Origin of the sequence: Staphylococcus condimenti, from assembly GCF_001618885.1 — a bacterium.
In the GTDB taxonomy this organism is placed as follows: Bacteria; Bacillota; Bacilli; order Staphylococcales; family Staphylococcaceae; genus Staphylococcus; species Staphylococcus condimenti.
In genome coordinates this window covers 2,132,555-2,363,240 of record NZ_CP015114.1, presented here as the reverse complement: position 1 = coordinate 2,363,240, position 230,686 = coordinate 2,132,555, and the positions used below count along the sequence as shown (strand labels likewise).

General features: G+C 34.7%; 217 protein-coding genes, 2 pseudogenes and 1 riboswitch (2 of these 220 cut by a window edge). Of the genes and pseudogenes, 66 read left to right on the top strand and 153 right to left on the bottom strand.

The genetic code is table 11. The features are described from left to right. The 4 genes in view from ureE to A4G25_RS11195 are tightly spaced (at most 12 nt apart) and all read left to right on the top strand, a layout consistent with a single transcriptional unit that may run on beyond the window. Positions 1–265, top strand: the 3' portion of a protein-coding gene (gene ureE, locus A4G25_RS11210; RefSeq protein WP_047132226.1) for an urease accessory protein UreE. The gene continues 188 nt to the left of window position 1, outside the view; only the last 265 of its 453 coding nucleotides appear in the window; its start codon lies beyond the left edge, outside the window; it ends in the stop codon at positions 263–265. After that, positions 258–947 (top strand): urease accessory protein UreF, encoded by a 690-nt coding sequence (locus A4G25_RS11205; protein WP_047132227.1) that lies wholly within the window; start codon positions 258–260, stop codon positions 945–947. Before ureE ends, A4G25_RS11205 begins: the two co-directional genes overlap by 8 nt. 12 nt (positions 948–959) lie before the next feature. Beyond that, positions 960–1,574 (top strand): urease accessory protein UreG, encoded by a 615-nt coding sequence (ureG, locus tag A4G25_RS11200; protein ID WP_063164641.1) that lies wholly within the window; start codon positions 960–962, stop codon positions 1,572–1,574. Next, positions 1,574–2,413, top strand: coding sequence for an urease accessory protein UreD (locus A4G25_RS11195; protein ID WP_047131760.1), 840 nt, complete (start codon positions 1,574–1,576; stop codon positions 2,411–2,413). Before ureG ends, A4G25_RS11195 begins: the two co-directional genes overlap by 1 nt. A 164-nt stretch (positions 2,414–2,577) precedes the next feature. Here the strand turns inward: A4G25_RS11195 and A4G25_RS11190 are convergent, their stop codons facing one another. From A4G25_RS11190 to A4G25_RS11180, 3 genes are all read right to left on the bottom strand, one after another. Beyond that, a complete protein-coding gene (locus A4G25_RS11190) occupies positions 2,578–2,934 on the bottom strand; it encodes a transcriptional regulator, SarA/Rot family (protein WP_047131759.1) in 357 nt (118 codons plus the stop codon). 346 nt (positions 2,935–3,280) lie between these two features. Beyond that, complete coding sequence (locus tag A4G25_RS11185) at positions 3,281–3,646, bottom strand: DoxX family protein (protein ID WP_047131758.1); 366 nt, start codon at positions 3,644–3,646, stop codon at positions 3,281–3,283. Between the two features lie 18 nt (positions 3,647–3,664). After that, positions 3,665–4,714, bottom strand: a complete 1,050-nt coding sequence (locus A4G25_RS11180; protein ID WP_047131757.1) for an LLM class flavin-dependent oxidoreductase — start codon at positions 4,712–4,714, stop codon at positions 3,665–3,667. 644 nt (positions 4,715–5,358) lie between these two features. Between A4G25_RS11180 and A4G25_RS11175 the strand changes: the two genes are divergently transcribed. Then, positions 5,359–6,144 carry a CHAP domain-containing protein gene (locus tag A4G25_RS11175; RefSeq protein WP_047131756.1) on the top strand — a complete coding sequence of 262 codons (786 nt, stop codon included), beginning with the start codon at positions 5,359–5,361 and terminating at the stop codon, positions 6,142–6,144. A gap of 172 nt (positions 6,145–6,316) precedes the next feature. Here A4G25_RS11175 and A4G25_RS11170 read toward each other — a convergent pair whose 3' ends face one another. The 3 genes from A4G25_RS11170 to A4G25_RS11160 all read right to left on the bottom strand — a co-directional run bounded on the left by A4G25_RS11170 (position 6,317) and on the right by A4G25_RS11160 (position 9,592). Beyond that, positions 6,317–6,820: a membrane protein gene (locus A4G25_RS11170; protein WP_047131755.1), complete on the bottom strand. Its 504-nt coding sequence runs from the start codon at positions 6,818–6,820 to the stop codon at positions 6,317–6,319. 261 nt (positions 6,821–7,081) lie between these two features. Then, positions 7,082–8,500, bottom strand: a complete 1,419-nt coding sequence (gene nhaC / locus A4G25_RS11165) for a Na+/H+ antiporter NhaC (RefSeq protein WP_047131754.1) — start codon at positions 8,498–8,500, stop codon at positions 7,082–7,084. A gap of 21 nt (positions 8,501–8,521) precedes the next feature. Then, on the bottom strand, positions 8,522–9,592 hold the full coding sequence (locus A4G25_RS11160; RefSeq protein ID WP_047131753.1) for an NAD/NADP-dependent octopine/nopaline dehydrogenase family protein: 1,071 nt from the start codon (positions 9,590–9,592) through the stop codon (positions 8,522–8,524). A 443-nt stretch (positions 9,593–10,035) separates the two neighbouring features. On the opposite strand from A4G25_RS11160, the gene A4G25_RS11155 reads away from it, so the two are divergent. The 4 genes from A4G25_RS11155 to A4G25_RS11140 all read left to right on the top strand — a co-directional run bounded on the left by A4G25_RS11155 (position 10,036) and on the right by A4G25_RS11140 (position 12,168). Further along, the gene (locus A4G25_RS11155) at positions 10,036–10,416 is read left to right on the top strand and encodes a DUF4870 domain-containing protein (RefSeq protein ID WP_047131752.1); all 381 of its coding nucleotides are present in this window, start codon (positions 10,036–10,038) and stop codon (positions 10,414–10,416) included. A 124-nt stretch (positions 10,417–10,540) separates the two neighbouring features. Then, positions 10,541–10,873 (top strand): DMT family transporter, encoded by a 333-nt coding sequence (locus A4G25_RS11150; RefSeq protein WP_047131751.1) that lies wholly within the window; start codon positions 10,541–10,543, stop codon positions 10,871–10,873. Next, positions 10,873–11,187 carry a DMT family transporter gene (locus A4G25_RS11145; protein ID WP_047131750.1) on the top strand — a complete coding sequence of 105 codons (315 nt, stop codon included), beginning with the start codon at positions 10,873–10,875 and terminating at the stop codon, positions 11,185–11,187. The genes A4G25_RS11150 and A4G25_RS11145 overlap by 1 nt, the downstream gene beginning before the upstream one ends. A gap of 81 nt (positions 11,188–11,268) precedes the next feature. Further along, positions 11,269–12,168, top strand: coding sequence for an NAD(P)-dependent oxidoreductase (locus tag A4G25_RS11140; protein ID WP_047131749.1), 900 nt, complete (start codon positions 11,269–11,271; stop codon positions 12,166–12,168). A gap of 62 nt (positions 12,169–12,230) precedes the next feature. On the opposite strand, the gene A4G25_RS11135 is transcribed toward A4G25_RS11140, so the two are convergent. The 8 genes from A4G25_RS11135 to A4G25_RS11100 form a co-directional block, all read right to left on the bottom strand. Beyond that, entirely contained in the window at positions 12,231–13,355 is a 1,125-nt protein-coding gene (locus tag A4G25_RS11135; protein ID WP_063164640.1) for an FAD-dependent monooxygenase, read from the bottom strand. A 107-nt stretch (positions 13,356–13,462) separates the two neighbouring features. Next, a complete protein-coding gene (locus tag A4G25_RS11130) occupies positions 13,463–14,239 on the bottom strand; it encodes an N-acetylglucosaminidase (RefSeq protein ID WP_047131451.1) in 777 nt (258 codons plus the stop codon). Between the two features lie 21 nt (positions 14,240–14,260). Next, positions 14,261–14,512, bottom strand: a complete 252-nt coding sequence (locus A4G25_RS11125) for a hypothetical protein (RefSeq protein WP_047131452.1) — start codon at positions 14,510–14,512, stop codon at positions 14,261–14,263. Between the two features lie 123 nt (positions 14,513–14,635). Then, positions 14,636–15,106: a helical membrane plugin domain-containing protein gene (locus A4G25_RS11120; RefSeq protein WP_047131453.1), complete on the bottom strand. Its 471-nt coding sequence runs from the start codon at positions 15,104–15,106 to the stop codon at positions 14,636–14,638. Next, positions 15,099–18,059 (bottom strand): formate dehydrogenase subunit alpha, encoded by a 2,961-nt coding sequence (gene fdhF / locus A4G25_RS11115; RefSeq protein WP_047131454.1) that lies wholly within the window; start codon positions 18,057–18,059, stop codon positions 15,099–15,101. Before fdhF ends, A4G25_RS11120 begins: the two co-directional genes overlap by 8 nt. A 585-nt stretch (positions 18,060–18,644) precedes the next feature. After that, positions 18,645–18,944: a hypothetical protein gene (locus A4G25_RS11110; RefSeq protein ID WP_232011950.1), complete on the bottom strand. Its 300-nt coding sequence runs from the start codon at positions 18,942–18,944 to the stop codon at positions 18,645–18,647. 132 nt (positions 18,945–19,076) lie between these two features. Further along, the gene (locus tag A4G25_RS11105; protein WP_103163117.1) at positions 19,077–20,003 is read right to left on the bottom strand and encodes an LCP family glycopolymer transferase; all 927 of its coding nucleotides are present in this window, start codon (positions 20,001–20,003) and stop codon (positions 19,077–19,079) included. Between the two features lie 119 nt (positions 20,004–20,122). Continuing rightward, positions 20,123–20,932, bottom strand: coding sequence for an inositol monophosphatase family protein (locus A4G25_RS11100; protein WP_232011949.1), 810 nt, complete (start codon positions 20,930–20,932; stop codon positions 20,123–20,125). Positions 20,933–21,330: 398 nt separating this feature from the next. On the opposite strand from A4G25_RS11100, the gene A4G25_RS11095 reads away from it, so the two are divergent. Continuing rightward, entirely contained in the window at positions 21,331–22,029 is a 699-nt protein-coding gene (locus A4G25_RS11095; RefSeq protein WP_047131457.1) for a helix-turn-helix transcriptional regulator, read from the top strand. Between the two features lie 58 nt (positions 22,030–22,087). Here A4G25_RS11095 and A4G25_RS11090 read toward each other — a convergent pair whose 3' ends face one another. Continuing rightward, positions 22,088–22,804, bottom strand: coding sequence for a CPBP family intramembrane glutamic endopeptidase (locus tag A4G25_RS11090; protein WP_047131458.1), 717 nt, complete (start codon positions 22,802–22,804; stop codon positions 22,088–22,090). Between the two features lie 104 nt (positions 22,805–22,908). On the opposite strand from A4G25_RS11090, the gene A4G25_RS11085 reads away from it, so the two are divergent. Together A4G25_RS11085 and A4G25_RS11080 are read left to right on the top strand one after the other, a co-directional pair. Beyond that, on the top strand, positions 22,909–23,256 hold the full coding sequence (locus tag A4G25_RS11085; protein WP_047131459.1) for a hypothetical protein: 348 nt from the start codon (positions 22,909–22,911) through the stop codon (positions 23,254–23,256). A gap of 286 nt (positions 23,257–23,542) precedes the next feature. Then, positions 23,543–24,415: a MurR/RpiR family transcriptional regulator gene (locus A4G25_RS11080; protein WP_047131460.1), complete on the top strand. Its 873-nt coding sequence runs from the start codon at positions 23,543–23,545 to the stop codon at positions 24,413–24,415. A gap of 46 nt (positions 24,416–24,461) precedes the next feature. Here A4G25_RS11080 and A4G25_RS11075 read toward each other — a convergent pair whose 3' ends face one another. Further along, positions 24,462–25,853 (bottom strand): amino acid permease, encoded by a 1,392-nt coding sequence (locus tag A4G25_RS11075; protein ID WP_047131461.1) that lies wholly within the window; start codon positions 25,851–25,853, stop codon positions 24,462–24,464. A gap of 715 nt (positions 25,854–26,568) precedes the next feature. On the opposite strand from A4G25_RS11075, the gene A4G25_RS11070 reads away from it, so the two are divergent. From A4G25_RS11070 to A4G25_RS11060, 3 genes are all read left to right on the top strand, one after another. After that, positions 26,569–27,390 carry a formate/nitrite transporter family protein gene (locus A4G25_RS11070; protein WP_047131462.1) on the top strand — a complete coding sequence of 274 codons (822 nt, stop codon included), beginning with the start codon at positions 26,569–26,571 and terminating at the stop codon, positions 27,388–27,390. Between the two features lie 66 nt (positions 27,391–27,456). After that, a complete protein-coding gene (locus A4G25_RS11065; RefSeq protein ID WP_047131463.1) occupies positions 27,457–27,810 on the top strand; it encodes a hypothetical protein in 354 nt (117 codons plus the stop codon). Then, entirely contained in the window at positions 27,807–27,989 is a 183-nt protein-coding gene (locus A4G25_RS11060; RefSeq protein ID WP_047131464.1) for a hypothetical protein, read from the top strand. The genes A4G25_RS11065 and A4G25_RS11060 overlap by 4 nt, the downstream gene beginning before the upstream one ends. Before the next feature lie 55 nt (positions 27,990–28,044). Here A4G25_RS11060 and A4G25_RS11055 read toward each other — a convergent pair whose 3' ends face one another. Further along, positions 28,045–28,227, bottom strand: a complete 183-nt coding sequence (locus tag A4G25_RS11055) for a hypothetical protein (RefSeq protein ID WP_047131465.1) — start codon at positions 28,225–28,227, stop codon at positions 28,045–28,047. 12 nt (positions 28,228–28,239) lie between these two features. Then, positions 28,240–28,875 carry an HAD family hydrolase gene (locus tag A4G25_RS11050; RefSeq protein WP_047131466.1) on the bottom strand — a complete coding sequence of 212 codons (636 nt, stop codon included), beginning with the start codon at positions 28,873–28,875 and terminating at the stop codon, positions 28,240–28,242. 223 nt (positions 28,876–29,098) lie between these two features. On the opposite strand from A4G25_RS11050, the gene A4G25_RS11045 reads away from it, so the two are divergent. Then, positions 29,099–29,635 carry a hypothetical protein gene (locus A4G25_RS11045; RefSeq protein WP_047131467.1) on the top strand — a complete coding sequence of 179 codons (537 nt, stop codon included), beginning with the start codon at positions 29,099–29,101 and terminating at the stop codon, positions 29,633–29,635. A gap of 133 nt (positions 29,636–29,768) precedes the next feature. On the opposite strand, the gene A4G25_RS11040 is transcribed toward A4G25_RS11045, so the two are convergent. Continuing rightward, entirely contained in the window at positions 29,769–30,044 is a 276-nt protein-coding gene (locus A4G25_RS11040) for a GNAT family N-acetyltransferase (RefSeq protein ID WP_047131468.1), read from the bottom strand. Positions 30,045–30,227: 183 nt separating this feature from the next. Here A4G25_RS11040 and A4G25_RS11035 point away from each other — a divergent pair, with 183 nt between their 5' ends. Together A4G25_RS11035 and glpT are read left to right on the top strand one after the other, a co-directional pair. Continuing rightward, on the top strand, positions 30,228–30,611 hold the full coding sequence (locus A4G25_RS11035) for a (4Fe-4S)-binding protein (RefSeq protein WP_047131469.1): 384 nt from the start codon (positions 30,228–30,230) through the stop codon (positions 30,609–30,611). 507 nt (positions 30,612–31,118) lie between these two features. After that, the gene (gene glpT / locus A4G25_RS11030) at positions 31,119–32,474 is read left to right on the top strand and encodes a glycerol-3-phosphate transporter (RefSeq protein ID WP_047131470.1); all 1,356 of its coding nucleotides are present in this window, start codon (positions 31,119–31,121) and stop codon (positions 32,472–32,474) included. 58 nt (positions 32,475–32,532) lie between these two features. On the opposite strand, the gene A4G25_RS11025 is transcribed toward glpT, so the two are convergent. From A4G25_RS11025 to A4G25_RS10985, 9 genes are all read right to left on the bottom strand, one after another. After that, positions 32,533–33,054: an SRPBCC family protein gene (locus A4G25_RS11025; RefSeq protein ID WP_047131471.1), complete on the bottom strand. Its 522-nt coding sequence runs from the start codon at positions 33,052–33,054 to the stop codon at positions 32,533–32,535. A gap of 158 nt (positions 33,055–33,212) precedes the next feature. After that, positions 33,213–34,526 carry a Na+/H+ antiporter NhaC family protein gene (locus A4G25_RS11020; RefSeq protein WP_047131472.1) on the bottom strand — a complete coding sequence of 438 codons (1,314 nt, stop codon included), beginning with the start codon at positions 34,524–34,526 and terminating at the stop codon, positions 33,213–33,215. Between the two features lie 76 nt (positions 34,527–34,602). Continuing rightward, positions 34,603–34,701: riboswitch (SAM riboswitch) on the bottom strand. Positions 34,702–34,790: 89 nt separating this feature from the next. Then, positions 34,791–35,402: a flavin reductase family protein gene (locus A4G25_RS11015; RefSeq protein ID WP_047131473.1), complete on the bottom strand. Its 612-nt coding sequence runs from the start codon at positions 35,400–35,402 to the stop codon at positions 34,791–34,793. Between the two features lie 181 nt (positions 35,403–35,583). Continuing rightward, positions 35,584–36,465: an SDR family oxidoreductase gene (locus tag A4G25_RS11010; protein WP_047131474.1), complete on the bottom strand. Its 882-nt coding sequence runs from the start codon at positions 36,463–36,465 to the stop codon at positions 35,584–35,586. Between the two features lie 69 nt (positions 36,466–36,534). Further along, positions 36,535–37,650 (bottom strand): amidohydrolase, encoded by a 1,116-nt coding sequence (locus A4G25_RS11005; RefSeq protein ID WP_047131475.1) that lies wholly within the window; start codon positions 37,648–37,650, stop codon positions 36,535–36,537. Then, positions 37,628–38,821 (bottom strand): SulP family inorganic anion transporter, encoded by a 1,194-nt coding sequence (locus A4G25_RS11000; protein ID WP_047131476.1) that lies wholly within the window; start codon positions 38,819–38,821, stop codon positions 37,628–37,630. Before A4G25_RS11000 ends, A4G25_RS11005 begins: the two co-directional genes overlap by 23 nt. A 147-nt stretch (positions 38,822–38,968) precedes the next feature. After that, complete coding sequence (hutI, locus tag A4G25_RS10995) at positions 38,969–40,231, bottom strand: imidazolonepropionase (RefSeq protein ID WP_047131477.1); 1,263 nt, start codon at positions 40,229–40,231, stop codon at positions 38,969–38,971. Further along, positions 40,224–41,912 (bottom strand): urocanate hydratase, encoded by a 1,689-nt coding sequence (hutU, locus tag A4G25_RS10990; RefSeq protein WP_047131478.1) that lies wholly within the window; start codon positions 41,910–41,912, stop codon positions 40,224–40,226. The genes hutI and hutU overlap by 8 nt, the downstream gene beginning before the upstream one ends. A gap of 30 nt (positions 41,913–41,942) precedes the next feature. Continuing rightward, the gene (locus tag A4G25_RS10985) at positions 41,943–43,268 is read right to left on the bottom strand and encodes a YjiH family protein (protein ID WP_232011962.1); all 1,326 of its coding nucleotides are present in this window, start codon (positions 43,266–43,268) and stop codon (positions 41,943–41,945) included. A gap of 601 nt (positions 43,269–43,869) precedes the next feature. Between A4G25_RS10985 and A4G25_RS10980 the strand changes: the two genes are divergently transcribed. Further along, entirely contained in the window at positions 43,870–44,745 is an 876-nt protein-coding gene (locus tag A4G25_RS10980) for a LysR family transcriptional regulator (RefSeq protein ID WP_047131480.1), read from the top strand. 93 nt (positions 44,746–44,838) lie between these two features. On the opposite strand, the gene hutG is transcribed toward A4G25_RS10980, so the two are convergent. Continuing rightward, positions 44,839–45,768 (bottom strand): formimidoylglutamase, encoded by a 930-nt coding sequence (gene hutG / locus A4G25_RS10975; protein WP_047131481.1) that lies wholly within the window; start codon positions 45,766–45,768, stop codon positions 44,839–44,841. Positions 45,769–46,162: 394 nt separating this feature from the next. Here hutG and sdpC point away from each other — a divergent pair, with 394 nt between their 5' ends. After that, positions 46,163–47,236, top strand: coding sequence for a peptidoglycan release complex CPBP-like subunit SdpC (gene sdpC / locus A4G25_RS10970; RefSeq protein WP_047131482.1), 1,074 nt, complete (start codon positions 46,163–46,165; stop codon positions 47,234–47,236). 55 nt (positions 47,237–47,291) lie between these two features. On the opposite strand, the gene A4G25_RS10965 is transcribed toward sdpC, so the two are convergent. From A4G25_RS10965 to A4G25_RS10920, 10 genes are all read right to left on the bottom strand, one after another. Further along, the gene (locus A4G25_RS10965; protein WP_174531724.1) at positions 47,292–47,978 is read right to left on the bottom strand and encodes a ribose 5-phosphate isomerase A; all 687 of its coding nucleotides are present in this window, start codon (positions 47,976–47,978) and stop codon (positions 47,292–47,294) included. 23 nt (positions 47,979–48,001) lie between these two features. After that, complete coding sequence (locus tag A4G25_RS10960; protein WP_047131632.1) at positions 48,002–49,018, bottom strand: aldose epimerase family protein; 1,017 nt, start codon at positions 49,016–49,018, stop codon at positions 48,002–48,004. Between the two features lie 38 nt (positions 49,019–49,056). Beyond that, entirely contained in the window at positions 49,057–49,383 is a 327-nt protein-coding gene (locus A4G25_RS10955) for a YnfA family protein (RefSeq protein WP_015901076.1), read from the bottom strand. A gap of 125 nt (positions 49,384–49,508) precedes the next feature. Then, on the bottom strand, positions 49,509–50,738 hold the full coding sequence (locus tag A4G25_RS10950) for an ABC transporter permease (protein WP_047131484.1): 1,230 nt from the start codon (positions 50,736–50,738) through the stop codon (positions 49,509–49,511). Further along, positions 50,731–51,630 carry an ABC transporter ATP-binding protein gene (locus A4G25_RS10945; protein ID WP_047131485.1) on the bottom strand — a complete coding sequence of 300 codons (900 nt, stop codon included), beginning with the start codon at positions 51,628–51,630 and terminating at the stop codon, positions 50,731–50,733. Before A4G25_RS10945 ends, A4G25_RS10950 begins: the two co-directional genes overlap by 8 nt. A gap of 122 nt (positions 51,631–51,752) precedes the next feature. Next, positions 51,753–52,475: a DUF3169 family protein gene (locus tag A4G25_RS10940; RefSeq protein WP_047131486.1), complete on the bottom strand. Its 723-nt coding sequence runs from the start codon at positions 52,473–52,475 to the stop codon at positions 51,753–51,755. Continuing rightward, positions 52,468–52,674: a helix-turn-helix transcriptional regulator gene (locus A4G25_RS10935; RefSeq protein WP_047131487.1), complete on the bottom strand. Its 207-nt coding sequence runs from the start codon at positions 52,672–52,674 to the stop codon at positions 52,468–52,470. Before A4G25_RS10935 ends, A4G25_RS10940 begins: the two co-directional genes overlap by 8 nt. A 135-nt stretch (positions 52,675–52,809) precedes the next feature. Beyond that, positions 52,810–53,427: a DUF805 domain-containing protein gene (locus tag A4G25_RS10930; RefSeq protein ID WP_052766736.1), complete on the bottom strand. Its 618-nt coding sequence runs from the start codon at positions 53,425–53,427 to the stop codon at positions 52,810–52,812. 44 nt (positions 53,428–53,471) lie between these two features. Further along, positions 53,472–53,957, bottom strand: a complete 486-nt coding sequence (locus A4G25_RS10925; RefSeq protein ID WP_047131634.1) for a DUF805 domain-containing protein — start codon at positions 53,955–53,957, stop codon at positions 53,472–53,474. Then, positions 53,942–54,511: a DUF805 domain-containing protein gene (locus A4G25_RS10920; RefSeq protein ID WP_047131488.1), complete on the bottom strand. Its 570-nt coding sequence runs from the start codon at positions 54,509–54,511 to the stop codon at positions 53,942–53,944. Before A4G25_RS10920 ends, A4G25_RS10925 begins: the two co-directional genes overlap by 16 nt. A 302-nt stretch (positions 54,512–54,813) precedes the next feature. Between A4G25_RS10920 and A4G25_RS10915 the strand changes: the two genes are divergently transcribed. Continuing rightward, positions 54,814–55,428, top strand: a complete 615-nt coding sequence (locus A4G25_RS10915; protein ID WP_047131489.1) for a DNA-3-methyladenine glycosylase — start codon at positions 54,814–54,816, stop codon at positions 55,426–55,428. A gap of 103 nt (positions 55,429–55,531) precedes the next feature. Here A4G25_RS10915 and nrdG read toward each other — a convergent pair whose 3' ends face one another. The 5 genes from nrdG to corA all read right to left on the bottom strand — a co-directional run bounded on the left by nrdG (position 55,532) and on the right by corA (position 60,989). Next, positions 55,532–56,056, bottom strand: a complete 525-nt coding sequence (gene nrdG, locus A4G25_RS10910; protein ID WP_047131490.1) for an anaerobic ribonucleoside-triphosphate reductase activating protein — start codon at positions 56,054–56,056, stop codon at positions 55,532–55,534. Further along, the gene (gene nrdD, locus A4G25_RS10905) at positions 56,056–57,909 is read right to left on the bottom strand and encodes an anaerobic ribonucleoside-triphosphate reductase (protein ID WP_047131491.1); all 1,854 of its coding nucleotides are present in this window, start codon (positions 57,907–57,909) and stop codon (positions 56,056–56,058) included. Before nrdD ends, nrdG begins: the two co-directional genes overlap by 1 nt. Before the next feature lie 185 nt (positions 57,910–58,094). Next, positions 58,095–58,583, bottom strand: a complete 489-nt coding sequence (locus A4G25_RS10900) for a hypothetical protein (RefSeq protein ID WP_047131492.1) — start codon at positions 58,581–58,583, stop codon at positions 58,095–58,097. Positions 58,584–58,902: 319 nt separating this feature from the next. Further along, positions 58,903–59,943, bottom strand: coding sequence for a type 2 isopentenyl-diphosphate Delta-isomerase (gene fni / locus A4G25_RS10895; RefSeq protein WP_047131635.1), 1,041 nt, complete (start codon positions 59,941–59,943; stop codon positions 58,903–58,905). Between the two features lie 98 nt (positions 59,944–60,041). Further along, a complete protein-coding gene (gene corA, locus A4G25_RS10890; protein ID WP_047131493.1) occupies positions 60,042–60,989 on the bottom strand; it encodes a magnesium/cobalt transporter CorA in 948 nt (315 codons plus the stop codon). A gap of 109 nt (positions 60,990–61,098) precedes the next feature. Here corA and A4G25_RS10885 point away from each other — a divergent pair, with 109 nt between their 5' ends. Genes A4G25_RS10885 through A4G25_RS10875 form a run of 3 tightly spaced genes read left to right on the top strand, consistent with a single transcriptional unit; the run spans position 61,099 to position 62,704 of the window. Next, on the top strand, positions 61,099–61,581 hold the full coding sequence (locus A4G25_RS10885) for a thioesterase family protein (protein ID WP_047131494.1): 483 nt from the start codon (positions 61,099–61,101) through the stop codon (positions 61,579–61,581). Next, the gene (locus A4G25_RS10880) at positions 61,578–62,018 is read left to right on the top strand and encodes a hypothetical protein (protein WP_052766737.1); all 441 of its coding nucleotides are present in this window, start codon (positions 61,578–61,580) and stop codon (positions 62,016–62,018) included. Before A4G25_RS10885 ends, A4G25_RS10880 begins: the two co-directional genes overlap by 4 nt. A 47-nt stretch (positions 62,019–62,065) precedes the next feature. Further along, complete coding sequence (locus A4G25_RS10875) at positions 62,066–62,704, top strand: hypothetical protein (RefSeq protein ID WP_047131495.1); 639 nt, start codon at positions 62,066–62,068, stop codon at positions 62,702–62,704. Positions 62,705–62,856: 152 nt separating this feature from the next. Here the strand turns inward: A4G25_RS10875 and A4G25_RS10870 are convergent, their stop codons facing one another. After that, positions 62,857–64,770 (bottom strand): DHA2 family efflux MFS transporter permease subunit, encoded by a 1,914-nt coding sequence (locus A4G25_RS10870; protein WP_047131496.1) that lies wholly within the window; start codon positions 64,768–64,770, stop codon positions 62,857–62,859. Positions 64,771–64,782: 12 nt separating this feature from the next. Further along, positions 64,783–65,430: an HlyD family secretion protein gene (locus A4G25_RS10865; protein WP_047131497.1), complete on the bottom strand. Its 648-nt coding sequence runs from the start codon at positions 65,428–65,430 to the stop codon at positions 64,783–64,785. A gap of 127 nt (positions 65,431–65,557) precedes the next feature. On the opposite strand from A4G25_RS10865, the gene A4G25_RS10860 reads away from it, so the two are divergent. Beyond that, positions 65,558–66,130, top strand: a complete 573-nt coding sequence (locus tag A4G25_RS10860) for a TetR/AcrR family transcriptional regulator (protein WP_047131498.1) — start codon at positions 65,558–65,560, stop codon at positions 66,128–66,130. 131 nt (positions 66,131–66,261) lie between these two features. Continuing rightward, positions 66,262–68,763, top strand: a complete 2,502-nt coding sequence (locus A4G25_RS10855; RefSeq protein WP_047131499.1) for an MMPL family transporter — start codon at positions 66,262–66,264, stop codon at positions 68,761–68,763. Between the two features lie 67 nt (positions 68,764–68,830). Here the strand turns inward: A4G25_RS10855 and A4G25_RS10850 are convergent, their stop codons facing one another. The 3 genes from A4G25_RS10850 to A4G25_RS10840 form a co-directional block, all read right to left on the bottom strand. After that, positions 68,831–70,051, bottom strand: coding sequence for a putative multidrug effflux MFS transporter TcaB (locus A4G25_RS10850; RefSeq protein WP_047131500.1), 1,221 nt, complete (start codon positions 70,049–70,051; stop codon positions 68,831–68,833). Between the two features lie 189 nt (positions 70,052–70,240). Then, entirely contained in the window at positions 70,241–71,608 is a 1,368-nt protein-coding gene (locus A4G25_RS10845; protein ID WP_047131501.1) for a TcaA second domain-containing protein, read from the bottom strand. A 336-nt stretch (positions 71,609–71,944) separates the two neighbouring features. After that, on the bottom strand, positions 71,945–72,406 hold the full coding sequence (locus A4G25_RS10840) for a MarR family transcriptional regulator TcaR (RefSeq protein ID WP_047131502.1): 462 nt from the start codon (positions 72,404–72,406) through the stop codon (positions 71,945–71,947). Positions 72,407–72,806: 400 nt separating this feature from the next. Here A4G25_RS10840 and A4G25_RS10835 point away from each other — a divergent pair, with 400 nt between their 5' ends. Further along, positions 72,807–73,556 carry a YdcF family protein gene (locus A4G25_RS10835; RefSeq protein WP_232011948.1) on the top strand — a complete coding sequence of 250 codons (750 nt, stop codon included), beginning with the start codon at positions 72,807–72,809 and terminating at the stop codon, positions 73,554–73,556. Between the two features lie 89 nt (positions 73,557–73,645). Here the strand turns inward: A4G25_RS10835 and A4G25_RS10830 are convergent, their stop codons facing one another. Then, on the bottom strand, positions 73,646–74,335 hold the full coding sequence (locus tag A4G25_RS10830) for an ABC transporter ATP-binding protein (RefSeq protein WP_047131503.1): 690 nt from the start codon (positions 74,333–74,335) through the stop codon (positions 73,646–73,648). After that, the gene (locus A4G25_RS10825) at positions 74,335–75,393 is read right to left on the bottom strand and encodes an ABC transporter permease (RefSeq protein WP_047131504.1); all 1,059 of its coding nucleotides are present in this window, start codon (positions 75,391–75,393) and stop codon (positions 74,335–74,337) included. The genes A4G25_RS10830 and A4G25_RS10825 overlap by 1 nt, the downstream gene beginning before the upstream one ends. A 163-nt stretch (positions 75,394–75,556) precedes the next feature. Here A4G25_RS10825 and A4G25_RS10820 point away from each other — a divergent pair, with 163 nt between their 5' ends. Next, positions 75,557–76,231, top strand: a complete 675-nt coding sequence (locus tag A4G25_RS10820) for a response regulator transcription factor (RefSeq protein ID WP_047131505.1) — start codon at positions 75,557–75,559, stop codon at positions 76,229–76,231. Further along, a complete protein-coding gene (locus tag A4G25_RS10815; RefSeq protein ID WP_047131506.1) occupies positions 76,224–77,603 on the top strand; it encodes a sensor histidine kinase in 1,380 nt (459 codons plus the stop codon). Before A4G25_RS10820 ends, A4G25_RS10815 begins: the two co-directional genes overlap by 8 nt. Before the next feature lie 47 nt (positions 77,604–77,650). On the opposite strand, the gene mqo is transcribed toward A4G25_RS10815, so the two are convergent. Further along, a complete protein-coding gene (mqo, locus tag A4G25_RS10810; protein ID WP_047131507.1) occupies positions 77,651–79,132 on the bottom strand; it encodes a malate dehydrogenase (quinone) in 1,482 nt (493 codons plus the stop codon). Between the two features lie 339 nt (positions 79,133–79,471). On the opposite strand from mqo, the gene A4G25_RS10805 reads away from it, so the two are divergent. Continuing rightward, positions 79,472–80,644, top strand: coding sequence for a glycosyltransferase (locus A4G25_RS10805; RefSeq protein WP_047131508.1), 1,173 nt, complete (start codon positions 79,472–79,474; stop codon positions 80,642–80,644). A 100-nt stretch (positions 80,645–80,744) separates the two neighbouring features. Here A4G25_RS10805 and A4G25_RS10800 read toward each other — a convergent pair whose 3' ends face one another. Further along, entirely contained in the window at positions 80,745–82,346 is a 1,602-nt protein-coding gene (locus A4G25_RS10800) for an L-lactate permease (RefSeq protein WP_047131509.1), read from the bottom strand. Between the two features lie 401 nt (positions 82,347–82,747). On the opposite strand from A4G25_RS10800, the gene A4G25_RS10795 reads away from it, so the two are divergent. Beyond that, positions 82,748–84,469, top strand: coding sequence for a CDP-glycerol glycerophosphotransferase family protein (locus A4G25_RS10795; protein WP_047131510.1), 1,722 nt, complete (start codon positions 82,748–82,750; stop codon positions 84,467–84,469). 58 nt (positions 84,470–84,527) lie between these two features. On the opposite strand, the gene A4G25_RS10790 is transcribed toward A4G25_RS10795, so the two are convergent. Next, on the bottom strand, positions 84,528–85,316 hold the full coding sequence (locus A4G25_RS10790; RefSeq protein ID WP_047131511.1) for a hypothetical protein: 789 nt from the start codon (positions 85,314–85,316) through the stop codon (positions 84,528–84,530). Positions 85,317–85,532: 216 nt separating this feature from the next. Here A4G25_RS10790 and A4G25_RS10785 point away from each other — a divergent pair, with 216 nt between their 5' ends. Together A4G25_RS10785 and glcP are read left to right on the top strand one after the other, a co-directional pair. Beyond that, the gene (locus tag A4G25_RS10785) at positions 85,533–86,528 is read left to right on the top strand and encodes an NADPH:quinone oxidoreductase family protein (RefSeq protein ID WP_047131512.1); all 996 of its coding nucleotides are present in this window, start codon (positions 85,533–85,535) and stop codon (positions 86,526–86,528) included. Positions 86,529–86,724: 196 nt separating this feature from the next. Next, positions 86,725–88,089, top strand: coding sequence for a glucose transporter GlcP (glcP, locus tag A4G25_RS10780; RefSeq protein WP_047131513.1), 1,365 nt, complete (start codon positions 86,725–86,727; stop codon positions 88,087–88,089). Between the two features lie 115 nt (positions 88,090–88,204). On the opposite strand, the gene A4G25_RS10775 is transcribed toward glcP, so the two are convergent. From A4G25_RS10775 to A4G25_RS10765, 3 genes are all read right to left on the bottom strand, one after another. Further along, positions 88,205–89,242, bottom strand: a complete 1,038-nt coding sequence (locus A4G25_RS10775; RefSeq protein WP_047131514.1) for an NAD(P)/FAD-dependent oxidoreductase — start codon at positions 89,240–89,242, stop codon at positions 88,205–88,207. 148 nt (positions 89,243–89,390) lie between these two features. Continuing rightward, positions 89,391–89,828 carry a DUF2871 domain-containing protein gene (locus A4G25_RS10770; RefSeq protein ID WP_047131515.1) on the bottom strand — a complete coding sequence of 146 codons (438 nt, stop codon included), beginning with the start codon at positions 89,826–89,828 and terminating at the stop codon, positions 89,391–89,393. Between the two features lie 93 nt (positions 89,829–89,921). Continuing rightward, positions 89,922–90,356 carry a MarR family winged helix-turn-helix transcriptional regulator gene (locus tag A4G25_RS10765; protein ID WP_052766739.1) on the bottom strand — a complete coding sequence of 145 codons (435 nt, stop codon included), beginning with the start codon at positions 90,354–90,356 and terminating at the stop codon, positions 89,922–89,924. 158 nt (positions 90,357–90,514) lie between these two features. Between A4G25_RS10765 and A4G25_RS10760 the strand changes: the two genes are divergently transcribed. Continuing rightward, complete coding sequence (locus A4G25_RS10760; protein ID WP_047131516.1) at positions 90,515–91,450, top strand: magnesium transporter CorA family protein; 936 nt, start codon at positions 90,515–90,517, stop codon at positions 91,448–91,450. Positions 91,451–91,502: 52 nt separating this feature from the next. Here the strand turns inward: A4G25_RS10760 and A4G25_RS10755 are convergent, their stop codons facing one another. After that, positions 91,503–92,063 (bottom strand): LOG family protein, encoded by a 561-nt coding sequence (locus tag A4G25_RS10755; protein ID WP_047131517.1) that lies wholly within the window; start codon positions 92,061–92,063, stop codon positions 91,503–91,505. A gap of 127 nt (positions 92,064–92,190) precedes the next feature. Between A4G25_RS10755 and A4G25_RS10750 the strand changes: the two genes are divergently transcribed. After that, positions 92,191–92,541: a DUF4889 domain-containing protein gene (locus tag A4G25_RS10750; RefSeq protein WP_047131518.1), complete on the top strand. Its 351-nt coding sequence runs from the start codon at positions 92,191–92,193 to the stop codon at positions 92,539–92,541. 163 nt (positions 92,542–92,704) lie between these two features. Here A4G25_RS10750 and A4G25_RS10745 read toward each other — a convergent pair whose 3' ends face one another. The 4 genes and pseudogenes from A4G25_RS10745 to A4G25_RS10735 form a co-directional block, all read right to left on the bottom strand. Continuing rightward, positions 92,705–93,982, bottom strand: a complete 1,278-nt coding sequence (locus A4G25_RS10745) for a cation:dicarboxylate symporter family transporter (RefSeq protein WP_047131519.1) — start codon at positions 93,980–93,982, stop codon at positions 92,705–92,707. 181 nt (positions 93,983–94,163) lie between these two features. Further along, entirely contained in the window at positions 94,164–94,547 is a 384-nt protein-coding gene (locus A4G25_RS13355; RefSeq protein WP_335339493.1) for an EamA family transporter, read from the bottom strand. A gap of 132 nt (positions 94,548–94,679) precedes the next feature. Further along, positions 94,680–95,066 (bottom strand): annotated as a pseudogene (locus A4G25_RS13350) (DMT family transporter); the annotation flags it as partial. Positions 95,067–95,285: 219 nt separating this feature from the next. Continuing rightward, positions 95,286–95,645: a DUF3139 domain-containing protein gene (locus tag A4G25_RS10735; protein WP_047131520.1), complete on the bottom strand. Its 360-nt coding sequence runs from the start codon at positions 95,643–95,645 to the stop codon at positions 95,286–95,288. 367 nt (positions 95,646–96,012) lie between these two features. On the opposite strand from A4G25_RS10735, the gene A4G25_RS10730 reads away from it, so the two are divergent. After that, entirely contained in the window at positions 96,013–96,450 is a 438-nt protein-coding gene (locus tag A4G25_RS10730; protein ID WP_047131521.1) for a MarR family winged helix-turn-helix transcriptional regulator, read from the top strand. Between the two features lie 155 nt (positions 96,451–96,605). Then, positions 96,606–97,010, top strand: coding sequence for an Hsp20/alpha crystallin family protein (locus tag A4G25_RS10725; protein WP_047131522.1), 405 nt, complete (start codon positions 96,606–96,608; stop codon positions 97,008–97,010). Positions 97,011–97,093: 83 nt separating this feature from the next. On the opposite strand, the gene A4G25_RS10720 is transcribed toward A4G25_RS10725, so the two are convergent. Both A4G25_RS10720 and A4G25_RS10715 read right to left on the bottom strand, forming a co-directional pair. Beyond that, on the bottom strand, positions 97,094–98,368 hold the full coding sequence (locus A4G25_RS10720) for a hydroxymethylglutaryl-CoA reductase, degradative (RefSeq protein WP_047131523.1): 1,275 nt from the start codon (positions 98,366–98,368) through the stop codon (positions 97,094–97,096). Between the two features lie 6 nt (positions 98,369–98,374). After that, on the bottom strand, positions 98,375–99,526 hold the full coding sequence (locus A4G25_RS10715) for a thiolase family protein (protein ID WP_047131524.1): 1,152 nt from the start codon (positions 99,524–99,526) through the stop codon (positions 98,375–98,377). A gap of 112 nt (positions 99,527–99,638) precedes the next feature. Here A4G25_RS10715 and A4G25_RS10710 point away from each other — a divergent pair, with 112 nt between their 5' ends. Continuing rightward, on the top strand, positions 99,639–100,808 hold the full coding sequence (locus tag A4G25_RS10710) for a hydroxymethylglutaryl-CoA synthase (protein WP_047131525.1): 1,170 nt from the start codon (positions 99,639–99,641) through the stop codon (positions 100,806–100,808). Between the two features lie 229 nt (positions 100,809–101,037). On the opposite strand, the gene A4G25_RS10705 is transcribed toward A4G25_RS10710, so the two are convergent. The 24 genes from A4G25_RS10705 to A4G25_RS10590 all read right to left on the bottom strand — a co-directional run bounded on the left by A4G25_RS10705 (position 101,038) and on the right by A4G25_RS10590 (position 125,681). Further along, entirely contained in the window at positions 101,038–102,204 is a 1,167-nt protein-coding gene (locus A4G25_RS10705) for a nitrate/nitrite transporter (RefSeq protein ID WP_047131526.1), read from the bottom strand. 286 nt (positions 102,205–102,490) lie between these two features. Further along, a complete protein-coding gene (nreC, locus tag A4G25_RS10700) occupies positions 102,491–103,144 on the bottom strand; it encodes a nitrate respiration regulation response regulator NreC (RefSeq protein WP_047131527.1) in 654 nt (217 codons plus the stop codon). 11 nt (positions 103,145–103,155) lie between these two features. Next, a complete protein-coding gene (gene nreB, locus A4G25_RS10695; protein ID WP_047131528.1) occupies positions 103,156–104,205 on the bottom strand; it encodes a nitrate respiration regulation sensor histidine kinase NreB in 1,050 nt (349 codons plus the stop codon). Then, entirely contained in the window at positions 104,189–104,650 is a 462-nt protein-coding gene (gene nreA, locus A4G25_RS10690) for a nitrate respiration regulation accessory nitrate sensor NreA (protein WP_047131529.1), read from the bottom strand. The genes nreB and nreA overlap by 17 nt, the downstream gene beginning before the upstream one ends. Positions 104,651–104,671: 21 nt before the next feature. After that, the gene (gene narI, locus A4G25_RS10685) at positions 104,672–105,355 is read right to left on the bottom strand and encodes a respiratory nitrate reductase subunit gamma (RefSeq protein ID WP_047131530.1); all 684 of its coding nucleotides are present in this window, start codon (positions 105,353–105,355) and stop codon (positions 104,672–104,674) included. After that, positions 105,348–105,923, bottom strand: coding sequence for a nitrate reductase molybdenum cofactor assembly chaperone (gene narJ, locus A4G25_RS10680; RefSeq protein WP_047131531.1), 576 nt, complete (start codon positions 105,921–105,923; stop codon positions 105,348–105,350). Before narJ ends, narI begins: the two co-directional genes overlap by 8 nt. Further along, positions 105,916–107,493 (bottom strand): nitrate reductase subunit beta, encoded by a 1,578-nt coding sequence (gene narH, locus A4G25_RS10675; RefSeq protein ID WP_047131532.1) that lies wholly within the window; start codon positions 107,491–107,493, stop codon positions 105,916–105,918. Before narH ends, narJ begins: the two co-directional genes overlap by 8 nt. After that, complete coding sequence (locus A4G25_RS10670) at positions 107,483–111,157, bottom strand: nitrate reductase subunit alpha (RefSeq protein ID WP_047131533.1); 3,675 nt, start codon at positions 111,155–111,157, stop codon at positions 107,483–107,485. The genes narH and A4G25_RS10670 overlap by 11 nt, the downstream gene beginning before the upstream one ends. 295 nt (positions 111,158–111,452) lie before the next feature. Further along, a complete protein-coding gene (gene cobA / locus A4G25_RS10665) occupies positions 111,453–112,406 on the bottom strand; it encodes a uroporphyrinogen-III C-methyltransferase (RefSeq protein WP_047131534.1) in 954 nt (317 codons plus the stop codon). Further along, positions 112,397–112,711 carry a nitrite reductase small subunit NirD gene (gene nirD, locus A4G25_RS10660; RefSeq protein ID WP_047131535.1) on the bottom strand — a complete coding sequence of 105 codons (315 nt, stop codon included), beginning with the start codon at positions 112,709–112,711 and terminating at the stop codon, positions 112,397–112,399. Before nirD ends, cobA begins: the two co-directional genes overlap by 10 nt. A gap of 2 nt (positions 112,712–112,713) precedes the next feature. After that, on the bottom strand, positions 112,714–115,119 hold the full coding sequence (gene nirB, locus A4G25_RS10655; protein WP_047131536.1) for a nitrite reductase large subunit NirB: 2,406 nt from the start codon (positions 115,117–115,119) through the stop codon (positions 112,714–112,716). Continuing rightward, on the bottom strand, positions 115,101–115,577 hold the full coding sequence (locus A4G25_RS10650; protein ID WP_047131537.1) for a precorrin-2 dehydrogenase/sirohydrochlorin ferrochelatase family protein: 477 nt from the start codon (positions 115,575–115,577) through the stop codon (positions 115,101–115,103). The genes nirB and A4G25_RS10650 overlap by 19 nt, the downstream gene beginning before the upstream one ends. Further along, positions 115,577–116,299 (bottom strand): sirohydrochlorin chelatase, encoded by a 723-nt coding sequence (locus tag A4G25_RS10645; RefSeq protein WP_047131538.1) that lies wholly within the window; start codon positions 116,297–116,299, stop codon positions 115,577–115,579. Before A4G25_RS10645 ends, A4G25_RS10650 begins: the two co-directional genes overlap by 1 nt. A gap of 127 nt (positions 116,300–116,426) precedes the next feature. Further along, positions 116,427–117,257: a formate/nitrite transporter family protein gene (locus A4G25_RS10640; protein WP_047131539.1), complete on the bottom strand. Its 831-nt coding sequence runs from the start codon at positions 117,255–117,257 to the stop codon at positions 116,427–116,429. A 213-nt stretch (positions 117,258–117,470) separates the two neighbouring features. Next, entirely contained in the window at positions 117,471–117,659 is a 189-nt protein-coding gene (locus A4G25_RS10635; RefSeq protein ID WP_047131540.1) for a hypothetical protein, read from the bottom strand. 108 nt (positions 117,660–117,767) lie between these two features. Further along, positions 117,768–118,238, bottom strand: coding sequence for an SRPBCC family protein (locus tag A4G25_RS10630; protein WP_047131541.1), 471 nt, complete (start codon positions 118,236–118,238; stop codon positions 117,768–117,770). A 140-nt stretch (positions 118,239–118,378) separates the two neighbouring features. Further along, on the bottom strand, positions 118,379–118,894 hold the full coding sequence (locus A4G25_RS10625; protein WP_047131542.1) for a YceI family protein: 516 nt from the start codon (positions 118,892–118,894) through the stop codon (positions 118,379–118,381). 123 nt (positions 118,895–119,017) lie between these two features. After that, on the bottom strand, positions 119,018–119,932 hold the full coding sequence (locus A4G25_RS10620) for a CobW family GTP-binding protein (RefSeq protein WP_047131543.1): 915 nt from the start codon (positions 119,930–119,932) through the stop codon (positions 119,018–119,020). A gap of 24 nt (positions 119,933–119,956) precedes the next feature. After that, the gene (locus A4G25_RS10615) at positions 119,957–121,288 is read right to left on the bottom strand and encodes a nucleoside recognition domain-containing protein (RefSeq protein ID WP_082107849.1); all 1,332 of its coding nucleotides are present in this window, start codon (positions 121,286–121,288) and stop codon (positions 119,957–119,959) included. After that, positions 121,282–122,400, bottom strand: a complete 1,119-nt coding sequence (locus tag A4G25_RS10610) for an NAD(P)/FAD-dependent oxidoreductase (protein WP_047131545.1) — start codon at positions 122,398–122,400, stop codon at positions 121,282–121,284. The genes A4G25_RS10615 and A4G25_RS10610 overlap by 7 nt, the downstream gene beginning before the upstream one ends. Before the next feature lie 232 nt (positions 122,401–122,632). Continuing rightward, complete coding sequence (locus tag A4G25_RS10605) at positions 122,633–123,232, bottom strand: DsbA family protein (RefSeq protein WP_047131639.1); 600 nt, start codon at positions 123,230–123,232, stop codon at positions 122,633–122,635. Between the two features lie 208 nt (positions 123,233–123,440). Further along, positions 123,441–124,178, bottom strand: coding sequence for an amino acid ABC transporter ATP-binding protein (locus tag A4G25_RS10600; protein WP_047131546.1), 738 nt, complete (start codon positions 124,176–124,178; stop codon positions 123,441–123,443). Beyond that, entirely contained in the window at positions 124,175–124,909 is a 735-nt protein-coding gene (locus A4G25_RS10595) for an amino acid ABC transporter permease (protein WP_047131547.1), read from the bottom strand. The genes A4G25_RS10600 and A4G25_RS10595 overlap by 4 nt, the downstream gene beginning before the upstream one ends. Next, entirely contained in the window at positions 124,893–125,681 is a 789-nt protein-coding gene (locus A4G25_RS10590) for an amino acid ABC transporter substrate-binding protein (RefSeq protein ID WP_047131548.1), read from the bottom strand. Before A4G25_RS10590 ends, A4G25_RS10595 begins: the two co-directional genes overlap by 17 nt. Positions 125,682–125,924: 243 nt before the next feature. Between A4G25_RS10590 and A4G25_RS13020 the strand changes: the two genes are divergently transcribed. Then, positions 125,925–126,035, top strand: a complete 111-nt coding sequence (locus tag A4G25_RS13020; RefSeq protein ID WP_103163156.1) for a putative metal homeostasis protein — start codon at positions 125,925–125,927, stop codon at positions 126,033–126,035. Positions 126,036–126,302: 267 nt separating this feature from the next. Here A4G25_RS13020 and A4G25_RS10585 read toward each other — a convergent pair whose 3' ends face one another. Next, positions 126,303–126,989 carry a 2,3-diphosphoglycerate-dependent phosphoglycerate mutase gene (locus A4G25_RS10585; protein WP_047131549.1) on the bottom strand — a complete coding sequence of 229 codons (687 nt, stop codon included), beginning with the start codon at positions 126,987–126,989 and terminating at the stop codon, positions 126,303–126,305. A gap of 282 nt (positions 126,990–127,271) precedes the next feature. Here A4G25_RS10585 and A4G25_RS10580 point away from each other — a divergent pair, with 282 nt between their 5' ends. Next, positions 127,272–127,640, top strand: coding sequence for an aggregation-promoting factor C-terminal-like domain-containing protein (locus A4G25_RS10580; RefSeq protein ID WP_015901155.1), 369 nt, complete (start codon positions 127,272–127,274; stop codon positions 127,638–127,640). Between the two features lie 142 nt (positions 127,641–127,782). Here A4G25_RS10580 and A4G25_RS10575 read toward each other — a convergent pair whose 3' ends face one another. Together A4G25_RS10575 and A4G25_RS10570 are read right to left on the bottom strand one after the other, a co-directional pair. After that, complete coding sequence (locus tag A4G25_RS10575) at positions 127,783–128,673, bottom strand: cation diffusion facilitator family transporter (RefSeq protein ID WP_047131550.1); 891 nt, start codon at positions 128,671–128,673, stop codon at positions 127,783–127,785. 172 nt (positions 128,674–128,845) lie between these two features. Beyond that, positions 128,846–129,229: a GtrA family protein gene (locus A4G25_RS10570; RefSeq protein WP_047131551.1), complete on the bottom strand. Its 384-nt coding sequence runs from the start codon at positions 129,227–129,229 to the stop codon at positions 128,846–128,848. Between the two features lie 679 nt (positions 129,230–129,908). Here A4G25_RS10570 and A4G25_RS10565 point away from each other — a divergent pair. The 3 genes from A4G25_RS10565 to A4G25_RS10555 all read left to right on the top strand — a co-directional run bounded on the left by A4G25_RS10565 (position 129,909) and on the right by A4G25_RS10555 (position 133,489). Further along, a complete protein-coding gene (locus A4G25_RS10565) occupies positions 129,909–131,105 on the top strand; it encodes a putative multidrug effflux MFS transporter TcaB (RefSeq protein ID WP_047131552.1) in 1,197 nt (398 codons plus the stop codon). A gap of 112 nt (positions 131,106–131,217) precedes the next feature. Further along, positions 131,218–131,835, top strand: a complete 618-nt coding sequence (locus A4G25_RS10560) for a C39 family peptidase (protein WP_047131553.1) — start codon at positions 131,218–131,220, stop codon at positions 131,833–131,835. 256 nt (positions 131,836–132,091) lie between these two features. Next, positions 132,092–133,489: an amino acid permease gene (locus tag A4G25_RS10555; RefSeq protein WP_047131554.1), complete on the top strand. Its 1,398-nt coding sequence runs from the start codon at positions 132,092–132,094 to the stop codon at positions 133,487–133,489. A gap of 56 nt (positions 133,490–133,545) precedes the next feature. On the opposite strand, the gene A4G25_RS10550 is transcribed toward A4G25_RS10555, so the two are convergent. Both A4G25_RS10550 and A4G25_RS10545 read right to left on the bottom strand, forming a co-directional pair. Beyond that, entirely contained in the window at positions 133,546–134,448 is a 903-nt protein-coding gene (locus A4G25_RS10550) for a 5'-nucleotidase, lipoprotein e(P4) family (RefSeq protein WP_047131555.1), read from the bottom strand. 165 nt (positions 134,449–134,613) lie between these two features. Next, positions 134,614–136,443: an APC family permease gene (locus tag A4G25_RS10545; protein ID WP_103163148.1), complete on the bottom strand. Its 1,830-nt coding sequence runs from the start codon at positions 136,441–136,443 to the stop codon at positions 134,614–134,616. 297 nt (positions 136,444–136,740) lie between these two features. On the opposite strand from A4G25_RS10545, the gene A4G25_RS10540 reads away from it, so the two are divergent. Continuing rightward, positions 136,741–138,282: a serine hydrolase domain-containing protein gene (locus A4G25_RS10540; RefSeq protein WP_047131556.1), complete on the top strand. Its 1,542-nt coding sequence runs from the start codon at positions 136,741–136,743 to the stop codon at positions 138,280–138,282. A gap of 88 nt (positions 138,283–138,370) precedes the next feature. Here the strand turns inward: A4G25_RS10540 and A4G25_RS13015 are convergent, their stop codons facing one another. Together A4G25_RS13015 and A4G25_RS10535 are read right to left on the bottom strand one after the other, a co-directional pair. Continuing rightward, entirely contained in the window at positions 138,371–138,541 is a 171-nt protein-coding gene (locus A4G25_RS13015) for a hypothetical protein (protein ID WP_156483165.1), read from the bottom strand. 177 nt (positions 138,542–138,718) lie between these two features. After that, a complete protein-coding gene (locus tag A4G25_RS10535; protein WP_047131557.1) occupies positions 138,719–140,113 on the bottom strand; it encodes an MFS transporter in 1,395 nt (464 codons plus the stop codon). A 244-nt stretch (positions 140,114–140,357) separates the two neighbouring features. On the opposite strand from A4G25_RS10535, the gene A4G25_RS10530 reads away from it, so the two are divergent. The 7 genes from A4G25_RS10530 to A4G25_RS10500 all read left to right on the top strand — a co-directional run bounded on the left by A4G25_RS10530 (position 140,358) and on the right by A4G25_RS10500 (position 145,892). After that, entirely contained in the window at positions 140,358–142,139 is a 1,782-nt protein-coding gene (locus tag A4G25_RS10530; protein WP_047131558.1) for a sensor histidine kinase, read from the top strand. Then, complete coding sequence (locus A4G25_RS10525) at positions 142,120–142,920, top strand: response regulator transcription factor LytR (RefSeq protein ID WP_047131559.1); 801 nt, start codon at positions 142,120–142,122, stop codon at positions 142,918–142,920. Before A4G25_RS10530 ends, A4G25_RS10525 begins: the two co-directional genes overlap by 20 nt. Before the next feature lie 238 nt (positions 142,921–143,158). Next, positions 143,159–143,620, top strand: a complete 462-nt coding sequence (lrgA, locus tag A4G25_RS10520) for an antiholin-like murein hydrolase modulator LrgA (RefSeq protein WP_047131560.1) — start codon at positions 143,159–143,161, stop codon at positions 143,618–143,620. Then, positions 143,617–144,318, top strand: coding sequence for an antiholin-like protein LrgB (gene lrgB / locus A4G25_RS10515; protein WP_047131561.1), 702 nt, complete (start codon positions 143,617–143,619; stop codon positions 144,316–144,318). Before lrgA ends, lrgB begins: the two co-directional genes overlap by 4 nt. 280 nt (positions 144,319–144,598) lie before the next feature. Continuing rightward, complete coding sequence (locus A4G25_RS10510) at positions 144,599–144,958, top strand: DUF3147 family protein (protein WP_047131562.1); 360 nt, start codon at positions 144,599–144,601, stop codon at positions 144,956–144,958. 18 nt (positions 144,959–144,976) lie between these two features. Further along, entirely contained in the window at positions 144,977–145,339 is a 363-nt protein-coding gene (locus tag A4G25_RS10505; RefSeq protein ID WP_047131563.1) for a DUF3147 family protein, read from the top strand. 1 nt (position 145,340) lies between these two features. Beyond that, positions 145,341–145,892 (top strand): TetR/AcrR family transcriptional regulator, encoded by a 552-nt coding sequence (locus tag A4G25_RS10500; RefSeq protein ID WP_047131564.1) that lies wholly within the window; start codon positions 145,341–145,343, stop codon positions 145,890–145,892. 85 nt (positions 145,893–145,977) lie between these two features. Here the strand turns inward: A4G25_RS10500 and A4G25_RS10495 are convergent, their stop codons facing one another. From A4G25_RS10495 to A4G25_RS10470, 6 genes are all read right to left on the bottom strand, one after another. After that, complete coding sequence (locus tag A4G25_RS10495) at positions 145,978–146,748, bottom strand: alpha/beta hydrolase (protein ID WP_047131565.1); 771 nt, start codon at positions 146,746–146,748, stop codon at positions 145,978–145,980. 84 nt (positions 146,749–146,832) lie between these two features. Further along, a complete protein-coding gene (locus tag A4G25_RS10490) occupies positions 146,833–147,516 on the bottom strand; it encodes an ABC transporter permease (RefSeq protein ID WP_047131566.1) in 684 nt (227 codons plus the stop codon). Beyond that, a complete protein-coding gene (locus A4G25_RS10485) occupies positions 147,516–148,457 on the bottom strand; it encodes an osmoprotectant ABC transporter substrate-binding protein (protein ID WP_047131567.1) in 942 nt (313 codons plus the stop codon). Before A4G25_RS10485 ends, A4G25_RS10490 begins: the two co-directional genes overlap by 1 nt. 17 nt (positions 148,458–148,474) lie before the next feature. Then, positions 148,475–149,110, bottom strand: coding sequence for an ABC transporter permease (locus tag A4G25_RS10480; protein ID WP_047131568.1), 636 nt, complete (start codon positions 149,108–149,110; stop codon positions 148,475–148,477). After that, positions 149,110–150,360, bottom strand: a complete 1,251-nt coding sequence (locus A4G25_RS10475) for a betaine/proline/choline family ABC transporter ATP-binding protein (protein ID WP_047131569.1) — start codon at positions 150,358–150,360, stop codon at positions 149,110–149,112. Before A4G25_RS10475 ends, A4G25_RS10480 begins: the two co-directional genes overlap by 1 nt. 770 nt (positions 150,361–151,130) lie before the next feature. Then, a complete protein-coding gene (locus A4G25_RS10470) occupies positions 151,131–151,727 on the bottom strand; it encodes a YdeI/OmpD-associated family protein (protein ID WP_047131570.1) in 597 nt (198 codons plus the stop codon). A 507-nt stretch (positions 151,728–152,234) separates the two neighbouring features. Between A4G25_RS10470 and A4G25_RS10465 the strand changes: the two genes are divergently transcribed. Continuing rightward, positions 152,235–153,893, top strand: coding sequence for an APC family permease (locus A4G25_RS10465; RefSeq protein ID WP_047131571.1), 1,659 nt, complete (start codon positions 152,235–152,237; stop codon positions 153,891–153,893). 105 nt (positions 153,894–153,998) lie between these two features. Further along, entirely contained in the window at positions 153,999–155,363 is a 1,365-nt protein-coding gene (locus tag A4G25_RS10460) for a carboxylesterase family protein (RefSeq protein WP_047131572.1), read from the top strand. Positions 155,364–155,405: 42 nt separating this feature from the next. Here the strand turns inward: A4G25_RS10460 and A4G25_RS10455 are convergent, their stop codons facing one another. The 6 genes from A4G25_RS10455 to A4G25_RS10430 form a co-directional block, all read right to left on the bottom strand. After that, positions 155,406–156,599 carry an MFS transporter gene (locus A4G25_RS10455; protein ID WP_047131573.1) on the bottom strand — a complete coding sequence of 398 codons (1,194 nt, stop codon included), beginning with the start codon at positions 156,597–156,599 and terminating at the stop codon, positions 155,406–155,408. Positions 156,600–156,781: 182 nt separating this feature from the next. Then, the gene (locus A4G25_RS10450; RefSeq protein WP_047131574.1) at positions 156,782–157,555 is read right to left on the bottom strand and encodes an ABC transporter permease; all 774 of its coding nucleotides are present in this window, start codon (positions 157,553–157,555) and stop codon (positions 156,782–156,784) included. Further along, positions 157,552–158,223, bottom strand: a complete 672-nt coding sequence (locus A4G25_RS10445; RefSeq protein ID WP_103163147.1) for an ABC transporter ATP-binding protein — start codon at positions 158,221–158,223, stop codon at positions 157,552–157,554. The genes A4G25_RS10450 and A4G25_RS10445 overlap by 4 nt, the downstream gene beginning before the upstream one ends. 132 nt (positions 158,224–158,355) lie before the next feature. Next, entirely contained in the window at positions 158,356–159,096 is a 741-nt protein-coding gene (locus tag A4G25_RS10440) for a CPBP family intramembrane glutamic endopeptidase (protein ID WP_047131575.1), read from the bottom strand. 141 nt (positions 159,097–159,237) lie between these two features. Then, positions 159,238–160,023, bottom strand: a complete 786-nt coding sequence (locus A4G25_RS10435) for a CPBP family intramembrane glutamic endopeptidase (RefSeq protein WP_047131576.1) — start codon at positions 160,021–160,023, stop codon at positions 159,238–159,240. A 196-nt stretch (positions 160,024–160,219) separates the two neighbouring features. Next, positions 160,220–160,684: a DUF1307 domain-containing protein gene (locus A4G25_RS10430; protein WP_047131577.1), complete on the bottom strand. Its 465-nt coding sequence runs from the start codon at positions 160,682–160,684 to the stop codon at positions 160,220–160,222. A 338-nt stretch (positions 160,685–161,022) separates the two neighbouring features. Here A4G25_RS10430 and ppx point away from each other — a divergent pair, with 338 nt between their 5' ends. Both ppx and A4G25_RS10420 read left to right on the top strand, forming a co-directional pair. Continuing rightward, on the top strand, positions 161,023–162,555 hold the full coding sequence (gene ppx / locus A4G25_RS10425) for an exopolyphosphatase (protein WP_047131642.1): 1,533 nt from the start codon (positions 161,023–161,025) through the stop codon (positions 162,553–162,555). Positions 162,556–162,768: 213 nt separating this feature from the next. After that, positions 162,769–164,827 (top strand): annotated as a pseudogene (locus A4G25_RS10420) (RNA degradosome polyphosphate kinase); the annotation flags it as partial. A 237-nt stretch (positions 164,828–165,064) separates the two neighbouring features. Here the strand turns inward: A4G25_RS10420 and A4G25_RS10415 are convergent. From A4G25_RS10415 to A4G25_RS10395, 5 genes are all read right to left on the bottom strand, one after another. Next, positions 165,065–166,297, bottom strand: coding sequence for an acetylornithine deacetylase (locus tag A4G25_RS10415; protein WP_047131579.1), 1,233 nt, complete (start codon positions 166,295–166,297; stop codon positions 165,065–165,067). A 67-nt stretch (positions 166,298–166,364) separates the two neighbouring features. Continuing rightward, positions 166,365–167,186 carry a hypothetical protein gene (locus tag A4G25_RS10410; protein ID WP_047131580.1) on the bottom strand — a complete coding sequence of 274 codons (822 nt, stop codon included), beginning with the start codon at positions 167,184–167,186 and terminating at the stop codon, positions 166,365–166,367. A gap of 73 nt (positions 167,187–167,259) precedes the next feature. Further along, the gene (locus A4G25_RS10405) at positions 167,260–168,621 is read right to left on the bottom strand and encodes a gluconate:H+ symporter (RefSeq protein WP_047131581.1); all 1,362 of its coding nucleotides are present in this window, start codon (positions 168,619–168,621) and stop codon (positions 167,260–167,262) included. Between the two features lie 125 nt (positions 168,622–168,746). Next, on the bottom strand, positions 168,747–170,282 hold the full coding sequence (gntK, locus tag A4G25_RS10400) for a gluconokinase (protein WP_047131582.1): 1,536 nt from the start codon (positions 170,280–170,282) through the stop codon (positions 168,747–168,749). 26 nt (positions 170,283–170,308) lie between these two features. After that, positions 170,309–170,989 carry a GntR family transcriptional regulator gene (locus tag A4G25_RS10395; protein WP_047131583.1) on the bottom strand — a complete coding sequence of 227 codons (681 nt, stop codon included), beginning with the start codon at positions 170,987–170,989 and terminating at the stop codon, positions 170,309–170,311. A gap of 130 nt (positions 170,990–171,119) precedes the next feature. Here A4G25_RS10395 and A4G25_RS10390 point away from each other — a divergent pair, with 130 nt between their 5' ends. Then, on the top strand, positions 171,120–171,722 hold the full coding sequence (locus tag A4G25_RS10390; RefSeq protein ID WP_047131584.1) for an FMN-binding negative transcriptional regulator: 603 nt from the start codon (positions 171,120–171,122) through the stop codon (positions 171,720–171,722). Positions 171,723–171,839: 117 nt separating this feature from the next. Here the strand turns inward: A4G25_RS10390 and A4G25_RS10385 are convergent, their stop codons facing one another. The 3 genes from A4G25_RS10385 to A4G25_RS10375 all read right to left on the bottom strand — a co-directional run bounded on the left by A4G25_RS10385 (position 171,840) and on the right by A4G25_RS10375 (position 176,148). Then, entirely contained in the window at positions 171,840–172,448 is a 609-nt protein-coding gene (locus A4G25_RS10385) for an SA1002 family membrane protein (protein WP_047131585.1), read from the bottom strand. Between the two features lie 176 nt (positions 172,449–172,624). After that, positions 172,625–174,733 (bottom strand): AAA family ATPase, encoded by a 2,109-nt coding sequence (locus A4G25_RS10380; protein WP_047131586.1) that lies wholly within the window; start codon positions 174,731–174,733, stop codon positions 172,625–172,627. A 716-nt stretch (positions 174,734–175,449) separates the two neighbouring features. After that, positions 175,450–176,148 carry a GTP pyrophosphokinase gene (locus tag A4G25_RS10375; RefSeq protein WP_047131587.1) on the bottom strand — a complete coding sequence of 233 codons (699 nt, stop codon included), beginning with the start codon at positions 176,146–176,148 and terminating at the stop codon, positions 175,450–175,452. Between the two features lie 278 nt (positions 176,149–176,426). Between A4G25_RS10375 and A4G25_RS10370 the strand changes: the two genes are divergently transcribed. Further along, the gene (locus A4G25_RS10370) at positions 176,427–177,626 is read left to right on the top strand and encodes a GTP-binding protein (protein WP_047131588.1); all 1,200 of its coding nucleotides are present in this window, start codon (positions 176,427–176,429) and stop codon (positions 177,624–177,626) included. Positions 177,627–177,851: 225 nt separating this feature from the next. Here the strand turns inward: A4G25_RS10370 and A4G25_RS10365 are convergent, their stop codons facing one another. The 5 genes from A4G25_RS10365 to A4G25_RS10345 all read right to left on the bottom strand — a co-directional run bounded on the left by A4G25_RS10365 (position 177,852) and on the right by A4G25_RS10345 (position 182,944). Next, positions 177,852–178,265, bottom strand: a complete 414-nt coding sequence (locus A4G25_RS10365) for a DUF2188 domain-containing protein (protein WP_047131589.1) — start codon at positions 178,263–178,265, stop codon at positions 177,852–177,854. Between the two features lie 84 nt (positions 178,266–178,349). Further along, positions 178,350–180,251: an FUSC family protein gene (locus A4G25_RS10360; RefSeq protein WP_070704985.1), complete on the bottom strand. Its 1,902-nt coding sequence runs from the start codon at positions 180,249–180,251 to the stop codon at positions 178,350–178,352. Between the two features lie 147 nt (positions 180,252–180,398). Then, positions 180,399–181,106 (bottom strand): acetolactate decarboxylase, encoded by a 708-nt coding sequence (gene budA, locus A4G25_RS10355; protein WP_047131590.1) that lies wholly within the window; start codon positions 181,104–181,106, stop codon positions 180,399–180,401. A gap of 113 nt (positions 181,107–181,219) precedes the next feature. Beyond that, positions 181,220–181,522 carry a putative quinol monooxygenase gene (locus A4G25_RS10350; RefSeq protein WP_047131591.1) on the bottom strand — a complete coding sequence of 101 codons (303 nt, stop codon included), beginning with the start codon at positions 181,520–181,522 and terminating at the stop codon, positions 181,220–181,222. 147 nt (positions 181,523–181,669) lie between these two features. Beyond that, positions 181,670–182,944 (bottom strand): pyruvate MFS transporter, encoded by a 1,275-nt coding sequence (locus A4G25_RS10345; RefSeq protein ID WP_047131592.1) that lies wholly within the window; start codon positions 182,942–182,944, stop codon positions 181,670–181,672. Between the two features lie 525 nt (positions 182,945–183,469). Here A4G25_RS10345 and uptA point away from each other — a divergent pair. Next, a complete protein-coding gene (gene uptA / locus A4G25_RS10340; protein WP_047131593.1) occupies positions 183,470–184,090 on the top strand; it encodes an undecaprenyl phosphate transporter UptA in 621 nt (206 codons plus the stop codon). Positions 184,091–184,145: 55 nt separating this feature from the next. On the opposite strand, the gene A4G25_RS10335 is transcribed toward uptA, so the two are convergent. Both A4G25_RS10335 and A4G25_RS10330 read right to left on the bottom strand, forming a co-directional pair. Continuing rightward, positions 184,146–184,805, bottom strand: coding sequence for an ABC-2 transporter permease (locus tag A4G25_RS10335; protein WP_047131594.1), 660 nt, complete (start codon positions 184,803–184,805; stop codon positions 184,146–184,148). Next, on the bottom strand, positions 184,802–185,650 hold the full coding sequence (locus A4G25_RS10330; protein WP_047131595.1) for an ABC transporter ATP-binding protein: 849 nt from the start codon (positions 185,648–185,650) through the stop codon (positions 184,802–184,804). Before A4G25_RS10330 ends, A4G25_RS10335 begins: the two co-directional genes overlap by 4 nt. A 228-nt stretch (positions 185,651–185,878) precedes the next feature. Between A4G25_RS10330 and A4G25_RS10325 the strand changes: the two genes are divergently transcribed. Continuing rightward, on the top strand, positions 185,879–187,831 hold the full coding sequence (locus A4G25_RS10325; protein WP_047131596.1) for a fructose-bisphosphatase class III: 1,953 nt from the start codon (positions 185,879–185,881) through the stop codon (positions 187,829–187,831). Positions 187,832–187,890: 59 nt separating this feature from the next. Here the strand turns inward: A4G25_RS10325 and A4G25_RS10320 are convergent, their stop codons facing one another. After that, positions 187,891–190,899: a glycoside hydrolase family 2 TIM barrel-domain containing protein gene (locus A4G25_RS10320; RefSeq protein ID WP_047131597.1), complete on the bottom strand. Its 3,009-nt coding sequence runs from the start codon at positions 190,897–190,899 to the stop codon at positions 187,891–187,893. A 91-nt stretch (positions 190,900–190,990) separates the two neighbouring features. Here A4G25_RS10320 and A4G25_RS10315 point away from each other — a divergent pair, with 91 nt between their 5' ends. Continuing rightward, entirely contained in the window at positions 190,991–191,836 is an 846-nt protein-coding gene (locus A4G25_RS10315; protein WP_082107850.1) for an AraC family transcriptional regulator, read from the top strand. 15 nt (positions 191,837–191,851) lie between these two features. On the opposite strand, the gene melB is transcribed toward A4G25_RS10315, so the two are convergent. The 4 genes from melB to A4G25_RS10295 form a co-directional block, all read right to left on the bottom strand. Further along, entirely contained in the window at positions 191,852–193,285 is a 1,434-nt protein-coding gene (gene melB, locus A4G25_RS10310) for a melibiose:sodium transporter MelB (RefSeq protein WP_047131598.1), read from the bottom strand. Between the two features lie 423 nt (positions 193,286–193,708). After that, on the bottom strand, positions 193,709–194,602 hold the full coding sequence (locus tag A4G25_RS10305; RefSeq protein WP_047131599.1) for a VOC family protein: 894 nt from the start codon (positions 194,600–194,602) through the stop codon (positions 193,709–193,711). Positions 194,603–194,669: 67 nt separating this feature from the next. After that, positions 194,670–195,104 (bottom strand): MarR family winged helix-turn-helix transcriptional regulator, encoded by a 435-nt coding sequence (locus A4G25_RS10300; protein WP_047131600.1) that lies wholly within the window; start codon positions 195,102–195,104, stop codon positions 194,670–194,672. Positions 195,105–195,264: 160 nt separating this feature from the next. Next, positions 195,265–196,290 carry a metal ABC transporter solute-binding protein, Zn/Mn family gene (locus tag A4G25_RS10295; protein ID WP_047131645.1) on the bottom strand — a complete coding sequence of 342 codons (1,026 nt, stop codon included), beginning with the start codon at positions 196,288–196,290 and terminating at the stop codon, positions 195,265–195,267. Between the two features lie 291 nt (positions 196,291–196,581). Between A4G25_RS10295 and A4G25_RS10290 the strand changes: the two genes are divergently transcribed. Further along, a complete protein-coding gene (locus tag A4G25_RS10290; RefSeq protein WP_047131601.1) occupies positions 196,582–196,863 on the top strand; it encodes a GNAT family N-acetyltransferase in 282 nt (93 codons plus the stop codon). Between the two features lie 54 nt (positions 196,864–196,917). Here A4G25_RS10290 and A4G25_RS10285 read toward each other — a convergent pair whose 3' ends face one another. The 11 genes from A4G25_RS10285 to A4G25_RS10245 form a co-directional block, all read right to left on the bottom strand. Then, positions 196,918–198,705 carry an ABC transporter ATP-binding protein gene (locus tag A4G25_RS10285; RefSeq protein WP_047131602.1) on the bottom strand — a complete coding sequence of 596 codons (1,788 nt, stop codon included), beginning with the start codon at positions 198,703–198,705 and terminating at the stop codon, positions 196,918–196,920. Beyond that, positions 198,689–200,485: an ABC transporter transmembrane domain-containing protein gene (locus A4G25_RS10280; protein WP_047131603.1), complete on the bottom strand. Its 1,797-nt coding sequence runs from the start codon at positions 200,483–200,485 to the stop codon at positions 198,689–198,691. The genes A4G25_RS10285 and A4G25_RS10280 overlap by 17 nt, the downstream gene beginning before the upstream one ends. A gap of 51 nt (positions 200,486–200,536) precedes the next feature. Next, on the bottom strand, positions 200,537–201,529 hold the full coding sequence (locus tag A4G25_RS10275; RefSeq protein WP_047131604.1) for a D-2-hydroxyacid dehydrogenase: 993 nt from the start codon (positions 201,527–201,529) through the stop codon (positions 200,537–200,539). 191 nt (positions 201,530–201,720) lie between these two features. Beyond that, positions 201,721–202,392, bottom strand: coding sequence for an NAD(P)H-dependent oxidoreductase (locus tag A4G25_RS10270; RefSeq protein WP_047131646.1), 672 nt, complete (start codon positions 202,390–202,392; stop codon positions 201,721–201,723). Positions 202,393–202,589: 197 nt separating this feature from the next. Next, complete coding sequence (locus tag A4G25_RS10265; protein WP_047131605.1) at positions 202,590–203,699, bottom strand: RNA-guided endonuclease InsQ/TnpB family protein; 1,110 nt, start codon at positions 203,697–203,699, stop codon at positions 202,590–202,592. A 48-nt stretch (positions 203,700–203,747) separates the two neighbouring features. Beyond that, the gene (locus tag A4G25_RS13010) at positions 203,748–203,912 is read right to left on the bottom strand and encodes a hypothetical protein (RefSeq protein WP_156483164.1); all 165 of its coding nucleotides are present in this window, start codon (positions 203,910–203,912) and stop codon (positions 203,748–203,750) included. A 163-nt stretch (positions 203,913–204,075) separates the two neighbouring features. Continuing rightward, positions 204,076–204,612 carry an NAD(P)H-dependent oxidoreductase gene (locus A4G25_RS10260; RefSeq protein WP_047131606.1) on the bottom strand — a complete coding sequence of 179 codons (537 nt, stop codon included), beginning with the start codon at positions 204,610–204,612 and terminating at the stop codon, positions 204,076–204,078. 82 nt (positions 204,613–204,694) lie between these two features. Next, positions 204,695–204,871, bottom strand: a complete 177-nt coding sequence (locus tag A4G25_RS13110) for a hypothetical protein (RefSeq protein ID WP_165380003.1) — start codon at positions 204,869–204,871, stop codon at positions 204,695–204,697. Between the two features lie 178 nt (positions 204,872–205,049). Continuing rightward, positions 205,050–205,940 (bottom strand): L-serine ammonia-lyase, iron-sulfur-dependent, subunit alpha, encoded by an 891-nt coding sequence (gene sdaAA / locus A4G25_RS10255; protein ID WP_047131607.1) that lies wholly within the window; start codon positions 205,938–205,940, stop codon positions 205,050–205,052. Between the two features lie 13 nt (positions 205,941–205,953). Beyond that, positions 205,954–206,631: an L-serine ammonia-lyase, iron-sulfur-dependent subunit beta gene (gene sdaAB, locus A4G25_RS10250; RefSeq protein ID WP_047131608.1), complete on the bottom strand. Its 678-nt coding sequence runs from the start codon at positions 206,629–206,631 to the stop codon at positions 205,954–205,956. Between the two features lie 47 nt (positions 206,632–206,678). Continuing rightward, positions 206,679–207,719 carry a PTS sugar transporter subunit IIC gene (locus A4G25_RS10245; protein ID WP_047131609.1) on the bottom strand — a complete coding sequence of 347 codons (1,041 nt, stop codon included), beginning with the start codon at positions 207,717–207,719 and terminating at the stop codon, positions 206,679–206,681. A 761-nt stretch (positions 207,720–208,480) separates the two neighbouring features. On the opposite strand from A4G25_RS10245, the gene A4G25_RS10240 reads away from it, so the two are divergent. Further along, complete coding sequence (locus tag A4G25_RS10240; RefSeq protein WP_047131610.1) at positions 208,481–209,038, top strand: hypothetical protein; 558 nt, start codon at positions 208,481–208,483, stop codon at positions 209,036–209,038. A gap of 141 nt (positions 209,039–209,179) precedes the next feature. On the opposite strand, the gene A4G25_RS10235 is transcribed toward A4G25_RS10240, so the two are convergent. Next, positions 209,180–210,196 (bottom strand): LacI family DNA-binding transcriptional regulator, encoded by a 1,017-nt coding sequence (locus tag A4G25_RS10235; RefSeq protein WP_047131611.1) that lies wholly within the window; start codon positions 210,194–210,196, stop codon positions 209,180–209,182. A 70-nt stretch (positions 210,197–210,266) separates the two neighbouring features. Next, positions 210,267–211,031: an alpha/beta hydrolase gene (locus A4G25_RS10230; RefSeq protein ID WP_047131612.1), complete on the bottom strand. Its 765-nt coding sequence runs from the start codon at positions 211,029–211,031 to the stop codon at positions 210,267–210,269. A 273-nt stretch (positions 211,032–211,304) separates the two neighbouring features. On the opposite strand from A4G25_RS10230, the gene A4G25_RS10225 reads away from it, so the two are divergent. Further along, on the top strand, positions 211,305–212,315 hold the full coding sequence (locus tag A4G25_RS10225; RefSeq protein ID WP_047131613.1) for a HoxN/HupN/NixA family nickel/cobalt transporter: 1,011 nt from the start codon (positions 211,305–211,307) through the stop codon (positions 212,313–212,315). 43 nt (positions 212,316–212,358) lie between these two features. Here A4G25_RS10225 and A4G25_RS10220 read toward each other — a convergent pair whose 3' ends face one another. The 4 genes from A4G25_RS10220 to A4G25_RS10205 all read right to left on the bottom strand — a co-directional run bounded on the left by A4G25_RS10220 (position 212,359) and on the right by A4G25_RS10205 (position 214,515). Continuing rightward, positions 212,359–212,685: a branched-chain amino acid transporter permease gene (locus A4G25_RS10220; protein ID WP_047131614.1), complete on the bottom strand. Its 327-nt coding sequence runs from the start codon at positions 212,683–212,685 to the stop codon at positions 212,359–212,361. A gap of 1 nt (position 212,686) precedes the next feature. After that, complete coding sequence (locus A4G25_RS10215) at positions 212,687–213,397, bottom strand: AzlC family ABC transporter permease (RefSeq protein WP_047131615.1); 711 nt, start codon at positions 213,395–213,397, stop codon at positions 212,687–212,689. Positions 213,398–213,478: 81 nt separating this feature from the next. Continuing rightward, on the bottom strand, positions 213,479–213,874 hold the full coding sequence (locus A4G25_RS10210) for an acyl-CoA thioesterase (protein WP_047131616.1): 396 nt from the start codon (positions 213,872–213,874) through the stop codon (positions 213,479–213,481). Positions 213,875–213,951: 77 nt separating this feature from the next. Further along, a complete protein-coding gene (locus A4G25_RS10205) occupies positions 213,952–214,515 on the bottom strand; it encodes a GNAT family N-acetyltransferase (protein ID WP_047131617.1) in 564 nt (187 codons plus the stop codon). A gap of 123 nt (positions 214,516–214,638) precedes the next feature. On the opposite strand from A4G25_RS10205, the gene A4G25_RS10200 reads away from it, so the two are divergent. Beyond that, on the top strand, positions 214,639–215,385 hold the full coding sequence (locus tag A4G25_RS10200; RefSeq protein ID WP_047131618.1) for an amidohydrolase family protein: 747 nt from the start codon (positions 214,639–214,641) through the stop codon (positions 215,383–215,385). A 92-nt stretch (positions 215,386–215,477) separates the two neighbouring features. On the opposite strand, the gene A4G25_RS10195 is transcribed toward A4G25_RS10200, so the two are convergent. The 7 genes from A4G25_RS10195 to A4G25_RS10165 form a co-directional block, all read right to left on the bottom strand. Beyond that, positions 215,478–217,220 carry a pyruvate oxidase gene (locus tag A4G25_RS10195; RefSeq protein WP_047131619.1) on the bottom strand — a complete coding sequence of 581 codons (1,743 nt, stop codon included), beginning with the start codon at positions 217,218–217,220 and terminating at the stop codon, positions 215,478–215,480. Positions 217,221–217,331: 111 nt separating this feature from the next. Continuing rightward, a complete protein-coding gene (locus tag A4G25_RS10190; protein WP_047131620.1) occupies positions 217,332–218,018 on the bottom strand; it encodes an LrgB family protein in 687 nt (228 codons plus the stop codon). After that, positions 218,015–218,401 carry a CidA/LrgA family protein gene (locus A4G25_RS10185; protein WP_070704979.1) on the bottom strand — a complete coding sequence of 129 codons (387 nt, stop codon included), beginning with the start codon at positions 218,399–218,401 and terminating at the stop codon, positions 218,015–218,017. Before A4G25_RS10185 ends, A4G25_RS10190 begins: the two co-directional genes overlap by 4 nt. Positions 218,402–218,702: 301 nt before the next feature. Next, positions 218,703–219,590 (bottom strand): cidABC operon transcriptional activator CidR, encoded by an 888-nt coding sequence (gene cidR, locus A4G25_RS10180; protein ID WP_047131622.1) that lies wholly within the window; start codon positions 219,588–219,590, stop codon positions 218,703–218,705. Positions 219,591–219,720: 130 nt separating this feature from the next. After that, positions 219,721–220,896 (bottom strand): ABC transporter permease, encoded by a 1,176-nt coding sequence (locus A4G25_RS10175; protein WP_047131623.1) that lies wholly within the window; start codon positions 220,894–220,896, stop codon positions 219,721–219,723. Then, positions 220,893–221,573, bottom strand: a complete 681-nt coding sequence (locus A4G25_RS10170; RefSeq protein ID WP_047131624.1) for an ABC transporter ATP-binding protein — start codon at positions 221,571–221,573, stop codon at positions 220,893–220,895. Before A4G25_RS10170 ends, A4G25_RS10175 begins: the two co-directional genes overlap by 4 nt. Continuing rightward, positions 221,570–222,664 carry an efflux RND transporter periplasmic adaptor subunit gene (locus A4G25_RS10165; RefSeq protein ID WP_047131625.1) on the bottom strand — a complete coding sequence of 365 codons (1,095 nt, stop codon included), beginning with the start codon at positions 222,662–222,664 and terminating at the stop codon, positions 221,570–221,572. The genes A4G25_RS10170 and A4G25_RS10165 overlap by 4 nt, the downstream gene beginning before the upstream one ends. Before the next feature lie 245 nt (positions 222,665–222,909). Between A4G25_RS10165 and A4G25_RS10160 the strand changes: the two genes are divergently transcribed. Together A4G25_RS10160 and A4G25_RS10155 are read left to right on the top strand one after the other, a co-directional pair. After that, a complete protein-coding gene (locus A4G25_RS10160) occupies positions 222,910–223,521 on the top strand; it encodes a YIP1 family protein (protein ID WP_047131626.1) in 612 nt (203 codons plus the stop codon). A gap of 105 nt (positions 223,522–223,626) precedes the next feature. Further along, positions 223,627–224,448, top strand: a complete 822-nt coding sequence (locus tag A4G25_RS10155; protein WP_047131627.1) for an alpha/beta hydrolase — start codon at positions 223,627–223,629, stop codon at positions 224,446–224,448. Between the two features lie 39 nt (positions 224,449–224,487). Here A4G25_RS10155 and A4G25_RS10150 read toward each other — a convergent pair whose 3' ends face one another. After that, the gene (locus A4G25_RS10150) at positions 224,488–225,000 is read right to left on the bottom strand and encodes a methylated-DNA--[protein]-cysteine S-methyltransferase (protein WP_174531723.1); all 513 of its coding nucleotides are present in this window, start codon (positions 224,998–225,000) and stop codon (positions 224,488–224,490) included. Between the two features lie 135 nt (positions 225,001–225,135). Next, positions 225,136–230,686: the 3' portion of an Ig-like domain-containing protein gene (locus tag A4G25_RS10145; protein ID WP_052766741.1), read on the bottom strand. Its footprint extends 1,934 nt past the window's final position; 5,551 of the gene's 7,485 nt are visible here — the last part of the coding sequence; its start codon lies beyond the right edge, outside the window; its stop codon occupies positions 225,136–225,138.

Here is a 230,686-nt window from a genome sequence, read left to right as displayed (position 1 = left end):
ATATCAGGACGACCATAATATGATTGTTGTAGATGTAAATTCAGAAGATATCTTAGTGATACAACCTCGTACATTAAAGGAAATGGGAGATATTGCGCATCAACTCGGCAACCGTCACTTACCAGCGCAATTTACTGAAAATGAAATGCTTGTTCAATACGATTACCTCGTTGAAGATTTATTAAAATCTCTAGGCATCCCTTATACACGTGAAGATCGTAAAGTAAATAAAGCATTCAGACATATCGGACATTCACATGATTGATCATCAAGCTTTACGGTTGTTTCAATTCTGCGACTCTCAATTTCCTACGGGGGCTTTCAGCCATTCTTTTGGCTTAGAAACTTATATCCAACGCGGTACTGTACATGATGAAGAAAGTTTTAAAGAATGGTTGAGACTCTTTTTAAGTGAACAATTAACGTATGCAGATGGGCTAGCTATCCGTCTTGTATACGAAGCATTAAATCAAAGTGATTCTGAAAAAATCTTACACTTAGACCGCATGTTATTTGTTCAGAACATGCCAAGAGAAACACGTACAGGTACCAAACAAATGGGTACACGGATGGTCAAACTTGCCAATGAGTTATATGATAGCGAGTGGATACAATGGTATGAAGCACAATATCAAGAAAAAAATGCGAAATTACATCCTGCTATTTGTTTTACAATGCTCGGTCATTTTCTTGGCATTGATATAGAAATGATAATAGATTACTATCTCTATCAAAATGTTTCAGCGTTGACTCAAAATGCAGTAAGAGCAATACCACTTGGACAAACTGCCGGGCAACGTGTAGTGACTGATATGATTACTTTCATGAAAACAACGCGTGATCATATTTTTGAACTTGCAGAATCAGAATTCGGTATTACTGCACCAGGTTTAGAAATGAATCAAATGGAACATGAAAATGTAAACGTCAGAATATTTATTTCATAGGAGGAATTAATTATGTCTAATCCAGTGAAAATCGGAATCGGCGGTCCTGTTGGAGCAGGCAAAACCGAACTTGTCGAAAAACTTGTAAGTCACCTTTCAAAAGATATGAGTATCGGTGTCATTACAAATGATATTTATACTAAAGAAGATGAAAAAATCTTAGTCAATTCAGGCGTATTACCCGCTGATCGAATTATCGGTGTAGAAACAGGCGGTTGCCCGCATACTGCCATCCGTGAAGATGCTTCTATGAATTTTGCAGCTATTGATGAATTAATGGAACGTCATGGCGATTTAGATTTAATCTTTATTGAATCAGGCGGAGACAACTTGGCAGCGACTTTCAGTCCAGAGTTAGTTGACTTCTCTATTTATATTATTGATGTGGCTCAAGGTGAAAAAATTCCACGTAAAGGCGGCCAAGGTATGATTAAATCTGACTTCTTTATTATAAATAAAACAGATTTAGCACCTTATGTCGGCGCATCTTTAGACCAAATGGCTGAAGATACAAATACTTTTCGTGGTAAACGTCCTTTTACATTCACAAACTTAAAAACTGAAGATGGTTTAGATAATGTGATTGAATGGATTGAACGTGATGTACTGCTTAAAGGATTAGCTTAATGAGTAAATCTCAAGAATGGACAGGACAACTTAACTTGTCTGTCTTTCATGATGGCGAACGTTCAGTTGCACGTGATATCTTCTTTGAAAAAGCATTGAAAGTCATCCGCCCTATTTATTTAAATGGGTCGGATATTCCGACTTTCTATATTGTGAATGTTGGCGGTGGTTATTTAGATGGCGACCGTTATAAATTAGATTTTCGTGTACAAGAAAATGCATCTGTCACATTGACTTCTCAAGGCGCTACAAAAATCTATAAAACATTAAAAGATCATGTTGAGCAATATCAAAACTTTCACATTGAAGATAATGCATATCTAGAATATGTCGGTGATCCGATTATTGCATATAAAGATGCTAAATTTTATCAACACAATCAATATCATTTAGCTAAAACCGCTTCAATGTTTTACACTGACATCTTAACACCAGGTTATTCTCCAGATGAACGTCATTTCACTTATAATTATCTTCACTTGTTAAATGAGATTTATGTAGATGATGAATTGGTCGTATTTGATAATATGCTCTTAAATCCTAATAAAAATAAAGTCGATGCATTAGGTTATATGGAAGGCTATACGCATTTAGGTTCTTGCTATTTCATTCATCCTGACATCACAAAACAGACAATCGACGAATTATATGAAGTAATGAAACCTTTCATGACAGAAAATGATTGCAGAATCGGTATTACCGAGCTTGCAACGCATGGATTAGCCATTCGTATCTTAGCACATCAAACAGATATTATTGAGTCAATTTTAAAAGAAGTACAAAGCAACGCCGTCAATCAATTTTATAATCGCGATGTAAACTTTTTAAGAAAATACTGAAAGTAAAAAGCTGTTCAGCACATAAACAAATATGCTGAACAGCTTTTAATTTTTTCCTTCGATCATATGTGACAACCCCCATCACTTTATCGAAAGGATTTGCGCTCACTCAAAACTTTCCTTTATCTATTTTATTTAATTCGCTTAACCACTTGTTACTTAAATCAAAAAATCTTACTGATGGCATTACATAAGTTTTCAATTTCTTGTCTTTGTTCTGCATCAACAACTAAAATTACAGTTCTTTCATCATTTTTATTTCTTTTTTTGCTTAATAATCCGCGCTCTTTCAATTTTTGAATTGCTTTAGAAATAAAATAAGGCTTAAGATGTGATAATTGGATAATTTCTTTAACGTTAAATTCAGAGCGTTCTTTTTCACTATTTTGAATGTAGTTCAGGATAAATAATTCTTCAAAAGAAATCTGCTGTTCACTTTTGATATGTGCTGTGATTTCTCTCACCTTTTGCGCTACCGTCACAAATTTTGGTAAATCATTAATAACAATCTTATTTTCCATTTTGGAATTCACTCCTTCATGATGTAGGTTCAAGATGTTAGGTGAATTAATCGGGAATTTTGAAATGAGTTTTGCTTATGTAAATCATTCTATAACATTTTTCTATAATAATCCATTTATTTTTAAAATTTAATAAATCATAGCGCTAATTTTCCATTTAAATGAAATCAGTTCTCACTTCTGTAAGTTGATACCCTCTATATATTTTAAGACGCAAGCATTTAATTCAACCTTCCTATTAGCATAATCAAATATTAAAAACTCTAAAATAAAAGCTTCCTTTAATAAACAAAAAAACGATGATATACCTCAAAGGGTATACCATCGTTAACTACAATTTCATATATTATTTTTTGCAACCTGGTAAAGTGATTGTATCAAGTGTAGAAAGACCTGCAAGTTTTAATAAATCTAATGCATGTTGCGCACCTGCTTTTCCATCTCCAGCTTCATAGTGTTTGTAAGCTGCTACACCTAAAACACCAAATGTTATTAGTGAAGCAATACGTGTCATTTTTTTATTGCCGAAGCTTAAAAGATATAATAGACCGCTTGTCGCTTCTAAAGTTCCCGCTACTGTAACCATTTTACTTGGTAAACCAAAATGATTTTCAAATGCATCTTTCATTTGCGGATCACCTTTTAATTTTGGTTCTGATGCTTGTAATAATTCTTTTCCTAATTTAATGTTGTTCAAATAACGTAATAACATATTGGTATGCTCCTTTAATTAATTATTGAAATAATCTTCTATTATAGGCTTTACCCTTTTTCCGTAAAGTTTAATAGCTTTCATTATACGTTCGTGAGGCATTGATCCGACAGGCATATGCAGCATGAAACGATTTATCTCTAATTCTTCAATGACTTTAATCATTTTTTGTGCTACGGTTTCTGGACTTCCGACAAACATTGCACCTTCATCGCTGATTTCTCTTTGGAAATGGGCTTTTGTATACGGCGGCCAATTACGTTCTTTCGCAATAATTTCATGATGTACTTTTGTAGGCTCATAAAATTCACGTTGTGCTTGCTCATCTGTATCTGCAATATAGCCCCATGAATGAACGGCAACTGGCATATCTGTTAAATTATAACCTCTTGATTCAGCTACTGCTCTATAAATTGCAATGTTACGTTTAAAACGCTTGGGGTTACCGCCGATAATTGCATAAGTAATCGGTAATCCATATTCTGCAGCTCTAATGGAAGATTCCGGTGTACCTCCAGTTGCCAGCCAAATTGGAATTTCCTCTTGCACTGCACGAGGATACACACCTAAACCTTTGATAGCAGGACGTAATGTACCTTCCCATGTTACTACTTCATGTTGATTGATTTCTTTCAGCAACTCTAGTTTTTCTACAAACAAGCGGTCATAATCATCTAAGTTGTAACCAAATAAAGGGAAAGATTCAATAAATGAACCACGTCCTACCATTATTTCGGCACGTCCATTAGATACTGCATCTAATGTTGCAAAGCGTTCATATACACGTACTGGATCATCTGAAGATAAAACAGTTACAGCTGAACTTAACTTTATACGTTGTGTTAAAGAAGCGGCTGCGGCTAAAACTGTTACCGGATCAGACACTGCATAATCTGAACGATGATGTTCTCCTAGACCATAGACATCAAGCCCAACTTCATCAGCAAGTGTTATTTCTTCTACTATATGACGAATTCTTTTATCAGCTGATAACTTTTCTTCAACTCCGCTTTCTGTGTGTATGTCATTTGTATCAGCAAATGAAGTCATTCCAATTTCTATTTTCATAGATTTTACCTCACTAGGTATAATTTTTATACTCGTATCATAACCTTTTTCTCAAAGTAAGTCAACGCTTTAGTTTCTTCACTAAAAATTACGTGTTTCTTCTATAATATAGTTAAAATTATTTGCAATAAATCCATCTACAAAATAAATGCAGTTTCTTTTTAACTAATGCGTTTAAACTTTCAAACCTGTTTAACTGCTGTTATAACAAAAATGTTAGCTGAATGTGACTCAATTTAGTATCTAACTACTGTTAAATCACATATTTAAATGAGTTCAAAATTAGATTAAATGCTATTTAAAAATACAAAATCAATATTTTTAATTTTTCTGTCAAATTACAACGTTGTAACATTAGTGATATTTACAATGAATTAATATTGTTAAAAAGTCCATAAAATCAACATTTGCGCCTTATATGTCAAAAAACATGGTTATTACATACAAGTAGTTAATTATTAGAACTAAATTACAAAACGATAACAACGCACACAAACCCAAATTTTTTTGGTAAAGTAAGTCTTGTCGTTAAGAGAAAGAAAAAAAACGCAGTTATAGAAAATTTAAAGTAATGTAAATTAAGACACGAGACTTATTATTAAAATAAAACAATTAGCTTATTATCTTTAGGAGGATATTTTATTATGAATAAAATCGCTACAACTACAATCGCTACATTAGGAACAGGAATTGCAGCTTTAACTTTATCTCACCACGATGCAGATGCAGCAGAAAACAATAATGGATACAACCCTAACGATCCTTATTCTTACAGCTATTCTTATACGATAGATCAACAAGGTAACTACCACTACACTTGGGAAGGTAACTGGAACAAAGATAACCGTTTCAATAATGATTACTCAACTTACGCTCAATACAACAACGGTTACAGCAACTATAACAACAACACAAACTACAATAACTATAGCAATTACAACACATCAAACAACAACTACAGCAACTACACTAGCTACAACAATGCTGGTTCTACACCACGTACTGGCGGAATGGGTGCTACTTACTCAACATCAGATAACAATGTTAAAGTATCAACAACTTCTGCTCCAAAAACTAGCTCAAACACTATGGCTAGCCGTACTTCAAGTGGTGCTAACTACTACACTGCTGGTCAATGTACTTACTACGCATTTGATCGCGCTGGCGGTAAAGTAGGTTCAACTTGGGGCAACGCTAATAACTGGGCTAACGCAGCAGCAGCAGCTGGTTACACAGTAAACAACAACCCTTCAGCAGGTGCTATCATGCAAACTAGCCAAGGTGCTTATGGTCACGTTGCATACGTTGAAAGTGTTAACGGTAATGGTTCAATCACTGTATCAGAAATGAACTACGGTCATGGTCCTGGTGTTGTAACTTCACGTACTATCTCAGCTAGCCAAGCTGCTGGATACAACTTCATTCACTAATTATAATTAATGCTTAAACAACTGGTACTTATTGTATCAGTTGTTTTTTTATTTGTTTAAAAGATCTCTTTAGCTATCTTTCACTAGTTGTTACAACAACAAAATAAGCCGACAATTCATTTTGATACGAACTGTCGACTTATCATACTTTTACTTTTATACGTTTTGTTCTTTACATCCAAAATGCTACCATTACCCAATAAGCAAATGCCAATATATAAAGTAATGGGAAACTTTCGGAAACAGGTCTTTTCAACTGTCTATACAAGACATAACCGCCTAATCCTATGGCTAAAGCTGTTGTAAGTACCATTCTTACAATTAGCATTTCCATTGATGCATTAAGACCAAATTGTGGACTTCTTGTAAGTACTGCACCAATCGAAGCAAGGACAATTAAAATAGTATAAACAATTGTATCCTTCGATTTATTGGCTTGAGATAAAGTCCAAAATATCAATAATCCGAAAATCGTTGTCACAAGTATTTCATGTGCTAAAAATTCCGACATAGTAGAATCAACTCTATATTGCAAAATCGCTACGAAATACAATATAAAGCTGATTACTAAATAGATAATAGAAGGATATTTTAAAGTTAAATTATCTAAATTGAAGTATCGATGAATTCCTAGACACAATAGTAATATCGCTACAATTATTACTACATATAACACGGAATCACCTCATTCATATTATATTATTAACCGTATCAGCGTTTAACTAAACATTCTTTACAATGTTGTTTCTGATTGAATGACTGGAAAATGCAATTCATCCTTCATTGATAACTACAATTGTATTACCATCATTATTTAGTTATACCCATTTCACTTATAATTATTTATAAATATCAACACTAAAAAGCACTTATAAAATCGACATGCCGACTTTATAAGTGCTTTTTGTTTTTAAGTTATTTTGGTAGATTATACCGATTAACCATGTTGTGTGTAATGTGTTTCGTCTGGCGACTTCACTTTTTTTACAGTCCAACCTGTAAATGCATAGAATAAAGCAAATACGATACATAAATAACATGGCACTGTCCAAATAAAGTAAGAATAAACATCTACACCAAGCTGTTGAGTATAATAAATACCTGATGTGCCCCATGGAATCAATGGAATAATCATTGTACCAGAATCTTCTAATGTACGTGAAAGGTTGGTTCTTGATAAGTGCATTTCATCATACATATCATAGAGCAGCATTCCTACTACAATAATAACAACTGAAGCCACGCCCGCAGCAAGCACCATAATTAATCCTGAAACAATTGTGACTAAGATCAATGTACCTGGTGAAGTGACTTTATCTTTAATTGTATCCAACAACACTGTCAGACATCCTGACTTTTCAACGATACCTGCAAAGGCATACCCGCAAAAAATTGTAACAATGACTTGCGTCATACTCATCATGCCGCCTTGTGCAAGCAATGTTGATGCCTTTTCATTCAAATGTATTTGATGTGTGATCATTTCTGGTTTAAATCCATCAAAAGCTGCTTTAAAGCCATCAGCCAGTTTGAAATGATGATTAAAATATCCTACCAATATTGCAGCAACACTTGATACTAACATTGCTGGTACAGTAGAAAAGCGGAATAACAAACAAGTAATAATTACTAATGCAGGTATCCAAACAGATATGTTTAAATGATATACGCCTTCAATTTGATGCAATAATGCATTAATTTGGCTTTTGTCTGCACCTGATTTATGTTTAAGACCTGCAAAGAACCATACGACTATCCCGACAAGTGATGCTGGTATGGTAGTCCAAAGCATTGCTTTAATATGTGAAAATATATTAACATTAGTCACCATTGCAGCAAGGTTTGTTGTATCTGATAATGGTGATAATTTATCTCCGAAAACCGCCCCAGCAATGATTGCACCAGCTGCCATCCCTGCATCAATATTTAATTGATGTGCAATTGCAATTAATGCAATCCCTGCTGTAGACGCAGATCCCCATGCTGTTCCTGTCGCCATAGATGTAATCGCTGAAATAATGAATGCTGAGACTAGGAAGTAATTCGGGTTAAGTAATTTTAATCCATAATATATTAATGCAGGCACAGTCCCTGAATACATCCATGTTCCTACGATAATGCCTACACATAAAATTATGTAGATGGTCGGCATAGCTGTGCCTAGCCTCGCTGTAATACCTTCTTCTAAATCTTTCCAACGCAATCCTACACGCCATGCAATCACAGAAGCATAAGCAGCTGATAAAATGAGAAGCGGTTGTACAGGTATACCAAATACAACAAACCCTACAATAACTAAAATCATCATGACAATAATTGTAGAGGCCGCTTCTAAAAATGATGGTTTTCGCTTCATATCCATTCCCCCTGTTCAATTTTAATCTAAACCGACTTTTTCACGTCCTAAATCATCGATTGTTAAACCTTCTTCAAAGAAATCACGTTCCAAAATAGTCGAAGCAATCACAATAATCGCATCAATATTTGGCGTTTCTACCCCAATTTCACGCCCAAGACTTGACCATAAAACTAATCCATACGCAATATCTTCTGTTAAATAACGGTTTTTAACTTTATTAGGTCCAGGAATTTGTGAGAATACTGGACTTTCATTAAACAATCGATTAAGCGGTTCATCTTCATCATTGCGTTCTAAGTAACCACGTTGAATACGTGCTTCTTTAGCTGTTTGTAATTCAAAACCTAATCTACGTCCTAAAGAAAGGCGTTCTAACTCAACAGCATGTAATAAGCGCACTGTATGTTTAGTAATACCTTCTTTATATAATGAGAAGTCTCCAGAATAATCAATTCGACCCACATTTAACAAAGTTGGACCTGGGTGTACTTCAGGGTTACCATTTTCAAGATTGGTTTTCCATAAGTTTTCTTCTTTAACAATGTTAGGATAAATCTTTTCTACTTTTTCAAAATCATCACTGAGCTGATCTTGATAAAAAGAAGTAAAGTAAAGCTTTTGTACATTAAGCGATAAATCTACGACTGCGTTATCAAAATCAACTCGTGTTCCGTATGTTAAAGTATTCAATTCAGCAAAATGAGGTCGTATATCTATATGCTCATCTTCTAACACATTTACAAAACGTGCTGAGCCCATAGCTGCTGCCATATTGAATAAAATAATTTGGTTTTCATTCACAAACGGCGCCATAATATGTGCATAATATTCAATGAAAGTGGATGGAATAATCACTTGAATAATTTCAGCGTCTGAAATCACTTCTTCAATATCATCACTGACATTTGTGAAGTTCACAAAGTTTTCTTCTCCCTCATTGTTAAAATGGAAACCACCTTGTTCTATGGCTTTATCAAATTTTTCAATAGATGCATTTCGGCAATATAATTTAACATCATGTCCTTGATTTGTCATATCTACAGCTGATGTCACTGCCCCATTACCTGAACCTACAATTGCGATCTTCATAGCTTAACCTTCTTTCTTTAAATTATCATGAGTATAAGAGACCGCTATAAGCTTTATTGCAAAGGATAAAGATATAGACGGTCTCTCACTTAAAATGAAACTTATGTACTTATTTATATAACCTTGATGTCGAAATTAGAAACTGTTATCAGTTAATAGAGTGTGTATGTAAACGCTTACCTAACTGTCACGACAGTTTTCCTCATTTATATAAATAGCATGTTATACGTATCGTAACATGACTAAGCAAATAATAAAATATAATTTTGTTACCTAATACTAATTTTTTCAAATTTATAATTTGAAAGTTATTACATACTTTAAGGGTGCTTCTTTATCTTCATTATCAGACAATATATTTGTAAAAATTGTATGAATTGGATATCTTTATTTCTCATTTATTGATATATTTAACTCAACAAATGGATATAGGAGGTCCACTTATGGATAATAATCCAGAATTTGAGCCTGTTTATGATGAAGTTGAAAAATATGAACAGTTTCCTACACAAGATGAAAGGTTATTCGCAAGCTTAATCTATATTTTAAGTTTTTTCACCTCAATCATAGGACCGTTAATTATTTGGTTAATTAAAGGCTCCGAGTCAGAATTTGTAAACAAAACTGGAAAAGATTACTTTAACTTTGTTATTTCTTATACAATTTGGTTTATCATTTCTGGCATCTTAATGTTAGTGTTAGTCGGCTTTATCACATTCATTGTATTAGCTATCATGCAATTTATTTTTAGTATTATTGCAGCGGTAAAAGCATATAATGGCGAAAAATATTTAATCCCGCTATCTATCCCATTTCTTAAATAAGACAGTTAAGACGAAGCCTTTAGTGCTTCGTTTTTTCATTTTCAAAATTCATTTATTGTAAGTATCATTTAAATTTGAGAGAATATATAATGTTGACAAATTAATATTGATAGGAGGCAGAAAAGTGCGCTGGTTAAAAGTTATTTTAGCTGGAATCGTAGAAATCGTTTGGGTGACTTGTATTAAAAATGCCGACTCAATTCTCAGTTGGAGTATCACTCTCTTAATGATTGCGCTCAGTTTCGCGCTTGTAATTTCAGCATGTAAAACCTTGCCAGTCGGTACGGCTTATGCCATCTTCGTAGGGATTGGTACTGTAGGTACTGTCATTATAGATATGGTCTTTTATAGTGACCCTTTCAGTTTTACGAAGTTATTTCTCCTCGCCTTATTATTGATTGGTATTTTGGGATTGAAACTTTCTACAGATAACGAAGAAAGCGAGGGAACATCCTAATGGCATGGATATATTTACTAATTGCCGGATGCTTTGAAATATTAGGCGTAGTGTTATTAAATGAACTTAACCGTACAGGCAAGAAAATTTTTATTTTATATTTAGGTATTGCCTTTATATTCAGTTTCAGTATTCTTTCACTTTCGATGAGAGATATCCCAATGGGAACAGCATATGCTATTTGGACCGGAATAGGTACAGGCGGCGGTACGTTGATAAGTATGATTTTTTATAATGAATCAAAAAACATTTGGCGTATCATTTGTATTGGTTTAATTGTTGTATCAGCAGTTGGACTGAAGCTTATCACTTAATACAAAGAAAGTGTTTTCATTGTTTCTATAACATCCTTTTAATATACTTGATATAAGAAGTCAGAAAAGGAGTGTTTTTAAATGGCAAAGGTATTTATCGCAGGTCCTATCCCCCAAATCGGATTGGACATCTTAGAAAAGCATCAAATCGAAATTGATATGTATGACGGTCCTGGAGTAGTGGATCAAGATACATTAAAAGAACGTGTTAAAGATGCCGACGCTTTAATTAGCATCCTTTCTACTAATGTAGATATTGATACTGCCAAAGAAAAAGGTATTTATGTTACAAATACACCAGATGTTTCAACACGTTCAACAGCTGAACTTACATTCACACTTGTACTTGCAGTTGCACGTCGCATCCCAGAAGGTGATCAATTGTCTCGTACGAAAGGCTTCGATGGTTGGGCACCATTATTCTTTAGAGGCCGTGAAGTTTCAGGCAAAGTCATCGGTATTGTTGGATTAGGCGCTATCGGTTCTGCAGTAGCAAAACGTGCCAAAGCGTTTGATATGGATGTTTTATATACTGGTCCTCATCGTAAGGAAGAAAAAGAACGCGAACTAGGTGTTAAATATGTAGACTTAGATACGATGTTGGAAAAAGCAGATTTTATTACTATTAATGCTGCTTATAAACCAGAATTACATCACATGTTTGATACTGAGCAATTCAAGAAAATGAAAGATACAGCTTATCTTGTCAATGCGGCTAGAGGTCCGATTGTTAATGAACAAGCACTTGCAGATGCATTAAAAAATAAAGATATCGAAGGTGCAGCACTCGATGTTTATGAATTTGAACCTAAAATCAATGATGATTTGAAATCATTAGATAACGTAGTTATAACACCGCATATCGGAAATGCTACTTTTGAAGCACGCGACGCAATGGCTAAAATTGTTGCTGATAATACTGTAGATGTCATTAAAGAAGATAAAGCTCCAAAATATATTGTTAATGGCGTTGAAAAATAAATTTCTTTTTAAAAACAAAAATCCAGAACATTCATGATTGAGTGTTCTGGATTTTTTATACTTTATTTTTCTTTAGTTTTATAAATAAACTTCACTTGACTACTGATAAGTTTTGAAGGTAATCGCTTCATTAATGTATTTCGTAGTCCAACTAATAAACCATTAGCTAATTGTGCTTGTTTGCCGATTTTTCTAGACTTTTTAATCACTTTCGCTGTATGTTTAACACGCAATTGGTCATATCGATCTAATGCTTCTCTGAAATCATATGCTTTTAAGCAATTTGCCAACACGATTGCATCTTCCATTGCTTGACCTGCACCCTGTCCCAGATTAGGCGTTGTCGCATGTGCTGCATCTCCTAATAATACAGTACGACCATATACAAAAGCTTTTAATGGCGTTAAATCATAAATGTCGTGATGTAAGATTCCTGTTTCGCTTGTTTGATCAAATATGCGACGTACTTCATTTGGATAATGATTATAATATGCTTGAATATATGGTTTAGTAAAATCATTGAACTTTGGATCACCCTGTTTTGCGTTCACTGATATAAACCAATACGCTTTGTTATCTAACATCGGAACAATACCGACACGGCCTTTTGGTCCCCAAAATTCTTTTGCCGTATTCGGATCTGATAATCGTATATCTTCTACCATACCTCTAAATACTGTATAACCTTGATAATTCACAGTTGATTTAGGATCAAGCTCTTGCCGAATGATGGAATGGAGTCCGTCTGCGCCTATACATAAATCAAAATCTGACTGCGCTCCATTTTCTTCTGTCAAAGTAACTTTAGAACTATTTTGTTCAATACGGATGATTTTGTGATTTGTGTGAATAGCCGCTTCTGGTACATAGGATTTAATAATGTCAATTAATGTCTGACGCGGTAATGTCAAATTGATAGTACCTTTTTTCAGATACGCTTTATTCAAAACTTTTCCATGGTCATCTAAAAATTCCAGTTCATTAATTACTTGTCCTGCATTTTTAATGCCTTTAGCCAAGTCATGGTTTCCAAGTTTATCTATCACATTACCGCCTATACCGATACCAGCGCCGACTTCTTCAATTTTATTATGCTGTTCAAATACATGTATTTCATTATCATTTTCATGTAACAGTGCAGCAGCTGTTAAACCGCCGATGCCGCCACCTACGATTGCTATTTTCATATCCTAACACCTCATTTTCACATTATCTTTATTCTATCATATTCCCTCTTTGTTCAATCAATACTGTACTCACATAAAAAAGAGGGTTGCCCCCTCTTATATAGTTATTACTTATAATAATTTTTACGAATGTGGTCTTTTTTAATACCGTACTTCTCATAATAATGATCCATTGCTCTTGCTATTTTACTATCCCAATCGATATCACTCGCATATTGATGCTGACCTGGATTTTTAGGATTCCAACGCATTTGATAAAGTGTTAATTGTTCTTTATCAAAATACTCCTTTCTGACAAAAGAAGCCCCTCCTAATATCGCTTTATCAGGTGAAGTCCATTTTTGTTGCTTCGCATAGCTATGACCATGTTTCATGGCATCTTCGTCAAACGCTCCGATACCGAAGAAATTATAATAACGTTTACCTTTATACGGAATGCCTTTTGCTAAATCAGATTGTCCATTGCCTGTTTCAACTAAAGCATGACTAATTAAATAAATCACATTAACATCATATTTATCTTGCGCCTTTAAAAAAGCCTCACCTTGTTTTTCGAAAATACCTTTGTCTTTCAAAATTTTATTAACTTCTTTTTCATCCATCGGCACTTTCTCAGAGATATCCATATAGTTGATATTGTGATTTTGTTTTTTAACCGTCATTGCATTTTTTACATCTTCTTTAGATGCATTGATGAAACGACCATTGTCTTCTTTAGTATTCAACATACCTTCGCCTGTCTGTAATTTCACAGCATCATCAAAAGTATGTGTTTGATCATGTTTAAATAAATTAGTTTCATTGATAATCATTAGAATCGCAAATATCGCTACAATAACGCTGATTAAAATGATTAAAAACCTTCTCTTAAATGTACGGCTCATTTCCTGTACCTCTCAATTTATTTATTTTAACAAGAAGTATGCCAATATAATTACACCAATTACAATCACAAATGAAATGTTTACAATTATCTTCATTCCTGTTCTATCTCTAAATAAAACATTAAACATCATTAAACTAATCGTAATTGCGACTGCGAACATTGTAATTGCTAAAACGAGTTTCATCATAATTAAAAGTATAAAACCTAAAACTACAAAAATATTAGATATAATGGCTAGTGCTTTTAATATATTAGGGTTGATTGCCCTCACCCTCTTTCTTTCAAAAATCTAATCATTAATAATCGATCTTCTTATTAAATTTTATCATACTATGTAAAAAAAGAGCTGATCCTCTTTCAAAAGATAAGATCAGCTCTAAAAGGTCGACACATTTTATTCTTCGCGTGACATACCTTTTAAGATATTTAAGAAATAAGTAATACTTTTGTTCGCATCTTCGTCTTTCAATAAACCGACTAAGCTGCCGACTGTTGTACGTTGGTTCGGGCTTGCTTGATTTGCATTTTCCAAACCTTTATTTACTTTTTCAAGCATATCTTGTAAGTTAGGTACATTTAATTTACCTATCATAAATACTAATGGAGCTAAGTTGTTCAATACACCTGTATATTGTTCTTTTCTTAACTCTTTCGTAAATTTACCAGTAATGAATCCGCGGCTTTCTACTGCACCGATAGAAGCATCTAAAATCTTAGCATCATCAAGTACTTTCATTAAACGGATTGCTTTGATAATCACGTCTTTGTTTTCTGCAATCGCATCTGTTACTTCTGCAATATCATCTGCTTTTTGCTTTTCCGGCGGGATTTCCATTCGTTTAATTTTTCTAATGTTTTCAGCCATCGTTTCTCACCTGATTTCCTGGGAATACGTAGTCTGGACGTGCCCATTTTTTCTGAACTTGTACACTGTATTGCGGATTACGTTCAGTATCTACACGGAAGTTAGCAGGGTTCAATGGTGATCTGCCTCGGCGTGTAATTACTTCCATACGACAAGATGTACGTTTATATGATGGTGTATCTGTATCTTTATCAACATCACTGTTAGTCAACATGTTGACTGCGCCTAATGTACCATCTTGTTCCGCATCATTGTTCAACGGAATATAGATTTCATTACCTTTAACACGGTCTGTTACGTGAACCATTAATTTAACTTCACCTGTAGATGAAATCAATTTAACTTCTCCGCCTTCATGAACGCCACGACGTTCAGCAAGTTCTGGAGAAATTTCCACATATACGTTAGGTACTTTGTATTTAATACCAGGAACGTGGTATGTCATGTTACCTTCATGGAAGTGTTCTAATAAACGACCATTGTTAACATGCAAGTCATATTCTTCGTCTTGTTTGAAGAAGTTATCGAATGTCAATGGATATAATTTCGCACGTTTATTAGGGAAGTTGAATCCGCCAAGGTACAAGATTGGTTCATCTGTACCATCTGGAGCAACCGGCCATTGTAATGATTTGAAACCTTCTAGGCGTTCATAAGTTACACCAGCAAATGTTGGTGTTAAGCTTGCCATTTCATCCATGATTTCGCTTGGATGTGAATAATTCCAGTCAAAGCCCATTTTGTTAGCAATCATTTGCATGATTTGCCAGTCAGGTTTTGATTCGCCAAGTGGTTCCATAACTTGATACAAGCGTTGGATACGACGTTCAGTATTTGCAAATGTACCTTCTTTTTCAAGTGAAGGACTTGCAGGTAATACAACGTTCGCAAAGCGTGCTGTTTGTGTTAAGAATGCATCTTGTACAACTAAGAAGTCAACTTTTTCTAAAGCTGCTTGTACGAAGTTGATGTTAGCATCTACGATACCAGTATCTTCACCGTAAATGTACATTGCAGAAATTTCATCGTTATGAATACCTTCCATCATTTGATGGTTGTCACGACCTGCTTTCGGTGGTAATTCTACGCCGTAAGCTTTTTCGAATTTCGCACGAACTTCGTCATCTTCGACACCTTGGTAACCAGGGAATTTATCTGGCATACTACCAGCATCACTACAACCTTGTACGTTGTTGTGTCCACGTAATGGATAAGCACCGCAACCAGGTTTTCTATAGTTACCTGTAACAAGCAATAAGTTAGAGATTGCTGTACTAGTATCACTACCGATGTCTTGTTGAGTAACACCCATTGCCCAACAGATACTTACGCCTTCTGCTGCAACAACGTTATGTGCAAATTCAATAAGATCTTCTTTTGGAATACCAGTTGTTTCTTCAGCAAATTCCATAGTGAATGGTGCTAATGATTTATAGTAATCATCGAAATAGTCAACCCATTCATCAATAAATGCTTTATCATGCATATCATTATCAATGATGTATTTAGTTACTGCTGACATCCATGCTAAGTCAGTACCTGGTTTAGGTTGATAGAAGAAGTCAGCACGTTCTGCCATTTCGTGACGACGGATATCAAATACTACAAGTTTATTACCGTATAATTTGTGTCCGCGTTTAATTTTAGAAGCGATAACTGGATGCGCTTCAGCTGTGTTAGTACCAACCAAGACAACCATGTCTGAATGCATAAGGTCATCACTTGAACCTGAGTCACCGCCGTGACCAACAGTTCTGAATAAACCTTTTGTAGCTGGTGCTTGGCAATAACGTGAACAGTTATCCACGTTGTTAGTACCAATTACTTGTCTTGCAAGTTTTTGCATTAAATATGATTCTTCAATAGTACCTTTAGAAGAAGCGATGAATGATAATGCATCTGCGCCTTTTTCCTCTTTGATACGACGGAAGTTTTCGCTGATAACATTTAATGCTTCATCCCATTCTACTTCTACGAACTCGTCACCTTTACGAACAAGCGGTCTTGTTAGACGCTCTTCAGAGTTGACGAAGTCCCAACCGAATTTACCTTTAATACAAGTTGAAACGCGGTTCGCAGGTGAATCATGTTGAGGTTGAACTTTAAGGATTTCACGACCTTTAGTCCAAACATCAAAAGTACATCCCACACCACAGTATGTACATACTGTTTTCGTTTTAGACATATATTCGTTACGCATAGCAGATTCGCCATTTGATACGCCCATTAATAAGCCGTAACCTGGTTCTGCTTCTTTAGTCAATTCAATCATGTCTGCTAAAGTACCTGGTTCAATGTCAGTCATATAACCAGCATTACCAACCATTTTATTTTCCATCATTGCGTTACATGGACAAACAGTTGCACATTGACCACAGTTAACACATGATGATTCGTTGATTGATACATCATTATCCCAAATAACTCTTGGTTGTTCACGTTCCCAGTCAATAGATAAAGTTTCATTAACTTGAACGTCTTGACATACTTCTACACAACGTCCGCAAAGGATACATTGGTTAGGGTCATAACGATAAAATGGACCAAAGTCTTTTTCATATGGCTTCGGTTTATATTCGTATGATTGCTCCTCGATACCCCATTCATCCATTGTGTTATGAATGTCGCAATCGCCATTGTTATAGTCACAAACTGTACAATACAGAATATGTTTTTCTAAGATGCGGTCTAAAGCTTCTTTTTGACTTGCTTTTACATCGCTGTTTGTTGTGTTGACAACCATCGGACGATCAATTGTCGTACCGCATGCGCGCTCGATTTTTCCGTCAATTTCTACTGCACACGTATCACAAGTTTGAATCGGACCTAATGACTCGTTATAACAGATTGACGGTACAAATGTTTCTTGCGACTTAATGAAGGCAAGAAGATTTGTTCCTGGTTCCACAAGATAGTCTTTTCCATCTAAAGTGATGACAAGATGTTCTTGCATATAATCACCCCTATATTCTGAGGTTATCTAAAGAATTTAAGTACTCTGCAAACGAACATGACTCAAATCGTCTCTTATTGATGAGGGTTAGAGACATTTGATAAAAGTCGCAGTCTATCAACAATCGGTGGATGGCGGCATCCTATTTATGTATTGCATCAGCATAAACAAAGCAACCTTCCTATTCTTTATAAATAAAGAATACTTGTATGAATTATGCAACTTATCACGCGCTTACTCGTTACTTTTTTCAAAGTCCAATAGACTCCAAAAATTCAACTCCCTTTATCAAACCTCTACTTTTATATATTATCCGTAAATATTCGAAGACTAAATCTTTTTTGCCCCACGCAATTAAAAAAATAGTCTTATTACTAATATTAGTACTTTTAGTCTTAAATGTTAAGACCCATACTTATATATTTTCTCAAAAGTTGATATATTAAACCAATTAATAATTACTTTCTACTCTTTTTTGCATTAAACTGCTTAAAACCTCATTTTTTTAAAACTCAGAAGTGAGAATAAACGACATTAGAAATCATTTTTAGTAAAAAAGCCGGCATAAAAAATGCCGACTGTTTTTTATTTATCGTGTAATCTGCCTAAAATCTCTTGTTTAACAACATTAATTGCATCATCAAATTCTGATCCGCCATGATTTGCATCAGCATGTGCAATTAATGAGTTGACTAAATCTAAATCATTATACTCACTTACTCTAAGTTTAAATTGATCTAGTCCAACTTCGACAGAACCACCGTCTTTTTGGAATTCATTAATTTTATAATAGCCATCAGCACCTAAGCCGCCTTCGTCTACCATTTCTGAAACATTTTGTTCTTCTTCTTGATTCACTTTGTTTTCGTCATGATTATTTGTCATCATTAATTCCCCCTCTTCATTCGTAATACCCTAAAACTAAAACTTTATTTGTATATAATTTAAACTTTTAGAGTAAAAAAAATACCGAGATTCAGTGGATGACCTGAAACTCGGTATTTTATAATGTTCATTTTATAAATCTAAATTGGATTTTAATAACTCCGTCATATTTTCTAAAGAAGACTCGTCAGGAACAAAGTAGTATAGTCCATCATCTTGAATACCGCCGTTACCTTGTAATTGATGACGTCTTACATTATCATTGGCATTTTTATATTTAGAACGAATTGTATTTAATTCTCCTAAAGTTAAATCAGTTTTAACGTTCTTTTCAATTTCGTTTGTAACACTATTAAAGTTTGTAATAGATTTAACACTTGTCAGCTCATTAGCAATGCCTTGTAACACGAGTTGTTGACGCTCTTGTCGGCCGAAATCTCCGCCAGCACCTTCTTCTTTACGTGAACGAATGAACGCAAGTGCTTTATCTCCGTCTAAATGAGACTTTTCGCCTTTTACAAAGTTATAGCCATCTGTACTGAATGTTGAATTGCTGACAACATCGACACCACCTAGTGCATCTACCATGCCATGCATTCCATCCATATCAATCGTAGCGTAATGATCAATCGGTACATCCATTAATTTTTCTAAAGATTTAACGGCCATATTCGGACCACCATAAGCATATGCATGGTTAATCTTTTCAGTCGTACCGCGTCCTACAATTTCTGCTTGTGTATCACGTGGTATACTCACAATTTCAGTTTTTTTCTTATCTGGATTAATAGATAGAACCATAATTGAATCTGATCGTTCACCGCCGTTAGCGCTTTTACGTTCTGCATCTGAATCTACGCCAAATAAAGCAATACTGAAAGGCTCACCTTTATTTAAATCCACTTTTTCTTTTCTTAGTTCTGATTTATTTCTGTCTAATGGGTTATGTATGTTGCCCCCTACTGCAAAAATTTTCACTGCTAAGTAAATAGCAGCAATAACAGCTAATAAAACTAAAATACCGAAAGCCCACAGTAATACCTTTGGAACTGTCCCCATCTTTCTTTTGGGATCCTCTGTTCTTCTCACCCAACCACTCCTCACACTTCATCTGTTTTTTTAATTTAAGTTACTCAACAAATACATTATATTATAAATATTTTTATAAGACATGATACTTAAGTCTTATTAATGAAATCAGCTTGATATCCGCCTTTTTCATTTAAAATATTTAAAACTGCTTCATGACAACCTGGATTACTGATAATAAATGGGCCTGCTTTTGAAAAATCAATAGGGCCTCCATCTAAATTAGTCATTTTCAAACCTAATTCTTCAGCAAACAAGAATTGAGCTGAAATATCCCAAGGCTTAGAGTTTGTATTAATATGTGCACCAAATTGTCCTTTAATAACTCTCACTGAATCTAAACCACATGAACCAATCAAACGATAACTGAAAGCAGCTTCTTTCAAATCGTTCAATGTTGTTTCATTTAAAACATAAATATTATAAGATAAAATTAAATCTTTAATATCGCGCTCGACAACCATTGGCATCGGCACTTCATTTTCAAAAGCACCTACATCTTTAATCGCTTTATAAAGCACTTTGCGAGGGTAGTCATAGATATAAGACAACTGTGCTTCACCCTCTGAAAAATAGCTTAAGATAATGCAATAATCTGTCTGTTGTTTTACAAGATTCGCTGTACCATCGATTGGATCCATTATCCATACATCGCCATGTTTTGCATCTATTAAATCATTATTCTTTTCCTCAGCAAAGAGTTGATGTGTCGGATAGTGTGTTTGTAAAAACACTTCAAATTTATCTTGAATCATATGATCTACATTCGTGACTAAATCAAATTGATTCGCCTTTGTCTCTGTACGCATATCCGCTATCAATTGTGGGATAATATCATCTAACCCTTTCATCCACTGTCTAATTTCTTTATCAAGATGAATGCGTTCTGTTTTATTCAAACTGTACACCTCAAATCAATTAATTTTGTTATGTATTAATGTTATTTTAGCATGTAAATCTAGAAAAAAGTTAATAACTTTTTATTTTTTCGTATTAAAAAACCGACTAGCGTTACTAGTCGGCATAGAAAGGAAAGTAAGTAATAATATTGAAGATGTTTATTAACTAGTGATTTGCACATTTTTAATAAATCACACGACTATGATTTATCATTACCCCTTTGTTACATCAGTGCTATCTCCTAGTTACTAATGAAAGTGTATCATATCTTTCAAATTAATGTAAGCGTTTACTTTAAAATTTTTCATACTTTTTAGTACTTTTTTGCGAATAAATATCATATTAAACTAAATATGATATAATCATTGTAATATGTAATATATGGGAGGTGGCATAAATGAATAAAGTTGAACGCCAAAATAAATTAATTCAATTTATTGAATCGAACGACCAATTAACTGCTGCACAACTTGCGAAAAAATTAGAAGTTTCTAAGCGAACAATTTTACGTGATATACAAGACCTGGAAAACCAAGGAGTTCAAATCATCGCAAAGCAAGGCGTACTTGGCGGATATCGCATTCAACCAGATCATTCACCCATCAAACTAGAATTGACCGAAGACCAAATGCTCGCTTTATTTATGACATTAAACGAAAGTCAGTCATACACAAAATTGCCTTACCACAAAGAAATCCAGCAACTTATCAAAAAATGTTTAAATCAACCAGCCACCCATATTCGTCGAATTTTAAAACGCATGGATCGATATATTAAATTCGAATCCAACCCTAACGAAGCCTTGCCGCATACTTTTTCTGATTTACTTATTTATTGTGCCGAACGTAATGTCATGTTGGCAGAATATGAATTGAATGGAACATTAGAAAAAGAAAATGTTATTTTTATTGGATTAATATGTCGCAAAGCAGACTGGAATGTCGTTATCTTTGATATCGGCCGAGGCAATACCAAAGAAATTTCAATTGCAGATATTAAAGATATTTCTTATTCTTTCCAAAAAACAGTTAAAACACATGACATCTCGATTTATAACTACCAGAAATTTTTAAATCCAACTGATTCTACAAACTGATCAGTTGGATTTTTTGCATTTATTAAGTTAAGAGTATATACATCTTTTCAACTTATATTCAGTTAAAAAATGCAGTAACGATAAATGAAACAAAATTATTAGCCATATGGATAAATATTGTTGCGCCTGTATTTTTACCTGATTTGAAGTATACATATACTAATGCAACTGCGATAATAAAGTATGAGCCAAATTCAAATGGCGAAGTTGCACCAATCACATGCATACCAGCAAATGCAACAGCAGAAATAATACCCATCACAATATAATTAAATTTCTTTCCTAATTCGCCAATAATTACATTTCTAAAGAACAGTTCTTCTACTACTGGCGCCAATATGACTACAAATAAAAAACTCAATGGTAAAAAAGCAGGGTTTTTAAAAAGTACATCTAAACTTTCTTCATTTTGAGTTTCTTTAAATCCGATACCTTCAGGCAGCATGGCCATTAGCTGATTATATAATGATTCTAATCCCATAACGATGAGGAGTACAATCACTAAAAACAACCAATGTTTTTTAATATATACAAATCCTGCGCGTAAACGACCAGGCATTTCTTGATAATGAAAATAATAAAAAACAGTTAAAACAACTATGTAACTCAGCATTTGTCCAATGGCACCTGCGCCGTTCAGTGTGTCTTCATTAAATGGTGCATGGAAGTTTAAAGCTACAAGTATCTCAATTGCAGAGAATATAAATATCCCTACAAGTGCAATGGGCAGCAGCCATAAATCTCTCCATGCAGGTTTATCTTTTCTTAAAACCATGATGGCCTCCTAAATAAAATTTCATTACAGTATAACGCTATTAATATATTATATTCTACCAATATTTTAATCACAAATATTTTTGCATAAGGAGATTACTTCACATGACTACAACATCTTTAATTGATATTTACAAAAATCTAGCATTTATTTTGAGTAAAAGCGAAGCGTATAATAGTGCTTTACTTCGTTCCAAACAAAAAGTAGCACAATCCAACATTTCTGAAATCAATAACTTTATACAAAAGGAATTAAAACAAATATCTACCACTTCAAGCACGCTTACTTATTTTGAAAAACGATATTTTGATGTGTTAAGCACTTTATCATTGTATCCTTTAACCACAATAGATGTTGGAGATTTTCAATATATAATTGCACAATGGCAGTCCCCTATTAATCAATTAATATTTGAAATCATAAACGCTTCAAATCACTCTCTTCCTACTTAATTATTAGTTTATTATTTTTGAAAATAGGTATTTTAATAGTAGTTGCAGTCAATTTAAAATTCACAATTGTCTAACTTAATAACGTATAGTACACTAGTTACAATTAACTTTATCATGTTGTAAGCACAGATGCTGGGAGGATATCTGACTTACTTTATTGGAAAATATAGCTCTATTATATTTTCTATTAGAATGATATTGGGAACACGTTTACTGCTATCTATGTATTTCACCAAGAACGATTAACTTTAAATATATTAGCTATTCCATAGAGCAGGTGGTTTTTATGACAAACATTTTATATAAGTTAGAATCTAAATACCCTTCTCTCACAAAAAGCGAGAAGAAAATAGCAGACTATATTTTGCGGCGTCCGCAACAAATTGTAGATATGACAACACATACACTTGCTGATCGAACAAGTACAAGCCCTTCGTCTGTTGTACGATTCGGATATAAAATTACAGATGGCGGCTTTCAAGAATTGAAAACGGAAGTTTCAAAATATATGTCTGCCCGCACAAAACCACGTCAACTTGAATTACAATCTAATGAATCACTCGATACAATTAAACGCAAAATGTTATCACGTACAACCCAAACATTGTGCAAAGTATCTGATGCAGTAGATGAAAATGACATTGATAAAGTTTGTGCCAGATTAAAACAAGCACGTACCGTTTTTATTTTTGGTTTCGGGGCTTCATACGTTGCAGCGAGAGATTTATTTCAAAAATTCTCTCGTGTTGGGATTAATGTTCATTGCATTGAAGGTGTGCATACATTAATTAATGTTATTGCCACACATGATGCAAGAGATTGTCTCTTTATCATTTCAAATAGCGGGGAACATAATGAATTAGAAGCCATTGCAAGAGTCGCATCAGACTATCATCTCTATTTGATTTCACTTATGGGTAATAAAGAAAATCCTATCACAAATTATACTGATATTGATTTGATTTATGGAGAAACAGATGAAAGTGAAGTACGTATGGCAGCGACCACATCACTTACTGCACAATTATTCATGATTAATGTTCTGTATTATCGCTATCTTTCATTGGATTTTTCAAATTCTCTGGATTTAGTCACTCAGTCAAAAATGGCTTTAAATAATTACAAAAAACATTTATCTAATATTGAATTTGAGCATTAAAAAAAGAGTTGAGACTTTTGTCCCAACTCTTTTTCTCTTTCATTGATTATTTTAAATGTTGATCTTTGTCTGGCAGTCTATCATAACCTCTAACAAAATAGAATGCTGTCATAAATGCTAAGAAGAGTAAACCGATGACAACTGATACAACTGTTTCTTTATTAAATAACATACCTACTAATACTAATAATAAGAAGGCAATTGTTAAATAACTTGCACCAACGCCGCCTGGCATTGTAAAAGGATGTCCTTGAACTTCTTCAGGATGCAATCTGCGGAAACGAATATGACTGATTAAAATCATAAACCAAGGAATCATACCTGGTAAAATAGATGCACTGTATACATATACGAAAATGCTGTCAGCGCCTTTGATAAACATTGGTAAAACGATATTTAAGATAACACCTACAAAGATACCGATTGCCATTGCTAATACTGGATAAACTGGCACACCATTTTTCATAACTTTCAAGAAAACTTTCGGTAATTGTTTATGCTGCGCTAATGTATAAATCATACGGCTCGCACTAAAGATACCTGAGTTACAACCTGACATTGCAGCAGTTAAAACTACAAAGTTGATTAAACCAGCTGCGAATGTAATACCTACTTTTGCAAATGTTTGTGTAAACGGACTACCGATATTGCCTAATTGATCCCAAGGATATACTGTTACGATTACAAAAATTGCACCAATATAGAAAATCAAAATACGCCAGATAACACCGTTAACTGCTTTTTTAATATTCTTTTGAGGATCTTTTGTTTCCCCTGCTGTAATACCTATCAGTTCTACACCTTGATATGAACCAACTACAATAGATAACGCAAAGAAGAATCCAACCCAGCCGTTTGGCATAAATCCACCATGCGACCATAAGTTTGAAAGACCAATTGCATGTCCACCGTTGCCTAATCCGAAGAAGATTAGACCGAAACCAGCAATAATCATTAAAATAATAGTCACAATTTTAATCATTGCAAACCAGAATTCAAATTCACCAAATGCCTTAACCGACACTAAGTTTGCTCCTGCTAATAAAACAATAACAATAATACCAGGAATCCATTCTGGTAAGTTCGGGAACCAATATCTCATGTATTCTCCGACTGCAATAACTTCACTCATACCTACAACAACCCATTGGAATATATTACTCCAAGCTGTTAAATAACCCGCAACTGGATGAATATAATCACTTGCAAAGTTCGCAAATGAACCTGTTGTCGGATGTAAATAAACCATTTCTCCCATGGCACGCATTACTAAAAATAAAAATAAACCTACGATTAGATAAGCAAAAATAACTGACGGGCCTGTCCATTTAATTGTACTTGTCGCACCCATAAACAAACCAACACCGATTGTGCCGCCCAGTGCAATCATTTGAATCTGTCTAGAACTTAATCCCCGTTGCAATTGAGTTTCTTCCATTAGAAAATACCCCTTCTCTTTTACAAAATTTCCAGGCTTAGCTTGTTTCTTCGATATTTCAGCCCCTAATTCTCATTCTTGCTTCGCAATACTTTAATCCGGTTCCCCTTTTTCTGTCTGAAGATTGCGACAAATTACGCACTAATTCTCTTGTCATATCGAAAGTAGCTTCTATGCCTAATGAGCTTAATTATACTATAAACTTCTATGATGAAAACATAAAAATTACACTTTTATGTATGCGCTTTCATTTTTTTATTTGCAATCAAATTGCAACATAGTCACCATAGGAATTCGTGTAAATTGCACTCATAAAAATATTAGTCCTTATCAGCTTAAAAATAACTTAAAATACCCATTATTGATCTTTTATTATTTTCATGCCTTTTTATAAGAGTTTCATATTATTTTGATATTATAGCACGTCTTTTGTTTAACTTGCAATCTGACTTTTTGAACTTTCGGTATAATAGTTTGTTATCATTCTTTTAGAATTCTTTCTTTTTTATTATATTTACTAAGTTGCTCGGAATTTAAAATACTTCTAATACCTTAATTCATGTGCTTTACCCAAATTTTCATAGATTTAATGTTCTTATTCACGAAAATGACATATTCTAAAAAAAATTTCAAAACTTATTTGTGAAAGTATTCACAAAAATACCTTCACACCTTATACTAAATCTTGTATTTCACAATGTTAGGAGAAAGCAAGATGAATGAAAAGAATATTCGTTGGGATAAAGTTTTTTATGGACGTCAGTGGGTTAAAGACGTCGTTTCAACAATTCGTACGAAAGATGTACTGCAAGCTACATTTATGCGCCGTTATTTACTTCGTGCGATGATGGCCGGTTTTATTATTAGTATTATTTCAGTCTTTGTACTCGCAATCAAAGCAAGCTTAATCGATCATACTAATGCGGGAATCGTAAATATTGTCGGCGCGATTGCCTTCAGTTTTGCGTTGGTGCTGATTTTATTTACAAACTCTGAGTTGTTAACCAGCAACTTTATGTATTTTACAGTAGGAATGTATTATCGTGTTATCAAACCTTGGCGGGTATTCAAAATATTTATGCTGTGTTTCCTAGGTAACATATTAGGCGCATTGGTTTTCTTCTTAATATTGCGTATGAGTGATAGTATGACTCCTGATATGATGAAACAGCTTTCTGAAGTGATTCATCATAAAACAATGACTGCAAGTTTCTTGCAATTGTTAGCTAAAGGTATTTTTGCCAACTTCTTTATTAATATCTCATTAGTAATTGCGATGCAGATTGATGATATTTTAGCTAAAATGTTTGTCATGATGTTCGGTGTAGCCGTATTCGCATTTATGGGTTACGAACACGTAGTTTATAATGCGTGTCTATTTATCGGCGGTATTGTCTATAATGTTGATGTTTTACATTTCTGGCCTGCTGTGCTCAATATTATCGCTGCATTTATTGGTAACTATATTGGTGGCGGTCTGATTATTGGTCTATTTTATGCTTTCTTAAATGATCATCATCAATTCGAAAAAGAATGATTTATATAAGTCCTTTCTATTGATATGTTATAATTTGACTAATCATGTTGAAAGGAGACGTCAGTAATGTCTAAACAACTTGTCTCTCGTGCTATCTTATATACATTTATCTTCGGAGCATTATTCTTTTTCTTGAATCGCATGGGCAGTCAAGCTCCTTTGATGCATACTCTGTTGCTGTCTATTGGTGCAGCACTTGTCTTCGGGATATGTTATATTGCAATGTTTAGTGCGTTGACTTCTCCTGCTAGAAAAATAAAATTTGGTATTGTCCTTCCTATTACAGTTATTCTTGGTATCGTAATCGGCCAATTAACTGGTCATATGAAAATCGGGGTAGGCACCGGTGTAATTATCGGAATTATCATCGCCTTTCTCTGGGACTTGTTATCAAAAGATAGAAATGGAGATTCTGAATGAAAATAATACTCATTATACTCGTAATCATTCTATTAATTGCAAATCTCATACCGAATTATATAATGTATAAACGCTTAAAAGAAAATGGCGAAGCAACATCACGCCGCGCTTTAATGATAGGTATAGATGCAATATTGCTTTTATTAGTCGTAGTAGGATTATATTTCGCAACAAAATAAGAAAAACAAAGAGACTTGCTTTTGTTGATAATATCAGCATAAGCAAGTCTCTTTTTTATAATTTTCCTTTTAAAATTAAGATATAACATATATATGCAGTAATGAGATAAATCGTTGATCCTACCATAAACGCTCTGAAACGAACATTCATCGGTATTTTTTTATTAAATATCGGTCCCAATACCAAATTGCCAATCGCAATAATGATAGGCCCTGCAAGGAAAAATAAAATAATCATAGTTTCACCTGCTTAATTAAAAAATTCAGTATCTATTTGGTCAGCAGTCATATTCTTACCTGCTAATTGCAGTCCATCAAAATCCATTAATTCTGTCATAGCATTTGTGTTAACAACAACGCCAAGTCCTGCTGCTTCAGCTGCTGTTGCACCATTCACTGAATCTTCAATTGCTAAGCAGCTGATAGGATTTAAATTCAAACCTTGTACTGCTTTCAAATATAAATCCGGTGCTGGTTTTACTTCATCCACATCTTCTCTTCCAACAATCACTGACATTCGCTCTGGTAGATTCAAAGACTCTAAAGCCGGTTGTATATTAGAACGACTGCTGCTTGTAGCTATTGCCATTGGAATACTTTTCTTTTCGAGACTTTCCATCAACTTTCGAACGTTTTCAATCATAGGTAAGTGGGTGCTGTTTGTATGATGGTCATCATATAGTGCTTTTGTTTCTTTTTTTCCAATTTCATTTTCTAAATATGTATGCAATTCAGAAGCGGCACCACCGATAGATGCACGATAATAATCAAGAGAAATAGGCGACTTCCCATGCATTTCTAAATGTCTATTAATTGTATCGAATAGATGTTGTTCTGTATCAATAATTGTCCCATCAAAGTCGAATACAACTGCTCTATATTTCATCTCTAAATACTCCTCCAATATGATTTAGATTTAGCTTTATCTTATCATATATTATTTCTATTAAGTTCATTTAGGCTCGTTCATTTCCAGTATAGATTCGTACAAAAGTCCTAGTGAAATTTCAATTAAAGCGTGGTAAAATTTAAATGAATTTGAAACAGCACGTATTAATATTACCTCTTTTGAAATCAAATCCATCTTACATCTCCTGGAGGAATCGTCTATGTTTTTAGATAAATATGACACATTTATTATTAATATCGGAAACTTATCGACATGGCTAAAACGCAGACACCTACTCAACGAATGCAAACAACTTCAAAGCAGTCACGCTGTTCAAACTGAATTCATGAAAATCAGACAACAGCTTGTATTGAAAGTTCATATTTCTAAATGCAACTTGCCTTATTTTATCAGTTTCCTTAGTTTCCATAATTATCCTATTTACCAAGTCTTACCTTTATCTCAAAAAGAATTTATTTTCCAAACTGAAGCAAATATTGAAGCAATGATGCATTTCAAACTTAAAATCGATGGCTTACAAGATGTATTCATTAAAGACAAGATTATTGACATTATGCAGTTCATGACGCACCAAGAAGATATTAATTATATTTTGACACAACAATATATCGACATTTCTTGTACACCAAAAGTTATTTCTAAATTAATTCATGCATTAGCTACCCAAAACATTGATGTCTTATGTGTGAACTACCGTCCAAGAGTTGCTCAATATAAGCACAGCACAATTTCATAGTAGTTAATTTTTAGAATGTTTCTTCTCGAGAAATGTTCTTTTTAGAATTTGATATTTAAAAGACGATGAAAACATCTATATTTTTCATCGTCTTTTAAATTTATCTATATTTTTCTTCAAAATTTTTATCAATCTATTTCTTTAACACATCTGCATATTCAGGTGTTTTATCAAATACACTTTTCGCAAACGGACATAAAGGCACAATTTTTTTATTTGTTTCTCTAGCATAATTTACTGCAGCTTCAACCATTTTATAACCCGCACCTTGTCCGCGTAATTCATCTGAGACTTCAGTATGATCGATAATGAACATTTCCGGATTTGTAGGAACATAAGTCATTTGTGCTTTAAAATTATCTTCATTTTCTCCAATGTAAAACTTATTCGTACCATGTTTAACTTCCACCGTCTTCACTCCTTCAATATATTAGGTTTATCATACACATTGCGTCAAACAAAAACAATAAATAACTATATAATCCACAATACATAAATATAATCATATCATGCTAATTCGTATAAATTTTAAACCTTAATAAAATGTGGTATTTTAATTTTAATATATACCCTAATTTGAGGAGTGTTAAAAATGATAAAAACTTATACTAGTGAGAATATTGATGTTTCTTTTGACCCTAATCGATGTATTCATGCCGCAGAATGTGTAAACAATTTAAATCAAGTATTCGATACCAAAAAACGTCCATGGATTGATCCAGAAAAGGCAGAAGCAGACGACATTGCACGCGTAGTAGAGTTATGTCCAAGTGGTGCTTTAGAATATGACAGAAAAGATGGAAAACCTAACGAACATCATGAGCAAACCGAAATCTCGATTGCTGATGACAATAAAATCATTATTAAAGGCGATTTCACTTTAAATAACAATGGTAAAACAATGCATTTAAATCGTGCTATCCTAAAAGGCGGCCAAAATGTTAAAGAAACCCCTTTTTATTCATTAAATGACTAATAGAAATATTAAGCAGTAGCAAAATCATTCAAATTTTTTCTAACCCTAATATAAAGAAGATTTTCATATTTACGATGGAAGTCTTCTTTTTCATTATGAGGACATTTTGAACTTATTAAATCTTTATTATTACCATTAATAATCGTAATTATAGCGTTTTTAGTAGGTCTAGTAGAAATAAAAAAGAATAATAATATCATTAGATATCTTTTCTGTCTTTCTAGACATTGTAATAACTTGTGTAATTAATGGACTAGCCTTTTACAGAATCAAAAAATTTGGTTCTTGAGCTAATTAGATTTTGATTGAAATTAACAACAAGCAAAGGCGTTTAAAGATGATAATGAAGATATAAAACCACTTCTGAATATCCAAGATGAGCCTGACTTCAACTTATGAATTTCTAAAATAATCTGCCACTATTATGTAAATTTCATGGAAGCGTTGTCTTTTTGTAAATTAAATATTAAAATAGTGTTAATGTTTTGTAAAAAAGGAGGCGTTTCTATGTTTAATTTTTTAAAGCCCCCTTCTCCCCGGAAACCTTTACCGAGTGATGAAGTGGACAATACATATAAAAAATTAAGGTTTCAAGTGTTTTTAGGGATTTTTATCGGTTATACAGGATATTATTTGCTGCGTAAAAACTTTTCATTAGCAATGCCAGATCTAATTGACCAAGGATTCAGCAAAGGTGAGTTAGGTATTGCACTATCTGCTGTTTCCATTGCTTATGGTTTCAGTAAATTTGTAATGGGGATGGTCAGTGACAGGAGTAATGCGCGTGTGTTCTTAAGCCTCGGCTTAATTTTAACTGCCATCGTCAATTTACTTCTTGGTTTTGTACCGTTCTTTACATCTGGAATTCTGATTATGTTTATCATGCTCTTCTTAAATGGATGGTTCCAAGGCATGGGCTGGCCGCCATCTGGACGTGTCTTAGTGCATTGGTACAGCGTAAGTGAGCGTGGCGGTAAAACTGCTTTATGGAATGTTGCACATAATGTCGGCGGCGGTTTAATGGCTCCGATTGCAACATGGGGTATTTCTATGACTGCACTTTATAATTTCGGCTACTTAAAAGGCTTTGAAGGTGCATTTATCTATCCTGCTGTATTCGCAATTGTTATTGCTATTATTTCTTTCTTTTTAATTAGAGATACACCTCAATCTCAAGGTCTTCCTCCTATTGAAGTATATCGCGATGATTATCCGAATGCGTCAAAAGAAACAATGGAAACAGAGTTGACGACAAAAGAAATATTATTCAAATATGTCTTGAATAACAAATGGGTGTGGGCTATTGCATTTGCAAATATTTTTGTCTACTTTGTACGATACGGAGTATTGGATTGGGCGCCAGTCTACTTAAGCGAAGAAAAACATTTTGACATGAAAGAATCAGGATGGGCATACTTCTTGTACGAATGGGCTGGTATTCCTGGAACATTATTATGCGGATGGCTATCTGATAAGTTATTCAAAGGACGACGTGGCCCTGCAGGTTTCTTCTTTATGTTAGGTGTAACTATTTTCGTGCTAATTTATTGGTTGAATCCAGCTGGTAACCCTTGGATTGACAATCTTTCATTAGTTGCTATCGGTTTCTTAATCTATGGTCCTGTTATGCTGATTGGTTTACAGGCACTTGATTATGTACCGAAAAAAGCGGCTGGAACTGCGGCTGGTTTAACTGGATTATTTGGTTATCTATTTGGTGCAGTGATGGCAAATATTGTACTTGGGTTTGTTGTTGATCACTTTGGCTGGGATGTGGGCTTTATTTTATTAACAATTATTAGCTTACTTGCAATGTTCAGCTTTATTTTAACTTGGAACAAACGCGGACAAGAAACAGTATAATACATGAAAAGAAGCGGTACATGTTCACTATATTAGTGATGTACCGCTTCTTTTTCATTTAAAATTCTTCTTGTTCCTTCTGCATCTCTGTCAAAATATCTTGTAATTTCACAAACATATTTTCAAATCCATGTGCAGTTGAATCATGATATTCTTTTTTTTGTTGTTTATATTCCAACGTTGTCCAGCGTCGTTCTTTCGGAACAACAGCAGTATATCGGAAATTCATTTGTGTAATATCAGAACCTGGTTCACGCTCAAAGATTTCAACTTCAATAGTATCTTCTTTATCACTAAGCTCAGGCATTCCGATTGTCATCACAATACGATTCGGTGCTTCTAATTCTTGATAAACACCTGTAATTTTATTGATTTTGCCATTTCGTTCATCAACGATTTCATAACGTCTGCCTTCTTCTGGAATGAGATCTATAGATTTATTTGATCGATTCGATGTCATAAACCAACGTCTCATAATATCCGCATCTGTCCATGCTTGATAAATCAATTCAGGATTGATACGCATTAATCGTTCCAAAGAAATAACTACCACATCATTTTCTATGTTATATCTTGCCACTCTGTCGTCACCTACTTTCACACTCAACATTATTTTAACGCATTTCTCGCACATAAGCCAAAGTAATCAATCTGAAAAACCTTATGGAATGTACTGTTTAATACAAGTATTGCAACATGATTACTTTAACATTTTTCTTGTGTGAAAGTAAAAATTAATTATGCTGCTTTTTTATCTTTCTTTTTATTCAATCGTGGCAAATTGAAAACAATTGCTACTAAGCCACTCACACCAAGTATAATTGGATATATCGAATAAGGCATCAACATAAATGGAGAAATACCTGCTACACCTGCTGCTGCAATAACTTGAGGACTATAAGGTAATAATCCTTGGAAACAGCTACCGAAAATGTCTAAAATACTAGCTGATTTTCTAGGATCGATATCATATTCATCAGCAATATTTTTAGCCAATGGACCTGCCATCAAAATTGAAATTGTATTATTAGCAGTAGAAATATCTGCTGCACTGACTAAACTTGCAATCCCAATTTCTGCACCGCGTCTAGATTTTACCCGGCTTCTAACAAAATTCAACAGCCATGTAATACCGCCATAATGTTGAATTAATCCAATTAAACCGCCAATCATTAATGCGATAATCGCAATGTCTTCCATACCAATCATACCTTCAGAGGCTGCTTTTAAGAATTTTATCCAGTTAAATGAACCGTCTAACAGTCCAATAATACCTGAAAGTATTGTGCCTCCGATCAATACAATGATGACGTTGATGCCAATAAGTGCCAAAATCAATACTAATAAATATGGAATTACTTTTACAAGATCAAAATCATAATCTTTCGAACTGCTGATTGTTGCACTGTGGGTCAATACACCTAAAATAATCATCGATATAATCGCTCCAGGCAATACAATCCGGAAGTTCACTTTAAACTTGTCGCTCATACGTGTATTTTGTGTACGAACAGCAGCAATCGTTGTATCAGAAATCATGGACAGATTATCACCGAACATCGCTCCGCCTACTACTGTCGCCATTGCAAGCGCAGATGGAATATCAGTAGCCTGACTAATTCCAAATCCTACAGGTGCAATCGCAGCAACTGTACCTACTGATGTCCCCATGGAAATAGACACAAACATACAAATGACAAATAAACCGATAATCAACAAGTTTCCTGGAATGAGTGATAAACCAAGATTAACCGTTGATTTTACTCCGCCCATATCTTCAGTCACCTTAGAAAAGGCACCTGCTAACACGAAGATGAGAACCATTAAAATAATATTAGAATGTCCTGCACCCTTAGTAAAAACTTCAACTTTATCTGCAAATTTTTGTTTGCGATTCATAAGTAATGCTACAACCACTGCAATCGTAATCGCAATATTCAACGGCATTTTAGTAAAATCACCTGTGATAATACCGACCCCTAAAAATAAACCGACAAATACTATCAAAGGAATCAGTGCCCAAGCATTACCTTTCTTTTTCTCTTCAGCCATGTTTTCTTCTACACCTCTCATTTGATAAATAAAAAGTCCTTTTTTCTCAGCTAAGAAAAAAGGACAAATATTTAATATCTTATCTCTTAGCAATTATCGCTATGGGATTTGGCACACGCATTTCCATGTTGCCGAGGCTTCAAAGTGCCCTTCACTCCACCTCTCTTGATAAGCAATATTTATTTTTAAATTTTGAATCTTTTTAAACTTATCACGCAAACCGATTTGCGTCAATCGTCAAAAGTTTAACTATTTATTAATAGATTATTCAGTAGGACGTTGAATCACAAACTCTTCTCCTAATTTCGCATAATCATTGCCTGCTAAACGACCTACAGGCTGTAATGCTTTTACATCAATCTTGTATGGATCCATATAGACATCATCATCTATATGGTATTGTACAACGCGTCCGATTATTAAATCATTTCCTGATTCGTCATCTCCTAATTCAATAAGACGATCTAATTTACATTCAAAACGGATGCTTGCACCTTCTATCGCCGGCACATCTACTATACTAGAAGGGACTGTTTTAAAATCAGTACGTTCTAGCTCATTTTCTTCTGGCGCTAGAGGCGCTGCTGTCTCATTAATCCCTTCAATCATTGAAAGTTGAGAAATGTGTACAACAAACTCTCCCATCGTTTCGATATTTACTGATGTATCTTTACGTTTGCCATTGAGATGTCCTGTAGAAATCATAATCATTGGTGGATTACTGCTTACCACGTTAAAGAAGCTAAATGGCGCTGCATTGATATTGCCTTCTTTATCTTGAGACGTCACAAAAGCGATTGGACGCGGCAGCACACTTCCGCTCAATAATTTATAATTGTCTTTTTGAGTTAACTCATTTGGATCAAATTGCTTCATACTTGCACCTCACTCAATTTATATTAGTGTCTTAATCTTAGAAAAAATGATAAATAATTACCAACAAACTGTTTATATCTCAAAACTTAATAACGAATGACAGTCTTGACCGCAATCTTAAACCCCCGACTTTTTGTCGAGGGTTGTATATTCAAAATATATTCTTTTATCAATTTTTGTCTTAGTTAATTTGTTTGCCGCCTGTCACACCATACACTTGTCCAGTAGTATAACTTGATTCATCTGAAGCTAAAAGTACATACGTGCTGGCTAATTCAACAGGTTGTCCAGAACGTCCCATCATTGAGTGTTGACCGAATTCTGGAATTTTATCTTGAGGTTGTCCGCCTGAAATTTGCAGAGGTGACCAGAATGGACCTGGTGCAACTGAATTAACACGGATGCCTCTTTCGATTAATTCTTTCGCAAGACTTTTTGTTAATGAAACAATCGCTGCTTTTGTTGCTGCATAGTCATGCAATAATGGATTAGGATCATAGCCTTGAATAGACGTTGTTGTTGTAATTGTAGCGCCTGGTTGTAAATATTCTAAAGCTTTTTGTACTGTCCAGAAAATAGGATAAACATTAGTTTGGAAAGTGTTTGTAAAGTCTTCTGTTTTAAAATCTTCAAATTTTTCATGATATTGCTGATAACCTGCAACTAATGTGACATTATCTAATCCGCCTAGTCGATCATTAGCAAATTCTACAAGTTCATAGTTAAAGTCTTCATCCGTAATATCACCTGGCAGTAAATAAACAGTACCGCCTTTATCTTCGATAACACGTTTCACATCTTGTGCATCGTCTTCTTCTTTTGGATGATAGTTAATTACAACAGATGCGCCTTCTCTTGCATATGCAATTGCGACAGCACGTCCAATTGCTGAGTCACCACCTGTTACTAACATTTTCAAACCTTCTAAACGACCATGTCCTACATAAGATTCCTCACCGCAATCTGGTTTAGGCTCCATATCTTTTTGAAGTCCTGGCCAAGGTTGTTCTTGTTTTGGAAAATCTTTATCTGTAAATTTTTTACGTGGATCTTGAAGTGCCATTCCTATCACTCCTATTTTGGTTTGATAGTTTTCTTATACCCTTCATGTCAAAATCCATTCATACACACATTAAAATATTTTTTGAATTAATTCTACAAGATAGTCAGGCGCTTTTTCTAAAATACGTTCGTCCGGACTATATTTAGGATGATGTAAATCATAATTGCTTTCAGAACCTATGAATGCAAACACACCAGGTACCGCATCACTCATTGCCGAAAAATCTTCTCCGATTGTTTTAGGTTCTGTCAGATGTTTGATTTGATATCCTGTATTTTCTGCAGCTTCAACCGCCTTTTGTGTTAATACTTCATCATTTATAACAGCATTCGGCAAGTGAATATACTCTAAATTAATCTCAGCATTAAATGCTTTCGCAAGTCCATCACATAATTTTTGCAAGCGTTCTTCAACTTTCTTTCTCGTTTCTGCACTAAAAGTTCGCACTGTTCCTTGCATGTATGCTTGATCAGGGATGACATTCCATGTATTGCCTGCTGATACTTCACCGATTGTGACAACTGCTGAATCAAATGCTGAGATATTTCGGCTGACGATAGATTGAACACTAGTCATCAGCTGGCCTAAGATAATCATTGGATCATTGCTTTCTTCCGGCTTTGCTGCATGTCCGCCCTTACCTTGAATATGAATCGCAAAACGGTCTACTGCTGATGTCATCGCACCAGTTTTTATCGCAAATTCACCGATTTTTAATGTGGGATCATTATGAAATCCTGTGACTGCTTTTACACCGTCTAACACACCCGCTTCTACCATTTGTTGTGCACCGCTTCCTACTTCTTCAGCTGCTTGGAATAAAATACGCACACGCCCGGGCAATGTTGCTTCTTGTGCCTTTAATTTCATCGTTGCTGCTAAGATAGTAGCCATATGAATATCGTGTCCACATGCATGCATTACGCCTTCAGCAGTTGATTGAATATCGCTTTCGTTTTGTTCTATTATCGGCAATGCATCAATGTCTGTGCGTAAAGCCACAACTGTATCCCCTTGACCTACTTCAGCAACAAGACCAGTTTGAAGCGGATAGTCTACAATTTTAATATTATTTTCCTCTAAAATATGACGAATACGTTTTGTAGTTTCAAACTCTTTATATGATACTTCTGGATAACGATGAAATGTACGTCTCCATTCTTTAACTTGATTGATGTCTGTCATCTTTATCCCATCCTTTTTTGAAAAAATTAACGATAAAATAGATAATTGTCCCGGAAATGACACCGAAAGCTAAGTTGTTTGTAGTCAAAGTGACAATCATTGTGATTAAAATAGTCGCTGTATTCTGAACAGGCGCTTTTTTAATTGCTATCCAAGTTCTTCTGTCAAAAGTGTTAAATGCGATTGATATTAAAACCGTAGCCAACACTACCATGGGAATCAATGAAATTACAGGACCTAATACATAGATAGTGAGCAATAAGAAAAATGCCGTGACTAAAGTAGAAAAACGTGCTGTAGCCCCTATTTTCACATTAAATTTAGATTGTCCTACTAATGCACTGCCGCCAAAACCACCAAACAAACCAGAAGCAAAATTAGCTAATCCTTGTGCCATAGATTCTTGATTTTCATTGCTTCTTACATTTGTTAAAACATCTAACGCTTTAGCAGTTAAAAGAGATTGCAGTGTACCGACTATCGCCATCGTCAATCCATAACCAAGAATAACTGATAAAGCATGTGTATTAGTAAATAACGGCAGAACCTCCCATTGCAACTTCGGAATCACCACATGAATATCTGCTAAATCATGCACATATTTCAAATGAGGGTGAATTGTATGTGCGATAATGGTTAAAATAATAATTGAAATAAGCGGTGCTGGTATAAATTTAATCCAGCGCGGTACAAGCCAAATGATTAAAAAAGAAAGTATCGCAAAAATGTATGTTGCAGTTGAAATACCGAATATACTCGGCACCTGAGAAGACATTAAAAGTAGCGCTAATGCGTTCATAAAACCAATAACAACTGCTATAGGGATACGATCAATCAACCAACCTACTTTAAAGATTCCAAATAGTATTTGTAAAACACCCATTACCATACTGGCAGCAATTAAATACATCGGTCCATGGCTGGCTACAAGCGGTGCTGCTACTAAAGCAATACCGCTGCTTGGACCAGTAATCATCAATGTACGTCCGGCCGTCAGACTGAGTACTATCGTCATAATCCCCATACTCAATAAGCCGATAGATGGATTCATGCCGACTATAAATGAATAAGCAATCGCACCAGGCAATGCTGAAAGAGCAATTAGAATACCTGCAAATACGTTATCTTTAATATTTCCTTGCCACTCTTCTGCATAACGTTCAACTCTCACGATTGCTCTCCCCTTCTTTTTCTATATTCCTATATCTTAACATAGTTGTCAGAATATTTTAGAGAACAGAACTTAAATACACATCAAAAAAGAGCTGCAATACTTGTATTTTCAAGTATCGCAGCTCCCATGTTATTTGTTTAAATATTAAGCTTTGCTTTTTTCAGATTCAGTGTTGACTTTGATTGTATTATCGATAAATAATTCTCCGTCTTTATATACATTTTCAGCATGGTTGATACCATAATGATAAAGAATATATTCATAGTTTGGCGCATCCCAGATAACGAAGTTTGCGTCATCGCCAGTTTCTAACGTACCTGCATCTGCATCAATCGCTTTAGCAGCGTTAACTGTAACTGCATTCCAAACTTCATTTGGAGATAATTTCAATTTCAAGCTGGCAATTGTCATTACCAATTGAAGATTGTTAGTCACGTTACTACCTGGGTTGAAGTCTGATGCAATTGCTACAGCACCATTATTATCAATCATGCCGCGTGCGTCTGCATAGCCTTCTTTATCAAGGTAGAAAGTTGTACCTGGTAATAACACAGCGACTGTATTACTATCATGCAATGCTTTTTTATCTTCTTCGCTTGAAGCAACTAAGTGGTCTGCAGAAATTGCATTTTCATCGATTGCTAATCCTAATCCGCCTAATGGATCAATTTCGTCAGCATGAATTTTTACATCAAAGCCTAAATCTTTTGCTGCTTGCATATATTTTCTAGATTCTTCAACTGAAAATACTCCAGTCTCACAGAAGATATCCGCAAAGTCAGCATACTCTTTCACTTCTGGAAGCAAGTCAATCATTTCTTGTAAGAATGCTTCACTAGATTCCGCTTCCTCTGGTACCGCATGCGGTCCTAGGAAAGTGTGTTTCATAGTAATACCATATTTATCTTCAAGTTCATGAGAAACTTTTAATTGTTTCAATTCATTTTCTTTATCTAAACCATAGCCACTTTTACTTTCTACAGTTAATACACCATAAGACATGATTTCACGTAATGCTTTATCTGTTTTTTTGAACAGTTCTTCTTCAGTAGCTTCACGTGTTGATTTTACTGTAGAAAGAATGCCGCCGCCTTGTTCTAAAATTTCCAAGTAAGAAGCGCCTTGGCGTTTTAATGCCATTTCATGCTCTCTTGAACCGCCGAATACTAAATGCGTGTGCGCATCTACTAGAGTAGGTGAAACAACTTTGCCTGTCGCATCAATTGTTTCTTTACCTTCATATTCGTCTGAATGCGGACCAGCATAAACAACTTTACCGTTGTCTACAACAACTGTTCCGTCTTCTACCACATTCAATTGATCAAGTTCTTTACCTTTTAACGGTTTATCTGTTTTTTTCGGTAAAATTAATTGTGCAATATTTTGGATTACTAAATCATTACTCATTAGAATCTTGCTCCTTTAACATTGGAATATCGACACCTTTTTCTTTCGCTGTTTCAATCGCAATTTCATATCCTGCATCTGCGTGTCTTACTACACCCATACCCGGATCTGTCGTTAATACACGTTTTAATCGTTCTTCTGCACGGTCTGAACCATCGGCAACAACAACCATACCAGCATGTAATGAATAGCCCATGCCAACACCGCCGCCATGGTGGAATGAAATCCAAGAACCGCCTGCTGCTGTATTAATTAAAGCATTTAAAATTGCCCAGTCACCTACTGCATCTGAACCATCTTTCATTGATTCAGTTTCACGGTTAGGTGATGCTACTGAACCTGAATCTAAGTGGTCACGACCGATAACAATCGGTGCTGAAATTTCGCCATTTCTTACAAGTTCATTCAATTTCAATCCCATTTTTGCACGTTCGCCATAGCCTAACCAAGCAATACGAGATGGTAACCCTTGGAATGCAATTTTTTCACTTGCCATATCCAACCAGCGCATTAATTTTTCATCTTCAGGGAAAAGCTCGCGCATTGCTTGGTCAGCACGTTCGATATCTTTAGGGTCCCCACTTAATGCTGCGAAACGGAAAGGTCCTTTACCTTCACAGAATAATGGACGAATATAAGCTGGAACGAATCCTGGGAAGTCAAATGCATGTTCTTCTCCTTCATCAAAAGCAACTTGACGAATGTTATTACCATAGTCGAATGCTACAGCACCGCGTTTTTGGAATTCTAACATTTCAGATACATGTTTTTTCATTGATTGAGAAGATAATCTCACATATTGTTCTGGATTTTCTTCACGTAATTTATCCGCTTCTTCTAAAGATAAACCTTCTGGAACATAACCATTTAATGGATCATGTGCTGAAGTTTGGTCAGTAATGATATCAATCGGGAAGTCGCGTTTTAAAATTTCTTCATAAACTTCAGGTGCATTACCCACTAAACCGATTGCTAATGGTTTGCCTGCTTCTTTCGCTTCTTGCGCTTTTTCTAATGCTTCATCTAAAGAATAAGTGATGATGTCACAATAACGCGTATCAATACGTTTTTCAATACGTGTAGGATCCACATCTACACCGATTACAACACCTTCATTCATTGTTACTGCTAGCGGTTGTGCACCACCCATACCGCCTAATCCTGCAGTCAATGTAATTGTACCTTTTAATGAACCGCCGAAGTGTTGATTTGCTAATTCTGCAAATGTTTCATAAGTACCTTGAACAATACCTTGAGAACCGATATAAATCCAGCTTCCTGCAGTCATTTGACCGTACATCATCAAGCCTTTTTTATCTAATTCATGGAAATGTTCCCAATTAGCCCACTTAGGTACTAACACAGAGTTTGAAAGTAACACACGAGGTGCTTCTTTATGTGTTTTGAAAACAGCAACAGGCTTACCAGATTGTACCAACATTGTCTCATCATCTTCTAAACGACGTAATGTATCGACAATTGCATCAAATGCTTCCCAGTTTCTGGCTGCTTTACCAATACCGCCATAAACTACTAATTTATCAGGATGTTCTGCAACTTCTGGATCTAAGTTGTTATACAACATTCGTAGAACCGCTTCTTGTTCCCATCCTTTACATTCGATTTCTAAACCTTTTTTTGCTTTGATTTGTCTGCCGTTTGCAGTTACCTCTTTAGTCATAATCAATCTCTCCTTTGTTTCATTTATTTACTAAAAAATTAATAACGCGAATGGAATTGCAATCAATAGTGTTAAAGCAACACGGATGAACCAGATAAATACTAATTTCCAAACTGGGATCTTAATATCCGTTGCTAAAATACAAGGTACTAATGCAGAGAAGAAAATAATTGCAGAAATACTTGTAATTGCTGTCACAAACTTCACAGCCATTGTTGCTTTGACTGCAATTAATGATGGTAAGAACATTTCAATAATCGAAATTGCTGAAGCTTTTGCCAGCAATGCTTTATCATCTATCGGGAAGATATAGATAAATGGATAGAAAATGTAACTTAACCAATCAATAATCGGTGTGAAGTTTGCTAAAAGTAATCCGACAAAACCGATAGACAAAATAGATGGTAAAATCGCCACCGTCATTTCAAGTCCATCTTTAACGTTCAGCCAAATGTTTTTCAGCAATGGAAGTGAATTATAAGATTGACGTTTAGCTTCGTCGTATGCTGCTTTAAATCGACTGCCAGTCACTTCTACTTCCTTCTCTCCTTCTTGACCTTCATAGTATTTTTCTGACTCGCCGCGAATCGGCGGTAAATGAGCGGAAATAGCAGTGACTGCGAAAGTGATCACTAATGTACTCCAGAAGAATAAATTCCAGTGTTCCATTAAACCTAATGTATTGGCTACGATAACCATGAAAGTTGCTGATACTGTTGAAAATCCAGTCGCAATGATAACCGCTTCTTTTTTGTTATACATACCATCTTTATAAACACGATTCGTAATCAGTAGTCCTAATGAATAACTTCCTACGAAAGAAGCTACCGCATCAACTGCTGATTTACCTGGCGTTTTAAAGAGCGGACGCATAACCGGCTGCATCAAAACGCCGATATATTCAAGCAATCCGTAACCTACTAATAATGAAAGTGCAACAGCACCTATCGGAATCAAAATACTTAACGGCAACATTAATTTATCGAATAAGAACGGGCCATAATCTTGATTGAAAAGTAATGCTGGACCAATCTTAAATACATACATGATACCGATGACTGCACCAAGCACTTTAAAAAGGACAATGACAAAATCAGTCACTGATTTTTTAAAATCTTGCCTGACGATGGGCAATCCTGCTCCAGCTATAATCAAAAGCAACGCTACATAAGGCATTGCCGGACCAAGCAGCTGTCTGATCCATAAATGTACATGGTCGACAATAATAGTATTTGTCCCGCCGATTGTCACTGGAACGAAGAAGCATAGAATTCCAATAAAACTAAATACGTAAAACCGCCACATTTTTACCCCTTTTTCACTTTGGGCAGTTTTTGAATTAGATTGGAGTTCCATCTCTTCAGATAATAAGTTTGCTTCAGTTTTCATACTTGACACCCCTTTGTTTTACAAGTATGTGAAAGCTCTGACTATGATTGAACCTAGATGACTTAAGCTCCATATCATACTATTCACTGAATCTGGTATATAGTTGTCGATGTGCTGCAAGCACTCGAAAGTACGTTTTAACCCCTTATGTACTTTTGCTTGCTTTCGAAAAATCATGTGTTTGATTTCTCCTAGGAAAAGATAGCAAGCGGATAACATCTTAAGAAAGTTCAACAAAAAAGATTAACGCCGATATCGTCTCAATTTGCCATTTCAATAAGAGAATAGAACTTAATCTTATTTCTTGAATTTTCCAAAAATTCAGTCTGAATTGTTTGATGTATCCCTTGCCTCACATCATAAGTATAATATGCTAAAATATAAGCATCAAATATAAATAAACTAATTATTCATAGTTTAAAACTATAAGTAGGTTTAAATCCTTTGATAAAAGCGTTTCAAGTAGCTTGCAAATTGTAAATATATCACATGTTTTTTCAAATTACTTTATAATTTAAAGCAGAACTTAATACATCTTTAATTAAAAATTGAAAGGACTGTTTTGACTATGAAAATCGTACAACTGGAATATTTTTTAGCTGTAGTTCGTTATAACAGCTTTACAAAAGCCGCTCAATTTTTACATATCAGCCAACCTTCACTAACCACTTCTATTAAAAAAATGGAGGCAGATTTAGGTTATCCTTTATTTATTCGAACGACTAAAGAATTGAAAATTACTGAAAAAGGTATTCAGTTTTATAAATATGCTCAATCTCTTGTAGATACCTATCATAAAACTTTAGACCGTATGTATGATTTGAATATTTCAGATGCGCCGCGAATAAATTTTTCTATTTTAGAATCCACAAGTTCTTGGATCGCGATGGTCATACAGCAGCATCATCATGAGTATGAAAAACAACGTTATCAAATCTTGGAGCAGCATAGTATGGAAACTATTATTTCAAGCTTGTTGAATTTCGATGTGCACTTTGCATTGTCTAATGAAAAAATAGAACGAGATAGTATTGTTTCTGTACCTTTATACAATGAGCCGTATGTTTTGATTACACCAAAAGATGCAATTAAAGAATCTGTTCAAAAAGCAGACGACTTGCAGCATCTCCCGCTCATCTTGCCGAATCGTCAATACCAAGTAAGAAAGCATCTTGATGAGTACTTTAAGCATTTAAATATCCATCCTAATATTGTGTTAGAAACTGATCGTTTTGAAGCAGCAACCACATTTGTGCATCGTGGATTAGGTTATACCATCATCCCGCGCTTTTATTATCAATCTTTTTCGGCCAATCATTTAAATGCTGTCAAAATCAAACCGTCGATTGAACGGACCATTTATATCAATTATTTAGAACAGCGAAAATTATCTGAACCAGCCAATACATTAATCGATGAATGTATCTCTTATTGGAAAATATAAAAATAACGGACAGCTGTCATGTATTGAACCCGAAAGTATGACTTCAAGGTTGCAGTACATGAAATGCTGTCCGTTTTGCCTGTTGTTATGCTGTTAATGTATAAAGTTATGCAAGAACAATGCGACTAATTTTGCTGTGCGGTTATCCATATCATATAACGGGTTAGTTTCAGCTACACTGATTGAAACTAATTTCGGATGTCCCACTACGCGACGAGATAACTCTAAAATGATATGCGGTGTTAAGCCATTTACCGCTGGTGCACTTACGCCTGGTGCAAAAGCACTGTCTACAACATCCATACAAATTGTAAACATGATGACATCATGGCGGTTAATAAAATGATCGATTTTATCTTTGATAGTTGGTGAAATTTCATGCAAGATTTCATCTGCTGTTACATATTCAATACCGCGTTCATCCGCATAATCAAATAAACTTTTTGTATTGCTTGCTGATTGAATACCTAACACAAAATAATCTGCATTATCATCGCTTTCAAGAATTTGTCTGAAGCTTGTTCCAGAAGTAGACGAGTCTGCTTTACGTGTATCGAAATGTGCATCAATATTAATCACACCAATTGAAGAATCCGGATAGGCTTTGCGCATTGCTAAATATTGCGCATATGCAATATCATGGCCTCCGCCGACTAAAAATGAATAGTTATGATTTTGAAACATTTTAGCGGCTAAATCAGCATATTCTTCTTGTGTATCGATTAAATGATCATGATCGTGATAAACATTCCCATAATCATATACAGGACATGGTGTAAGTACAGATAAATTTCCGAATGCTTTTCTCACTGCGTCTGGTCCTTCTTGTGCTCCGACACGTCCGTTGTTTAGTTCCACACCTTTATCTACTGCATATCCTAAAATCCCTGTGCCTGCTTTTTTATCCACTTTCGTTTCATTGATGTCCTTCAATTCAATTGTTTGGAAGTGTCGAAATTGCGACTCATCCGTTTCACTATCAATTCTACCTTGCCATAAATCTGGGTTGGCTTGTTTATACATTTCCATATCCTCCTTAAAATCGTCATCACTTTAAGTATAAGTGCTTGTATACCTTGTTTCAATTACTGAATGTTATTTATGCTTTATAGGTCCTCTCTACCCTACTCTCATAACAGTCAAAACGCTTTCATACAAATAGGTCTGATACAACCTTTACAATGGTATTTCAATTCAGAGTCATTTTTTAACAAGTAATTTATTTCTGTTTTATTCAGATGTATAATGCAATTAGGTGTTTTTTGTTTCCATACGGTAAATTTATATAAAATAAGACCGCGATGAAGCGGTTGGACTTTTAATTACAACACCCGTTTGACTTTATAACTCAACAGTGCAATGCAACCGTAGAATATTGTATGGAATCACCCCGTATTTAATTGGAGGTTTCAAAAAAATGAACATGAAACGTATATCAGGTTTCCAATGGGCTATGACGATTTTTGTCTTCTTTGTACTTGCATTTGCCTTCCCATTGATTCTGAAAGATTTTCAGGCAGAGGTACCATTCAAGCGTTTTGTTTTTGACATGAGTACTCTAGCACCTTTTATTGCAGCAATTATTTGTATCATCGTATTTAAAAACAAGCGCGCTCAAATCGCAAGCTTGAAGCTTTCATTAAGCTTTAAGGTGATTGAACGAGTATTATTGGCACTTATATTGCCACTTATTATTTTTATTATTTGCATGTATGTCTTTAATAACTATGCAGATAGCTTTATCTTATTACAATCAAAAAATTTATCTGTTTCAATTTGGACCATTTTAATTGGTCATTTATTCATGGCATTTTTCGTAGAATTCGGTTTCCGCTCTTATTTACAAAATATTGTTGAAACAAAAACGAATACTTTTTTTGCTTCTATTATTGTTGGTGTCTTATACGCAATATGGAATGTAAACACTACATATTCGACTGAATTCACACTTTATAATTTATTGTACAGTTTTTCTTTCTCAATGATTATTGGAGAATTAATCCGTGCAACTAAAGGACGTACGATTTATATCGCAGTTATTTTCCATGCTGCTATGACCTTTGCGCTCGTCTTTTTCTTCAGCGAAGAAATCGGTGATTTATTCTCAATGAAAGTCATTGCTTTAAGTACAGCAGCTGTTGCAGCAGTTTATATCATACTAAGCTTGATTGTTAGAGCTTGTCTTTACTACTTCACTAAAGACTCATTAGAAGAGGTAGAGCCTGATAATTATCTTGATTATCCAAAAGATCATGAAGATGACGATATTAAAACATCACCTGCAGCTGAAGCAGAAGCTAAAGAAAAAGAAGTTCCTGATAAGACTTCAACTGAACAAGAAAACACTGACAAAACTGATGAAGAAACGCGTCCTACATCATCTGCTGTTAAAGAAGCAAAAGATGAGATTAAGCATTCAGAAGAAAATACAGAAGAGAACACTGAAACAAATAAACGTTCTCCGTTTTCAAATAATAATCACAGACGCTAACAAAAAGGCTGATAGATTCGTTGCAGTATCGCATCGAACCCATCAGCCTTTTCTTTTATTTTGCTTTATCCAGAATTTTAACGCCTTCCTTTGTTCCGATAATGACACGATCAGTCACATCAAGGAAATAACCTGTTTCCAAAACACCCGTTAAATGAATTAAGTATTCATGCATTTCATAAGGGTTTGTATGCGGAGGCAATTCTACATCTAAAATATAGTTTCCGTTATCAGTAACGAACGGAATATCTTCAACGTTTCTGCGTGAAACAATTGCTTTTGTATCTTTTGCGATTTTTTTCGATACAAGTAACCAATTGAATTTATCTACCTCAACCGGCAGCTTGAATGTTTGACCAAGATAATCAACAAACTTAGTTTCATCAGCAATCACGACAAATCGTTCTGCCATATCATCAATGACTTTCTCACGGAATAATGCTCCGCCGCCACCTTTTATTAAATTCAAATCAGAGTCAAACTCATCTGCACCGTCAATTGCAACATCGATATAATCAACATCATTCACATCAACGATTTTAATTCCGAGTTCTTTAGCTATCAATGCAGTTTTATTTGAAGTACATACACCCGTAATTTGAGTGCCGTCATCCAATAAAGCTGCAATTCTAGGTAATAATAGTTCAATTGTGGTGCCGGTACCTATACCAACAATCATGCCGTCCTTAATCTCTGTTACTGCATCATCAACAGTTTTTAATTTCAACTCTTTTATATCCATGATGAATACTCCTTGTTTTCAATTTACAACAATTTTTCAATGATTTGATACGTTGTTCTAGAATAAAATGCTTGGTCTTTCTGTAAAATTGACGGTGCATCTTTTCCTAATAAATTAATATCATTCGGTAAGTTTTGAGCTTCTAACGTAAAACCTGAATGTGCTTTATAAATATTCATATCACTTTTCCAACTGCTTGTATCATTAAATGTAAATACGACTACATTCGGCATATCTGTTTTCATTTTCAAAAGGAATTGACTATTTTCTACAAGTAATTCATCTCCAATAGAAAACGGATGGTCTAGACCATTATATGTTTGCATTTGTTTTTTAAGATCGACATTATCACTTTCAAACATTTCTGTTAAACGAATCTTATTTTTATTAAATAAATCTACTAAATCTAATGATGACGCAGCTTCTGGTAAATTCTGGTCATTAAGTAAATGAATATTTAGTTTATCACTTGTAAAATAATGATTATCTACTTCTTTATTATCCCGATTTAAATTGAAATAGACATGATTTGTCGGATTGAATAACGTAGTTTGATCAGATTCTGCATAGTACTCAATAGACCATCGGTTATCGATATCATACGTATGTATAATCTTTAATTTAATATCTCCTGGATAATGATCATCTGCTTCTTTAATCGTTGTCGTGAAAATAATTTGTATATAACCGCCATTTTCATCTTTGATTTCATAATCAAAGAAATGGTGGTCAATACCATTTGAACCACCATGTAAATGGTTTGGTGGATCGTTTTGTTCTAATTGATAGGTTTGATCTTCAAGTTCAAATTTGCCGTCTGCAATTCGACCGCCATAACGACCTACAGATGCGCCAAAATAAAAGGGGTTTTCTCGATAGAATTCATCCGCTTCTACTACATTTCCTAAGACAATATTGTTATCCTCGTATTTCCAAGATACAATTCTTGCCCCATAATTCGTAAATACAATTTTCGCTTCATCGTTATCAATTTTGATTAAATCGAGTCCGTTTCTTTGGTGTTCCACTCTCGTAAACATCATTTCAATACACCCTTTCCTAACTCACCGCTTCAAAATCAGCTTCTGTCAGGCAGCAGCATGATTAAGACACCAATAATACAAACAATTGCGCCCAAAACATCGTATTTGTCTGGTGTCTGTTTATCAAATACGTATCCCCACAAAATACTCATCACAATAAATACTCCGCCGTAAGCGGCATAAACTCGGCTGAACGTCGGAAATACTTGAAACGTTGCGACAATGCCGTATGAAATTAAAAGAATGCCTCCCAGCAATCCAAAGAGCGGTGATTGCGATGCTCTCAACCATAGCCAAATAAGATAACCGCCGCCAATCTCACACAACCCTGCTAAAATAAATATTAAAATAGGATAAATCATTATTGTTTGCCACCTGTTTATTACTTTCCTCACTATATATTTTAACAATAAGGCACACCGATGACTAGATACAATCTAGCAAAGGTGTGCCTTTGATTAACTTTTGAACATAAATTGTACAATTATTACTTTTTAAATGCGCGTTTTAACCCTTTAATGAGTCCTTTTTCGAAAGTAAGTACAGAATCTCTGTAACTGCGAACTGCGATAAATAGCAATAGTACCATCACAATTACAGAAAGCAATACACTGACAATAATTTCCCATAATTGTAACTCTGGCGTAGAAGCTCTTAAGAACAATACAAACGGTGAAATCAACGGAATAAAGCTTGTGATTTTAGTTAGTGTCGTTTCAGGTGTATTTAAACTAAAGATGGCAATATAGAAAGCAATGAAACTCACCGCAGTCATCGGCATTAATGCTTGATTCATGTCTTCAATCCGAGTTGCTAATGAACCCAAAATAGTACCGAGTATCGTGTAGGAAATAACACCAATGATTAAACAAATCACACCGACAATTAGTAATTGTGTTGTAACATCAGTAAATTTAATATTGAATTTCTTTACGATATCTCTTAAATCAGACAGATAAATACTAATTGCCCCTATTACCACAAAAATCAAAATTTGAGTAAATGCCACTGCGATAATTGCTGTGATTTTGGCTAATATGTGCTGGATAGGCGAAATACTTGTGATTACCATTTCTATAACACGTGATGTTTTTTCAGTTGCCACTTCCATGGCTACTTGGTTGGCATAATTAAGGATGATAAAGAACATTAACATAATACCTGCATATAAAATTATAATATTAGCTACTTTATCTTGTTCAGAAAGCTGTTTAGCATCCTTACCAACAGCTTTGGCAGTTACTTTACTTTGTTGCTGTAAAGCTTGAAGATCTTTAGGACTCAAATTAACACTTTTCGCAATGGCTTGTGTTTGTATAGGTGTAAGGATACTTTCTAATTTTTGTTTTGTTTCATCAGAAACTGAATCTTTACTAACAATCTCTCCATCAATTTGTTTTCCTTTTGTTTTAATAATATAGGCTTTATCCAGCTTTTCATTTTTTACATCCTTGATAGCTTGCCTTTCAGAAACATGTTGAAATTTGGTTCCTTTATCTTCAATTTTTTCACTCTGTGATTTTACTAGTTGATATACTTGCTGATTATCAGATACAATTCCGATTTTATCGGGACCTCCGCTAAACATATCAATGATTTTATTAGCATTTGCACCGCCAATTATTAACAACGCAATAATTACTGTCATAATGATAAAAGCACGTGATTTAATTTTATTCATGTACGTTAAAGAAAATGTAGCCCAGAATTTACTCATGAATATCACCTACTTTTTCAATAAAGATATCTTGAATAGAAGGTTCTAACACTTGGAATCGTTTAACAAATCCACTTTTTGTCACTACTTCATATACACGTTCTGCAGTTGCTTGGTCTTCTACAGTCAACGTAATCTCTCGTTTAGATCGATTGACTTGAGAAACCCCTTCTATATCTTCCAATTCTTCAAGCTTTTTATCTGTTTCAATTAAAACTTTTTTTAAATCAAATTGATCTTTAATTGCTTGTATATCCCCTTGTAAAACTAAATCTCCGTGATTTAAAATACAAACATCATCACAAAGTTCTTCTACATGTTCCATTCGATGAGAACTGAAAATAATTGTCGTGCCTTCCTTGTTTAAATCTTTAACTGCAGACTTTAGTAATTCTACATTTACAGGATCTAAGCCGCTGAAAGGTTCATCTAAAATCAATAACTCTGGACGATGAATCAAACTTGCGAGTAATTGGATTTTTTGCTGGTTCCCTTTTGAGAGCGATTCTATTTTTTTATCTTTATTTTCCGTGATTTTGAAACGATTTAACCAATAATCTAATGCTTTGTCAAAATCTTTTTTCGGCATACCTTTAAGTGTCGCAAGATATTTCAATTCATCTTTGACTTTCATTTTAGGGTGCAAGCCGCGTTCTTCAGGAAGATAACCAACTTTATTAAACATGTTTTCGCCCATCTTATTACCATTATATGTAACAGAACCTTCTGTCAGCGGCGTTAATCCTAGAATCATTCTGAAGGTTGTTGTTTTACCTGCCCCATTCCGTCCTAAAAAACCTAACATTTTACCGTTCTCTAGCGTTAATGAAATATCATTAACAACTGTTTTATCGCCATATTTTTTAGTGACATTCTTTAAATCTAATGACATGCGCCTCATCTCCTTTGCGTTATTTTTTAAGTTTTAAATTATATATAATTCTTATCTTAATATTATCATACTGTCAGGACATTTCTGTAGCTTATCTATATATTTTCATAAACTTTACAATATTATTGTTTATAATACTTACTGATTTTGGCATAGTAGAAAACAATATTGAAAATATAGAGTACCATTAACACTGACAATGCTATGAATTGGTCGGTATGAGTAGCAGCTGAATAAAAAGCTAATAAAATTACCATCATCATAATCGCCATAATGTTATAATGATAAAGTTTAAAAAGTGCAGAATAAGATATATATTTTTCTCCCTCATCCATCGCTGAAATCATTTTACCAATATAATTAGAATCATTGTATTTAGGCAATCTTGGATCTATTTTCGGCAACATAATATTATAACTTATTGCAAAAGCGGCACTAATGAGTAAAGGAATAGTCGTTAATCCCCATTGATTATTCATATTTTCTTTAAAAATCGCAACGAGTATCATATTGAGCAATGTGATAACAATAGTTGCTTGATAAAACCAGCTCGCTTTTAAGAACTTCTGGTTATATGCTTGATTATATTCATCAGCGTAATTCTCTAGTGTTTCAGATTTTTGCTTAAAATTATATGCGCTTCTTAAATATTTCAACATGAAAATACCGCAAATTATTACTATTAAAATAGTAATGCCCGTGCTGACTTGTGTATCAAATACATCCATGAAAGCAGGTAATTTAATTCCAGATCGCAAAGAGAATAGAAAACCGATTATTCCTCCTACTAATCCTCCTAATAAAATTTTGCTTAAATAGAGCGTATTTTTCTTTGTATTACTCATATTCATCCTCCTCAAAAATAAATATATCCTCAATCCGTTCTCCAAAAATACGTGCTATCTTAGCAGCAGTAAGTACGGAAGGCATGAATTCGTTTCTTTCAATTAAAGAAACTGTTTGTCGTGAAATTCCTGCTTTTTTAGCAAGTTGTGTTTGGTTATAACCATCTCGTGCCCTTAATTCTTTTAAGCGTGTTCTCATATTTCCAACCTCCGTTATTCAACATACTATATTATCTTTGTCATTTTGACAAGTATATTAGTCAAAATGACGTTAATATTAATCAAAACAAAAAGACGATTTCTAACTAAATCTAGAAATCGTCTTTAGAATATCTTATTCGTAATGTGTATGATGACTGCCTGATGTGGTTTCAGAATATGATTTGTGAGAAGTTGGTGTATGGCCTTGCTCGAATTTTTTACCAGCAGGCCCACGTCCATATTTGTTATCTTCAGGCTGACTTGGTAATAAAACCACTATTAAAATATAAATAGTTAATCCTGTAAAAGTAAGCATAAACAACAATGCAAATATCCAAAGCACACTATTATTCTCATTAATATTTGCTGCAACAATAGGTTGAATAAAGTTATAACCCAAAATGACAGCCATATAAATTATCGGTACAATCATCGATCTCCCAGTGTCATGAAAACGTCTGATTAAAAGTGATAAATTAGGTATGAAAAGTACTAAACATATTAATACAAATAAAATCACACATATAATCAATACAAATAATGAGAAAAACATATCAAGTATCAATCCATTCAGCAAAGTAAAAAACATTGCTGCAACGATAATAATTGCAAGTGCACTAAGTGGTACAAATAAAAAAGAGGACCATAACATCCACCACCAGAATTCTGCTCGTCGAGCTCTTCCAGTGAAATTAATATAATTTTTCCAAAAAAGAATAAAAGCTTCTCCAAAACTTACACGTTCTTCCATACTATGTCTTCCTCTCTGTAAAGTACCTCAACTTTATACTGCTGCTATTTTCTAGTTGGTAATGCTGCTACTATCACTATATAAACAAACAAAATAATATTTACTATAACAAATATCAAAAATACTATTGCCAGCACTGTTATGTCATAGAAATCATCTGGAATAAAATTCGCAAAAAACGACAGCCCATTTGATAATACAAAATATATAATGGGGATTGTCATCTTACGTCCTGTGTCATGAAATCGGCGTATTTTCAATGCCAACATTGGAACAAGCGTCACAAGTGCAAATAATACCCATAAAAATATTGCACCTATTAAGAAAAGCGTCCCCATTAATTGGCCTGCACTGCTGCTACTACTGATCAACACAAAACCTATTAACCCCATAATAAGAAATATAAGGTCTATAATAAAGTACCACAATATCCACCACCAGAATTCTTCTCTGGTAGAACGACCTTTAAAGTTAATATAATTTTTCCAAAAGAGAATAAACGCCTTACCAAACCCTACGTGTTTCTCCAATGTGAATCACCTGCTTGTATACGAGCACTTCCGCGCACAGGACCATATTTATTGTCTCTTGGTTCACTTGGTAAAACTGTTATCACTAACATATAAATTGCAAAAGCCATATAACCTAACCAAATTAATACACTTAAAACGATAGACCAAGCTGCTGCATCAGATACATTGATTGCTATAATCGCAACAATATAACCAATTATTGCATAACCTAAGTAAAAGAAATAAAATTTAGCTGATCTTCCAGTATCATGAAAACGACGGAATAATAAAGCGATAGATGGAAGCAACATTGCAAGTCCGATTAACGTGACGATAATTAATAGACCAAAATATAATAACGCACCGATAGCTATAAGGCCATCTGAATCATTTACACCACCTGCAATCATAATACTCATGCCGATAAATAAAATGATTGTAATTGGAAGGAAAATAATAAAACTCCATAAAGTCATAAACCAGTACTCAGGACGTGTTGCACGTCCTTTGAAGTTCACATAATTCTTCCAAAACAATTTAAAAGATTCACCGAACCCCACTCTTTTCTCCAATAACATCTCCTCCTCATAATGTTTCAACAATATCTATTTACTTTCAGTATTATATTTATCTTATAAGACTAGAAAATTTGATTAAATATTAGAAAAGATTATAGTTTGTCGAAAGTATTTATTATAATATTAACATATCATTCCCGTATCCTCGCCTCAATCTTAATATTTTTACAATGTTTACATTTTACTATTACTGGTTTCACAGTACTTTTAATCACATTATTGTTAAAAACTGAGAAAATTGCTTAAAATAAATATTAAGTATAAACGTATATTTGATAAGGGGGACAGAAATAGAAATGGATTTTATCAATCGTACCACACCAGAAATCGCGAAAGATTTATTAGGTGTAAAGTTAACTTTTGATGATGGTGAAAATCAATTTTCCGGCTATATTGTTGAAACAGAAGCTTATTTAGGGAAAATTGATGAAGCCGCACATACTTATAATGGCCGTCAAACACCGCGTGTACAATCAATGTATAAAGATGGCGGTACTATTTATGCACATGTGATGCATACACATCTACTAATTAATCTCGTTACACAACCTGCTGGAACTGCTGAAGGTGTACTTATTCGTGCACTGGAGCCAGAGTTAATTACTGATCAAATGATAGAAAATAGAAATGGCAAAGAAGGTATCGATTTAACGAACGGACCTGGTAAATGGACACGTGCCTTTAATATGTCGATGGCATTAGATGGTCTTCGCTTAAATGAAGGGCCGCTCTCAATTGATACAAAAGCACGCAGATATCCTGGTTCGATTCTTGAAAGCCCGCGCATAGGCGTTCCCAATAAAGGTGAATGGACGCATAAACCGCTTCGTTTCACTGTTGAAGGCAATCCCTATGTTTCTCGAATGCGCAAATCAGATATGCGTGCTGCGGAAGATACTTGGAAAAACTAACACTAAACTGACACGTTCAATATTTATAAAACAAAAAATCCTCGAGAGTTAGATCTTAAACCTAACAATCGAGGATTATTTTTTTATTCAACTTTTTCGTTTATTAATACTCTTTAACTAAACATGCTGCTAATGAAGATTGCACATCTATAACTCTTTGGTTCAAAGAGCCTTTGTATGGTAATCCAGGTTGATAAAGTTTTTGTACAAAAGGACCATCTATTAGTACATCAATCTGTTCTAATACTGCCCTTCTTTGTCCTGAATCATGCATTAACGTCTCAAAAAGAAATCCTGACCATACCCAAATTGATTTTTGTGTCTTAAATTTTTTACGGAAAGCTTTTATGATACATTCTACTGTATCTAAATTGCAAAAAGGTTCTCCGCCTAAGATGCTTAATCCTGCAATGTAATCAGGAGTACACGCTTCAATTATCATTTCTAAGGTCTCATCATCAAATACTTGGCCATACGTAAAATTCTGTGATGCCTTATTATAACAGCCTATACAATTAAAAGGACAACCGGAAACGTATACACTGCAACGTACACCTTCTCCATCTACAAAACTTTCTCTTTCTATTTTAGCAATATGTCTCTGCCCTTTTTGCAGTTGCTCAAACATTAAGATGACCCTTTCTCTTTCATATGTTTGACACGTGCAGTGATTTCTTTTTGACGTCCTTCAATTGTAGGTCTTTGGACAGGGTTGCCAAGATAACCGCATGTACGTTTTACTACATCCACTGTTTCAGGATTATGATTACCGCAATGCGGACAAGTATAACCTTTAGCAGTGGTATCAAATTCTCCTTCAAAACCACATTCATAACATTTGTCTATCGGCGTATTGGTACCGAGATAGCTAACTTTATCATATGCATAATCCCATACTGCTTCTAACGCTTTCGTGTTATGTGTCAGCTTAGGATATTCGCAATAATGAATATATCCGCCGCTTGCCAAGTAAGGATAGTCTTTTTCAAAATCGAGTTTTTCAAATGGAGACACTGCTTTACGCACATCATAATGAAAAGAGTTTTGATAATATCCCTTATCTGTAATATTAGGAATCAAGCCAAAACGTTCTCGATCCAAACGACAAAAGCGATCAGTTAATGACTCACTAGGTGTGCTGTATAAACTAAAGAAAATATCGTATTGCTTGGTCCATTGATATTGAAAATCTTTCATACGATGTAAAATATCCAACGTGAATGTTTTCGCTTCTGGATTTGTTTCCCAATCAGGACCATAAAATACTGTTGCTGCTTCATACAAGCCAATGTAACCAATTGAAATAGTGGCACGTTGATGTTTAAATAATGACATCACTTCATCATGTTCGCTTAATCTCTTATGGAAAGCTCCGCTCTTATATAATATCGGTGCATTGTTAGGCGTTGCTTCTTGCAAGCGTTTGATACGGTAACTTAATGCGTCATGAATCAATAACATACGTTCATCTAGTAGTCTCCAAAACTCTGCTAAGTTTCCTTCCGTCTCTATCGCAATACGTGGAATATTAAGCGTGACTACTCCTAGATTCATACGTCCGCTATTTTCATTTTCACCTTTTTCATTTTTCCATGCAGGTAAAAATGAACGACAACCCATCGGTGCTTTAAAATCCCCTAATATTTCCACAGTTTTATCATAATTTAAAACATCGGGATACATACGTTTAGTTGAACATTCTAAGGCTAGTTGTTTTATATCATAATTGGGATCAGATGGTGAAAAGTTAGTTCCTTTTTTAATTGAAAATACCAGTTTTGGAAAAATGGCTGTAACATGGTGACGCCCTAATCCCTGGATACGTGTATTCAAAATTGCTTTTTGTATCATTCGGCTATACGTATCTGTTCCTAATCCAAATCCTAATGTGACAAAAGGTGTTTGGCCATTTGAAGTATATAGTGTATTGATTTCATATTCTAAACTTTGCATTGCATCTTTAATATCTTTTTCTGTTTGTATACGTACATATGTATCAAGTTGTTCTTTATATACAAACTGTTCACCGATTTTACGATGTTTTGCAGCATTCATTGCAGCGTATTGACTCAACACTTCATCAATACGGTCTACTGTACAACCGCCATATTGGCTACTTGATACATTCGCAATTATTTGAACAATTTGCGCAGTTGCGGTTTGAATAGATTTTGGAGAATCTACTTGGGCATTACCGATATCAAATCCATTTTTCAGCATTCCTTCAATATCGATCAAACAACAATTCGTTAAAGGTTGAAATGGATGGTAATCTAAGTCATGAAAGTGAATATCTCCTGATTGGTGTGCAGCTGCAACATGTTTAGGTAACAAGCATTCAAGTGCGTATGATTTTGATACTACACCAGCTGTTAAATCACGCATGGTTGTAAAAGTTTCACTGTCTTTATTAGCATTTTCATTTATCACTGTCGGATCTTTATTGATTAAATTACTTAAACTTTGTTCTAATTCAAGCATAAAAATACCCCTTCCTTTACTATATATTGTGTTCCGGTTATTAAATTACCACAATATATAGTAATTGGAAGCGGTATTGCAAGTTTTTAACAGATATGTCATAGCTTTTTGTCTGTATGTTGAATTTAATGTTATATGCAATGCAGTTTAATTTCTTACATTCCAGTACGCCATTAGATGCCAATTTAAATTGAATAATTTAAAGGTCTTTCTTCAGCTTGATGATATGCATTCAACTTTTGATTTTTAAATTCAATCAAATTGCAATCCGGAAATTGCGCTTGTGTACGATTAAGTAAGCAACCCAAATATAAGTAATTATCTTTACTGTTCACATATGAGGTAATGTCATAAACATAAGTGGTCTGTGCATTGCTGATTTCCATTCTTATATCATGATTTAATTCAACTAAAACTGTAGTATTTTGTTTTGAATTAATCGTTAAATAATAGCCATGATGCGGATTGTAATTTTTAATATTAAAATACTGTTCTACGATTTCTACTTTTGTATTAAAATTTCTGAGTGCTGGACGTTCCCATTGAGAGAGATGCTCCACATGATTATAAGAATGTTCAAAGTCAAAATCTTCTAATTGAGCTTTATATGATTGTTTAATTGTGTTCATGCATTGCTGAACTGGATTAATTGTTATAGCATAATTATTCTTCACTTGATATCACTCCAGTAAGTACTATTATTTTCTAATAAAAATTTAGCATGAAATTTAAAACAGTCACATGGCATTTAGTTTCCAATTACAGATGATTTGTTTCCAATTTATATTTTATGAATATTTACCGTCACTATTTATACATATTTCAGTTAATTTTCTCTTTTACGTAATTGAAATAAGCAACTAATTGAATTATAATGTATGTAAGCGTTACCAAGATTGTGATCTCCTTCGCAGTCTTTATAATGCAATTACCAAAACCAAAATTGCTACAAAAAGAAGCCGTTCAATCTTCTACCAATTGAACGGCTTCTTTTTAATTATCTAAACTACGCTGCTCTACCCATGATTTCAAGGACGAATCTAAAACAACTTTAGTTTGCTTTAAGTCTTCGATATTTTGTGCATTGAGCATTACTGCAATTTTCTTCATTTGTTCAATAAATTCTTCGACAAATTCTACCGTTTGTGTAATACCATTATTTTCTACTTGTTCTAAAAACGGACGTGACATCCCAACCGCTTCAGCGCCAAGAGCAAGACATTTAATCGCATCAAGCGGATTTCTCACACCACCGCTTGCAAATACTGTAACTTGGTTTTGCAAGTTTTTGCTTTCTAGTAATGATTCTACAGTAGATTGTCCCCAATTTTGAAGATAAGACATATCCTTAAGTTGACGTCTTTCATTTTCGATATTTACAAAATTGGTACCGCCGCGTCCGCTAACATCGACATAACGAACACCTATTTCTTTTAAATCTTGAATTAATTCACGACTCATACCAAAACCGACTTCTTTTACGATGACCGGCACATCTACAGTTTGGACAATTTCACTTAAATTTTCCATCCAGTTTGAGAAAGTACGGTTACCTTCTGGCATCACGAGTTCTTGTGGTGAATTCACATGTACTTGTAATGCATTCGCTTGCAACATTTCCACGGATTGTTTTGCAAGATCTGCTGGTACATCTGCACCTACATTACTGAATATGATACCTTCAGGGTTGGTTTTTCGAACAATATCAAATGAACTTGCCATTTTATGATTACGCAGCGCAGCATGTGTAGAACCCACAGCAATTGCTAACCCTGTTTCACGGGCTACTACAGCTAATTTTTCATTGATTTGTTTTGTCCATTCACTGCCACCTGTCATAGCATTGATATAAAGCGGAGAAGACATTGAAAAATCCGGAAGATTTACAGATAAATCAACTTGATCAACATCTATACTTGGAATGGAATGATGCACAAATCTGACTTTATCAAAATCAGTCAGCTGCGGATCATTTTGCGCCATTGCAATTTTTACATGATCATCTTTTCGTTGTTCTCTTTTTGAATCGCTCATCGCATTTCCTACTTTCTGTTCTCTTAAACTTATATTATTGTAAGTGTACCAATCTAAGCTTGCTTCTGCTACCCCTTTGCTATAATCAACATTAAAAATCAAAACATATTTTTACGTTTAAAATACCAAATACACGCCAATGAAATTAACACCATAAGTCCTAGTGTTGCATAGTAACCATAATGCCATTTTAATTCAGGCATATTTTCGAAGTTCATTCCGTAAATTCCAGCAATCAACGTAAGCGGTAAGAAAATCATCGAAACAATCGTTAAAATCTGCATCACGCGGTTCATTCTAAAGGAAGTATAAGATTCAAAGTTATCTCTGATTTCTCTCGTAATATCACGAGCTGTCTGCAACATACTTTCTTCTTTATCAATATGATCTGTAATGTGTTGTATATACATTTTATGACGTTTATCTTGTACTAACTGGCTTTCATTTTGCAGTGTATCAATAAGGTCTTTCATCGGCATAATCACACGATTTAATTTAATAATATCTGAACGTAAATCAAAAATATTGTCCATCATATATTTATTAGTACGGTCAGTTCCATGTTCGTCTTCAAAAGTAAATACTTTGTCTGAAATGTTTTCGATATAGTAAAAATAATTATCTACAATATGGTCTAGCATATACAACACAATGTCTTCACAATCTAAATCTTTATCAAAATTATCTTTAACTTGCTTATAAACCTCGTTCACTTCTCTAATAACATTATGATGATACGTGATAAGTATATTGTTTATAATAAAAATATTCAGTACTTCAATTTCATAATCTCTTGGTGCAATTGTATGAAATACAATATTCTGGTAATTGTCATATGCTTTATATTTTGCTCTGGGATTCGCATGAATCGTATCATCCATTTCTAACGGATTAAAATCAAAGCGATTAAGTAATTCATCACTTTCTTTTTCTGTGGGTTCATTTAAATCATACCAAATGATAGTTGCTTCTGACGGTATCTCTTTTGCATTTTTTACAGATGTTAAAGGCTTTTCTTTTGTTTGGTAATATATCGAGACGCTCATTTCTTTCCCCTTTCACTTAAGGTCAATCAGTATAGTTTCTTTTATGTGTAGCATAATGGTATTTTTAGTAAAATAGAAGTAATTCTGATTTCAAAAAGGAGAATGCGTAATGCCGGAATGTTTTACTATCAAAGGCCATGTTGATGATTCAATGATAGACCACAATCAACATATGCATGATGCTGATTTTAATAAAGTTTTCAGCGAAGCTTCAAATGCTTTTAATTACTCTCATGGCCTATCATTAGAAGACCGAGAGCGTTTGAATTACACTATTTTCACCTTAGAAGAACATACCACTTTTTTATCGCAACTAAAATTAAACGATGCGTATTTCATTCGTATTTACCTCTATAACTACGATTATAAACGTGTCCACTTCTTTTTAATGATGTACGATGAAAATGAAAATCTAGTAGCCACAAATGAGTTAATGATGATGGGAATAGATAAAAATACAGAGAAGTCTGCGCCATTTCCTGAACAATATCTAACTCAGATAAAGGATTATTACAAAGAGCAACCTGATATTAAATGGCCAAAGCAATTAGGTCATCTTATCGACATTCCTGATAAAGGAGGGAAATCATGACACAATTATTTCAAGATGAAATTAGAATAACTTTGTATGATTTATCAGACGAAGTAAAGATGGAACTCAGCGAATTGAATCAATCTGATGAAAATATTACACGTGGACCTGATCACAAATTGTTCGAACGCGGTATTTTATTAGGCTATTTACAAGGAAGACGCCAAATGATTCATGCAATCGAAGAGTTATTGAATCAAAGCGTAAGTGATGAAGTATTCAAAAGCGAATTAGCCGATATTGCATCACAAATTGAATCTGATCTTACATCTGAGCAAGATACTCAATATAGTCTTAATAACGAATTGATTTGGACTCCAGAAAAAATTTATCAATCTGCTCTAGCACTTTCGCATAATTATGAATTACAAGGAAAACGCTATATTGTTAAAAGTATTGGTGCTAAAATAAAAGAGATACATTTAGAAGGCGAGTAAAAAACAACAAATGTTTTACACAAGGAAAGGAGTTGTTTATTTTAAGTATGAACTCTCAACGATCACATCGCCAGTTTCAAGACATGCTTGAGCAGCAACCGTTGCACCGCGGTCATAAGTATTCTGCTAAAAGAAAACGTTCGTGGGTAAGCCTGATTATCCACATTATAGTACTTATCTTGCTTACAATTTCAATGTACAGCATGTGGAAAGAACCTATTTTCAATTTGGTTTTGGTCAATGAACCGATTCATTTCTCACAAATTTTGAATTTCCAAGAAACATTGAGAAATATCTCAACCCAAAATATCGATTTAACACAAATCAATCAACTTCAAGACAACATTGATAAATTGAAATTGTCTTTTTATATTTTCTTTTTTGCGGGCGCTCTGAGTGCGATATTAACCATCTTAACTTTAATTTTTAATCGTACAGTGATTAAAATTGTAAATATGGTTATTATCGCAATTATGTTTGTCATTCCTTTTAGTTTATCTAATATTATAAATGAGACTGCCAAACGTGTTGCGGATACACTTAGTCAATATTTCTTAAGTTTCAAACCTGAGCAGATTTTAACTACTGCTGATGCACTTAATAATGCCGTCACTTTATTAGCATGTTGTTTCGGTTTATTATTCATTAGCCTATTCTTTAGAAATCGTCGTATCAGAATTAAATAATAATTATTTGATAAAGCAGTGAAGCAATTCTAGTTGATAGATTGTTTCACTGCTTTTTATTATTGATAATAGGAATTTTTAGTACCTTTTTTGAATAAAAAAACGACAGTGCCGCTACAACACTGTCGTTTACCCCATAATATTTAATTAACTTATTCGCTATGTTCTTTTGCGTATTTAGCAGCTTTCTTTTTACTTTGAATAAAGAAGCTCATAATTAACGCGATAAGACTAAAGATAGTTGCAATCCAGAATGCGTCATTAACGCCTTCAACTGTCGCAAGTTTTTTGAAATATCCCATCAATACTTGCATTGCACCATCTTGTCCGCCGAACTTCATAGCTAATTCTTTCATTTGATCTTTAATTGCTGGATTTGTTTTATCTAAATCCTGTGCGAAAGTGTTCATATGTTGCGTAGTTTGGTTAGTCATCACTGTAACTAAAATTGCAGTACCGATGGAACCTGCTAATTGACGCAACGTGTTCACAAGGGCATTACCATGTGAAATTAATCTTGCTGGTAAAGCATTCATACCTGCTGTCATAATCGGCATCATAATGAACGCCATACCAAATGAACGTAATACATAAATACCCATTATTGATAGATATGGTGTATCCATGGTTAATTTAGTTAACTCCCAAGTTGCGTATGTCATAATTGCAATACCGAAAATAGCCAACGGTTTAATTCCAATCATGTCATAAAGTTTACCTGCAACTGGTCCTAACAGACCCATTACTAAAGCACCTGGTAAGAGAAGCAATCCTGAATCAATTGCTGTAAAGCCACGTAAATCTTGTAAATAGATCGGTAATAATAACATACCGCCATATAAACTCATCATAACAACAACGTTGATTAGTGTTGTTAATGTGAATGTTGGGAATTTCAATACTTCGAAATTCAACATAGGCATTTTCATTCTTGTTTCTCTGATTACGAAAAGAACAATGAAAATAGCGCCTAGAATGAATGAAATTACGACTGTTTTAGAACCCCATCCATCATTACCTGCTTCACTGAACCCGTAAAGTAATGAACCGAATCCAATAGTACTGAAAATAATGCCTGGAATATCTGCTTTTGGATTTTGTGTACGTTGGTACAATCTGAACCAGATAAAGCCTACTAATACAGCTACTAATCCAATGAAGAACATACCATAGAACATTACATTCCAATGATAATTTTGAACGATATAACCAGATAATGTTGGTCCAATTGCTGGTGCTAAGATCATTGCTACACCCATAATACCCATTGCAGAACCACGTTTTTCTGGTGGGAAAATTGTCATAATAACATTAGAACCTAAAGGCATTAAGATACCAGCACCTGCTGCTTGTAATACACGGCCTGTCATCATAATCGTAAAGTTTGGCGACAAAGCACAAACTAAAGAACCGACTGTGAAAATAACAAGCGAGAATAAATACAATCTTCTATATGAGTATCTTTCAAATAAAAACGCACTGACTGGTATGAAAATACCATTGACCAGCATAAATCCTGTCATCAACCATTGGCCAGTTGATGCAGAGATATTAAAGTCGTTATTGATTTTAGGCAATGCCACGTTTAAAAGTGTTTGGTTCAAGATCGCAATGAACATACCAAATAACATGGCCCCTAAAATTACATTTCGTGATACACCGTTACCAAAACGGAACATAGGTTGTTGATTATCACTTGTTTCATGCGCTTCTTCTTGGTTATCTGTATTTTCCTCTTCTTTTCTTTCATTTGAATCCTCAGGTTTTTCTGAGTCTGTTTCTTGATTATCAGAATCATTTCCTGATAAAGGTTTTAAGTTTTCGACTGATTCAGTATGATGTTGCTCATCACCTTGTTGCCCAGTCATTTTTTCTTCACTTGAGCGTGATGGTTGTTTGTCTAAGTCGCTCGCTTTAAATTTAGATGTTTGTTTTCTATTATAACGTGCTTGACGTTGTTCCAGTTTTCGCGAAGCTTGTTTCTTATTACGTTTGCGAATAAACACATTTACGAACGCAATAAGAACCAATGCGACAACAATATATATAACTAAGGCAAGTGTCATTTAATGACCTCCTTAATTCTTATGAATACTTACTTCAGCATTCATGCCTGGAACAACGGAATTAGAAGGTGCAGAGTCTAAAGAAATTTTAACAGGAACAACTTGAGAAACTTTAGTATAGTTACCGTCACTGTTTGATGAAGGCATTAGTGAGAAGCTAGCAGCTGTTGCTTTACCTACTTCATCTACTTTACCTTTAACTTTAGAATTTTGTCCGTCAATTTTAACGTCTACATCATTACCTTTTTCAACATCAGAAATATCTTTTTCGTCAACGTTTGCTGTGATGTATAAGTCATCTAAATTATAAGCGTATGCGATTGGTGAACCTGTTTGTACCATGTCACCTTCTATACCGTCAGTTTTAACGATAGTACCTTTTTGAGGCATTTCAATATCCATTTTTTGCGGTGAACCATCTTCACCTTTGCCAGTTACTTCAGCAAGTTTATCGCCTTTGCTGTAATCTTTATTTTCTTTAGCATCAAATGAGTCTAATTTACCAGAAATAGGGCTGGCAATTTTCATTTGTTCTCCATCCACTTTTGCGTTATCTGTTTTAATATATCCTGTTGCTTGGTTATAGTAGTAGAATCCTCCGATTCCGATAAGTACCAAAACAATAATTGTAATGATATTAACCAATATTATCTTCTTCATTTTCTTTCCTCCTATTTGCTATTTAAAGTCACTTTATCTATTATAAATAGGTGTAACTAAAAAAAATACCAACATTTTATAGAAATGTGTCGGACTGTTTTATCTCATTTAGTAGAGGTGCCTTATAATGAAGAAAAACGCAAAACGTAAAATATTTGTGAGTACTATTGATTTAATGGAAGAATATTCAATTGATGAAATTACTATCAAAATGATATGTGCATATAGTGGTATTAATCGTTCTACTTTTTATGCTCATTTCACAGATAAATATGATTTATTCGAACAAATTCAAGAATATCATAAAGCAAGATATATCAAACTTACTACTACCTTATATCAAAATTTTGGTAAAGTTAGATACAATAAACAAAAACTATTACAATTTTTCCGTATTCAATTTAAGTATATCTACCGCTATCAACGTTTTTTTCATGCTGTGTTTATCAGTCATCCTCAAAAAGACTTTGTGATAGAAATGGTCCACCTTACATACGATTCTTATGAAAAAGTAATGGATGAATACACTGATATGGAACATCATATGTATTTCGTACAGTATTTAATCGGCGGACAGCTGGGTGTGGTATTTTCATGGTTGAAACGAAGATGTAAAGAATCCCCAGAAGAAATGTCACGAATTATGTTGAGAAATACAATTAAAATGAGAGAGTTAGAAGAAACTGACCTGCCCAATTGAAATGATATAGGGTGGGCTTTTCTTTACAATAAATTCTCTATCAACTATCATTTAAATGTATTACTTTTGTTAGTTGCTTTAGGTCAACTAATTTGAATTCAATGCACATTTCAACTAAAGGGAGGTTGCTTATGAAGACCATATTGAAGTTCAGATGGGTAATTTCAATTATTGTGGTTATCGCAATTGCATGTTCTATTATTTTCGCTCCAAATTTAGCACAACTAGCTAATGATAAAGGGAGCATTGCCCCACCTAAAGACACTACATCCCAACAATACGATCAAAAATTGAAAGATGTTGGTGCTAGTTATAAAAGCATCAGTGCTGTGGTGCAACTGGATGATAAATTGGATGCATCCAGCAAAAAAGATTTAAAAGATTATATCAAAAAGGTCGAAGATGTTAAACACGTTAAAACTGTCATTGACCCGTTTGAAAACAAAGATGTTGAAGATAAGTTAGTATCTAAGGATAAAAAATCTGTGATGATTCCAATTGAAACAACGGATGATAAAAATAAAACTTTAGACGCAGTAAAAGATATTAATAAAATTGAACATCATGATTTTAAAGGTGCCTACGTCACAGGTAATGAAGTTATTAATGATGATATTAATAAAAGCGTAAACGAAGGCTTAAAAACAACTGAAATTATTACAGTTATTTTAATTTTAGTCATTCTATTTTTAGTGTTCCGTTCAATAGTAACACCTTTCGTACCACTTCTACTTGTTGGTTTAGCTTATGCTTTTTCACAAGGTGTATTAGCATTCTTAGTAAAATACATTGATTTCCCTATTTCTATTTATATCCAGCCATTCTTAATTGCATTGCTTTTCGGTATCGGAACCGATTATTGTATTCTTTTATTAAATAGGTATAAAGAGGAATTAGGTAAAGACCAAAGTAATTTCGATGCAGTATTAAATACATTTAAACATGGCGGTCGTACTATATTGATTTGTGCGATTACAGTACTTGTTGGTTTCGCGGCATTGTTCTTTGTAGAATTCAGCTTGTTCCGCTCTGCTATGGGTATCGCAATAGGTGTCTTGTGCTTAATGATTATTCTCTTCACATTGTTACCGACACTATTGCTCTTACTAGGCGGTAAAGTATTCTGGCCAAGTAAGAAAGCGGCTGACCATAAAGATAATAAATTATGGGGTGCATTAGGCAAATTCACTAATAAGCGTTCTTTCTTAGCATTAGTCATTGTGTTAATTATTATGGTACCGATTATCGTTTTCGCACCTAACACGATTACGTATGACAACACGAATGAAATCGGCGATGAATATGATTCTATTAAAGCTATCAATATCATTAAAGACGATTTCAATATGGGTCAAGCATTCCCTGTAAATATCGCTATTAAAGACGATAAAAAATTAAACAATGCTAAAGGTGTTAATGATTTAGAATCACTTTCTCAATCTATTGAAAAAGTAAAAGGTGTTGAAAGTGTAAGTACCATAACAAGACCTACTGGCAAACCTATTAAACAATTATCAGCTACTGATCAATTGAATCAAATCCAAAGTAAATTGACAGATGCTAATAATGGTCTTAGTCAGGTCAATGATGGACTCGGCCAAATGGATTCACAAGTTAAACCTTACACTGACCCAAGTCGTGTTCAACAAACGATGCAACAAGCTAATCAATCACCGCAACAAGCCGGACAACAAGTAACGCAACAAGCCGGTGAAATGTCTAAAGGCTTAGAACAGTCTCAACAAGGTATTTCTAAAGTTCAAAATGGACAATCACAAATTCAAGAACGTCTTAAAGACATGTCTGAGGATAAAGGTATGAATAAGTCAGGCATGTACGTTACAGATGATATGTTGAAAGATAAGAAATTAAAACAATCTGTCGATCAATATAGTAAAGGTGACGGTAAAGTTCTGTTATTGAATGTCGAATTAAAAGATGATCCGTTCTCTAAAGATTCAATGAACACAGTTGAACGTATTCATAACACTGTGGATAATCAAGTTAAAGGAACAACATTCGAACATAGTGATATCGAATACGGCGGTACATCTTCTTCTAACAACGACTTGCAAAAAACAATTGATAGTGACATGAATAAAGCCATTGCACTTATTACAGTATTCTTGTTCATTGTGTTATTAATCTTTGAACGTTCAATTATTATGCCGTTGTATATGATTGCTTCTATTTTAATCACTTACTATGCATCTATCGGTGTCGCTAATTTAATCTTTAACGATATGCTTGGCATGGGAGGATTACTATTAGTCGTTCCATTCTTCAGTTTCGTTGTATTAATGGCACTCGGCATTGATTATGCAATATTCCTGGTCAATCGTTTCAGCGAAGAAGTAGACGATGGCAAATCGATTACTGAAGCGTTGCTGACTGCAATGCGTAAGATGGGTACGGTTATTATGACAGCATGTGTCATCTTAATCGGTACAGTCGCTGCACTATACACTTCTGGTGCTATGACATTAATGGAAATTGCAACAGTTATAATCTTAGGTTTAATTATCTATAATATCTTCATGTTGCCACTCTTCATTCCAGCATTAATTAAATCATTCGGTCCTGGAAATTGGTGGCCATTTAAAACACATGTTAAAAACCATAAAGACTCTTAAGACAAAACAAAAAAGGAGCGTTATAGCGGATTGAATGCCGCTATAGCGCTCTTTTCTTTTGTTCCATTTACTTTCCAGCTATTTCATTTCCTGCAAAGGCTTTTGCAATCATAAGGTGGAGTATGATTAAAACTATTGAAGCAATACTTATAATTATGAGGTATGGAATATAACTGTTTTCGCCCATTAAACCAACTAATGGTGTACTGATTCCGCCTATCAAAGTTTGTACCAAACCTAACAAACTCGATGCACTTCCGCTGCCTCCTGTACGTTCATCCATTGCCACTGAAAAAGAGACAGTTGCAATACCTGTTACAGGGCCCACTAATGCTAAAAATGAAATAAATAATGCCCATATTGGTAAATGTAAGATTAATACAGTACTAATCATTATGACGCCTATAATTTGCACTACAGTATACCCTCTCATAATCGTTAAAGGCTCAAAATAGTCCACAAGTTTACCTGCTAACTGTGACGAAATAATCAAACCAATCCCAATTGTCGCAAACATCCAACTAAAAGCTTGCGGTGAAAGCGAATAGATACGTTGTGTAATAAAAGGAGAAGCTGATATGTAACTGAATAGAATTACAAAGGTCATACCTTGCAATAACATCGGCAACACAAATTTAGGCTTCTGTAATAGAGATTTAAATTGTTTCAAAATAGACATGATATCTGCCGGTTCACGCGCTTCCTTACTTAACGATTCAGGGATACGCAGTCCAGAACTTATAACCATGAAAACACCGAAAAGTGTCAATATGATAAATACCATATGCCAATTTGAAAATATTAAAATAATACCACCTAGCGTAGGTGCAATAACAGGAGCAACTCCATTGACCAACATTAATACTGCTAAAAATTTAGTCAATTCTTTTCCACTGTACATGTCACTAGCAATTGCACGTGAAATGACAGCAGCAGCCCCTGCACATAACCCTTGTACAAGTCTAAGACCAATCATCATCGAGATGTTAACAGAAAATATAATCCCTAAGCTCGCAAGTGTATAGATGATCATCACAACCACCAATGGTTGCTTGCGTCCCATAGCATCCGAAATTGGTCCCATAAATAAGTTGCCAAAAGCGAGTCCGACCATAAATAACGTCAGCGTCAATTGAGCTGCCGAAGTCGTTGTATGAAAATCTGATCTGATTTGAGGCAGTCCCGGTAAGAACATGTCAATCGATAATGCACCAATAGCAGTTAATGCCCCTAATATGATAACCAGAAAAACTGTCGGTTTTTCTTTTACTATATTGGAGTGGCTCACATAATTCCCTTCTTTCTCTTTTGAATCAATATTAGTTTAATCGTATACTTTAATGTTGTTAAAATAAAGAGCAAAAGTACGAATATAATATAAAAAGAACGAAACAGAAATCCCAAACTAGATTCCATAGCTTCGTCCTTATCATTCCATGAATCAAAATATAACTGTAATCGATTTAAAAGCGTTTGTTTATTCTTGATTGCTGACAATTTTCAAATCAGAATCATCGCCATCTTTTTTTGAATCCTTTGCAGTATCTTCTAATTTATATTTAGAAGTAACCCAAATACCTTGGTTATTAATATTTAATACTTCTGCATAGATATCAGATCCATCTTGCGAAACATCTACCACTTGCGGGTTTTGCATCAAAGATTGCGTACCTTGACCAGTTTGAAAAGATTGTTTCATTGATTTGTAATTCTGTGTATCAGGTTTTAAAAAATTAGAAATGCTCGAAAAGTTATTTGCACCTGCAGCTGTGTTCAAGGCTGAAGTATACTTATCGAAAAATTTATTCACTTTATTTTTTAAGCTGTTTTCTTCCTTCTCTTTTTCCTTTACATATTTATCAATTTTATCCTTTTCAAATTTTAATCTTACTGGTGTATTTGCTTTTAATTCATTCGGATATAGTTTCACAGTTTCTGATTTAAATGTCTTACCTTTTACCTTTCCTTCTGCAGACACTTCAATTTCATCTGTCACAGGATAAGGTCCATATAATTTAGTGTTATCATAGCTGAACTGTTTGCCGTTGATTTTTACTTTAGTGTTTTTATTATCTAAGTGCTCTGCACCATCCAGTTCGACATTCAAATTGGCTTCTGGGAAGTTTTCATGAACATCAACAGTTTCACTGTTGCTGCCTTTAAATGAGAATGTTAAATACCCAACAAATTTACCATTGTCGTTTTCTTTTGTAGCCGGAATTTTATAGTTGCCGGGAATAAAATAACCAAACATTGTTGTTTCATTCGGTTCAGCAATCACTTTTCTTTTTTTATCATCTGTTCGAAAGACATAAGTCGTTTTAGCTTTTTTCTTGATAATTGCTTTTTTAGTTTCAGTAGCAAAACCTATATTATCAAAGAAGATATAGCGACGACCATTCATTGTAACTCTCAAAACATTATTGCCATCTGGTGTTTTGATATAACCTGCATCTTTATCTTTTTTATCAATATCATGAACTGTATCATTTAATTCTTGATTAAATTTCTTCAATCCAATTTCATGTTTGATATATTTAATGTAAGTTTCTGCCTCATCACTGCCAACTTTATTGTCACGCGTGCTTAAAATATTGGCGATTCGTTGCGTATCATTATTCTTAACAGCGTTTACAAATATCTTTGCTTGAGCTTCCGGAGAGTTGAAATTTTTCAACAAGAAAAAAAGGATGATAAGGAGAATTACAATAAATGTACCAATGCCCCAAGGAACCATTTTACGTATGTTTTGGTTGATATTCTCTCTCGGTGCCTTGTTTGTATTCCGCTTCTTATTATTCGAATGTTTTGAAGCACTACGCTTGCTATTTTGAGATTGCGCCATAAATACTCACCTCAATTATTCCGATTCTCATATAAATTTATTTCCAGGGAAATATCTGTTTTATTTTCCACTTATGTTAATCAATATTTTATACTTTCTATGTAAGTATTGTCTTAATATAAAAATAATATTCTTTACATTTAACCCGCACAAATTTTACAGGTATTTTACTTAAAAGTAAAATTATTTCTGCAGTTATTTTTGCACTTAAATACTATTATAATGTACCTCGCATCAAAATAATATACCTATTTAGACTTAGAGAGAGGTAGGTATCATGTAAAAAAGCCGATGCATCACTCAAATATGCATCGGCAACCCATTCATTTATTCAGATTATAATTGATTCTTTTTCACGTATTCTTTGATACGTTTGTCTATAATACTCAAGTTTTCAGCTGTATCTTCAATTTGTTTTTCGCTTAAATCTTGTACTAAGTAAACAGCTACTTCACTAATTATTTTTTTTGAGCGTTCAATATATTCGCGCCCTTTCGGCGTTAACTTCACGTATTTCAAACGTTGATCCACACTTGCATTTTGTTTTTCCCATTGAATGAGATCTAAATTAATCAACTTTTTCACACGACGGCTGATTGCAGCTTTATTAACACCTTGCTTTTCTGTAATTTCAGACAAAGTAAGTGATTTGTTGTTATCTAACAATAATACAGCTTGAGATTGTTCCATAGACACATTATATTCATGGCGCAAATCTTCTAGTAGTTTGGCAACCATAGAATTGATATCTTCTAAGAAATGTCCCATAAAGTCGATATGTTGCTCTATATTTTGCATGAATTTTCTCCTTCATTTACTTTAATAAATTTGAAGTGTCGCTAGGTTTTAATCTACGATATTCTTCTTCTGTACATCTAAGCATACCATATTAAAAGAATCTTAAGAAAAAATAGGGTAGAATTAAGTACACGAATTTTTCGAATCGAGGTTAATAAAGTTGATTCTTTCTATGTTACTTAGCTTATTACTCCTATGCTGTTATTTTTATTTATTTTTAAATCAACAGCCTGGATTAAACATTATATCGTTTTTTCTCAGTTTAATCACTGGTTTTGCAATAATTTTTATACATTTAATTACAGATACTTTTCCATATGATATAGCAATTGTTTGTTTAGTTGGTGGATTGCTGCTCTTATTCAAGCACCGTTTGATTTTTGAATGGAAAAGTGCACGGATGTTTCTATTACGTTTGTCAGGTATAGCAGCTGCTTTATTTATATTGGCTTTTGCTTTTTATTTACTCAGCTGGCTTCCAGTTCCATTTTTAAACGGCCTTTTCTTATGGCTATGCTGGATAGCTGTAAGTACATTATTTGCGCTCATCCATTATTTGAGTTGGTCCTCTGCATACAGTATGATTGAATCTACAAAACCAACCAATTTAATCGTTGTTTTAGGCGCTGGGTTATATCGAGAAAAAGTCACACAAATGTTAGCTTGGCGCTTAGATCGGACTGTTGCTTTGTATTTTGCACAAGAGAAGCCTGCTTATATCATCGTAAGCGGAGGCAAAGGTGAAGGAGAACGCGTATCTGAAGCAGAAGCAATGAAGGCCTATCTTATTGAAGAATATATACCAGAAAATCATATTCTAATAGAAGATGAATCACACAGCACATATGAAAATTTGATGAATACGAAACAGATATTACTCGATAAATCATCTTTTCGTTCCGAAAATATGACTATTGTCACAAGCCAATTCCATATTTTACGTGCACTCCGCTTCGCTCAAATATTAAAGCTCAAAGCATTAGGAATTGGCAGCCGTACACCCTATTCTTTTTTTGATACAGCACTGATTCGTGATTTCTTGGCTTTAATGTATTGTTATAAGTTATTACTTACAATTTACTTCGGTTTATTATTTATAGCGAGTATGTTGGAAGCTAACCCTTTTTTGTCAAACTTATTAGGATTTTAATATGAAATATAAAACAAGCGCCCTATAAGCTTCTTACTTTGTAAAGTCTGCTTATAGGGCGCATATCTATTTAGCTTAATATAAACTGCTTAAACAATCTCGCTTTTATCTTCTTTATTTAAAATTTTACCATCAAACAAATCAATAACTCGATCTGCATATTTAAATAATCTTTGATCATGTGTAATCATAATACCTACCATATTTTCATTTGTAATACGATCTCGTATCATCTGAGTCACTTCTACAGCACGATGTGCATCTAAACTTGCTGTCGGTTCATCAGCTAGAATAATTTTAGGTTCATTCATAAAGGCACGCATAATTGCCACACGTTGCTTTTCACCGCCAGACAACATATGCGGATAAGCTTTCAAACGATGTTTCAAACCAATTTGTTCTAACAATTTACGTGCACGTTTGTCCGCTTCTCCTTTACTCATTCCTGCTTCTCTGCCTACAATTGTTAATTGTTCTAATACTGTAAGGTAAGGTACTAAATGAGAAGCTTGGAAAATAAATCCGATTTCAGTCAATCGCATTTCCGCTTTCGATTTATCTTTCGTAAATAACGGTTTTCCATTATACAAAATCTCACCAGAATCTTGATCTTGCAGACCGCCTAATATTGTTAAAAGTGTGGACTTACCAGAACCAGAAGCACCGCTTAAGATGATAAACTCACCTTGTTTCACATCAAAATCGACACCTTTTAATACATCCGTTTTAGCTTCGCCTGTACCAAATGATTTTGTGATATCTTTCACTTCTAATGTCATTAAGCTTCCCCTCCTATTGCTTGTATTGGATTCACTTTGACTAATTTAATAAATGATAATGAAGCACCGACAATAGCAACAACAATGAATACACTAATAACAAGCAGCATATTCGTGATCGTGATATGGAATGGCATTGTAACTGGCATCAATGTCGATAATCCGCTAATAAGCAATACGGAAATAATAACGCTGATCATCGTTACTAATAAGATTTGGAAAACTAATGACCATAAAAGATGACGTGTTCGAATACCGATCGCTTTCAAAATTCCGATTTCTGAGATTTTTTGTATTGTCATAACATAGAAAAATGCGCTGAGTACAATTGCTGTTATGAAGAATAAACTGATAATCATCATATTCAACGGCGCTTGTTCTGCATTATAACTTGGGATATTATCAGTTAAAGTTTTTTCATCGACTACCTTTACACCTGAAATATCATTTAATTTGTTTTGTTCTGCTTTTGTCATATGTTTTACAGGATAGAATGAAGCAGCATGCGGCATTAACTGATCAAATTCTTGATTGGTTGTCATGACTGCTGAACTATGTGCATACATTGTGTCATTCATTACACCTACAATTTTAAAAGCATCGTCATGACCTTTCATTTTGATTTTATCCCCTACTTTTAATCCTTCACCTGTCAATTTTTTATTGATTGCGATTTCATTATCATCTTTTGGATAATGTCCTTCAGTCAATGAAGGCTTAAAATCTTTTACAGGATTGATCAACAAAATATCCAAGTCATTTGTTTTATCTGAAACCATCGTTTGCTGTCCTAGTTTAAATGGTTTCTCGTTAATTACTTTTTCAACTTGATTTTGTTGGTCAGGTTTAATATTAGATTTTTCAATCACAGGTTGTTTGATATCTTGTACTACAAATTTTTCAGCATTCATGTTGTTTAACATGGAAATATTTTCACGGCCAAGTCCTTGAGCAAGTCCGCTTATAAAAAGTACCATGCTAGATAGCAACAAGATAATCAACATAATTAAGATGAATTTAAATTTGTAGAATGTCATTTCTTTCCATGCTAATTTCATCGTCATTTCTCCTTCTTTTTTTATGATATCTATATTGTAGAGCTACTATATGAACTGAATATGAACAATCATGAAAAAATAATGGCGAACATAGCAGAGCTGTTGTTGTGATATCAAAAGAATATGTATAATAAATCTAAATCATATTGTTGGAGAGGATATAATGACAACATGTTTAATTGTAGATGATGATTACCAAATTCTGCATTATGTTTCATCTTACTTAGAAAAAGAAGGATTTAAGACAGCAACACAATCAAACGCAGTAGATGCTTTAAAATATTTAGAACAGCATCATGTTGATATTGCAGTAGTAGATATCATGATGAATGGGATGGATGGTTTTGAGTTATGCCAAAAAATCAAAGACAACTATACGTTGCCTGTCATCATGTTAACAGCTCGCGATGCATTAAGTGATAAAGAAGAAGCCTATTTAACAGGCACTGATGACTATGTTACCAAGCCTTTTGAAGTCCAAGAATTAATTTTTCGTATTAAAGCTGTTTTACGACGCTATCAAATCAACGCTGAAAATGAACTTGAAATTGGCAATTTAAAATTAAATCAATCCTATTTAGAAATCGCAACTGCTAATAAAACAATGACCTTGCCGAATAAAGAATTCCATCTTCTATTTCTTTTAGTCAGCCATCCCAAACAAGTATTCAGTCGAGAAGAATGTATCGAACGCGTTTGGGGCTTTGATTATGATGGAGATGATCGTACAGTTGATGTACATATTCGGCGTTTACGCAATCGTTTATCTAAAATCGGCAGCGATGTCAGTATTGAAACAGTACGCGGCTTAGGTTATAAGGCGGAAGTACATGTTTAAAACACTTTATTCAAGGATTGCGATTTATACAGTTGTCATCATGTTATTTAGTGCGATTTCGAGTTTTATTCTGTCGAATATTTATTACCATGTTTATTTGAAGCCTTCTAATGATCAAAAAATAATGACGACACTTCAAGAAGCCAAACATTACCAAGAATCAACACACACCCAAAATATGAAAGCTTATTTCCAACATATCAGCGAATTAAATTTTCAGGTACTTACAATCAATAAAGCAGGGAAGCGACATTTTTATGGTGACAAATTCCGTCGTGATAACCTCTCTAAAGAAGCAGTACGTCAAGTATTCAATAATCAAAATTATCATGGCATCCGCAACCATCCTTACCAATTATTTGTAACAGGATTTTTTGATAATGAAACTGCCAATACTGTAGGTACAAGTTTTAACACACCGCAAGGTAAAGTGGCTGTATTTATACGTCCTGATATCGGTAAATCATTCAGTGAGTTCCGTGTTTTCTTAGCCATTTTACTAGTCTTATTACTAATGATTTCAATGATTTTAATTATTAGTTCAACTTATGCCTTAATCAAACCTATTTCTCAATTAAAGCGTGCTACAAATCGTTTGATGGAAGGTGATTTTAATACACCGATTGCGATTACACGTAAAGATGAGTTCGGTACTTTACAATATCGCTTTGACCAAATGCGCCTATCCCTAAAGCAATTAGATGATATGCGCCAGCATTTTGTTCAAAACGTCTCACATGAAATCAAAACACCTTTAACTCATATCCATCAATTATTGAATCGATTAAGTACAGCTGATAGCGAGGAAGACCGTACATTTTATATATCTGAAATTTATGATACAACAAACCGATTAAGCAACCTTACACGCGCCTTATTATTACTTGCTGAGTTAGATAATCATGAACACCTTGAATTCAAAGATGAGATTCAACTTGCTGAAATTATTCGTTTGATTATTCGTCATGAACAATACTCTGTCGATGCTAAAGATTTAATTATTATGACGGATACTGAAAATGTAACCATTCAAGGTAATTACAGATTGTTGTACCAAGCTTTTCAAAATATTATTTCAAATGCTATTAAGTATGCTGAGCAAGACGGCAGTATCGATATAGATATAGCTACTTCAGAACAAGATAATGATGAAATCGTATGTCGTATTTCTGATGATGGTCCTGGCATGTCTGAAGATACAAAAACTCATTTATTTGAACGTTTTTATAAAGGTACACATTCTGCGACTAGTAATGGCCTTGGTTTAGCAATTGCTCAAATGATTATTCAACTTCATGGCGGTAAGGTCGAAGTTGAGAGTACACTTGGAGAAGGCAGTACGTTTATTATTACACTTTCAAAAAAAATATAAAAAAAGCAGATGCAAACGGTTGTCAATCGTTGCATCTGCTTTTCATTTTATGATTGTAGTTTTAAATATTTATCTTCTTCTGCTTTTACTTCTTTATAAAGTTCTGGGTTTTCAGCTAAAGGTTGTCCGAATGACGGAATCATCTCTTTAATTTTACTTTCCCATTGTGGGAATTCATCTTTGAAACAACGTTGTAAAATATCCAACATTACATCCACTGCTGTTGAGGCACCTGGAGATGCACCTAGCAATGCAGATAAACTTCCATCTTCGTTTACAATTACTTCTGTACCGAATTGTAACGTACCTTTACCTTTGTCTGTATCTTTAATCACTTGTACACGTTGGCCTGCAACTACAGGGCTCCAGTCTTCTTTTTTAGCATTAGGAATAAATTCTCTTAATTCTTCAATGCGTTCTTCATCAGACAGCATTAATTGCGAAATTAAATACTGTGTTAACGGCATTTCTTTCACACCTGCCGATAACATTGTTAACAAGTTATTAGGTTTTACAGATTTGATTAAATCCATGTTTGTACCTGTTTTCAAGAATTTTGGTGAGAACCCCGCAAATGGGCCGAATAACAATGATTTTTTACCATCGATATAACGTGTATCTAAGTGAGGCACAGACATTGGAGGTGCACCTACTTTAGCTTTACCGTATACCTTAGCATCATGTTGTTCTACGATTTCTGGATCTTGACATACTAGGAAAATACCACTAACTGGGAACCCGCCGATATGTTTAGATTCTTTGATATTTGTTTTTTGGAGCAATGGCAAACTTGCACCGCCTGCACCGATAAATACAAAATCAGATTCGTATACTGTAACATCGTTTGTAAGTAAATCTTTTACTTTAACTTTCCAAGTACCGTCTTTTTGTTGCTTAATATCAAGCACTTGATGCTCATATTCAACTTGGACATTGTTTTCTTCTAAATAGTTGAATAATTTACGTGTTAAAGCGCCGAAGTTAACATCTGTACCTGATTTATCACGACTCACTGCAACTGGTACTGGACTTGTACGGTTTTCCATCATCAGTGGCAGCCACTCAGCAATTTTATCTTTATCTTCAGTCATCGTCATTTCTTTGAAAAGTGCATTTTCAGTCAATGCTTTGACACGGCGTCTTAAGAAATCAACATTGCGTACGCCGATTACAAAACTCATATGTGGTACAGTGTGAATGAATTCTTCCGGCTGCGTTAAGTTACCATGTTTAACTAAGTAAGCCCAAAATTGTTTAGATACTTGGAATTGTTCATTGATTTTCAATGCTTTTGAGATATCAAGAGAGCCATCTGGCATTTCTTTTGTATAGTTCATCTCACATAATGCAGAATGCCCTGTACCTGCGTTATTCCAAGCATTTGAACTTTCTTCTGCTGGTTCTTTCAGTTTTTCAAAAACCTTAATTTCTTTTTCCGGTGCAACTTTTTTTAATAAAGTACCTAGTGTCGCACTCATAATTCCGCCACCAATTAAGATGACATCTGTTTTGCTATGTTGTGCACTCATAACAAATACAGCCCCCTTTTTAATAATTAAAGATGACATTTTCTTAAGCATGTTTCTCAACCCTCTCTTTCAACCTTCTCTTGAGAAAGCGCTTTCTACTATAAAAAAACAAACACACCTAAGAACGTCTTTAGTTGTTAGGTTACAACCACTTTGATGTAATGAAGAATATTTTGCTCTATTCTTTTATTATATACGTATTCATCTTAAGACAAAAGGGGTAAGGATACTTAATCAGCAAATTAATATAGATTGTTACTTAAACGCAATGTACATTGTATTCAATCATAGGTAATATGCTATAATTAGATGAAAAATTACAGGAGGAGCTGACACAAAATGAAGTCAATTACATTCTTAATGCACAACATATTTGCTATGGGCGGAACAGTTAAAGCAGTAACCCAATTAGCGAATGTATTGGCAGATAAAGGGCATGATGTAGAAATTATTTCTGTATTCCAGGGCAGCAAGTCTCCTTATTTTAAACTTCATAACAAGATTAAGGTTACGTCACTTATAGATTATAATCTAAGACCCAAAAACATTTTAAATATCACAATCAATCGATTACGTAGATGGACACCTTTATTCAAACCTACTATCTTATCAAGTTACGAACCTGGATTAAACCAATTTTCTAGTTATGTAGAAAAGAAAATTGTTCGTGCTATATCAGAAGTGGACACAGATATATTAGTCGGCACTCGTGCTAGTTATAATATTTTAATCGCAGATCATGCTCCTTCTTCTGTCATGACTATCGGTATGGAGCATATGAACCTCCATGCGCATCCCACTTCTTATCAAAAAGAAATCATAGAAGCTTATAAAGATTTAGACTGTATTACAACTTTAACGAATACAGATCGTAAAGTTTATGAAAAAGCGACACATGTTCCTGTTTATACAGTGCCTAACATGATTAATGAGTCTCGTATTGAAATCCCCAAAAAGCCTCAAATTATTGCGGCTGGTCGCTTAGAATACGAAAAAGGATTTGACTTGTTGTTGCAAAGTGTTGAATTAATTCAAGAAAGTTTACGTGAAATGAATTATTCACTCAAAATTTATGGGGATGGTCAACAAAGAAATGATTTAGAAGACTATATTCAACAACATCAATTAAATGATATTGTGTCTATTCACCCTTCTACAATGCATTTGCCGCTTCGATTAGCAGAAAGCACGATCACTGTAGTACCTTCTAGAAATGAGGGTTTCGGTCTGATTATTTTAGAAGCAATGAACCAAGGTGATATCGTGGTCAGTTTTAAAGGCAACGCAGGTCCTGAAACTTTAATTCGTTCTGGATATAATGGTTATCTTGCGAAACAGCAAAACTTTGAAGACTTGGCAGATGATATTTCAAATGTGATTTCTGCACCACCTTCCGAACAAGGAAAAATTATAGAACGCGGTTTCGAAACAGTCGCTCAATATTCTCCTGATCGTGTCTATCATGATTTTATGAAAGCTGTCGATAGTCAACAAGAAACCCAAATCAGCTAAAACTGACTTGGGTTTTTTGTTTTTAAAACTTTAATAATTCAACTAAATGAAAATACCGCTGTATGCTTAATGCTACGCATACAACGGTAATTTTTTGAATTTAGAATATTAATGATAATATGAATGTCCAGATACAGATAAATGCTAAAATACCAACACTGAATCTTAATGACATTTTTAAAAGTTCAGATTCTTTACCTACTTCTTTAACAGCAGCTGTGGCAATTGCGATAGATTGTGGAGAAATAATTTTTGCCGCAACCCCACCAGCAGTATTTGCTGCTACAAGCAATCCACCGCTTACTCCGATTTGACTTGAAACTGATGCTTGAATTGGTGCAAACAATGAGTTGTTGTTTACAACAGATCCTGTCATAAATAGACCGATCCAGCCTAAAATTGGTGATAATAATGGGAAAATACCGCCTGTTTTAGAAATACCTTGTCCCATTGCAGCACTTAATCCCCCATAAGTTGTTAACTTAGATACTGCTAAAATGAAACAAATTGTAAAGATAGAAATCCATAATTCTTTGAATGTTTCTCCTAATAAATGACCTGCATCGCCAATTGTTGTATTTTTAGATAATAACAATGTAATGATGATTGTTAATAAAATAGCTGTTCCTGTTTGACCAATAATATTAAAGTTCAACACGATTGATTTATGAGTTGCTTCGCTCATTGTTCCAGGTAAAGGAATAGCCGCAGTTAAAAAGCTTAAAGCGCCTCCTGGCAAGAACAGTTTTTTAAAGAATGGCATACTCCAAATCATTACGAAAATTGTTAAGATGTAAAATGGACTCCACGCATACAAAACCTCTTTAACAGATAACTTTTTGATTTTAGGTGGCTCTGCATCTTTTTGAATTCGGAAAATATGTTTTGGTTGGAATTTTCTGCTGAATAAAGCAAGTGCTCCCATTGATGCAAGTGGCGGGATAATATCTGCTAATTCAGGACCTTGTGCCAAAGTAAGGATACCTTGAAGTACAGTATAAGTAATTGATACAACTAAAATTGCTGGCAAAGTTTCTTTAATTCCTTTAAACCCATCAAGAATAAACACTAATAAGAAAGGAATAAAGAAGTTAATAAATGCTAATGTGAATGTTGAATAACGTGAAACTTCGATTGCTGTGATACCGCCATGCAAGTTTAAAGTGTCGATAACCGCTACTGGTAAACCAATTGCTCCAAAAGCTCCAGCTGCTGCATTGGCTACTAAACATAGCATCGCAGCTTGTAAAGGTTTAAATCCTAAATAAATTAAAAGTAAAGAACAGATTGCAATTGGTACACCAAATCCTGCTGCACCTTCTAAAAATGCGTTAAAAGAAAAACCGATTAATAATAACTGAATACGTTGGTCTTGTGAAATACTGGCAATACTGTCTTGAATCATACCGAATTGACCTGTTTTAGTTGATAATTTATACAACCATACAGCCATGATTACGATATAACCGATCGGCAACCAACCTTGATAAAATCCTTCAACTACCGCTCCTGCAGCTGAACCGCCTGGCAATTTGAAAATGAATACTGCTACAATCAATGTAATAACTAAAGTTGTAATTGCAGCATAAATCCCTTTCATTTTAAAAATTGTTAAGCATAATAAGAATAAAATAATTGGAATACTTGCTATAAGACTTGATATTGCAAGATTATTGAATGGATCAAATGAAGATACTAACATAACTTACCCCGCTTCTTTCTATTTTTTATTTTATTGATAGTTTGTATATCATTGACTTTATTTATTATTGTGAATTAATTCACATATAATATACCACGATTATTACCACTGTACAATCTTTTTTTAAAACTTTTTTCAAACTGTTTTTCAACTATAAAAGCCTTTAACATCAATGTATACGCTTACATTTAAGCTGTTACTCATTTTACTGTATCAGTCCTTAAATCTATTTTTACTAATACAGTTTTGCAAAACTAATTTTTAAAAACTTTCTCATTTAACTTGAAGGTTCTCTTTCCTTCTTTTTAATTGAAGTGATAAAATAGAGATTAATAGATTATGATAACTATGCATTAAAAAACATTGCATTTTATTCATATGAAAATCAAAGAGGTTTTACAATGAAAATAATAAAATTAGAATATAAACAAGGGGATGAAATGCTATTTGCTTTAAAGAAGGCAAAGAAAGATGGCTATTCGCATTTTATTCCAACTGACTTGAACATAGATATTTATCCGGATCAAATGGATGCTATAACACAGAAAGATACAAAAGAATCTGTCATTATTGATTATACAGTAAACCAATATTACCAAAATGACTGCCGTTACTTCGGTAATACTTCACTTACTTTTGACGAATGGATGAATAACATCAATCATTATCCAAATATGCTATTCAGTATTCAACAAAGTATCAAACAACTTAAATCTGAAAGTTGTGAAACTGCATTTGACTTAGCAATAGCAATATTACTATTTCATAAAGTAAAAGTGGATGGTCATGTCGTTTTTGATTTTAAAGAAAGTTGTCGCACTTCCGCTTCTTTCTATACAACGCTTCAAGATCAAACTTTTTCGGAATTAACACATTTTAATTTAAATAAATTAGCATACTTACACCATCATAAAAAACCATTTAAAACGAATCACTGTGCTCTGCCAGAAAACCCGCGTTTTATTGACAAGATGCTATGGAATACTCGCTTCAAAGCACCTCATTTCATAACAAGTTCAGTGCTTGATAGAAGCAATGAAAAGCATCAAAAATCAAGTAATATATACGAACCGACTTCTGCGAATCTGAATGGTGCAGTTGTCTTTTTAGGATTTGATTATGGATTTAGAGGCAATTCTCGATATTTATTCAATTATTTTGCCAAACATCATTCTCAGTATCCTGTTTATTTTATTACTTCTGAAGCAACTGGGCCGCATTTCATACAACCTGATGATCCTGAAGCCGAAAGATTAATTGAAAATGCAAGCGTTGTAGTAGTTGAAAGTTATATTCCAGACCACTTAAAACTTAATGGAACTATTATTCAGTTATGGCATGGTACACCTATAAAAAAATTGTTCTTAGATAGTAAAGAACCCTTTCAAAATAAAGATATATACAATTATAGAGCCAGAAAATATAATAAGTGGATTCAACAAAATTATTTAATTTGCGATAGTATGAGAGCCGCTGATTTATTCGAATCAGCTTATCCTATGCAGTATAGTGAAATGGTCGCGTGCGGGTACCCACGTGTACGATATTTAATTGATAAAAAAGACGATAGACCGTACGTCCGTTTTATTAAAAAGGAACTTCAGTTAGATTTAAATAAACCGACATTACTATATGCGCCTACTTGGCAGACAGACAGTCATAAAGAGAACCTCTTGCCAATCGACCAAAAATTATTAGCACATTATAACGTCGTTTATAAAGGGCATATTGAAGAATTGAAAAATATGGCTGAGTACTTACCAAAAGAAGTCATTATACCTTCAGCACATATAGAAACTCAAGATTTAATTTTAGCTTCTGACGTTGTATTAAGCGATTATTCATCAATTGTCTTTGATTCATTAACGATTAACTTACCTACAGCGCTTTATACACCGAATATAGCTGAATATGAAAAAGAGCGTGGCTTATATCCAGAAGTACTGAAAACTTTTGACCGTATACGCTACAAAGATGCAGATCGGTTAATTAATGATTTGATTGAACATCGCATTAAACCTATTGGAAATCCTTTCCTTAACCGAAATAACCATTCCTTTGAGACAATTTCTAGTTTGATTGTTCAAAATTTGCCTAGTTCCATGCGTAAACGTAATAAGTAAACTATCATAAAAAAACTCGAGCACAAGATTTTGCGCTCGAGTTTTTTACTATATTCACTTACTGTTGACCATTATAAGCTGGATCAAGAACACTTGCTTCACCCTTTTGATTTACACTGACAATTGTGTATGTTCCAGGGTTCGCTTGATTTGCAAAACTGAATACATAAGAATAAGTTCCATTGCCAAGGCTATCAATACCATAATCATTGTATGCATTTTGTTGGCCATTTAAAGAATTCGCTGCGTTTTGGGCTGTATTTAATGATTGTGGGAAATTAGGTAAATTTCTTAAAGCATCTTGGTTGTTAGATGGTGCCTGCACAATATTGCGTGCTGCTGGTACAGCATTTTGGCTTTGATACGGTGCTACATAACCTGTTTGAGTTGTATTAGCATTTTGGTTTCCATCCGCACTCGCACTTGTTGTATCTGCACTGTTTCCATTTTGATTTGTCTGATTTTGGCTGCTGCCGTTGTTAGTTACTTGTTGATTATTTTGCGATTGGTTATCAGCATTATTATCAGAAGATGTATTATCTGCTGAATTTGAAGTACCGTTTGAATCATTATTTGTTGCAGCGTTATCAGAACTGCTGTTGTCAGAAGATGATGATGCATTATTTTCATCTGATTTAGAATCTTTAGAAGTGCTGTCCTTACTATTCTCATCTTTGCTATTCTTATCTTTGTCTTTGTTGTCTTTACTATCAGTTTTTTTACTGCTGTCGCTTTCTTGTGTAGTTTTATTCTTATCTTTGTTGGCGTCTTCTTTTTTGTTGTCATCGTTACCACAAGCAGCGAGCACTAACATTAACGTTAAAATGCCGGCAAATAACTTTTTCATTGGTTTTCCTCCTCATGTCATATATCTTTTTTATTCCTTATTAAACTATTCACTTCCATTATATTTTATAAACATTAAAATTGTTAATATTCTTTTAATCTTTAGTTCTTATATACCTTTTATGTTCATTAGATGTCAGAAATTCTCTTGGTTGTTGTCGACTTTTTTACGTGTTAAAATTTTTTTAGTTTAATCTATCGAAAGGAATCAATATATATGACAGAGACATTCCAAGCTTATTTTTCAGATAAAGTTGAAGGGAAAGTATCTTCATCTTTCAAAGATTTATCTATAGAGGAATTGAATGAGGGAGACGTATTAGTTCGTGTGGCTTATACAAGCATCAACTTCAAAGATGCGCTCGCAGCAGCTAAGGGAGCTGGCGTTGTAAAAGAGTATCCTATTATTCCTGGTATCGATTTAGCAGGTACAGTTGTAGAATCTAATTCTTCTGCACATAAACCAGGCGATAAAGTGATTGTGACAAGTTATGATTTGGGGGTCTCACATCACGGAGGCTTTAGTGAACTAGCGAAAGTGAAAGAAGAGTGGATTGTTCCACTTCCTAAAGATTTAACATTAGAAGAGGCAATGATTTATGGTACTGCTGGTTATACTGCTGCTTTAGCTATTCAAAAATTAGAAGATAACGGATTAACTGTTGAAGGCGCGCCTATTTTAGTTCGTGGGGCAAGCGGCGGCGTCGGTAGTCTAGCTGTTATGATGTTAAGCAATATTGGTTATAAAGTCGTTGCAAGCACTGGCAACAATGAAGCAGCAGATTACTTAAAATCCTTAGGTGCTAAAGAAATTGTACCTCGTTTAGAAGAGACATCTGACAAGCCGCTCGGCAAACGTGAATGGCAAGCAGTAGTTGATCCAGTAGGCGGCAGCCATGTCGGCGATGTTTTGAAACATTTGCAAATCAGAGGCAGCGTTGCATTAATTGGAAACACCGGTGGTATTGAATTCAATGCAACAGTGTTACCTTTCATCTTACGCGGTAATAATTTATTAGGCGTTGATTCAGTTGAAACGCCGATGCTCTTACGCAAACAAATCTGGCGCCGTTTAGCAACAGACTTGAAACCTGAACAATTGCATACGATTAAAAATACCATTGATTTTAAAGAGTTGCCTGAAGCAATTGAAAATGTATTATCTCATCAAGTAACCGGACGTTATGTTGTAAAGATTAATGCTGAAAATTAATGGCATATGATACCATCTCTTCTTTTGAAGGGATGGTATTTTTTAATAGAAAAACATCAGCAAATTTTTCTGAATCAAACCGATTTTACTTTTAATTCTAAATAATATAATTATTATCCACACATTAAAATGATATTTACTTTAATTTTATGAAAGCGTATACTTAATCTGAATTCAATATACTGGAGGTTTACTTATGGGGAAAAATTTTAACAAAAGCCTCATCTTTTTCCTAGGAGCATTAGGCGGTTTATTATACGGCTATGACATGGGAATTATCTCAGGCGCATTATTATTTATCGGAAAAGATATACACTTAACAAGTACTACTGAAGGACTTGTTGTGTCATCAATGTTAATTGGCGCCATCGCAGGTTCTGCACTTAGCGGACCTGCTTCTGATAAACTTGGTCGCCGACGCGTTGTGTTTGTTATCGCAATCGTCTATATCGTCGGTGCTTTAATCTTAGCATTTGCACCATCTATGCCATTCTTAGTATTGGGTCGAATTGTTATCGGACTTGCAGTCGGAGGTTCTACAGCAATCGTACCCGTTTATTTATCAGAAATGGCACCGACAGATTCACGCGGTTCTTTAAGTTCATTGAACCAATTAATGATTACAATCGGTATTTTATCTTCATACTTGATCAATTATGCATTTGCAGGTATTGAAGGTTGGAGATGGATGCTTGGATTAGCAGTCGTACCTTCTTTAATATTATTAATCGGTGTTGCTTTTATGCCGGAAAGCCCAAGATGGCTTTTAGAACACCGTGGTGAAAAAGCAGCTAGAAAGGTAATGCAACTGACATTCCCAGCAAATGAAATCGATAAAGAAATTGCAGAAATGAAAGAAATCAATGCGATTTCCGAAAGTACTTGGAATGTATTAAAATCACCTTGGTTACGTCCTACTTTAATTATCGGCAGTGTCTTTGCATTATTCCAACAAATCATTGGTATTAATGCGATTATCTACTACGCACCGAAAATTTTTACTAAAGCAGGATTAGGAGACTCAGCTTCGATACTTGGTACAGTAGGTATCGGTATAGTTAACGTTTTAGTGACAATCGTAGCCATCATGATTATTGATAAAATTGATCGTAAAAAATTATTGGTAATCGGTAATATCGGCATGGTTGCTTCATTAGTGATTATGGCTATTTTAATCTGGTCGATGGGTGTGCAATCATCTGCATGGGTCAGCATTATCTGTCTAACAATCTTTATCATTTTCTTCGGTATTTCATGGGGACCTGTATTATGGGTAATGTTGCCAGAGTTGTTCCCTATGCGTGCACGTGGAGCAGCAACAGGTATTGCAGCATTAGTTCTTTCAATCGGAAGTCTATTAGTTGCTCAATTCTTCCCAATGCTAACAGCAGTAATGCCGACTCAAGGTGTATTCTTAATCTTTGCTGCCATCGGTATCGGCGCACTCTTCTTCGTGGTTAAATACTTACCAGAAACACGCGGACGCAGCTTAGAAGAAATCGAAGCAGAATTACGTGCACGTACTTCTGCAACATCAGCTAACTTAGATCGCCATAAATAAAATAGTTAAAAACTAAAAAAGTGCTATTTTCATTTTATTGAAGATAGCACTTTCTTTTTATATTAAAAGACTAAACCCGCAGAAACTTATTCTTCCTACGGGCTCTTTTAAATGTTTATTCTTGATTATACTTTTCAATAATCTCTTTATTTTCTTCTTTGAATATTTCGTTATGACTTGATACATACCCCTCTTCAGCCGCTTCAGGTTCAATATATTTTTTTGCCAAGTTTGCAGCGTTACCGGCGTCACTGAAGGCACTTGCAATTAAATGTGCTTTAGCACCATGATGGATTATATCACCGCATGCAAATATACCATTAATACTTGTTTGAGTATTGCCTTGTCCTTTTATTTGATATTCATTTTCCATTTCTAATTGTGTTGCAGCTTCTTCTAACAAAGGATTTTCAATATCAAACCCATGGCTAATAATTACTTCATCAACAGGTATTGTCTCTGCTTCACCTGTTTCGCTATTCTCAAGTACGATTTCTTTAATTTTTTCATGATTATCATCACCAATTAATGCTGTGATTTGAGAGCTCGGATGAAGCATGACACCTTTATCGCATAATTTAGCTTGTGTTCCTTCATAGCCTTTCATTTTATCTTTTCGATAAACAAGTCTCACACTTTCAGCATAAGGTGCAATATCGCAAGCCCAATCAAGTGCTGCATTGCCTGCTCCAGAAATCACTACTTTTTTCCCTGAGAAGCGTGAAAGTTTCTGAACAACGTAGTGTAAGTTAGAAATTTGATAACGTTCAGCATCTTTAATATCGAGTGGTTTAGGATTAATAATTCCTCCGCCAACTGCAATAATTACTGACTTCGATTCAAATACTTCATCTTTGTCTGTCGTAATCTTGAAATGACGTTCGCCTAGTTTTTCAATATTTGTCACACGTGTTTCTAAATTAACTTCCAGTTGAAAATGCAAACCTTGTTCAATCATATCTTTAATGATTTGGTAACATGGTTTAGGTCCGATGCCACCGATATCCCAAATGATTTTTTCAGGATACAACTGCATCTTGCCGCCTAATTTATCTTGAACATCTATTAAACGCACCGACATACCACGCAGGCCAGCATAAAAACTTGCATATAAACCAGCTGGACCGCCGCCGATAATCGTAACATCTTTCATAATTTTATCCTCCAATTATCTATCTAGAAACATTTTTTAATTGAAAATTATTCTCAACTATATTTTACAACACTTTCTCTTGTTTAGCACCCTTTCCATTCCAAAAACAAAAAAGCATATCACTAAATTAAGTGATACGCTTTAAATCTTATTTTTGATTTTGATATGGCTTCCCATCAATCGGATCAGTAAGAATTGCTTTCTTCAATAAAAAGAATAAAATAATGAAGCCGGCAGATAATGTCATATGTCCAAGCCCTGCAATACCTGCAAGTCCTGGTGAAACATGTGCACCAACTACCTGCATTGTACCTTTAATAGCCATCATACCAACTGTGACTACCACACCAATGTTATAAACATAGTAGAACCAATTAAACAAATAATATTTACTTAGTTGGAAAAGTTTTTCAAAAACAATTAAAATCAAGAACATAAACATACCTAACATTAATGTATGTGTATGTACTACTACAAGTTGTGTATCACCTGTAAAATCATAAGCTTTTGTCAGCTCACGATAATATACGCCGCTTAGTAAACCAATAATGGTATAAGTCAAAAATGTATATAATATTCTGCGCATAACAGTTCCTCCTCTATATCAATTCATATTATATATGATATACAGCTTTTCAGAAAGCTCATTTCATATAGTCAGACGATTGACACATAATGTTTACATTTCATCAAGTTCTTGCAAATTATCATGCATCGTTATTAATATAGATTTCAAGGCATCTCGGTCAGCCTCAGGTATTCCTTCAAAAATCACAGCTTCTACTCTATTCAAAACTTCAATAATATCTCGAACTTCTTTATAAGCTGTGCGACTAAGACCTACAAGTTTTTTTCTAGTGTCTGCTTCATCCACAAAATGTTCTATTAATTTTCTTTTTTTCAAACTTGTCAGTGTGCTGCTTACTGTTGCGCCTTTTAGATTGAATGTTTCTATTAAATCATTTTGAGTAATTGCTTTTGATTCGTGTTCAAAAATAAAGCGCAAAATTTGAGCTTGTTCTTGTGTAATCCCATAAGGTTCTAATAAGCGATCTGCTTTTATTTTCATTTCATTGGAAATCATTCTGATTAAATACTGAATTGTTGTCGCCACTGCTGGCACTCCCTTTCAAGTTAGACTACACAAATAATTAAATTATGGTACTATAATTAAGCGTATATTTATTAGATTAAGCAAAGCGTTATCCTATATTGTAAACTAATTTATATTTTTTAAAAATCAATTCAAATTTTAGAAAGGGAGTTCCCTCAATGATAACTGCATATAAGCATAATATTCATCAAGATATCCACACAACTTCCTTAGACGAAGGGCTATGGATTAATATGATTGAACCGAGCCGCGAAGAAGTGGAAACATTGATTGAAAAATTTAATATACCCGAAGATTTCCTTAAGGACCCCTTGGATGCTGATGAAAGTGCCCGTGTTGAATTTGATGATGAAACGGGGTATTCATTAATTATTATCGATATTCCTATCGTAAATAAAAATAACCATAAGATATTATCTTTCATGACAATTCCACTGGGTATCGTAATTGGACATGGCCGCTTAATTACTGTATGTGATCATGATGTTGATTTTTTAGAACACTTTACAAAACCTGGCAATAATTTGCACTATCGCAGTCAACTTGCTTTAAACATTCTTGTCACAGTATCGAATCATTATAACCGTAATTTGAGATTACTGAATAAGTCCCGTTTACGTATCGAACGTGATTTAAAAAAATCGGTAACGAATAAACAACTTTATAATTTAATGGAAGTTGAAAAAAGTTTGGTCTACTTCTTGGCAGCACTTAAAGGTAATGAAGATGTGTTTAAAAGACTATTTAAATTACCTCCGATTAAGCGCTTTGAAGAAGATGAGGATTTAATTGAAGATTTATTTGTCGAAACAAACCAAGCTATTGAAACAACTGAATTGCATACACGTATCTTAGAGAGTATTACAACGTCTTATGAATCGCTTTTATCAAATGATATGAATACTATTATGAAAACTTTGACACTCTTCACTGTTTTTCTTACATTACCGACATTGGTCTTCAGCTTCTTCGGGATGAATGTTCCACTGCCGATTAATGACCACAGTCCAATCTCATGGATTGTCACATTATGTATTTCTTTAGTTCTAGTAACTGTCGTTTTCATTCTCTTATGGAGACGCGGCAAACTTTGAACTTAAAATATCGCATCACATTCGCTTATGAATGGAATGTGATGCGATATTTTTAATATTGACGTATGTTCGGTGAGTGATAATGCTCTACAAATTGGATTAACTCCTCATAATCATTTGTAAAACACATTAAATTTCTATCATCTTCTGATAAAAAACCTTCTTCTACCATCTGATTATAAAATGCTTGTATTTTATCGTAATAACCATTTACATTCCAAAATACACATGGGTTATTATTTTGGCCAATACGAGACCACGATACCATTTCAGTTATTTCTTCCAACGTTCCAGGGCCTCCTGGCAGTGCTAAACAAACGTTTCCCCGTTCAAGCATTGCTGCTTTACGTTCTGCCATAGAATCTACAATAATCAATTCATCCAGACCTTCGTGTGCGATTTCTCGATCTGCTAAAAATTGCGGCATAATACCGATTGCATGACCGCCATTTACTTTCACAGTATCTGCTAATGTTCCCATCAACCCTACTTTTCCACCACCGAAAACTAATCCATAATTTTGTTTGGCCATCCACTTACCAAGCGATTCAGCAGCTTCTTTATAAACTGGGTTATTTCCTTCACTTGCTCCGCAATATACAATGATGTTCATTTTAAACGCCTTCCTTTCTCGTATATCCTCTCTATTGTAACAAAGTCTTCTTTTAATATAATCACTTCTCATTGCATTCTTAAGATATTTTATGTATAACTAACTATAAAGAGAAAGGAGCAAAAAAATGAAAAATAAAAAAGCTTTAGGCTTCACACTAATCGCTGTAATGGCAGTAATTTGTGTTGTTTTAGTCATTATGATGATGTCTTCTGGTAAAAAAGATACATATTACGGTATCATGAAAGATAATCACACTGTAGAAAAAATGGTACGTGAAAAAGACCAAAAAGTTGAAAAAGACGTACACATTAAAACAGATGACAATTTCAAACCTGAAAAAGGCCAATTTGTTATGCTAGTTAAAAAAGAAGGTTCTGATGAGTTCAGTAAGAAAAAAGTAGTTAAACATGATGATATTCCTCATGGGTTAATGATGAAAATTCATGACATGAAAGGTATGCACATGGATCACTAATCAAATATAATTTTATCTAAGTTGGAACATTTGATTGTTCCAGCTTTTTTTCAATTTAAAAAGGCACTAGTCAAAAATACGACTAGTACCTCATAGAATATAAATTATGTCAGAAAGTTTAATTGTGCGTAAGACCGAAGTCTTCGCTATTTTTTTAATTTGCTTAAATAGAATTTAAATAATCTTTGTTTTGTTCTTTGTCAAATACGCCTTCCCATTTAGCAATTACTACTGTAGATAAAGCGTTACCTACTACGTTAACACAAGTACGTACCATATCTAAAATACGGTCCACACCGATAATCAATGCAAGTCCGGCTGCTGGTAATCCCATAGAACCTAATGTTGTTAATAAAACAACAATTGAAGTACCTGGTACAGCTGCCATACCTTTAGAAGTAATCATTAAAGTAAAGATTAAGACTAGTTGCTCAGGTAAACTTAAATGAATGCCGTACATTTGTGCTACGAATAATGCTGCAATTGATTGGTATAATGCAGATCCGTCTAAGTTGAAAGTATAACCAATCGGGATAACAAAAGATGTAATATCTTTTGGCGATCCAAATCTTTCCATTTTCTGCATCATTACTGGTAATACTGCTTCAGAACTTGATGTTGAAAAGGCAAGTAAGATTTCGCTTTTTAATACTTTTATAATATCAAATACACTTGTGCCAGCTAATTTCGCTACAATTCCTAATACAACGACTACAAAGAATATCATTGCGCCGACTACAACAAGTACAAGTTTTAATAACGGAATTAATGCTGAAGCACCAAATGTCATTATTGTTACACAAATAAATGCAAATACGCCTAATGGAGCGAGTTTTAAAATTTTATTAATCATCCAGAATGTCGCTTCCAACACACCGCCTAAGAAATCTTTGACAGGTTTACCTTTTTCACCGATTGCCGCAATACCTAAACCGAAGAATACTGCGAAGAAGATAATCGGAAGCAATTCACCTTTGGATAATGCTTCGAAAAAGTTCGTTGGAATAATGTTTACAATTGTATCGATAAAATGATTACCATATGTAGAATGTTCAGCAGCATGTGCTGATGATTCATATTTTGAAATATCACCTTTAGGTAATTTGTTTGGATCTAAGCCCGTCCCCGGTTTAAATAAATTAGCAAACAATACACCTAAAGCAATTGCAATTGTTGTTATAATTTCAAAATATACAATTGTTTTCAAACCATATCGCCCAACTGTTTTAGATTCACCAACACCTGATATTGATAATGCCAGTGAACAAAATACTACTGGAATGACAATCATTTTAATTAAGTTTAAAAATATGTCACCAAGCGGCTGGATATAGTTCGCTATATCTTTATGTCCATATAATAATAGTCCTACAACAACGCCAAGAACCAGTGCAATCATAACCTGCATTGGTAAACTAATTTTTCGCTTAAATAAAGCCATTGATGCATCTCCCCTTTTTCTGACATTGTTTAATTATATCAGAAAATAAATAATTAGGATAGAAAAAATTAAAAGTTCAACCTAATATTACACTAAATGATTAAAAAGAAAATATGAATTAGTGTAATTAGTGTTAAAAGGCAACTTATAACTTTCTATCCTAATTATGAGATACACACTATTAATCTTTGACGACAGCTAAGAATATGACCATCAATACAATACAACCTACACCTGCAACTTGCCAAATACCGAAAGATACACCTAACCATACTACTGATAATAATATCGCAGTTAATGGTTCTATTGTTCCTAGTACACTGGCCTCTTGAGGATATAGATAATTCAAACTAGAAATGAAGAGCCAGAACGCAAACATTGTTCCTAAAATAACTGAAATAAATATATAAATCAGTACTTTTAAATCCCAATTCGACGTATCAACTTGCCAAATCGGATGTAAGAAGTTTAAGAAAATACCTGCTATAAACATAGCCCAACCAACTACATTCACAGTTCCCCATTTAGCTAATAACTGAACTGGATATATTGTATAAAAGGCCATTGCAAAAGCCGACATCAGTCCCCAAACAATTGCTGGCATAGGTACTGACAATGTTGCAAGTGAACCATTTGTTAATAACAAGAATGTACCGCCCAACGCTAATGTAACTGCGATACCTTCTTTCCATTTAAAGTTAATAACTTTAGTTGCAACAAGATATAAAATAATGATAACTGGACCTAAATATTGCAGCAATGTAGCTACGGCTGCATTACCATAATGAATTGTTGCCATGAAACAATATTGCACACCCAGCATACCCAAGAGCGAATACACAATTAATTTTATTACGGCTTTTTTATCTGTTCAAATTGTAATTGTTTTCTTACCTTCTAAGAAAAATGAAGTAAGAATTAAGAGTAAACCAGATACTAATAATCTCACACCTACAAACCAAGTTACCGGTAAATGTTTATTTTCAAATAACCATTGGGAAACCGTTCCCCCGACACCCCAAAATATTGCTCCTACGATTACTAAAACAAATCCCGGCCACCGTTTTTGATTTCTGTGTGCCATACTGTCCCTCCTATCATGTTATTTCTCTATGCTGATACTAAAGGTGTTATAACCATTTTGGGTGATATTAATCACATTATGGTAAAGTTGATGAAAATGTCATTAAATCGATTCATCGACCTTTAAGTTATAGAACTTTTGTTTAACGCAAAGAAGACACTAAACACTACTTATCGTGTTTAATGTCTTAATCACATTTATTTTAACATACTTAATAGGTTATTTAAGCTTATAATTGTCATCAAAGAAATTATGTTTCGCTTTTTTTAGATGTTTTTTGGTTTGTGTATCGAAAGCTTGCGCAAATAATCCACGTGAAGTGCCCATTGGTTGAATTACATAAGTTTTGTCTGGTTCATCTGTAAAGACAACTTCTTTATAATAAACGCCATCTTTTGCATTAAACTTTTTCTTCTCTGACTTAATCTTATTATCTAAATGATGCTCTGTAATGTATTGATCCACTAATTTTAGATTTTGCTTACCTTGATATATTTTTAACCCAAAAAAGAATAAGGTCGCTAAAATAAGAGAGCCGATTAAAATCAATATAAGTGGTAATATTCTTTTCTTCTTCATTTTTCTTATGACTCCTTTTCGCGATATGATGCGATACTATGCCTGCATTCACTCTATCTTTACAATTATGAATGATTTCGCTGAATTTAGTAACTATTTTGTCCCAATTGTAACAAAATTGTCGTAAGTTAAAATGGTTTTAAAACTAGTCTTCTTAAATAAACAATTCCGTTTCGTTTCCTTTTAATATATCACCTTATAAACCAAATGCATTCCATATAAATAATGTTTGGCTTTTAGCATTAGAGGTATATTATTAAGAATTTAAATTCAAATATAAATAAAAGAAACAATTACATTTATTTGTTTCGTTCTTGACAACTGAAACCGTTCATAATATCGTGGTTTTTAATAAGGAGTGATTTAATTGTACGAAAACAACAGTTTTTTAGAAAAACAATTATGTTTTTTATTCTATGTTTCATCAAAAGAGATTATCAAGAGATATAGCCCTTACTTGAAAAAGTATGATTTAACTTATACAGGATATATTGTACTTTTAGCATTGGAAGAGCATGAGACCTTAAATATTAAAACATTAGGCAAACGTGTATTTTTAGATTCAGGTACATTGACTCCATTGCTTAAGAAACTTGAAAAGAAAGAACTCGTTACAAGAAAAAGAGAAGAAGATGATGAACGCAATTTAAAAGTTGCACTTACACAAAAAGGTATAGATACCAGATATGAAATTTCTGATATTTCTAAAGAAGTTTTCAGCGGTTTAGATGTCTCTTTTGAAGATGCAAAAACAATTAAATCTATCCTCTCTAAATTCATCGTAGATAACTTTTCAAAAGAATAGCAATGAAGTAGCTGAAATTATCTATCCTTTTAGTATCGTGGTATAATCATCACAAGAACCTTACTTCATATTCAGTAAGATTATGTATCCTTATCACAGGGTAAAATTTAAATAAAGCAAGGTTTTTAAATCAAAATGATTAAAGGAGAGATATGATGGCTTTTGAAAGTAAACCAACAGATTTGTTCAAAGAATTCGGACGTCAATTTATAGATCAAATCCCTACAATCAATCCTGTAAAAACAGATATTAGCGAAAAAAATAACCAATATATCTTAAAAGCAGATTTACCAGGCTTTGAGAAAAAAGATATTAACCTATCTTACGATGAAGGTACTTTGATTATAAGTGCAAAACGTTCAATTGAAAGTCGTACAGAAGATGAAGAAGGCCGTGTGATTCAAAGAGAACGTAGTGATAACAGTGTTAAACGTGAATTCTCATTCAGCAATATTAAAAGCGATGAAATCACAGCGCAATATAGAGATGGCGTTTTAACTGTCAAATTGCCTAAACGTACTACAGATTCTTCAGTAAGCTCTAACATTTCAATTGATTAATCAAACTGAAATGGATATTTAAATCAGATAAAATTAGAACCCCTTGAACCTAGTATTGCTAGTCAAGGGGTTCTTTAATTATGTTATTTTCTTAAATCTTCAAGAATTTCTTCGGCTTTTGCCATATTAGCTGTATCTGCTGTTTTTAATGCATCTGCAACCTTTTCAATTTCATCGCCTTTAGCACCTGCTACAATTGCTAATGACTTATATTGAAGACTCATATGCCCTTCTTGAATACCTTCAGATACTAATGCACGACAAGCTGAAAAGTTTTGTGCTAATCCTACTGCTGCTGCTACTTCACCTAATTCTTTGGCTGATTCTACATGTAAAAGTTCTTGTGCTAAGCGGGCAATCGGAACTACTTTTGTTCCGCCCCCTACTGTCGCAAGCGTCATTGGTATTTCAATAGTACCGCGAAGGCGTTCTTTGCTTGGTAAGTATTCCCATTTAGTCATACTGCGGTACTGTCCTTCTTTACAGGCATAAGCATGTGCACTTGCTTCAGCACTGCGTGTATCATTGCCTGTTGCCAAAACTACTGCATGAATACCGTTCATAACGCCCTTATTGTGTGTAACTGCGCGATAAGGATCTACATAAGCTAAAACAGATGCTGCTTCTAATCGACGTGCTGTTTCTGCTCCATCCATATCTCCACGCGCTAAATCCGCAATGTCTATTTCTCCAGAAACACGTACAACTGATGCTGTCGCATGATTAGATAAAATACTCATCAAAACATTGATATCCGGCCATTCACCTTTTAAAAAGCCTGAAATACCTTCTAAAATAGTATTCATCATATTAGCACCCATCGCATCTTTTGTATCAATGTATACCTTTAAAGACACTAGTTGTTCTTCTGAGAAAGTATCTACATCAATTTTTTGATAACCGCCACCTCTTTTTAAAACAGAAGGATAAGCCGTATCTGCTATTTGATGAATTTGCGCTTCTTTTTCTAAAAGCTGCTCTGATAATTTGTCAGGTTGTTCAACATCCATAAAAACAATTTGTCCAATCATTAAGCGTTCACTTGACTCAACATGGAAACCACCCGTTTTATTAACAAGTTTTGCCCCATAACTAGCAGCCGCAACTACAGAAGGTTCTTCCACCATCATCGGTACTGCATAATGTTTACCGTCTACTTCAATATCTGGAAGCAAACCTACTGGCAAAGCCCCTTGTGTAATGACGTTTTCAATTAAACTATCTGCAACTTCTTCAGAAAGTAAAGGATAATCCCATAATTCTTGTCTGCTTTCTTTTGAAATCCATCCGTTTTCTTCTAAACGTTGCAATTTATCTTTTCTTGATAAATGTCTGAAATCTTTCCCCAATGCTTTCATAACAAATTATTCTCCTTTTTCAACTGCTAATGCGATACCTAAGCCTCCGCCGATACAAGCTGTTGCGATACCGTTTTGTTTATTTTCTTGATGAAGTTCGTTTACTAACGATGTTACTAAACGAGCACCGCTGGCACCGATAGGATGACCAATTGCAACTGCTCCGCCATAAATATTTAGTTTTTCATCAGGAATGTTCAAGTTATCTTTAACCGCAATACTTTGTACAGCAAATGCTTCTGTCATTTCTACTAAATCGATATCATTCATTGTTTTGCCTGTTTTTTCTAGTAACTTGCTTACAGCATAAAACGGTGCAATACCCATAATTTCAGGATCACAACCTACTTCTGCATAATCGCCAAGAGTGGCTAACACTTCAAAACCATGTTCTTTTGCATAATCTTCGTCCATTAAAATTAATGCTGACGCACCATCATTAATACTTGAAGCGTTACCCGCAGTTACAGAACCATCTTCTTTAAAAATAGTATCTAAAGTAGATAATTTTTCTACATTACTGTTGCCTCGAATACCTTCATCTGCTGTCATCATTTCTCCATCTGCATCTTTTAGCGGAATCATTTCTTCATTATATTTACCGGCATTTGTCGCTTCGTATGCTTTTTGATGTGATTTAACAGCAAATTCATCTTGTTGTTCACGAGTCACTTCATATTGATCAGCAATACGTTCTGCTGTAATACCCATAGGCACATTTTCAAAGGCATCTGTCAAACCATCATGCATAAAGCTAGGCACAGGTTTTTCTTTACCTTCGATAAGCAATTTAGGTGCATTAGTCATACTCTCAACACCGCCTACTGCTACAACTTTTGCTTCGCCTAATTGAATCAGTTGTTTACCTAAAATGACTGCTTTCAGACCAGAACCACATACTTCATTAATAGTCATACCAGGAGTTGCAGTTGGTAAACCTGCATTGACTAATATTTGACGTGCTGGATTTTGTCCATTCCCAGCTTGTAATACATTACCGAAAATAACATTTTCAATTGAATCTTTCGGCAATTCGATTGCATCGATAGCTGCTTCTAAAGCGATTGTACCAAGTTGAACTGCAGAATAATTTCTTAGTTTACCTCTGAATTTACCTACTGGTGTACGTTTAGCACTGACAATTGCAATTTTACTCATAATCTTTATCTCCTTTTTTATCACTAGCTACTAATTTAAAATTGTATTTCTATGCCTTATTTTGATATGATTTAAAGTGATTTAACATACCAAGAAAGGATGTTGGTTATTTATGACAATTGGTATCGACCAACTTAATTTTTATATTCCGAACTTTTACGTAGATATGGCTGAGCTTGCTGAAGCTCGCGGTGTGGACCCAAACAAATTCTTGATCGGCATCGGCCAATCACAAATGGCTGTAAGCCCTGTGTCTCAAGACATTGTTTCTATGGGTGCAAACGCTGCACAACCTATTCTAACAGAACAAGATAAGAAAGATATTACCATGGTGATTGTTGCAACAGAATCAGCAATCGATTCTGCAAAAGCTTCTGCTGTGCAAATTCATCATCTCTTAGGAATTCAACCTTTTGCACGTTGTTTTGAAATGAAAGAGGCATGCTATGCAGCAACTCCAGCAATTCAATTAGCAAAAGATTATTTAGTACCACGTCCTAAAGAAAAAGTGTTAGTTATCGCAAGCGATACTGCACGTTACGGATTGAATAGCGGCGGTGAACCTACACAAGGTGCTGGTGCTGTTGCAATGGTTATCAGCCACAACCCGAGTATCCTTGAATTACACGATGATTCAGTTGCATATACAGAAGACGTTTACGATTTCTGGCGTCCATCTGGTGAGATTTATCCGCTTGTTGCTGGTAAATTATCAAAAGATGCTTACATTAAATCTTTCCAAGAAAGTTGGAACGAATACGCGAAACGTCATCATAAAACATTGTCTGACTTTGCTGCTTTATGCTTCCACGTTCCATTTACAAAAATGGGACAAAAAGCACTTGATTCCATTTTAACAGATAGTGCCTCAGAAGATACACAAGCAAGACTAAATGAAGGTTATAAATCTGCAACTGATTATAACCGCTATGTCGGAAATATCTATACAGGTTCTTTATACTTAAGCTTAATTTCACTTCTTGAAAACCACAAATTAAGCAGCGGCGATAATATCGGCCTCTTTAGTTATGGTTCAGGATCAGTCGGTGAATTCTTTAGTGCAACACTTGTAGATAACTATCAAGACCATCTTGATATTAAAGCACATAAAGCAATGTTAGATAATCGCAAAGCACTTTCTGTTGAAGATTATGAAGAGTTCTTTAATCGCTTCGACAATCTAGAATTTGATACTGAAACAGAATTAGAAGTAGAACCTAAAGGCAACTTCTATCTAAAAGAAATCTCAGATAATATCCGTTATTATGATACCGTAAAATAATAAATATAGCTTGTTTAAAGCAATGCTTTACTTTGAAGTCTCGAACTTGTTTCGGGACTTTTTTTGCGGATAAAAATATATTTTTTTATCCCACCTTTTCTTTCATTATTATAAATCAGATAATTATCAATAAATCTTTCATTTACAAAATAATAATGGACCATCAATCCTTGCGATTGACGGCCCATACATTTTTAATATTTACATTTTTCATTCATCCATACCGTTCTTATTTATATGCAAGCGAACGATTTTTCTTGCTTAAATGCCACATTGTACCAAGTGCTAAAACACCAAATAGTGCTAAGAAGATAAAGGCTAAGTGGCTTGTTCCTGTAACGCTTGTTACATAAGTAATCACAAGTGGCGGGAAGAAACCTCCAAGTCCACCCATCATTGAAACAATACCATTTGCAACCCCTGCTTCTTTTTGGAAGTATTGTGGCACCAATTTGAATACAAGCCCATTTCCGATACCTGCGCAAACACTGACTGTTAAACAGCCCACTGTGAATAAAACAATATTATTGGCAAGTCCTAAAATGATTGCACCAATAATCATAAAAGTAAAGTCTACTTTCAATGCTTTTACAGCATCGATTTTGTCTCCGATAATACCACCGAGTGGTCTTAAGAATGTAGCAATCGCAATGAAGATACCTGCTCTGATACCTGCATCTACTGTAGTAAGTTCATAATGATCGACTAAGTATTTTGGTAAAAAGATACCGAAAGCTACAAATGAACCAAAAGTAATAAAGTACCAAAAACTCAAATAATATGTTCTTAAGTCTTTTAATAAATCTTTTGTTTGTGCTATTAATGGAATTTTAACTTTAGGTTCTTTTGAATCACCTAAAAAGAACATAATAATCGCAAATACAGCCATTACAATCAAATATAATCTAACAGTTGATTGCCACCCTATTACACCAGCAATCGGAGGTGCTAAGAATGAAGATACAGCTGTTCCTAAATTTCCCATTCCATAAATACCATTTGCCAATCCTACTTTATCTTTAGGGAAATATTTAGGAATTGAAGTTACTCCTACTGAAAAGATAGCTCCAGCTACACCCAAAAAGAATCCTGCCAACATCAGCATATTCACTGATTGTGCTTGGCTAAGTAAAAAAATTGGGAATAATAATATGATAAAACTAGAGAAGAAAACCCATTTAGCTCCAATAATATTTGTTAAATAACCAAATGGGATACGTAAAACTGACCCTAAAATAACAGGAATTGCAAGTACAATTGAAATTTGTGAGCTTGTAATGTCAATATCCTGCGAGATCATCGGCATTAATGGTGCAATAATACTCCACACCATAAAGCCGGCTACCAAGCTTAAAGTTTGGACTGTTAATTGTAAACCGCCTTTTGATTTGTTCATTTTTTTCACCCTAACATTTTCATATCAAAAAAGAGTAGCAGTACCTCAGTGCATTTTTTACTTTGAGTCGAAGTTTTTTAATATTCTAAGATACTGCTTATAGTTTATATTTTATAGGTCGTGTGAAAGATTGAACATAAGGGCTTTCCCTTAAAACATTCGGCTTTTCCCTAATACATATTTACCAGCCTCAAACCTTGTCATATCAGTGTTTATAGTCACATTTCTGCCACAATTAAAAGCCAAAAAAAGAACCTGTCTTTAATCGACAGATTCTTAAAATTCATCAAAAATCAAGCAACTTTTTCTTTAAAGCATACTCTACCAGTTCAGGTTTTGATTTTAAATTCAATTTTTGCATAATATGTGTTTTATGTGCTTCTACTGTTTTAACTGACACAAACAGTTTTTCAGCAATTTCCTTGTTTCCATAACCCTTAGCAATTAACGGCAGAATCTCTAATTCTCTTTTAGATAAAATACGAAATGGATCATTTGTATTTTTAGCATCTTGACCTGTATTATTAACAAATTCATTAACTAATGAAGTTGTCATTTTTGGATCAATATACGTATCACCGCGATAAACAGTACGAACAGCAGAGATAAGTTGCTCATCCGGTGCATTTTTTAAAATATAGCCCTTAGCGCCGTTTCGTAAAACATGGAATAGATACTCTTCATCATCATACATTGTTAAAATCAAAATCTTAGTTTCAGGAAAGCTTTCTACAATTTTACTTGTAGCAATAAGCCCTGACTCACCAGGAGGCATGCTTAAATCCATAATTAAAACATCTGGTTGGTGCTGCATCACTTTTTTATATGCTTCTACACCTTCAGCAGCTGTATCAACAACTTCCATATCCTCCTGAAAATTCAAAATCATAGAGAATCCAGTTCTTACAACTGCATGATCATCTGCAATCACTATCTTCAACTTAAAGTCTCCTATCGTATATCAGTTATTGGAACTTCCAATGTTACAATGGTGCCGCGACCGATCTGAGAATCTATATTAACTGAACCATTCACTAATTCTGCACGTTCATTCATGCCGAACAAACCTAATCCTGTTCCTTTTGGATTATCTCCCCGTTTAAATCCGACACCGCGATCGCTCACTTCTGCAATAATATTATTTTCATTTAATTGCAATGAAACTTCAACCACATCGACTTGTGCATATTTCAAGGCATTAAATAATGCTTCTTGCACTACTCTATATACCACAGTTTCGATTTCATTATCAAAGCGTTGTGCAGAAAAATTAGTATGATAATCTATATGGATGCCATAATTTTTCTCGAATTGTTTAAAATAAGAACGAAAAGCAGCATCTAATCCTAAATCATCAAGAGAAGACGGACGTAATTCTACTGATAAATTACGTACATCATCAATCAAACGTGACATGATACCCTCTATTCGCTTCGAATTATCTATCAATTCATCCTTTTCTTGCTGATATTTTAACAAACGCAATTCCACGTCTACATTGATTAATTCTTGTACAATGCCATCATGCAGTTCTCTTGAAATACGTTTTCGTTCATTTTCTTGAGCGGAAATTGTTTTTTGCATCATTTTTCGTTGATACATACGTTCTTGACGCTGAATTTGCGGAGACACGTTGTGTAATGTAAATGCGTAAATTCCTTTTTTATGATCGATCAATTCATAAGATGCTGTGTAAGGTTGAACTTTATTTTCTTTTGTGCGCATAAACACTTGGAAGCTGCCTTTTCCTATTTCCAAAGCCTCTAAAAAGCAGTTTTCACAAGACATAATGTCATATTCATTGGAATAACCTTCACATCTGCGGCATACCGCATTGGTCATTTGAGAATAATCATTATCTTCTGCAAAAACTTCTTCAGCTGCTTCATTTAATGCAATGACTTCCCCTGCACTATTTAAAAAAACCATTTTTTCATTGGTATTCAAATAATATTGTGTTAATAAATCTTGTAATTTGTCACGGTTACTTATTGATTTCATCTGTAAAACTCCCTAACCGTTGATTAATACGGATTGCTCTGCTACCTTCAGGTAACGGACGGCCTTCGCGCTGGCCTAACAACAAAGCACCATAAACTCGGTTGTTCTTCCATAAAGGAATCGCAACCATGGCTGTTAACGCTTCGCTTAAAACAATCGGATAACCTAATTTGTCATTTTGACTTAACTCAGCATCTACATCATCGATAATTTTTCTGGAACCCGTACGTACCACGAGTCCAGCTAAACCTTTGCCTGGTCTTAAAACGATCATTCGATAGCGGTTATTGATATTACCGGAAGCATACTTCCATTTAATGACTGCACTATGCGAGCCATCTTCAGGCAATGCAATCGCTGCAAAATCAAATTTCTCTATCACTCTGATTTCATCCAAAGCTTCTTGGTAATCAAAGTAGTCTGAAGCAATTACACTATTCAACATCAACATCTCTCCTCCTCACTATTATGATCTGGCTTTATTTTTACGATAAATAATATAACTTCTGCTTGCATAAGTTAATGGAACACTCCACACGTGAACTAAACGTGTAAAAGGCCATAATGCAAAAATAGAAAAACCTAAGAATATATGCAGTTTAAACGACCATGGCACATTTGTCATCAAACTTGCATTCGGATTAAATGTAAATAAGTGTCTGAACCAAATAGAAATAGTTTGTCTGTAATCAAAATCTGGTGATATCGCATTGGTTACAAGTGTAGAATATAATCCCATACAAATAATCACAAGTAAAAAGAAGTTAACTACCATATCTGAAGCAGAACTTAAGCGTCTGATATTTTTAATAGATACACGGCGGAATGTTAATAAAATCATACCAATTAAGACCATAAAACCAAATAAGCTGCCGATATAAACTGCACCAATATGATAAAGGTGATTATTAACGCCAATACCCTCTAACCAAGAAGCTGGAATAACAAGTCCAACAAAGTGACCTGCAGCAACAGGAATAATACCTAAATGAAATAATAAGCTTCCCCACTTCAAACGTTTCTTTTCAATAAACTCACTAGATTTTGCTGTCCATGAAAATTGATCATATTGGTAACGCGCAATATGGCCAATAACAAAAATCGCAACACATAAATATGGATAAATAACCCATAAAAATTGATTAAGCATGGTGGCTCACCTCTTTGCTCGGTTGTAAACATAATTTTAAAGTCTCTCTTAAGCCCTTAATCAAAGGAGCATAAGGACTATCCATTTCTCTAAGTTGTTGGAGCATCGCATATGAACCATCTTCAATGACCATAATAATAAATTCAATATTACCTTCTGCACGGTCATCATTTTGCCACTGTGCTGCATATAAAAATTCAAGCATCAAAGGCAGGTAATCTGATAATTCATTATCAACCATCTCTAATCCGAACATTTCATAAAGTACTTTTAATTTCGCCAACATTTGACCACGCTCTTTTTGTGTATCAAATTTATTATATGTCATATAAAGCGGCGCTTGTTTATTAAAATCAAAAGTATCTGTATAAAGCTGCTTGATTTCAGTCAATGTATAGCTTTGAATTTGTTCACGATACGCTACCACCTCAGCGTATGCTGGGTGGTTTGTATCGAAAATGTCGTTAAATGTTTTAGGATGAAATGTTAATTTTTCCGGGAAGTTCAATTGTTGCGCGAAATAACCGATGGATTCTTGATATTTATAAAAATTATCTAAGTTAATCACGGAAAATCCCTCCATAAAAGCTTTCGTTATAAGCTTCTTGTCCAGTTTGTCCAGGTTTCATTGCTACTGGTGCACCACAACCTTCACAACCGCTTCCGCTTCCAGTACCATTCATTTGATCGCCGAATGAATAACCTTGGCTGCCTTGAGCAGCATAAGTATCCATATATTGTTCTTTATGAGAAGTCGGAATCACGAAACGGTCTTCATACTTAGCAATTGCTAATAAGCGATACATATCTTTTGTTTGACGCTCAGTTAAACCAAGACGTGCTAAACGGTCTGTATCAAATTCCTTACCTGTAACTTGTGCACGCATATAACTTCTCATCATCGCCATACGCTGCAATGCTTCTTTCACTGATTTTGTATCACCTGCAGTCAATAAACTTGCAAGATATTCAATCGGCAAACGCATTTCTTCAATTGCAGGGAAGATTGCATCTGGATTTTTAATAGAATCTTTACCTTCAAAGTAGTTCATAATCGGACTTAATGGTGGGCAATACCAAACCATTGGTAATGTACGATATTCAGGATGCAATGGGAATGCAAGTTTATATTCAATTGCTAATTTGTAGACTGGAGAGTTTTGAGCTGCTTCAATCCAATCCATTGTAATACCATCTTTTTTCGCTTGTTCAATCACATCTTCATCATAAGGATTCAAGAACAATTCACATTGTTTTTCGTATAAATCTTGTTCATTTTCACAAGATGCTACTTCATGTACGCGGTCTGCATCATATAATAATACACCTAAATAACGCATACGTCCTGTACAAGTTTCAGAACAAACTGTCGGCATCCCTGCCTCAACTCTTGGGAAACAGAATGTACATTTTTCAGCTTTATTTGTTTTCCAGTTGAAGTACACTTTTTTATAAGGACAACCTGTCATACAATAACGCCATCCGCGACAAGCATCTTGGTCTACTAATACAATACCGTCTTCATCACGTTTATACATTGCACCAGATGGACAAGAGGCTACACAGCTAGGGTTCAAGCAGTGTTCGCATAGACGCGGCAAGTACATCATGAAAGTTTGATCAAAATCAAATTGAATTTTTTCTTCAATACGTTGAATGTTAGGATCTTCTGGACCCGTAACATGTCCGCCTGCTAAATCATCTTCCCAGTTAGGTCCCCAGTGCAAATCAATTTTATCGCCAGAGATAACTGAATGTGCAGTCGCAACAGGAGAATGTTTACTAGCTTTAGCTGTTGTTAAATGCTCATAGTTATAAGTCCAAGGTTCATAATAATCTTTGATAACTGGCATATCTGGGTTATAGAAAATTTTACCGAAAGCAATTTTTGACCATCTGCTGCCTGCTTTCAAATCTAATTTTCCTTTTTTATTTAACGTCCATCCACCTTTATAGTGTTCTTGGTCTTCCCAACGTTTTGGATAACCGACGCCAGGTTTTGTTTCTACATTATTAAACCAAATATATTCTGCACCTGGACGGTTTGTCCAAGTATTTTTACACGTTACACTGCATGTGTGGCATCCGATACACTTATCCAAGTTCAATACCATGGCTACTTGTGCTTTAATCTTCAAGCCAATCTACCTCCTTCATCTTTCTCACTGCTACATAAACATCTCTTTGGTTACCTATTGGCCCATAATAGTTGAAGCTGTAACTGATTTGCGCATATCCTCCGACTAATTGTGTCGGTTTCAAATGAATTCTTGTCGGCGCATTATGTGAACCACCACGTAATCCTGTAATTTCAGATCCTGGTGTTTGAATGTGCTTATCTTGTGCGTGATACATAAACATTGTCCCTTTAGGCATTCTGTGCGAAGTTACGGCTCTGGCAGTCACGACACCATTACGGTTATAAACTTCTAACCAATCATTATCGTGAATGTCATGTGCTTCTGCATCTTCTTTTGCAATCCATACTGTCGGTCCACCACGGAATAGTGTCAACATATGCTGGTTATCTTGGTAAGTAGAGTGGATATTCCATTTACCATGCGGTGTTAAATATCTTAAAACTAAATTGTCTTGTCCGCCGATAACTTGTTTATCTTTTGTACCAAATACCATTGGCGGTAAAGTAGGTTTATATACCGGCAAGCTTTCACCGAATTGCTGGAAGATTTCATGATCTAAATAATAACTTTGACGTCCTGTTAATGTACGGAATGGTACGAGACGTTCAATATTTGTTGTAAATGGTGAATAACGTTTGTTCCCTTTATTTGAACCTGAGAATACTGCTGTCGGAATGACTTCACGCGGTTGAGATGTAATATTCATAAAAGTAATTTTTTCAGCACTGCGGTCACTAGAAATATCAGTTAAAGGCATTCCAGTTTTTTCTTCTAAGTCTTTATAAGACGCTTGAGATAATTCTCCATTGGTTGCTGATGAAATGTTTAATACAACATCTGCTGCACGTCTTGCTGTGTCAATTCTTGGACGTCCGTCTTTGATTGTGCCGTCACTCCATGCGCCCACAATATCTTTTGCTTCTTCGTATTGTTTTTTAACCGGGAAGCTTACACCATGTGCACCTAATTTTGCTGTTTCTAATAAAGGTCCAGCAGTGACATATTTGTCATAAATAAGTGTATAATCACGATCTACTACTGCAAAACCTGGCATTGTTTTTCCAGGAATTGCTTCAACTTCACCTTTAGTCCAGTCTTTTACTTTACCGTAAGGTGTCGCAATCTCTTGTTTTGAATCATGTGCTAATGGTGATGTCACGACATCTTTATAAGTACCTGGCATATAAACTTTGGCCATTTCAGATACTGTCTGACTCAGCGATTTGAAAATATCCCAGTCAGAACGAGATTCCCATAATGGATCAATCGCTGGATTAAATGGATGTACAAATGGATGCATGTCTGTTGACGATAAGTCATGTTTTTCATACCATGTTGCAGCTGGTAATACGATATCTGCTTTAAGCGGTGTTGAAGTCATACGGAAATCTAAAGCAACAATTAAGTCTAATTTACCTTGTACATCATCACGCCAAATCATTTCTTCCGGCTTATCTTCTTCATTCGGTTCAGCTAATAATCCAGAACTTGTACCTAACATATGTTTCATGAAGTACTCTTGGCCTTTAGCAGAACTTGATAACAAGTTAGAGCGCCAAATAAATAGTGATTTCGGATGATTCGTACGTAAATCCGGATCTTCTACAGCAAATTTAGTTTCGCGGTTTTTCACAGATTCTACTGCACGTTTCAATACTTCTTCATTTGTGAATTCTCCCGCTTCTTTCGCATCTTCTCCAAATCTCAAACTGTTTGTATCAAACTGCGGATAAGATGGCAGCCAGCCTAAACGTGCTGCAGTAACGTTATAATCTGCAGGGTGTTTATGTTTAAGTTCACCTGCAAGCGGTGAAGCTAACTTATCAACGCCTGATTCTTCATATTTCCATTGATCTGTTGTGAAGTAGAACCAGCTTGTACCATTTTGCAGACGCGGCGGACCTTGCCAGTCTTTCGCAAACGCAATCGTGCTCCATCCTTCAATCGGACGGCATTTTTCTTGTCCTACATAATGTGCCCAGCCTCCGCCGTTGACACCTTGGCAGCCGCAAAGCATTACCAAGTTTAAGACTGCACGATAAATCGTATCTGAGTTGAACCAGTGGTTAATACCAGCACCCATGATAATCATTGAACGACCGCCTGTATCGATTGCATTTTGTGCAAATTCGTTTGCAACTTGTGTAATAACGTCTTGTTTTACACCTGCTACAGCTTCTTGCCATGCTGGCGTATATTGTGTTTCAGCATCATCGAAACCTTTGGCTTCAAGTTCGTGATTGAAACGACGGATACCATATTGGCTTGTCATCAAGTCATAAACTGTTGCCACTTTGACTTTCTTGCCGTCTGCTAATGTCACTTCACGAGAAGCAATCGGACGTTCGAAAATACCATTGCCTGCATTATCGAAATAAGGGAATTTCATAATATCGATGTCATGTTCACCTTCAGCAACTGACATTGCTGGATCTACTCTAGAACCATCTTCATTTTCTAATTTCAAGTTCCATTGTTTGCCTTCTTCCCAGCGTTGTCCCATTGTGCCGTTCGGAACCATGATTTCGCCAGATTCATTATCAAAAATAACTGGTTTCCATTCATTGTTTTCAGATTCCATTCCTAAATCGCTGGCACGTAAAAAGCGTCCTGCTTTGTATCCATCTTCATGCTCATCAAACATTAATAAGAATGGCATATCTGTATATTGTTTTGCATAGTTGATAAACATTTCAGAAGGCTCATCCACATAATATTTTTGTAAGATGACATGTGTCATTGCTTGTGCCACCGCAGCATCTGTACCAGGGTTCGGTGCTAGCCAGTTATCTGCAAATTTTACGTTTTCAGCATAGTCTGGTGCGATAGAAACTACTTTTGTTCCTTTGTACCGTACTTCAGTCATAAAGTGGGCATCTGGTGTACGTGTTAATGGTACGTTAGAACCCCACATAATAATGTAGTTGGCGTTATACCAATCACTAGATTCCGGAACGTCCGTTTGTTCACCCCAAATTTGCGGTGAAGCAGGTGGTAAATCGGCATACCAATCATAGAAACTCAACATTTCTCCGCCCATCAAATTGATGAATCGTGCACCTGATGCATAACTCAACATAGACATTGCCGGGATTGGTGTAAAACCAGCGATACGGTCAGGACCGTCTTTTTTAATTGTGTATAATAATTGCGCTGCAATCAGCTGCAATACATCTTTCCAAGACACACGCATGTGTCCGCCTTTACCACGGGCATTTTTATAAATTTTTGCTTTTTCAGGATCTTCTACGATTGAAGCCCATGCAGCAATGTTGTTGCCTTCATGTTCTTCTAATGCTGTTGTCCAAAGTTCCCATAACTTGCCGCGCATATATGGATAACGTACACGAAGCGGGCTATATTCATACCAAGAAAATGACGCCCCACGCGGACATCCACGCGGTTCAAATTCAGGCATATCCGGTCCGCAACTTGGATAGTCTGTTTGTTGGTTTTCCCAAGTGATAACCCCATTTTTCACAAACACTTTCCATGAACATGAACCTGTACAGTTTACACCATGCGTTGTACGTACGACTTTATCGTGACTCCAACGTTCACGATACATTTTCTCCCATTCTCTGCTTTTATCTGTTAAAACCGACCAATTGCCGTTAAATTTTTCAGTTGGCTTAAAAAAGTTCATTCCAAATTTCGCCATATATAACATCCTCTCATCAAATTACGTACACATTTAGCTGTTAAATTATCAGTGACTGCTTTTTCGACTTACTTTAATTGTATATTTTGAAGCGTCTTTCAGGTATTAGGGATTCTCCTATATGCCTAGGGGGATTCCCTACTTTTATTGCACACGAGGTTTAGAATACAGTCCTTGGATTCAACTTCGTGTTAATTGGCATTCTTATTTATTCATCGATTTGGAGTATAGTCAGGCATGACTTGTCTCTATAAACAAACAAAAAACGGGCCGAAGCCCGTTTTTTATACTCTTGCTATGCTCTTACAATCATTGTATTGTCATTTACTTGCATATAGCGGTAAATCAAATCTAACTGACTTTGATGATAATGATTGTCGTTATTCGGATCTATCATACACCAACCGCCAGCATCATATATTTCAAAAGCTTTTTCAATTGCTGCTTCTCTTGGTCCAGTAACTATACACTCTTTACCAAAATATTTCGTAGTTTCTTCTAACTGGATATGTGTATTTTCATCAGCATATTCTAATGCGTCTCCGACAAGCACAATACCAGGAGCATCTTCTGGTGCATCAGCTTGCACTTTTCTTTCAATATCAGAAAGATGTCCAGTGATGACTTTTTGTGTGGCATAAGATACATCAAAAACGACACAAATCGGATAATCCTTGCCGACTTGTTTATAAATCTGTGTAATAATCGTATGCAAACGTTTGATTCCCATATAGATCGCTAATGTGCCGCCATCAATTAAAGAAGCAATATCAATTTCTTGTTCTTCTGATCCTTTAAAACTTCCTGTCGTCAATGTCACGCTCGTTGACACATTGCGACAAGTCAGGCCGACACCGAGTGTTGCAGCAGCTGCACTGGCTGTCGTAATCCCGGGTACAATTTCACAAGGAATATGATGTTCTTTTAAAATATCTACTTCTTCATGTACTCTGCCGAAAATAGCAGGGTCTCCACCTTTTAATCGTACTACCTTTCGATGTTTATAAGCAGCATCTAATAACACTTCGTTGATTTCACTTTGTTGAACATGTCTGCTGTAAGGCTTTTTACCTACATCAATAATCTCTATTTCAGGCGGTGCAAGTTGTAAGATAAATGGATTAACTAAGCGGTCGTAAAGAATAATATCCGCTGTTCGAATAAGACGTTCTGCCTTACGTGTTAATAGGTTTGGATTACCTGGTCCTGCACCAATAAGATAAACATGGCCGGTTGGACTTACAGACATAAATATACATCTCCATCGATGATTTCAACTTCATATGTTTCAACGCAGCCAGTGTCAGGTTCTTGGACAAGGCCTGTCTCTAGATCAATTTGTTGGTCATGAAGCGGACAAAATACGGAATGCTCGCTTACAGTTCCTTCTGATAAAGGACCTTGTTTATGCGGACATACATTATTGACCGCAAAAATCTTACCGTCTTCCGTTAGAAACACTCCAATTTCTTTATCGCGTACGATAACTTTTGTACCGATTAAAGGTGTTAAATCCTCTAATGCTGCTACTCTTACTTTTTCCATTGCTCGCATGCTTACACCTTCTCTACTTTAAAGATTTTTTGATCTGTTTGATCATTAACAATTTCTGACCATGGTTCTTCCGCCACAGCACGTTTCGCATCCATAATACGATCATATAAAGCTTTTTGACGTTCAGGATCTAAAACATATTCTTTTACATTTTCAAAGCCCATACGCTCTAACCAAGGTGCAGTACGCTCTGCGTAAATACCTGTTTCACGATAATACTGCATATAAGCACCGCATAATTGAATTACGTCTTCTTCAGTTTCAACTGTAGTTAAAAATTGACCTTTCGTTACTTCAGTACCACCGTTGCCTCCAATATAAATTTGGAAACCATTTTCTACGCCGATTACACCGAAGTCTTTCACTCCAGATTCAACGCAGCTACGTGGACAACCAGAAACACCCATTTTAAATTTATGCGGCGTATCGATATATTCAAATGTTTCTTCTAATCGAATACCTAGACGTGTTGTATATTGTGTACCGAAACGACAAAATTCTTTACCAACACAACTTTTAACAGATCGTGTTTTCTTAGCATAGGCAGACGCTGAACGCATGCCTAAATCTTTCCAGACTTTCGGTAAGTCTTCTTTGCTGATGCCATATAATCCGATACGTTGTGATCCAGTTACTTTTACCAATGGCACATCGTATTTCTTCGCAACCTCACCTAAACGGATAAGTTGATCAGGATTTGTAACACCGCCGCGCATTTGAGGTATAACAGAGAATGTTCCATCATTTTGAATATTGGCATGATAACGTTCATTTGCAAAACGTGATGCTTTTTCATCTTCATGTTCATGAGGATAAACCATATTCAAATAGTAGTTGATAGCTGGACGACACTTCGGACAACCGCCTTTATTTTTCCAGTCTAGAACATGACGTACTTCTTTAGATGTTTTTAATCCTTTGGCACGAATCTGCGTTACGATTTGATCACGCGTTAATTCTGTACAATCACAAATACCTGCTGGCTTAGAAGCTACAAAAGCACCACCTAATGTATGTTCTAATAATTCACCGATTTGAGGTTTACACTTACCGCAAGAATTACCTGCTTTTGTTGCTTTAGTCACTTCTGCAACTGAAGTTAAACCATCTTCAACAATTGCACTGACAATTGTTCCTTTTGATATACCATTACAACCGCAAATTGTTTCACTATCATCCATATCAGCAACTGAAGATGATGCTTCTTCTCCTACTTTTTGTAAAAGAGAGACAAGTGTATAGTCTTCAATTGGTTCGCGTTTTTTCATCATATTGAAGAAACGTGTACCATCATCTGTATCACCATATAATACGGCCCCTACAACTCTTTCTTCTTTTAAGAAGATTTTTTTGTAGACATGATCATGACTATTATAGATTTCTACACCCTCTACTTCTTCATCTTCTTGAATTTGTCCAGCACTATATAAATCACAACCAGACACTTTCAATGAAGTGAATGTAGTAGAACCTTGATAACCTTCAGTAGGACGGCCTGTTAAATGATCAGCTAATACTTTACCTTGTTCATATAACGGTGCAACCAGACCATAAACTTTTCCGTTATGCTGTGCACATTCGCCTACTGCATATATTTCCGGATCACTTGTACGCATGAAATCATCTACGACAATTCCGCGTTCAACATCGATGCCTGAATCAATCGCTTCTTGTGTAAATGGTCTGATACCTACTGCCATAACAACTAAATCAGCAGGCAACACGCGGCCATCTGCTAATCGAATTGCTTCTACATCTTGATCTCCGACGATTTCTTTTGTATTTGCACCTAGTTCAAATTTCATACCTTGTTTTTCTAAATCTTCACGCAGCATATCTCCTGCTTGACGGTCTAATTGCATTTCCATCAACCATTCAGCAAGATGTACAACTGTGACATTCATGCCTTGATCGAGTAATCCTCGGGCACATTCAAGACCTAACAAACCACCGCCGATAACAATGGCTTCTTTTTTATTTTGTGCAATCTCAATCATACGCTCTGTATCTTCAATCGTACGCCAACCGATAACACTTGGTAACTCGTGTCCTGGAATCGGTAAGACAAATGCTTTAGAACCTGTCGCGAAAATACAGATATCGTAAGGAATTTCACGACCTTTTTCAGTTTCTACTATATGTTTTTCACGATTTACACGTGTTGCGCTTTCACCTGTAATTAATGCAATCCCATTTTCTTCATACCATGAATAAGGATTCATTATTGTTTCTTCTACTGTCATCTTTTTCTGTAAAATATTGGATAACATGATACGGTTATAGTTCGGATAAGGTTCTTTCCCAATGATTGTAATATCAAATTTATCAGGGTCTCTATCTATAATTTCTTCAATCGTTCTTACTCCGGCCATCCCATTACCGATCATAACTAATCGTTGTCTAGACATCCGTTTTCCCTCCCATAATCTTCCTGTAAATACTTTTCTATTGCTTTTGAAACTTGTTTTGCTTTTATATAATCCCCACCGTTTGAACGCACACTGATAGCCAAATCTTCAAAATCAAATTCTCTCATATTGAAAAAATCCGATTGCAATTTATCACCTGTATGGTTCACTAATTGATGCGGCTTAGTATCTTGTTTGATTTGATCGTTGATTTCTTGTGAATCTGTCGCAATAATCACAACATCCGCTTCTGCAATATCTTCTTTGTCATAGTCTTTGGTGATTAATTTAATACCAGGATAAGATTGTTCGAAAAATTCAGGCAAAAAAGCTTTGCTGATAACCGTTACACTGCCGTAATCTGCTTTAGCAAGCTGCTTGAATTTACGAAAACCAATGCGACCACCGCCTATCAGTGCGACACGTTTATTTTTCAAATTAAGTTGTATTGGATACATTACGAAATCTCCTTAACTTCATTTAATCGTGCTGCCAACATCTCATCTAATTCCGGTTCAAAATTTAATGCAGGGGCAACTGTAATATCTGAATCTCCTTGAATCGCATTAATCTTCTTTTTGATTTTATTGACTAAAAATCCGTCATAGAAAAACACCGGAATTACTAAAATATGTTCAAAGTTATCTTTCATTTCTGGTAAAAGTTTCTCAAACTGCAAGTCTCCATAAAACATCATCGTATAAACTGGACGCTCTGTTCGACACTTTGCTTTCAACATATTTAATTCATCATCAGGTTCAGTCAAAAATGGACTGCCATGACCGATTAATACAATTGCAGAATTCAAATTATTTTGATATTTCCATGCATCAATTCGTTTTTGAATCCAGTTTGTCAGTGCTGGATGATAACAAAGGGGCTGACGGATTTGATAATGAATACTTCCTGGAAACATCAACTGCATTTCTTTCATTATGGCTGGTATATCTTCTAAATAATGACGACCAGAAAAAAGAAGTAATGGCACGATGGTAAAATAATGCTCGCCTTCTGATAAATGTTTTCTTATAATTTGCGGCAACGATAATTCATCACTTTCAATAAATGCGACATCAAATTCACCATCTACTTGTTTGCCCACATGTTCTAATTCTTCCATTAATAATTGGTTTTGCTTACCACGTCTCATACCATGCATCACGATTATCGTTTGTGACATGATGTGTTTCCCCCTTTATTGCATTGTACCTTATTTTAATTCCTTATGTGAATGCATTCACAACTTTCTTATAAAAATAGGGAATCCCCTTATCTCAATTCTGAGGGGATTCCCTAACAAGTTTCAATTATTTTTGTTCTTCAATATAATGGTTTCTTTTTCCATTAAAGTAAGCATATAACAGACCTACGAAAATACCGCCGCCGATATAGTTACCGATAAATGCCCAGACGATATTTTTCAACACATCAATCCAAGATAATGCATCTAAATTATAGAACATCATACCTGAGAATAAGTTAGCGTTATAAACAACGTGTTCATATCCCATAAATACGAAGACTACTACACCGCAAGCGATGAAGAAAGCTTTAGATAAACCTTCTTTGAATTGAATAGAGACATAGATACCGATATTGATAAAGAAGTTGGCAAAGATGGCTTTTACTAAAATACCGTCCCAAGTACCAAGTGTTGTTTTCTTATCAACAATTTTTGTTAATGCTTCAACCATTTCTGGTGTCATTACGCTTGTAAATTTCAGCAAACCGAAAAGTACAAATCCCCCGACGATATTACCGATAAAACATACTGTAAATAACCAAATAATTTTGCCGATCGGCACTGATCTATAATATGCACCAGCTGTCATATACATAAAGTTACTTGTTAATAACTCAGAATGTGTAAGAACGATTAATACCAAGGCTAAACTAAAAGCAAGAGCCCCTAATAAGTTAATAGTACCTTCATTGATACCGTTATGTTGTGTTTTGATTGCTAACATGAATACTGCCACGATTGACAATAAGAAACCTGACATCATTGCTTTGAGGAAATAACGCACTGGCGTCTTACTCAGCATGACTGATTTCATTTGAGATGAACTTACTACACTGTTCATTGTCTCACGTGAAGCATATGTATCTTCAATCGTTTTATGATTTTGCATAACCATAAAAAATACTTCCCCCTATATATCATTTTGAGATAGATATATTATATTATTATTTATTCTCTATGCATAGAGTAAAATTCAAAATTTTGTCATAAACATCTATGAGCTTAAATAAATGTTTGCAGTCCATTTTTTAATATACAAAAACTGTTTTATTTGTAGCATATATTGCAAAAAAATGAAGCGACAAATTGCCGCTTCACCTCAATATTATTAAGCTTGTTTTTTATTTTTTCTTTTGACCATAAATTTTAAGCCAGCAGAAAAGATACCGCATCCTGCAACTGTACGCAAGAACCATTTTAAGAAACTGTTAGATACACATTTAGAGCTAAATAAAACAGAAGGTACTAATGTACTTAAAATGTACAGAATAACGACTTTAACGTAACGTTCATTCATTCTTTTCACCTCTTTATCTCAAAAGCAAATCAAGTCTTATGTCATTTATAGTGTAGCACTTTCATTTAATAAGCGAAATGAGGTAAAACAGAAATCAGGGAATTCCCATCACTTTTTAAGTAATTCCTCTAACTGATCTAATGTGCTTTCCATACCTTCTTCTACTCCCATATCAAGCAATTGTTGTGCTGATTGTTCTGTTGGCATGATAGAAATAGATTTAACCTCTGTTTGTTCAGCATCTTTAGATTCAAAATAAATTTCTACTTTCATGCCGTTCATATTAGGGTTAATCTGACCTTTTTCATTTGCGAAATAGTCATGATAGATAATTTTATAGGGTGCTTCAATCTCATCATATTGCATAACCGTATAACTTTGACCATCTGGTGCATTAATTTTGAAGAAGTTTTTACCTCCTGGTCTTGCATCAAAATCATAAACTTCGGTGCTTGCACCTTTTGGATGAAACCATTTTTCAAATTTTGATTTTGTTGTATATGCATTAAATACATCTTGGATTCGTGCATCAAAAACACGACTAAAAATAATTTTATTGCCTTCTCTTTTAATTGCCACTCTTCTTCACTTCCTTTTTTATATGGATACTTTAGAAATTTCTATCTTCATTATGGTATATATTGAACTTGAATTACCAACAAAAAAGAAAAAGACTGCAGCACAGTCTATATACTGCACTACAGTCCATTTATTAAAAATTAGTCTTCAACGATAAATTCTAAGTCTGCTTCGAATTTAACATCTTTACCAATTAATACGCCGCCTGTTTCTAATGTTTGGTTAAATGACATACCGTATTTTTCGCGGTCTACTTTACCAGATACTGTGAAACCTGCTACGTTAGTATCGTTTAATGGGTTTTTGCTGACACCTTCGAAATCAAGGTCGAATGTTTCTTCATTCGTAACACCTTTAATTGTTAAGTCGCCTGTTACTTTGTCTTTTGCTACATCTTTAATTTCGAATTTAATTTCTGGATGATTATCTGCATCAAAGAAATCGTTTGTACGTAAGTGGTTGTCACGATCTTCTTGGTTTGTGTCGATTGATTTTACATCAATTGATGCTGAACCTTTCAATGAACTTAAATCATTTAAGTCACCTGATAAATCAGCGTTAAATTGTGTAAAGCTACCTTTCACTTTAGACACCATTAAGTGTTTAACTTGGAATTCGATAGAAGAGTGTGCTGGATCAAAAGTAAATTTAGTCATAAATGAAACCTCCAATAATTTGTTTGTATATTTAGTATACCAGATACAAAAAATATATCAACAATAAAGTTCTTTTAATCGAACTCCTCTTTTATTTACCCAAATTACAGTTTAAATATGGCCTTAAATAATTGGAGATTTCAGTTTTTCTAAATGACTCCCGATAACAACCAAATAATTTTGTACTTTCGACTCTATACTGATAGGCGAAATTTCTACTTGTCCGGCACTATATTGCACTAATTGTGTTTCAGGGTGTTCTTTAAAGCGAATAAAACCTTTTACACGATAAATAGATTGCGGTAATTTTTCCAACCATCCCACCAATTGTTCTAAAGCAATTGCACTATCAAATTCAAAGTAACGATGTCCTATTCCATCATGATGCCTGTGTTGAGAGGTATTGCAAGATGAAACATTATCTTCTATCGCTTCACGTTTTTTCATTTCTTTTTGCTTAAATAAATCACTTTCAATATGTCCATAACTACCTATAGTGATTTCTGCTTCTGGATTAAGAATATTAAGATCGCTGTAAATCTTTGCAACTGCTTCTGTTTCACAGCAATCAATTTTATTAATAAATAGGTGGGAACAATGTGCTAATTGTTCATAATAAAGTTTCTGCATTTCACCTGGATATGTTTCAAGTTTCGCGTAAAGCGAAGCATCAATCACACCGATTACTGCTTGAATTGTTGAAATCGGTGTAAGTGCTGGAGTTAAGCAAGCATCAATTACGGATTGTGGTTCTGCAATCCCGCTGCACTCTACAAAGACCACATCCGGTTGATAATCCAAATAGAGTTGGTGGAGCTGTCTTGATACATCTCCTTTCATTGCACAGCAAATACAGCCTTCAATAATCTCGTCCATCGGTACTGTTTGATCAACAAGAAAACGATCGACGCTAGCTTTACCGAAATCATTCATGATAATTGCAGGTTTTAATTCATGCTTAATGGCTTGCTTAATTAAATTGTTAAGTGTCGTTGTTTTACCGCCACCCAGAAATCCGCCGAGTATAACAATATCCATATTGAATCCCTCTCTTTAGTGATATTAAAATAAAATACCAGCTATAAGTGCTAAAAATAGTGTACAGATGACAGCTGTTGTCATTTGACGACCTACAATACTGGCACCTTTTTTCAATCCTAGATGCTTTACCATCATAGAGACAGTTACCATGCACGAAGAAAATGTAGAACTGAAAAATATAAGTATCAATAAGCTGGCTGGTGCTAATGATTGCAATATTGTTCCGTGGTCAAAATTAAAGAGCAGCATTCCATCTTTACGTATCATAGAGAATAAAATACCAGGTGCCATGGTGTCTGGTATATGCAATAATGCAAGCAATGGCGTAAATACTCCTGAAATGATTGTTAATATAGGAGTCAGTGATAAGACGCTGACTACAATGCAAATTGCAATGAAAATCGGTAATGCTTGCAGTAAGAACATTTCAATCGTACCCCAGATTTGGTTGAGCAGCGGCTTACCTTTCGGCCATTGTAGCTTTGAACGATAAATCGGAGGTGTCACATGAAATGTTGTGGGTTTTCTATACCATAATTTATTGTGAAGAATACCGCCTGCAAAAACGAGCAATAAATAAGGTGCAAAAAGCCAAGAATGATGTGCTGCACTGAATAATGAAAGTGTTGCACCTATTTGATAACTACATGAAGAACCAAAGCTGATAATGCTCATACAATTTTCTTTTGTACAGCTGCTGCATTGGCTGTTGGCTTGTGTAATAGCAGCAGCATTGCAACCAAATCCTTCAAGCACAGGAATAATATCTTGTCCATCTAATCCAATCTTTCTCATTGTAGGTTCAATCGACCACACTACATATTCTTTGAGATGAGTCTGGTCGATGACCGCAGTAGATATTCCTATCATTACAACAACAGGAAGTGCCCATACGAGCGAGTAAATACCAAGAGATAATACACCATAATCTCCATAAAGGATATGATTTATCCATTGATAAGGTGTGTTCGCTTGTTTAGTCATTTGATCAATCCATTGTGTAACATAAGTGCTTTGCAGCCAATCTGAAAAATGGTAAGCCAAATAAATTGGCAGTGCGAACATTAAAAATATAATGAGCCATCCAAGTATCGTATCTTTCATTTTCGGATGGTGTTGACGACTTTCTTCTATATATTCTTTTAATTTTCTAAAGTCCGATTGTGTTGTTTGTACGTCTGATTCTACTGCATTATAGGGTGATGCATGAATTTGTTTTCGTAAAATAAACTGGCGCAGCAAAAATTGCTGGCCAGTTGTCAAACGATCATAGTGCGTAAGTTTCAGGATATGCGGCTTATCTGGGATAGGTGAACTCTGACCTGTTGCTAAATTAAATTTAACTTCTAACATGAGCAATCCACTTCGCAGCAACTATAATCATCTAAATACATATTATTAGCTTTATATGTTTCTAAAGCAGTTTGGTCCACCTCTAATGCTTCTCGTTCCATGACTTGTTCTGCAAGTACTGCAAAACGAGAACGGAATTTATAAATATAACATAATATCGCATCCGCATGGCGTACTGTAGGGCCTATAAGAAATACATTTGGGTAACGTGTAGACTCATCAAGTTCAGTTAATTCAATTTCACCATCAGCTGTACTGAACAATTGACGTACAATCGGATTAGTAGTGGCATCAAAGCCTGTTGCTAAAATAGGTTCATTTCGTGTTGCCGCTTGTTTACCATTATTAAATTTCACCACATATTTACGATCCATATCTGAAAAATCAATAGTTGAAGCTGTATATCCAACATTCAATTCTATAGCTGCACCGTTTTTCACTACTTGTTGCAAGCGTTGCTGTGTATAAGGAGACAATCTGATACTAGGGTCTGCATTATCTTGTTCTAATCCAGTAGTATGTGTATAGATTGATACTTGTTTTCCTTGTTCAGCCATACAAATCGCAGCATCAAAAGCACTTTCATTGCCTCCGATAATGACATACTCTTCTCCAGGCATTTTTGTAAAATCTTCAACTTCACTATAATGTTGTCCATATTTAAATGGTTTACGCGCAAATGAAAAGTCACCTGTTGCTACAAAGATATATTCACTTGTAATTAATCCTTGCTCTGTTTGTATTTCATAGTGACCATCCACAAATTCAATATTTTTAACTGGTGTATTTTCTTGAATAGGCAATTCATAATATTCTGCGACCGTCTTCAAATAGTCTGCATAAGTTTCTCCTGAAATGTGTTCTTCATTAAATGTAAATGCAGGTGAAGTTTCAGTCGAAACAGCATTAATATCTGGCATGCCAAATCCGTTAGTTGTAAATGAAGGAGTTATCGTGCGTGTAGATTTCGGCCAATTTAAAAATGATTGCCCTATTTTCCCTTTATCTAAAACAACCATATCTTCATTGTCTAATCCTAATTGTTGCAAAGCGATAGACATACCGACTCCAGCTGCTCCTGCTCCGATAATTGCTATGCGATAATGTTGCATAAAAAATACTTCCTTTCCTTATATATCTACCATCATGTTAGATTTCAATCCTCAATAATAAATCGTAATCGTTACGTTTTATACTTGTGTATTTTAGCACTTACCAATCTTTTACACAAGATTGGTACTTGTGTTCACTATAATTTACCCGTATTTTTGTCTGTTTCTAAAATAAAAAAAGACCGACACATTATTTTTTAAATGTATCGGCCTTATTCGTCTTTATATTGCTTTATTTTTCAAGTAAATCTTTATACTCTTTAAAATGATACGGATCATCCAATTTGGTACCATCCACAAAAACAACTGGTACTGTATCTACATTTTTCTTTTTAGCAAATGCTTTGTCTTTTTCAGCATCTTTCCAAGATTTGCTATCTTTTGTTTTATAGTCTTTTTTAATCTCCGACTTTTGTTTATTTGAGATATTTAAATCATCGATTAACTTGTCTAATAATTTTTCATTAATCCAAGGTTTTTTGTGATCTTCTGTATTAGGTTGTGCTGCAAATATTTTCTTTTGGAATTCTAAGTATTGTTTAGGCGCAATATTTTTTACTGCATGGCCTGCACGCGAACCAATAATAGAATCTTTACCTAAAAAAGCTACGTTAACCATTTGATAGTCTACTTTGCCTTTATCAATATAATCTTTTTTTAATTTCGGCATGATATTATCTTCTACTTTTTTACAATATGGACATTTATAATCAGCAAATTCTACAACTTTGATTTTATCACTCTTACTTTCTAAGTCAGAGTCTTTTTGTGAACATCCTTGTAATACAGCTGCGATAATACCAATGCAAATTAATAACACCAATTTTTTCATAAATAAAATACGCCTCGATTCTAATTGTTCTCTATCCACTTGAATCGATTTCTTCATTCTTAAATCATGTTTCCAATTCATAGTGTTTATTCTTTTTCTTTAAACTCTCTCAAAATTCATCATACACTGTATCTAGATAAAGTGCTATACGTAATTATGACAAAATAAAAACTCTCGATTTATAAGTAATAAATCGAGAGAAATGAATTTAAATTTCTTGTTCTTGAATCACATTTAAGAAGCGTTGCAAATCCTTAGATTTCGGATGTTCAAAAACTTCAGAAGGCTTCCCTTCTTCTCCAATTACACCCTCATGAATAAATACCGTTTTATCTGAAACTTCTTTCGCAAAGCGCATTTCATGGGTAACAATGACCATTGTCATACCTTCGCGTGCAAGCTCTTTAATAACTCGCAATACTTCATTTACAAGTTCCGGATCAAGCGCAGAGGTTGGTTCATCAAACAACATCACTTTAGGATTCATTGCTAATGCTCTTGCAATTGCAACACGTTGTTGTTGACCACCAGATAAAGCACTTGGATGCTGATCTTTAACATTTGTTAATCCTACTTTTTCAAGTAATGATTCAGCACGTTTTCTTGCTTCTTGTTTATTCATCTTTTTCACAACGATAAGACCTTCCATTACATTTTCAATAGCTGTCTTGTGTGGGAAAAGATTATAGTTTTGGAATACCATCCCTGATTGTTTTCGAACACGGATTTGTGATTTCTTATCATTGTTCGTATAAGTTTCACCATTCACCCAAACTTGTCCTTCAGTCGGTAATTCCAATGCGTTCATCATACGTAGTAAAGTTGTTTTGCCAGAACCAGAGCGTCCAATCAACGTTACAACTTCACCTTCATTTACATTAAGATTAACGCCCTTAATAACTTCCTTATCACCGAAAGATTTTTTAATATTCTTCAATTCAATCATGAACGATAACCTCTTTCTAAGTAAGATTCATAGAAGGATTGAATCACTGAAATGATAAAGCAAACAACCCAGTATAATATCGCAACAAGAATATAAATTGTTAAATATTCATATGTTGTCGAAGCCACTTCCTGTGCTTTTCTGAACATCTCTGCTACTAGAATAAATCCTAATAAAGATGTATCTTTCAATAAGCTGAGGAACGTATTACCAAGTGCTGGTACTGATACTCGGATAGCTTGCGGTAAGATAATACGTTGGATTGTTTGACGATAATTCATCCCGATTGAATACGCCGCTTCAGTCTGTCCTTTAGGTATTGACAGTATTCCACCACGGATAATCTCTGAAGCATAAGCACCGACATTTAAAGATAAACCTATAATTGCCGCTACTACAGAAGGCAATGTCCACTGTGTATCAGGATTATTCGTAACCAATCTGCCGAGTTCTGGTAATCCATAGAATATGATGAATAATTGAACAATCATTGGCGTTCCACGAATAATAGACACGTAAACTCTCGCAATGCCGCGTAAAACCTTACTTGTGCTGATTCGCATTAATGCTGTAAATAATGCAATAATCAATCCTAAAATAAATGTAATTAAGGTAATAGGTATTGAATACTTGATCAATCCGCCTAACATAGGAAGGAAAGCTTGTCGTGCTGCATCTAATGCATGTAACTGCTGTTCATTCAAAACGATTGCATTAAGGTTTAGAAACATCTTGACCAAACCATTTCTTATCGATTTTAGCTAGTTCGCCATTTTTTTCTAATTTATCTAATGCTTTGTTTACTTTTTTAATTGTTGCATCGTCTTCTTTTTTAGTGAAAGTGAAAGCAGTTTTACTTTTTTCTGCATTACCTTTGATTTCTTTGATTTTTGCATTAGGTTTTTGTTTTTTATAATCTAAGTAAGATAAGCTGTCATTGAAAGTACCTTCAACACGGTGTGATTGTAATAAATCCATTGCTTGGTTAAAACCATCTACTTTAACAAGTTCAGCGCCTTTAGATTTTGCAAGTTCACCGTAATTAGATGTGAATGTTTGCGCCATTTTTTTACCTTTAACATCGTCAAAAGATTTAATGTTTTTATTATCTTTATTAACTACTAATACACCAGATGAATAAGTGTATGGTTTAGAGAATTTATATTTTGCTTCTCTATCCTTATTAATACCAACTTGGTTGGCAATCATATCGAAACGACCTGAATCAAGACCTGCAAACATTGAGTCCCATTGTGTTTCTTTAAACTTAACTTTGTATCCCATTTCTTTTGCTACTGCTTTTGTTACATCAATATCGTAGCCTGTTAAATTCCCTTTTTTATCATGGTATGTAAACGGTGCATAAGTTCCCTCTGTACCTACCACGAGTGTTTTATTATCATCTTTAGACTTTGATGATTTGTTATCACTTGAACCGTTGCCACATGCAGCCAAAGCCACTGTTAATACGATTGTTAAAACAGTTAATAATATTCTCTTCATAAATTTTCTCCTTTATCCTTATCATTCTAATCGGAATAACATTAATTTTAAGCCTTGCGCCCGTTCCCGTCAATATTTAAATCAATAACTGTATTCCTGAAATTTCCTTATAATATGTATTCCCATAATTTGCTCAATTACACGATATAAAATATTAACTGTTTATTAAATCGTAATCATTACTATTTACATTCTGCTGAAAATATTGCATAATAGAGAAAGTCCATTTAGGAGGCGAAAATTATGAAATTAGATTTATCAACTGCACGTCGTAATTTGAATAGTCCTAATATCAAAACACGTAAACGTGCTTTAAAAGTTATTAAAAGTCACAAACGCAATAAGAATAATTAATAAATAGATAAATGACTTTGCAAATGATCCTTTAAACACTAATAATTCCAATCCGTTTCACAAACTGAAAACAACTTTCCCAGGTTGTTCCCTAGTTGTGTGTCTCTCTGCATGCGGGTTAAACAGTATTTCATATTTATAAAATATTCCCTAATTTATTATTTAAGACGTTACTAAGTCTTTTCTTTTAGAAAACTCTATCCTGGTCATTTGCAAAGAAAAAGGATTCCGAACCATCTTGTGGTTTGGAATCCTTTATTTTTTTCGTTATAAATAATGTTTAGATACAAATCCTAAATTTTCATCTAATTCGTAAATAAGCGGAGCACCTGTTTTGATTTCATAACCTACGATATCTTCATCTGATACACCTTCAATATGTTTGATTAATGCACGCAGAGAGTTGCCATGTGCAGAAACCAATACTGTTTTACCTGTTAGTAATTCAGGAGCAATAGCATCATTCCAATATGGAATAACTCTTTCTAAAGTATCTTTTAAACTTTCCGATGTTGGAATAACACGTTCATCCAACCCTTGATATTTACGATCAGCTAAATCAGCCTCTCGTTGTTCAGCTGTGGCATCAGGAGGAGCAATATCATAAGATCGACGCCAAATATGCACTTGTTCTTCGCCGAACTCTTCACGTGCAGCATCTTTATTTAACCCTTGCAAGCCGCCATAGTGGCGTTCGTTTAAGCGCCAGTTTTTATATAGAGGTACAAATAATTGGTTTGAACGGTCAAGCAAATGATAAGTGGTTTTAATTGCACGTTGTAAAACAGATGTAAATGCAATATCAATTTCAATTCCTTCTTGTTTTAAACGATCACCTGAAGTTGTTGCTTCTTCTACACCTTGGTCTGATAAATCAACATCAGTCCAGCCTGTAAATAAATTTTCAGCATTCCAAACACTTTGTCCGTGTCGGCATAATATTAATGTTGGCATAATTAACATTCCTTTCTTTGTAATCTCTCATATGAAATATATCACTTTCGTTTATAATAGTATAATTATTCCGAACATTTATCCTGAGATTTTTCAATCATATTAAAAAAAGACAAAAAATTTTCGTTTTGAAATGGTTTGTCATATTCATGTTACATTTTAAATTTTTCGTAAGTATTTTGTGAAAAACGTGTAACCAATGCAATTATTTAAAATGTTAAAGTAGTTTTTGTGAATTACGAACGAATGATATAAATTCAATTCAGGAGGATATTTTTTATTATGAAAAAATTATTGTTGTCATCATTTGCTGCTTTTTCAATCGCTACAGCAGCAAGTGCAGGAATTCAAGCAGATACGAACACTAACACAGCACATGCAGCTGAACAATCAAGTACACAATCAGTACATGACCGTTTTATCGCTGCAGGAGGTACTGAAGAAATGTGGGAAAACATTGTAATGCCTGAATCAGGCGGCAACCCTGATGCTGTAAATGAATTAGGATATCGAGGACTAGGACAAACGAAAGAAGCTTGGGGAACTGGTTCTGTTGAAGAACAAACTAAAGGCATGATTCAATATGCTGAAGATCGTTACGGTTCAATCGATCAAGCTATTCAATTCCGTGAAGCAAACGGCTGGTGGTAAAACCATTTTAAATATAATCTCTTAACGACGTTAAAATACTTGAGGCATAAGTCTCAAGTATTTTTTTATGCAAAAAAGATATCAAAACAATTTATGCTCCGATACCTTTTAAAATCAATATTTTATTATAACGTTGACATTGCTACGGTAAATCTTTTTCAGCTCTTTCTGGATGATACGGTTCAGGATGCACATAAACTGATGAAACACCTTTTTCATGCATATATGTTTCGACTCTATCGCAAATTTCATGTGCTTCGTCTAGTGTAATATCGGGTTTCACTACAATTGTTACATCTACGAAAACACTACTGCCGTGATAGCGTCCTTTGATTGTCTTTACATCTATCACATCAGGTACTTCTAATACTTCTTGACGATATAATTCTAAGTCTCGCTCATTAAAACCATCGCTTAATGTAAAAATAGATTCTCTAAAAATTGAAAAACCTGTATATACAATAAGCAAACCTAAAATCGTGGCTAAAATGATATCAACGATTGGAAAGCCGAATTGAGTAAATATCAGGCCGACCCCTGTTCCTAAACTGACAATACTATCAGATAAATTATCTAATGAGGAAGAATGTAATGAACGGCTATTTGTACGCTTTGCTAATCTGAAATTGTAATAAAAAACAGCAAGCATGATGATGCCACTGATAAAGCTGATTACAATCGTCACTGGATTAGGGGTGTGATAATCATTGCTGAAAATTCTCGGGAAATTTTGCATGACGACTTGAACCCCTACAAACATTATAATAAAAGACACAAGTAATGTAGCGATATTTTCAGATTTCAAATGTCCGTATGGATGATTTTTGTCTGCAGGTTTGATTGAAATTTTTAATCCTACAATGACTGCAATTGAAACTAAAATATCTGTCATATTATTTAAAGCATCCGCACGTACAGCTGCTGAATGATAGGAATAACCCACAATAAACTTAGCTGCTGAAAGGATGATGTAAACAATTAAACTTAAATAAGCACCTCTTTGCGCTTTTTGTAAATTGTCACTCGCTGACATCCTGCTTCCCACCTTCTTCTTTCTTATATTTAATTATGCGTCATATTTTAGATAGATTCAATTTTTTTATTTTTAATTATTTTTTAATTTCTTATGCTAATTTTTAAATTAGTCTCACCTAAAAATTTACCGCTAAAACCATTTAAGTCTGAGCGGTAAATTTTCAACCTAATCAACGATCACGTAATATATATTTGGACATAATAAAGGTTACAGGAATCGTTAAAATCAATCCCGCAAATGGTGCAATCACAGAAGAAATATGCAACCATTGTACGAAAATATATAACAATAATGTCTGCATTCCCATATTTACAACTTGTGTTAATGGAAATTGAATAAATTTTCTCCAGGTTGGTTTAACTTTATAAACAAAGTAACAATTTAAATAGTATGAAATTATAAAACTGACAATAAACCCTGTAATATGGCTTATCATATAATTAATTCCAATACCTTTTAAAAGAATTAAATACACAAGATAGTAGTCTAATGTATTAATCCCGCCGACAATAATAAATTTGATGATTTCAAAATGGGTTTTGGTAAGTTTCATTTTGCTGCTCCATTACTTTTATTTAATGCACCCTATGGTACAAATTCAATTTTTGTGTTTTGTGGATTCTTCCAATACGCTTTAAGATCACGGTTCTTATTTTTTGAAGAAGATGTCGACCTTTGTATTAAAGCTTCAAAAGGAAGATGTATGACTTTTATTGAGTGAAATTTTCTATGATGATGTACTATTTGTTTTCTAACATCATGAATTCGTTATACATTTGTATAAACTACAGTAGAAAGAATGAATAACATAACACCACAAAAGATTATAACAAAACTCAATAGCATTTTGCTGACCATTTGTTGATTAAATTTTATATTTTCAAACAATATCAACATAATGACTACCCAATAAGTATAAACTCTAGGTCTTATGGAAGAAGCTATTGGCATTAGAAACAAGCAAACGAATACTGTAATCAGCGCTTTACGAACATATTACGTATCAAACAATGCTTAATCACTCTAATATCAAAAACATCTACATATTTTACTTTTGAAAAACAAAAGAAAAATGAGTGATTTACTATTGATGCCCAAATAAATATGTATTCATTCGAAACCAATGCTTATTTTAATTCAATTTTAAAAAATAAAATACAGAAAGGTCGTTACAAATTTCAAGTGAAATCGTTATAATGGATAATAATTGATTGAAGAGGAGAAAATTTAAAATGATTAAAAACGAACAGGCGCGGCTGCCATTAATTATGATTATCGTTTTAGGTGCGATGACAGCTTTCGGTCCGATGTTGGTAGATATGTACAACCCTGCATTGCCGCAAGTCCAAGATGACTTTGGTGTTTCAACTTCTACATCTCAGTTAACATTATCTTTTGTAATGATTGGGATGGCTCTTGGACAATTTATCTTCGGGCCGCTTTCAGATATTTATGGGCGTAAACGCACAGTGATGACAATATTGATTTTAATGGCACTTGTTTCATTAAGCTGTGTTTTTATTAGTTCTATCGATGTATTTTTAGGCTTACGCTTTATTCAAGGTTTACTTGGCGGAGGTGCAATTGTTATTGCACGTGCAACTGTCGGTGATCAATTTGATGGAACTGCTTTGACTCAAGCATTAGCTGCTTTATTAGTTGTAAATGGTATTATCACTATTATTGCCCCACTTGTAGGCGGCTATACGTTAGCATTTACCTCTTGGAAAATGATTTTTGCTGCTTTAACAATTATTTCCCTGGTAATATTTGTTGCCGCAATGATAATGATGAAAGAAACACGTTCTGATGCTGTAGCACGATTGAACTTTGGTGAAATTCTCAAAGATTTCGGTCATTTATTAAGCAACGCAAGATTTGTTGTACCGATGTTAATGCAAGGTTTAACTTATGTTATGTTATTTAGTTACGCTGCAGCTTCACCATTTATCACTCAAAAAATTTATCACATGACACCTCAAGCATTCGGTTGGATGTATGCTGTGAACGGCGTAGGTTTGATTCTCATGAGCCAAATTACAGCATTCGCTGTGAAATATATTTCACGTGAAAAATTATTGCATATCTTGACTGCTATTCAATTAACAGGTGTTTTCTTAGTGATTATTACAACTTGGTTCCATCTTCCACTCTGGTTACTTGTTATTTCTTTCTTTATCATGGTTTGTCCTGTCACAGGAATTGGCCCAGTTGGATTTGCCTTAGCCATTGAAGAAAGATCTGGAGGAAGTGGAAATGCTTCTAGTTTACTAGGATTATTCCAATTTATATTAGGCGGTATCATCGCACCGCTTGTTGGTATTAAAGGCGGTACAAATGTTGGTCCGTTTATCATCATTATCGTTATAACAAGTATCTTAGTCATTATTTTAAATATTTGGTTGAGCAAGTTGATTAAAAAAGCATAGTTTTCTTTCAACGGCAAGGATTCTCCTTGTCGTTTTTTTAAACAAATCATTATGTTCTCTGCGCTTCAAGAATTATAATAAAATTATTAAGCTACGAGATGGAGCGCATTTTATGTCCAAAAAAATATTAGATGTTAAACCCAAAAGTCAATTATCGCCTATTCCTATGGTCATGGGTTGTGAAGGTACAGCCGCTTCCATGCTGTTAAATTATAACCACATTTATGTACATCCCTTTTCATTGATGAAACGATGGCCAAAACATCCAAGCAATCCAAACAAAGGATATGTCGGACACTTTCTAATGATTAAACCTGGTGCACATCAAACAATTTTCCCTGCTGCATTTGCACCCTATCTGCAGCTTTATGACACTAAAATTATAGATGGCACAGGAACAACCCTTGAAGAGTTAGAAACTTTAATTGATAACGGGCAGCCAGCATTGATTTACCATACAGTATTAGGTCAAACACCGCATAAACGAACTTTCAAAGTAGACTCAGGACGCAAAGAATGGGTTTCCAATATTCATATTACTTTATTAATAGGTTATGATGATGAACATTATTACTATATCGATCCATTGTGGTCTCAGTTTGGAAAAAAATTAATCCTACCTGCCATTATTCCTTCTAAGTTTCAAACCATTAAAATTCCTAAAGATAAAATGAAAGAAAGCTATGATTCGGTTGGCCGGTTAGCAATATACCATAAAATCCAAAATTGAATCGTTGATAAAAAGCCAGCTTCTATGAGCTGGTTTTTATTATATGTATTTCGAAAAGTGGAAAATTACATAATGATATTGTGTTTATTAGTGCTCTTTATAGGATAATAATAACTTATGCAATTGATTAAGTTGACTTATAATTTATCTATTAATAATTGCAAAATTAGAATCTTTTCTATATCATTAATAACAACATTTGACGACAACACTAAAACCCCTTTGTCATATATAAATCTGAAAGGGTGTCAATAATTTGGGACAAAAATTGCAAAAGGAGCTTTCCAATAGGCATATTCAATTGATTGCCATTGGCGGAGCAATCGGCACAGGGCTTTTCTTAGGTTCTGGCCAAACTATTAAACTTACAGGTCCGAGTATTTTCATCGCATATATCATCATTGGTATGTTTTTATTTGCCTTTATGCGCGGACTTGGTGAATTGTTACTCAGCAACACGAAATTCAACTCATTTGTAGATATAGCAAATGAGTATTTAGGACCATTCGGCGGATTTGTTATAGGATGGACATACTGGTTCTGTTGGATTGTTTCAAGCATGTCCGACTTAACAGCGATTGGTCAATATATCGCCTATTGGCTGCCGCAAGTACCAAACTGGATTTCAGTTCTTTTTGTAGTACTTGTATTAATTGCATTTAATTTATTAGGTGCCAAACTTTTTGGGGAGTTAGAATTTTGGTTCGCTTTGATTAAAATTATTACGATTCTTGCTTTAATCGTTGTAGGTTTAATCTTAATCTTCTTTTCATTTAAAACTGATCACGGAACAGCAAGTTTCAGCAACTTAGTGTCGCATGGCGGGATGTTCCCGCATGGCGCATTCGGTTTCTTAATGGCATTCCAAATGGCAATCTATTCATTTATCGGTATTGAATTGATTGGTGTAACAGCTGGTGAAACGAAAGATCGCGAAAAAACGATTCCAAAAGCTATTAATAATGTTCCTGTACGTATCTTGCTTTTTTACGTAGGTTCATTGATTATCATTACATCTGTTGTTCCTTGGAATACATTAAGTGAAAACTCAAGTCCTTTCGTTAAGGTATTTGGTTTAATCGGTATCCCATTTGCAGCAAGCTTAGTTAACTTTGTTGTTATTACAGCCGCAGCATCAGCGACAAATAGCGGTATTTATTCAAACAGCCGTATCTTATTCGGCTTAGCTGAACAAGGCTTAGGTCCGAAAGTTTTAGGCAAAGTCAACAATCATGGTGTACCACATATTTCTATGTTGCTTTCATCATTATTATTGTTATTTGCAGCATTGCTGAACTATGTATTTCCAAATGCTGTTCAACTCTTTATTTACGTTACAACACTATCAACCGTATTATACTTATTCGTCTGGACATTAATCATCATTTCATATATCGTATATGCGTTTAAAAACAAAAAAGAACATAAAGCTAACGATTTTAAATTACCAGGTGGTCCATATACCGCTTTTGCTGTATTAGCATTCTTTATCTTTGCGTATGTATTATTATTATTTACAGATGAAACACGAAAAGCACTATTTGTTTCTCCAATTTGGTTCATCTTTATGATTATTATGTATCAGAAATATAAAAATAATGCCCGTGCCAATGTACAAAAAATGAGAGAAGGCAATAAGCCTAAAGCTGATTAAAAGCTTGAAAGCCAAGTGCACTCACATAAAAGTGCAATTGGCTTTTTTGTTTTCAATTATTGTTGTGCTTGTTTCACTTCTCCTGTAGCAGGATCAAAAGTAGTTAAAGAAGCTTTGCGTAATTGATCTTTTTCTTGTGATGATTTACTGTAATCGTTATTGTATAAAGTTGACTCCCAGCTGCCGTACATTGGATTTGGGAAAATGATATACTTGCGTCCAAATTCTTCTTTTTTCTCATTCACTAAATCAGTACGTGATTGAGCTGTTTTAGCTTTAGGATCCTCAAAGTCCAATAAGTTATCGCCGAACAGCATCAATAAGTTATGGTTCTTTTTCACATAATTACGACGGCTTTCTTTATTTTTATCATTTTTACCTTTGAGCAAAATATGCGATTTATCATTTTGCGGTAAACCTTGGGCTTTTAAGTTTTTAGAAGTCGCTTCTAATTCAGTATCTTTGTCACGGTCGGACACGTAATAAATTGCTACTCCTTTTTTATTCGCATAATTTAAAAATTCTTTTGCACCATAAACAGGTTTAGCTTTAGCAGCCATTACCCATTCATGCCAACCTTTTGGGAATGTAGTATTATTCAATGAAGCATAAGCTTGATACGGAGAGTTATCTAATACTGTTTCATCGATATCTAATACAATCGCAGGTTGTTTCTTACCTTTTCCTTTGCCGTGATAGTGCTTCAATTGCTTATCTAAATTGTCTTTAGCAGTATTATAACCTTGCAAATATAATGCTTTGGCTTCTGCTGAGTTTTGATACCATGAAACACTCATCGTATTTTGCTCGCCTAAATTAACTTCTTGTTGTGTTGTTTGTTGTTCTTTCACTGTTGTTGCTGCTTGGGAACCACCTGCAGCATGCACATTTGCTGGTCCTGAAATTAATAATGAACTAGCAATACCTACGATTGCTGAATACTTTGCAATTTTATTCATAACGTTACCACCCAATTATGTATTTAAGAATAATTCACAACTAATCAATTGATGTTTTTCTAATTATTCTTATTAAAATCATTATACTTTAAGCATAATATTATTTCATTGATATTTAGAATAAAAATGTAAAAAAACGTCAATCCTTGAGACTGACGTTTCTTCTTATTTTTTCAACTTCATTGGAATCATAGCTAAAATACAATTTTTTTGATAGAACAATGTCCATCGTAATAAAATTCCTGTTTGATTATGCAGTAAATTTTGCCAGGGTTTATTGGTAATAAATTGTGGCACAATCACTGTAATTACAAAATGTTCATTTTCTGCTTTACTTCTTATTCTATCAATAAAACGTGCTAATGGTCTTGCTACACTTCGATACTCTGAATGTAAAATAACCAGGCGAATATCAGGGTAATGTACTTTCCATTTTTCTTGCATAGCTTTATCTTTTGCTGCATCAAAAGACACATGTACTGCAATCGTACGATCAGCAGTCAACTCAGCATATTCAATAGATTTATCAACAATCGATGATACACTGCTGACTGGTATTAATGCTAAGTTTTTATCAACATCTTTTAATTCTTTGAATTGTGCTTCAGTACGTAACTGTTCTGCAATATCTCGATAATGCGAACGGATTTTTAATAATACTAACACTACAAATGGTAAGAAAATTAAAATCGGCCATACATGTGAGAATTTAGTAATCAAAAAAATCATAAACACAATGAATGTTATAGTGCCTCCAAGTGCATTTGCTGATAATTTCAACAACCAGCCTTTAGGACGTTCTCTCACCCATTTTACAACCATTCCATATTGCGCAAGTGTAAAGGGTATAAATACGCCCGTTGCATATAAAGGAATCAAATTTTCAGTAGCACCTTTAAAAGCAATGATTAAAACTATCGCGACGCTTCCTAAAATAATCATAGAATTCGAATAACCTAATCGGTCTCCACGAACTGTAAACATGTGTGGCATATATTTATCTTGAGCCATATTAGCTGCTAACATTGGAAAAGCGGTAAAGCCGGTATTGGCTGCCAATACTAAAATCAATACTGTTGTAGCTTGGATAAAATAAAAGGCTACATTTTGTCCAAAAACATGTGTCGCTAACTGCGATAATACTGTCGTTTCCATATGCGGTACAATACCATACCAGTATGATAAACCTACAATGCCAACTAATAAAAAGGCTAAAATGCTTCCCATCGCAATCAATGTTTTCACAGCATTTTTGGGTGCAGGGTTATGAAAACTAGTAACGGCATTTGAAATAGCTTCAATACCTGTTAATGATGAAGCACCAGAAGAAAATGCCCGCAACAATAAGAATAATGTTACACCTGGAACTGCTGTGCCTACTGATGCATGCATATCTGGTTGTGCTTGTCCTGTGGCAACTTTAAATGTTCCGTATAAAATCAATACGATCATTCCAAAAATAAATAGATAGACCGGATAGGATAATACAGTTGCAGAATCAGTTAATCCACGTAAATTTAAAACTAAAATAATTACGACTAATAAACATGCGATCAATACTTTGTGTTGATATAAATTGGGAAAAGCCGCAATAAATGCATCGGCTCCAGATGAAATACTTACAGCTACGGTTAATATATAATCAACCAGTAATGAACCACCAGCGAGTAAAGACATTTTCTCTCCTAAGTTATATTTTGTAACAACATAGGCTCCTCCGCCTTCTGGATAAGCATATATAATTTGTCGATACGACAAAATTAACGCTAATAGCAAGATTAATACACCTGCTGTAATCGGTAAGGTAAACCAAGTTGCTGCTGCACTCACAGCTGTTAAAGTAATGAGTATTTGTTCAGGTCCATATGCAACTGACGACAGTGCGTCTGAAGATAATATAGCGAGTGCTTTAACTTTGCTGATTTTTTCATGAGACAATTCTCGGTTTCTTTTGGGTTTACCAATCAACATATGTTTTAAATGATAAAATATCATAATTCATGACCTCTATATCTTTTTAGATCTCTTTATACTTGAAAACTAGGACATATATTTCTTTAATTCTATATGCAAAAACCATGTACTATTGAATGAGAAAAATATACGCCTATCCTTTAAAAATGTATAGTGCCCAAGACTAAAAAAATATAGAACTTTTACACTTTTATTAAATGATTAACAAATGCGTAAATAAGTTGTAAAAAATTTTTCAAAACAGTGTTCAGTCTAGTTTTAAGCTAAAATAATGGTATACTGTTTTATATTTAAATCCTATTGAAATGAGCAAAAATCATGAAACAATTTCGATTTAACACCATTTATTATAAAGTTTTAATTCTGATTATCATTGTTATTTTTCTTATCACATCTTTATTATTAACGATTCAATACACACAAACATCTTCTAAGCATGCTAGTCAACAAACATTAAATCATTTTGCAACACAAAAAATACATAAAACTATGCAACAACAACATATTCCTGGCATGAGTGTTTTATTAATACAACACCAAGATGTGATATTAAATAAGGGATTCGGTTTTCAAAACCAAGCCAAACATCAACATGCAACAGAACATACACAATATGAAATTGCATCTAATACAAAAGCTTTCACTGGATTTGCAGTACTTCAATTAGCAGATAAAAAGAAAATAGATTTGAAAGCACCTGTTACAGATTATCTGCCTTGGCTGCATTTTAATTATCATGGTAAGCAGGCAAAAGTAACAATCGAACAAGTAATTGCACAAACCAGCGGTATTGATGACCGCATGTCTAGCGAGAAGGAAGGCGAACTTTCTAAAAATGAAGACAATTTGAAAGCACGTGTCAAAAGTATTAATAATGAAGAATTAAAAGATCAACCTGGGAAAAACTTTAATTATGCCAATATGAATTATAATGTGTTAGGTTTAATTATCGAACAAGTTTCACATCAATCTTATGAAAGTTATATACGACAAAATATTTTAATGCCGCTTCACATGAAACAAACTTATTTTAAAACTGAAGCTGCTTCGCCCCTACAAAAACGACATCTTGCTCAAGGATATATTGAAAAAGACGGGCACGCTGAACCTGATAACCCTGATTATTTCAAAGGAGACACACCTGCTGCTTACATGATCAGCAGTACAGCAGAAATAGTGCCACGGGTTCAAAAACAATTAAATCCAACAGGTACTGACAAATCACTTATCGAATATTCACATCAAAGCGATGCAGATACACCTCATGATGTGAATGCTTCACAATATGCTACAGGATGGTTTTTAAATCCTGATGAAAATCAAGTATTGCACCCAGGCACCCTACCAAATTATTCATCCTTTATTCTCTTAAATACAAAAGATAAAAATGCAGTAGTAATTTTTGCTAATCTTAATTCACGTGCCGTACCAGACTTAGCACGCACTTTGAACCATCAACTTGAGTTTTTTGACCAATATCATCACCTCAATGATAATATTCAAAAGCATGCTTTAATCATTTCAATACTAATTTGGATAGCTATGATCATAAATGCAGTAGTTTCGATCAATATCAGCCATATGATTTATCAATATAAACATCAACATTTTTTAAAACGTTATCAATCTAAGTCAATAAACAACATTATCAGCATGCTGACACTGATTTTCATCATTTTAATAGGTATTGTTTTCTACAAAACACCAAGTTGGATGATTCATTCAATCAAATGGGAGTCAGCACTTTTAGGCTTTTCTCCTCCATTAATTATACTGATATTACTTGTTTTTATAACAATCTTACTCTTTATCCTACGTGTAAGTTTATTATTGTTATGGAAAAACAATCGTCAAAATTAACACAGACTCAATAAGTAACTTGTTACAAAAATTTTTCATTAAAAAAGAGCGTGCACATGTTGCAGATGACATGTACGCGCTCTTTTTCTTAGTCTAATAAATCCATGAATAGTACGAACACTAAGATTATCATTATGATAATGGCAGTATATAATGTTTTATGTGTTTTATGAGTAATCTTATTTTGAACAATGTCGCGAATACCTATTATTAAAGCAACTAAAACAACAATTGCTAATGTAAAAGACAAAGCGTCCATGTATCCTCACCTCTTATTCTTTCTTAGATACCCTACTCAACCTTATTTTTAACAAAAAGACGGAACAATCTTCGATAATACAATTTCCCTCATAAACTGTATCATCAATGATCATTCCGTCTTTCAAGAATCATATTTACCATACAAATGCGTGGTGGCAATTTTTAGTCTTTTTGATTAACAAGTTTCTCCAGTAGATTTCGGAACTAAAATCCAAACAACTAAGAATGCAAAGATACCTAAAAGTATATTGAATCCAATTCCTGCCATTGCACCTGCCGCTAAGTTCACATGGTGTGATACAACAGCATAAATCGTACCAGAAATTGCGATACCAAAAGCATTACCTAATGATGAAGCCATCTTATAGATACCTGATGCAGCACCAACCTTATTATCTGGTGCAGTTGAAACAGCTGTATCTGTAGATGGTGTCGCATACATACCTAAACCGAGTCCGAATAATAAATATCCAATTACACTGCTGATTACGTAAATACCTGTCGGTAAGAAAGTAAGTGCAATAAGCAGCATCCCAACTGAATTTAATAAAGCACCAAACATCATTGGACGTTTTGCGCCTAATTTTTGCATAACTTTTTCACCAATTCTAATCATTACGAGTACAGTAATCAGATATGTGATACTCATCATACCTGATTGGTTGGATGTAAACCCTAAACCTTGTTGAAAATAAGTATTAGCGACAATTAATGTTCCGGCTACCGCGTTTAACGCGAAGTTGGATAATACTGCTCCAGAATAAGCTTTATGTTTGAATAAATTAAAGTCAATCAATGGATTCTTAAGTCGTTGTTCATATATTGCAAAGAAGACGATTGAAACAATGAACACCACAATTAAACTTAAAATTAATGGCGATAAGAAACCATAATTTGATGATTGTGTAATAATTACATTTAAACTTAACATCATAATAGCTAAAACAATTAAACCGACAACGTCTAATTTTCCGCGTTGTACATCACTATCTGAGTCTGCTTTGGTTTCTGGAGTATGTCGCATTAAGAACATCGCAAGCAATGCGACAATAATTGAGATGATGAATATCCAGCGCCATCCTACAAATGTAGACATCAATCCACCGAAATAAGAACAGATACCTGATCCGCCCCATGAACCGATAGACCAATAACTTAATGCACGCTGTCTATCCTTGCCAATGTAATATTCATTCACAATGGCGAGTGTAGCAGGCATGATACATGCTGCAGAGAAGCCTTGAATAATACGGCCAATAATTAAAAAAGCAGGTATATTGGTAATAATAATCAACAATGATCCCACAACACTGAGGATTAAACCAATATATGTAATTTTCACACGTCCTACTTTATCTGCAATACTTCCGGCACCCACAACAAATAAACCGGAGAAAAGTGCAGTCAAACTAACCGCGGTATTAATGATTCCTGCATTTGTATGAAAGGATTCCTGCAGTGTCGGTACTACATTCAAAACTGATTGTGCAAATAGCCAGAATGTAATGACACCTAGAATAATGCCTAACAACAATTTGTTGTCTCCTCTGAAAGATCTTGTTGCTGTCATATTTAATTCCTCCTATACCCCTGCAAAAAAACTGAAAAAAATAGCGATTTAGCTTATGATTAAAATGCAATATAAACTAAACCTATCATTTTCAATATATGAAGTATCTTACACCAAATTCAAGCGAATTTCTATTAATACATTAAAGCAATTCAATTATTTCGTAACAAATTACATATTTAGTATAAACAAATTTCATTTATATGCTATTTATCTAAAAATTCTAACATTTAAGGTGATGCTCTTGCTTAATTTATTCATTTTACTTTTAGAGCGCGTCGGTTTAATTATCGTACTTGCTTATATTTTGATGAACTTCAAGTATTTTAAAAATTTAATGCAGAATCGTGAAACGTGGCGTGCAAAATGGCAGCTGACTGTTATGTTTGTGATATTTGCATTACTATCAAACGTAACCGGCGTTGTTATTCGTGATTCCCACATATTATCAGGACAGCTTTATACACATCTGGCTCCAGATACATCATTAGCGAATACGCGCGTTCTGACGATTGGCGTTTCAGGACTTGTCGGCGGACCGGTTGTGGCATTAATTGTAGGTGTTATTTCTGGTATATACCGCTTCTATATCGGAGGCGCTAATGCCTTTACTTACTTTATTTCTTCCATATTGATTGCACTCGTATCTGGTTATGTCGGCCGTTATTATTTAAAAGCACGTCGTTATCCGCCTGTTTTATTAGGTGCGTTGATCGGTGCATCATTAGAAGTTATCCAAATGCTTTGTATTCTATTTTTTGCAGAAAATAGTGGACATGCTTGGTCACTTGTCAGTTTTATTGCATTACCAATGATTTTAATCAACAGTATCGGGACAGCAATTTTCTTATCTATTATTATTTCAACTTTAAAGCAAGAAGAACAAACACGTGGCGTACAGACTCATGATGTCCTGCAAATTGCCAATGAAACATTACCTTATTTTCGTGAAGGTCTTAATGAAGCTTCAGCTAATAAAGCAGCACATATTATTAAAGATTTGATGCAGGTATCAGCAGTAGCAATTACAAACCGTCATGATATTTTAGCTCATGTCGGTGCAGGCAGCGATCATCATGTACCACAAAAAGAAATTATTACAGAATTATCTAAAGAAGTGATTTTGACAGGCAAACTAAAAGAGGCACATTCTCGAAGTGAAATCGGCTGTAATCATCCAAATTGCCCATTACAAGCAGCGATTGTCATTCCGCTTCATATACAAGACAAAGTCGTCGGCACACTTAAATTATACTTTACAGACGCACATCGCCTGACATTTGTCGAAAAGCAGTTAGCAACAGGTTTAGCAAATATTTTTTCCAGCCAATTAGAATTAGGACAAGCAGAAGCTCAAAGTAAGTTATTGAAAGATGCTGAAATCAAATCATTGCAGGCGCAAGTGAATCCGCATTTCTTTTTCAATGCAATCAATACTATTTCTGCTATGGTCCGTATTGACAGTGAGAAAGCACGTAAATTATTATTGCAGCTCAGCCAATTTTTCCGTTCCAATTTGCAAGGCGCACGTAATAATACCATCACTTTGGATAAAGAGCTGCAACAAGTAGAAGCTTATTTATCGTTAGAACAAGCTCGTTTTCCTAATCGTTTCAACGTCAATTTCGACATTGATCCAGCATGTCGCAATGCACTCTTACCTCCTTTCATCATTCAAGTTTTGGTAGAAAATGCAATTCGACATGCATTTAAAGATCGCAGAACCGACAATCGAATCGATGTCATTGTACGCGATGAAAACGGCCAACTTTATTTAGAAGTTAAAGATAACGGTATTGGTATTCCAAAAGACAAATTACCTTATATCGGTAAAGCGATTGTACATTCAGATACCGGAGGGACAGGCAGTGCACTTGAAAATTTAAACTTACGTTTATCTGGATTGTTTGGAACAAATGCTTTGTTGCATATTGATTCTAATTCAAACGGTACTGCCGTAAGTTGCCGTATTCCATTTCGTTCAGACAACAAGGAGGTAGAAGAATATGAAGACACTCATCGTTGACGACGAGCCTTTAGCACGTAATGAACTCAATTACTTACTCACACAAAATGGCAGCTTTGAAGTAATTGATGAAGCTGAAACAATTGGTGAAACACTAGAAAAACTATTATATGAAACCTATGATGTCATCTTTCTTGATATTAATTTAATGGATGAAAGCGGATTGGATTTAGCAGAAAAAATTCAAAAAATGAAACAATCACCGTATATTATTTTTGCAACTGCTCACGATACTTTTGCTGTGAAAGCCTTTGAACTTGATGCAACCGATTATATTCTGAAACCTTTTGAACAAGACCGAATTGATCAAGCAGTGGCACGTGTTGCATCTAAATTGAATCATTCTTCTTCACCAAATCAACACACAACTGAATTACAAGATAGTTCAGAAAAAGTCGGAGAACTTGTGAGGCAAAATCATTTCAAAACTTCTGAGCACTCAATCAAGCAACCTTCAGTTTTACCAATAGAAGTTGATGAACGCATTTATGTCTTAAATCAAAAAGATATTATTGCTTTGTCTGTTAACAATGGCAAAACAACTTTGCATACTTTGAATCGAGACTATGAAACTACAGATCCATTAAATAACTATGCTAAACGATTAGATGATACGCAGTTTTTGCGAATTCACCGTTCTACAATTATTAACCAAGCACATATTCAAACCATTGAGCATTGGTTCAATTATACGTATCAAGTCACTTTGACTGGTGATTTAAAAGTGCAAGTAAGTCGTTCATATATGAAGCCATTTAAAGCTGCAATAGGTTTGATATGAACTTACTAACTCCCTACAGACTATCAGATAGTATAGGGAGTTTTTTTGATGTTTAACCCTTCATTTTGTGCATCTCATCCTATTAAAAATTCCTGTCACAAATATAGTTTGAAACTCATCTTGTGAATGGTGCAACTCACATCCTGATTCTCGCATTTCACCTTGAAAACGCACACAAAACACTATTTTAGTCGTACACTTTAATCAAGATAAAGAAACGAACGGAGGCAGAAATGCTATGGAAAAGGTCAAATCAAACGCAGAAAACGTGGGCAAAGCGTCAAAAACCTATTCATTCTTACATCAAGTATTAGTCATCGGAGTTATATTATTAATTTCTAAAATTATCGAAAGTTTCATTCCGATTCCTATGCCAGCATCAGTTATCGGACTTGTGCTAATGTTTATTGCATTATCAACTGGAATTATTAAGCTCGGCGAAGTTGAGGGCGTCGGCAGTGCATTAACAAACAATATCGGTTTCTTATTCGTACCAGCGGGTGTATCAGTAATTAACTCACTTGGAATTTTGAGCAAGAGTCCAATTTTGATTATTTCATTAATTATCATTTCTACAATTTTACTTTTATTATGTACAGGATTTGTGTCACAAATGTTGGTTAAAGGATTGCCATTTGCACATAAATCTCACAAACATATCGCTAAAGGTCACAACAAAGTTGCGGAGGAACATGTATGATTGAACATTTAGGTATCAACACACCTTATTTCGGTATCTTATTATCTGTGATTCCATTCTTGATTGCCACTTATTTCTTTAAAAAGACAAACGGTTTCTTTTTACTTGCCCCTCTATTTGTCAGCATGGTTTTCGGCATTGTTTTCTTGAAAGCAACTGGCATCAGTTATGCAAATTATAAAATCGGTGGCGACATCATTAATTTCTTCTTAGAACCCGCAACAATTTGTTTTGCGATTCCATTGTATAAAAAACGTGATGTATTGAAAAAATACTGGGCAAAAATCTTCGGCGGAATTGCACTCGGTACAGTAGTAGCATTGTTCGGTATTTATGCAGTAGCTAAAATCTTCCAATTCGGCGGAGATATTGTAGCTTCAATGTTGCCTCAAGCAGCAACAACTGCAATCGCATTGCCTGTTTCAGATGGAATTGGCGGTGTAAAAGAATTAACTTCTCTAGCAGTTATCTTAAATGCGGTTATCATTTACGCACTCGGCAACAAGCTTTTGAAATTCTTCCATATCGACAACCCGATTGCACGTGGACTTGCGCTTGGAACTAGTGGTCATACACTTGGGGTATCAGCAGCAACTGAACTTGGTGAAACCGAAACTTCAATGGCCAGCATAGCTGTGGTATTAGTCGGGGTTATCGTCGTAGCAGTTGTACCATTCTTAGCAGGTGTTTTACTTTAATTAAAAAGACTTGATTGAAAAAGAAGCGACAAAAGGTTGCTTCTTTTTTGTTTTCATGAAGCTTTGCTGTATTTTAACGAAGCAAATAACCTGTAATTTTCTCATATTTTCATTTTCTAATACTCCCAACAATTATGAAAACGCTTTAATATAAATTAAAATTTAATTTCGCTTATAAATTAAGTTAAAGTTATTTACATCTAAGAGATGTCGTATTACACTAAAACTAAACGATACGTTTCGTTTATAAATTACTATAGGATTGGAATGATGATAAGTTATGTTCGGCATTTCCTTAACTAGTTTGATCATTCGTTTTGTCTTTGGCGGATTAGCTGTTGCTTTGGCAACTGTTATTTCTGCAAAACTTGGCGGCAAACTCGGCGGTATCTTTTCTACTTTTCCAGCTGTCTACTTAGCAGCTTTAGTTACACTAGCTGTAGATTTCAGAGGTCAAAATCTTATCCAAGAATCGATTCATCTTAGTTCAGGTGCAGTCATCGGTATTGTTGGTTGTATTTTGAGTGTGGCGCTCACAGCTTATGCTGTTCAAAAAATCGGTTTCAGACGTGGCGCTATCTTCTCAGTAGTAAGTTGGTTTATCTTATCTTGTATTATTTTGGCACTTAAACATATTTAATTGGAGGCATTCTTTAAAATGAAAATGTTACTTGTAAAATTTCTTGCAGGTGGTGCATCAGTAGCGCTTAGTTATATTGTTTCAGTAATTATGCCGTGGAAAGAATTCGGCGGAATCTTCGCAGTGTTCCCAGCGGTATTTCTTATTTCACTCATTATGTCCGGTGTACAATACGGTGATAAAGTCGCTTCGCATGTCAGTCGTGGTGCTGTATTCGGTATGACAGGTGTGTTATTCAATATTTTAGCAACTTGGTTTATGCTGATTTGGACAAATGACTGGATTTTAAGTATCATAGTGGGCGTTGTAGTTTGGTTCTTAAGCGCTATCATCATTTTTGAAATAGTAGAAAAAATTTCGCATATGAAACGAGGTCATTAATATGGCAGGAAGACCTAAGGATCCCAAAATCAACACACGCATTTATGAGGAATTGGGGAACCTTTTAAATAAACAACCTTATTCAACAATTACCATCGATGAACTCGCAGAAAACACACAAATTTCCAAAGCGACAATTTACCGTCGTTGGAAAGATAAAGATACCATGATAATTGATATGTTTTTAAATGAAGTACATGGTACCTCAGAAATAAAAGGAGAATTTTTCAATGATTTATATGCTTTACTACTTAAAATGACACGGATATATACACGTCCTCTCGGTAAAGCAGTGATTCAAATTTTATTGACTAATAGTGAAAATGAATTGCGTAATCATTTTATGGATGATTATTTTAATGAATATAGACAGTTATTACGTTCTATTGCCAGTACGCGTATTCCAGAAAAGCAGCAGGATATCTTCATTGATTTGATTTTCTCCCCTATCTATTTCAACATTTTAATCAAACCTGAGACCTTAACAGATGAATATATTTATGACATGTTAACAACAGTGATTCGTTCGTTTATTCCTGACGAATCATTTTAAAGACAAGATGCATTTTCCATTTAAGCATCTTGTCTTTTTTTCATAAAAAAACTGCCACGAAATTTAATTCGTGACAGTTATGCTTTTAATTATGTTCTTTTCCGGCAAACCATTCTAATGCATATTTGATTGCTTTATCCCAATAAGCATAGTCATGGATACCGGGTCCATCTACAAACTGATACGGCACTTTTTTCTCATCTAAGAAATGAATAAAGTCCAAATTATCTTGATATAAATCATCTTCTGTACCACACATAATCAAGAGTTCTGGGATTGTTTTATCTTCCTCTAAAGCTTGATCAACAAGATAATAAGGATCTAGTATCGTTCCTTCAGCACTTTCTTTTTCACCTAAGATTGCTTTGCCTGAGAAGTCATTCCAATCAATTTCCATTAAGAATTGAGGTGCAAATACTGCAGATAATGGTGCTGCTTTGCTAAAACGGTCACCTTGTGATAATGCATACTTGATTGTGCCGTATCCGCCCATTGAATGACCTGCAATAAAGTGATCTTCGCGACGTTTTGATAGCGGTAGAATTTGTAAGGCATAATCAAAAACTTCTAATACATAGTCATAATAACTATGACCATATGCCATATTTGCATAACCGCTATGATCTCCTGCCGGCATTATCACTGCAATACCATTATCTTTCGCATAGCGTTCCAAACTTGTAAATCTTAGATACGACGTTTCATCACTAGATAATCCATGCAGCAACAATAATACAGGCAGTTGCTTCGGTGATTTATCTGTCTGAAATTGAGATGGATCTTCTGGCAACATCGCCATGAAACGTTGCTCTTTTCCTAATACTTCAGAATTATAATTAACTTGCATCCATGCCATCTGTATCCTCTCCTTTTCTCTTTGAAAAGAAATACTAGAGCACACGTAATTTAAGTGTTAAAAAGCAAAGCTGCTCTATATTCCTTAAATATCCATACCTTGAGGTTGAGGTCCTTTTTTCTTTTTCACAGGATCCAATCGTTTTTCGAGTAGTCTTAGTAAGACATCAATCAATACAGCGATTAATGCAATTGGTAATGCACCTGCTAAAATAAATGTTGTACCATCTGTAGCATTCGTTCCTCTGATGATAATATCACCGAGTGTCGGTGCTCCAATAAATGAGCCGACTGCTACGACACCAACTGCTACAACTAAAGCAATACGCAATCCGCCGATAATAACTGATAAAGCTAAAGGTAGTTCAATCATACGTAAAATTTGGTTACGTGTCATCCCCATACCTTTACCTGCATCTTTAATGTTTTCATCTACTCCAACAATACCTGAGTAAGTATTTTGGATAATTGGTAACAATGCATATAAGAAAACTGTCACGACAACTGTTGTCGGTCCAAGACCCATAACGAGCATTAAAATCGCCAGCATAGCAATAACTGGGACAGTTTGGATAATATTTGCGATTGTAATCACTAACTTAGACATACGTCCGAAACGTGAGATAAAGATTCCAATCGGAATACCAACAATCGCTGCAAATACGACGCCATAGACTGACATCAATAAATGTTGAAAAAATAAACTCCATAAATAGCCGGCATTCAATGAATAATATTCAAATAATTGTTGTAATAAATTGCCTTTCATTATTTTTGCCCGCCTTTCTTACCATCAAAATAATGATGTTTTTCTAAAAATTCTTCAGCAACAACAGCTGGCTCTTTCCCTTTGCCATCCGCTTCATAATTCAATTGCTGCATATCTTCTGTGGAAATCTTGCCTTCTAATTTGTCTAATGCTTTATTAATTTCTGGGTGTTTCTTTAAGACTGCATCTGTTGCCACAGGACTGGCGTCATAAGGTGGGAAGAAGTGCTTATCATCTTTCAAAACTTTCAAATTATAAGCTGCAATACGTCCATCTGTTGAATAACCTAATGCAACATCTAATTTTTTATTATTTAACGCATCATAAACTAAACCGATTTGCATCGGTCGAACTGTATTAAAATCAATGCCGTATTCTTTTTTGAAACCAGGATAACCGTCACCTTTACGATTCAACCAAGAACTATCGACACCAAGACGCAAATCTTTTTCGTGTTTTTTCAAATCTGAAACTGTTTCCAGATGATATTTTTCTGCCGTTTCTTTCGTTACCATGAAAGCATACGTATTATCAAAACCATAAGATGGGAAGAATTTTTGGTGAAATTTCTTTTGGAACCCTTCTTGCGTAGCTTTTAATGCTTTCTTCGGATCTTTAATCGGCTCTTCTTGTAAAGCCCCTACTAAATCTGTACCTGTATAACGAACACCTGAAATATTAGCGTCACCATTCATTAACGCATTATGTTGAATAGTACTTGAACCCATATTATTTAATAATGTAGGTTTTATTTTGTCATGTGAATCATGTTCTATCATTAATCGCACCATGTGCGACATAATTTGTGACTCGCTGGTAGCAAGCGCTGTGATTTTGACATCCTCATTTGAACGACTATCACCAAGACCAGGTAGACTGCATCCAGATAAGATAACCAGACAAGTCACCATAAGAATCAAATAATACTTCATTGTCTTCATAAAGTTACAATGTCCTCCTATCTAGATATTTTCAAACCTTTTGGTACTGCCCATTTTTCAACTACACGAAGTAGATAGTCTACAATCAATGCTAACGCTGTTACTAGCACAGCCGCACTGACAATCATCACTGGATCATATAAATTCAAGCCGTTAAAGACGAAGTCTCCTAAACCGCCTGCGCCCACATAACTGGCTAAAGTTGCCCAGCTGATAACATAAACACTTGATAAACGAATACCGCCAAGAATTAATGGTAAGGCTAACGGGAGCTCTACATCTTTCATTAATTGCAGTTTTGTCATTCCCATACTGATACCTGCTTGGCGAATATCAGGATTGATATTTTGGACACCTAAGACAGTGTTATTCAAGATAGGCAATAATACATAAATAAATAATGCAATAATCGCTGGTGTTTTACCTACACCGAAAATCGGAATCATGATAGCTAATACTGCTAATGTTGGAATTGTTTGTAAAACACCTGCAACTGTCAATACAACACTTGCTAATTTCTTTGTCTTCGATAATAAAATACCAAGCGGTACTGCAATAATAATGGCGATTAGAAGCGAAACAATTGAAATATAAAAGTGTTCACCCGTTTTTTGCAGTAATTCACCGCCGTATTGTTCTAGGAATGCCTTCATTAGCGTTCAACTCCTGAATCTGACATTTCGTCATGACCTACATTATCCTTTTCTGTTGTTTCAGAAGATGTATGCTTTTGTTGTTCGCTTTGTTCCGCTTCTTTTCTTTCAGCTTCATATTGAGCTTCTTCTGCACCTTCACCCCAAATACTGTCATATACAATATCAACAAGGTTCGCACGTGTGATTAAACCTACTAAAGTATCTTGATCATTTACCACTGGTACATTACGCACATTACGTTTTAAAATCGTACGGACTGTATCTTGCAACTTAGAGTTGACATTCACTCGATAAATATCACGCTGCATTGTATCTATCAGTTCTTTACCAGAACGTAAACCTTGGTTGATATCCTCAATATCCATGTAACCGAGGAATTTGTTTTGATTATTAACAACAAAAATCGTATCAATACGATGGCGACGCATAATATCAACTGCCGTATTCAATGATTCATTTGCACCAACTGTAATCGGTGTAATCATCGCATCCTGTACTGTACGCATATTAGGACGATCTTGAATCAAACGGTTCTGACCAATAAAGTCGCGAACGAAATCATTTGCCGGGTAACGTAATATATTATCAGGCGTGTCGTATTGCACAACTTTCCCATTCGACATAATACAGATTCTGTCTGCCAATTTAATCGCTTCATCCATATCATGTGTTACAAAAATAAATGTTTTCCCTAATTTTTTCTGCAATTCTTTGACTAAATCTTGCAATGTATCACGTGTAATCGGATCTAATGCTCCGAAAGGTTCATCCATTAAAATAATATCTTGTTCTGCTGCTAATGCCCGTACTACACCAATACGTTGCTGCTGGCCACCAGACAATTCTGAAGGATAACGATCTAAATATTCTTCCGGCAGATCTACCAATTTAATTAATTCACGTGCTTTTTCATCTTTTTTCTCTTGAGACCATTTCAACAATTTAGGAACCAGCACAATATTTTCCTTAATTGTCATATGCGGCATCAATCCGATTTGCTGAATCACATAACCGATACTTCGACGTAATTCTACGGCGTTCATTTTTCTAACATCTTTACCATCAATCATAATTTGACCGCTTGTCGCCTCAATCATACGGTTAATCATTCTCAGCGCAGTCGTCTTCCCACTACCACTTGTTCCGATAAACGCAACAAACTCGCCAGACTGCACATCTATAGAAACATCATCTACCGCTTTTTTGTTTCCTGAATAAATCTTAGTTAAATTCTTAATACTAAGCATGCATTTAATTCCTTTCTATATCGAATTCTATTTAAAATTAAGAGTAGAAGATTGGAAAAGTATCCCTTGGAGAATTGAATGGGTAAAGGTTAATCTTTGACAGAAGAAATAAATTATTTAGGAGAATTGCTTGCTATTTGTAGATTTATTGAATGTAAATTGCATATATTGAATTGAAGTAAACCTATCTTTCTCCTTATACAATAAAAAAAGCATTTGCAGCAATGTTTCATTAACTTACGGATAAGCTCTAAAACTAAGTCGCAAATGACTTCTGTTAGACTATCGACAAGACACATTCATTTAAAGGTGAATGTTCTTTTCTCAAATCACTATGACACAACAACAGCCTTATTCTGTTGTTTATTTTAACTTTCAATATAATCTATGTTGATAATGTGTCCTACTCTTTTAGTAGATTACTCAATAATTATAGCATAAAAAAGAGGATAAATGACGTATAATTACCATATTTTTTAATTTAAATGTCCATGTTCAAACATTAGACAAATAATTCAGTGATAATTGTGAAAATGGTTTAAAATACATTTTTCACCATCAACTGAACTGCAAATCATGTTTGCGTTTACAGGGATATAATGTTCGTTTATACAATTATAATTTTAATAAGTGCTTTTTGGGAATATTCCTTTTCTGCTTTGATTTGTACTCACCACAAGAATTCAAGCTTGCTTTCTAACAATAAAAAAGCATCCCAATCGTTAGAATTTTTAATTCCAACTTTTAGGATGCACATCAAAATTATTTTTTTAATCGTTTAACCCTTTGCCTTGTAAAATCATCGGTTTATATTTATCTACGCGATTTTGTCTTGTTGAGGCACGTTTTGCTTGTCCGATTGTATACATATATTGACGCTGACGTCCTGGTGTTAAATTATGGAATGCTTCATCTAATGCCTTGTCAGCCTCTAATGCTGCTTTCAACTCTTCAGGCATATCGTATTCTTCTGTACGCTTCATTTCCACTTTTTTACCAGATTTTTCAACTGCTACAGCCTCTTTGACATAATCACGAATCATATCTGCTTCTTCAAGTATCTGCGCAACAGATGTAAAACGTAATTGACGTGCTGCTTGCACATTTTTAGTTTGTTGTATTAATTTGTTTTCAGGATCTGGTAATAAAACACCTTTATGAAACAACAATGCACAATAATCTTTAAACCCATGTATTAACACGACATTATGCCCTTCATATGTATAACATGGCTTCATCCATTTATAATCTTCCACTAAATCCGGATTTTCCATAATAATCTTTCTTAAAGCTTCATACTCAGCCTTCCACTCTTTCGCTCTTTGAAAAAATGCTTCTGCTTTAGGATTTGTTCTTTCTTCAGTCATCTCCATTCTCCTTTTCCTATTTTTTACAATTGTAATATATCACATTACGTACACATTATATCATTTTTTAGCACATGTGATTTACACATAAAGTTTAAAATGAAACTTTTAAAATTTATTTTGAATTTTTTAATCAATCTTCCCAATGTCTTGCTGTTTCTATCTTTGAAGCGTTTTGCTACTTTCATTGTAATATAAAATTCAAGTTTTAAAAATGTATAAACGAAGCTGAGCCTAAAACTATCTGTTAAAGGCTTTATATTAACGCTTGAACATTATTTTTTGTATTTATTTCGATATTCATATTCAGTTTAAATAACGTATATTCATACATATAAATTTATAAAATACAGAAATTAAATTGCATTTGACTTGAAATGACGACCTTGTATAATGTTTTACCATGAGTTAACGAAAATCAGAAAATTGTGTTTCACTTTTCAGATTTAAAAAAGAGCAGACATGTAAGACTGACATCTCTTGCTCGTATATAATAGGAGTCTTTCGATGGAAAATAAAGAAAGCAATAAAATAAATCTCTCCCAACTCGTCTTGTTGGGCCTCGGATCATTAATTGGTTCTGGTTGGCTATTCGGGGCTTGGGAAGCTTCATCTGTCGCAGGTCCAGCGGCAATCATTTCTTGGATTATCGGCTTTATCGTTATTGGAACAATTGCATATAACTATATTGAAATTGGAACAATGTTCCCGCAATCAGGCGGTATGAGTAATTATGCCCAATATACGCATGGCTCGCTACTCGGCTTTATCGCAGCATGGGCTAACTGGGTATCACTTGTAACGATTATCCCGATTGAAGCAGTTTCAGCAGTTCAATATATGAGTTCATGGCCTTGGGACTGGGCTAAATTCATGGGGAAATTAATGCATAACGGGACCATCAGTACATTAGGTTTATTCGCTGTATTTGCGATTATCATTATCTTCTCTTTACTGAATTACTGGTCTGTAAAGTTATTAACTTCATTCACAAGTTTAATCTCCTTCTTCAAATTAGGAGTACCAACTTTAACGATTATATTATTAGTTATTTCAGGATTTCACCCTGGTAATTACGGACATAGTTTGAGTAGTTTCATGCCATATGGCAGTGCACCGATTTTTGCAGCTACAACGACATCAGGAATCATCTTCTCATTCAACGCTTTCCAAACAATTATCAATATGGGTTCTGAAATACAACGCCCTGAAAAAAATATTGGCCGCGGTATTGTGATTAGTTTAACACTGGCTGCAACATTATATGTTATCTTGCAAATAGTTTTCATCGGCTCTATGCCTGAAGGAATGCTTTCAAAACATGGATGGAACGGCATTCAATTCAACTCTCCGTTCGCAGACATGGCAATCCTTTTAAACTTGAACTGGTTAGCAATTCTTTTATACATTGAAGCTGTTGTTTCACCTTTTGGTACAGGCGTTTCTTTCGTCGCAGTAACAGGTCGTGTTTTACGCGCAATGGAACAAAACGGTCATATTCCGAAATTCTTAGGCAAAATTAATGAAACATATAATATTCCACGTGTTGCAATAATTTTTAATGCAATCATCAGTATGATTATGGTATCTATCTTCCGTTCGTGGGGTACACTTGCCAGTGTCATTTCAACAGCGACGCTTGTTGCCTATCTGACAGGACCGACAACTGTTATTGCATTACGCAAAATGGCACCCAGTATGCATCGTCCTTTCAGAGCCAATCTTTTAAAAGTCATGGCGCCACTTTCATTCGTACTGGCCTCTCTCGCCATTTATTGGGCAATGTGGCCGACAACAGCAGAAGTTATCTTGATTATTATCTTAGGATTGCCGATTTATTTTTTCTATGAATATAAAATGAATTGGAAGAATACGAAAAAACAAATCGGCGGCAGTTTATGGATTATCATTTATTTATTAGTATTAGCTTTACTGTCCTTTATCGGCAGTAAAGAGTTCAAAGGTATGAACTTCATACATTATCCATATGACTTCCTTGTAATTACAATTGTAGCTTTAGCATTCTATAAACTGGGTACAACAAGCTACTTTGAGAGTATTTATTTCAAACGTGCAAAACGTATCAATACAAAAATGAACAAAGACATGACTGAACGTTTAGATAATGATACAGATGATTTAAACCAAGCAGTTGAAACAAAATAAGAAATAGCGCATAAGACGGGAATTCAATCTCGTCTTATTTTTATTGAAATAATTTGTGTCTTAAAGAACGGTAGACTATAGTTAAATCAAAAGGGGATGAATAGTATGGAGACGATTATACGTGAAACTGTTGCTGGAACTGTTAAAGGACAGACTCAAGATCAATTAGAAATATATCGAGGTATTCCTTATGCTGAACCGCCTATTGATACAAACCGCTTCAAACATGCAAAATTAAAAATGCAATGGGATAACAACAACTTAGACGCAACTTCATTCGGCCCCATCCCTCTTCAACCATACAATAAACTTGAAACTTTCTTTTCTACACATAACCAAAACTTCGAACAAAGCGAAGACTGTCTTTACTTGAATATCTATAAACCGCTAACTACGAAACAAAACGAAACATTCCCTATTATCATCTGGTTTTATGGCGGCGGTTTTCTTAATGGCCATGGATCTGCTGAATTATATCAACCGCAACATCTTGCTGAAACTGCACATGCAATTGTCATTACATTCAATTATCGACTTGGTGCACTAGGCTATACGAATTGGCACTTACTTAATGAAAACTATGATATGAACTGCGGGCTTTCTGATCAACTTGCTGTACTCAAATGGGTACAATACTTTATCTCAGACTTTGATGGCGATAAAGATAATGTCACTTTAATGGGACAATCTGCGGGTGCAATGAGTATCCAAGCTTTATTGCATTTCAAAGAAGCAGAACCTCTTTTCCATAAAGTTGTTTTGAGCAGCGGGACTCTTAATTTTGATTCAATTGAAAACAGCAGAGTCAATGCTTATCGCTTCAAAATAATGACGATGCTGCAATATAATCAATCATTTGAAACTTTAACGAGGCCTCAAATGATGAAAATAATGGATAAAGATTTGGAAGATCGCAAACCTTCGAAAGGACTTGAACTTTTCTATCGTCCTATTTTCAACCCTGACACGATGTCAGAAAGAATTCTTGGTGATAAACCTGTTTTAGCAGGCTATACGGCTCGTGAAGGTGATATTTATATTCGCGGCAGATTTCATAAACTTAAACCTAAGCGTTTTATGGAAGTCGCAGAACTCAATGATATTAATATTGATACCCAGTTGTTCAATATTAAAAAGCATGACGGACAAGCCGTTGCAATCACAGAATATTATTTTAAACAACCTTTACTCGTTTGGTTGAACCACTATCCTGGTTCAAAAAAATGGCTGTACCGCTTTGATTGGTCCAATCCTGAATCCAAACATTTCCGATCACCTTATCATATTCTTGATGTCATTTTCTGGCTCGGCCATCTCGATATTTTATCAGCACAGGGTGCACCTGCTGATAGTGAGGCACTTGAACTGGAAAATGAGATGCAGGAAAGCGTAGCAAAATTTATAAGAAGCGGAGAATGCGATTGGAAGCCATACACTCAATATGATGTTTCACCCCACATTTTCAAATAACTTTCCACCTGTAAACACAAAAAAGCACTCAATCTCTCTGGATTAAGCGCTTTTAGTGTTTACAGCATTTTGTACTGGTGTATGTCGTACTTTTTTCAAGAAAAGAATAATAATGACGATGATAAATCCAAGTATGCTGGAACTATATGTCACAGCATTCACTCCGAGATGCGATACAATCAAACCTCCAAGCATACCGCCTGCTGCGATACCCGCATTTAAACTCGACATGTTCCAGCTGAGTACTTGGCTTGCATCTCCTTGAACATGTTCAATAATACCGCTTTGTACAGCAGGATTTGTGCTCCATTGCATTACATTCCAAATAAAGATAATAATGATAAGCATCCAAGAAGCAGATAAGAACCAGTTAATAACTGCTAATGCGACAGCAAATGTTAATGTTGCTGTTAGAAGCCAAGTTTTACTAGACCATTTGTCTGCTAAGAAGCCGCCCATAGATGTTCCGAGTGTACCTGCGATACCATTGATTAATAGTACAAATGAAACGAATTTCAAATCATGGCCATTTGAAAGCATCAATGGGTTAATATAAACGAACGTGATGGAGTTCGCTGTGAGCAATAAGAAAGTAATCGTTAGATATTTAATCACTTCTTTACGATTTAAAATTTTCGATTGCGGTGTTTGTCCGCTTTCTTGTCCTTCTGAGACAAATGAAAGCTCTGAAGCAGTCGGCAAGTAGCGTATCATTAAGATAGCTGCTAGTACACTGATAACGATAATAAAAACAAATGTTGCACGCCAACCTAACCAGCCGCCGAGTATTGTTCCAATCGGCACACCTAAAACATTGGCGCCGCTGAAGCCTGAATAAACAATCCCAATCATTTTCCCTCTATGCTCAGGTGCAGTCAGCATCGCTGTCAACGCCAATACTTTTACAATAATCAATGCGGCAGCTGCAGATGAAATAATACGTCCGATAATTAAGACTGCAAAATTAGGTGATACGACAATCATAGCGTTACCTGCTACGAAAGCCACAATCGTCCATAATAAAACAGATTTTGCATTAAATCGATTAGTCAGTTTGACTAAAATCGGTCCGCATACTGCAAAAGTCACAGCATATAATGTTACCAATTGACCGATCCATGCTTCAGAAACATGCAAATCATGGCTCATCAAGTTCATAATTCCAGCAACCATCATTTCCACCATTCCGACGATAAAGACGCTGATAATAAAGGTCACAATACGCATGAATGACATGGTCCATCACTCCTTTCATTTTTAAATTAATTTGTAAATTCAACCTATCTATTATAATTGAAATTTGCAAAGAATGTAAGACGTGAATCATAATTCTTTCATTTTTAGACAAAGTAAAAACTGGGAAAACGGTATGCAGCATCTGATATTCTGCACTTTCCGGCTCCCAGTATTCAATACATTTATTCTTCGTTTTCATCTAACATGCTTCCGATTAATTGATCGCGATTATTAAAGAATTGTTTATAGCTTAAGTATGTTGCAATTAATGCAGACATAATGGTTGCAGTTGTGTGGATAAATACAACAAGCAATTGGAATTTGATGGCTTGAAGCGGATCTACACCACTGATAATCAATCCAGACATCATTCCCGGAATAGAAACTAAACCATATGTTTTAACTGAATCGATTGTTGGCACAATAGCGAGTTTAATACTTTCTTGAACTGCTGATTTTGAAGCGAGTTTCGGTGAAGCCCCTAATGAAAGCTTGCACTCTATTGTACCGTACTCTCTTACAAATGAACGGTCTAAGTTTTGATATGCCAAATTGATAGCGATTAAACCATTATTTGCCAACATACCTGCGATTGGAATTAATTCATTCCCTGTAAACTTGATAGCTCCTGCTGCCACAATAACAATTAATGGCAACGCAGTACCTATGAAGATTGATATAAAAGAAATCCAGAATACATTATGCATAATTTTAGAAGCACGTCCGATTGTATTCCAAGATGCATTAACTATAATCACTAAAACGAAAAGAATTAAAATCCATGGTGAATTCAAGTCAAAAATAAAATGTAAAATAAAACCAAGAATCACTAATTGAATTACTGCTCTGATAGAAGCAACAATTAATTCTTTAGCAATATGCAATTTCTCTTTAATGGAGATGGCTATCGGAATAATCAAGAGCATTGCGGAAATACATAGAGCTGTTGTACTCATACATCAATGTCCCCCTTATTATCCTTATTAATTTTGCCATCGACAATATCAATACGACGATCAAAGTGAGACATACTTTGGTCATAGCTATGTGTAATCCACATTACTGATACACCTTCATCTTTGGCTAAGCTGAAAATTGCATCTTCTGCTTTTTTTGTGTTGTCTGCATCCAGTGCGCTTGTTGCTTCGTCAAGCAGCAATACATCCGGTATGTACATCAATTGACGTGCCAGACAAATACGTTGACGCTCTCCTCCAGATAAAAATTCTACATTCGTATCGAGCTTGTAATCACCTAATCCAAAACTAGCTAATAATTTTTTAGCACGATCTGAATCAAATTTGTCATTTCGAGCCAGTGCAGGAAATGCTAGGTTTTCACCTATTGTTGAATCAAACAATTCTGTTGATTGCGGCATATAGCTGATTTGCCGGCGCAACGATTCTGGTTGGTAATCTTTATAAGGTTTCCCTTTATAAAATAATTCGCCGTCAGTCGGACTGATTAAATTGTTCAATAAATGAAAGAGTGTGCTCTTACCACTTCCAGATGGCCCGACCACTGCTATTTTTTCACCGTCTTTAACTGTTAAATCAATGTGGTCAATAATCAGACGTTTATCTACTTTATAGCAAACGTCTTTTAATTCTAGTATAGTAGTCATCGCTTCTGCCCCTTTTCTAATACATTGGAAAAGTCTATTTTCACAATACCTATCTATTCCCTTTCCTATACAATTTAACATATTTAGATTTTGAAAAATATGACAATTTAGAGCATGAAGACCACCAACTTATTAAAGTCGATCGTAAAACATAGATAATACAGCTATCGAATTGTTAAGAATATGATATCCACAAGACACTGCTAAGTTTTTACCTGATTTCAAATATACAAAAGCTAAAAAGAAACCACCATATAAATAAGGTATGACTTCAAATGGTGATGAACCCGCATGTACATGCATTACCGCAAAAATCAACGTAGATACGATTGCTGCTCCGATATAAGTAATTTTCTTTCCAAGCTCATGAATCAATATATGACGAAATATTAATTCTTCAGCAATCGGTCCCAGTATCCCAGTAGTTAAAAAGAGTACTGGCCACAACCATGGTGTATTAAATTGTTCAATAATCACTGTTTGATTTTGTGATTCTTCGAATTGATAGTGTTTCGGCAAAAATTGCAAAGCATAGGAGTAGGCGTGATCTACAATCAAGTAGACTATATAGGTAATAATAACGAGCCAGATATAGGCCTTCGCTTGCTTAATCCGTTCAATGACAATCGGAATGATATAGTGTTGGTGCATCTTATAAAAAATATAAAATAGCAATGAAAAACTAATAATGTCGCCAAAACTGCTCGCAATCGCATTACTGTTATGTGGAATATTCATGTGGAATGTTTCTATGACAATCAGGCCAATGCCAAGTACGATAATTTGACCAACGTTTAGCAATAGAAAATACAATGGAATCAGCCCAAAGTCGCGTTTCATGACTTTCGGGGAATCGAATGGGTTATTAATCATGATGTTCGCCTCTTGATGTAAATTTTAATAATTATACCATAGGTAATATTATTATTTTTTAATCTTGCGTTGCAATGCTTTATAATACCCGAAATTAAGACTGCTGACATCTCTAATTTAGATATCAGCAGTCAATTTTTATTATTTAAGATATTGGACAATGATTGAAATAAATCCGATAGCGTTAATCAACATATGCAGCGAGATAGAGACCGCTAAGTTTCTGCCTGATTTCATATAAACATAAACTAACGCAATTGCCATGATGAGATATACCCCGTATTCAAATGGTGAGTGGGCACTTGTCACATGTACAAAGGCAAAAACTAATGCTGAAATAACTGCTCCTGCGATATAACCGATTTTTTTTCCAAGTTCATGAATAATCAGATGACGGAAAAGCAATTCTTCCACAAATGGAGTTAATATCACGATATCTATAAATAAAACTGGCCAAGCCCATGGATTATCGAACATTTTCAATATAAGCATCTGGTTTTGTGTCTCGGTAAATTGGTAAGCTTTAGGCAATAACCTCATTAATCCGTCGTAAGCAGCTGTTACTACCATCATCGAAATATATGCCAAAACCACAATCAGTATGTATTTCTTTGCTTGTGCGAACCTTTTAACTGCAAGCGGAATAAGGTACTTACGATGCATTAAATAAAATATAAATAATAAAATTATCTCACCTAAAACTGTACCGATTGTCAAAATAAAGGATTGGGTCGTTTTAGAAATATGTGAATGTATAGATGATTCATACATCCATACCGGTAGAATTAATAAGAATGGTACGATATTTAAAAGAATAACATACAGCGGTATCAACCAAAAATCTCGTTTCATAATTTTAGTTGAGTCAAATGGATCCTTAGACAATGGCTGCTTTATATGTTCTGTATTTGTAAATAGATCCGACATGTTTTCACCCCTATTTTCAAATGAGTCAAAAATTTTCACTTCAGAAAAATAATCTTACTTATGTATACTTCGAAATCAAATTATACCATATAATACAAAGCACAATATTAACTGCCTGTAACCATTCTTTAAAAAATGATTTAAAAAACTGCAGTATATCATTTATCTAATAATTAACTGCAGTTTCAATACTTTATTATTCATTATCTTTCAATGGTTTCTTTTCCTCAAAACCAGCTTTTTTCATTGCACGCTGTACATCTTTCATATTGACATAGTCTTCGCCTTTTGCCGGACCAGTAATACCTAATTTCTTAGTCATTTTTTTCACATCGTCAGTCTCATAATCAATCTCTACTTTTTGAATCGCTTTATCTTTTTTTACTTCCTTTTTATAAGTAACACCTTCAACGTCTTTGAATATCTTTTCTTGTTTATCCAAAATTTTCTCAGCGTCTGATTTTGAAACACCGTTCTTATCATAATCAATTGTCATAATACTAGATTGTTTAAGCACTTTATCACCTTTATAAGTAAGTGTCGTAAGCACTTCTGCTCCTTGAAGATCACCTTCATAGGTTTTCGATTGTTCTTTATCGCATGCTGTCATTAAGAAAATACCAGCTATCAATGTTGCTATTGCAAGGATGCTTCGTTTCATGTCCGCTACCTCTTTCTCAGTTTTAATTATGTATGTATTATATCATCATTATTGTAAATAGACTTTTACATTATCCTCATTTATATCTTAAATTTTAAAAACAACAGTTCAACTTTCTCTGTAAAAAGTGCATTAATACCTAATTTTAGTCTATACAAATAATGTGCAAACTTGCACTTTGTGATAAAATTAAAGTGAAGTAGAAATGTAATTTCCTCTTGCCGCACAAGGCATTAAGCGATTACATTTTTCAAAGAAGGAGTTAGAAATCTATGATATTTCCAGCTAAAAAATTTTTCACTCGCATGCTGACTTCTTCTAAGCAATCTGAGGGGGTTATTATGAAACGCATTGGTTTAATTGACATCGGTTCCAACACCATCAGACTTGTTGTCTTTGAATATGATAAAGAAACAGGTCTTTCAGAAATACAAAACATTAAAACACCAGCACGACTTAGTCAATATTTAGAAGACGATTTGACTATGAATCAAGAAGGAATTGATGTATTAATTGATTCCTTAGAAAGTTTTAAAAAAGTAGCGGATGCTTACAAAGTAGATGAATTGCATCCTATTGCAACTGCGGCGATTCGTCAATCGAAAAACCGTGATGATATTTTAAAACAAACTAAGAAAAAATTAGGTATTAAAACCTCAATAGTACCTGAATTAGATGAAGCTTTCTACGGATTTTATGCCATCATCAATTCTACCGATATCGAAAACGGATTATCTGTAGATATCGGCGGCGGATCTACTGAAGTTACATTATTTAAGGATAAAGAACTTATCCATTCCCACAGCTTCCCATTTGGTGTTGTCACATTAACACGTAAATTCTTTGGTGATGAACCACATGATAACAAGGATGCTATTAAAAAAATGCAGAAATTCTTGGAGAAAGAATTCAGTTCATTGAGCTGGATTAACAATCAAAAAGTTGCTTTAGTCGGTGTGGGCGGTTCTGCACGTAACACCGCTCGAATTCATCAATCTGAAGTATCCTATCCTATTGGTGGCGTACATTGCTACTCAATGACAGGAAAAGATTTAGATCAAGTGTTCAATCTTATCAAAGACAGTTCTCGTGATGAATTAACTAATTTAGATGGATTAAGCCGTGACCGCGTTGACATCATTCTACCTGCGGTTGCCGTCTTCAAAGCATTATTCAAACAAGTAGATGCAACACAATTTACATTCTCTAGAAAAGGGCTGCGTGAAGGTTATGTAATGCATCATTTGAACGAAAAGTATCCAGACGCTTTTGATCGTTTCAATGTTCAAGATCGAGCACTTTTCCAATTATCAAATGCTTATAAACACGAACAAGCCGGTGCGCGACAACGTGTTGTACTTGCACGTGACTTGCTTGAACAATTAACAGCAATAGATAAAATTTCTTTAACTGACAAAGAAAAAAGACTATTTGAACAAGCTGCATATGTTTACTATCTAGGACGTTTTATCGATTCAGATTCAGGATCTCAACATACTTACTACATTATTTCCAATTCAATGATTGACGGCTTTAACCATCATGACCGTGTTAAACTCGCAATGATGGCAAGTTTTAAAAACAAATCATTATTGAAATTTTATAACAATGAAACAGGTTGGTTAGATAACGATGAACTCAGTGATTTACAATCATTGGGCGGAATTATTAAATTTGTTGATGCCTTAAATGTTTCTCATACAAACCCTGTTAAACGCGTTGAACTTGAAAAAAAGGATAAAGATAACTACATTCTCAATGCCTATCATACAGGCAATCCCATTGCCGAAGAGTATCAAGCCAATCGCCAAAAGAAACATTTAGAAAAAGTATTAAAATCAAAAGTATCCATTAACTTTACAAAATCTTAACATTTCTATGTTAATGTACTAATGGATGTATATGAAAAAAATGAACATGTGCACAAACATTTTCTTTTAACATTAAATTGTATTTCATCATCCGTCGAACTATTAAATATTAAACAACTAACATCTTAGATAGAACATTCATGATGATTATCATTTAATTTTTCTTTAAATTAATATACAAACAGTCTATTTATTTACCGTGGGGTGGCTATTATGCAAAATCAAGTCGTAGAGAAAGACATCAATAAACCAGAGTACTATAACAACCGAGAATTAAGCTGGCTCGATTTCAACTATCGAGTATTACAAGAAGCCAGCGACAAAACAAATCCTTTATTAGAACAATTAAATTTCATTGCAATTTTCGCATCTAACTTAGATGAATTTTTCATGGTTCGTGTTGCCGGTTTGCAAGACCAAGTTAAAATGAATTTCAATAAACCGGAAAATAAATCTCAAATGACGCCAAAAGAACAATTAGACGCCATTAAAAAGAAAAATGCAGACTTAGTTGATTTACAATATGAACGTTATAACGAACTTACAAAAGATTTACGTGAATATGATGTCATTACAACAAAACCTGAAAATTTAGATGAAGCGTTACAAGAACAATTAGAACGTGAATTCAGAGATAATATTTTGCCGACACTTACACCACTCGGCATTGATGCGTACCATCCTTTCCCTAAATTGGTTAATAAAAGTTTAAACATCTTCGTTGAATTAGATACTGATGATTCTATCAATACTGCGATAGTACAAATTCCATCCTTGATTGATCGTTTTATGATCATGAAAAAAGATGAAAAGCAATATGTATTAATGGTAGAAGATGTTATTGATTACTTTATCGAATACCTTTTCCAAGGATACGATATCCGTAATACATTTACATTCAGAATCACTAGAAATGCTGATTTAACAATCCATGAAGATGGTGCTGAAGATTTATTAATTGAAATTGAACGTTTCTTAAAAATGCGTAAAAGCGGTTCAGCTGTTCGTCTTGAAGTTGATGCTCGTAATGCAAATGAAGCTGACATTCAAGAGTTGAAAGAACAATTAGAAATTCATGACAATGACGTTTACTTTGTAGACGGTCCATTAGATTTAACAATGTTATTCGGCTTAGTTGGTCGTTTAACACCACAATTAAGCAACTTGCGTTATGATCCTTATACACCGCAAGTTCCAGCTTCACTTGGTTATAACAACGTTTTCGATTTAGCGTTGAAGCGTGATATCTTCTTCCATCATCCATATGAATCATTTGAACCAATTGTAGATTTTATCCGCGAAGCTGCTGATGATCCAAATACAATCGCAATCAAACAAACTTTATATCGTGTAAGTAAAGATTCACCTATTATCAAAAGCTTGAAAAACGCTGCTGAAAAAGGAAAACAAGTCACAGTACTTGTAGAATTGAAAGCACGTTTCGATGAAGAAAATAACGTTCACTGGGCTCGTATGCTGGAAGATGCCGGGTGTCACGTAATTTATGGTATGACACACTTAAAAACACACAGTAAAATCACGTTAGTTGTTAAACGACTAAAAGGTCAGTTAGTTCCATTTGTACATTTAGGTACAGGTAACTACAATGATAAAACTGCTGAAATTTATACAGATATGGGTATTATCACTACTGATAAAGGTATTGCCGAAGATGCGATCAACTTCTTCAACTACCTGAGCGGTTATTCATTAAAACCACATTATAATGAATTGATTGTGGCACCTTTTGATATCCGCGATGTGTTTGTAGAACGAATCGATACTGAAATACAAAACCATAAAGAGCATGGTAATGGTCATATCATTATGAAAATGAACTCTTTAACAGATAAAACAATTATCAAGAAGTTATTTGAAGCTTCTCAAGCAGGCGTTAAGATTCAACTTGTTATTCGTGGTATCTGCTGCTTGAAACCAGGTATTCCTGGCGTAAGTGAGAATATAGAAGTAGTCAGCATTGTAGGTCGTTTCTTAGAACATTCACGTATTTATTATTTCCATAATAATGGTGACGAAAAAATCTATTTATCATCTGCAGATGCAATGACACGTAATATGATTAAACGTGTAGAAATCTTATTCCCTGTACATGACCAAAAAATTAGAGAGCGCTTGTTAAAATTCTTGAATTTACAACTCTCTGATAATCAAAAAGGACGTTATCAAGACAAAAACGGTGTTTATCACTATGTGAACAATAATCAGCTACCGTTGAATTCACAGCTATATATGATGCATGAAGCGATTGAACGTGCAAAAGCTATTAAACATGAAACACCTGTTATAGAAAACCGTCCTCAAAAACCATCACGCCCTAGACGCGGTTGGATATCTCGTTTGAAAAATTCATTCAACAGCAATCGCTAAAATAACATCATTAATACTTTTCACCGACTTGTTAAGACAGGTCGGTGTTTTTTATATTCTTTTAACATAAAGAAGCAGTCCTCAAAATACCAGGACAGCTTCTTCTTTTTAAATTTCATTTTTATTTTTCAGGTTTCTTATACCAATTTTTCAAGAAATCATACAACACTTCACTATATTGTGCTAATTCTTTCTTTTCTACTTTTTCATCCACACTGTGGGCTTCTGTTAAACTACCAGGTCCATATAAAATAGTTGGTATACCAAAATCAGCTAACCAGCCACCATCTGTTACAGTCGTTGTCATACCAGAAACTAATGGATCTTCATGAATCGCTTCATGCGCTTTTTCTAACATTGCATAGCCCGGATGATTCAACGGCAACGTAAAACTTGGGAAGACTTCACCGCGATCTTCTATCATCGAAGTACCTCCCCATTCAAATTGCAATGGATTATTACGTAACCAGACATCCGCTTCAGCCACTCGATTCAAATAATCTTCAATCTCTGCTACAACCTCATGGTAATCTTCATCCGGTAAAAAATGGACTGTTACCCACAAACGACATTCATCTGCAATGAAAGCTGGGTTACGTCCACCTTCAATCACTGCCGGGTTAATCGTATTGGCACCAGGAGGCATATCAGGATAAGATTTCATCACAGCCCAATGTTGTTCCAACTCTTTCAACGCCGTAATAATTTTTGCCATCTTCTCAATAGCACTCGCTCCATATAAACCTCCGCCGGCATGTACCATCTGACTGCGTGCACCATCATGTACTGTTTCTTTACTTTGCACCGTAATCCAGCCAGTGATGACACCGCCTTGGCCAAGTGCTTGATTATCACTGGTATCCATCACTAAAGCTAAATCTGCTTTTGGACTCATCTCACAAGCATATTTCGTCCCTGCTTCACCAACTTCTTCACCAACTACAGATTGTACTATAATGTCACCTTCTGGCTGAATACCCTCAGCATTCAAGCGTTCCAGAACATAAAAAAGTGATGCAACGCCACCTTTCATATCACTTACACCACGTCCGTACAACCAGTCGTCAACTTCTGTCAATTCAAATGGCGAATAAGTCCAATGCTTTGTATCCTCTACATTTGCGACATCAACATGTCCATTTAAAATCAGTTTAGGTGCTTTTGGGTCTTTGCCTTTTAAAATACCTACTACAATACTATCATTGTCATACAATTTACGGCGCTTTACTTCAAATCCATTATCCTCCAAAAATGCTTGAATCTCATCTTGTAATGGATCAGTATTACGTGCAGGTGGGCTTTCTGTATTATACTCCACCAATAACTTTAACAAATCAAAATGACGCGTATCCATCCTTCGAATCTCCTCTCTAGAAAGTAATATGCTTTGTATCCCTAAGCTTTTTATTTATGTACTTATTTTACCCTCTTTTAAAACCAGCCATGACAACATCATGAATTAATGCTTGAGTACCCATATATAACCACCATGGCAATGACGATTCAAAGCGGTAAAGAAAAGTTTGAAGTTTCGTTTGACTAACTTTTATAAAAAAGAACGACATTAAAGAATTAGATATCTTCTTAGATAGCAGACCATCGGGCAAAATACGCAACCTTATCCCATCTATAGCATCCATTGATTCTGGTTGCATAGCAATTAAAGGACATTTGAATCCTTTCGCATAAATATTATAACTTTGCGGCAAACCACGTACTTCAACCAGACCAAATGTAATCTTTCTTAAGTATTTCATATAATCAACAAGCAATTTAGAAACTGAATCTTCAGGCTGCACTTTCATCGATTGCAATGAAGAAGCAGCTTCTGTATGAACATTGCAATTACTATAAAAATAAGATTTAGGAAGCTCGTAATATTTTGCTTTTTTAAACACTGGCTTCTCTTTTTTCATTTTTAATTCTAGGATATCGGCAGGTTGACAGAGATTTACAAATCTACTGATTAAACGTCTTAAATCTGATCGCCGTCCATGCCATAAGCTGCTATTGAACATTTTAGTATGCACATTAAAAATAATAGTATCTGCATCTCTCAGTTGAAGTTCCCAATCTTTTGTATTCATCCAATCAATAGGTTGATAAGTAATATGAGGAACTGATACAGATGGTTGCATTGAAGCATCTACTAATACTGTCAATGGTTTTTCTGCTTCTGAGAATGTTTGTATAATAGTTTGCGCAATCTGAGAAACGCCTTCAGTTAAAACAGTCTTTGTCATCTGCTATCACCTTTCTTTCTGATATCTTCACTATAACAAAAAAATCGGCAGCCGTAGCTGCCGAAAACTGAGTTTATACAAATAAACTGATAAATAGAATAAAGATAATACCTGAAACTGAAATAATAGTTTCTAACAGTGACCAAGTTAAAAATGTTTCTTTAACTGTTAAACCAAAGTATTCTTTAAACATCCAGAAACCTGCATCATTAACATGAGAACAAACAACGCTACCTGCACCGATAGCAAGCACTACGAGCGCTACATTTACATCGCTAGCTTGAAGCAATGGTAAAACGATACCTGTTGTAGAAATCGCTGCAACGGTTGCAGAACCAAGTGCTAATCTCAATACTGCTGCAACAATCCATGCTAGTAATATTGGAGACATTGTAGAACCTTCGAACATTTTCGCAATCGTATCACCAACACCGCCGTCGATAAGTACTTGTTTAAAAGTACCACCGCCACCGATAATCAAGATCATCATACCGATTGGATAGATTGCTTCTGTAACTGAGGTCATAATTTCTTTATTTTTACGTCCTTGTTTGACACCCATCGTAAACATTGCGAATAATACCGCAATTAACATAGCTGTATCTGCTGTTCCGATGAAGTAAATTATTTTTTCAATAATATTTTTTCCACCATCAACAGAACCTGTTGCGAGTTGTACAATTGTCGCAATCAACATTAAAATAACAGGCAATGTCGCTGTTAAAACACTAATACCGAAACTTGGCATTTCAGAAGGTTTAAATTCTCTTTGTGCACCTAATGATGAAATGTCACCTTCACGTGTATAAGCTGTCGGTGTTAACTTCGGTGCAATTCTGCCGAATAATGGACCAGCAATAATTGTAACTGGAATCGCAATAATAATACCAAACATTAATACTTGTCCTAAATTAGCATGTAACTCTTTAGCAATTACTACTGGACCAGGGTGCGGTGGTAAAAAGCCGTGTGTTACAGATAACGCTGTAATCATTGGCAAGCCAATTTTAAGCGGTGATACTTTAGTACGTTTTGCAAGTGTAAATACAAGCGGAATTAATAATACCAATCCTACTTCGAAGAATAAGGCAATACCGATTACAAATGCTGCAATAACCATAGCCCATTGCACATTTTTTTCTCCGAATTTATTAATCAATGTATCAGCGATACGTGTCGCACCGCCGCCATCTGAAAGTAACTTACCTAAGATAGCCCCTAAACCAAAAATAATCGCGATGTGACCGAGTGTACTTCCCATTCCTTTTTCAACGGTTTCTACAACTTTATCTAATGGCATTCCAAGTAAAACTGCAGTTATCATTGATGTAATAATCAATGCAATAAACGTATTTAATTTCAATAATATAATCAGTGCTAATAAGATTAAAATACCGATTACCACTGTAATCAGCGGCCATATTTCTCCAAACATAATTTTTCCTCACTTTCGTATGACTGAATCTCAATATAGGAAGCGTTTACATTAACTTCCTATAAAAACATCAGCTTTCAAACTGATGTTTTTATTGTCAGATTCATCTTTGCTTATTAAATTTTTTATAAATGATGACGCTGGAAGTCTGCAATCTTAGCGTATTGACTTTCAAGAGAACGACTTAAATCGATAAAGATACTAATTAATTGCTGATACATTTCTACAGCTTTTTGGTTTGGTTCATGTGCATGTGTTGTACCGACCATTTCTTCAATGATTGAAAAATCATCGATTTCCCCAAGTGCTTTCAAACCAAGTACACATGCTCCTAAGCATGAACTTTCATAACTTTCAGGTACTATAACATCTGTCGCAAAGATATCTGCCATCATTTGACGCCATACTTCACTTTTCGCAAATCCCCCAGTTGCTTTAATTGCAGTAGGTGTTTCCCCCATTACTTCTATTAAAGCAAGATAAACGGTATACAGGTTATATAATACGCCTTCAAGTGCCGCACGTATCATATGTTCTTTTTTATGAGCGAGTGTTAATCCGAAGTATGAACCACGCGCATTCGCATTCCATAAAGGTGCTCTTTCTCCAGCTAAATATGGATGGAAAATCAATCCTTTTGAACCAGGTTCAACTCGGCTGGCAATTTTTGTTAAAACATCATAAGGATCTACGCCTAAACGTTTCGCAGTTTCTACCTCACTTGCTAATAGTTCATCGCGCAACCATCTTAAAATGATGCCGCCGTTATTAACCGGTCCTCCAATCACATATTGGTCTTCTGTTAAGACATAACAAAAGATGCGTCCTTTTTCGTCTGTGCGCGGATGATCGATGACTGTTCTGATAGCGCCAGAAGTACCGATTGTTACTGCTACTTCCCCTTTTTTATAACTATTCACGCCAAGATTAGATAAAACACCATCGCTTGCACCTACAATAATAGGTGTGTCTGGATTAATACCTAGCAAGTTAGAATAACGATGTTTCATACCAGTCATAATATGAGTTGTTGGTACTAATTCAGGTAACTGTTCTTTTGTAATTCCTAAAAGCTTTAATACATCATTATCCCAGCTTAATGATTCTAAATTCATCATTCCTGTAGCTGATCCAATAGAATAATCCATGACGTATTTACCATAAAGTTGATATAAAATATAACCTTTTATATCGATATATTTTTTCGCATTACTATAAACTTCCGGCTTTTCATGTTTCATCCAAAATATTTTCGATAATGGCGACATCGGATGAATGGGTGTACCTGTACGTTTATATATTTCATGTCCTTGATGTTCATCGCGAATTATATCTGCATAGCGACTAGCTCGATTGTCTGCCCATGTAATACTTTCAGTAATAGGGTTTTGTTCGTTGTCCATTGCAATCAAACTGTGCATTTGTGCACTGAATGAAATCAATTTAATATCATCTGCTGCTACTCTCTCTTCACGAATTACTGCTTTGATTGTCATTAAAACCGCATCAAAAATTTCATCTGGGTTTTCTTCAGAAGTGTCGACATCTGGTGTGTTCATGTCATAACCAATATTGTGCTTACGCAAGAAATTCCCATTTTCATCATACAAAACTGATTTTGTACTTGTTGTTCCGACATCGACCCCAATCATATACTTCATGATTTTTCCTCCTTAAAAAATAAAGATCATCTATAAAACAAACCTGCAATATTATCTCCAACATCATCAAAATTTAAATGGAACGCTTCTTTTAACTGAGAGACACTATTTTGTTCTACCGCTTCTGCATATACTTCATGGTTATGATGAATACGTTCGAAATCTTCCGGTTCTTCACGCATTCTTTTTCTCATAGATAACAGTATTAAACAAAGCATCAATGGCTTTAAATTATCCCAGCTGCTAAGCAGATAGCGGTGCTGCGTTGCATAAATCAATACTTCATGAAATTTGATATCGTGTTCTGTATAAGCTTCAGCATCTTGAAATTGCACCGCCACTTTCATCATTTCTAAGTGTTTGCGCATTTCTTTTGCTAAACGTACTCTTTCATTGCTTTTAATTTTCGCAAAAGCAAAAGACTCCATCATAATGCGCAAATCATATATCTCACGGCGCTCTTCTTCTCCAAAATGGAGTACATCTGCGCCCATACGTTCTAGACAAATTAATTGATCTTGTTTCAATAATTTAAAAGCATCACGAACAGGAGAACGGCTGACATTGAATTGCTTAGCAACTTGATTTTCAGTTAAGCAAGCATCCGCTTTAATACTGCCTTCTACAATTTGCAAACGTAACTCAGCCGCAACTTTCTCACCTGTCGTCATACCTTCCATCCAATGTTTCGGATAATTTTCTCCCATCTATAGTACAGCCCCTTGTTTCTACATACTTGTATACAAGTATATTAATACAAATCTACAATAATTGCAACCGCTTACATTAATTTTCATAAAAAAAGGAATAGTAAAGTAAGATTGAGAGGCGATACTAATGTATATTCCTAAACATTACCAAGAACATGATATAGATAAAATTAAACAATTCATTGATACACATCCATTCGCTACCATTATTTCAAACGATAAAAACCACAGACCTTTGGCGACACATTTACCTTTAATGATTTTGCATAATACAACTCGTTTTATTATCACCGGTCATTTTGCTAAAGGAAATGAGCAATGGAAATCAATAGAAAGCAATGAAGAAGTACTCTTAATATTTCAAGGACCAGATGCGTACATCTCTTCAACTTGGTATAGTGATGAAGATGTTCCGACTTGGGATTATCAAAGTGTTCAGCTATATGGCAAACCCTATTTATTAAGCGAAGATGAAGTTAAGCAAGATTTGATTAACTTATTAAAGCGATTTGAAAAGAAAGATGGTGCACGGTGGGAAAACATGTCTGATGATACATTGAAACAAATTCATGGGGTAGTAGGTTTTCGTATTGAAGTAACTGAAATACATGCTGCTAATAAACTCAGTCAAAACCGCACTGCTGCTGATTATGAAAATATCATTCAACATTTGTCCAAAGAAAACCCTGAGATTGTTGAAGCCATGAAAAAAGAAAGAAAAGACAAATGATAAAACCACCGTAACAAAGTTTTGCTTTCAACCTTGATTACGGTGGTTTTTAATCTCATTTTTACGAATTCAATGATTTACAATCTAACTTGCAATTTCGGATATAAATTTAATTCCTCAATTACTCTGCTTATCAGAGTTTTCATTGTCAGAAATTGTGTCATCCTCTTTATTTTTCTCATCTTCTTCTTCACTTTCTTCTTCTGCCCATTTGTGGTCTTTGATATATAAACGGACCATCGCAAGCGCAATCCAACTGATCAGCAAGACAGGCAAAATGATGATATTCAATAAATTCAGATCTAATGTATGTGTTGATATTTCTAGTTTAGCGATACTTTTAAGATTTTGGGGGCTGGATGTTAAGAATTGATAGAGCGTGAAAAAGATAGTTGTCCATTGTATGTAGTACTCTAAAATAGCAACAAGCATCTCATTATAACCATTCCATTTTACAAGTTGATGTACAACAAAATAATTCATGATACCTGCAAATAATATAATGATAATGCCGAGAACAAAAATACTGCTGCGGTCTCCTAGCAACCGAATCAACAGCCAATACACAATAAACCCAGAAACCAATAACGAAATAAACCCTGAAATCACCATACCGATACTGAGTAAAAAAGATTTCGCAAAGAGATATTTATCCTGATATCGTCCTGATAAAAATCCTGTTAATAAAAAAAGAATGAGGACGATAATAATATTTAAAATGAACATGATATAACCTCTTTCTACTTAAGCATTGAATTTTTTATTATAACTTTTTTCACATACCTTTTTGTACCCTCTTTCAGCACAAATTAAAAAGCACTTCGCCTCATTCGCTAAGGAATGAAACGAAGTGCAATATGATAAGCTATTTAGGATGTTTTATGATATTTCTATCATTTTTCTTATAATGAATCTACTTTTTCACCATTGATTAAGATGTTGTCATCTTCTAATGTGACTTTCACATCTTTTACATCAGTGTTTTCTAGATAGTAGTCAGTGATACGGTCACGTACTTCTCTTTCAACAACTCGACGTAATGGACGAGCACCCAGTTCTTCATCGTAACCTTGGTCAATTAACCAATCTTTTGCATCTTGGCTGACTTCTAGAGTAATACCTTTTTTCTCAAGTGTATCTTGAACATCATCAAGTAATAAGTTGATAATGTCTTGTAATGCATCTTTGTCTAAGTGAGTGAATTCTACGATACCATTGAAACGGTTAAGGAATTCTGGACGGAAGAATTTTTTAAGGTCTTCCATTAAGTCTTCACGTTCTTTTTCACTTTCATCACCGAAACCTGCGTTTGAAGTACAGATGATAATAGTGTTTTTGAAGTTAACTACATTACCTTGACCATCAGTTAAGTTACCGTCATCCATAACTTGTAATAATAAAGTTAAGATTTGAGGGTTAGCTTTTTCGATTTCATCGAATAAGATAACTGAATAAGGATTACGTCTTACTTTTTCAGTTAAAGTATTTGAGTTATCTTCATAACCGACATAACCAGCACTTGTACCGATTAATTTAGATACAGCTGTACGATCCATATATTCACTCATATCTAATTTGATTAAAGCTTCTTTATTACCGAATAAATCGATAGACAATTGTTTAGCTAATTCTGTTTTACCTACACCAGTAGGACCTACGAATAAGAAGCTTCCGATTGGTCTGTTGCCTTCATCAAATCCAGCACGATTACGACGAATAGCACGTGATACCATTTCAACTGCTTTGTCTTGACCGATAATTTTGTCTTTTAAGCGTTTTGAAATGTTTTTCAAACGAGCGATATCATTATCGTCCATTTGAGATACTGGAATACCAGTAATACGTTCTACAGTAGCAGCTACATCTTGTACTGATGCAGTTGTAGCTTCACCGCCGCCAGATTCTAAGCTGTCTTGTAATTCTTTGATTTCTTTTTGATATTTATCTGCATCTGTATAAGCTTCTTCGCTAACTGCTTTAGATTTTTTATCTTCTAGTTCTTTAATTTGTTTTTCAACTTCCACTTTATCAACTACTGGATTTTTAGCAGCTAAGTGTGCAGCTGTAATATCCAAAATGTCTAAAGCTTTATCTGGCAATAAACGTTGTGGGATATATTGAATAGATAAGTCTACACAAGCTTTTAAGACTTCATCAGGTAATTTCACATTATGGTGTTTTTCAAATGTTTCACGAACACCTTTTAAGATTTCTTCAGTATCTTTAGCTGAAGGTTCTTTTACTAATACCTCGTTGAAACGACGTGCTAAAGCCGGATCTTTTAAGATATTATTACGGTATTCATCTTGAGTAGTAGCACCGATTAATGAAATTTCTCCACGACCTAATGCTGGTTTAATAATATCAGACAAGCCTTTGCTTCCTGAATCTCCGCCAGTTGAACCAGATCCGATAATTTGGTGAATTTCGTCAAAGAACAAGATAACATTTTTTCTTTCTTTGACATTGTTGATTAAGTTTTGGATATTTTCTTCAAATGCACCACGATATTGTGTACCTGCTTCTAATGAAGAAATATCAACTGCGATGATTTCTTTGTCTTTGATTGCAGCTGGTACATTACCTTTTACAATCGCTTGTGCTAAGCCTTCTACAATTGCTGATTTACCTACACCAGCTTCCCCAACTAAAATTGGGTTATTTTTATTTCTACGACTTAATACTTCTGCAGTATCTTGAATTTCTTTGTCACGGCCGATTACTGGATCTAATAATCCGTCTTTTGCTTCTTGTGTTAAATTACGACCGATTTTTTCTAAGTAGTCATCGCCGCCTTGGCCGCCTCCAGCTTGTCCTGGTTGACCAGGTTGAGTGCCTTGGACTGGTTGTCCGCCTTGAGCTTGTTGTTGCTGTTGAATTTGTTGCAATTGCTCAGGTGATACTTCACGTCCGTTAATATAATATTTTTTGTTTCCATCTGCGTTTTGCATATCTTGCATCATTCTTCTGAAAATTGAGTCAAAATCATTTCCGAAAAATCCGTTATTCATAAAATCATAACCTCCGTTAAATGGTGAAACTCCATAACACAAATTTCTGTTTGTTTCTAATTCATATTACTGTTTCACACTTTTTTTAAATTTTTATCGTTTTCGTTTTCATGTGACATATGACACAAATTAAAATGTCATCTTTTAACCGTGTCAACAAGTGAGTGTTAAAATCTTGTGATGAATGCTGCAAATTCGATATATCATACAGATGTAACACTAATTTGTTCGAATAACATTCATTAAATATGAATATCACTCTCATTGGTTACAATGTATTTATATCCTTTTTCAGCATTCCTAAAACACTTTCCAAATTAATATTTTTTAAGTTTGTAGTTTTTATAAATCATTTTGAGTTGCAACTTTAATAAATTGTTTTGATTCTGCAACAAGTTCCGTTTAAGATTTAATAGTCATTTATTTATTATCGTATATTTATACTTTGGTCAATTAAAGTCAAAAATCATAAAACCTTTAATTATTCGCTTTATCAACCTTACATATGTAAGTATAACGCATAAATATACATAAATCAAGTATTAAATATGCATTTTTTTCAAACTTTTTTTCTTTTTCTGTGCATATTAGTGTTTTTATTTAGCAACTATCGGTTAGTTTATCGATTAAATTGTTTATCAATATCTGAAAAGAAGTCCAAATTAAAAGAAGCTGAATATCATTGAATAATGATAGTCCAGCTTCTGATCTATTACTTAATCCTGTTTTAGTATTTCTCCATGCATATGCTGCAACTTATTTTCAACTTCTTCAATTTCTTCAGCACATTGTTTTAAAGTATCTTTATATACCTCTGTATTCGTTGCATTTTTGTAACGTAATTTGTGCTCTAAACTTGCCCACATATCCATTCCGATTGTACGAAGTTGTATTTCAACCGGTACATGTTCAACGTTGTCTGTTAAAAATACCGGTATTGAAACAACAAGGTGTAAACTGCGGTAACCATTGTCTTTAGGGCTTTTTACATAATCTTTTCTTTTTAACAATTTAACATCTGCTTGTTTTAATAATAATGAAGCTACTACTTCTAAATCTTCTAAATAATTACATACTACACGGATTCCAGCAACATCTGTAATATTCGCACGAGCTGATTCTGTAGTAACAGGCAATCCACGCATCTCTAACTTACGTACAAGGCTGCTTATTTCTTTCACACGTCGTTCCATATGGTGTATCGGATTATGTTCATAAAGGATTTGAAAATCATTATCTAATATACTGAGTTTTGTGCTGACTTCTTCCAAAGCGGATGCATATAAATGATGTAAACTGACAAAATCCACAAGTTCTTCTATTTGGTAATGTTTACTTTGAAATTTTGAGATATTTCGTTGCACATCTCGTTTGAGTGCATTCAGATTTAATGTTTCTCTTCTTTCTACATACATAACATGTCCTCCGTTCTTTCCACACTTTTATTATAACGGAGTTCAGATTTAAACAAAATTTTTTCTATTGGAAAATAAATATTTTGAAAATAACAAATGAAAGAATATTCTAAATGAGAATATCAGTTTTAGTATCATTTCGATTTTCTCCTATATATCATATATAAAGGTAGAAAAATTTCTAATAGCCTTGCACCACCCTCTATTTTTCTATACAATATAAATCGTAATTATTACGATTAACAGATGTGCATATAGATAAATAGGAGGATTTTTTTATGGCTAAAATACCTGTGACGGTACTGAGCGGTTATCTTGGCTCAGGAAAAACAACATTATTAAACCATATTTTACAAAATAGAGAAGGATTACGTATCGCTGTTATTGTTAATGATATGAGTGAAGTTAACATTGACAAAGATTTAGTTGTGGAAGGCGGGGGGCTTTCACGTACTGATGAAAAATTAGTTGAATTATCAAATGGTTGTATCTGCTGTACATTACGTGAAGACTTATTAAAAGAAGTTGAACGTATTGTTGAACGCGGCGGTATCGATCAAATCGTCATTGAATCAACAGGTATTTCTGAACCCGTTCCAGTGGCACAAACATTCTCATATATTGATGACGAACTTGGTATTGACCTTACTAGCATTTGCCGTTTAGACACAATGGTTACTGTTGTAGATGCGAACCGCTTCATCAACGATATTAAATCAGAAGATCTTTTAGTAGATCGCGAACAAGGTGCTAGTGAAGAAGATGAACGCACAATCGCTGATTTACTCATCGATCAAGTAGAATTTTGCGATGTATTAGTATTAAACAAAACAGACTTAGTCACTGAAGAAGAATTAGATCGTCTAGAAAGTATCTTGCGTAAATTACAACCTACTGCAAGATTCATCCGTACTGTCAATTCAGAAGTCGAGTTGAGTGATGTGCTAAATACGAGCTTATTCGATTTTGAAAAAGCCAGTAATTCTGCAGGTTGGTTACAAGAATTAACAAACGGCGGTCATGCTGAACATACACCAGAAACTGAAGAATACGGCATTTCATCATTTGTTTATGAACGCCGTTTACCTTTCCACGCTGAACGTTTCCATAACTGGTTAGAAAACATGCCGGACACAGTTGTACGTGCTAAAGGTATCGTTTGGTTAGCTCAATATAATCATGTTGCATGCTTAATGTCTCAAGCAGGCTCTTCTGTATCAATCCACCCTGTTACATTCTGGGTTGCAGCAATGTCAGAACCAAAACAACGCGCTATTTTACATGAACGTGAAGATGTACGTGAAAATTGGGATCCGGAATTTGGTGACCGTCATACACAATTCGTAATTATCGGTACAGACTTAGATCAAGAAAAAATCACAAAAGAATTAGATGATTGCTTACTTACAACTGAGGAATTCGAATCAGACTGGTCTCAATTACCTGAACCATACGGATGGCATATCACTCAAGCTTAATCATATTATTAAAGGAAAATGCTGAATCAGTATTTTCCTTTTTTCATACAAAAAAACCTCTTAAAGCGGCACTCCCATCTGAGTAACCCTTTAAGAGGTCAATTAAGTTAAATACAGTTTTACTTATCTGTTGCTCCCTCTTAATTCGTTCATCAATAGATGATACGAATCATTAAATATTAAATACCACTTTAAAAATTAGATAATCATGTAATTCTCAAAATTCTATTCGCCAGCTTTTTTCACATGCACTTTAGTTCCGCGGTTATTCGCAATATGTTCAGCGCGCTTAACCGCTTCATCTTTAGAATCATAATCATCTGCAGCGCGTTTCGCACCATAAGTACGCACTTTCCATTTACCATCTTCCTTATAAACTTCTACATCGTTTTCATTTAATTCTGGATTGGCATCTTTGTCTTTTTTATGCTTCGTAATGTCTTTGTTTTTTAATTCATCCAATTCTTGTTTTGTCGCATGTTGATACCATTCTTCAGCTTGTTCCGTAGCAATCGGAATCGCACGCCCTTCTTCATAACCATCTTCTAGCATTGCATTACCGATATCAATTGCTTTTTTACGTTCTAATTCTTTAAGATTTTTCCAAGAGTCTGGGTAATCATCTAAAGTCCAAGGCATAAGCGTCCTCCTCTTCATTTTAATATTACTTCTCATATACCACTATTCACATATAATAAATCTTTACTTTTTGTCAGTATTTAATTATTCCTGCAAACGCGTATATTGTTGGATATTCAACAATGAAGAACGTATATTGACATATTGAGGTAATGAGGGCAATCCAGTACCGAACTTCATTGGTATACCTTTTTCGAAATGCAATGCAATCTCTTCAAATGCAATCAAATATTGACCCATATTTACATCATCTATCGTTTCAGGATGCGGATTATGCTGTGCTCGAGATAACATAAAACTGATTTCTTCCAATGCAAACATCACTGGATAATAACGGCTGACTTTTTGAGTATTTGTAAATAATTCACCATGCGCATTATTATACATACCATTCATATTACTCAATTTAATGCTTAACTTCATTTCATCAAACTTTGGTTCATGATGTTCAATATAGCCATTTTTTGAAAACAGATAATAGAAAAACGAAGCTTCATACCGTACAACTTCTGAAATGGCCAAGGGCAGTGTTTGTGACGCGTTTTTCCGTCCTAAAATAAGCAAGCCGATCACTGCAATTACGACACCCATCACTACATCCAACATTCGTGGCAGCGCAATTAAAATCGATAATTTTCCCGAAGCCAATCCATTTAATGTAATAACTTGTGTCGTGATAAAAATCATAGCTAACGCATAATTGGCTCCCACTAGTGCTTCAGTAAACATGGCACTGAAAGATAATATAAATATACTGACAAGCATGGAAGGATGAAATGCCAGAATAATACTTAAGGTAATTACACCTGCAAAAGTACCGATAGTTCTAGCTACTGCACGTTCCATACTATGAATTGTATTCGTGCCGATTAAAATCGTATGTGCGGTTAACGGCACCCAATATGCTTTATCGAAATCGAACATCAGTGCAATAAAAATCGCAATACCCATAATGACGCAATAACGCATTGTATTCATAAATACTAATGAGTCTAAGGTCAAATTATAAATTAACTGCTTGCCATATAATGGTTGACGTAAATGTGCTTCATATTTAACTTGACCTTCTGGACTGTATAAAATTTCATCCGTACGGTAAATTTGTTTTTCTAATCGTTGGAAATCAGGAGATAATTCTACTTTTTCATTCCACTCTCCTTGATTATTTGATGTATTATTCTGCAGAACACTTTGTGCAACGTATTTCATCATTTCAAGCAATATATCCGGAAGTACTTTAACTTCTTTTGTTTTCAATTCTAATACTTCAGCGAAAATACCTTCTGCGTTATTATGCAGCAGATATAGACGTTGTAATTCATTTGGCTGTTTCTTACCTGAACTTGAAGAAGTAATCAATTGTTTGTTGGCAGATTTAAATTGACTCACTAATTGTTTAGTTGTCATTCTAAATTTTTCTTCGTCTGAAAAATCTTGAAAAAGTTGTACTAAAAGCTGATATTCATTTTCGACTGCACTGACTTCCCCACTCTTTTTTTGAAACTTCAGCATTAACCAAACTACAAGAATAGTCAACATTCCTCCGCAAAATACCATTAAACCTCGCATTAAAGCCTCTTCAGGTGCAACTGGCATATTAATAGGTAAAGCGAATGTCACAATAAAGAAGGTAGATGAAGGACCTGGAATTTCAAGTGCGCTAAAAATGTAATATGCTATCACTGTCACAATAAGCAGCAATAAACCGAAGAGGAGCGGAATAGGCACTGTAATAGTTCCTAATATAATACAAAGTGTAAATCCAACTGCACACCACCAAACAATTCGTAATTTCGATTTATCTGAACCACCAAATACATAGATATTTGTCAGTGTTCCTGTCGCCATCAATAATCCCCACTGGAACTGGCCAACAAAATAGCCGACCAATAAAGGAATCAGCATTAAAAGACATTGTCTGCTGCCCTTTTTAAAGTTCACATTTTGACGTGTAAACCGAAATAGCGAACTTATGTAATGAGCCATTATATAGACCCCTTTCTCTCTCTTTTACTTAGATATCTATCAGTTACCATTGTATCATCTCTTTCAAACTTGGTAATTCCTGGTGAAAATGAGATCATTTAAAAAAGCAACTTCCTGCAAAAGAAGTTGCCTAGTTAAATTGCTATATTATTCTGCTAAACGAATTTCTTCATCAATATTTTCGTAATCAATATCTGCATTGAGGAATTCTTCATCGTGAACTGGGAAGTTTTGTTCAAATGTTTCTACATCATTGATTTCTACAGTGCCGCGTTCTAATTCAAAATCTAAAACATGACCACCGACTGTACGTTCTTGATCTACAAAATGTAAATGGAAGCCAGCTGTGCCGACACCATGGAATAATTCTGGAGTAAAGAAGCCGACAATTGTTCCATTAATTGTATCAAATGTTAATTCAGGTTGTCGGTTTACGGATTCCATTAAGCGTTGGTATGGTGGCTCTTGTTTTGGCATCATGCGTACATGTACCTTTTTAAAACTGCCATGAATTTTAACCGCTGAGAACAAATTTTGGCTTTTCATTCTAACCAAGATTGTATCTAATAAATTTTCCGAAGTTATCAAATTTGTAATATCGAATTTTTTATTAGGTTTAAAGTCTGTAACAGTCGAAAAAGGTGTCATTTCATCACCATTCAGCTTTTTGAACTCGCCGTACTCATTTGCATGAAATGCTTCATTATCTAGAATAATGACTTCACCATCGCATCCATCCAACGTTCCGATGCCTAAATCACCATGTTTTAACATTTCATCGATAGAGGCTGTACCTTTAAGCATACCGGCCATCAAAGTTCCTAAAGTTCCATGTTGGTAAATCATAACACTCAGACTCCTTATCCATCTTAAATTTTCAGGAATACATTCTTTTTTTACCTGTTTATGAATACCTCTATTATAGCATTTTTATGATTTTTTAGAATATCGTATCATTAAAAAAATGATTATTCATAACTGATTTCATCGCTATCTTCAAACATCTGAATTGTCGGTTCATTGATGCAAAGTTGTGTAATTTCTTTCCAATACACTTTAAAATGATCTGCTTCTACGTGAGCATTCAAAGCTGCTCTATCTTTCCATTGTTCAATAATAACGAATGAATTAGGAATATTTGTATTTTCATAATGTTCATAGCTCACATTGTTTTCTTCTGCTTGAGAAGCAACTACAAGTTGTCCTGCCAAGCTGATATATCTATCATAATTCATATCATTTACATTTGTTTTCGCAATAACTGTAATCATGTTGCTCTTCCTTTCTTGAAATACATTATTTACTCCTTTTACTTTTCCCGAAAATCAAAAATTTGAACCACGTAAAAAGAAGTACCTCTATACACAGCAGCCCTTTCTTTGCCTATCCATATGAGGTACTTCTTATTCAACTTATTTTTAATATTTATCTTCTTCAGCAACTAATGCTCTGTCTGGTTTTACAAAGAACCACATGAAAATCGCGATAACTACAAGTACTAATAAAGATTGTAAAGTCCAAGTCCATCCGATTAAATCAGCTAAAATACCTGCAAGTAATGGACTAAGCATTGCACCAACATTGCCCCATAAGTTCATCCATCCTGATACAGTACCAGAGAAGTTACGGCCAATATCAGCAGCTGCTGCCCAGCTCATACCAGTTGTAATACCCATACCGCTTAAGCAGACTGCCAGCCAAGCAATATTTACTTCTAAGACTTCACTGCGGATAGCAAATAAAAGACCAATACTGAAAATAATCATTCCGATAATAGCAATTGAGCCACGTGCTACAAAACGTGATTTACCAGCTTGTAAAAGTCTATCTGAAAGTGCACCGAATCCCATAATACAAAGCAGCATTGCTAACCATGGAATCCCTGCTAATAAACCTAAAGAAGTATATTTCACATGATATTGTTCCATAACATAAGTCGGTAACCAAATTAAGAATAAACCAACGATAAATTGTACTACAAAGTATTGAACTGCAATCGCATAGAAGCTGAAGTGTTTGAAGAATGCACTCCAAGGTGCGCTTTGTTTTTCCCCAGCATTTTGAACATCACGATTTTCAATAATATAGCGTTTTTCTGCTTCGTTTACCATTTTGTGATGTTCTGGCAAGTCTTTCGCAATAATAGCCCATAAGATTACGATTAAAAAGCCGACAGCCCCGAAAATATAAAATACAGCTTGCCAATTAAACATTGTGACAATTAACACTGTTACACCAGGTGCAATAACTGGTCCAAAGTATGAACCAGCAAGCAATGCGCTTGAGGCACGTCCTTTTTCACCGCGTGAGAACCAGTTTGAGTTGAATACTGCATTGGCAGGATACATAGGTGCTTCTCCAATACCAAATAAGAAACGTACTAAATATAATAAACCATGATTTTTAACTACACCCGTTAAAATCGTAAATGCACTCCACCAAATCAATGCAATTGACAGCATTTTTTTCGGTCCGAATTTTTCAGCAAGAATTCCTGAAGGAACTTGCATTAAAGCATAACCTGCTGAGAAGAATGTTGCTAATAATCCAAATTGCGCCTTTGTCATATGTAAATCTTCCATCATCGGCCCTGCAATTAAGGAGATGTTTGATCTATCCATATAAGCGATAACCCCGATAATAAAGAATGCCAGTGCAAAAAACCAACGAACATTACTCTTTCTTTCAGTCATTTATATCCCAACTTTCCTGAATAAAGATACATTAGGTCATCATATGGCCTAAGTTATTTTAGTAAATATTACCATGTTTAGAAATCGTTTACAATAACTTTTTTACAAAAATATGAACTTATAGTTGTGCGATATATTATATTCAAAATCATTTTATTCGTATAACAAACTCGTTAATGACGGTAACAAGGCTGAGTTACTCAGTCAGATTTTTTATTTTAGATTACTTATTTCATAAGAAATACATATAAAATATATGTGTTTTATATAATTTATATTTCAGCAAAGTGAACACGCTGTTCTATATCAAGATGAATATTTATTAATTTCACCTAAACTGTTAGTAACTCTAGCCCTTTTGTCTTCTACATCTTAAGACGTATTTTTCTATTTTTCAGCCTCAAAACATGTGTAACTTTCTTTGTTCTTTAGTACAATTGAATTCGGCGTATGTATCTTATTTCGCCTTACAAATTACATAATTACTTTTCAAATAAAAATTTATAAGGAGTTACATCTTTAAAAATGGAACAAATTCTAACGGATTTTATTAGTCGCTGGGGATACCTTGCAATCTTTATCCTCATCCTTTCAGAGAACATTTTGCCTTTTGTCCCTTCGGAAGTTGTGCTAACTTTTGCTGGTGTCTTATCAGCTAAGTCACATATTTCTATTTGGATATTATTGATTGTCGCAACTGTTGCTTCGTTTATCGGTTTACTTGTCTTGTATTATATTTGTCGCTTAGTCAATGAAGAAAAATTATATCGTTTTGTTGATAAATACGGTAAATGGATTAAATTAAAAGGCAAAGATATCAAGCGTGCCAATGATTGGTTCAGAAAATATGGTGCAACTGCAGTATTCTTATGTCGTTTTGTTCCTGTTTTACGTGTCTTGATTACCATTCCAGCTGGAATCAGCCGAATGAATGTTGTTACTTTTGCTGTTCTTTCTTTATTAGGAACTACAATTTGGAACTTCGGTCTTATATATTTAGGTAAGGCGCTTAGTGATAACTGGCACCAAATCTTAAACGCTATGCACACATATTCAACAATTATGTTAGCAATCTTAGCAGTTTTATTTGTTATCTTTGCCATTCGCTTCATTTCAAAACGTCGTAAAAATTCAAATGCAAACTAATTAAAAAACGTATGGACATGCTTAATTAAAAACTGCATGCCCATACGTTTTTATTTTAAAAGTTTGTTTTCTTAAATTTGTTTAAGCCTATGAAGTAACCTACTACTGTTACAATCAAACTAACCATAATAAAGACAGACTGTCTAATTAATTCAAATTCTAAATGCTGCATGGCATCACCACCTGATTCATAAATAGAGCCGCCTATGATGAGTGAAATAAAATTAAATACAAAAAAGAAGCCAAGTGCGATGACAGTTACAATAACTTGAATCATATTGGATTTATCCGCACCAACAGAATAAGTAAAAGGATACATAAGCAATACCCACAACCCTATAGAAAGGCAAATTCCAAATGTAGTAACCGCATTTACAACAGATATAGTTCCAAGCATTATGCCCGCTATTAAAGTAACGATTACTATACCTACACCCATCATCATTGTGATCAAGTAATACAGATAATGACTCTGTACAATTTGTTTTCGGCTCACAGGAAGTGAAACCGCAAATTTATACCATTGCGCTTCAGCTTCGTTTTTTAAGTTATCAGTGGCTGCTGATACCATTAACATCACTATTAATAAACACACAAAACCGCTACCTGAACCACTGAGAAAAATTACTCCTAATGCTAATAAAATAGATATAATCAAATAGATGCTCAGTACTTTTGCAGTCGCATAATACTGTCCTATAATCAATCCTTTCATGATGATACTCCTCTCAAGATGATTTTATTCACTTCGTCTACACTAGTAATTGAGCTGATATTTTCTAAGGCGCCTTTCTTTACAATCACCTCGAATTGTCCTAAATGTTCTCTATAGGCTAAGATACTTTCTTTGTCTAAAGTACTGAATTGCTTTTCATCACAACCTAATATTCCAAACGATTCAAATAATTCTTTCTTAGCAATCTGTAATAACACTTCCCCATTTTTAATAAAGATTAGACGCGTCGCTAATCGATTGATATCTTCAGCAATATGTGAAGTCATTAAAATCGCACGTTTCTCATCCTGTACAAATTTTTCTAATTCTTCATGTATTTCATCGCGGCTTGCTGCATCTAACCCTGCTGTAGCTTCGTCTAAAATCAATAATCGACTTTGATGCGAAAGTGCAGCTGCTATTGATATTTTCATAGTCATTCCTCGTGAGAAGTATTTGACTTTTTGCTTCATCGGCAAGTCAAATACTTTAATCCATTCAAAAAATGCTGTACTGTTCCAATTTGTATATAATTGATTGAATATCTTATCTATTGTTTTAACTGTGAATTTTTTAGGGAAATTCAATGCATCAAAAACTACACTGATATCATTTTTATAAGCTGTTTGATGCTCATTTACTGTTTCACCAAAAAATTCTAATTTACCTTGATCAATCGGATAATCACCCACAATCAACCGAATCAAAGTAGACTTTCCAGAGCCATTCTTGCCGATAAGCGCTACAATTTCACCTTCACATACTTCAAATGAGACATTATTAATTTTAAAAGTGCTGTCTTTGAAAGTTTTGTTCAATTTTTCTACAGATAATAGTGATGTCATAAGTCCTCCTGATGAACAAATTATTATATTAAAAAATAATAATATCATATACATCTACAAAATTGTGCTGGATAATAAAAAATACTGCTTAATTCTCTCTAATATATGAAAACGTTTACTTTTAATGTAACTAATTTACAACAATTTAACCGCTACCATTGAAAATTTTACAAAAAAGTACAATAATCAAATGTAAGCGCTATTACTATAGAAGCACAGGAGGAAGAAATGAAGACCACAGATCGTGAACTTAAACATAAATACTTTGACTTACTTGCAGAAAAATTCAATCACGAAGAACAGCTCGCTACAGAAATCATAAACTTAGAATCAATTCTAGAATTACCAAAAGGTACTGAACACTTTGTCAGTGATTTGCATGGCGAATATGATTCTTTCCAACATGTATTAAGAAATGGTTCTGGTAATGTACGTACAAAAGTTAATGATATTTTTCAAGATACAATGTCAAATCAAGAAATCAGTGATTTCACTGCTTTAATTTATTATCCAGAAGACAAATTGAAATTGGTTAAATCTAGTTTTGATGCAAAAGAACCTTTAAATCGATGGTACGAAGAAACTATCGAACAAATGATTCAAATGATTTTATATTCAGCTTCAAAATATACGCGTTCTAAATTGCGCAAAGCTTTACCGAAACAATTCGTGTTCATTATTGAAGAACTGCTCTATAAGAATAATGGTTTGGATAACAAAACACCTTATTACAATACTTTGATGAATCAAATTATTGAGACACAACAAGCTGACGATTTAATTATCGGCATGTCTTATACGATTCAACGCTTGGTCGTTGACCATCTTCATGTAGTCGGTGACATTTATGACCGTGGTCCAGAGCCTGAAAAAATTGTTGAAACACTAATTGATTATCATTCAGTAGATATTCAATGGGGCAACCACGATGCAATTTGGATCGGTGCTTATGCAGGTTCTAAAGTTTGCTTAGCCAATATCTTAAGAATTTGTGCACGTTACGATAACTTAAACATTGTAGAAGATGCGTATGGTATCAATATACGTCCACTTTTAAACCTTGCAGAAAAGTTTTATGGAGACAATCCGGCATTCCGTCCTAAATTGCGTTCAGATTCAAATTTATCAGAACAAGAACAGCTGCAGATTACAAAAATTCATCAAGCCATCGCAATGATACAGTTCAAATTGGAAATACCAATTATTAAACGTCGTCCTTCATTCGAAATGGAAGAACGTTTGGTATTAGAACATGTTGATTATGACAATTTGACTTATACACTGCATGGTAAAACACATGATTTAACCGACACATGTTTTGTGACAGTCGACCCTGAAGATCCTGCAAAATTATTAACAGAAGAACAAGAAGTAATTGATAAATTATTGATTTCAGTTCAAGAGTCTGAAAAATTAAAACGTCATATGACATTCCTAATGGATAAAGGATGTCTTTATTTACCTTATAACGGCAACCTTCTTATCCATGGCTGTATTCCAATTGATGAAAACGGCAAAATGGAAGGTATGGAAATTGATGGCGAATTTTATTCTGGCCGTCATTTGCTTGATCAATTCGAAGCATATATGCGCAAAGCATTCCGTCATAAAGATGTTACTGATGACTTAGCAACTGACTTAATATGGTATTTATGGACAGGTAAATATTCTTCATTATTCGGTAAACGAGCAATGACTACTTTTGAACGTTATTTTATTAAAGACAAAGCAACACATAAAGAAGAAAAAAATCCTTATTATTCTTTACGTGAAAATCCAGAAATTGTCGGACATTTATTAGAAGAATTCGGTTTAGATTCGGAGCAAGGCCATATTATTAACGGTCATACTCCAGTCAAAGAAATTGACGGTGAAGATCCTATCAAAGCAGATGGTAAAATGATTGTTATTGATGGCGGCTTTTCAAAAGTATACCAATCAACAACAGGTATCGCTGGTTATACATTACTTTATAATTCATATGGTATGCAGTTAGTGGCTCACCAACATTTCAATACTAAAGAAAATGTATTACGTTACGGTGCAGACGAATTATCAACAAAACGTATTGTAGATGAAGAATTAACACGTAAACGTATTCGTGATACAAATAAAGGTCAACTAATCCAAGAAGAAATTGATAACTTGAAAGATTTAATGTCACATCGTTATTTTGAATAACAATTAACCAAATAATAAAAGGCAGATAAACCGTTTTTTACGGTCTATCTGCCTTATTTTTATATAAATTCTTTGAAATCGACACTATAATTTAAATGATAAAACGGACCATTTACTTGGTAACGTTCAGGCAGTACAGGACCGCAACTGTTTGTGCCTATACCGCTTTGTATCGCATCGATGTGCACAAATGAATATGGCTCTTTTTGCAGTTTATCATGATGTTTTATCATAGTCATTTGTTCATCTGAATAATGTTTCACATTAAAACTAAAAGGTTTACCAGCTGAAAATCGAACTTCTTTATCAACACTTTTTATACTCAATGAAGTGACATTATCATGACTGCCGTCTTCTTGAGGACGTATATGCGGTCTGAAGTTTTCATCTACTGTTGTATCGAACCATCCTAAATGACATGCTAAGTTTTTATCACTATAACTGCTGAAAGGTCCGTTCCCATAGTAGCGTACTTTTTCATAAACTGTTTGCAGCTTCCAAATCATCCCAAACCGCGGCAATGCCGGCATACGCATATTACGTTCCATATCCATATCGATTTCAATATGGCCTCCTGGATAAATTGTCCATTTGTAACTTATAGATAAAATTTTAGGAGAAAAGACACTATAAAAACCGATATCAAATGAAATGATTATTTTGTTATCTTGTTCATCAATATTATAACCAGCTACCCGTGTAATCGGATTGAAATAGCCCATTTCCTTCCAACTTTCTTCTAGGTGTATATCATTATCTGTCGGTGCACGCCAAATCGCAATCTTTGTAGGTTCATCCATCAAACGTTTGTTTTTATGTTTAACCAAATTAAGCGCAGCTGTCTTTTTATCAAAATGATATTCCCATTCTTTAAGTCGAAGATAAATACTTTTTGAGCCTATGATGATAGATGCTTCTCCTTCAATTGAAGCGTTTTGATCTTCCACTTTATTAATTACCTGGCGTTGATAAATAACTTGATCATGCCCAAGATAAGTATCTGAAGTTAATAACGCTGTTCTGAATTTCAACCGATACGTCAGCATAATACTGCTCAGTTCTTCAAATTTGAAGTGGTAAGATTCAACAATAGCACTAAAATCAAGCTCTTTTTCTTCATGGGGCATTATCTCAGGCAATTCAAATGGAATTTTCTTACTTTCCCCATCTATCGTAGTTAATAGTAATGTAACGTCTAAATATTGATTAACATTGAGAAAATCAAGTTGATTACGAACCGTCCATCTTAACCCGTCATATTTTTTCAATGCGAGCGGACGGTGTATTTCTTGAAATTCATAAAAACCTTCATGCGGAATACGTTCAGGATTGACGATTCCATCAACACAGAAATTACTGTCATGTAAAGTTTCGCCTGAGTCTCCTCCATATCTGAAACGATAAAACCCTTCTTCCATACCTGCAGTCACTGCATGATCACACCATTCCCAGACAAATGCGCCAATAAATGCAGGATATTTTTCCATCAATTCATGATATGCTTCTAAACCGCCTGGTGAATTTCCCATAGCATGAGCATATTCACAAAGTATAAAAGGTTTTGTTACTTCTTTGTTGTCTAAATAACGACTTTCAATTTCTTCTGGTGAAGGATACATACGACTGATAATATCGAGTTTACTGTAGTCTTCTCCGCCTCTCGCATAAAATGCACCTTCATAATGAACGGGTCTTGTATCATCTAATTCATGTGCGAGAGCAGCTGCTTTTTTGATATTTTGGCCATAACCTGACTCATTTCCCAATGACCACATAATGATGGACGAATAGTTCTGTAATTGCACAATTGAAGCTTCTACTCTATCTAAGATTGCTTTTTCGTATTTAGAATTATCTGCTATGATATTAAAATCTTCTATATTCTCTATTCCGTACAACATGACAACACCGTGAGTTTCTAAATCCGCTTCACTCATCACATAAAATCCATATTCATCTGCCAATTCATAAAAACGCGGTGATTTAGGGTAATGTGCTGTACGAATTGCGTTAAAGTTAGCTTCTTTCATCAATTTCAAATCAGTAATCAAACGTTGTTCTGAAACCACATAACCTTGCAGCGGATCACTATCATGATAATTCACACCTCTTAATTTAACACTTTGCCCATTAATCCAAAGTTGCTGATGTTCAATTTTGACCTCACGCACTCCTATTTTCTGTTCAATAATCTCATCTTCAGTAAGGAGATAAAGTGTATATAGATTCGGTATTTCTGCTGACCAAAGCTTAGGTTCAGTAAGTGGGATAGTTAAATTTTTATTTAATTCCCCTCTTGCTACTTTGTTTTGATAAGGATCAAACAAGGCATATTCAATTTCTGGATTGCCATTTGTTTTTCGGATATCTATGTTTATTTCACCTATATTTTGATCTGAATCTACTTTGGTATCAATCTTAAAATCTTCAATTCTTTGTTCAGGTCTTTCTACAATATAAACATTTCTAAAAATACCTGAATGACGGAACATATCTTGATCCTCAAAATAAGTACCATCTGAATATTTCACTACCAAAACAGCAATAGAATTTTTTCCTTCTTTTATAAAATCAGTGATATCAAAACGAGAAATTGAATGCGACACTTGACTGTAACCAACAAATTGTTGATTTATCCATACGTAATACCCACTGCTGACACCATCAAAGTTTAAGATATATTGTCGTTTTTTTCGCTTATAGAGTTTGTGCAAGTCAAAATGGCGTTGATAAAACCCACAAGGATTTTCCTCAGGTACATTCGGCGGATCAAATGGAATCGGATATTTGATATTCACATACTGTATTTGATCATACCCAAATAAATTCCATACACTCGGAACAGGCAACCTGCCTTTACTTTTTTTATGGGGTGCCTCTTCAAATTCTTGTACACTTTCATAATAATCAAAGTTCCAGTCACCATTTAAAGGTGTTACACATGCTTTATCTAAATCTTTTTTATTGTCACGTATTTCAGTTTTTCTATGATATGGAACAAAGTAATTTGTATAAGGTAATGTATTCACATGTAACTGTTTTAAATTATAATGCAAGTCTAATTTCAAAACTTAACCCTCCTGAATTTAAGAAATATCACGCTGCTTTCGCAATATTTTGCATGTTATAATATGTTTATTGAGAGAGAAAGAGAGCGTGATGGTTGTGCAATTGCTTTGGAAAAAATTTAAAAAAGAAAATTTCGAGTCTAATATTGATGAATGCGGTATTGAACTTGGTACACCTAATGTCGGTTATACATACACTGTAACTAAAACAGCTGTCTTGCACGTCATTACAAAAGGCACAGGTACATTTACTTACGATGGCCACACCTATCATTTGAAAAAAGGAGATTTATTCTTGCTGAAAGAAGGTATGGAAGTCAGTTATACCGCTTCTAAAAATAATCCTTGGACATATTACTGGGTCGGAATGAGCGGTAAACAAGTGATGAGCTATCTATCACGTTCAAGCATTATAGATAAAGTAGTTGAACAACAACAAAATATTTTTGATATTTCCCGGGTAATACAGGAGATTTGCCAGACTGCAGAAAACATGCAAATCGAAAATTCTGATGATATCTTGCTGAATCAGTACTTGTTTGAATTACTTTATACACTGCAAAAAGCATTTCCGAAAAAATTTTCATATACTGAACAAGAAGTTGATCAAAAAATTCAATTTGCACTCCAGTTTATGAATCAGAATTACATGTATGATATCTCCGTATCTGCCATTGCAGATGCTTCTAATTTAAGCCGAAGCTATCTCTATAAAACTTTCCAAAAACATTTCAGTACTTCACCTAAAGATTACCTTCATAATTTGCGCATGTACCATGCCTCTCAATATTTAATCAATAACAATGAGCCGATTTATGCCATTGCCGAAATGGTAGGATACCACCATGATCCTTTAATTTTCTCACGTGCATTTAAGCGTCATTTTAATATGAATCCATCTGAATATCGTACAGTTTTCGGTATTACACAGCATTAAAACCAAAGTTTTCTATTATGAATGCGTTGCTGATGATACACCTTCTGTTTGCGGGGGCTCATGATGAATAGGGCTGCGTCCTTCACGTTTACGTTTATACTCTAATGTCTTTTCAATATCTTTTAAGAAGTCACCTTTTAAATTAAAGGCTTTATGATAGAGCAGACTGCAAATGATAATAAAGAAAATCGGGATTCCAATCATGCCGATACGAATACCCCAAATCGTTTCTGCAGTTTGTGCAACATTAGGGGTATAACCTATGATTGATAGTCCTATACCTACGCTTAATCCCGCAAAAGCTTGCGCAAGTTTGACTAAAAATGTCTGAGTAGAAGTAATCACACTCTCATTACGTTGACCGAATTTCACTTCGCTATAATCAATCACATCAGCTAAAGCAACCGTATTGATACCTACTAATGTTCCTGTTCCAAAACGGATACAAGCGCCACCGATAACGACCCATAACGCTGTATGAGGCGCAATAAAACCAGCGATGAGTATCACCGTCAAGCCGACAACAATACCTGAAACTGCATAATTGAATACTGCACTACGCCCTGCTTTTTTCACTAAATATGGGAAAATCAATAGAGACGCCATCTCCATTAAAATCATCGTATTGAAAACTGAGAATAAACTTTCCACCCCTGCAACATACTTGAAGTAATATAGGATAATACCGTTAATCATTTGTCCGCATAGATTGAATGCTAAAATTACACCGATAATTGCAAGGAGTTCTTTGTTTTTAAAAAGAATACGCCATAAGTCTTTAAACTGAACTTTAATCGCATTTTGGCGTTCTATTTCAGTATCTTCATGTACACAAAAAACTGTAATTCCAATCGTGATTAAAAAAGTGATACTGCAAATAACAGCAAGTGCAAAAATACCTGCTCCTTTAAAAGGATGTCCTAACCAGTTATCAAGCTGGTGAATAAACAATAATCCGAAACTGCCGATAACAAAGGCTGCAAAACTTGCAAAAAATCGAGGGACTACTGCTACTTCTTCACGTTCTCTCGGATTATTAGTTAGATTAGGCAACCATGACCAATAAGGTATATCCATAATGGTATAAGTCATTCCCCAAATAATGTAGATGACTGATATATAGATATACATGCCATTGCCCGGCAAATCAAAATTAGTAAAGAGCAAAATGGTAATCACTGCATTGATTAATGTACCGATAACCAACCATGTTTTAAACTTGCCGAAACGATTATGCGTATTATCCACAATCATCCCCATAATTGGATCATTAACAGCATCCCAAATACGTGCCGCAAAGAAGAGTATTCCAACAAACGCCGGAGACAGACCTACAATGTCTGTTATGTAAAACATTAAAAATAAACTTACAATATTAAAAATGGCATCTTTTCCTACTGTTCCAAAACCAAATGCATATTTTTCAAAGCGCGTTAATTTTCTTTCCAAACCTTCTCCACCTCTGTCTATAGAATGTTATGTCTAGTTGTTACCAGTCGCATATCATCGATGTCTGCTCTCTTTGTTCTTCCTTAATGTAAACGTTATCAAATACTCCTTTATTTTTACATGGCAATATGTTTCCACTTTCCGATAATTTGTTTCCTCTTTATATATTTTTTCTTTAAAATATTGAAAGTACCTATGTGAATATCTACTTAATTTAGATATCAAAAACATAATCCTTGTATTACGCTACATTAGAAACATAGCATCTCATTTTTGATAACCAGATATTAAAAAATAAAAAAGAGCGAAATTTGAAACCTATTGATAAGGTTTAAATTTCGCTCATACTTTATAGTCATAGTTTTATAAAATTATTTTGATTGCAGAGACATCAGTCATTACCTAATTCTAACCTGTCTTCTTTTATAGGTGAATTGGTTTTAAGTTTTGTACCAATTGTTCACGTTGACTTTCGAATTGTTCTGGCAACATCAAATGTTGACCTAATTCATTCACATCTTCATCAACTGTAAAACCTGGGCCTTCAGTTGCAATTTCAAATACAATATTACCTTTTTCTTTGAAGTAAATTGCTTTAAAGTATTTTCTGTCTTTAACTTCAGTGACATGATAACCTGCATCCATCATGTGTGATTGCCATTCTTTATGTTCAGCTTCATCTTCAGCATTCCAAGCTACATGGTGTACAGTGCCGACACCAAATCTTCCTTGCGGCATTGGTGAAGTTGAAATAATAATTTGATGTGCTTCGTCTCCACGTGTTTCTAAATGAATTTTAGCTGGATTTTCACTCACTACATTCAATCCCATATCATCAACTAATGTACTGCGTGTACCTTCTGGATCAGCAGAAAGCAATTCTGTTCCGTGGAACCCTAAAATTGCATCATCGTCTGCTTCTTCTTCACCTTCTACTAATGCAAGTGAGAGTCCATGCACATCTTCAAATTCTAATGTTGCATCATCAAACAATCCTGAAATTTTAGATTCTACACCTTTATCTTTCAACCATGCTTGCCATCTATCAATTGAACCTTTAGGAATTCTGAACGCAATTGTGCCGACTTGACCGCTTCCTACTCTGCCGCGATGTTCATTCGGCCAGTTGAAGAACGTAATAACCATTTCTTTGTTTTCATCTTGTCTTGAGAAGTAAAGATGATACGCACTTGGATCATCAAAATTAACTGTTTGTTTAATTAACTGCAATCCTAATACGTCTCTATAAAAATCCAAGTTTTCTTGTGGATCTCCTACAATTGCTGAAATATGATGAATACGTTTAATATCTTTCATAAATAATATCCTCCTCAAATTTATCTCGTTTTCGAGATAAATTATTTTCTAATTAAAGCACTTATGCTTAAATCGTTTGTGCATGAGTGCTGATTTTTTTTAATAACTGATTCAATTGTGCAAGTTCATCATCATCTAATGTGGCAAAAGCTTCTGTTAATGTTTCTGCATGTTGAGGAAAGATTGCTTCCATCAATTGTGTACCTTGTGCTGTCAGTGCAACATTAAATACACGCTTATCTTGGTCATCTCTTACTCTATTAACAAGTTGTTTTTTCACTAAACAATCTACAACATACGTAATACTGCTGCTCGCAATTAACACACGCTTACGGATATGCTGTACTTGTTGAGGTCCTTTATGAAAGAGTAATTCTAATACCGCAAATTCCGTAATATTTAATTGATGCTTTCGAGCATCTTCTTTTGCAATGTGTTCTAAAATATCAGTAGTTCTCGTTAAACCGATAAATGCATTTAACGCATTTTCTTGTCGCGACATTATCATCACCTTCCATTTATTTCGAATTCGAGATAATTATAATACGGTGTCCTCAAAAAGTAAAGCGTTTTGACTATAATTTTTATACTACCTAAATATCCTCTTTTAAAATAAAAAAACACACATGCTGCGTTAACAACATGTGTGTTCAATCTTTATATTATTCATCTAAAGCTTTTTTCAATGATTCGATATTTTTCTTCATCAATGATTGATAAGTAATATCTTTGTCTTTTGCTTCATCTTTAGTCAATACAGACAAGTTATGGAAGCTTAATGGTTTTGTATTTGTTTCTTTTCTGATGATGTCAGTTACTTTAGAAGGAATGTTTTGTTCATACAATACGTATGGTTGTTTAGATTTTTTAACTTCATCGACGATAGCTAAAATTTCTTTTTGACTTGGTTCATCATTGTTCATACCATTAACGCCTTCTTGTTTGAAGTCATAACGTTTAGCTAAGTATGATAATGAATCGTGTGAAATGATAACTTTATCACGTTTTTTGTCTTTAGAAATTTGTTTCATATCTTTATCGACATCAGCGATTTCTTTATCTAATTTTTTATAGTTCTTTTCGTAGTAATCTTTGTGGTCTGGGTCTTTTTTAACTAATTCGTCTTTAATTTCTTTAGCGAATTTTTGGTCAATAACTGGATCTAACCAAATATGTGGATCATATTTACCATGATGATGGTGTTCTTCACCATGTTCATGGTCATGGTCATGTTCTTCACCGTGTTCTTCGTGATCACCATGTTCATGCTCGTGTTCATGTTCTTCACCAGGAAGAATGTCTTTTTTGCTGATACCTTTTGTTAATGACAATACGTCATCTTTATTTTTAATTGTTTTCGCAATTTTACCAGCTGCTGGGTCCATCTCTTTATCTGTATAGATGAATAAGTCACCTTTAGAGATATTCAAGATTTCTTTTTGTGTTGGTTCGAAGTTATGTATGTCTGAACCAGGCGGATAGATTGAATTAACATCTACATATTTACCACCGATTTGCTCGGCAAAGCTTTGGAAAGCAAATACTGTCGTATTGATTTTCATCTTATGCTTTTCGCTGTATTCTTTCTTATCTTTACTGCTGTTGTCTTTATCGCTGCTGCCATTTCCGCAAGCTGCTAAAGCTACAGTTAAGACAAGAGATAACAAAATGAATAATGTTTTTTTCATTTTCAAGTTACTCCCTCCAAATCGTAATCATTATGGTTTAAACTATACCCCTAAAAGAAATAAATTGCAATGGTATTTGACAAATCTTTTAGATTCCTAGTATTCTGAAATTTTTCTGATTAAATTTTATGCTTTAATTTGAAATATTGTACTCTTTATTTTTTTGATTTCTCTTTTAAATCAAAAAATTCTGGAACAAAATGACAAAAAAGTGTCACAATTTATTGTCTACCCTTTTCTTTTAATGTAAGATTTAATATGTAATTAATTTTAAGTAAAGAAGGGGTATGTATGACAGGTTTGCAAATGGGTGAAAATCAATTTTATATCGGAGATGCAGCACAACCAGATGCTATCATCCAATTTCGTAACGTTAACGAAAAGACAATTGATATTTACTATGCAGCTGTAAGTGATACTTTAGGCAATCAGGGTATGGGGACCAAATTAGTCGAAAAAGTTATCGACTATGCCAATGAAAATGATTTAAAAATTACTTGCAGCAGTTCTTATGCGCGTAATGTCATTGATCATTTTCCAGAATTCAAGCAATTTTACGCAGGCAAAGAATAATTTACATAAGCAAAACAAACAGAGAGGTCAGATAAATATCTGATCTCTCTGTTTTTAATTTTGTCCATTTTGCAATAAAAACATATTATAGTAAATTCCTTTTTGTTTAAGCAATTCTTCATGCGTACCGCGTTCAACAATCTCACCTTTATTCAAGACTAAAATCTGATCTGCATCTTGAATTGTAGAAAGTCTGTGCGCGATGGCTAAAGTCGTGCGGCCTTTACGCATCACTTTTAATGAATCTTGTATTTGTTCTTCAGTTTCCGAATCAATATATGCCGTTGCTTCATCTAATATCAATATCTTAGGATCAATTGCCATAGTACGTGCAAAAGCAATCAGTTGTCGTTCTCCGCTTGAGAACGCACTTCCTTTTTCAACTACTTTATGATTATATTGATTTGGCAATTGATTGATAAAACGATCAGCATGTACAAATTCCGCTGCATTTTTAACTTGTTCAAAAGTCATCGTAGGATGATATAACTTAATATTAGTCAAGATGGTTCCATAGAAAATAAATGGGTCTTGCAATACCAAACCTACTTTCTGTTTCAAATCTTGTTTTGGTATCGTTTTAATTGAATTTCCATCCACTAAAATTTCGCCGTGATGAAATTCGTAAAAACGCATAAACAAATTGACAATTGTACTTTTACCAGAACCTGTATGTCCGACTAACGCTACAGTTTCTCCTGGATTTGCTGTAAAAGTAACATGCTTCAAGACATCATGTTCTCCATCATAACTGAAAGTCACATCTTTAAATTCAATTTTACCATCTGTAATGACATGATCTGGAACCGCTTCTTGTTTCGGTTCTAAAGTATCGTTATCAAGTAATGCAAAAACACGGTTAGCCGCAACTAATGCTTGTTGGAAAATATTCAGATTCTGACTGACTTGGTTGATAGGTTCAAAGAAACGCTGCATGTATTGTACAAAGGCATATACGACCCCAGCTGTAACAGAAGATGAAAAGCTTAACAACCCGAAATAGCTTAATATCATAACAGTCGCAAAAATACTCAACATCCCAATTGCAGGTCGTAATAATAAACCATCTAATCGAATTGTTTTCAAATTATATTGGTAATATTCTTCGTTAATTTCTGCAAATTCTTCTTGCAGCCTTTTTTCCTGATTGAAAACTTGAATCATCCGGATACCTTCGATTGATTCTGCTAACTTAGCATTCAAACTAGATAAACGCTCTCTAGCTTCTGCAAAAAAGATAGAGGCATATTTACGATACAGTGCCAGTACTAAAATAATAATCGGCATAAAGAACATTGCCATAAAAGCAAGTCTGACATCTAAAACAAACATCATAATAAAACTTGAAATAACGGTGAACAGCGCCATTAAAAAGGAAGAAAATACACCAGTAAACATGTTTATAATCGCTTCTGTATCATTCGTCAGACGAGAAACAATGCTGCCGCTCGGTACTTCATCAAAATATTTCATACCTAATTCACCAATTTTATCAAATGCATCAATACGTAATTGCTGAATAATTCTAAATGCAAAATTTTGGAACATATAGATGTTGATATACGTTGTCGCAGCACCGACAAGTTCAATGACTATAAAAATCACCACAAGCCAAATGATTTCATTTTGCGGAAAATGTCTAGGTGTTAAATAATCATCAATAAACACTTTAACAATATACGGCGTAGCAACACTGGCTGCTGTAGAGATAGCCAGCATTAAGAATGCAACGGCTATTAACCATTTAAATGAGAAAGTATAGCGAATCAAACGCATCAAAACACGCCATTGGTCTTTTGCACTTAATTGATAATCAGGTTGCACATCATTTGTTTTCGGCATTCGAACCATCTCCTTCCCCTTGCGTGATATCATCAAGATTTCGTGTTAATTCATCACGTAATTGTTGAGATTGATAAGTCTGCCAATACCAACCTTGATTGCGCATTAATTCTTCATGTGTTCCTTTTTCAGCCACTGTACCTTCATCCATAACGACAATCAAATCAGCATGACTCACTGCACTCATACGGTGCGCAGTAATAATATTTGTTTTGCCCTGTCTGTCATTTTGCATATTTGTTAATATATGTTCTTCTGTATCTGCATCTACCGCTGACAAAGAATCATCGAATATAAGCACTAGTGGATTTTGAATCACTGCACGCGCAATAGAGACACGTTGTTTTTGTCCACCGGATAATGAAACACCACGTTCACCTACAATGGTCTGATAGCCTTTCGGAAAATCTAAAATATCATCATGGATATAACTCAATTGCGCAGCACGTGCAATATTTTCTTCTTCCATTGCAGGATCTGCAAAAGCAATGTTTTCCTTTATTGTTGTTGAAAACAAGAAATTATCTTGCGGCACATATCCAAACATGGCACGCAGATGACTGATTTCATAATCTCTGATAGGTATTTTGCCATACGTAATATCTTCTGGTCTTTTCGTATCAAATTCTCGTACTAATAAACGAAGGAGGGTACTTTTACCTGAACTCGTTCTTCCCACGATACCTACTGTCGTGCCCTCTTCTATCGTAAAATGAACGTCTGTTAAAGCAGGATGTTCGGCATCTGGAAAGCGGAAACTTTCAATGTTGAAAGAGATGTTTCCAGTTGGAAAACCTTCAACACTATAGGTTGTATCAATTTCATTTTTTGTATCCATAATGTCACTGATACGTTCATAAGAAGCGTTCCCGCGTTGGATAATATTGAAGAAAAAACCGAGTGCGAGAAGCGGCCATACTAACATACCTAAGTAAGTTGTAGTCGTAATCAATTGACCTAATGAGATAGTGTCATGAAAAATCATGAATGAACCGCACACCATTGCTAAGAAGTAACTTGTCCCAATAACCAGCATAATGGTCGGGTCAAAGAGTGCATCGATTTGTGCAACCTTTAAGTTTTTTTCCACGACATCGTCGCTGATATCTTTAAAGTCTTTCTGATCGCTTTTTTCATAACCCATCGTTTTTGTTACTTTAATCCCAGAGATACTCTCTTGAGTTTTATCATTCAATCGACTAAATGCGGCTTGCGCTTTCTTAAACCCTTTACTCATCAAACGACCATAATAGCTCGTTAAAATCACTAAAACCGGCATCGGCAACATTACAATTAATGTTAATTTCCAGTTAACTGTAATAGCCATTGTAATTAAAATAGATGTTCCTGTGATTAATGAATCACTGATCATTAATATACCTGGCCCTGCTGCCCCTTGCACAGCATTGATATCGTTCGTTGCATGTGCCATTAAGTCTCCAGTACGTCTTTGTTGGAAAAACGATGGACTCATTGATGTATATTTTTCATACAAGCGACTACGCAGGATTTTTCCTAATTTATTACTTGTACCAAAAATTAATACACGCCAAGTATAGCGCAAAATATAAGTCATAATTGCTGCTCCGCTCAGCAACAGCATATAAATCAGCAAAGTATGTCCTGTCAGTTTTTTTGTTCCAATCAAATCAATTGTTTTACCGATGATTTGCGGCGGTACAAGTTGAATCAACGCGATTCCTAATAAGACTAAGAGTCCTAACAAATACTTAGCCTTTTCTTGCTTAAAAAACCACTTTAAATTTATAAAGACTTTCATGTTGAACGTTCCCCCCTTATTTCAATTTGGTTCAACGTTTGAAAGAATGTCTTAATTAATACGAAATTCTGAATCGCCTGTTGTTAAAACTTCCAAGGTGCTGTTAAGCCCGCCTTCTGTTAAATTCTTAACCGCTTCTCCAGTAAAGAATGCAATATGCGGCGACACTAATACATCATCTCGTTCAATTAAATGCAGTAAAATATCATCTTTAATTTCTTTTTCAGAATAATCTCTTCGATAATACTCTGCTTCATTCTCATACGTATCTATCACAGCACCTACAATTTTATCACTATTTAAAGCTGTCAAGAACGCTTTAGTATCCACCACCATACCGCGTGCAGCGTTCACAAAAATAGTTTCAGTTTTGAAATGGCGAAAAACTTCTTCGTCAAAAAGATGATAAGTGTCTTTATTGCCAGGTATATGCAATGTTACAATGTCTGCTTCTGTAATTGCTTCTAAGATACTTTCTTTATACTCTACAATCCCTTCCATTTCAGGTCGTCGTATAGGATCATATCCCACTATTTTGCAACCAAAACTATGAAATAAGCGTGCTGAAATACTGCCGATACGGCCAATACCAATCACCGCAACAGTTAAGTCTTTAACCGTACGCGACATAATATCGCCTTTCCATCTGAAATCATGCTGGTGCACACGCTGTTGCACTAATGGTACTTGTCTTGCAAAATACAAAGCACCCATTACTGCATATTCAGCAATCGAACTTGGAGAATAACTTGGCACAGTTGTAATTGTAATACCCCATTCACGTGCTTTTTCTAAATCATACATATCAAACCCTGCACTGCGTTGTGCAATCTGCTTTATCCCATATGAAGCCAACACTTCAAATAAGTCTGAATCAAATGGACCATTATGACTTAATGAAATACCGTCATAATCTTTTAATTGTGCTGCATTTTCTTTTGTTAATGGGCCATGTTCATAATCTACTTCAATTTGATGTGCTTTCGACCAGTCTTTAATATATTGTTCTTCATAATTTTCTACATCAAACATCTTAATTCTCATCTTTCAACACTTCCTTATTATGTATTCCCTCACTTTTCGTTCTATTTTTGAATAAAGGTTACGGCCTTAATTATAGCATTCATTCTATTCCAGGAAACACAAAATTCAGACAATTATCTCGTAAAAAAAGAAGCTCTTCAATAGCAATTATCACTAAAAGAGCTTCTGTTAAAAAGTTGTTATTTATAAATTTACATAATCCATTCGACTACATCTTCTTGTAATTGGCGTGTTTTTCCACGTTTTGGATCTTCTGCACGATAACCAAATGCAACCATTACTGAAGGCAAGAAATAATCTGAATTCATAATACCTTCATCATTAAGTAATTTTGTCATTTCTTTCATTTTAAGACCTTCCATCGGACAAGAATCAACGCCTAACAATGCCGCTGCTGTCATCATATTGCCAAGAGCAATATAAGTTTGTTTACTTGCCCAATCCCACAACGAACGTTCGCTTTCATATAAGTTTAAGTTGTCATTTTGGAATGATGTAAATCCTTTGACCATACCTTCTATTTTTTCTTCAGGTACTTTTTGAATGTCTTTTAACATATGTCTGAAGTGATCAGAATCTGCTTTGAGATTTTTACGTGCCAAAATAATAACAAAGTAGCTTGCTGTTTCTAATTGGCCTTGTGCACCTGGTGCTACTTCTTTTAATTTTTCTCGCATTTCTTCATTTTGTACAACCACAAAACGCCATGGCTCTGAACCAATTGAACTTGGTGATAAGCGACCTGCTTCTAATATTGTTTGAAAGTCAGCGTCACTTACTTTTTTATCAGGGTTGAATCGTTTTGTTGCATGTCTGAAATTAAATGCATCTATGATGACTTGGCGCATTTCTTTATTATCCATTAAATCTCTGCTACTAAAAACATATTCAAATGTCATTAGAGAATTTCTCTTTTCATCGAGGTTGATTTCATTTGAAATCAGGTCTATGAACCTCTCCCAGAGCGTTACTTCCGATGTAGCCCACCGTAGTTTGAAACTTTATCAATACATTTAAATTGTGTGATAACCTTTTAGCAGTTTTCCTTTCTTTATTTTTATTACACTATCACGGTGTAATCTGTCGCTTGTTTCAAATTAATACTGGCATTGATATCTCTGTCCTTAATCATTCCGCAATGATGACAATGATACGTTCTTTGATTCAAAGGCATGGGTTGTCTGTGACCGCAGTCAGAACATATTTGACTGGATGGATAAAATCTATCGACTTGGCGTAATTCAATACCATAATCTTGACATTTGATTTTAAAACACTCAACAATGTTACCTAGTCCGATCTGTTGAAAACTATTGGCCAATCTTTTGTTTCTCATCATGCCTTTGATGTTTAAATTTTCAATCGTAATAAATTGCGGATTTGTGCGGACAATAGAGAGTATGCCTTTGCGTTTGATATTTCTTTTAATGTTTTTAATACGTCGGTATAATCTTTGTACTTTCAATAATTGTTTATACCAGTTATGAGAACCTTTTTTCTTTCTGGATAATTTTCGCTGGTGTCGTTTCAAAGATTTATCAAGTTTGACAATACTTTGATTCGTTTTGAAGTTTCTGATTTTCACACCGGAGGGTGTGAATACAGCTTCTTTTAATCCCAAATCGATACCGATTCCGTCTGTTTGCTTCGGTTTAAAGCGGAGGGGTTGTTCACAGTCAATCAGTACAGATACATAATAACGATCGAATTCTCTGATAACAGTTGCCGATCTTATATTATTTGTTGGGATGTAACCTTTTTCTTTTAATTTAATCCATCCCAGCTTCGGTAATCGGATGCGATGTCGTTGTACATGGATGGTACCGATCAAATAATAGCTTCCAATGCCTGATTTCTTTTTAAACTTCGGATAACCTTTTTGTTTTTTGAAAAATGTCTGATAAGCACGATGTGCATTCATAATAGATTGTTTGACGGCTTTGCTAGCACTTTGTTTAATCCAATGTTTATCAGGGTTACTGGGTAGGTATTCATTGTTTATCCATTTGCTGAATGTATAACCATCCATATACGATTTTTCTTTTTTATATAGATATTGATTGATTTCAATGAATTTGTTGTAAATCCAACGGCATGTGCCGATAGTTTGGTTGATGGTTAGTCGTTGTTCAAAAGAAGGGTTGATTTCGGTTCTAAAAGCTCTCAGCATATTTTGCCGCCCTCTTTTTTCAATCGGCAAAAACCATAGATACAGTCGCTAAAAGTATGGATAGTTGTTGTGATGTGTTAAAATTTCAAATTGATTTTGTAATGCATTAGGTTGCGATGGATTCGCAGCCAGACTGTATGCTGCATATTTATGATTAGATGGATTGGAAACAGCACTGCTTAATTTTCCAATTATTTCTTTAGTCTTATACATCATTGTCACCTCATTTGAATGATAAATATGTTTGGATATGCTTATAATCGTTTGCTTATATTTTTAGTAACAGTATTGCTCCTCCTCATTTAATTGATAATATCAGTATAGAATAGAGAAGATACAGTTGAAAGGGAAGCGGTTTATTTTAATCACTTTTATACTATTGTTGTTTTTCGAGTTTTTCTAGAAACGCAATGTATCGGTCTGCATTTTCTGCAATATCAGCAAAGTTGCCGATACTATCAGTATCATATATAGCATGTAAGCCAAAATAATGTCCGCCTACTAAGTTAATCACAGCTTTTAACGGCGTCACAACTTCTTCTATCGTGTAACCAATGGATCCTGTATGAGCATAATGGTCTTTTGGCTGTCCGCATGAAATTGCTAAACCAAAATGTTTATCTTTTAAAGCACTTCCGCCTTTAAATGCCCAACCATTTGTATAGACTTCATCAAACCATTTTTGTAGTAAAGGAGGATAATTCATCCAATACATTGGGTATTGAAAGACAATATGGTCATGTTGTTCTACAAGTTTTTGTTCTTTTTCTACATTAATGTTTCCATCGGGATATAACTCATATAAATCATGAGTTGTTGCAAGTTCAAAACGATTTTCAATTGTTTCTTTCCAAGATTCATTAATATTAGCTGATTGAATTCCAGGATGTGCGATAATTACTAAAGTTGACATGTCAATTCATCCTTTCTTTTCTTTTTATGCAAAAGAAAATGAGATGGCTTCCCCAAGCTATCTCATTTTAATTTATATTCTGTTATTCCCTTTTTGATTCAATCACTAACTTAGCATAATAGAAAATGAAGACGAGCATCATACTGATTGACATTGATTTTAAAAAGTTTTGTAATACTTCCCCGAAATCTATCAAATAGTAAGTAAGTGTAGTATTGGCTACAAAAGCGATTAAAATTATAACTAATCTTAGTACCATATCCCATCAACCCCTTTTGACTAGTTTACCCATAATTGTCACAATTTTCAATATAATTTTCTCACAATTTGAATATTTCTAAATCTTCGCCATTTTTATACTTCTGAAAACAACAAAAAAACACACAGTCAGATAACTGTGTGTTTTAGATTAATTCACTATTCAATTAATGCTAATTTTATGATTTAACTTCAGAATCACCGAAGATTTTACGTTTGATTGCTTCACCTGTTGGTGTACCTGCTAAACCACCAAGACCAGTTTCACGTAATTCTGCTGGTAAGTTACGACCAATTTTGCCCATTGCTTCGATAACTTCATCAACAGGAATTCTGCTTTCTACGCCAGCTAATGCTAAGTCAGCAGAAATCAAAGCATTTCCTGAACCGATTGCATTACGCATTACACATGGAATTTCAACTAAACCAGCAACCGGGTCACAAACAAGACCTAACAAGTTACTTAATGAAATTGCTAATGCGTGACCTGAAGCTTCTGGTGAACCTCCGAAAATTTGAACAGCTGATGCTGCTGCGATAGCTGATGCTGAACCAACTTCTGCTTGACAGCCACCTGTTGCGCCAGCAACACTTGCATTGTTTGCAACAACACGGCCGCAAATTGATGCTGAGAATAAGAAGTCAATCATTTGATCTTCTGTAAGTCCATGAGTTGCTTCTAATTTAAATAATGTTCCTGGAATTGTACCTGAAGAACCAGCTGTTGGTGTCGCACAAATGATACCCATAGCTGCATTCACTTCGTTAGTTGCAACTGCGCCCATAACCGCTTGCATCATTTCGTTACCTGAGAGTGAATGATTATTTTCATTATAATTTTTAATTTTAATAGCATCTTGACCAGTATACCCTGTTACACTTTTAACGCCTTCGCCAGTTGTCCCTTTTTTAACTGCGTCGCGCATTACTTCTAAGTTTTGTTTCATTTGTTCACGAACTTCTTCTCTCGATTGTCCGCTACGTTCCATCTCATCTTGAATCATAATTTCTGCGAAACTCATATCATGTTCGTTCGAGTAATCAATGATTTCTTTAATAGTATCAAACATACATTACACCTCTTTATTTAATATATGCAAAGTTTAAGTCGCTATATTTCTCTCTCATTTTATCTAACGTATCTTCTGAAAGTGCTTTGTTTAAGTGCATTGCCATTAAGCAGCCTTCTTGGTTGATTGTTTTAATTTCTTCGTTGATATCTACTCCGTTTTCAATCAAATCATTAATCAAATGATTGATTGTAGCATTATCTGTAGGTCCATCTACTTCTAAGATTGGAAGTCCATGGTTCATTAAAATACATTGACCATTAACATTAATGCTTTTGATTTTAATTGTTCCGCCGCCAATTGAAATACCGTTGACTTCAATATGACGATCGCCACTGTCTGCTTTAATTAATGCACAGTTAGGATGCTCTCCTAAGCTTTTGCCAGATTCTTCAATGAATTTAATTTTAATACCTTCATTTTTCGCAATTTCAACTGAATTTTTGATACGTTCATCAAACGTACTATAGCCTAATAATCCACCGATAATAGCCACATCAGTACCGTGACCTAAATGTGTTTTTGCGAAAGATTCATAGTAATGAATTTCAATATTTTCTGGTGTTCCTTGCAGTACTGTTCTCCCTGCATTACCAATTTTAACTGCACCTGCTGTGTGTGAACTTGAAGGCCCCATCATTACAGGTCCGATGATATCAAATGCGCTCTGGAAATCCTTTTTTCTTGCCATAGCGTAAAGTCATCTCCTTATCTTTTTGTTAAGAAACGATTTATTAATTAGTTTGCTTGAGTTGTTGTTTTACGGCTTGGTAATTTTTCACTAAGTTTATTGAAGTTGATTTTATTGATTAATTTAGCCAAAATCCAACCAAGTATAATACTTGTGATTGCTACAGCTACGATACCGATAATACTAGGAACTGGTTTATTGAAACCGAATAAAACTACTGCACCAGCTATTGGTGTAGCCATACCCGTTACGTTGATTACTAAACCAATTGCAGTAACGATAATAGCGTTGAATACACCTATAATCGCATTTGCACCATAAAGTTGTATTGGATATTTGGCGATAGTGTCAATTTGAGTAAGTGGTTCAATTGCAACGGCAAATGCTTTACCAAGATTGCCGATTTTCAAGCCTCTGAATAACATGAAGTTTGCGAATGAAGCACCTGTACAAGTTAATGCACCGATTGCCATCGGAACTCCAGTTAAACCTAATAAGCTTGTTAATACCATTGAACTTAAAGGAGTCATACCTACCACTGGAATGATCAATCCTAAAATAACTGCTAAGGCATATGGGTTATTGTCTCCAACTGCTGTAATCGCACCACCGATTTGTTTTAAGACACCCATAACTGCAGGAGAAATTAGTCCTGCAATACCGAAAGTTAATGCTGGAGCTACCAAGATTACTACGATCAAGTCTAGCCCTTCTGGAACTTTTTTCTCGATAAATTTAATAACGTAAGCCACAAGATATGCCGCAATAAATGCAGGCAATAATTTAGAATCGTGTAGTACAAGTCCCACAATTACTGCAAAGACTGGTGAAACACCCATGTTTAAGCAAGTTAAAATACCTACGGCAATACCGCTTAGGCTACCTGCTAAGTCACCAATCTTCTGGAAAAATTCAATGTGGAATACCCCACCAATTGCATAACTTAAAAATGCTTGAGGCAAGAATGTCGCACAAGCTGCACCCGAAAGCGCTTGCAAACCTTTCTTACCATAAGGAGCAAATTTTAAAAATAAAGACATTGCAATGAGGACAAGTAATAAAGTCCCTGCTCCCAAGATAATATCCATGTCAAATGACCTCTTTTCCTTTTATATATTTAATTTTCCTACCACCGACATAATACAACCATTAGTAAAGCGTTTTCAATAGCATTCTGAAAATATTAATTGACAATTTGCGAATAAATTCACAATCTTTTTATTAGCTGTAAATTCACTTTTTTATTTTAAATTTATTTTGTAAATTTAGCCTATTTAGCAATAAATCTGTCACAATTAGTTTGCAAATCTGCCATAGTTTCCGAATACTATTGTTCTACAAAAATAAACATGATATAACCCAAATTAATGTTAAAGACTCCCTTTAGACTTTTACCATTAAATTACCAACAGTTTATTTTCCGTTGATTACTATAACACTTTCGAAATTAAGTTTAAACCAACTAATTTGCGTTTTTTGTTGGGAAAACATAGTAAACCTGTTGTCATTACAGGCTTCGACCTAAAATGACCAGCTAAAATGTTCTAATATACTGAAATTTACGAACTTTTCTATTTTTTAAACCCAGCTTAAACACTTCTTAACATTGCTGTGTAATGCTAGTAGTGAAGAGATTGAAAAGATGATTTATATTTGGACCTTGAACATATCCTGCATACACTAATCAATATCAACCCATATTTCCTTTTAATACATTTTGTTCCAGTCCATTTCAATGTCTTCTTATATGTATATCTTGTCGTCTGTCTCATCCACATAGCTAATCGATACCGACAAAATCTCAATGGATGATTAGACACTTTCATTTTGGAATAGGAGTGTTGTTCTTATGAAAATGAAGTTAAGTAAAAAGAGATGCTTGCTTCATGTTTCTACAATCGCATTAAGCGGTTTATTATTTACTAATTCGTCTGGAGTGATGAACGCTGCCGAAAGTAATGATGTCTCAAACCAACAGCCCGTTGAGCAATCCGCTTCTACAACAACTCAAGAAAAGGTTGAAAATCAAAACTCAACAAGTGCAACTCACATGGCTGATGCTGCTACAGATCAACCCCGTCAATCTGATAGCACAGGAACTGCAAATGCTAATGCAGGAGCCGGTACAAATACAGAAAGAAGCACTACAACAAATGTTGATCAGTCAAACAACAGTCAACAAACGACTCAAAAAGAAGAGACACCACAATCAGCAGCAGCTCATGAAAGTCAAGCAGGGAAAGATGACAGCTCAAAATCTAAAAGCGAAACATCATCACACGCTGACTTGCCAGAAGCAGGACACGTCGACCATCCAGAACAGGGTGCTGTCATAGCCATTATTATCGGTATTGTATTATCAACGATTATGTTGATTAAATCGCGCAGACAAACAACTCAAAAATAATCTGCATCTTAAAAATTAAAATATTTTACGAATTTGCAAGCCCCCAAAAAACCTATGTATTAAAAAAGCCCAATATTAAAAGAACCAAAACGTTCAACTTCCCTTTCATCAAACGTTTTGGTTCTTTATTATTTTTAATATTCATTGACTAGAATCTCGGATTATCAATTGAGATGAAAGCCAATTTGATTTAATTTCTTTATCTTCTCCGTTAAAAAAGCGTTGTAATTGCTTAAATATTGCAGCACCGATGTCTTTTGTAGCAATACCTACTGCTGTAAGTTGTGGTTGGTTTGCAGTATTCCAATTGTTTTCTTCTAATGTTACAACAGCAATATCATCTGGAACTTTCAATCCATGATCGTTCAGACCATGCAGGACTCCTGTTAATAAAGCATGATTTGCAGCGATTATTGCAGAAGGTCTTCTATTTGAATATAATAATTGCTCTATTGCTTCTACTCCATATTTTTCCGTTGCGTTCATACTCAAATCACTATATTGATAGGTGATTAGTCGTTCATCCATATTTATATTGAAGTCTTCTAAAGCAGCTTTATATCCCATTCTGCTATCTGCTGCAGTACTGATTTCAGGATTGCCTAGCAACAACCCGATAACTTCATGTTGCTGCTTCAATAAATGTTCTGCAGCCTTATAAGCAGAATCTTCATGATTCAACCCGATATATGGTAAAGATTCATCTTCAATATGATTATCAATAATCAACATAGGAATATCACGCCATCTCTGTGCAATAAGCATTTGTGCAGAAACAGGAGATACAATAATACCATCTACTTGTTGTGAAACAAACCAATCAATCAGTTCATCTTGACGCTCTGCTTTTTCATTAGATGCCATGGCGATAATCCGAATAGACTCAGATCCTTTTTGATGTTCAATCGCATCGATAATCGAAGCATAATAAGCATCATGTCTAGGGATAATAAAAGCAATTGTTTTCGTTTGTTCTCCTCTTAAAGATTGAATGTATCTGCTTGGTTCATAACCAAGCATTTCTAATGCTTCAACCACTTTATCTCTCGCACTATCACTCGCTACATGACGTTTGTCTTCTAATATTTTGTTAACTGTTGCAATCGATAACCCTGAAATTCTCGCAATATCATGTAATGTAGGTTGTGATTTTTTCATTTAAAATTCCTCGCTTTATCTATATCAGCGTACTTTTTAAGACTACCCGCACGCTTAAATTGTTTAATTTTTAATTTTCATCTTGTTCTATACAAGACAATTCAAATTCTAGCCAATTTACAATATCCGATAGTAACATACCGCGATAAGAAGTCACATTTAAAAGCTCGTGATTCAAACCATCATAAATACGCAATGATTTATGAGTTGTGTACGCTTCTTTATAAAACTGAATCGCATCATCTGAACTGACTATCTTATCATCTCCGCCGTGCATGATTAAAACACGATCTTTAAATTGTTTATAATCAATATTAACCTCATGTAGACGTTCACGAAAATCTTGAATCATTCGTTGTTTTTCTAAATTTGTCGGCTCGTCATTTTCCTCTGCAGTATCATCACCAGCGTCATCTCTTAATAAAGGCTGGCCTGTCGGTGACAGTCCTCCGCAAGAAACAAATCCCAACACTTCTTGAGGATATTTAATTCCAAACAATGCCGCGAGAGAACCACCGACACCATGGCCCAAAATAAACACCTCGCCTGTCAGTTGTTTTTTTACATAATCTACTACTGCTTTTAAATCTTCTATTAAAATATCAATACGTTCATGTAGTTCTTTTATACCAGATGTATTTGCATGGCTACGTTGATCATAACGTATCACATTAAAATCATATTCATTAAAGAAAGCTGTTACCTCATCATAATCATCTAACTCTTCAGAAAGGCCATGTACTACAATTAAATTAGCAACTGGACTTTCTCCTAAACTTATTTTTGCATATAAATTTGTATTATCAAATGATGAAATATAATTTATGTCAGACACAATAACAACCTCTCTCTCAATTTTCCATTTATGATTTCTTTACCCCAACCTTAAACAGAACATACACACACTTTCATGATAAGTTATAAAAATTTACTGCTATCATTTTACATTAAATACTTTGAAGGATTAAAATAATAAAGTCATCTACAAAAAGTTATTTTTCGTTGTTTAACCTTTCATGTTTAAAAAGCATGTTCACAATCAACATACTATTAAATTTCAAGCATAACAAACTGACTCACGCATTATAATCATGAAAGAAGGTATAACTTGAACAATCAATATTCAAAATGGAGTTGGGTTCCATACATAACTATTGTTTTCGCACTTCATGTCATCGGCTTTGTTTTTCTTTGGACTGCCGCTAAAGATGCCCACATTCTTTTAGGCATGGGCTTACTTGCTTATACACTTGGTTTACGCCATGCGTTTGACGCAGACCATATCGCAGCCATTGATAATACAGTTAGAAAATTATTACAGCAAAGAAAAGATCCAGTTGGCGTCGGATTTTATTTTTCAATCGGACATTCCACTGTCGTATTTATTATGGCAGTTCTGCTTGGCGTTTCAGTACATTGGGGTAAAGACCAGTTACCGCATTTCCAAGAAATTGGCGGAACAATCGGTACAATCGTCTCCGGCGTCTTTCTTCTATTAATTGGTATTTTGAATTTGATTATCTTAGTTTCACTGATCAAACTATTTTCAAAACTAAAAAATCAGAAGGTCAGCCACCAAGAATTAGACCAATTATTGGATTCAAGAGGATTTATTACACGCTTTATCGGTCCTTACTTTAAATTGATTAATAAAAGCTGGCATGTATTGCCGCTCGGCTTTTTATTCGGACTAGGTTTTGATACTGCTAGCGAAATTGCATTACTTGCACTCTCTTCAGGTGCTTCTCAACATGCAATTTCTTTTATCGGTATTATTTCATTACCTATTCTTTTTGCATCTGGTATGAGTTTATTGGATACATTAGATGGAATATTAATGAAATCAGCTTACAATTGGGCGTTTTTAAAACCAGTACGCAAAATTTACTATAACATTACAATCACAGCCGTTTCTGTTATCGCCGCGTTAATCATCGGTATGATAGAGCTGTTACAAATCATGGGTGATAAATTTCATTTTCAAGGTGCATTTTGGCAACTTATCCAATCCATGAAATTTGACTATATCGGTTATATACTTGTAGCTGTATTCATTCTAACTTGGTTCTGTTCCACTGTAATCTGGAAAATGAACCGTTTTGATAAAAAAAGTTCATAATAAAAAATGGGATACCTGCTGGTTAGGCGAGGTATCCCATTTTTTAAAAGACTAATTGGACTAAAAGCATATATACAATTGTCCCGCCTGCAATTGAAACCAGCATATTACGCTTGATAACATGCAGAATAACTAAAACAATTATTGCGATTAACTCTGGAATGCCATGACTGCCTGATAAAACTTGAGTATTACGTAAGGCATAAACAACTAGAAAACCAAATACAGCGGCTGGCAGTACTGCCCCTAAGTATTGAATATATTTGGGGGTTTCTTTATCTTTCGAAAATATTAAAAAAGGTAAAAAGCGTGTTAACATTGTGCCTAATACGATAACGCCAATTGTTATTATTTGTTGGGTAAGTGTCATATTAAGCCACGCCCTTTCTAGCAAAGTAACCTCTTAATAGAGATAGTAAAATTACAATCAACACCATTGAAGGTAATATGAAATGATTAGGGCCTAATAGAACCAAACAAATAATTGGAATAATTAAGCCGATAAGAGAGCTGATATGATTTTTTTCTTTCAACCACGATTCTAAAAATATGACCACAAAGAGTGCAACCATTACAAAATCTAAACCTTTCGTATCAAACTTAATCATGACACCAAACAAACTACCGATGGTTGTACCAAAAAACCAATAAAACTGATTCAACACTGTTACATAGAACATGAACAAACCGCGGTCTATATTTTTCGGTATATTTGCTAAATTATTGATTACAAATGTTTCATCACACATACCGAATATTAAATAAGGTTTTTTTGCCCCTGTGCCTTTAAACTTGTCTAACATAGATATACCATAAAATAAATGTCTCGAATTCAGCATTAGCGTTAATATAAACGCACTGAAAGGACTGAAAGGTGCTAATAACAAACTTCCTGCTACGAACTCCATTGATCCTGCAAAAATCAATAAACTCATCAACATGGCATAAATAGGCGGAAAACCTAATGAATGCATATAAATACCATAAGCCATGCCAATAAAGGTAAATCCAGCAAAAATGGGTATCGTTTGCGGAAACGCGGCTTTTAATGCTTCTAAATGTGTTTGTTTTGTATGTGTCATTCGTATCAAGCCTCTCTTCTGCTATGTAAAAAAGATCCTCGAATACTCAATTTCGAAGATCCTATATTTGCTGTATACTACTTAGATGTTTCTAAAAACTTCCGGAATGGGTGCAATTTTCTGTTCTTTTATATTAAAGAATCCGCCGTACTGCATTGCAGTCGCATGTAATTTATCTCCTGAAGCAATTTCAAATTCGAATGCCCATTTTAATCGGCTCATTTTTGTAATCCAACATTTTCCAATTGGACGATCATGGATAGTAATCGGTACTTTATAATCTATTTCAGTATGCATAAGGATCGGCGAAAGATCTTGTTTTAGTAATTCTGATGCAGTAGTATGCTTATTTACAAAAATAGTTCTTAAATCTTCCAACCAGCGTACATAGACAATATTACTTACAATGCCCATCGCATCAATGTCATAACCGTTTACTTCGATCTCAGCTTCAGCCACTAATTTACGTTCAGTCATTTTCAAGACAACTCCTTTTCTTCTCTCTACTTTTCTTATTATAGCAAAATTCAAGAAGTTGGTTGATAGGCATTATCTTAGTTTTTATTAGCTTTAGTTTGAAATTCTCTTTTTAATAAAGCATAGCGTACAAAATCTTCAAATTGTCCTCGTTCATATAAATCATCTTTATCAATTCCGACATATGTAAATCCGCAACGCTCAGCAACTTTGATACTTGGTTTGTTTTTCACATTTGCCTTTATCGACAACTTATTTAAATCTAAAGTGTTAAAGGCAAAGTCGCATAGAGTTTGAACACAACGTGTCGTGATACCTTGATTAGTATAATTTTGAGCTAACCAATAACCAATACTTGCTTTTTTATGTGTTTGATTAATTTCATGTAAATCTATTGTTCCAATCAATTCATCATCTGAATAGATGAAAAACAAGCGTGCCGTCCCTCTAGCATGCTGTGCTAACATTAATTTTATATATTCACTTTCATCTTGTACTGTATGAGTATCATCAATAAAGGGTAAGTATTTAGATAAATACGTTCTATTTTCATCTATTACTTGAAATAATTGTTCCGCCATAATTAATTCTGGTTGAACAAGTTTTATATGATTATCTATAGGAATACAAGAAATTTTCATGCTAACACCTCTTTTTATCGAAATAAATATGAGTAAGTAGATTATAGGGTATTTTTCAGAATATTACAATATTAAATTCAATGCACTTAGTTTAATATGTGAATTTAATTGGAGGACACGATAATGAAGCTATTCGATTCACACTTTCATATTATTGATTATAAATACCATATTATAGAGAATGAGGGTTACCTCCCTCCTAATTACTCATTTCAAGATTATAAAAAAGATACTAAAAATTTAAATCTTGCTGGAGGTACCGTTGTATCTGGGTCATTTCAAGGCTTTGACCAACAGTATTTGATACATGCCCTAAGTAAATTAGGTAAGAACTTTTATGGCGTAACTCAACTCCCTATAGACGTAAGCAATCAAGAAATTCTTTCTCTTAAACAAAAAAGAGTTACTGCAGTACGTTTTAATATTCAACGCGGCGGGATAGAAAGTTTAAAAAACCTGCGCTATTTTTCTGAGCGTATCTATGAATTAGCAGGTTGGCACACTGAAATCTATCTAAATGCTAAAACATTAACACAAATCAAAGATACGTTAAAAAGCTTACCTCGGGTTTCAATAGATCACCTTGGTTTATCTAAAGAAGGATTACCTACATTACTAGATTTAGTTGATCATGGCATACATGTCAAAGCAACCGGTTTTGGTCGCGGTGATTTAGATGTCGCTGATGCGATGAAACAAATTCATAACGTTAATCCTGAAGCTTTGATGTTTGGAACAGACCTACCTTCTACACGTTCACCAAGACCCTTTTCAAAAAAAGATATTCAACTTATTCAAGAAACATTTGATGACCAAGCCTGTGAAAATATTTTTTATCGTAATGCATTAAATTGGTATCAAAAAAGATAATAAAAATAGAGCCGCTGGCTATGATTGGGATTGTCATAACCAGCGGCTCCGCTTGGGTATAGGATTATTATAATTCAGCTTATTGTTTCAAATTATAAGAAACGTTTTGCTGCTGTTGATAATGGTGGGATTGCATCAATGTCTAATTTTTTATCTTCAGTAATTGATCTGTAAGCCCATTTAGCATAGTTAATAGCTTCATCAGGTACAATTTTACCTGGAAGTGGCGCTGCATTAGCATCAACATGAACGTCAACAAGTGTTGGTCTGTTTTCTTTCATTGCAGCTTCTACAACTGTGTCGATATCAGATGGGTCAGTCAATGTGTAACCAGCACCGCCGCAAGCTTCAGCAAATTTAGCCATATCCATTTCAGAGAAATCGATAGCATATTCTAATTCACCAGCTGCTTGTTGTTCATATTTAATGAATGCTAATTCTTTGTTATTCATTACAAAGATTACCATTGGCATATTATATTGAACTGCAGTTGCGAAGTCTTGCATTACCATTTGGAATGCACCGTCACCAGCAATACCGATTACTTGGCGGTTAGGGAATGCTACATTAGATGCCATTGCACCTGGTAAAGCACAACCCATTGTACCTAACCAACTTGAAATGATAAATTCATTGCTTGGTTTCAAATTAAGGTAACGTGTTGACCAAACTGTTGAAGTACCAACATCGATAGAGTAAACAGCATCGTTGTCTGCTTCTCTGTTGATTGCTTGCATTAAGTGTTCTGGACGAATTGGGAATGCATTATTATCAAGGTCTTTTTGCATCCATTCTTTCCAAGTTTTAAGGTTATCTAATGCTTCGTTTAAGAATTTACGTTCTTTAACAGGTTTAACTAAGTCAGTTAATTCAGTTAAAGCGATTTTAGCATCACCGATAATACCAGCATTTACATTGAAACGATGACCAATTGCTTTAGGGTCTACGTCAATTTGAATTGCTTTGATATTTTTCTTAGGTAGATAGTCAACATAAGGATAGTTAGTACCAACCATAATTAGTAAATCAGCATTTTGCATTGCTTGGTATGCTGGTTTAGTACCGATTTTACCGATATTACCTAAATTATACGGATGATCATCTGGGATGATTGTTTTTGCTGGCAACGTAATAATTGTAGGGATTTTACCTTTATTGATAAGTGCTTCTACTTCAGGTCCAGCATGTTTTGCACCAGTACCCATTAATAATACAGGTTTTTTAGCTTTATTGATTAATTTAGCAGCTTTTTTAATTTTTGCTGGGTTTGGAGCTGGAATTGTAGGGCGTTTTTTGTTTACTGGTTTATTAGTTGTATCTTTAACTTTGCGTGTTAACAAGTTGTTAGGCAAGATTAAAGTTGCAACGCCTTTTTTCTCATAAGCTGTTTTGATAGCTTCATTAACGATACCGAAAATATCGTCATCTTTTTCGTTAATTTGTCTGTTATATACAGATACATCTTCACATAAGCTTAATAAGTTAGTTTCTTGGAAAGCTTTAGTACCTAGTAAGTTACTGTTTGATTGACCTACAAGAACTAATTGAGGAACACCGTCCATTTTTGCATCATACATACCATTTAATAAATGGATTGCACCAGGTCCACCGATTGCAAGTGATACCCCAATTTTACCAGTTAATTTTGTATAAGCTGCAGCTGCTAAGCTTCCAACTTCTTCATGACGAACATGATAGAATTTAATTTGTTCACTTACTGTACGTAAACTATCAACTACTGCATCGATAGAGTCTCCTGGAATACCGTATAAATGATCAATATCCCATTGTAGTAATGCTTCTACAAGCGCTTGATTTGCTTTGATTTTTGCCATTTTAAAAATAGCCCCTTTCTATTTATAAAAACTAACTGTATTCAAACTACCCTTTAGCGTTTGAAAGGTCGTTATGCTTTTGTCTACACAATAAATAATTCTTTAACTAACCTAATAGAAAAAGAGAATAAGAACAGGTAATAGTACTGAACTAATTACCGCAGTTAATATCATTCCTATTGAACTGAAAGCTCCCGATTCCATGTCCAATTCAAGTGCTTTCGCTGTTCCGAATGCATGTGAGGCATTTCCATAAGCCATTCCTTTTGCAATAGATGACTCGAAATGTCCAATTTTCAGCAATAATGCACCCAATATACTGCCAATTAAACCGGTAGTAATAATAAAGAGTACAGTAATCGTATCAGCGCCGCCCATTTGGTGTGACACTTGTATGCCGACTGCTGCAGTAATGGAACGCGGCAAGAGTGTTACAATATCTTCTTTTGAATAACCTAATAGCTTCAAAGAAAAGTAGACTAACATAAAGTTAAGCACTACTCCTGTAATCACACTTGAAAAAATGATATTAAAATTCTCGACAATTTTATGTCGATTAATATATAGCGGATAAGCTAAGCATACTACTGTACAGCTGAGCAACTGGTTAATTATCTTACCACCAGTCATGTACCCACTATAATCTTGACGAAACAACACTAACACGATAATAATTCCTAGTGAAGCAATTAGGGCTGGATTAAGAAATGGATTCTTATATTTTTGTTGGATCTTCTTAGCGGCAAGGTACATGACTATGGTTAATACAATCATTAAAATACCTTTGATCCAAATCATGATGTGTGATGCCCCTTATTAATGTGCGGTCTATGCGCCATTTTTTCTGCAATAAGTCCAGAAGTAAATGCAACTGCGATTGTACCAAGTATAATAACAGCAAAGAAAACGATGAAGTTTAAATGAATGTCACTTGCAATATCCATTACACCTACAACTGATGGTATAAAGAAAAATACCATTGTAGTTAACAAGAAGTTCGCACCGTCTTTGACCCATTTGACAGGAATTATTTTAAATTGAAGAAGTAGGAAAAAAAGTCCTAGGCCGACGATGCTGCCTGCTAAAGGAATATGCAGCAAGTGTTGGATGGCGTTGCCTAATAGCGTGATTCCATATATCAATAAACCTTGAAATATAATTTTTAACACCCTAGTGATCATAAGCAACACCCTTCCTTTAATTTAATTGTAAAGAACAACTTATCTTCATTGATTCTGGTGTTTGAATCAAAGTGTAAATAAATCATTCTATGATATTTCTTCTGACTTACAATCATTATTCTATGACAACTTTGTGTATAATAAAAATATCGATTTTAGATAGTAACTATTACTTTTTTCTATGTAAGCGATGTCATCTATTATTTTTCTTTCTAATCCGAAGATTAGAACAATTTCCTTACCATTATGGTGTTGTATATACAAAAGACTGAGACCCTAAAAGTTGTCTCAGTCTAAATACTTATTCATCTGCCGTCAATGCAGACTTCATATAATCAATATATTCTCTTGTCGCATAATTGATATATTTTTCTTTCTTCCAAATTACACCCAATTGCCAACGCATTGCTTTATCATTAATTTTCAAACTATGTATTGGCCCTCTCAACATCTTCACAATATTTTCAGGTAGTATACTGACGCCCAATCCTTCTGTCAGTAAGTTTTCTATAAAGTTCCACTGCGATATTTTTGAGATGGTTTTCGGCACAAATCCAGATCGCTTAGCAGTTTCAATAATTTTATCATTCAAATAAAAATCTTCATTAAATAATATAAAATCTTCGTTTGCTAATTCTTCCATTTCAACATTATCTCTATGCGCTAAAGGATGTGTTTCGCTGACTACTAATAATAAATCTTCATTATATAGCGGAATCGATTCAAAAATCCCATTATCTACTGGCAATGTTGTAATACCGATATCAATTTCATTGTTAATGATTTGTTGTTCTAATGCCTTACCGCCATTTTCAACTAAATTATAAGTAATATTAGGATACATTTGATGGAAGTCGCCTAATGTTTCTATAAATTTATTCATATTCATGACAGCCGATAAACCAATACTAATATGACCTGCTTCTAACCCTTTCAACTGATTGACTTCTTTCGGCAAATTATCAAATAGATTCATAATCTCTAAAGACTTCTTATAAAATATCTCACCGCTATCAGTTAAAGTTAGATGACGCTTACTACGATCAAACAAGGGACTTCCAAGTTCATTTTCTAAATCCTTAATGGCTTTACTGATTGTAGGCTGTGCTACATAAAGTTCTTTAGATGCATTGGTCATACCGCCTTGTTGTACGACTGCAATAAAATAACTCATTTGTTTGATATCCATACTAATGTTCCTCCTTTCACTTTTTTATTTTTATATAGTCTCAAGTTAAAGATAGCCAGTTTTAACAAATTATTCAACTTGCAAGCTAAAATTAAAGTTGGGACAATATTCAACATGCCCCAACTTTCTTTTATTTAATAATATCAATTAATTCTTTTTTAGCAGCTGCACGCGCTGGGATCCAACCAAATACAACACCTATTAGTGTAGAAACACCAACAGCAAGCAACACAGAACCTATGCTGACAACACTTTTAATATAATCTGGAGTGACCGCATCAACGAGTGATGCAATAGCAATGCCAAGTATTAAACCGATAATACCGCCTATTAAACACAAGACCACACTTTCGACTAAAAATTGTATTTCTATATCTCGAGCTTTAGCTCCAAAAGCGCGCCGTATTGCAATTTCTTCAGAACGTTCTGCAACCGAAATATACATAACATTCATTACTCCGATACCTGCAATAAAGAGTGAAATACCAGCTACTGCTGCAACAAAATAAGTAATACCATCAAATACTTTAGTAATACCTTTCATCATTTGCTCTGTATCTGAGTACTGATATGTACCAGATGATTGTGCTGTGCCTTTTTCACTTAATTTTTTTGCTACTTTATTCGCAACTTCTTTTTTATTACTTCCCTCATCCAGCTTAATTTCTAATTGTGCAAAATCTTGAGAAAGATTAGGTAAATAGTGATCGAATGTTTTAGAAGGCATATGTACTGTATTAGATTCCATACCTTCGTTTGCAATACCTACTATTTTAAAACCTTCATCTTCAATGAATAATGTTTTACCAATCGCATCATTATCAAAAACCTTTTTAGCAATATGCTTATCAACAGTGACTACTTTTTCTTCAATATCATTGTCATCTGAATCAAAGCCATTTCCTTTTTCAACATCTTGATAATCATGATTTTTATAAATATTAATATCACCTGAGTGTCGGCTATTCGTCATTTTTCCATTAAAAGATTGCCTTTTGTCCTCTTTTTTATGTGCACTTGCGACTCCATTTACTCGTTCAGCAATTTGTATGTCAGAAGGAGAAAACGGATCGGTTTTTTTATTAGATTCACCTGATGGCAAAAAATTAATAATAGCTGCGTCTTTTGAAGCGCCAGAATCAGAAAACTGCTCTGAAGCTGTCTTCTTAAAACCATTACCTAAAGACATAATCGTAATAACTGCTGCTATCCCTATAATAATTCCAATCATCGTAAAGATATTACGTCTTTTATTTTTCATAATGGAACGAAGAGAGACCGACAAAACATTAGAAAATCGATTCATCGTACCACCTCTTCCTCTTGGATTCGTCCATCCAAAATATGAATGATACGATCCGCTTGTTCTGCTACTTCTCGATCGTGTGTGACCATAATCATTGTTGTATGATGTGACTTGTTCAGTTTGGTAAATAATTCCATAATATCTTCAGATGTTTTTGAATCTAACGCACCTGTAGGCTCATCAGCAATGATAAAATCAGGATTATTTACAATAGAACGCGCAATTGCTACACGCTGCTGCTGTCCTCCTGACAACTTGTTAGGAACTAAATTTTCTTTATCATATAACCCTACATCGTGCAGTGTATCAAGTACACGTTTTTTGCGATCTTGACTTCCTATTCCTGCATAAACTAAGGGAATGCTGACATTTTCTAAAATCGTATTGTTTTGAATCAGTTTAAAATTCTGAAACACAAATCCAACAACATGATTTCTAATTTCAGCTAACTGGTTATCGGAACTCTTCTGATAGTTATTTCCATTAAATAAATAATCTCCTTGATAACCGCGATCGATAAATCCAATGATATTAATGAGTGTACTTTTTCCTGAACCAGATGGTCCCATAATTGCAATGAATTCACCTTTTTGTATTTCAAGATTGATATCTTTTAATATATGATTAATCTTGTCACCATTTTTAAAGGAACGATTGACGTGCTTTAATTGAATCATTTTTCCACCTCTATTTTGTCTCCATCTTTTAGAGATGATTTAGGGTGTTTAACGAGTCGTTCTCCTTTCTTCAATCCTGATTTCACATATTTTTCTCCATCGCTTTCCTTAATTTCAATCTTACGCTTTTCTACTTTATTATCTTTATTTACAACAAAGACATAGTTATCTTTACTCAAAACACTTGATGGTAATTTAATGTTGTTCGACTTCACTGATATATCTAATGAAAAGCCAGCTCGGACGGGTTTAGATAAATTGCTGATGATGACATTATATTTAGAAGCATCGTTAGAATTACCTTTACCACCTACATCATTAACTACAGGATTTGAAGCTTGTCCGCTTCCTGCTTGCCCACCTTCAGATTCATCACCAGCACCTGACATGTCTGAAGCGCCAGCCGTATTGCCTTGCCCTTGTAAAGAATCTTCATAACTTGTCGGCAACTCAGAAATTTTCTTGATTTGACCTGTTCCTTTTTCTCCGCTGTTGTTAATTGTAAAATCAACTTGCTTTCCTTTTTCAATTTTATTGATATCAAATTCTGAAACGGTTGTTTTGATTTGAGGTTCATTTGAAATCAATTGCATAATCGTTTCTCCATCATTTGGTTCATTACTTTGAATGATATCAATTTTTCCTGGGAATGAAGCAAACATACTATCATTTATCTGTTTATCAAATTGGTTAAGCGCATCATTCGCTTTTGTTAATTCTGATTGTGCCTTGGGATCATTCGGTGCTTGATTTCTAGCTTCTTGTGCTTGATTGACTTTATCCACCAATTGTTGTCTGGAATTACCGCTCGTATCATAGCTGATCAGTTGTTGACCTTTAACAACAGATTGACCGTCTGATACCGTCGGATATAGATAGTCTCCGATTGAACTATTATTCAAATATGATTTTACTGAATCTGGTGACGCTTTACCTTGCATCGTCAATGGACTTTCATGTTTAGCTTTATAGACTTCATATGTATTTTTGTCATCTGATTCTCCTGTTGCATTCTTTACAATAAGCGCAATTATAAATAATACTAAAACTGCTGCGATGATTGAAATTATCCAAATCAATTTCTTCTTCAAGTTGCTCTCTCCCATCCATATTTTACTTACAATAAAATAGTATCATAATCTAAAAATAAATAAATAGATTTACAGAAAAATAACAATGATGTTAGTTCTATAATCTGTTCTATTAATAATTTTAATTATTTCATTAAGTGTATTGCCAATAAAATTTTAAATCATTATAATTTTAAAACAATGGTTCTAATTTATATTCTTATATGCTAGTATTTTAAATAACTATAAAAACAAAGGAGTACATCATGGAACACTCAAATTTAATTTTAGGCTCGACATTTAGTAAATTTAGAGAACAACCCAAATGGGTGCTTAATCTTATTATTTGGATTATCGTTGTTGTAGCATCCGTATGGTTATCATTCAGTTTTTCAAATGTTACTGAACAAATTACACAACAAAATCCTAATGCAGATATGGATCAAGTCAAAGCGATTTTAGGACCTGTCCAAATTATTAGCGGTATTGTAGGTACACTTTTTACGTTACTGTTTTCTTGGCTTATAGTACTAGCGATTGCACGCATTTTTAAATCTGACGTCAGAAAACGCAGTATCTTTGCTGGAACACTATTCGCTTTATTAATCAGTTCATTAATCGCATTAGTTGTTATTCTAATTCAAATTATAGTGGGATTAGATTTAATTCAATATAAAATTACAAGCCTTAATATTTTCGATAAAGGCAATAAAGTACTTGGTGCATTTGATTTACAAACATTCATTTCAGGATATTTATTTACATTATTACTTAATAAAACTTGCCGCCTTTCAGGTAAAGTTTCTATTATTTTCGGTGTTGTATTTGTTGTTTTATCAATCGCCTTTTCGTTAATCGGTGCGACAATGCAACCTTAAGAACCCAAAAATCAGAACTGTGTATTTTGCAGTTCTGATTTTTTACTATCTATTTTTAAGCGTTTCTTCTATCATATTGTTAAATAAGTCTATAGGAGATTTCTAATGTCTGAAAAATTCTTGTCTATTAAAACCAAAGATGACTACATTTTAAAAACTCACTTAATTCCAGCTGCCGAGAATCCAAAAGGTATTATTATTTATTATCATGGCGGTGGACTGATTTCTGGTGCCCCAAATGATTTAAATGAAAGAATTGTTAACATACTTACACAATCTTTCCACTTGGTACTAGCACCTTATCGTCTTGCTCCAGAATCTGACTTTGAAACTATTATTTCAGATTCATTCACTGTATTTGATGAAATTAAGAGTCTTTATCCAGATTTACCGTTGTTTACTTTCGGTCGTTCCTCAGGCGCCTATTTAGCCATTCAAATTGCTAATCACAGAAATGTTAATGGTATTTTAGATTTTTACGGTTACAGTCAAATTGATATTCCAGAATTTCGAAATGCGCATTCAATTTTTAAAACTAAAACTACTAAGCTGACGAAACCGATGATTCAACTAATGTTGCAGCCTTCTCCTATTACTATCGGTCCGACACAAATTCGTTATCCGCTCTATTTATATACAAGAGGTCATGCGCTTTGGTATCAATACATCGGCATAGAAGCATATACTGATCATCAATACAATTTGTCTGAAAGAGAACTCAGTCAACTTCCACCTATTTTTATTGCTCATGCTGAAAAAGATATTGATGTGCCTTACAGTGAAGCGTTACGATTATATAACTCAACACCACACAATACACTTATCAGCATTCCGACAGATGAACATGATTTTGATAGAATCGCGACTGCAGAAGTTGAAGAGATTTATCAAAAAGCTGTTGCATTTATAGAAAATACACTCATTTAAAAAAAGCGAGTTCACAGCGTTATGAACTCGCTTTATCTATTATTCTTTAAAATCATCTAAGTTATGATGCTCGCATTGTAAGAGTTGTTTTTTAATATCAATGCCGCCGCCGTACCCTGTTAAGTGATTATCTTGGCCTACTACACGATGACAAGGGATAATAATTGAAATCGGATTACTCCCTACTGCTCCCCCAACTGCTTGGGCTGACATTTTCTCTTTACCGCGTATTGCAGCTATTTTTTTCGCTATGTCCCCATAAGTCACTGTTTCACCATAAGGTATTTTAGTCAGTTCATTCCAAACTTGTTCTCTGAATTCTGTCCCTTCTGCTTTGTACGGGAAGTTAATGGCAGGATTTTTACCTTGAAAATATTCATCTAACCATAAGCTAACTGTTTTAAATAACTTTTGTTCTGATTGATTGACCTTTTTTATATTTGGCTTCTCTTTGTCTAATTGACCTTCATAATAAATACCTGTCAGATTTTCACCATCTGATGCGAGTGTTAAAACACCTACAGGTGATCGGTAATCTGTAATATACATCACGCAGCACCTCTTTTATAGTTTCTTCTATTATTAAATGCTTTAGAATTTCTTATTTTATTTAAAACCTTAAATATAGTATGTACGAAAAAGAAGCACACCTCAAATGAGATGTGCCTCTTAGAGTCAGTGATTTAATTATTGTTCTTCATCTTCTTCTTTGCGGCGTCTCCAGAATAAGAAGATAGAACCAAGTACTGCAAATAGTGTACCGAATAGTGATGCTGTTGGTACATTGTCTGTTTCACCAGTTTCAGGAAGTGCTTTTTCTCCATTTCCTTTTTGAGATGCTTCAGTACTTGAACCATGATTAACTTCAGTTCTTACAACTTGTGATGTGTTACCAACTGAACTGATTTCAGCTGCAGTTACAACTGCACCATCTTCTAATGTTTCAGAAGCAGTAGGAACACTGATAGTCCATTGACCATTTTGATTTACTTCTGTTGTTTGTACTGTGCCGTTTGGTAACGTTACTTCCACTTTATTACCTGGTGTAGCTGTGCCTGTTACTGTTGCAGCGTGTTCTGGAACTGGATTGACAACAGGTGCATCTGGAGTTGCTACAGGTTGATTAGGTGTTTGGTCAGATTCTGATGGTGTATAATCACTTGATTCTGCTGGTTGTCCTTCATTTGAGACAGTTACAGATGTCACTTTAGAAGTATTGCCAGCGCCATCTGTTTCCGTTGCTGTCACGACGTCTCCGTCTTTCAATGTTGTGTTTTCTGGTACGTCTGCTGTCCAAGTACCATCGTCACCAACTGTGCTTGTTGCAGTTGAACCGTCTGGGAATGTCACTGTCACTGTGTCGCCCGGTTCTCCTGTGCCTGTTACTGCGTTATCTCCTGGATTTGCCGGATTAATAATTGGTGCGTCTGGTGCTTGTGTATCTGGTTGATTTGGATTATCCGGTTGTCCAGGATTATCTGGTTCACCTGGTGATTCTGTATTGTCAGGATTGTCTGGTTGCGTGTTACCTGTCACTGTTGTTGACGTTTCTTGCGACGTATTGCCAGCACCATCTGTTTCCGTTGCAGTCACAACATCTCCGTCTTTCAATGTTGTGTTTTCTGGTACATCTACTGACCAATTACCATCATTATCAACTGTGCCTGTTCCTGTTGTGCCGTCAGGGAATGTCACTGTCACTGTGCTGCCCGATTCTCCTGTTCCTATCACCGTCTTATCTCCTGGATTTGCAGGATTAATAATCGGTGCGTCTGGTGCTTGTGTATCTGGTTGATTTGAATTATCCGGTTGTCCAGGATTATCTGTTTCACCTGGTGATTCTGTGTTGTCAGGATTGTCTGGTTGCGTGTTACCTGTCACTGTTGTTGACGTTTCTTGCGACGTATTGCCAGCACCATCTGTTTCCGTTGCTGTCACAACATCTCCTTCTTTCAATGTTGTGCCTTCTGGTATGTCTGCTGTCCAAGTACCATCGTCACCAACTGTGCTTGTTGCAGTTGAACCATCTGGGAATGTCACGGTTACTGTGCCGCCCGGTTCTCCTGTGCCTGTAACTGTGTTATCTCCAGTGTTGACCGGGTTAATTACAGGTGCATCTGGTGCTTGTGTGTCTGTCACTGTTGCTGTTGTATCTGTAGATGTGTTGCCTGCTTTATCTGTTTCGTTCGCAGTAACTTCATCTCCATTGTTCAATGTTTTTCCTTCTGGTACCGGTACTGTCCAATTACCATCATTGTCCACTGTACCTGTTCCTGTTGTGCCGTCTGGGAATGTCACGGTTACCGTACTGTCTGGTTCTCCTGTACCTGTCACTTCTGTTGAACCTGCTTCGACTGGATTAATCACAGGTGTATCTGGTGCTTGTGTGTCTGTCACTGTCGCTGTTGTATCTGTAGATGTGTTGCCTGCTTCATCTGTTTCATTCGCAGTAACTTCATCTCCATTATTCAACGTTGTACCTTCTGGTACCGGCACTGACCAGTTTCCGTCATTGTCCACTGTACCTGTTCCTGTTGTGCCGTCTGGGAATGTCACGGTTACCGTACTGTCTGGTTCTCCTGTACCTGTCACTTCTGTTGAACCTGCTTCGACTGGATTAATCACAGGTGCGTCCGGTGCTTGCGTGTCTGTGACTGTCGACGCATTTGTAGGAGACGTATTGCCCGCTTCATCTGTCTCATTCGCTTTCACTTTGTCTCCGTTATTCAGCGTTGTGCCTTCTGGTACCGGCACTGTCCAGTTTCCGTCCTCGTCTACTTTTACTGTATCTGTTGTGCCATCCGGGAATGTCACTGTCACCGTATCTCCCGGTGTGCCTGTACCGGTTACTTCTGTTGAACCTGCTTCGACCGGATTGATTGGCGGTGCATCTGGTGCTGTTGTATCAGTTACTTTCGCTGTCGTATCTGTAGATGTGTTGCCTGCTTTATCTGTTTCGTTCGCAGTGACTTTATCTCCATTGTTCAACGTTGTGCCTTCTGGTACATCTACTGTCCAATTTCCGTCATTATCCACTGTGCCTGTTCCTGTTGTGCCGTCTGGGAACGTCACAGTCACCGTACTGCCTGGTTCTCCTGTACCTGTCACTTCCGTTGAACCTGATTCAATTGGATTGATTGGCGGTGCTGACGGTGCTTTTGTATCTTCTACTGTTGTTGTACCGACAGGTGACGTGTTTGGTTGACCATCATTAGTTGTGCCTACTGTTTGTGTAGCATTCACAACATCACTATCTTTCAATGGATTATCTGTTTCTACTTTCCAATTACCTGAAGGATCAACAGTTGCTGTCTCAGTTGTACCATCTGGTAATGTGACAGTCACTGTACCTTCTGGATAACCAGTTCCCGTTACTTCTGTTGAACCTGCTTCGACTGGATTAACAACAGGCGCTGCCGGTTGAGTTGTAACCGGTACTGTTATATGGTCTGTTGATCCATCCGGGTATGTCACTGTAACTGGCACTTCAGTTGTACCAGGTACTGTTCCGTTTGGAAGTACTGTACCTTCATCAATTGTAATTGTCGGAGGTGTTTGTCCCTCAGGATAATTAGGAACAGACACATTGTTGATTACTTCGTCTGTTGAAGTAGGATCTCCGAATTGATGTGTCACAGGTAAAGCTGTCGGTTCATTTGTTGTTGCTAATGAATCACCTGTATTCACGGTTACAGTTGTATGATCTGTTGTGCCATCTGGATACGTTACAGTTACCGGAACTTCTACTGTTCCTGTAGTTGTGCCATTAGGCAGATTTTCTGGATTATCTACTGAAACCACTGGTGGTTCAGCATCTGCTGGATAATTCGGTACTGTTACATTTTTAATTACTTGATCCGGTATTGTTGGAGTGCCGTAAGGGTTATCTACTGGTTGTGTTACCGGATTATAATTTGCAGCATCTGAATCACCCGTATTGACCTGAACATTAATATGATCAGTTGTACCATCTGGATATGTCACTGTAACTGGTACTTCTGCTGTGCCTGTTGTTTGTCCGTTCGGCAAGTTTGTTGGGTCGTCTACTGTAATGACTGGTTGTGGCCCTTCTGTCGGATAATCAGGAACACTTACATTACCAATTACTTGGTCTGCAGTTGTTGGCGTACCATATTTATTATTGATTGGATTTGCTGTTGGGTCATAAGTGTCAGAATTCTTTTCTCCAATTGTTACTTCGACAGTTGTGTGATCAGTTGTACCATCTGGATATGTCACCGTTACTGGTACATTTGTTGTACCTGGTGTATTACCGTCCGGCAAGCTTGATGGGTCATCCACTGTCACTGTAGGTTGTTGATCTGCTGTCGATGGATAATTTGGTACGGTTACATTATCTGTTACTTGATTTTCTGTAACAGGGTCTCCATAAGGATTGTTCATTGGTTTTGATTCTGGATCATATCGAACCGCTTGTGAATCACCTGTATTAACAGTGACTTCTATTTGATCTTTGGAACCGTCCGGATATGTGACTGTGACTGGTACTTTCACTGAACCAGTTGTTTGGCCATCCGGTAAATTAGATGGATCATCTACTGTAACGACTGGTTGTTCGCCATCTGTTGGGTAGCCTGGTACTGTCACACTGTTTACAACTTCATTTTCTGTTGTCGGCGTACCGAAATTGTGAGTAATTGTGCCTGTTGTCGGATCGTATTCTTCTGCTGTTGAAGGTTGCGTTGTTACGGGCACAACAACTTTATCAATAGAACCGTCCGGATACGTTACAGTCACTGGAATATTTTCAGTTCCTGTTGTATTGCCGTCTGGTAATGTTGTACCTTCATCTATTGTAATTGTCGGCTGCGGGCCGTCTGTCGGATAGTCTGGTACAGATACATTGCTGATAACGTCTTCTGCTGTTGTTGGTGTGCCGTGCGGTTTTGTGATTGGTTCTGCTGTTGGTTCATATTGCAGTGCTGTAACTGGTGTAGTCGTTACGTTGACTGTTGCTTGGTCTTTTGAACCATCTGGATATGTGATTGTGACAGGTACTTCTACTGTGCCTGGTGTATTACCGTCTGGCAATACTGTACCTTCATCTATTGTGATTGTCGGTTGTGGCCCGTCTGCTGGATAATTCGGTACTGTTACATTATCTTTAATTTGATTTTCTGTTGTAGGCGTACCGCTTGGATTTGTAATATCTTTTGTTTCAGGCGTGTATGTGTCTGCTTGCGGATTACCTGTTGTAACAGGCACTGTAATATGATCAATTGTGCCGTCTGGATATGTGACAATCACTGAAACATCCGTTGTACCTGGTGTTGTACCATCTGGCAATGTTGATGGATCTTCTACAGTAATTGTTGGTTGTTGTGCTGCATCTGTCGGATAATCTGGAACTTTAACATTCTTGGTAACATCTTCTGCTGTTGTTGGTGTGCCAAAGTTATTATTGACAGGATCTGCTGTTGGGTTATATTGTGCTGCGTCTGTTGCTCCTGTTGTGACATCTACATCTACGTGGTCTGTTGTACCATCCGGATATGTGACTGTCACTGGTACTTTTACTGTTCCTGGTGTTGTGCCATCTGGTAATGATGAAGGATCATCTACTGTCACTTGCGGTTGCGGACCGTCTGTCGGATAATTCGGTACTGTTACATTATCTTTAACTTGGTCTTCTGTTGTCGGTGTACCATTAGGGTTGTTCACTGGATACGTTGTTGGTTCATAGCTGTTATTTTGCGGTTCTGCTGTTGTAACTGGAACATTGACCGTATCTGTAGTGCCGTCTGGATATGTGACAGTTACTGGTACATTAACTGTTCCTGGTGTCTTACCATCAGGTAATAACGATGAATCGTTAACTGTAATTTTCGGTGCTGGTTGATCAGCTGGATAGTTTGGAATTGTGACGCTGCCTGTTACTTGATCTGATGTTGTAGGTGTATTGTACTGATTATTCACTGGTGTCGCGGTTGGATCGTATGCTTTATTGTAAGTTTGTACAATAAATGAATCCGCTGATACGTCATTGCCTCCAGATACAAGATAAGCTGTGTAAATACTGCCTGCTTTTGCATCTGTTGGTACTTTAAAGCCACCTAACGCTTCACCTTCATCGATGGTTGTAAAGTCTGCAGTTTTTGAGATTACTTTGCCAGTTGAGTCTCTCCATTCGATGTGGGTTGGAAGCGGTGATAATGTAGTACCTGGTAATGCTATTGATACATTACTGCCAGGTGCTGCTGGTGTTGTCGTCGCATTA

Bases quoted from the DNA above. Each gene is read 5' to 3' on its own strand.
- A4G25_RS11205 (WP_047132227.1), top strand. From the start codon at position 258: ATGATTGATCATCAAGCTTTACGGTTGTTTCAATTCTGCGACTCTCAA.
- ureG (WP_063164641.1), top strand. From the start codon at position 960: ATGTCTAATCCAGTGAAAATCGGAATCGGCGGTCCTGTTGGAGCAGGC.
- A4G25_RS11195 (WP_047131760.1), top strand. From the start codon at position 1,574: ATGAGTAAATCTCAAGAATGGACAGGACAACTTAACTTGTCTGTCTTT.
- A4G25_RS11190 (WP_047131759.1), bottom strand. From the start codon at position 2,934: ATGGAAAATAAGATTGTTATTAATGATTTACCAAAATTTGTGACGGTA.
- A4G25_RS11185 (WP_047131758.1), bottom strand. From the start codon at position 3,646: ATGTTATTACGTTATTTGAACAACATTAAATTAGGAAAAGAATTATTA.
- A4G25_RS11180 (WP_047131757.1), bottom strand. From the start codon at position 4,714: ATGAAAATAGAAATTGGAATGACTTCATTTGCTGATACAAATGACATA.
- A4G25_RS11175 (WP_047131756.1), top strand. From the start codon at position 5,359: ATGAATAAAATCGCTACAACTACAATCGCTACATTAGGAACAGGAATT.
- nhaC (WP_047131754.1), bottom strand. From the start codon at position 8,500: ATGAAGCGAAAACCATCATTTTTAGAAGCGGCCTCTACAATTATTGTC.
- A4G25_RS11160 (WP_047131753.1), bottom strand. From the start codon at position 9,592: ATGAAGATCGCAATTGTAGGTTCAGGTAATGGGGCAGTGACATCAGCT.
- A4G25_RS11155 (WP_047131752.1), top strand. From the start codon at position 10,036: ATGGATAATAATCCAGAATTTGAGCCTGTTTATGATGAAGTTGAAAAA.
- A4G25_RS11145 (WP_047131750.1), top strand. From the start codon at position 10,873: ATGGCATGGATATATTTACTAATTGCCGGATGCTTTGAAATATTAGGC.
- A4G25_RS11140 (WP_047131749.1), top strand. From the start codon at position 11,269: ATGGCAAAGGTATTTATCGCAGGTCCTATCCCCCAAATCGGATTGGAC.
- A4G25_RS11135 (WP_063164640.1), bottom strand. From the start codon at position 13,355: ATGAAAATAGCAATCGTAGGTGGCGGCATCGGCGGTTTAACAGCTGCT.
- A4G25_RS11130 (WP_047131451.1), bottom strand. From the start codon at position 14,239: ATGAGCCGTACATTTAAGAGAAGGTTTTTAATCATTTTAATCAGCGTT.
- A4G25_RS11120 (WP_047131453.1), bottom strand. From the start codon at position 15,106: ATGGCTGAAAACATTAGAAAAATTAAACGAATGGAAATCCCGCCGGAA.
- fdhF (WP_047131454.1), bottom strand. From the start codon at position 18,059: ATGCAAGAACATCTTGTCATCACTTTAGATGGAAAAGACTATCTTGTG.
- A4G25_RS11110 (WP_232011950.1), bottom strand. From the start codon at position 18,944: ATGACAAATAATCATGACGAAAACAAAGTGAATCAAGAAGAAGAACAA.
- A4G25_RS11105 (WP_103163117.1), bottom strand. From the start codon at position 20,003: ATGGGGACAGTTCCAAAGGTATTACTGTGGGCTTTCGGTATTTTAGTT.
- A4G25_RS11095 (WP_047131457.1), top strand. From the start codon at position 21,331: ATGAATAAAGTTGAACGCCAAAATAAATTAATTCAATTTATTGAATCG.
- A4G25_RS11090 (WP_047131458.1), bottom strand. From the start codon at position 22,804: ATGGTTTTAAGAAAAGATAAACCTGCATGGAGAGATTTATGGCTGCTG.
- A4G25_RS11085 (WP_047131459.1), top strand. From the start codon at position 22,909: ATGACTACAACATCTTTAATTGATATTTACAAAAATCTAGCATTTATT.
- A4G25_RS11080 (WP_047131460.1), top strand. From the start codon at position 23,543: ATGACAAACATTTTATATAAGTTAGAATCTAAATACCCTTCTCTCACA.
- A4G25_RS11075 (WP_047131461.1), bottom strand. From the start codon at position 25,853: ATGGAAGAAACTCAATTGCAACGGGGATTAAGTTCTAGACAGATTCAA.
- A4G25_RS11070 (WP_047131462.1), top strand. From the start codon at position 26,569: ATGAATGAAAAGAATATTCGTTGGGATAAAGTTTTTTATGGACGTCAG.
- A4G25_RS11065 (WP_047131463.1), top strand. From the start codon at position 27,457: ATGTCTAAACAACTTGTCTCTCGTGCTATCTTATATACATTTATCTTC.
- A4G25_RS11060 (WP_047131464.1), top strand. From the start codon at position 27,807: ATGAAAATAATACTCATTATACTCGTAATCATTCTATTAATTGCAAAT.
- A4G25_RS11055 (WP_047131465.1), bottom strand. From the start codon at position 28,227: ATGATTATTTTATTTTTCCTTGCAGGGCCTATCATTATTGCGATTGGC.
- A4G25_RS11050 (WP_047131466.1), bottom strand. From the start codon at position 28,875: ATGAAATATAGAGCAGTTGTATTCGACTTTGATGGGACAATTATTGAT.
- A4G25_RS11045 (WP_047131467.1), top strand. From the start codon at position 29,099: ATGTTTTTAGATAAATATGACACATTTATTATTAATATCGGAAACTTA.
- A4G25_RS11035 (WP_047131469.1), top strand. From the start codon at position 30,228: ATGATAAAAACTTATACTAGTGAGAATATTGATGTTTCTTTTGACCCT.
- glpT (WP_047131470.1), top strand. From the start codon at position 31,119: ATGTTTAATTTTTTAAAGCCCCCTTCTCCCCGGAAACCTTTACCGAGT.
- A4G25_RS11020 (WP_047131472.1), bottom strand. From the start codon at position 34,526: ATGGCTGAAGAGAAAAAGAAAGGTAATGCTTGGGCACTGATTCCTTTG.
- A4G25_RS11015 (WP_047131473.1), bottom strand. From the start codon at position 35,402: ATGAAGCAATTTGATCCAAATGAGTTAACTCAAAAAGACAATTATAAA.
- A4G25_RS11010 (WP_047131474.1), bottom strand. From the start codon at position 36,465: ATGGCACTTCAAGATCCACGTAAAAAATTTACAGATAAAGATTTTCCA.
- A4G25_RS11005 (WP_047131475.1), bottom strand. From the start codon at position 37,650: ATGACAGACATCAATCAAGTTAAAGAATGGAGACGTACATTTCATCGT.
- hutI (WP_047131477.1), bottom strand. From the start codon at position 40,231: ATGAGTAATGATTTAGTAATCCAAAATATTGCACAATTAATTTTACCG.
- hutU (WP_047131478.1), bottom strand. From the start codon at position 41,912: ATGACTAAAGAGGTAACTGCAAACGGCAGACAAATCAAAGCAAAAAAA.
- A4G25_RS10985 (WP_232011962.1), bottom strand. From the start codon at position 43,268: ATGGAACTCCAATCTAATTCAAAAACTGCCCAAAGTGAAAAAGGGGTA.
- A4G25_RS10980 (WP_047131480.1), top strand. From the start codon at position 43,870: ATGAAAATCGTACAACTGGAATATTTTTTAGCTGTAGTTCGTTATAAC.
- hutG (WP_047131481.1), bottom strand. From the start codon at position 45,768: ATGTATAAACAAGCCAACCCAGATTTATGGCAAGGTAGAATTGATAGT.
- sdpC (WP_047131482.1), top strand. From the start codon at position 46,163: ATGAACATGAAACGTATATCAGGTTTCCAATGGGCTATGACGATTTTT.
- A4G25_RS10965 (WP_174531724.1), bottom strand. From the start codon at position 47,978: ATGGATATAAAAGAGTTGAAATTAAAAACTGTTGATGATGCAGTAACA.
- A4G25_RS10960 (WP_047131632.1), bottom strand. From the start codon at position 49,018: ATGTTTACGAGAGTGGAACACCAAAGAAACGGACTCGATTTAATCAAA.
- A4G25_RS10955 (WP_015901076.1), bottom strand. From the start codon at position 49,383: ATGATTTATCCTATTTTAATATTTATTTTAGCAGGGTTGTGTGAGATT.
- A4G25_RS10950 (WP_047131484.1), bottom strand. From the start codon at position 50,738: ATGAGTAAATTCTGGGCTACATTTTCTTTAACGTACATGAATAAAATT.
- A4G25_RS10945 (WP_047131485.1), bottom strand. From the start codon at position 51,630: ATGTCATTAGATTTAAAGAATGTCACTAAAAAATATGGCGATAAAACA.
- A4G25_RS10940 (WP_047131486.1), bottom strand. From the start codon at position 52,475: ATGAGTAATACAAAGAAAAATACGCTCTATTTAAGCAAAATTTTATTA.
- A4G25_RS10935 (WP_047131487.1), bottom strand. From the start codon at position 52,674: ATGAGAACACGCTTAAAAGAATTAAGGGCACGAGATGGTTATAACCAA.
- A4G25_RS10930 (WP_052766736.1), bottom strand. From the start codon at position 53,427: ATGGAAGAACGTGTAAGTTTTGGAGAAGCTTTTATTCTTTTTTGGAAA.
- A4G25_RS10915 (WP_047131489.1), top strand. From the start codon at position 54,814: ATGGATTTTATCAATCGTACCACACCAGAAATCGCGAAAGATTTATTA.
- nrdG (WP_047131490.1), bottom strand. From the start codon at position 56,056: ATGTTTGAGCAACTGCAAAAAGGGCAGAGACATATTGCTAAAATAGAA.
- nrdD (WP_047131491.1), bottom strand. From the start codon at position 57,909: ATGCTTGAATTAGAACAAAGTTTAAGTAATTTAATCAATAAAGATCCG.
- fni (WP_047131635.1), bottom strand. From the start codon at position 59,943: ATGAGCGATTCAAAAAGAGAACAACGAAAAGATGATCATGTAAAAATT.
- corA (WP_047131493.1), bottom strand. From the start codon at position 60,989: ATGAGCGTCTCGATATATTACCAAACAAAAGAAAAGCCTTTAACATCT.
- A4G25_RS10885 (WP_047131494.1), top strand. From the start codon at position 61,099: ATGCCGGAATGTTTTACTATCAAAGGCCATGTTGATGATTCAATGATA.
- A4G25_RS10880 (WP_052766737.1), top strand. From the start codon at position 61,578: ATGACACAATTATTTCAAGATGAAATTAGAATAACTTTGTATGATTTA.
- A4G25_RS10875 (WP_047131495.1), top strand. From the start codon at position 62,066: ATGAACTCTCAACGATCACATCGCCAGTTTCAAGACATGCTTGAGCAG.
- A4G25_RS10870 (WP_047131496.1), bottom strand. From the start codon at position 64,770: ATGACACTTGCCTTAGTTATATATATTGTTGTCGCATTGGTTCTTATT.
- A4G25_RS10865 (WP_047131497.1), bottom strand. From the start codon at position 65,430: ATGAAGAAGATAATATTGGTTAATATCATTACAATTATTGTTTTGGTA.
- A4G25_RS10860 (WP_047131498.1), top strand. From the start codon at position 65,558: ATGAAGAAAAACGCAAAACGTAAAATATTTGTGAGTACTATTGATTTA.
- A4G25_RS10855 (WP_047131499.1), top strand. From the start codon at position 66,262: ATGAAGACCATATTGAAGTTCAGATGGGTAATTTCAATTATTGTGGTT.
- A4G25_RS10845 (WP_047131501.1), bottom strand. From the start codon at position 71,608: ATGGCGCAATCTCAAAATAGCAAGCGTAGTGCTTCAAAACATTCGAAT.
- A4G25_RS10840 (WP_047131502.1), bottom strand. From the start codon at position 72,406: ATGCAAAATATAGAGCAACATATCGACTTTATGGGACATTTCTTAGAA.
- A4G25_RS10835 (WP_232011948.1), top strand. From the start codon at position 72,807: ATGTTTCTATTACGTTTGTCAGGTATAGCAGCTGCTTTATTTATATTG.
- A4G25_RS10830 (WP_047131503.1), bottom strand. From the start codon at position 74,335: ATGACATTAGAAGTGAAAGATATCACAAAATCATTTGGTACAGGCGAA.
- A4G25_RS10825 (WP_047131504.1), bottom strand. From the start codon at position 75,393: ATGAAATTAGCATGGAAAGAAATGACATTCTACAAATTTAAATTCATC.
- A4G25_RS10820 (WP_047131505.1), top strand. From the start codon at position 75,557: ATGACAACATGTTTAATTGTAGATGATGATTACCAAATTCTGCATTAT.
- A4G25_RS10815 (WP_047131506.1), top strand. From the start codon at position 76,224: ATGTTTAAAACACTTTATTCAAGGATTGCGATTTATACAGTTGTCATC.
- mqo (WP_047131507.1), bottom strand. From the start codon at position 79,132: ATGAGTGCACAACATAGCAAAACAGATGTCATCTTAATTGGTGGCGGA.
- A4G25_RS10805 (WP_047131508.1), top strand. From the start codon at position 79,472: ATGAAGTCAATTACATTCTTAATGCACAACATATTTGCTATGGGCGGA.
- A4G25_RS10800 (WP_047131509.1), bottom strand. From the start codon at position 82,346: ATGTTAGTATCTTCATTTGATCCATTCAATAATCTTGCAATATCAAGT.
- A4G25_RS10795 (WP_047131510.1), top strand. From the start codon at position 82,748: ATGAAAATAATAAAATTAGAATATAAACAAGGGGATGAAATGCTATTT.
- A4G25_RS10790 (WP_047131511.1), bottom strand. From the start codon at position 85,316: ATGAAAAAGTTATTTGCCGGCATTTTAACGTTAATGTTAGTGCTCGCT.
- A4G25_RS10785 (WP_047131512.1), top strand. From the start codon at position 85,533: ATGACAGAGACATTCCAAGCTTATTTTTCAGATAAAGTTGAAGGGAAA.
- glcP (WP_047131513.1), top strand. From the start codon at position 86,725: ATGGGGAAAAATTTTAACAAAAGCCTCATCTTTTTCCTAGGAGCATTA.
- A4G25_RS10775 (WP_047131514.1), bottom strand. From the start codon at position 89,242: ATGAAAGATGTTACGATTATCGGCGGCGGTCCAGCTGGTTTATATGCA.
- A4G25_RS10770 (WP_047131515.1), bottom strand. From the start codon at position 89,828: ATGCGCAGAATATTATATACATTTTTGACTTATACCATTATTGGTTTA.
- A4G25_RS10760 (WP_047131516.1), top strand. From the start codon at position 90,515: ATGATAACTGCATATAAGCATAATATTCATCAAGATATCCACACAACT.
- A4G25_RS10755 (WP_047131517.1), bottom strand. From the start codon at position 92,063: ATGAACATCATTGTATATTGCGGAGCAAGTGAAGGAAATAACCCAGTT.
- A4G25_RS10750 (WP_047131518.1), top strand. From the start codon at position 92,191: ATGAAAAATAAAAAAGCTTTAGGCTTCACACTAATCGCTGTAATGGCA.
- A4G25_RS10745 (WP_047131519.1), bottom strand. From the start codon at position 93,982: ATGGCTTTATTTAAGCGAAAAATTAGTTTACCAATGCAGGTTATGATT.
- A4G25_RS13355 (WP_335339493.1), bottom strand. From the start codon at position 94,547: ATGGCCTTTTATACAATATATCCAGTTCAGTTATTAGCTAAATGGGGA.
- A4G25_RS10735 (WP_047131520.1), bottom strand. From the start codon at position 95,645: ATGAAGAAGAAAAGAATATTACCACTTATATTGATTTTAATCGGCTCT.
- A4G25_RS10725 (WP_047131522.1), top strand. From the start codon at position 96,606: ATGGCTTTTGAAAGTAAACCAACAGATTTGTTCAAAGAATTCGGACGT.
- A4G25_RS10720 (WP_047131523.1), bottom strand. From the start codon at position 98,368: ATGAAAGCATTGGGGAAAGATTTCAGACATTTATCAAGAAAAGATAAA.
- A4G25_RS10715 (WP_047131524.1), bottom strand. From the start codon at position 99,526: ATGAGTAAAATTGCAATTGTCAGTGCTAAACGTACACCAGTAGGTAAA.
- A4G25_RS10710 (WP_047131525.1), top strand. From the start codon at position 99,639: ATGACAATTGGTATCGACCAACTTAATTTTTATATTCCGAACTTTTAC.
- A4G25_RS10705 (WP_047131526.1), bottom strand. From the start codon at position 102,204: ATGAACAAATCAAAAGGCGGTTTACAATTAACAGTCCAAACTTTAAGC.
- nreB (WP_047131528.1), bottom strand. From the start codon at position 104,205: ATGAAATCAATAAGTAACCGTGACAAATTACAAGATTTATTAACACAA.
- nreA (WP_047131529.1), bottom strand. From the start codon at position 104,650: ATGTTGAATAGTGTAATTGCTTCAGACTACTTTGATTACCAAGAAGCT.
- narI (WP_047131530.1), bottom strand. From the start codon at position 105,355: ATGCTTAATCAATTTTTATGGGTTATTTATCCATATTTATGTGTTGCG.
- A4G25_RS10670 (WP_047131533.1), bottom strand. From the start codon at position 111,157: ATGGCGAAATTTGGAATGAACTTTTTTAAGCCAACTGAAAAATTTAAC.
- cobA (WP_047131534.1), bottom strand. From the start codon at position 112,406: ATGTCTGTAAGTCCAACCGGCCATGTTTATCTTATTGGTGCAGGACCA.
- nirD (WP_047131535.1), bottom strand. From the start codon at position 112,711: ATGCGAGCAATGGAAAAAGTAAGAGTAGCAGCATTAGAGGATTTAACA.
- nirB (WP_047131536.1), bottom strand. From the start codon at position 115,119: ATGTCTAGACAACGATTAGTTATGATCGGTAATGGGATGGCCGGAGTA.
- A4G25_RS10650 (WP_047131537.1), bottom strand. From the start codon at position 115,577: ATGTATCCAATACAACTTAATTTGAAAAATAAACGTGTCGCACTGATA.
- A4G25_RS10645 (WP_047131538.1), bottom strand. From the start codon at position 116,299: ATGTCACAAACGATAATCGTGATGCATGGTATGAGACGTGGTAAGCAA.
- A4G25_RS10640 (WP_047131539.1), bottom strand. From the start codon at position 117,257: ATGGTTATGCAAAATCATAAAACGATTGAAGATACATATGCTTCACGT.
- A4G25_RS10635 (WP_047131540.1), bottom strand. From the start codon at position 117,659: ATGAATGAACGTTACGTTAAAGTCGTTATTCTGTACATTTTAAGTACA.
- A4G25_RS10625 (WP_047131542.1), bottom strand. From the start codon at position 118,894: ATGACTAAATTTACTTTTGATCCAGCACACTCTTCTATCGAATTCCAA.
- A4G25_RS10620 (WP_047131543.1), bottom strand. From the start codon at position 119,932: ATGGATATTGTTATACTCGGCGGATTTCTGGGTGGCGGTAAAACAACG.
- A4G25_RS10615 (WP_082107849.1), bottom strand. From the start codon at position 121,288: ATGTTAGAAGTTAAATTTAATTTAGCAACAGGTCAGAGTTCACCTATC.
- A4G25_RS10610 (WP_047131545.1), bottom strand. From the start codon at position 122,400: ATGCAACATTATCGCATAGCAATTATCGGAGCAGGAGCAGCTGGAGTC.
- A4G25_RS10605 (WP_047131639.1), bottom strand. From the start codon at position 123,232: ATGAAAAAATTGGTGTTATTAATTTGCATTGGTATTATCGCAGCTGTA.
- A4G25_RS10600 (WP_047131546.1), bottom strand. From the start codon at position 124,178: ATGATTGAATTGAAGAATATTAAAAAATCTTTCGGTGATAAGGAAGTT.
- A4G25_RS10595 (WP_047131547.1), bottom strand. From the start codon at position 124,909: ATGTTTCTAAACCTTAATGCAATCGTTTTGAATGAACAGCAGTTACAT.
- A4G25_RS10590 (WP_047131548.1), bottom strand. From the start codon at position 125,681: ATGAAGAGAATATTATTAACTGTTTTAACAATCGTATTAACAGTGGCT.
- A4G25_RS13020 (WP_103163156.1), top strand. From the start codon at position 125,925: ATGAAATTAGATTTATCAACTGCACGTCGTAATTTGAATAGTCCTAAT.
- A4G25_RS10585 (WP_047131549.1), bottom strand. From the start codon at position 126,989: ATGCCAACATTAATATTATGCCGACACGGACAAAGTGTTTGGAATGCT.
- A4G25_RS10580 (WP_015901155.1), top strand. From the start codon at position 127,272: ATGAAAAAATTATTGTTGTCATCATTTGCTGCTTTTTCAATCGCTACA.
- A4G25_RS10575 (WP_047131550.1), bottom strand. From the start codon at position 128,673: ATGTCAGCGAGTGACAATTTACAAAAAGCGCAAAGAGGTGCTTATTTA.
- A4G25_RS10570 (WP_047131551.1), bottom strand. From the start codon at position 129,229: ATGAAACTTACCAAAACCCATTTTGAAATCATCAAATTTATTATTGTC.
- A4G25_RS10565 (WP_047131552.1), top strand. From the start codon at position 129,909: ATGATTAAAAACGAACAGGCGCGGCTGCCATTAATTATGATTATCGTT.
- A4G25_RS10560 (WP_047131553.1), top strand. From the start codon at position 131,218: ATGTCCAAAAAAATATTAGATGTTAAACCCAAAAGTCAATTATCGCCT.
- A4G25_RS10550 (WP_047131555.1), bottom strand. From the start codon at position 134,448: ATGAATAAAATTGCAAAGTATTCAGCAATCGTAGGTATTGCTAGTTCA.
- A4G25_RS10545 (WP_103163148.1), bottom strand. From the start codon at position 136,443: ATGATATTTTATCATTTAAAACATATGTTGATTGGTAAACCCAAAAGA.
- A4G25_RS10540 (WP_047131556.1), top strand. From the start codon at position 136,741: ATGAAACAATTTCGATTTAACACCATTTATTATAAAGTTTTAATTCTG.
- A4G25_RS13015 (WP_156483165.1), bottom strand. From the start codon at position 138,541: ATGGACGCTTTGTCTTTTACATTAGCAATTGTTGTTTTAGTTGCTTTA.
- A4G25_RS10535 (WP_047131557.1), bottom strand. From the start codon at position 140,113: ATGACAGCAACAAGATCTTTCAGAGGAGACAACAAATTGTTGTTAGGC.
- A4G25_RS10525 (WP_047131559.1), top strand. From the start codon at position 142,120: ATGAAGACACTCATCGTTGACGACGAGCCTTTAGCACGTAATGAACTC.
- lrgA (WP_047131560.1), top strand. From the start codon at position 143,159: ATGGAAAAGGTCAAATCAAACGCAGAAAACGTGGGCAAAGCGTCAAAA.
- lrgB (WP_047131561.1), top strand. From the start codon at position 143,617: ATGATTGAACATTTAGGTATCAACACACCTTATTTCGGTATCTTATTA.
- A4G25_RS10510 (WP_047131562.1), top strand. From the start codon at position 144,599: ATGTTCGGCATTTCCTTAACTAGTTTGATCATTCGTTTTGTCTTTGGC.
- A4G25_RS10505 (WP_047131563.1), top strand. From the start codon at position 144,977: ATGAAAATGTTACTTGTAAAATTTCTTGCAGGTGGTGCATCAGTAGCG.
- A4G25_RS10500 (WP_047131564.1), top strand. From the start codon at position 145,341: ATGGCAGGAAGACCTAAGGATCCCAAAATCAACACACGCATTTATGAG.
- A4G25_RS10495 (WP_047131565.1), bottom strand. From the start codon at position 146,748: ATGGCATGGATGCAAGTTAATTATAATTCTGAAGTATTAGGAAAAGAG.
- A4G25_RS10490 (WP_047131566.1), bottom strand. From the start codon at position 147,516: ATGAAAGGCAATTTATTACAACAATTATTTGAATATTATTCATTGAAT.
- A4G25_RS10485 (WP_047131567.1), bottom strand. From the start codon at position 148,457: ATGAAGACAATGAAGTATTATTTGATTCTTATGGTGACTTGTCTGGTT.
- A4G25_RS10480 (WP_047131568.1), bottom strand. From the start codon at position 149,110: ATGAAGGCATTCCTAGAACAATACGGCGGTGAATTACTGCAAAAAACG.
- A4G25_RS10475 (WP_047131569.1), bottom strand. From the start codon at position 150,360: ATGCTTAGTATTAAGAATTTAACTAAGATTTATTCAGGAAACAAAAAA.
- A4G25_RS10470 (WP_047131570.1), bottom strand. From the start codon at position 151,727: ATGACTGAAGAAAGAACAAATCCTAAAGCAGAAGCATTTTTTCAAAGA.
- A4G25_RS10465 (WP_047131571.1), top strand. From the start codon at position 152,235: ATGGAAAATAAAGAAAGCAATAAAATAAATCTCTCCCAACTCGTCTTG.
- A4G25_RS10460 (WP_047131572.1), top strand. From the start codon at position 153,999: ATGGAGACGATTATACGTGAAACTGTTGCTGGAACTGTTAAAGGACAG.
- A4G25_RS10455 (WP_047131573.1), bottom strand. From the start codon at position 156,599: ATGTCATTCATGCGTATTGTGACCTTTATTATCAGCGTCTTTATCGTC.
- A4G25_RS10450 (WP_047131574.1), bottom strand. From the start codon at position 157,555: ATGAGTACAACAGCTCTATGTATTTCCGCAATGCTCTTGATTATTCCG.
- A4G25_RS10445 (WP_103163147.1), bottom strand. From the start codon at position 158,223: ATGACTACTATACTAGAATTAAAAGACGTTTGCTATAAAGTAGATAAA.
- A4G25_RS10440 (WP_047131575.1), bottom strand. From the start codon at position 159,096: ATGATTAATAACCCATTCGATTCCCCGAAAGTCATGAAACGCGACTTT.
- A4G25_RS10435 (WP_047131576.1), bottom strand. From the start codon at position 160,023: ATGTCGGATCTATTTACAAATACAGAACATATAAAGCAGCCATTGTCT.
- A4G25_RS10430 (WP_047131577.1), bottom strand. From the start codon at position 160,684: ATGAAACGAAGCATCCTTGCAATAGCAACATTGATAGCTGGTATTTTC.
- A4G25_RS10415 (WP_047131579.1), bottom strand. From the start codon at position 166,297: ATGGATACGCGTCATTTTGATTTGTTAAAGTTATTGGTGGAGTATAAT.
- A4G25_RS10410 (WP_047131580.1), bottom strand. From the start codon at position 167,186: ATGACAAAGACTGTTTTAACTGAAGGCGTTTCTCAGATTGCGCAAACT.
- A4G25_RS10405 (WP_047131581.1), bottom strand. From the start codon at position 168,621: ATGTTTGGAGAAATATGGCCGCTGATTACAGTGGTAATCGGTATTTTA.
- gntK (WP_047131582.1), bottom strand. From the start codon at position 170,282: ATGAAGTATATGATTGGGGTCGATGTCGGAACAACAAGTACAAAATCA.
- A4G25_RS10395 (WP_047131583.1), bottom strand. From the start codon at position 170,989: ATGGGAGAAAATTATCCGAAACATTGGATGGAAGGTATGACGACAGGT.
- A4G25_RS10390 (WP_047131584.1), top strand. From the start codon at position 171,120: ATGTATATTCCTAAACATTACCAAGAACATGATATAGATAAAATTAAA.
- A4G25_RS10385 (WP_047131585.1), bottom strand. From the start codon at position 172,448: ATGTTCATTTTAAATATTATTATCGTCCTCATTCTTTTTTTATTAACA.
- A4G25_RS10380 (WP_047131586.1), bottom strand. From the start codon at position 174,733: ATGAATAACGGATTTTTCGGAAATGATTTTGACTCAATTTTCAGAAGA.
- A4G25_RS10375 (WP_047131587.1), bottom strand. From the start codon at position 176,148: ATGTATGTAGAAAGAAGAGAAACATTAAATCTGAATGCACTCAAACGA.
- A4G25_RS10370 (WP_047131588.1), top strand. From the start codon at position 176,427: ATGGCTAAAATACCTGTGACGGTACTGAGCGGTTATCTTGGCTCAGGA.
- A4G25_RS10365 (WP_047131589.1), bottom strand. From the start codon at position 178,265: ATGCCTTGGACTTTAGATGATTACCCAGACTCTTGGAAAAATCTTAAA.
- A4G25_RS10360 (WP_070704985.1), bottom strand. From the start codon at position 180,251: ATGGCTCATTACATAAGTTCGCTATTTCGGTTTACACGTCAAAATGTG.
- A4G25_RS10350 (WP_047131591.1), bottom strand. From the start codon at position 181,522: ATGATTACAGTTATTGCGAAAACAAATGTAAATGATATGAATTATGAT.
- A4G25_RS10345 (WP_047131592.1), bottom strand. From the start codon at position 182,944: ATGACTGAAAGAAAGAGTAATGTTCGTTGGTTTTTTGCACTGGCATTC.
- uptA (WP_047131593.1), top strand. From the start codon at position 183,470: ATGGAACAAATTCTAACGGATTTTATTAGTCGCTGGGGATACCTTGCA.
- A4G25_RS10335 (WP_047131594.1), bottom strand. From the start codon at position 184,805: ATGAAAGGATTGATTATAGGACAGTATTATGCGACTGCAAAAGTACTG.
- A4G25_RS10330 (WP_047131595.1), bottom strand. From the start codon at position 185,650: ATGACATCACTATTATCTGTAGAAAAATTGAACAAAACTTTCAAAGAC.
- A4G25_RS10325 (WP_047131596.1), top strand. From the start codon at position 185,879: ATGAAGACCACAGATCGTGAACTTAAACATAAATACTTTGACTTACTT.
- A4G25_RS10315 (WP_082107850.1), top strand. From the start codon at position 190,991: ATGGTTGTGCAATTGCTTTGGAAAAAATTTAAAAAAGAAAATTTCGAG.
- A4G25_RS10305 (WP_047131599.1), bottom strand. From the start codon at position 194,602: ATGAAAGATATTAAACGTATTCATCATATTTCAGCAATTGTAGGAGAT.
- A4G25_RS10300 (WP_047131600.1), bottom strand. From the start codon at position 195,104: ATGTCGCGACAAGAAAATGCGTTAAATGCATTTATCGGTTTAACGAGA.
- A4G25_RS10295 (WP_047131645.1), bottom strand. From the start codon at position 196,290: ATGAAAAAAACATTATTCATTTTGTTATCTCTTGTCTTAACTGTAGCT.
- A4G25_RS10290 (WP_047131601.1), top strand. From the start codon at position 196,582: ATGACAGGTTTGCAAATGGGTGAAAATCAATTTTATATCGGAGATGCA.
- A4G25_RS10285 (WP_047131602.1), bottom strand. From the start codon at position 198,705: ATGCCGAAAACAAATGATGTGCAACCTGATTATCAATTAAGTGCAAAA.
- A4G25_RS10280 (WP_047131603.1), bottom strand. From the start codon at position 200,485: ATGAAAGTCTTTATAAATTTAAAGTGGTTTTTTAAGCAAGAAAAGGCT.
- A4G25_RS10275 (WP_047131604.1), bottom strand. From the start codon at position 201,529: ATGAGAATTAAGATGTTTGATGTAGAAAATTATGAAGAACAATATATT.
- A4G25_RS10270 (WP_047131646.1), bottom strand. From the start codon at position 202,392: ATGGATAATAAAGAAATGCGCCAAGTCATCATAGATGCATTTAATTTC.
- A4G25_RS10265 (WP_047131605.1), bottom strand. From the start codon at position 203,699: ATGCTGAGAGCTTTTAGAACCGAAATCAACCCTTCTTTTGAACAACGA.
- A4G25_RS13010 (WP_156483164.1), bottom strand. From the start codon at position 203,912: ATGTATAAGACTAAAGAAATAATTGGAAAATTAAGCAGTGCTGTTTCC.
- A4G25_RS10260 (WP_047131606.1), bottom strand. From the start codon at position 204,612: ATGTCAACTTTAGTAATTATCGCACATCCTGGAATTCAATCAGCTAAT.
- A4G25_RS13110 (WP_165380003.1), bottom strand. From the start codon at position 204,871: ATGGTACTAAGATTAGTTATAATTTTAATCGCTTTTGTAGCCAATACT.
- sdaAA (WP_047131607.1), bottom strand. From the start codon at position 205,940: ATGTTTGATACTATTAAAGAAATCATTGATTACTCGAACGAACATGAT.
- sdaAB (WP_047131608.1), bottom strand. From the start codon at position 206,631: ATGGCAAGAAAAAAGGATTTCCAGAGCGCATTTGATATCATCGGACCT.
- A4G25_RS10245 (WP_047131609.1), bottom strand. From the start codon at position 207,719: ATGGATATTATCTTGGGAGCAGGGACTTTATTACTTGTCCTCATTGCA.
- A4G25_RS10240 (WP_047131610.1), top strand. From the start codon at position 208,481: ATGAAAATGAAGTTAAGTAAAAAGAGATGCTTGCTTCATGTTTCTACA.
- A4G25_RS10235 (WP_047131611.1), bottom strand. From the start codon at position 210,196: ATGAAAAAATCACAACCTACATTACATGATATTGCGAGAATTTCAGGG.
- A4G25_RS10220 (WP_047131614.1), bottom strand. From the start codon at position 212,685: ATGACACTTACCCAACAAATAATAACAATTGGCGTTATCGTATTAGGC.
- A4G25_RS10215 (WP_047131615.1), bottom strand. From the start codon at position 213,397: ATGACACATACAAAACAAACACATTTAGAAGCATTAAAAGCCGCGTTT.
- A4G25_RS10210 (WP_047131616.1), bottom strand. From the start codon at position 213,874: ATGACTGAACGTAAATTAGTGGCTGAAGCTGAGATCGAAGTAAACGGT.
- A4G25_RS10205 (WP_047131617.1), bottom strand. From the start codon at position 214,515: ATGAAAATTTCTTGTATTCCTATAGATAATCATATAAAACTTGTTCAA.
- A4G25_RS10200 (WP_047131618.1), top strand. From the start codon at position 214,639: ATGAAGCTATTCGATTCACACTTTCATATTATTGATTATAAATACCAT.
- A4G25_RS10195 (WP_047131619.1), bottom strand. From the start codon at position 217,220: ATGGCAAAAATCAAAGCAAATCAAGCGCTTGTAGAAGCATTACTACAA.
- A4G25_RS10190 (WP_047131620.1), bottom strand. From the start codon at position 218,018: ATGATTTGGATCAAAGGTATTTTAATGATTGTATTAACCATAGTCATG.
- A4G25_RS10185 (WP_070704979.1), bottom strand. From the start codon at position 218,401: ATGATCACTAGGGTGTTAAAAATTATATTTCAAGGTTTATTGATATAT.
- cidR (WP_047131622.1), bottom strand. From the start codon at position 219,590: ATGGATATCAAACAAATGAGTTATTTTATTGCAGTCGTACAACAAGGC.
- A4G25_RS10175 (WP_047131623.1), bottom strand. From the start codon at position 220,896: ATGAATCGATTTTCTAATGTTTTGTCGGTCTCTCTTCGTTCCATTATG.
- A4G25_RS10170 (WP_047131624.1), bottom strand. From the start codon at position 221,573: ATGATTCAATTAAAGCACGTCAATCGTTCCTTTAAAAATGGTGACAAG.
- A4G25_RS10160 (WP_047131626.1), top strand. From the start codon at position 222,910: ATGGAACACTCAAATTTAATTTTAGGCTCGACATTTAGTAAATTTAGA.
- A4G25_RS10155 (WP_047131627.1), top strand. From the start codon at position 223,627: ATGTCTGAAAAATTCTTGTCTATTAAAACCAAAGATGACTACATTTTA.